Raw genomic sequence first — 227,405 nt, 5'->3', positions numbered from 1 at the left:
CAGGTGAAGACGGACGAGTTCCTGCGCACCCTCGACTGGCACGGGGTGGCGCAGAAGGAGTACGACACCCAGCTCTCCGCCGACACGAAGAAGAACCTCCAGTCGTACGCGGACGGCGTCAACGCCTACCTCAAGGGCCGCGACAACAAGGACATCTCCGTCGAGTACGCGGCGCTGAGCTTCACCAACGACTACAAGCCGGCCAAGTGGACCCCCGTCGACTCGGTGGCCTGGCTGAAGGCGATGGCGTGGGACCTGCGCGGCAACATGCAGGACGAGATCGACCGCTCGCTGCTGACGAGCAGGCTCAGCCAGAAGCAGATCGACCAGCTGTACCCGGCGTACCCGACCGAGAAGAACGCCCCGATCGTCAGCGAGGGCGGGATCGACCCCGTCACGGGCAAGTTCGACCCGAAGGCGGAGCCGACTGACGACGCAGGGGACGGCGCGGGCACGGGGGACGGCACAGGCAGCGGCATCGGCGACGGCACGGGGGACGGCACAGGCAGCGGGATCGGCGACGGCACGGGCACCGGCGACGGCACGGGTACCGGTACCGGTACCAACACCGCGACCAACGCCGCGGCGCACACCCCCGCCGAAGCGACCGAGGGCCTGAGCTCGCAGCTCAGCTCGCTCTCCGGCACCCTCGACGAGATCCCGCAGCTGCTCGGCCCGAGCGGCAGCGGCATCGGCTCCAACTCCTGGGTCGTCTCCGGCTCCCTCACCACGACCGGCCGGCCGCTGCTCGCCAACGACCCGCACCTGGCGCCCCAGCTGCCCTCCCTCTGGTACCAGATGGGGCTGCACTGCCGCAGCGTCAGCGAGACCTGCCAGTACGACGTCGCCGGCTACACCTTCTCCGGCATGCCGGGTGTGATCATCGGCCACAACCAGGACATCGCCTGGGGCTTCACCAACCTCGGCGCCGATGTGACCGACCTCTACCTGGAGAAGGTCGAGGGCGATTCGTACCAGTACGGCGACGAGGAGAAGAAGTTCACCACCCGCAAGGAGACCATCAAGGTCGCCGGCGGCCCCAGCAAGAAGATCACCGTCCGCTCGACCGTCCACGGGCCCGTGGTCTCGGACCGGGACAGCGAGCTGGCGAAGGTCGGCGACAAGGCACCTGTCGACAACGCGGCCCCCGACCGGGGCGACGGCTACGCCGTGTCGCTGGAGTGGACGGCCCTGGAGCCCGGCAAGACCATGGACTCGGTCTTCGCGCTCAACAAGGCGAAGGACTTCACCGAGTTCCGCGCCGCCGCCTCGAACTTCGAGGTGCCGTCGCAGAACCTGATCTACGCCGACACCAAGGGCAACATCGGCTACCAGGCCCCGGGGAAGATCCCGACGCGCGCCAAGGGCGACGGCTCGATGCCCGCGCCCGGCTGGGACCCGCGCTACAAGTGGGAGAAGCCGATCCCCTTCGACCAGATGCCGTACGAGTACAACCCCAAGCGCGGCTACATCGTCACCGCCAACCAGGCCGTCATCGACGCGAAGAAGTACCCGTACCTGCTGACGAAGGACTGGGGCTACGGCACCCGCAGCCAGCGGATCAACGACCTCATCGCGTCCAAGACCAAGGACGGCGGGAAGATCTCGACCGACGACATGCAGACCATGCAGATGGACAACACCAGCCAGATCGCCAAGCTGCTGGTGCCCCTGCTGCTCAAGATCGATGTCTCGGACCCGTCCGTGCGTGAGGCGCAGAAGCTGCTGGAGGGCTGGGACTTCACCCAGGAGCCCGACTCGGCCGCCGCCGCGTACTTCAACGGGGTCTGGCGCAATGTGCTTATGCTCGCCTTCGGCGACAAGCTTCCCAAGGAAGTGCGCGTCAAGGGCCAGTGCCTGAACGTCCGTCCGGCCGACAGCACGGGCCCGCCGGACGATCTGGAGAAGCTGGTACGGGAGTGCGGCCAGCGCGCGCCCGACGCGGCGCAGCCGGACGGCGGCGACCGCTGGTTCGAGGTGGTGTCCAACATCATCAAGGACAACGACAACCCCTGGTGGACCAGTGCCGAGGCGCCCAACCAGCGGGACAAGGCCACCACGACCCGCGACGGCCTGCTGCTGCGCGCCATGAAGGACGCGCGCTGGGAGCTGACCGCCAAGCTCGGCAAGGACGTCTCCACCTGGAGCTGGGGCCGGCTGCACCAGCTCCAGCTCAAGAACCAGACGCTCGGCACCAGCGGTCCCGGCTTCCTGAAGACGATGCTCAACCGCGGTCCGTACAACCTGGGCGGCGGCGAGGCGGCGGTCGACGCGACCGGCTGGAACGCGGCAGGCGGCTACAACGTCATCTGGGTGCCGTCGATGCGGATGGTCGTCAACGTCGGCGACTGGGACAAGTCACGCTGGATCAACCTCACGGGCGCCTCAGGGCACGCGTACAGCGCGCACTACACCGACCAGACGGACAAGTGGGCCGAGGGCGAGCTGCTCGACTGGTCCTTCACGCCCAACGCGGTGGAGGGTTCCACCTCCGACACGCTGCGGCTCACCCCATGAGCACGGCAGTGAGGCCGTCAGTGGGTCCGTCAGCCACTCTCAGACACCCGGCTCCGGGCGGTCGAACCGCCTGACGCCGCCGGGTGTCACCACCGCCCGCACGGGGTGGTCGTGCGGTTCCGCAGGGACCCGCGTGACCACCTCGTCGTCGTAGAGCAGCACCGCGAGCGCCGGCGCCGCGCCCGCACGCGCCAGCCGGGCGAGGACCCGGTCGTACGAGCCGCCGCCGCGCCCCAGGCGCATACCGTGCCCGTCCACGGCGAGTCCCGGCAGCAGGACCACGTCGGCCGCCAGTACGGCGTCCGGGCCGAGCCGTGGCCCGTCGGGCTCCAGCAGCCCGCGCCCGGCCTTCAGCAGCCGGTCGGCGCCCTCGTACGCGGCCCAGTCCAGGTCGTTGTCGGCGAGCAGCACCGGCAGCAGCACCCGCACGCCACGCGCGTGGAGCGCGTCGAGCAGCACGCGCGTGCCGGGCTCCCGGCCCACCGACACATAGCCGGCGACGGTACGGGCCGCCGCCAGCTCCGGCAGGTCCAGGGCGCGCCCGGCGAGAACCGCGGCCGCCTCGGCCGCGTCCTCATAGGACAGCAGGGCCCGCGCGGCGAGCAGTTCACGCCGCACGGCGGCTTTGGCGGCTTTGTTACTCACCGGTGTCATAACCCTCTCGTATGTGTTCATATGCGTCTGTACTGTGCCAGGCATGACGCACTCGCCACCCCCAGGCATCACCAAAGCTGTCATCCCGGCCGCCGGGCTCGGCACCCGCTTCCTGCCGGCGACCAAGGCCACTCCGAAGGAGATGCTGCCGGTCGTCGACAAACCGGCGATCCAGTACGTGGTCGAGGAGGCGGTGGCGGCGGGGCTCTCCGACGTCCTGATGATCACCGGTCGCAACAAGCGCCCCCTTGAGGACCACTTCGACCGCAACTACGAACTGGAAGAGGCGCTCACCCGCAAGGGAGACACCGAACGCCTCGCCAAGGTCCAGGAGTCCAGCGACCTCGCCACGATGCACTACGTGCGCCAGGGCGACCCCCGCGGCCTCGGCCACGCCGTGCTGTGCGCGGCGCCGCACGTCGGCGACCAGCCGTTCGCCGTCCTGCTCGGCGACGACCTGATCGACCCGCGCGACCCGCTGCTCGCCCGGATGATCGAGATCCAGAAGCGGGAAGGCGGCAGCGTCGTCGCGCTGATGGAGGTCGCACCCGAGCAGATCCATCTCTACGGCTGCGCCGCCGTCGAGCCGACGGCCGACGCCGACGTGGTCAAGGTGCACGACCTGGTCGAGAAGCCCGAGCCGGCCGACGCGCCCAGCCACTACGCCATCATCGGCCGGTACGTCCTGGATCCGGCCGTCTTCGGGATACTGCGCGGCACCGCGCCGGGGCGCGGCGGCGAGATCCAGCTGACCGACGCCCTGCAGCAGTTGTCGGCCGACGAGAAGGCCGGCGGGCCCGTGCACGGCGTCATCTTCACGGGCCGCCGCTATGACACTGGTGACCGTGGCGACTTTTTGCGTGCCATTGTCAGACTCGCATGCGAACGTGAAGACCTGGGCCCGGACTTCCGGGCCTGGCTCCGCAGTTATGTCAGCGAGGAGATGTAGCGCCTTGACCAGCACGGCAGAATCGGCACCCGCGGCTCACCACGAGCACCTGTGGTCGGTGGAGGAGCATCTGGCGGACATCCTCGCCACGGTGCGCCCGCTCGACGCCACGGATCTGCGCCTGCTCGACACTCTGGGCTGTGTGCTCGTCGAGGACGTCGTGGTGACGGTGTCGCTGCCGCCCTTCGACAACAGCTCCATGGACGGTTACGCGGTCCGGACGGCGGATCTCGTGGGCGCCACCGACGAGTTCCCCGCCGTGCTGACCGTCGTCGGCGAGGTGGCGGCGGGCAGCGGCGTGCTGCCGCAGGTCGGCCCGGGGGAGGCCGCCCGCATCATGACGGGCGCGCCGCTGCCGCCGGGCGCCGAGGCCGTCGTCCCGGTCGAGTGGACCGACGGCGGCGCGGGCGGCGGCGCCGTCACGTCGATGCGCCCGGCGGCCGAGGCCCCGGACGGCGCCTCCGGCGAGGTGCGGGTGTACCGGCCGGCGGAGCCGCGCGCCCACGTCCGCGCCGCCGGCAGCGACGTCCACGCGGGCGACCTGGCGCTGGAGGCCGGCACGGTCATCGGGGCGCCGCAGATCGCGCTGCTGGCCGCCATCGGCCGCGGCACGGTGAAGGTACGCCCGCGCCCGCGCGTGGTCGTCATCTCCACCGGCAGCGAGCTGGTCCAGCCGGGCGAGGATCTCGGCGACGGCCAGATCTTCGACTCGAACAGCTTCGCGCTCACCGCCGCCGTCCGCGAGGCGGGCGCCATCGCCTACCGGGTCGGCGCGGTCAGCGACGACGCGGACAGCCTCCGGGCGACCGTCGAGGACCAGTTGGTCCGCGCCGACCTGGTCATCACGACGGGCGGCGTCAGCGTCGGGGCGTACGACGTCGTGAAGGAGGCGCTGTCCTCGGTCGGCGACGAGGACGAGCCGGGCAGCGGCATCGACTTCCGCAAGCTCGCCATGCAGCCGGGCAAGCCGCAGGGCTTCGGTTCGATCGGTCCCGAGCACACCCCGCTGCTGGCCCTGCCGGGCAACCCCGTCTCGTCGTACGTGTCGTTCGAGCTGTTCGTCCGCCCGGCCATCCGCGCCCTGATGGGCCGTGAGGACGTCAACCGCCCGACGGTGCGCGCGCGTCTTGAGAGCGACAAGCCCCTGTCGTCCCCCGCCGGGCGCCGCCAGTTCATGCGCGGTGTGTACGACGCGCGGTCGGCCTCCGTCAGGCCGGTCGGCGGGGCGGGATCCCATCTGATCGCGGCCCTCGCCCACGCCGACTCGCTGATCGTCGTCCCCGAGGAGACGACGTCGGTCGAGCCCGGCACGGAACTCGACGTGGTCCTGCTCGGCTGATCCCGTGGCGGTGGCGGTACCGTATCTGCCCACACAGGCCCGGTCGGGCCCGGACCGGGAGCACCACACCGAATGACTGTGTTTTCCCGGGGGGAATCCCCCGGAGCCGAGCAAGAGCCGCCCGGGCAGGGCCGCCTGACGCATCTCGACGAGTCGGGCGCCGCCAGGATGGTCGACGTGTCGGCGAAGGACGTCACGTCCCGCAGCGCGAGCGCCAGCGGCCGGGTGCTGGTCTCGCCGCGCGTGGTCGAGCTGCTGCGCGGCGGGGGAGTGCCGAAGGGCGACGCCCTGGCCACGGCGCGGATCGCGGGCATCATGGGCGCCAAGCGGACCCCGGAGCTGATCCCGCTGTGCCATCCGCTCGCCGTCTCGGGCGTCACCGTCGATCTGTCGGTCGCCGACGACGCCGTACAGATCCTGGCGACGGTGAAGACGACCGACCGCACCGGCGTCGAGATGGAGGCGCTGACCGCCGTCTCGGTCGCCGCGCTCACCGTCGTCGACATGGTGAAGGCGGTCGACAAGGGCGCGGTCATCACGGACGTACGGGTGGAGGAGAAGCGCGGCGGCAAGTCGGGGACCTGGTCGCGCACGACCGCCGCCGCCGAGACCCCGGCCACCCCAGGCGCCTTGCCCGCTCCGGACGGAGAGAGCGCATGACCGGCTACCGCGCGCTTGTCGTCACGGCGTCCAACCGGGCCGCAGCGGGCGTCTACGCCGACACCGGCGGCCCGCTCGTCGCCGAAGGCCTCACCGCGCTCGGCTTCACAATCGAGGGCCCGCGCGCCGTCCCCGACGGCGACCCCGTCGAAGAGGCGCTGCGCGCCGGCGTCACCGCCGGGTACGACGTGATCGTCACCACCGGCGGTACGGGCATCTCGCCGACGGACCGTACGCCGGAGGCGACCGGGCGCGTCATCGACTACGAGATCCGCGGCATCGCCGAGGCGATCCGCGCCGAAGGCCTCGCCAAGGTCCCGACAGCGGCCCTCTCCCGGGGAGTCGCCGGGGTGGCAGGCCGGACGCTGATCGTGAACCTGCCGGGCTCGACCGGCGGCGTACGCGACGGCCTCGCCGTGCTCGGCAGACTCCTCGTCCACGCCGTCGACCAGCTCCACGGCGGCGATCACCCCCGTACCTCCGGATGAACCCCGCCTGGCCCGTGATCCTGGTGGACGGCGACATCGCCCTCCGCCCGATAAGGCTGCGCGACCAGCGCGCGTGGCGTGAGGTGAACCGGCGCAACCGCGACTGGCTGCGCCCCTGGGAGGCGACCATCCCGCCGCCCGCGCCCGGCGCTCCGGTCACGCAGCGGCCCACCTACCGCCAGATGGTCCGTCATCTGCGCAGGGAGGCGAACGCGGGCCGGATGCTGCCGTTCGTCATCGAGTACCGGGGCCGGCTCGTCGGCCAGTTGACCGTCGCCGGGATCACCTGGGGCTCGATGTGCTCGGGCCATGTCGGGTACTGGGTCGACCGCGAGGTCGCGGGACGCGGCGTGATGCCGACCGCGGTCGCGCTCGCCGTCGACCACTGTTTCCGGATGGTCGGACTGCATCGTCTGGAGGTCTGCATTCGCCCCGAGAACGGGCCGAGCCGCCGTGTCGTGGAAAAGCTCGGATTCCGCGAGGAAGGGCTGCGCCCCCGCTATCTCCACATCGACGGAGCCTGGCGGGACCATCTCGTATTCGTACTCACGTCCGAAGAGGTGCCCGACGGACTGGTCCGCCGCTGGCATCAGGCAAGGCGCGGAACGACACAAAAATAAAATGTATGTTCGAAATTGACTGCCATGTGACCATGAGTCGATCCGAACAATCACAAAAAAAGTCCGTGATATCAGCCAGATCGTGCGACACACCGGCTCAATTGGCCGATGCCCTCGCGCGAACCCCTCTACGGTGTGAACCGTGAGCAGCAGCGGCCTCATCTACGCAGTCATTGTCGGGGCCTGGGCCGCCTACTTGGTGCCGATGTGGCTCCGCAGGCAGGACGAGCTCAACGAGGCACGTCCGACGGAACGCTTCAGTACCGCCATCCGGCTGCTGTCCGGAAGGGCGGCGATGGAGCGCCGTTACGCCAAGGAGCTGCAGGAGCGCACCGCTGAGGAGGCGGGTCCCGACACCGAGACGGGCGGCCGGACGGAATCGATGAGTTCCGTCGACGTCCGGTCCTTCGCCGCGCCCAAGGCGCGCACGGAAGCCCGGCTGGAGATCCCGGCCCCGTCGCCCCCCGCCAGACCCGCGCCCGCCCCGGCGCGCCGGCGGCGTACCCGCCCGGCGGACGGCGGCGCCGCGGCCGAACGCGCCCGGCGCTCGAAACTCCTCGCGCGCCGCCGGCGTACCACCGTGGTCCTCTTCCTCGCCTTCACGCTGGGCGCTGTCGTCGCCGGCGTCGGCGGCCTGGGCTTCCTCTGGGTGCCCGCCGTCCCCGCCATACTGCTGAGCGTCTACATCGTGCACCTGCGGGCCAAGGAGCGGCGCCGCTTCGCCTTCACCATGGACCGGCGCAGGGCGGAGGCGGCGGCGCAGCGGCTGCGCGAGAACCGCCCGCGCCGCCACCAGCCCTCGTCGGCCGCGCCGGGCGAGCCCGCCGAGGAACCCGAACCCGGCCCCGCCCCCGAGCCCACCCCCTCGGTCTCCCCGCAGGAGGCGGGCCGCCGCGCCCTGGTCGAGCAGACCGACCACGCGGAGTGGCTGGACCAGCAGCGCGACCGCGGCCCGGCCGGCGGCGACAGCTGGGAACCGGTCCCCGTCCCGCTCCCGACGTACGTGACAGCGCCGGTGGCGCCGCGCGCCCCGAGCGGGGTCGACGTCAGCGACCCGGAAACCTGGAGCGCGGCCCGCTCCAGCACCTCCGACCCGACCCCGCACCCGGCCCAGCCCCCGACGGCCCCCCCGGCCCGCCGCAGCCGCGACCACGGCAGAACCCCCCTGTTCGACCAGTACGACGAAGCGGACCGCCCCCGCGCCGCCAACGAGTGACCAGGCAACCAACGGATTTCCGAGCACCCCGACCGGGGTGCTAAAGTTTCACTCGTTGCAAGGGCCTGTGGCGCAGTCTGGTAGCGCACCTCGTTCGCATCGAGGGGGTCTGGGGTTCAAATCCCCACAGGTCCACCGCAGCTCAGAGCCCCAGCCGGATCACTCCGGCTGGGGCTCTTTGGCGTACACGGGGGGTTCAGCAGAACATCGGCTGATCCCGGCCGGTCAGGCGGCGGCCGACGAGGCCAGGCCGGGTGGGGCCGAGGCCAGGGCGCTGCGGATGGACTCGATGAGGGCGAGCGCCGCCTCTTCGGTCAGCTCCACAGCGACCCGCGCCGACGGGCCCTGGGAGGGGTTGAGGAAGTCGATGTTGACGGTGTGCTCGTACGGGGCGTGCTGCGGGTGGTCGACGTAGACCATCGCCTCGGTCAGCGGGAAGTACCCCTGCGGGCCCTTGCCGCTGCCCGCGATCTCGGTCTTGACGGTGAGGTAGGTGCACATGGGTTTGTCCCTTCAGGACGCGAGCGTGCGGCCGTAGAAGCCGAGGATGCGGTTCCAGCCGTCCGCCGCCGCCTGCGGGCGGTAGCTCGGCCGGTCGACGGCGAAGAACGCGTGTCCCGCGTCCTCGTACGAGTGGAACTCGTACTCCTTGCCCTGGGCCTTCAACTCCTGCTCCAGCTCGGCGACATGCTCGGGCGACGGGTACTTGTCGTCGGCGCCGAAGAGTCCGAGCAGCGGGCAGGACAGGTCCTTCGAGCGGTGGGCGATCGGCTCCAGCTGGAGCGGGAAGTCCTTCGGCGGGATGCCGCTGACGAACGCGCCGTAGCAGTCGACGGCCGCCTGCAGGTCCAGGCTGACGGCGGCCAGGAACGACTGGCGTCCGCCGGAGCAGTAACCGATCGTGCCGACGCGGCCGTTGCTGGACGGCAGACCGCGCAGATAGCGGGCCGCGCCTGCCACGTCGCCGACCAGGCGCTCGTCGGGCACACCGCCCTGCGCGCGGGCCGCAGCCGCCGCGTCGTCCGGGGAAGCGCCGGGGGCCTCGCGGGTGTAGAGGTTCGGACAGATCGCCGCGTAGCCTTCGGCGGCGAAGCGGCGGGTGATTTCCTTCGTCGGCCCGTCGTAGCCGGGCATGTGGTGGATGACCACGACGCTGCCGATCGGCCCGGGGGTCATCGGGCGTGCGACGTACGCCTCCACTTCGTCTCCGCCATGGCCGGTGATGGTGACAGTCTCCGCCAGTAGCGCGTCGTACATGAGATGCCTTTCCGATCGGCTGATGTCACGCGTGGCCGCTTCCGTGGCCACACCATTTGCACAGTAGACCGGGGAGCTGTCAGCCAATCCGGCGGTGGCCCACCCGGCGAGGGTCAGGATCGGTCCCGCACCTGGACGAGGGCGTGGGTGCCGCTCGTGCGCCACGCGTCACGTTCCGCTTCGAGTCCGGCGAGGGTGTGCGCCTCCAGGCCGACGATCACGTCCGACTTCAGGGTGCGCAGCGCCGCTACCGGTGTGGGGAAGTACGTGGTGAGGGTGGCGAACGGTGTCGTTTCGGGCCACAGCCGGTCGCCGACCAGGCGGCGGTAGTTGAGGTCGCCCTTCAGCAGCGTCACCGCGCTGCCCGACAGCTCGGCCCGCAGATCGTCGGGCATCGCGCTGTACGGCAGCGGCGCGCGGAAGAAGTCGTGGGCGCGCAGCTGGAGACTGCCGTCGGCCAGGGCCGCCCAGAGCCTGCGGCCGGTCAGCGCCGCGCTGCCGTCCGCGTCCGCGATCCGGCGCAGACAGTCCACGACGTCCGCCGTCGTGGCGTCGGAGACGTAGTACGGGCACGGCTTGACGTGCAGGACCACCCGGCCGGCCCGGCCGCTGTGCAGCAGGTGGTCGGCGAGGACGAGATCGGGGATGAGTTCGCGTCCCGCGTTGTCCGCGACCAGCTGGACCGTCGCGGCGCCGTCGGGCGGCAGCAGGGACCACAGCCGCGCGCTGTCGTCGGCGACCAGCCGGTCGTCCTTCTCCGCGGCCTCGCCGTCGGCGGAGTCGAGCCGGAAGCCGAGGTCGGCGCGGTTGCCCCAGAGGGAGGCGCGCAGCAGCGCGTCGGCCCGCTCGCGCTCCGGGAGCGGTACGAGCAGGTCGAGGGCGGCGAGTTCGCTGTCGACGGTGTCGCCGCGCAACTCGGCCCGCTTGAACGGGGCGAACGGATCGACCGACTGCCAGGGGCCCGCGCCGAAGTAGCCCACCGCGCCGAGCAGCAGCCGGTAGAAGTAACTCTCCGCCCACAGGAACGGAGCGTCGCCCCACCGCCGCCCGTACTGCTCGCCGCCGCCCCACGCCTCCCACTGCGCGGCGTCGTGGGCGCCGGGCGGCAGCGGCTCGATCACGCCGTCGGTGACCGAGGCCAGCAGGGCGTCCAGGGCGCTGTGCTGCCACGGCTCGTAGGGAAAGGCGTCCCGCACCTGCTTGATGAGCGCGGGGTGACGGCGGGTCAGCACGCCCCAGGGGAAGGAGCCCGCCACGCTGCTCACGATCACCGGCGCTTCCGGGGTCGCCGCTTCCTCGCCGGCCCCGGAGCCCGTCCCGTCCGTCACGTTCCGTTGATTACGCACGCCGGCGAACGTACCCGAGATCGCCGTCGCCCACATGGGTGACATGGGCTCACAGGGAGTACCCGCAGGCCAGTACTGTCCGCAACATGACCTCTACCAACACCGCGTCACACGCCCCGCTGCTGGGCACCCTCTCGGTGATTCCCTGGACCAGCGACCCCTCAGAAGGCGAACGCGACGCCCCGTTCCTGCTCGCCTACTCCCTCGGTGACGGCCGCGAGGGGGCCGAGGCGGGCGAGGAGACGATGCGTACCGTCCTCTCCGAGATCGGGCTCAAGCCGGGCGGCGACATCGTCGACGTGGCGAAGAAGCCCAGCGTCGCGATCACCCTGCTGGTGGAGGCGGGCAGGGCCGTACTGACGATGCCTTACCTGAACGCGCAGTGCCCCGTGCCGCCGGAGTGGGAGCAGGACGCGCGCGAGAGCGGGCAGGTCTACTTCATCGTCGCCACGAAGCCGTGGACGGACGGGACGCCGGGTGTGCCGGTCACCGAGGAGAAGCTGCGGGCCTTCGTCGGCGACGACACGATGCTCGCCACCGCTGCGCACTGCCTGCTCCCGGTGCGCAGCCTGACCGGCTGACAGGTACGCAAGAGAAGAACAGCGCGGGCCCCGGCCGACGGATCGATCCGTCGGCCGGGGCCCGCGGCGCTGTGCGATCAGAGGAGATGAAGACCCAGGCCGAGCAGGTCGTCATCGTCGTGGTGGTGACCGTGGTGGTGCCAGCCACAGCTCTCGTGGTGGTCGCACCGGTCCTGCTGCGGGGCGGCCTGGGCAACGCCCGCCAGCGGGACGACGACAGCGGCGGCCAGGGCGGCGGCAGCGACACCACGCGCGATTATGGTCTTCATGTTCGAGCTCCTCAATTACATGGGGGCAGGGACGTGTACGACGCTCATCAGGCGGCGGGGACTTGGCGCGCCGGGAACGTCTCCACTACTGCAAGCGGGAACGGATGCCGTTCTCCGGTGCTTCGCCCTGCGCCGGTACCGTGCGGCCCGCGGCACGCCATTCCCGTACCAGCGCGGAATAGATCGGCGTCGGCGCCGGCGGGAAGACGGGGTCGTTGAGGAATTCTGCGGGTGCCGCTGAGCGCTCCCAGCGGGGAACGCGGACGGAGTTCATGCAAGAGGAACGCACACAGCGGGTCAACGGTCACTCAAGAAGCGCTGTCACGAGGGAAGGCTGAAACGCTTCTTCGACCTCGGGGCGCGGACCGTGCGATTCTTCGGATATACGTCCGGGCTGCGTCAGGCACGGGCCCGGTACGGGTCCGGGCATGATGGAGCGGCTGCGCGAAGCCCCAACTCCGCGCAGCCGCTCAGCATTCGGCAGGTACGTCAAAGACGACCGGTCAACGGTGTCAGTTGTTGACGGCCGTGTTGCCGAACGCCGGGTTGAGCAGACCGATGACGTTGACGGTGTTGCCGCTCACGTTGACCGGGACGTGCAGCGGAACCTGGGCGATGTTGCCCGACAGCACACCGGGGGAGTGCGCGGCGACGGCGCCGGCGCCCGCGTCGGCGAAGGCGCTGCCCGAAGCCGCACCGGCGGCCATTCCGGCGGCGGCGATAACGAGTGCGACCTTCTTGGTGTTCTTCATATGAATAGCCTTCCTCAACGGTTTGTTTCAGTGTAGGGACGGGCGGTTGCCGAATTCGCGGGATGACACCGCGACGCGGGGAAATCCGTCATTCGGCGTAATGGCACTACTTGCCGAGCGGCAGTCCGCCGAGCAGCGAGCCGGTCTTCTGCGACTTGTTGAGCCCGTCCGCCGTGTCCTTCACCGCGTTGACGAGAGAGCCGTCGTTCTCGGTGTCCAGCGCGTTCGTGTTCAGCGGCTTCGCCTCACGGAGCCCCTGGGACGCCACGGTGTCGAGAGCGCCGTTCAGGCTCATCGGGGACAGTCCGTCGGCGGCGAACGCCGGGGCGGCGGCACCGAGAGCCATCACGGAACCGGCGACGACGACGGCGACCTTCATGGGCTTCATTCTTCGAATCCTTCTTTCAGCGTTGCGTGCTGTGTGGAACAACTCTCTCTTTCGTAACGAACATTGGCCGCACCGGAAACGGCCCGGCCCCCGTCACGTCGTCGTGACGGGGGCCGGGCCGCTCGCGCGGGGGCTTCGGTCAGCCGGGAACGCCCGGGACCGCGGGCGCCGCGGGCAGGGCCGGGAGCGCCGGCAGGCCCGGCAGGTCGGGCGCGGGCAGCCCACTGCCGAGCACGGTCGCGACGACGAGGTTGACGAGGGACGTCAGCACGGCCTTCACCTGGGTCGCCACGGCCGCCGGGTCGCCCGCCTGAGCGGCCTTCAGCAGCGCGTCGGTCGCCTTCTGTACGGAGGCGACCGCGTCGCTCTTGAGGTCGGCGGCGTCGGCGGCGCCGGCCTCACCCGTCCTGGCCTGCGCACCGGGAAGCGCCGGCGCTGCGGGGAGGGCCGGGGCAGCCGGAGCGGCCGGGGCAGCGGGGACGGCCGGGGCAGCGGGAACGGCGGGTGCGGCCGGTGCGGCAGGCGCAGCCGGTGCGGCGGCCTTGAGCTTGTCCAGCGCGTCCTTGACCGCCTTGGTGTTCTTCGTGACCTGATCCGGCGTGAGCTTGCCGCCGTCGGCCTTCAGTACGGCGGTGAGCAGGTCGGTGACGGGCGCGAGTACGCCGCCGACGTCGCCGAGCGCCTTGGTCTGTGAGGTGAGCGCGTCGGCGCCGGGGACCGGGGCCAGCGCCTCGGCGCCCGCGCTGTGCGCGGCGTGGTGGGCGGAGTAGGTGGCTGCGGCGGGACCTGCCGTGCCGAGGACGAGGGCTGCGCAGACGGCGGCGGTTGCGGCGCGGCGGGAAACCAGGGGACGCATGCAGGGTCCTTTCAGGGACGCGTCGGGAACGTTGCTTTCACCGTGGGTTCCGCGTGTACAGCCCGCAACCGTTCCCTCACCCTGTGCGCTGACCGCCAACCGGCTGACTTACCTGCGCTGACCTGCGACGACCCGATCGGTCGGATGATCGCACCCAGGGCCGGTCGGGTGCTCGTTCGGCCCAAGGCCCCGAGGGTGGAGGGCGCGTGGACGCAGAAGAGCCGCCCTGCCCGTGAGGGGAGAGCGGCTCAGCTGGGACGTCGCAACGACAGGGAAAGCTGTCAGTTGTTGACGCAGGTGTTGCCGAAGGTCGGGTTCAGCAGGCCGATGACGTCGACGGTGTTGCCGCAGACGTTGACCGGGATGTGGACCGGAACCTGGAGGACGTTGCCGGACAGGACGCCGGGGGAACCGACGGCCGCACCCTGCGCGCCACTGTCGGCAAGGGCAACGCCGGACGCGCCGGCGACAGCGGCAGCCGCCGCGGTGGACAGAACAACAGCCTTGGCGATACGCGACATGGGGGAGGGCTCCTCGGTGGTGAAAGAAACGACACGACGGGCGCAGTTGCCCGACACACCGATCAACGCCGAACGGGTCGATCGGTTGCGCCCCCGAATGAGTGAACCGCTTTTCCGGCCCGGTCGAACGGTTGTGCATCGACGCGGTTCCGGGCCGTTCCGAGTGCTTTTGTACGTTCAGAGCGTTTCCGCGCGTTAGACGTGATTTTCAGCTCACCCTCTGTAAGGGTGCCTTCTTGTTTCGGCATTCGGACGGAGAGCCTGTTATGCGGAATTCCGCGGTTCATGCTGTACGGCGTGGTGTGCTCTGCGCCCTGACGGTTTATCTGCTGTCGGCGGCGGCTCCGCCCGCTCCGACTGCCACACCCGCTGCCACACCCCCCGCCACGCCCGCTCCCGCCGCCGGGCCCCGCGAGGCGTCCCGGATCCCCTTCGCCGAGCGCTACTCGACGGTGCAGCACGGCGGCATCGTCCGGGCGGCCAACTCGGCCATCAGCTGCCGCTCGGCCGACGGCGCGGCGTGCACGTCGGCGCGTACCGGTTCCGGCACCGGCGCCAGGGCAGCCAACCACGACTTCGACATGTTCTACACGGACGTCGACAAGGACCCGAACACCTACAATTCCACCCGCGCCGAACTGCGCGTCCCGAAGGGCGCGACCGTCAGCTACGCCCGGCTGTACTGGGGCGGCAACCTCCGGGTCGGCGAGCAGAAGCCGTCGAAGGACAACGGCCGCGTCCTGGTCGCCGAGCCCGGCGGCGCCTACAAGCAGGTGCTGGCCGACAGCCTGATCGGGCACCGCGTGGTCGGCGGCGCGGACGCGTACCAGGCGTCGGCCGACGTGACACCGCTCGTACGCGCCAGCGGTCCCGGCATGTACACCGTGGCGCAGCTCAACGTCGCCATGGGCAAGTCGGGGGTGGGCGCCTGGGGCGGCTGGACGCTGGTCGTCGCCTACGAGAAGGACGACGCGCCGCTGCGCAGGATTGCCCTCTGGGACGGCTTCGAGTCCTTCGACGCCGAACACCACAGCGGCCATGTCGACTTCGGCGAGATGCGGGTCCCGGCCGGCGGTTCGGGGCTGCTCGGCGTCGTCGCGTACGACGGTGACAGCGGCATCACCGGAGACTCGCTGAAGGTCGTGACGAACGCTGCCGGGCCGAATTCCGCTTCCCGCCGCGACAAGGGTGTGTCGCTCACCAACAAGTCAAATAAATCTGGTGATGTGATGAACTCAAGCATTACGGACGCGGGTTCGAGCCAGATCAAGAGACAACCAGCTTATGCGAACAATCTTGGCTACGACTCAGATGTGTTCGATTTGAAAGCCGCCTTTTCGCGTGGCGGAGATCGATTTGGCGTTCGATTCGGTACGGGGCGTGACTCCGTCTGGCTCGGTGCGTTTTTCGTAGAAGCAGAAGCTCGGCACTGAGTTTCGTGCGCCCCTGGCCTGGCCCGGAAGCGCACCCCTGAATTCGGACACGGAAAAGAGTCGCGCGTGCAGCCACAACGGCACCGGCCCGGGACCGGCTTCACGGCACTCCATCTCGTCCAGCCGGTCGACGGCGGTGTGGCCAGAGTGGTCACCGATCTCGTCCGGGCACAGCTGGACAGCGGGGTACGCGCCGTCGTCGCGTGCCCCGACGAGGGGCCTCTCCCGCAGGCGGTGGCCCGGCTGGGCGCCGACGTGCGGGTGTGGCGCGCGGTCCGCAGCCCCGGCCCCCGGCTGCTGGACGAGACGCGTCAGGTCTCCCGACTGGTGGACGAGGTACGGCCCGACCTCGTCCACGCGCACAGCGCCAAGGCCGGGCTCGCCGGCCGGCTCGCCGTCCGAGGCCGCGTCCCCACCGTCTTCCAGCCGCACGCCTGGTCCTTCGAGGCCGTCGGCGGGGTGACGGCGGGGCTCGCCCTGCGCTGGGAGCGCTGGGCCGCCCGCTGGACCGACCGCGTCATCTGCGTCAGCGACGCCGAACGGCGCACCGGCGAACGCGCCGGTGTCGACGCCGAATGGACCGTCGTACGCAACGGCGTGGACATCACCCGGTTCGGTCCGGCGGCGGGAGCGGCCGATCCGGCCGGTACGGCGGCGGCCCGCGCCGCGCTGCCGCTGCTCGCCGGGCTCTCACGCGCGGCCCCCGTCGTCGTGTGTGTCGGACGGCTCTGCCGGCAGAAGGGCCAGGACGTCCTGCTGCGCGCCTGGGAGCTGATCGCCCACCGGTCGCCGCAGGCCAGGCTGGTCCTCGTCGGCGACGGACCCGACGAGGCGCGGCTGCGTGCCACCGCACCGCGGTCGGTGCTCTTCGCCGGGCCGGTGGCCGACACCTCGCCCTGGTACCTGGCGGCCGACCTGGTCGTCCTGCCCTCCCGCTGGGAGGGCATGGCGGTGGCGCCGCTGGAAGCCATGGCGAGCGGCAGGCCCGTCGTCCTCAGCGATGTGGACGGCGCGCGCGAGAGCCTGCCGCCGGGACGGGAGGACCACTGTCTGGTCCCGCCCGAGGACTCCCGGGCGCTGGCCGCCGCTGTGAGCGCTCTGCTCGGTGACAAGGTCCTGCGCGAAGCCCTCGGCCGCGCGAGCCAACAGCACGTACTCAGCACCTTTGACGTGCGGCAGACCGCAGCGGCCGTCGCGGGCGTGTACCGCGACGTCGCCGCCGCGCCGCACCCCGAGCGCAGGGAGCCGATCCCCCAGTGACCACGGAAAGCACCAGCGTCCCTTCGCCTTCGGGGCCCGCGCAGGCGGGCGGACAGGCCAGGGGGCGCGTCTCGATCGCCCCGCCCCGTGACCGGGACCGTGACACACCGGACCGCGTGGCACTGCCACCCCGCAGGCCCGCGGGGACCCCGCTGCGCTACGGGCTCCCGCTGCTCGCGACGGACTGCGCGGCGGCGCTGCTGGCCACCGCCGTCCTCAGCGACGAGCAGCGCGGCGCCGTCCTCGCCGTCCAGCTCGTCGTCTGCGTGACCGTGCTCAACGCGCACGCCGGGCTCTACCGGCCCGCCGTCGCCCCCTCCGCGCTCGACCAGCTCCCCGCGCTCGCCGCACGCGCCGCCGTCGCGTGGTGCGCGGCCGCAGCCGTCATCGCTGCCCTGCTGCCCGGCCACGTACTGGGCCTGACCACCCTGCTCGCCGGCATCGGCGTCCAACTGGCCTTCGCCTGCTGTGCCCGCGCCCTCGTGCACGCCCGGCGACGGGCCGCCGTCCGCAACACCGTACGCGCCACGCTCGTCGTCGGTACGGGCGGCTCGGCGCGCCGGCTGGCCGCCGTACTCACCCAGCACCCCGAGTACGGCCTGCGGCCCGTCGGGATCGCCGCACCCACGCCGGAGCGGTACGAGGACGACAGGTACGAGGACGCCGGGGACGCCGAGCGCGAAGCGGCCATGGACGGCGCGCTGCCGGTGCTCACCTCCACCGAGGAGATCCACCGCGCCGTCATCCAGAACGGTGTGCGGGAGGCCGTTTTCACCGATGAGGGCGGCGCGTGGGACACGGCCCGACACGCCTCGCTCGTCGCGCTGTTCCACCAGTACGGCTGCGCCACCTGGTTCGTCGGCGACGCGGCCAGGACACAGCCCCGCCGGATGGCCGAGCACCTCTGGGGCTTCGGCTGCCACCGCGTCGCCCCGCCCGCCGTCCGCCGCTCCGGCACCGTCGCCAAGCGGCTGCTCGACATCGCCGTCGCGACCCCGGCGCTGCTCGCCGTCTCGCCGGTGCTGTTCGTCTGCGCCCTCGCGGTACGGCTCGGCGACGGCCCCGGCGTGCTGTTCCGGCAGGAGCGCATCGGGCAGGACGGCCACCCCTTCACCCTGCTGAAGTTCCGTACGCTGCGCCCCGCCGACGACCACGAGGCCGCCACCCGCTGGAACGTCGCGGGCGACCTGCGGATGAGCCCGGTCGGCCGGGTGCTGCGCCGCACCTCGCTGGACGAGCTGCCGCAGCTGTGGAACGTGCTGCGCGGCGACATGAGCCTGGTCGGGCCGCGCCCCGAACGGCCCTTCTTCGTCGCCAACTTCAGCAAGACGCTGCCCGGTTACGCCGCCAGGCACCGGATGCCGGTCGGCATCACCGGGCTCGCCCAGGTCAACGGATTGCGCGGTGACACCTCCATCGAGGACCGGTCGCGCTTCGACAACCACTACATCGACCACTGGTCGCTCTGGCAGGACGTGTGCATCCTGGTGCGGACCGCTGTCTCCCTCGTCCGTCCGGCGGGCAGCTGATGGCCGCCGCCGACGCACTCGTACTGACGGACCGTCAGCAACCCTTTCCCTGGCGGGAGACGCTGCGCCGCTACGCGCCCCTGCTGCCCGTCGTCGCCGTCGTCGCCCTGCTCGCCGTCCCCGCGCCGACCGAAAATGACGGTGCGTCAGGTACGGGTACGGTCGCCGACGCCGCGTCCGGGCTGCTCGTCGTCCACTGCTTCGTCATGCTGCTGCGGCAGCGGGCCCGCCCGCTGACCCGGACGGCCGCCGTGATCCTCGGACTGCCCGTGGTCGGTGTCTCGGCCGCCGCCGTCACCTCGTACGACCCGGCGGTCAGCCTGCCCGGTGTCGCGCGCTATCTGCAGATCTTCGTGCTCGTACCGGCCGCGCTGCTGCTGCTCGTCCGCGACCGCAGGGACCTGCGGTTCGTCGCGGGCTCCGTCGTCGCCCTCGGCCTGGTCCAGGGCGCGATCGGGGTCGTGCAGTACCTGACCGCCACCGGCGCCTCGTACATGGGCAAGGACATCAGGGCCGTCGGCACCTTCGGCCCCACCGACGTGATGGGCATGGCGACCGTCGTCGCCTACGGGCTGGTCATCTGCGCCGGCTTCGCGCTCGGCGACGACCACGACGTACCGCGCGGACAGCGCACCCTCGCCACGGTCTGCGCCGGGCTGCTGTTCCTGCCGCTCGTGCTGTCCTTCAGCCGGGGCGCGTGGATCGCGACCGCCGTCGCGCTCGTCCTGCAACTGGCCCTGTCCGGGCTGCGCAGGGCGGCCAGGATCGCGCTCGTCGCCGGCGCCCTCGGTGTCGTACTGGTCGGCGGGCTCGGCATCGGCTCGCAGATGATCACCGACAGGCTCGACTCCATCACCCAGGTCACCGCGGCGCCCGACCAGTCCGTCACCGACCGGTACACGATGTGGGCGGCCGCCACCGACATGTGGCGCGAAGAGCCCGTCACCGGCGTCGGGTTGAAGGGCTTCCCCGCCTACCGCGACAGCCACGCCTCGCTCGCGCTGTCCTCGGGCAGCGACACCGACGGCGCGGGCGCGGGCTTCCAGCGCCAGCCGCTGCTGTCCCCGCACAATATGTACCTGCTCGTCCTCAGCGAACAGGGGCTGCTCGGGATCGTCGCCCTGGTCGGCAGCTGGGCCGCGCTGCTGGTGTGCGCGCTGCGCAGACTGCCCGGCGCGCGCCGCTCCCGTACCGGCGCAGGCTGCGCCATCGCCGTCGTAGGACTGCTGGTCTGGCAGCTGATCGACTTCAGTTACGCCGACATCGGCGGCCCCTCGACCGTCCTGACGGCCGTGATGCTGGGACTCGCCGCCTGCTGGGCGCTCGGCCCGATGCGTGACCGGCCGTCAGCCGCGCACGGCGAGTCCGACAAGGGGGCCGCCCACGCGTGAGCGAGACCCGGCAGTCCCCGCCCTCCGTACCGTCGCTGCCCGCCGTCCCCACCCAGCCGGGCCCACCCGGCACGGACACCACAGGCCCGTCCTCCGGGCGGTTCCTGGCGCGGGCCGCCTTCCTGACCGCTGCGCTGACCGCGGCGGGCGCGCTGCTCGGGCTGCTCCGCGACCAGACCATCGCGCATCTGTACGGAGCGGGCCCCGACACCGACGCGTTCCTCGTCGCCTGGACCGTGCCCGAGGTCGCCTCGACGCTCCTCATCGAGGACGCCATGGCGCTGATCCTCGTCCCCGCCTTCAGCCTCGCCATCGCCCGCAGGGCCGACCGGCTCTCACCCGACCCGGTGCTCGCGCTCGTCCGCTCCACGCTGCCCCGGCTCTTCCTGGTACTCAGCGCGGGCGCCGCCCTGCTCGTCGCCACGGCGCCCTGGGTCGTCGCCGTCCTCGCGCCGGGACTGCCCGAACCGCAGGTCGCCGTCGACTGCACCCGGCTGACCGCGACCTGCGCCTTCAGCTTCGGCCTCGCCGGGTACCTCAGCGCCGCGCTGCGCGCGCACGGCTCGTTCGTGGCACCCGCCACGATCTACGCCGTCTACAACATCGGCATCGTCACGACGATGCTGGTGCTGCGCGACCGTATCGGCGTACGGGCGGCGGCTGCGGGCGTCGCCGTCGGCGGTGTCCTGATGGCGCTCGTGCAGGTACCCGCCCTGTGGCGCAGGCTCAAGGAACGCGCGCCCGGCACCGCCGACCAGCCGCAGTCCGAGGCCAAGAGCGGACCGCCCGTCGCGCTCGGACTGCTCGCCCCCGTCATCGTCTTCGCCCTCAGCAGGCAGTCGCAGGTCCTCGTGGAACGCTTCCTCGCCGCCCCGCTGCCCGCAGGCGCCATCTCGCATCTGAACTACGCGCAGAAGGTCGCCCAGATGCCGATGACCCTCTCCCTGATGCTGTGCACCGTCACGTTCCCCGTCGTGGCCCGCGCCATGGCGGCCGGCGAGACCGATGTGGCGCGGCGGCGCGTCGAACGCGACCTGGCGCTGGCCGGGATCATCGTGCTGATCGGCGCCGCCACCGTCATCTCCTGCGCACCGCAGATCATCGAAGTGCTCTTCCAGCGCGGCGCCTTCGTCAAGGCCGACACCGCGGCGACCGCCTCCGTCATGCGCGTGTACGCCCTCGGGCTGCTCGGCCAGACCCTGGTCGGCGCGCTCGTACGCTGCTACTTCTCGGCGGCGCGCCCCCTGTGGTTCCCCGCCGTCGCCATGCTGGCCGGGCTCGCCGTCAACGCCGTCGCTGGCGCCCTGCTGCTGCACGTCTGGGGCGTCCTCGGCATCGCGGCCTCCAACGCGCTCGGCATCACCGTCACCGCCGCCCTGCTGCTCGCCGGGGTCGGCCGGCACAGCGTGCCCGTCCGGATCGCACACACCACGGGCGGCCTGGTGAAACTCAGCGCCGCTGCGGCCGCTGCCACCGGCTCCGGGTGGCTGTGCGGCGCGCTCGTCCCCTCCCCCCTGCTCGGCGCCTGCGCCGCCTGCGTCGCGGTCGCCGCGGTGTTCCTCGTCATCGCGCGCGCCCTGCGCGCACCCGAGATCGACACCATCCTCCGTCCCGTCACACGAAGGCTCGCGCATGCCCGTTGACGACACGTCCGCCGGCCCCCTGTGGGCAGTCATGTACCACTCGGTCGCCGACCCCACCGACGACCCCTACCAGGTCACCGTCTCCCCGGCCCGGCTCGCCAGGCAGCTCGACTGGCTGCGCCGCCGGGGCCTGACCGGCGTCTCCATGGAACGGCTGCTGCGCGCCCGCGCGGCCGGGCGTGGCGCCGGACTCGTCGGCCTGACCTTCGACGACGGCTACGCCGACTTCGTCACCGGCGCCCTGCCGCTGCTTCGGCACTACGGCTGCACCGCCACCGTCTACGTCCTGCCGGGCCGGATCGGCGGCAGCAACGAATGGGACCGGCTCGGCCCGCGCAAGCCCCTCCTCACCGAGGACGGCATCCGCGCCGCCGTGGACGCCGGGATGGAGATCGGCTCGCACGGCCTGCTGCACACGGACCTCACAGGACCGGACGTCGACGACGAACTCCTCGCCGCGGAGACCGCCCGCAGCCGCGCCCTGCTGCGGGCCGTCAGCGGCCGCGAGGTGACCGGCTTCTGCTACCCGTACGGCTCGGTCGACGCGCGCGCCGTCAACGCCGTGCGGGCCGCGGGCTACTCGTACGCCGTCGGGATCAGCCCGGGGCCGCTCACCGGCCTGTTCGCGCTGCCGCGCATCCATGTCGGCGAGCGGGACACCGGCTGGCGGATGCACGCCAAGTGGGCACTGCACCCACGGCGCCGCCAGTCCGTCGCGTACGGCCCCTACCCGGAGCCGCCGTACGCGGCGGCCGACGAACCGCTCGTCCCGGAGGGCGCCCGCGGGGAGGCGGACGGGTGAAGGTCCTGCACATCATCACCGGGCTCGGGATCGGCGGCGCCGAGCAGCAACTGCGGCTGCTGCTGCGGGAACTGCCCACCGACAGCGAGGTGGTCACCCTCACCAACCCCGGAGCGGTCGCCGCGGGCATCGTCGCCGACGGGGTGCGGGTCACCGACCTCGCAATGACCGGCAACCGCGACATCGGGGCGCTGCCCCGGCTGACCCGGCTCGTCCGGCAGGGCCGCTACGACCTGGTGCACACGCATCTGTACCGGGCCTGTCTGTACGGGCGGTTCGCCGCGCGCCTCGCGGGCGTACGGTCCGTCGTCGCCACCGAACACTCGCTGGGCGACGCCCAGATCGAGGGCCGCCCGCTCTCCCAGGGCGCCCGCGCGCTGTATCTCGCGGGGGAGCGGCTCGGCAGCGCGACCGTGGCCGTCTCCGCGACCGTCGCCCGCCGGCTGGAGCGCTGGGGGGTGCGCGGCGACCGTATCCATGTCGTGCCCAACGGCATCGAGGTCGGCCGCTTCGGCTACGACCCACGCGCCCGGCGCGCCGCACGCGCCCGGCTGGGGCTGCCGCAGGACGCCTTCGTCGTCGGCGGGGTCGGACGGCTGGCGGCGACCAAACGCTTCGGGACGCTCGTCCAGGCCGTCGCCGGACTGCCGGACGCACACCTGCTGCTCGTCGGCGAAGGACCCGAACGGGCCGGGCTGCTGCGGCTGGCCGCGCAGCGCGGAGCCGAGCACAGGACGCTGCTGCCCGGCGCCTGCGAGGACCCGCCCGGCAGCGGCACCGCGCCGGGCTCCGACCTGCCGTCGCTGCTCGCCGCCATGGACGTCTTCGTCTCGACGTCCCCGGAGGAGGCGTTCGGCCTCGCCGTCGTCGAAGCGCTCGCCGCAGGACTTCCGGTGCTGCACGCCGCCTGTCCCGCCCTCCAGGACCTCCCGGCGCAGGCGGCGCCCGGCGCCCGCGGGATCAGCGGCTCGATCGCCGAGCTGACCGCCGAACTGGCCGCCGAGCAGAAGCGGTTCAGGGGACGCGACGCGCACCGGCTGCCGGTGCCGGCCGCCGCACACCACTACGACATCTCCCGCAGCGCACACCAGCTGATGGCCGTCTACGAGCACACCGTCGGCGGCCCGCACCCCACCCCAGACCGCACCCCATCCGAGAAGTGAGCGGCTCATGACCCAGAAATCGAGTGCCCAGCAAGTGAGTACGCGGCAGCCGAGTACACAGCGAGCGAGTACCGGCCGGGCCCGGCTGAAGCGGCTCCCCGCCTGGGTCGTCGTGCCGGTGGCCGCCGCGCTCGGCGCCGCGGCCGGTGCCACCTACGGGCTGGTCAGCACCCCCGAGTACACGGCGACCAGTTACGTGCTCGTCGTCCCGACGGACAAGGCCGACCCGGCGGCGGCGCTCGGCTTCGCCACCGCCTACGGGCGGGTCGCCCCGCAGGTCGCCCTCACCGGCGACGCGCAGGTCTGGGCCGGTGTCTCGGCGAAGACCCTCAAGGAGCACGTACAGACGGCCACGTCGCCCGACGCGCCGATGATCTCCGTGACCGCGACGGCGACCCGCGCCTCGACGGCCGTGAACATGGCGGACGGCGTCGCCAAGGCGCTGGTCAGCAACGGCGGTCATCTGCAGAGCAGTACGAACGTGAAGGTGCTGCAGTTCTCCCGCGCCGTCAAACCCACCGCGCCCGTCTCGCCCTCGACGCCGCTGGCCGCCCTGGTCGGCGGCTGCGCGGGCGGACTGCTCGGCGGCCTCGCCCTGCTGGTCAGGCCCAAGCGCGGGCGCGGCGAGCAGCACGTGTCCGTACCGAACCCGACCCAGTCCGCGTCACCCGTCTCCGCTTCCGCCGCGCCCGCCGCGTCCGCCCAGCCACAGCCGGAAACGGTGTGATGGCCGCCGAGACGAACGCCCACCCCGCGTCGGCGCCCCTCTCCGCCTCCGTCTCGGGGTCGGTCTTCACCTCCGAGGTGTGCCGGGACAGCGACCGCTTCGGCGCGCTCGAAGCCGAGTGGACCGCGCTGTTCCGCCGCTCAAGGACGGCGACGCCCTTCCAGAGCCACTCCTGGCTGCACTCCTGGTGGCTGTCGTACGGCACCCCTGGCCGACTGCGGATCGTGATCGTACGCAAGGGCGACGAACTGGTCGCCGCCGCGCCCCTGATGCTGGTGCGCCGCCCGCTGCCGGTCCTCGTGCAGCTCGGCGGCACCATCTCCGACTTCTCCGATGTGCTGCTCGACGACAGCTGCGCGGACGCTGCGGCGTCGGCGCTGGCGAAGGCGCTCGCCGGAGCGGCCCGTACCGCGGTGATCGACCTGCGCGAGGTACGTCCTGGCGCCGCCGCCGAGCGGGTCTTCGGCTGCTGGGACGGGCCACGGCTGCGCCGGGCCGACTCGCCGTGTCTCGAACTGCCCGCCGTGCCCATCGAGGAGCTGATCTCCCGGCTGCCCTCCTCGCGCGCGCAGCGGGTACGGGCCAAGCTCCGCAAGGCCGACAAGCTCGGCATCGACGAGCGCGAGGTGCCCGAGGACGAGATCCCGGCGGCCGTCGAACGGCTGCTGGCGCTGCACCGGCTCCAGTGGCAGGGCCGCAAGGTCACCCCGGAACACCTCAGCACCCGCTTCTCCGAGCATCTGGCCAGGTCGGTGCGGGCCATGGTCAGCTGCGGGGACGCGCGGGTGACGGAGTTCCGGCTGGACGGCGCGTTGGTGGCCTCCGACCTGACGCTGATGTCGGCCCAGCTGTCCGGCGGCTATCTGTACGGCGCCGATCCCGTCCTGCGGGAGCGGAAGGTGGATGTCGCCTCGCTGCTGCTGCGCAACGGCGCGCAGCACATCACGGCGGCCGGCGGCGCCACGCTGAGCATGCTGCGCGGCAACGAACCGTACAAGCGGCACTGGCGCCCGGAGACCGTCCGCAACCAGCGGATGCTGCTGTCCCGCCGCTGGCTGGCCCCTTCGCTGCGGGCGCTCGCCGCGGGTGCGGCCGGCCGTGACCTGGCGGCGACGCTGGTCAAACGGGTACGCGACGACGCGGGCGCCGGCAAGGACTGATCCCTTGCCGGCGCCCGCGCCACGCGCGTCGGTTCAGCTCACTTCCGCGCGGCTCACTTCCGCAGCCAGTCGAAGCGGACGCAGATCTTGCCGCCGAGCCACGACTCCACCCACGAGCCGAGGTTCAGCTGGGTGCAGTGCTGCGGGTGCGCCGGTGTCGTCGGCTCGGGTACCGGGTCGGTCGGAACCGGAGTCGGGACCGGAGTCGTCGGGACGGGAGTCGGGACCGGGGTGGTCGGTACCGGCGTCGGATCGGGCTGCGGCTGTCCTGTGCCCTTTCCGTACAGCGCGGCGCGGAACACCTTCGACGATTTCGGATTCTCGTCGCACTGCCATACGCCGTGCGGACAGTAATCCGTCAGCGTGTTGTACAGCGGCTTGTATTTCTCGATCCAGTCCAGCATGCCCCGCATATACGCGGGGTTGTCGCCGTTGCGGAAGAGGCCCCACTCCGGATAGGAGATAGCCTTCCGGTGGGCAGCGGCGAAGTCCACATGCTGCTGAAGTCCGAAGGGCTCCTTCACCTGTTCTTCGAAGGTCCTGCCGGGCGGCTGGTCGTAGGAGTCCATTCCGATGATGTCCACGACGTCGTCGCCCGGATAGCACTCGGTCCAGGGGACGGCGTCACGTCCGCGGTTCGGAGCGAAGTCGAAACGGAACTTCTGCCCGGGCACCGCACGCATGGTGGTGACGATGCGGTTCCAGTACTTCTTCCACGCGGCGGGATTCGGGCCGCAGCGGCTCGTGTACGTGGTGCCGTTCATCTCCCAGCCGAGCACGACGACGGTGTCGTTCGCGCCCAGGTCGACCAGGTGCTTCGCCAGCGCGGCGAAGTGGCTGTCGTACGCGCCACGGGCGCCTTTGACCAGCTCACGCCGTACGTCCCGGTCCGGTACCCGCCCTTCGTTGTCCTCCAGCATGGGCACGTTGAGCACGAACACCCGGTCGTCGCGCGCCTTGCGCCACTCGGCCCAGTCGCGCAGGAAGCTCGGCTGGCCCTCGATGTTGGACCACACGTCCCCGGGGAGATAGGTGTGCCCGACCCGCAGATTCGTGCCGCCGAGCCATTTCTGCATTTCGGCGATACGGGTCACCCCCTCGGGGCCGTAATCGAGATACGCGCCGAAAGCCGGCGCCGCCGCTGCGGGCGGCGCCGGGTTCCCGGTCTTTCCTGGTTCGTCCGGTCCGTCAAGACCGGCGGCGAAGCTCGGAACGGGCAGCACCGAACCTGAGACAAGGAGGCCGGCCGTGACGACACCCACACAGGTGCTCGCCAGCCGTCGACGTGGATGGGACATGTCTGCTCCTCGGAGTTGGACCCTGTTCCGCGGCCTCGCGGGCCGTGGTCACGCTGATCCAAAAGTATTTCTAATGAGCCGAATGGGAACCTGGCCTGACGTTCCAGTAGCCCGTTCGTGCATTTGATCCCCCGCATGGGTCAGAGAACCCTCGATCAACCAAGGACACAGCCGTGCCGAGCTTTGACATTCGCGTCCCCGCCGTACTCATGAGGCTCGACCGGAATCCGTTCCACCACGGCACGCTCGGCGCCGTGCGCTCCCTCGGCCGGGCCGGCATCGAGGTGCACGCGGTCGTCGAGGCGGCGGGCAGCCCCGTCGGACGCTCCCGTTATCTGCGCCGGGTGCATCTACGGCCCGACGGCAGCCCGGATCTGGCGGAAATTCACCGACTGCTGCGGTCGATCTCCGACCAGCTCGCCACTCCGGCCGTGCTGATCGCGATGGACGATCTGAGCGCCATCGCCGTCGGACGGCTCGCCGCCGAGCTGAGCGGGCGTTATCTGCTGCCTGAACAGCCGTCAGGGCTGGCCGAGCGGGTCGCCGACAAGGCCGAGCTGGTGGACATCTGCGCCGCGCTGTCCGTGCCGCACCCCCGGACGGTGATCCCGGCCGACGCGGAGGGCGCGGCTGCCGCCGCCTGGTCGCTGGGCCTTCCGGTGGTGGCGAAGTGGAGCAGGCCCTGGCTGCTGCCCGCGGGGGCCGGGCTGCGCAGCACCCAGGTCGTCCGCTCCAAGCGGGAGGCGAGGGAGCTGTTCGCACGGCGGCCGGAGGCGGGCAGCGAGCTGCTGCTCCAGGAGTATCTGCCGCAGGGGCGCGACCTCGACTGGTTCTTCCACGGCTACAGCGGCTCGGACGGTACGTGTCTGGTCGGGGCGGCGGGCCGCAAGGAGCGGTCGTGGCCGGTGGGCGCGGGGCTCACCGCCGTCGGCCGGTGGCTGCCCAATGCGGAGGTGGAGCGGACCGCGCGTCAGGTGGTCGCGGCCCTCGGCTACCGGGGCATCCTCGACCTGGACTTCCGGCTCGACCCGGGGACCGGCGGCTACCACCTGCTCGACTTCAACCCCAGGCCCGGCGCACAGTTCCGGCTGTTCACCGACCGGGCGGGCACCGATGTCGTAAGGGCGCTGCATCTGGATCTGACCGGCCGTACGGTCCCTGCGTCGGGCGCGGCGCACGGCAGGACGTTCCTGGTGGAGAACTACGCGCTGCTGTCCTTCCTGTCGTCGCTCACGTCGTCCGGGCTGCCCCGGGGCGCGCGGGGCGCAGGGGGCGTGCGGGGGGAGCGAGACGGCGCGTTGGGCGGCGCACGGGCCGGCGTCCGGGGCGGCGCGCGAGGGCGCGGGGGCCGGGAGGCCGCCTGGTTCGCGCTGGACGACCCGATGCCCGCGTACGGCATGGCCACCGCCTGGATCCGGCACGCGACGCGGCGCGCCGGGCGCGGGGCGGGGCGCACGGCGCCGGTCGCCCGCGCGGGCCCGGCACCCGACACCGGCCGGACCCCTTCGGTGCAGTGACCCCGTTCCGGCGGCAATAACCCCATTCCGTGCAGTGACCACACAGAGAGCGGCACACACCATGTACGACCTGGTAGTTGTGGGTGCGGGACCCTACGGTCTGTCCATCGCGGCCCATGCGGCGGCGGCAGGGCTCGATCTGCGGGTGTTCGGCAGGCCGATGGCCGCGTGGCGGGATCACATGCCGCCCGGGATGTATCTCAAGTCGGAGCCCTGGGCATCCAACTTGTCCGCTCCACGGGGTGAGTTCGACCTGGCCGCCTACGCGGCGTCCCAGGGCACCGAGTCACGGCACGGCGTGCCCCTGCCGGTCCGCTTCTTCGCCTCGTACGGCCTGTGGTTCGCCGAGCGCGCCGTACCACCGGTCGACGAACGGCTGATCACGGCCGTCCGCCCCTGCCCCGGCGGCTTCCACCTCACGACCGACGACGGTCAGTCCGTCCTGACCAGGACGGTGGCGCTCGCCCTCGGCGTGATGCCGTTCATCGACATCCCCGCGCCGCTGCGCGGACTCCCGCCCGAGCAGGTGTCGCACAGCAGCCACCACGCGGACCTCGCCCGGTTCGAGGGCCAGGACGTCACCGTCGTCGGCGGCGGGCAGGCGGCCCTGGAGACCGCGGCGCTCCTCGCCGAACAGGGCACGGCGGTACGGGTCGTCGTCCGCGCGGACCGGCTGAACTGGAACACCCTTCCGCCGCCCAGGGAACGCCCGGTGGTCGAGGCGGCCCGGCGGCCGCACACCGGGCTCGGCTGCGGGTGGCGCAACTGGCTGTACGCCGAGACCCCCGGCATCTTCCGCCGGCTGCCCGCGCAGACGCGGGCGCGGGTCTTCAGCTCGGCGCTGGGCCCGGCGGGCGCGTGGTGGCTGCGGGACCGCTTCGAACCGGCCGTGGGGGTACGGCTCGGCGAGAGCGTGGCCGCCGCGGTGCCGAGCGGCGGGCGCGTACGGCTCGAACTGGTCTCCACCGACGGGCGGTCGGAGACGGTGGAGACCGACCATGTCATCGCGGCGACCGGGTTCACCCCCGGCCTCGACCGGCTCGGTCTGCTCGACGGCGACCTGCGCGGCGCGCTGCGGACGGTCGGCGCGAGTCAGGGTCCCGAGGCGAGCGCGGTCTTCGAGTCCTCGTACCCGGGGCTGTTCCTGGCCGGGCTGTTGAGCGCGCCGTCGTTCGGCCCCTCGATGCGGTTCGTGTACGGCGCGACGTACACGGCCGAGCGGCTGGTGGCCGGGGTGCGGCGCAGGCTGGGGACGGGCGGCGGGCTGCCGGTGACGGTCAGACAGCGGGACGTCAGGCGCGGGGCGCAGAGCCGTACGCGACAGCCGGCCCGTACGCCGTTGGGCAGCCCGGGGCTTTCGTGAGGCGCTGAGGCCTGAGGTCTGAGGCGATGCCGGGAGAGTCCTGCGGACGACTCTCCCGGCCTGTCGTGTCGGGTTGTTCCGTGGCGGGGAATCAGACGCGCGCGGGCGCGGTGCTGCGGCGGTACAGGATGCCGCCGCCGAGCAGCAGCGCGGCGCTCATCGCGGCGGCCGCGAAGAGGTTGGCTTCGGCGCCGGTGTGCGCGAGCTGCGGTACGGAGGAGTCCTCCAGGACCGGGGCCGGGGCCACGGGGGTCTGCGGGGTGTGGAAGGCGACGGGGGTCGGGGGCAGCGTGCGGTGCTCGGTCGGCGGCGCGGGACGCTCGGGGGCGGGGAGCGTCCGGGGGACCTCGGGCGTACCGCTGGCGCAGTGGTTGCCGAAGGCCGGGTTCAGCAGGCCGACGACGTCGACGGTGTCGCCGCAGAGGTTCAGCGGGATGTCGAGGGGAGCCTGGAGGAGGTTGCCCGACAGCAGGCCGGGGGAGCCGGCGACGGTGCTCTCGGCGGTGGCACCGCCGGTCTCGTGGCGCGGGCTCTCGTGGCGCGGGGCCTCGTGACGCGGCGTTTCGTGACGCGGGGTCTGGTGGTGCGCCGGGTACTGGGGCGCGGAGTGGGGTGCGGCTTCGTGCTGCGGGGCCTGGTGCGGCTGGGCCTGGTGGTGCTGCGGCTGCTGGTGCTGCTCGTGCTGGGCCTGCTGGTGGTGCGCGGCCGGGGCCGCGTGACCGACCGGCGCGTGGTGCACGGCCGGCTCGTGGTGGGGCGCGACGTGCGTCTGGCTCGTCGAACCGCAGCCGTTGCCGAACGACGGGTTGGCGACGCCGACCGGGTCGACGGTGTTCCCGCAGATGTTCACCGGGACTTCCAGCGGCGCCGAAATGTTGTTGCCCGACAGCAGCCCCGGCGACTCGGCCGCCACACCGTTGCTGTCCGCGGCCTGCGCGTAACCGGCGCCCATGGACAGCACGCTCGTCGCCGCCGCCGCTGTGAGCAGCCCTTTGCTGATCAGGTCTCGCATCTGGGTTCTCCTCCTGCTGATGCTGGTAATAGCGGTCGTACCGACACCGGGCCGGTCCCGGAGCGCGGGTGTCGCGCTCCGGGACCGGCCCGGTGGCACCCCGAGGGGTGCCTTTCCGACGTCAGCTGTTGACGCAGGCGTTGCCGAAGGCGGGGTTCAGCAGGGAGATCACGCCGATGCTGTTGCCGCAGACGTTCACGGGCACGTGGACCGGGACCTGGATCACGTTGCCGGACAGCACACCGGGCGAACCGATGGCGGCGCCCTCGGCACCCGAGTCGGCGACGGCGGGGGCAGCTGCGCCCATGGCCATGATCAGCCCGGCGACGATGGTGGCGGCCTTCTTGCACTTCATCTTGAGCCCTTTCCGCAGCGGGCATCACGTCCGCACGACTGTCGTGGTCCGCGGGCCGCGTTCACCGGCCCTGCACGTCCGCTGCGGGAACTCCAACGAGTAGCCACTACCGAGGAAACTGCCCTGGTTTAAGGCTTTTGCTCGTTCACTCGATTGCCGAGGGTGCACACGGCAGCGCGGGCCGGCCAAGGCTTCGTTGCCTCCGCCGGCCCGCGCCGGTCCCGCTGGGCGGACTTACTCGTTGCCCACACCGTTGCCGGAGAGCACCGGGATGTCGTCCACGATGTGCGACAGCGGCTCGTCGCCCTTGGCCTGCGTCGAGCCCTCGGCGCACTGCTGGTTCTGCGGGTTGGCCAGGACGTTGACGTCCTGGACCGCGACCGGCACGAGAACGCCGACGAGCGAACCGACGTTGGCCTTCACCGGCAGACCGACGCACAGGTCGTTCAGCGAGCTCTGGACGAGCTCCGACTGCGGGCTCATGTTTCCGCCCGTGGCGGAGTTACCGAAGGCGGACTTGGCGCCATTGCCACTCGCCGAAGTGGTGCCGGCGTCGTTGCCGATGGCGAGCGCCTGAGGAGCCGCCATGGCGGAGGCGCCGACCACGGAGGCGGTGACCGCCGCGGCCGCCATAATCTTCTTGATCACGGTGTGTTCCTTTTCTCAAGAATGCGTGTCGTGCGTCCTGTACCAACCGCGTAACGAGTGAATGGTTCCGCTGCTTCACCCGATCGGCTTGTTCAACCCCGGTAATAGGCCGTTGGAGTGAAGTGAGAGAACCAAACCCGCTCTGCGCAGTTGCTCAGTGCGCCCCGGGTACTTCCGGGCATCCTTCGGAAGGGGACTCATCGTGATCAAGAAGGTTATGGCCGGCGCAGCCGTCGCCGTGTCCGTCGTCGGTATGGGCGCCGCAGCCGCGTCGCCGGCGATGGCCACCGGCAACGACGCCGGTACCACGTCCGCCAGCGGAAACTTCGCGAGCCAGACGTACGGCAACTCGGCGACCTACGGCAACATGAGCCCGCAGATGGCGCTCATCCAGGGCTCGCTGAACAAGCCCTGCATCGGTCTGCCGGCCAAGGTCAACGCCGGCTCGCTGGTCGGTCTCGTGCCGATCGCCGTCCAGGACGTCAACGTCCTGTCGAGCCCGCAGAACCAGCAGTGTGTCGAGAATTCGACGCAGGCCAAGGGTGACGAGCCGCTGTCGCACATTCTCGACAACATCCCGGTCCTGTCCGGCAACGGTGCCGGCAACAACTGAGCGACCGGCCGTATTGCCTATTGATCGCGATGGGCCATTCGGGGGACTTCCCGGAACCATTCGTCCATGCGTGAGTTGAACAATTCGGTACTCCACCGGTGGAGTCCGACTTTCCGGAAAGGCATTAAAATGAAGAAGCTGTGGGCAACCGCTGCTGTAGCGGCCTCGCTCGTCGGAGCCACGGCCGCCGTCGCGACGCCGGCGATGGCGATCGGCGACGACACGGGCACGACGTCGTTCAGCGGCAACGGTGCCGAGCAGTCCTTCGGCAACTCGGTGACCAAGGGCGACATGAGCCCCCAGCTGGGTCTCGTTCAGGGCTCCCTGAACAAGCCCTGCATCGGTCTGCCGGCCAAGGCGAACGTCGGCTCCCTCGTGGGCCTCGTGCCGATCGCCGTCCAGGACATCAACGTCCTGTCGTCGCCGCAGAACCAGCAGTGCACCGAGAACTCGACCCAGGCCAAGGGTGACGAGGCGCTGTCGCACATCCTCGACGACATCCCGGTCCTGTCGGGCAACGGCGTCGGCAACAGCTGATCGCCCCGAAGGCCCGGACCGGCGTGCTCATGCCGGTCCGGGCCTTCGTCGTTCCCGCCCGCACGTACCCGCCTCGCGCCGGCCCCGCCGGAGTAGTGCGGCGGGGCGTGATTCGATGCCCGGATGAACGAGCCAACTCCCGCCGTGGTCCTGCGGGCACGCCACGACTCCGATCTGCCCGCCTGCGCGGCGGCGCTGGCCGACGTACACGCCCGCGACGGCTACCCCGTCAACTGGCCGGCCGATCCGGCCGGTTGGCTGACCACCCGAACCCTGATCGGCGCCTGGGTGGCGGAGCTGGACGGCCGGGTCGTCGGCCATGTCGGCCTGTCCGGCGGCACGGAGGACGACATCGCGCCCCGCCTGCTGAGCGACCGGGCAGCCGCTCCCCTCGTCGCGGCGACCGGCGTCGTCAGCCGCCTGTTCGTCGCCCCCGGCGCTCGCGGACACCGCATCGGCGCGCTGCTGATGGCCCGGGTCGTGGCCGAGGCGCGAACGCGCCAACTGCGCCCGGTGCTGGACGTGGTGGCCACGGACACCGCGGCGGTGGCGCTGTACGAACGCCTCGGCTGGGAGCTGCTGGGAACGGCCGAGGAACAGTGGGGCCCGGAGCAGAAAGTCACCCTGCGCGCCTACCACTTGGCGGCGGGCTGAGCGGGTGCCGCGACGGTTGACCGCCGGGGCGGGCGCCGGATACTGAGGGGCATGCAATTCGTCGTGTTGATGACGCTGCCCGGTCTGGTCATCCTGCTGACGGTCGTGGCCTTCACCGACCAGTTGCTGTTGCGGGCCGGGCGGGCCGGGGTCTTGCCCTGGCGGAACAGCGTGCGGCAGGGGCAGATATCGGCGACCGGGTTCGAGCAGCTGCACGCCAGCTTCTCGCCGGGCAAGCAGAACGAGCTGAAGGAACGGCAGTCGGCGCTGATCATGCCGGACAACGAGGACGACGGGGCGCCGCCGAACCGGACGACGGTGGATCTCGACGGTGGCACGGCGGTCGTGCGGATGTCCCGCCCCGAAGTGTGAGGCGCGCCGTGCCGCGCCGGGACTAGATTCCCTGCCCATGGACCGTGACTTCTACCTCACCCACCTGCGGGCCGAGCTCGACGGCTTCCGTGCCTGCCTCGACGGCGACCTCTCCGTACCCGTCGCGCACTGCGGCGGCTGGACGGTGCACGACCTGGCCGGGCATCTGGGCGGCGGGAACCTCTGGGCGGCGACCGCCGTGACCGAGCGGCGGGGCAGGGGCGGATCGGCGCGGGCGCCGAAGGACCCGGCGGCGGTGGGGCCGTGGTTCGACGGTACGGCGACCACGCTCCTCGACGTGCTGACCGACACCGACCCGGACGCCGAGGCGTGGACGTTCGCCCTGCCCCGTACCGTCGCCTTCTGGCAGCGCAGGCGTTGCCTGGAGACGCTCGTCCACCGGTGGGACGCGCAGAACGCGCTCGGCGGCGCCGCGCCCTTCGAGCCCGCGCTCGCCCACGACGGCGTCAGCGAGGTGTTCGACACCTTCGCCCCGCGCGAAGTGCGCAAGGGCCGCGCGGCGCCGCCGCCCCACGCGCTGCGTCTCGTGTCGACCGACACCGGCGGCAGCTGGGCGTACGGTCCCGGCGACCCCGTCGCCACGGTCACGGGGACGGCGGAGCGGCTGCTGCTGGTGCTGTGGGGCCGGGTGGCCCGCGACGACCGGGCGCTCGGGTGGGACGGCGACCGGGCGGCGGCCGAGGAGACGCTGAGCGGCCCGCTGGTGCCGTAGCGACTGGTGCCGTAGTGACTGGTGGTGTTCCGGGGCCGTGGTGGCTGATGCCGTCGTGACTCCTGGGTAGTGTGTCGGGGTGCTCACCGTGACAAGCGTGAATGTGAACGGCCTCCGCGCCGCCGCCAAGAAGGGCTTCGTGGAGTGGCTGGCCGACACCGCCGCCGACGTGGTCTGCCTCCAGGAGGTACGGGCCGAGCCCGGCCAGCTGCCCGACGGCGTACGCGAGCCCGAGGGCTGGCACGCCGTGTACGCGCCCGCGGCGGCGAAGGGCAGGGCCGGTGTCGCGCTGCTGTCCCGGCGCGAGCCCGAGCGTACCCAGATCGGCTTCGGCTGCCCCGAGTTCGACGCGAGCGGCCGGTACGTCGAGATCGACCTGCCCGGTGTGACGGTCGCCAGCCTCTACCTGCCGTCCGGTGAGGTCGGCACCGAACGGCAGGACGAGAAGGTCCGCTTCATGGACGAGTTCCTCGGCTACCTGGAACAGCTCAAGAAGCGCGCGGCGGCCGACGGCCGCGAGGTGCTGGTCTGCGGCGACTGGAACATCGCCCACCAGCAGGCCGACCTCAAGAACTGGCGCGCCAACCAGAAGTCGTCCGGCTTCCTCCCCGACGAACGGGCCTGGCTGAGCCGGGTCTTCGAGGAGACGGGGTACGTGGACGTCGTACGCGCCCAGCACCCGGAGCAGGAGGGGCCGTACTCGTGGTGGTCGTACCGCGGGCGCGCCTTCGACAACGACACGGGCTGGCGCATCGACTACCACGTGGCCACCCCCGGTCTGGCCGGGCGGACGGTCAAGGCGTGGGTGGAGCGCGCGGCCACCCACGACGAGCGCTGGAGCGACCACGCGCCGGTGACGGTGGTCTACGGCCCGTAAGGCGCTGCCCCGAGGCCCCTCAGGCCCCTCAGAAGCCGATGGCTTGGCGGAGCAGCAGGACCGTACCGCGCCCGGGCTGGTGTTCCGCGTTGAGGACGAGCAGCCGGTTGACGGCGCTGGGCCACCCGTACGCCTCCTCGGTGCGGGCGCTCTCCAGCGGCAGGCAGTGGTCGTCCACGCGCCGCAGCGCGGTGTCGAGGTCCGGCACCACCTTCTGCGCCCCGACGACCCAGATCGCCCGCGCCGCGCCGCCCGCGTACCCGGGCAACTGGCTTCCGCTGCCCGAAGCGATCACGAGCGAACCGGTCTCGGTGACCGCGGCGACGCTGCCGACGATCACGTCAGGGCTGGCCAGCAGCCGCCGGATGACGTCGGCGCCGGTGACGCGGTCCATGGCCAGGACGCGCGGCTTGATCGCCTGGTAGCGCCCGCCGGCGTTGATGTCCTCCTCGATGCCGGACAGCCGAAGGGTCTCGCTGGCCCCGGTGAACACGCTCGCGCGTTCGGGGATCAGCTCTCCGACGCGGGTACGCGCGGCGGCGACGTCGTCGAGGATCTCCACGGTGAAACCGTGTGCGGTCAGCGCGGCGGCTGCCCGCTCCAGGCGCTGCGCGGGGGCCGGGGCGGCAAATCGGGTGGCCGGTATCGGGGTCGTCATGATGTCTCTGAGCTTCCTGTTCGCTGGATGATGTGTCCGTCTCATCTGTCCGACAACGCAGCGCCCGGGAATGTCAGGCCTGACATTCCGGCGGCCTGTCTTGTCGGATAGGTGAGGACGGAAGCGAGCGAGGGAGCTGTCGGCACCATGACCACCGGGGCGGCGGACGAAGGAGACGGCGCGGACGACCGGCCCGATCCGGGCCTGGACGTGATCATGAGCGAGCGGCGGCAGCTCATCAATGTCGCCTACCGGCTCCTGGGCTCCCTGGCCGAGGCGGAGGACGCCGTCCAGGAGACGTACGCCCGCTGGTACGCCATGCCGCAGCGGCAGCGGGACGCCATCGAGTCCCCGGGCGCCTGGTTGACGACGGTCGCGAGCCGCGTCTGCCTCAACCTGCTCAGCTCGGCCCGGGTCCGGCGGGAGACGTACGTGGGCGACTGGCTCCCCGAGCCGCTGCCCGAACGCGGCGAGTGGAGCACCGGCCGGCCGGGCGGCGCCGCCGTCGATCCGGCGGACCGGGTCACCCTGGACGAGTCGGTCAACCTGGCCTTCCTGGTCGTACTCGAAGCGATGACCCCGGCCGAACGCGTCGCCTTCATCCTCCACGACGTCTTCTGCCACTCCTTCGCCGAAGTCGCCGAGATCGTCGGCCGCACCCCCGCCGCCTGCCGCCAACTGGCCTCCTCGGCCCGCCGCCGCGTCCGCGACGCGCGCCCTTCGGCGACTCCGGCGGCCCAACGAGCCGCCGTCGTGCGGGACTTCAAACAGGCCTGGGAAGCCAAGGACATCGAAGCGCTCATCGCCCTCCTCGACCCCGAAGCCACGGCAACCGCGGACGGCGGCGGCCTGGCCCTGACCTTCCTCCACCCCATCGAAGGCGCCGAACAGATCGCCCAAGCCTGGACCGAAATCGCCCGCCGCAAGCCCGCCACCATGACCTTCCTGGAACGCACGGTCAACGGCCAACCGGGCCTGGTGGCCGAACAGGACGGCGCGACGGTGACGGTGTTCGCGTTCGACGTCGCGGCCGACCGGATCAAGCACATCTGGGTCGTCCGAAACCCGGAGAAACTGCGCGGCTGGCCGACGGCCTGACTGTCTTAGGGTTCCGACATGAGCAACTCTGAAGCGGCTGCCGTCCTCACAACCGCTCATCTGCCGGAGGCGATACGCGCGGTACGTACGTTGCTGGGCATCGCGGACACCGGTCAGGCGGAGGTCGACTTCGAAGGCGTGATCAGGTCGCCGGATGTCCTCACGCACGTACGTCGCGTACTGCCCGACCTCAGATGGTGGGCGTTGGCCGGCGAGGAGCACGGCTCGTCGGAAGGCGGTGACAACCCTGCGGAGTGTCTGCCCGTCCAGGTCTTCGACTGGGGTCGTCCGCTGGACCGCGCCGAGCCCTTCATCGCCGCTCTGGGGCCGGATGCTGCGGCTGTTCGCTGGGATCTGGACGCATGGCCCGCGGTCCCCGAAGCGGGACTGGAAAGGGTCTCGCAGAAGTACGCCTACCTCACGCTGACAGTGCATTCCCGGGACCTCTACCAGCATGAGCTGTCGCAGGACCACACCGTCCACGTGCACGTGCCGCGCGGGGACGGCGACCGGATCTCGCGGGTGCGTTGGCTCGCCGGTCAAGTGGGCGGCCGGTTCACGGGCAGAGTGGAGTCGGCGCCTCTGTAACCTCTCGGCGGGGACGTGCTCGCCGTGGCCGAAGCCGCTCGCCAACTCGCCGTGCTGGCGAGGAAAGCCGGCTGGCATCAGGAAGCTCTGTCGATCGCGCTGTCCGCCGCGGACCACCCCGACCTGCGGGGTGCCGGACGGCCCGGCGCAGCCGAGCGTGGGCTGCTCATCCAGTCCGCCGCCTACGCGGTGGCCCGTCGCGGCGACCGGGACGGCATGCGCGAGCTGACCGACGAGGCCGCCGCCGTGGCCAAGGAGCTTGGCGGAACAGTCTTGTTGCGCGACCACGGCGGCGGTTTCAGCCCCCTCACCGTCCAACTCCATCGCATCTCGGCGGAGAACTACGCCGGCGACCCATTGGCCGCGCTTGCGGCCGCCCGGACGATCCCGCTGAAGGCGCTGCCCAGCGTGGAACGGCGCTCCCGTGCCCTCGGTGACATCGCCGTCACGTACGACCGGCTCGGCCGCCGGGGTGACTGCGTCCGCACCCTCCTTGCCGCCGAACACTGCGCCCCCGAGGAGACCCACGCCCGCCCGGCGACGAAATCGCTCATCTCCAGCCTGTTGGTCTCGGGGCATACCTCGACGGAACTACGTGGCCTCGCGGCCCGCAGCGGCGTCCTTCTCTGACGGAACGCGCATCGTCGGTGTCAGCCGCTGATGTCGGAAGACTTCTCTCCGAGCTTGCGGCAGTTTCGAGACTCAAGCACCGCTTGCCCGGTCATGCCCCGGGGGCCAGGGGATGTGGGTCAGGAGGGGGAGCAGGTGGTCCTCCTCGTGGTCGAGGTGCGCGTTCAGTTCGGCCGACATGCGGGCCACCTCGGCGCGGAAGCGGTGGGGGTCGGAGAGGGTGATGTCGGCCAGCAGGGCGGCGAGTTCGTCCTGGATCCGGGCCACTGTCGCGTGTTCTGCGGCCAGTTGGGCGAAGACATCGGTCAGGTCGGGGTGGTGGGCTGCGATTCCGGGGAACAGGTGTGCGTCCTCGCTGGTGTGGTGGAACTCCAGTCCCTGGCAGAACGCCAGGCAGCGCTGGCGGATCTGCAGTCCGAGGGCGGGCGGTGGTTCGGCGAGTCCGTTGTGTGCTCCTCGCGCGGCGAAGTGGGCGTCCACCTCCGCTCCGACGTGCAGTAGCTGGGCACGAAGCCAGGTGTGCACCTCCATCAGCTTGTCGGCGAGGCTCATGACCTCGGTGGGTGGCTGCCAGCCGTCGGGTTCAGGGCGTTGCAGGATGACCACCGGCAACTGCCGCTCTGTGCGGGCCGCGTAGTCGGCGTACCCGGGCGCCGCGCGTACGCAGACGTCGAACAGCTGGTCGCGGTGCGTTCCCTCGGCCGGGACCGCGAGGGCGTCGTAGGTGGCGGTGCCGATTTCCACCTGTACGACGGGGTGGGCGAGCAGGTTGTGGTACCAGCCGGGGTGGTGAGGTCCGCCGAGGTTCGACCCGACCACCAACAGCAGCTCGCCGTCGCGTGCGAAGCCGAGCGGTGTGGTGTGGGGGCGCCCCGACCGGGCGCCGGTGGTCGTCAGCAGCAGGAGATCGCCGCCCGCGAACGGGCCGCCGACCTTGCCCACGTTGGCTCGGAACTCGGCGATGACGGATTGGTTGAACGATGTGGGCATGCGGTTTCGCTTCTCCGGGGGAGGGTGTGGGGCCGCGCGGCGGCCGGGGGCGACGAGCGTGAAAGCGCTACGTCAGCGATGGGGGCAAGGGTGAGAACTCATGCCGGATCCCTGATGTGAAGGGTGCTCCGCCCAGTCACCGGCCTGCCCACTGCTCTTTGGCCGGCACCACGCGGCACCGGGGCCTATTACATGCGCCGCGGCGGATCACTGTCAACGAGCACCGGTAGCGAAGAGCGCCCACAGGAGCGCGCCGCACAGCGTCAGGACGGAGAGTACGCAGGCGACCTGCTGGCCCTTCGGGCTCACGTCCCCTCGCCACCCACCTGCGCCCAGACGAGCTTCCCGACCCCACGCCGCTCGCTCGCGCCCCACCGCTGGTTGGTCAGCTCGTCCACCAACGCGAGCCCGCGGCCCCCTTCGTCGTCGTCCGCCGCCTTGTGCCGCTGTGGCAGTTCGTCGCTGGCGTCGTGGACCTCGATCCGTACGGAGTCGTCCTGCCGGATGATCCACGTCTCGACCATCCGGCCCGGCACGTGTGCGTGCAGCACGGCGTTGGTCATCAGCTCGGAGAGGACGAGCGCCGCCACATCACCGAGTTCGGCCAGTCCCCAGGCGTCGAGAGCATCCAGCAACAGATGCCGGGCGAGCCCCACGGAGCGCCGGTTGCGCGGCCAAAGCTTGCGTACGAGAGGGGTGTTCGCGGGTGATGTGGCATTCGCTGAGTGCATGGGCGTGCCCTCCGTCGGCTCGTGGAGCCGGAGTTGTCGCTGTCGGGAGGTCAGCTCACGTCGGCCACGCTCGGCGAGGAGCTGGCAGCGCTGTGTGAGCGACTGCCTGTAATCGTGACACCGCTCGCGGTACGGTGACATGGCCACAGAGGAATTCTGTCGTCAACTTTTCGCGTGAACTTTCGCGGTTTATCGGGGAGTTCGCACCGGGGGTCGGTAGCTTCCGCTATGGCGGAGAAGGTTGCTTGCACCAGCGGAACCTTCACCCACACACTGGAACACTGCGCGGAGGAGAAGCAGATGGTTACGGACGTAGAGGCGGCGACGCCCGCGCTTTGCCGTCTCCAGTTGGGGAGCGAGTTACGTCAACTACGCCTGACGGCGGGGCTTAAGGGCGCGCAGGTGGTGAAGCGGCTGATTTGGAGCCCGTCGAAGCTCACCCGCCTTGAGACGGGGGAGAATTCGGCGGTCGACACCGCTGACGTGATGGCCCTCTGTGAGATCTACGGAGCGGATCCGGAGACGCGGGCGCGGTTGCAGGGGTACGCGGCCGTCACGCGGACGAAGAAGGACTGGTGGCTCAGCCCTGAGTACCGGCCGGTCATTCGGCCGGGGTTCAAGGCGTACCTCGACCTTGAGGCGACGGCTTCATCGGCTCAGACGTACCAGTCGGAGTTTGTCCCCGGCCTGTTGCAGACCGAGGCATACGTTCACGCGCTCTACCAGCCGAACCCGGGGCTGTCGGCCGAGGGTATCGATCGACTGGTAGCTATTCGGACCACGCGACAAGAGGTTCTCAGCCGTCCGAAGTCGCCGTTGAAGTTCACGGCGATCATCAACGAGTCGGTGCTGCGCCGGCAGGTGGGGGAGCCGTCGGTTATGCGTGACCAACTCGCCCACATCGTCGCGGTGATGGAGGCTCGGCCAAATGTGCGGGTGCAGGTCGTACCGTTCCGTGCCGGCGTTCACGCTGGCATGAGCGGATCGTTCTTCGTTCTGCAGTTCCCGGAGAGAACCGCACTGAAGCCCATGGTCTACATGGAGAACCTGACGGATGCGGTGGTCAAGCGCAGTGACAGTGACGTCGAGCGTTACACGGATGCATTCTCCGAGTTGCAAGCCCTTGCTCCGGGACCCCAGGAGTCCCTGAGCATGATCAAGGAAGCGAGCAAGGAGCATTGATACAGATGACCACCAAGGCAGAAACCCTGAGCGGCGCCGACTGGTTCAAGTCGAGCTATAGCGACAATCAGGGCGGCGAGTGCGTTGAGGGTGCCCGCCTTGCGGACGGTTCGATGGCTGTCCGTGATTCCAAGGATCCCCACGGACCCGCCCTGCTCTTCCCCGCCAGTGCCTGGCGCGCCTTCACGAAGGAGCACGGAGACCGATGACCACCAAGGCTGACGCCCTCGACGCCGCCCACTGGTTCAAGTCCAGCTACAGCGACAACCAGGGCGGCGCATGCGTCGAGGGCGCCCGCCTTGCGGACGGCTCGTTGGCTGTCCGTGATTCCAAGGACCCGCAGGGTCCCGCCCTGCTCTTCCCTGCTGAGGCGTGGCGGAAGGCCGTCGACGGCGCCGACTGGTTCAAGTCGAGCTACAGCAACGACCAGGGCGGCGCGTGCGTCGAGGGCGCCCGCCTTGGGGACGGCTCCATGGCCGTCCGTGACTCCAAGGACCCCCACGGTCCCGCCCTGATCTTCGCCCCCAACGTCTGGCGCGCGTTCATTTCGGGTCCCGGTCAGATGTGAAGTTCAGGCGGGAAGCCTGTCCAGCGCAGTTCTGTCGGCAGGTGCCGCATGTCGTTGGTGACGAGCACGGAGGTCGGCCTGCCGGGTGCGTATCGGATGACCGTCAGTGCCGCGTTGCCGTGGTTGAGGGCCATCCAGCGCCACTTGGGGGCGTCGAGGGCGGCTCGGACCAGCCAGCCGATGAGGAAGTTGTGGGTGACGACGAGTTCATGGCGGGGGCGGTCTCCGGCGACCGGGCCGGTGAACTCCGCCAGTGCTTCCTGGGCCAGCGCCGTCCCACGGTCGCGCTCCTCTTCCGGTACCTGAGCGAGGAAGCTGAGCAGGGCGTCGGCTGAATCCGGCGGCAGCTCCTCCTTCGTGGGCACGTACGGGACGTAGTCGCCGGCCGGCTCCGCTTCGTGCAGGGGGACGGTGTCGAGCTGTGCGCCGATCAGCCGGGCCGTCTGCCGCGCCCGAGGCAGCGGTCCGTGGTGGATCGCGGAAAGCGGGGTGCTGCGGAGCCGTTCACCGAGGAGAACGGCTTGGCGCCGACCGTTTTCCGTCAGGGTTGTCTCGTCTGCCGACGCCTCACCGTGCCGGGCGAGGTAGAGGTGTCGAGCGGCTGTTGCTGTCATGGTCCGGGCTCCGTCGTCATCCGTGATCTTGTACGTCAGGGATGGACGCTGAGCTGCCTGTGCACAGTTCCGACGCAGCCGTCCGCAGCCGTCCGCGGCCTCAAGTCCCGGTGTCGTCGCGCGTAGCGCGTAGGTGGCGGTCCAGGGCCATCGAGAGTTCCGCCTCCACCACGCTCTTCGCCAGCGGGCGGAGCTTGGCCGGGTCCGTGTCGCCCGCGTGGGCTTGCAGCGTCGTCGCGAAGAGCGACGCCAGCGCGTCGGCGTGGGCGCGGACCTGACGGCCCGCTTCCAGGACCGCGGCGAGGGGGACGCCCTCGCGGACCAGGGCCGCCGAGACGTCCAGGAGACGGCGGCTGATGTGGACCAGTTCGTCGCCGTCCGTGGCGAGGTAGCCGAGGTCCAGGGCCGTGGCCAGGTTCTCCGGGGTGACCTCGCCCTCGAAGTAGTCGGCCAGCTCCTCGGGGGAGAGGTGGACCGGGGTTTCCTCGGTCGGTTCGCCCAGGCCCAGCACCTCGCCCACGTCGCGTCCGCTTTCGAACGTGGAGGCGAGGTCGGCGATGCCGGTCAGGGTGTGGCCGCGTTCCAGCAGGGCCGCGATCGTGCGCAGTCTGGCCAGGTGGTGGTCGTTGTACCAGGCGATACGGCCTTCCTTGCGCGGGGGCGGGATCAGGTCCCGCTCGCGGTAGAAGCGCACGGTGCGGACGGTGATGCCGGCTGCCTCTGCCAGCTCCTCCATGCGGTATTCGCGTTCGCCTGCCACTTGGCAACCTTATGCCGTACCGCCGGTAACTTGTTTGGCACGCCCACTACCCATGGGTAGGAAGCTGCTCTAGTCTCCTGATAGTGCCAGTGATTACTGGCGCGGTTCGGGAGTGGGCTGCCCGGTGACGCCGGTGGCAGGAGTGCGGGAGGCGAAGCATTTTGAGTCAGCACGAGCACGTACGCGTGGCGGTGATCGGGTCCGGATTCGGCGGCCTCGGGGCGGCGGTCCGGCTTCGGCGCGAGGGGGTCACCGACTTCGTCGTCCTGGAGCGGGCGGACTCCGTCGGCGGGACCTGGCGTGACAACAGCTACCCCGGTTGCGCCTGTGACGTCCCCTCGCATCTCTACTCGTTCTCCTTCGCGCCCAACCCCGACTGGCCACGCACGTTTTCCGGCCAGCGCCACATCAGGGCGTATCTGGAGCGCGTCGCCGACACCTTCGGCCTTCGGCCGCATCTGCGGCTCAACCATGAGGTGACGCTGGCCCGGTGGGACGAGGACGAGCTGCGGTGGGAGCTGGAGACCGCGCACGGCGCGACGTTCACCGCCGATGTCGTCGTCTCCGCCGGCGGGCCGCTGTCCGATCCCAAGATCCCGGCGATCCCGGGCCTGGAGACCTTCCCCGGCAAGGTCTTCCACTCCGCCCGCTGGGACCACGACTACGACCTGCGCGGCAAGCGTGTCGCCGTCATCGGTACGGGGGCCTCCGCGATCCAGGTCGTGCCGGCGATCCAGCCGGAGGTGGCGAAGCTGACGCTCTTCCAGCGCACGCCGCCGTGGGTGATGCCCCGCGCCGACCGGGCCATCTCGGCGGCCGAGCGCTGGCTGCACCGCAAGGTGCCCGTCACCGGCGCCGTGCGGCGGCAGTTGCTCTGGGGCATCAGGGAGCTCCAGGTGCAGGCGTTCACGAAGCGGCCCAACGAGCTGGGGGTCGTGGAGTCCATCGCGAAGGCCAACATGGCGAAGGCGATCAAGGACCCGGCACTACGGGCCAAGTTGACACCCTCGTACCGGATCGGGTGCAAGCGCATCCTGCTCTCCAGCGCCTACTACCCCGCGCTCGCGCAGCCCAATGTCGATGTGGTCGCCGCCGGTCTTACCGAGGTGCGCGGCTCCACGCTGGTCGGCGCCGACGGTACGGAGACGGAGGTCGACGCGATCGTCTTCGGCACCGGATTCCATGTGACGGACATGCCGATCGCCCAGCGCGTGGTGGGTGTGGGCGGCACGACACTGGCCGAGGCGTGGAAGGGCGGGATGGAGGCGCTGCGCGGGGCGACGGCGGCCGGGTTCCCCAACTGGATGACGGTCATCGGGCCCAACACCGGCCTCGGCAACTCCTCGATGATCCTGATGATCGAGTCCCAGCTGAACTATCTGGCGGACTACCTCAAGGCGCTGGACGCGCTCGCCGCGCCCGGTGAGCGGGTGGCGCTCGACCCGAAGCCGGCCGCCGTCGGCGCCTGGAACGACCGGGTGCAGGAGCGCATGAAGCGCACGGTGTGGAACACCGGGGGCTGCACGAGTTGGTATCTCGACGCCAACGGCCGCAACACCACCATCTGGCCCGGCACCACGACGGAGTTCCGCAAGGCGACCCGTGAGGTGCGGCTCGTCGAGTACGACGTGCTGCGGCCGGACCGGGCCCGCGCCGCGGAGACCGTGAAGGAGGCGGCGCTGTGACCACACAGCTCGTCAGGCCCGCCCATCGCGACCAAGTGGTCGTGTCCGCGGACGGGTCGAAGATCCAGGTGGAGGTCTACGGGGCGGACGACTGGCCCGCAGTCGTCCTCTCGCACGGCTGGACCTGCTCGATCCGCTTCTGGGCCGCGCAGATCACCGACCTCGCCGTCGACCACCGCGTGATCGTCTACGACCAGCGCGGCCACGGCCGTACGCCACCGCCCGCCGACGGCGGCTTCGGCTACAGCACGGACGCCCTCGCTGACGATCTGGAGGCCGTGCTGAGCGCCACCCTCAAGGACGGGGAGAAGGCCGTCGTCGCCGGGCACTCGATGGGCGGGATGACGATCATGGCGGCGGCCCGCAGACCGGCCTTCCGCAAGCATGTGGCGGCGGCGCTGCTGTGCAGCACGGGCTGCTCGCTGCTGGTCACCGAATCGCTGATCGTGCCGCTGCGGTCAGGCCGCATGCGGACCTGGTTCACCCGCAAGCTCCTCGGTTCGCCCGCCCCGCTCGGACCCGTCACGGCGCTCTCGAAGCGGATCCTGCGGTACGGGACGATGGGCCCCGGCGCGACCGCCGAGCAGATCGCGGAGTGCGCCCGGATCGTGCACGCCTGTCCGCGCCCCGCCAGGGTCGCCTGGTCGCGGGTCCTCGACGAACTCGATCTCGAAGCGGACGTACGGGAGTTGACCGTGCCCACCGCGATCATCGTCGGCTCGGCCGACCGGCTCACCCCGCCCGTCCACGCACGGACGATCGAGGCCGGGCTGCCGCGCAGCGCCGGGCTCACCGAAGTCCCGGGGATGGGCCACATGTCACCGGTCGAGGAGCCCGACCTCGTCACCGCGCGCATCCGCGAACTGGTCGGCGCGCATCTGACCACCAAGGAGGACGCCGTATGAGTGGGAACCGGCCACGTGGACTCGACGGGCAGGTCGCCGTCGTCACCGGCGCCGCGCGCGGAGTCGGGGAGCTGCTCGCCCGCAAGCTCTCCGCCCGTGGCGCGACGGTCGCGCTCGTCGGCCTGGAGCCGGACGAGCTGAAGCAGGTCGCCGGCAGGCTGCACGGCGAGAGCGAGTACTGGCACGCCGACGTCACCGACCACCGCGCGATGGCGGAGGTGGCGCGTGAGGTCAAGGAGCGCTTCGGCAAGGTCGACATCGTCGTGGCCAACGCGGGGGTCGCAAGCGGCGGTCCCTTCATCGACTCCGACCCCGACGCGTGGCGGCGGGTCATCGAGGTCAACCTCATCGGCGGTACGGTCACGGCCCGCGCCTTCCTGCCCGCACTGACCGAGAGCCGCGGCTACTTCCTGCAGATTGCCTCGCTCGCCGCGATCACGCCGGCGCCGATGATGACCGCGTACTGCGCGTCCAAGTCCGGCGTCGAGGCGTTCGCGCACAGCCTGCGCTCCGAGGTCGGCTACCTGGGGGTGCGGGTCGGCGTCGGCTATCTGTCCTGGACCGACACGGACATGGTGCGCGGCGCCGACCAGGACGACGTGATGCGGGAGCTGCGGCAGCGGCTGCCGTGGCCGTCGAACCGCACGTACCCGCTGGGCCCGGCCGTCGACCGGATCGTCGCGGGGATCGAGCGGCGCTCCGCCCATGTGTACGCGCAGTGGTGGCTGCGCGGGATGCAGTCCGTGCGGGGCTATTTGCCGGGCGTGATCGCCACGGTGGGTCAGCGCGAGATGCGCCGGTTCGCACCGCGCCTCGCGGGGGTGCCGAAGGGTCTGGTGGGCGCGGGTGGAGCGGCGGACGAGCGCCGCCGCGCGGAGAACGCCACGGGGTCGCCCCACTGACGGCCCCGTCGGTGTCGCCGTCCGGCGTTGTCGCCGTCCGGCGGGGGTTGCGGGCTTTGGCTGCGCCGGGTTGTGCGTGTGCCGGTGTCCGGGTCCTGCGGAGGGGGGTGTCCGGACTGCTTGTCGCATGAGCTCCTTCGCTTTACGTCCGGACACCCCCCTCCTCCGGCCCCGGCCCCCTCCCGTCCGGTGGGTCCCACCCAGCCGCCCGCGTCAGCGCGGGCAAGCGGTGCCCTGCGGGCCGGGGGTACGTCCCTGGCGTGAACGCCCGGCCGCCGGCCCTTGGTGGTCGCGGGGCAGCCGATTCGTGGCAGCCGGGCTGAAGGGGGTTGTGCAGGGGTGGTGTCCGGAGCGTAGAGCGTGATTTGTGGCGCATCTCGGCGGTGGCTCCGCGTCTCGGGAGTACGCGCCGTAAATCATGCAGCGCAGGACGCCTCCCCGGAACGGCCCCCGGCGACAACCGCAACCAAGACCGCCAACCGACACCGCGCCGGACGGCGACACCGCGCCGGACGGCGACACCGCGCCGGACGGCGACACCGCGCCGGACGGCGTCACCGTGGCGGTAGCGCCGGGCGGCTGCGGTCCGGGACCGCGCCGTAGCCCGGCGGTGTCGCCGCCGGGTGCGCCGCCAGCAGGTCCAGCGCCGCCCACACCGCGTCGTCCAGCTGCGCGTGGCGGCCCTCCGCCCAGTCCAGGGGGGTGCGCAGCGCCTCGATGTCCGGTTCGACGCCGTGGTTCTCGACGGACCAGCCGTACGCGTCGAACCACGCGGCGTTCATCGGGACCGTGATGACCGTCCCGTCGACCAGCTCGTGCCTGCCGGTCATGCCGACCACCCCGCCCCAGGTGCGCTGGCCGACCACGGGTCCCAGCTTCAGCAGCCGGAACGCCGCCGTGATCATGTCGCCGTCCGACGACGTGGCCTCGTCGGCGATGGCGACGACCGGGCCGCGCGGCGCGTTCGAGGCGTACGAGACGGGCTGCGCGTCGCGTGTGAGGTCCCAGCCGAGGATGCGGCGGGTCAGCTTCTCGATGACCAGCTCGCTGACGTTGCCGCCCGCGTTGCCCCGTACGTCCACGATCAGCGCCGGGCGGGACACCTCAAGGCGCAGGTCCCGGTTGAACTGCGCCCACCCTGAGCCGTGCAGATCGGGGATGTGCAGATAGCCGCAGCGGCCCCCGCTGATCTCCCGTACCACCTCGCGCCGTTTGGCCACCCAGTCCTGGTAGCGCAGCGGGCGCTCGTCGATGAGCGGCACGACGGCGACCCTGCGCGAGTGCGCGGCGTCGGAGCTGTCGTCCAGCGGGCTCGGTTCGGCCTTCTTGAAGGTGAGTTCGACGGTGGTGCCGCCGGCGGCCGTCAGCAGCGGGTACGGTCCGGCGACCGGGTCGACGGGCCGCCCGTCGACATGGGTGAGGACCGCGCCCTCCCTGATGCCCGTCCCGGCCAGCGGTGAACGGGCCTTGGAGTCCGACGAGTCGCCCGGCAGGATCCGCTGCACGACCCAAGCGCCGTCCCTGCACACCAGGTTGGCGCCGAGCAGCCCGATCGGCCGCTGGTAGTGGCGCGGCCCCTCGTTGCGCCGGGACGGGGACACGTACGCGTGCGAGGTGCCCAGCTCGCCGACCACCTCGCGCAGCAGGTCCGCGAACTCGTCGGGGGACGCGACCCGTTCGACCAGGGGGCGGTACTGGTCGAGCACCGCGTCCCAGTCGACGCCGCACATCTGCGGCTCCCAGAAGTAGGCGCGGATGATCCGGCCGGCTTCCTCGTACGCCTGGCGCCACTCCGCCTCGGGGTCGACCTCGTGGTGGATCCTGCGCAGGTCGAGATGGACGGTCGAGTCGCTGTCACCCAGCTCCGTCGCGGGGACCGCGCGCAGCTCGTCGTCGTCCATGACCACCAGACGCGTACCGTCGCCGCTGGGCGTGAACCAGTCGAGATGCGCGACGAGTTCGCTCTTGCGGGCCTTCGCGATGTCGAAGTGCTCCAGGGTCGGCCGGCCCGAGGTGTCGGCGGGGTTGGCGAACGTCTCGCCGAGCGCGCCCGAGATCGGCCAGCGCAACCAGACCAGACCGCCGCCGCTGACCGGGTACAGCGCCGAGTACTTGGAAGCGGCGACGGGGAACGGGGTGACCCGGCTCGCCAGGCCCTCGACCTCCACGATGACCGTGCCGTCACCGGAGTCGGCCTCGCCCACCGCGGGATCGAGCCCGCCGGCCGCCGGCCTGCCGTCGGGGGAGAGCGCGAACGGCGAGGGGGTCGCGGACGACAGCGGTACGAGATAGGGGCGGCTGCCCAGCGGGAACGACAGGTCGCCGGTGTGCACGTCGTACACCGGGTCGAAGCCGCGCCAGGACAGGAAGGCCAGATAGCGGCCGTCGCTGGTGAAGACCGGGTTCTCGTCCTCGAAGCGGCCGTCGGTGACGTCCACGACGGTACGGGCGAAACTGCCGCTGATCTTCGCCATCTTGATCTGCCGCAGCGAGCGGCCCACGCCCGGATGCGCCCAGGTCAGCCAGTCGCCGTCGGGCGAGAACGCCAGATCGGTGACCGGGCCGTTGATGGACCTGATCAGCTCGGTCACCTCGCCCGGCGCGGACTCGGGGGTGACCTCCGACGGCTCGCCCGCGTCAGCCGTCTCCCCGCTCTGCGCGGCATCGTCGTCCGTGACATCCACCAGCAGCAGCCGACCGTCGTTCGAGGCGACCGCGATCCGCTCGCCGTCCGGGTCGGCCACCATCTCGTGCACCCGCCCGAGCTGCCCGGACGCCAGCCTGCGCGGCGGCCGGTCGCCGCTCGCGCGCGGCAGGTACGCGATCTCGATCGCGTCGGCGCCGTCCGCGTCCGTCACGTAGGCGACCTGGCCGCCGCTGCCGAGCATCACCGGGAAGCGGACCCGTACGCCTGGGGTGTCCGTGATGGTCCGGGCCGGGCCGTCGCGGTGCGTGAGCCAGTACAGGCTGCCCCGTACGACGACGGCGCTGGCCCGGCCCGTCGTGTCCACCGACAGCCCGTCGACGTGCTGCGAGGCGGGGACCTGATAGCCGCGCCGCCCCGCGCGCTGCCCGCCGAGCCGTACCGCCAGCTTGCGCGGCTGCGAGTCCGGCGTCAGCGCGTCGACCAGCCACAGCTCGCCCGCGCACTGGTAGACGACGCGGCGCCCGTCGGACGAGGCATGCCGGGCGTAGAACGTGTCGTGGTCGGTGTGGCGGCGCAGGTCGGTGCCGTCCGGCAGGCAGGAGTACAGATTGCCGACGCCCTCGTGGTCGGAGAGGAAGGCGATCCGGCCGCCCACGAACATCGGGCACTCCAGATGGCCGCCGATGTCGGCGAGCAGCCGCTCGCCGTGCAGCCACAGCCGGCCCGTCGCCCCGCCCCGGTACCGCTTCCAGGCGGCCGGCTCGTGCGGCGGCTTTCCGGTGAGCAGGAGCGTCTTGCGCTCCCCGTCGACGTCGGCCACGGCGATGTCGGAGACCGGGCCCCACGGGAGCTTGCCGCCGGGGGAGCCGTCGGTGGGGACGCTGTAGGCCCAGGAGTAGTACGAGAACGGCTGGCCGTGCGAGGAGACGGCGAGGATCTGCGCCGTACCGTCCTCCCGGTCCGACGGCGTCCAGCCGCAGACCCGGGTGTCGGTCGAGCCCCAGTAGCCGATCCGGCGCGGCGGACCGCCGTCCACGGGGGCCAGATGGATCTCCGGGTCCAGGCTGCGCCAGGTCGTGTACGCGATCTGGCTGCCGTCGGGCGAGAACCGCGGGTGGCCGATTCTCGTGCGGTCGACGGTCACCCGCCAGGCGCGCCCCGGCCGCTGCCCCTCAGGGACGAGCGGGGCGACCCACAGATCGTCCTCGGCGGCGAAGCACAGCAAGTCGTCGTGCAGATGCGGGAAACGGAGATACGCGACGTCGTCACTCACCCCCCAATGCTTTCGGGGTGCGGGGGCGGCGGCAACTCGTGGTCCGGACTCTTACAGGTCCTGTACTTACACGTCACGTACTTATACGGGGCTGACGGTTGTGGCGGACTCCACACACGAAACGGTGCCGTTCCTTATTCCGGAGGGCTATCGTCATATCAGCTGTACGAAACCGTTTCGTTCGGGACGGCCGGAAGCGGGGAAGGGGGTTGACCATGGCACGCAGCAGACTCACACCGGAGCGCGAGGCTGAGCTGTACGCGGCCGTGCTCGACCTGCTCCGCGACGTGGGCTACGACGGTCTGACCATGGACGCCGTCGCCGCCCGCACCCGGTCGAGCAAGGCCACCCTCTACCGCCAGTGGGGGAGCAAGCCCGAACTGGTCGCGCGAGCGCTGCGGCACGGCAAGCCCGTCGACGTGCACGACGTCGACACCGGCACGCTGCGCGGTGACTTCCACGCGATGGTGATCCGTACGGACGACTGTCAGATGGAACAGGACGCCGCGCTGATGCGGGGTCTTCTCCATGCCGTCCACGACAACCCAGAACTCCACCAGGCGCTGCGCGAACTGCTCGTCGAACCCGAGATGAACGGGATCAACGAGCTGGTGCAGCGCGCTGTGACCCGGGGCGAGGTGGCAGCGGACAACCCCGCGCTGCCGTACGTCCCGCACATGCTGGTCGGTGCTCTCATCGCCCGGCAGCTGATCGAGGACCGGTCGGTCGACCGGGCGTTCCTCGTCGACTACCTCGACGCCGTGGTGCTCCCCGCCCTCGTCGTCTGACCGCCTTGCCCCGCACCACCTGACACGTACCGCTCTCGTCGTCGGGCCGGCTCCCCATGCCCTGATCCCTCCATAGACCCGGGAGTGCGCCTCGTGGCCACGTTCCTCTACAAACTCGGACGGCTCGCCTTCCGGCGCCGCCGTTATGTCGCCCTGGTGTGGGTGGCGCTCCTGGCGGTCGCCGGGTTCGGCGCCGCCACCGCGTCCACCGCCACCTCCAGCTCCTTCTCGATCCCGGGGACGGAGGCGCAGAAGGCATTCGACCTGCTCGACCAGCGCTTCCCGGGGTCCAGCAGCGACGGAGCGACCGCCAGAGTCGTCTTCAAGGCGCCGACCGGCGAGAAGATGACCGACGCGCCGCAGAAGGCCGAGGTCAAGAAGATCTCCGACCGGCTCACCGCCGGCTCGGCGCAGGTCTCCTCGGTCAGCGACCCGTACACGCAGAACGCCGTGTCGAAGGACAAGACCACCGCGTACGTGGAGGTCGCCTACAAGGTCAGCTCGGCCGAGCTGACCGACGCGACCCGTGCCGCCCTCGAACACACCGGCGAACAGGCCCGTGCGGAGGGGCTGACCACCGAGATCGGCGGAGACGCGCTCCAGGTGGCACCGGAGACCGGCGCCACGGAGATCATCGGGGTCGCCGTCGCCGCGGTCGTCCTCGTCATCACCTTCGGCTCGCTGCTGGCGGCCGGACTGCCGCTGCTCACCGCGCTGATCGGGGTCGGCGTCGGTGTCTCCACCGTCACCGCGCTCGCGAACGTGCTCGACCTGGGCTCCACCACCTCCATCCTCGCCTCGATGATCGGGCTCGCCGTCGGTATCGACTACGCGCTGTTCATCGTCTCCCGGTACCGGGCCGAGCTGGCGGAGGGCAGAGAGCGGGAGGACGCGGCGGGCCGCGCCGTCGGCACGGCGGGCTCCGCCGTGGTCTTCGCCGGGCTGACCGTCGTCATCGCACTCGTCGGACTCGCCGTCGTCAACATCCCGATGCTCAGCAAGATGGGCTTCGCCGCCGCCGGCACCGTCGTGATCGCCGTCCTCATCGCGCTCACCCTGATCCCCGCGCTGCTCGGCTTCGCGGGCAAGCGGGTGCACGGCCGCAAGGGCCGTACGGCGCTGGAGGGCGCGCTGGCGAAGAAGCGCGAGGCGGACCGTACGGGCGTCGAGGAGGCCGAGAAGCGGCCCAACCTGGGCACCCGCTGGGCCAGGTTCGTGCTGCGCAAGCCCGTCACCGTCCTGATCGTGGGCGTCCTGGGCCTCGGCGCCATCGCCATTCCGGCGGCCTCGCTGGAGCTGGGCCTGCCCGACGACGGCTCGCAGCCCGTCAGCACCACCCAGCGCAAGGCGTACGACATGCTGTCGGACGGCTTCGGCCCCGGCTTCAACGGGCCGCTGGTGGTCGTGGTCGACGGCAAGGCCGACGACAACGCCAAGGCGGCGGCGACCGAGGTTTCCGACACCGTGAAGAAGCTGGACGGCGTCGCCGCCGTCACCCCGGCCCATCTGAACAAGGCGGGCGACACGGCGACGATCACCGTCGTGCCCAAGGACCGGCCGTCCTCGGTCGGCACGGAGAACCTGGTCCACTCGATCAGGGACGCGGGCGGCACCGTCAAGGCCGACAGCGGGGCCGATGTGCTGGTCACCGGTGCGACGGCCATGAACATCGACTTCTCGCAGAAGATGAACGACGCGCTGCTGCCGTATCTGGCGCTGGTCGTCGGTCTGGCGTTCCTGCTGCTGATGGTGGTCTTCCGGTCGATCCTCGTGCCGCTCAAGGCGGCGCTCGGCTTCCTGCTGTCGGTGGTGGCCGCGCTCGGCGCCGTCGTCGCCGTCTTCCAGTGGGGCTGGCTCGCGAGTCTGCTCGGGGTGGAACAGACCGGACCCGTCATGTCGATGATGCCGATCTTCATGGTGGGGGTGGTCTTCGGCCTGGCCATGGACTACGAGGTCTTCCTGGTCACCCGGATGCGGGAGGCCTACGTGCACGGTGAGGCGCCGGACCAGGCGATCGTCACCGGATTCCGGCACGGGGCGCGGGTCGTCACCGCCGCCGCTGTGATCATGACGGCGGTCTTCGCCGGGTTCATCGGCGCGGGGGACTCGATGATCAAGATGATCGGGTTCGGGCTCGCCGTCGCGGTCTTCTTCGACGCGTTCGTGGTCCGGATGGCGATCGTGCCCGCGGTGCTCAAGCTGCTCGGGAACCGGGCCTGGTGGCTGCCGCGCTGGCTGGACCGGATCCTGCCCAACGTGGACGTGGAGGGCGAACAGCTGCGCAAGCGGCTCGCCGATCCGGGCGGCGACGGCGGCCCGGACACGGACCGCGAGCTGGCCCGGGTCTGAGCCCCGCTCGGGCCTGAGCCCCCCTCGGGTCCGAGCCCCCTCGGGTCCGACCCGCTCACCCACCTGCTTCTCTGGGACCTCACCGGTCTCAGAGAAGCAGGTTTCCTATGTGCCGCTCGATCTCCAGCTCCTCCTGCTCCTGGCCGGCCGGGACCGCCGCGTACGAGGCCTGGAGGAAGCGCCGCAGCGGCGCCGTGTCGAACTGCACCACCGCCACCCCCTCCGGCGCGTGCAACTCCAGCACGGTCTGCACCCGGCCGCACGGCCACACCCGTACGTCGCCGTCGCCCGACGGCGCGCGCAGTCCGCCGCTGAGCAGGTCACGGGCGAACGTCCAGACCACCTCGTCGTCGTCCAGGGACACCTCGGGCGGGAAGACGACCCGCACGGCGAGCGGGTCGTCGCTGTCGTAGCGCAGGGTGACGGCGACGGTCTTGTGGTGCGGCGCGTCCGATATCAGTCGGGCGGTGACGGGCTGTTCGACGGCGGGTGACATCGACTGCTCCTCTGCGGGCCTGTGGGGGGCCTGTGCTGCCCTTAATAGTACAAACATCTCAATTCGACCACGAATGGCGCGGTACGGGCATTTCGGACCTGTCCCGCGGGTGAACGGTGGTGGGTGAACTGTTGTTCGCAGGCTAGTCGCTCTTGCGAATGAGTTGCAGGTAGGGATTACCATCAGATGGTTCTGACCCCGGGGGAAGCGGAGCGCCCTGATGCATGTGCCCGACGGATTCATCGACGTACCCGTGTCCGCCGCCACCGGCGTCATCGCGGCCGCCGCGGTCGCCGTCAGCCTGCGCGGCGCGCGCCGCGAGCTGAACGAGCGCACCGCGCCCCTGGCGGGCCTGGTCGCCGCCTTCATCTTCGCCGTCCAGATGCTCAACTTCCCGGTCGCCGCCGGGACCAGCGGACATCTGCTGGGCGGCGCGCTCGCCGCGATCCTCGTCGGCCCGTACACCGGTGTGCTGTGCGTCTCCGTCGTCCTGCTGATGCAGGGCATCCTCTTCGCCGACGGCGGTCTGACCGCGCTCGGCGTGAACATCACCGATATGGCGCTGACGACGACCGTCGTCTCGTACCTGGTCTTCCGCGCGCTGGTTCGCCTGCTGCCCCGGACCCGCAGGTCGGTGACGGTCTCCGCCTTCGTCGCCGCGCTGCTGTCCGTGCCGGCGGCGGCGCTCGTCTTCACCCTGATCTACGAGATCGGCGGGACGACCGACATCCCGATCGGTGACGTCCTGACGGCGATGGTCGGTGTGCACGTCCTCATCGGGATCGGCGAGGCCGCGATCACCGCGCTGACCGTCGGCGCCGTCATCGCCGTACGCCCCGACCTGGTGTACGGGGCGCGCGGGCTGTCCGCGCCGCTGAAGCTGCGGGTCGGCGGGCAGCTGGTCGACGCGGCGCCCGAGCAGCCGGCCCCCGCCGCCGTTCCGGCGGCCGCCCGCTCCACGCGCGGCGTCTGGGCGGCCGGCATCGTCGCCGCGCTGGTGCTGGCCGGGTTCGTCTCCTTCTACGCGTCGTCCAGCCCGGACGGCCTGGAGAAGGTCGCCGCTGACAAGGGCATCGACAAGAAGACCGAGGAGCACGCGTCCGCCGACTCCCCGCTCGCCGACTACGGCGTCAAGGACATCTCCGACGCCCGGATCTCCGGCGGCCTCGCCGGGGTGATCGGGGTCGGCGCCACCGTCGTCGTCGGCAGCGGCGTCTTCTGGGCGGTGCGCAGGCGCCGTGAGGGCACAGACTCCACCAACTCGACCGGCTCGGTCACGGCCGGCGGGAGCGCCTGATGGGCGCCGGACACGCGCACAAGCTCTACCGGCACGGCCACTCGCCGGTCCACGCGCTGCCGCCGCACTGCAAACTCGCCGCCGTCTTCTGCTTCGTCCTCGTCGTGGTCTCCACCCCGCGCGAGGCGGTCTGGGCGTTCGCGCTGTACGCGCTGCTGCTCGGCGCCGTCGCCTCCGCCGCCCGGATCCCGGCCGGGTTCCTGCTGCGCAGGCTGCTCATCGAGATCCCGTTCGTGGCCTTCGCGCTGCTCATGCCCTTCGTCGTCCCCGGCGAGCAAGTCCACGTCGCCGGGCTCTCGTTGAGCCAGCCGGGACTGTGGGACGCCTGGAACGTACTCGCCAAGGGCACGCTGGGCGTGGCCGCTTCGGTGATCCTGGCGTCCACGACCGAACTGCGCTCGCTGCTCCTCGGGTTGCAGCGGCTCAAGCTGCCGCCCATGCTCGTGCAGATCGCCTCCTTCATGATCCGCTACGGGGACGTGATCACCGACGAGATGCGCCGGATGTCCATCGCCCGCCGCTCACGCGGCTTCGAGGCGCGCGGGGTACGGCAGTGGGGCGTCCTCGCCAAGTCGGCGGGCGCCCTGTTCATCCGCTCCTACGAGCGCGGCGAGCGCGTCCATCTCGCCATGGTCAGCCGGGGCTACACCGGCACCATGCCCGTCATCGACGAAGTGACCGCGTCCCGCGCCCAGTGGGCGCACGCCGCCGCGCTCCCGGTGACGGCCGCCGCCGTCTGTCTGCTTGGCTGGACCCTGTGACCACCGCTCCGACCGGCCTCGACACGGCCGCCGCACCTGCGCCGCCCTCCCTCGACGTGCGCGGCCTCGCCTACGCGTACCCCGACGGCCACCAGGCCCTCTTCGGCGTCGACCTGACCATCGCGCGCGGCGAGCGCGTCGCCGTACTCGGCCCCAACGGCGCGGGCAAGACCACGCTCGTGCTGCATCTGAACGGCATCCTCACGGCCGGCGCCGGATCGGTGACCGTCGCAGGGCTGCCCGTCGGCAAGCAGCATCTCGCCGAGATCAGGCGGCGGGTGGGCATCGTCTTCCAGGACCCCGACGACCAGCTGTTCATGCCGACGGTCCGCGAGGACGTGGCGTTCGGCCCGGCCGCCGCCGGGCTGCGCGGCGAGGCGCTGGAGGTGCGGGTGGTGACGGCGCTCACCCAGGTCGGCATGGAGCAGTACGCCGACCGGCCGCCGCACCACCTGTCGTTCGGGCAGCGCCGCCGGGTCGCCGTCGCGACCGTCCTCGCGATGGAGCCCGAGATCCTCGTCCTGGACGAGCCGTCGTCTAACCTGGACCCGGCCTCCCGGCGCGAACTGGCCGACATCCTGCGGACCTTGGACGTCACGGTCCTGATGGTCACGCACGACCTGCCGTACGCCCTCGAACTCTGCCCGCGCGCCGTCATCCTCAGCGACGGCGTCATCGCCGCCGACGGGCCCACGCAGCGGCTGCTCGGCGACGCGGAACTGATGGGCGCGCACCGCCTTGAACTGCCTTTCGGATTCGACCCGCGTTCGGTCTCCCTCGGTGACGTAGCACCATAGAGGTACGGCGTCGCGACGACGCCGCGGATGGGCCGGGCAGGGCGGAACGAGCGGGAGTACGGGCGTGGACGTCCAGGGCACGGTGGAGGCCGGCTTCGAGCCGGTCAGGGATGCCTTCGTACGGAACTTCGAGCAACTCGGCGACCACGGCGCCGCTGTCGCCGTCTACCGCGACGGGCGCAAGGTCGTCGACCTGTGGGGCGGCACGCGCGACGTGGACGGCCCCGAGCCCTGGGCGCTGGACACCGCGCAGGTCGTACGGTCGGCGACGAAGGGCGTCGCGGCCGCCGTACCGCTGCTGCTGCACCAGCGCGGCCACATCGATCTGGACGCGCCCGTCGGCACGTACTGGCCGGAGTTCAAGGCCGCGGGCAAGGAGCGCGTGCTCGTCCGGCACCTGCTCTCGCACCGCGCCGGACTGCCCGTGCTCGACCGGCCGTTGACTCCGGCCGAGGCGGTCGACGGGGTGTCCGGCCCCAGGGCGCTGGCGGCGCAGCGGCCCGCGTGGGAGCCGGGCACCGACCACGGCTACCACGCGCACACCTACAGCTGGCTGATCGCCGAACTGGTCTCCCGGGTCACCGGGCGCAGTGTCGGCCGGTGGGTCGCCGAGGAGATCGCCCGGCCGCTCGGCCTCGACTTCTGGCTCGGACTGCCCGCCGACGAGGCACACCGGGTGGGCCGGATCGGCCCCGTACAGGAACCGCCCCCGGTGGGCGGCGCGCTGCGGCTGCGGGCCAAGCGCTCGGTCACCGCCGCGTACGACGACCCCGACTCGCTGACCCGGCGCGCCTTCGGCGTGATCGACCCGCTGCCCGACGAGAACGCGCCCGCGTACCGCGCGGCCGAACTCCCCGCGTCCGGCGGTATCGCGACGGCGCGCGCCCTGGCCCGCTGCTACGCGGCGATGATCGGACCGGTCGACGGACACCGGCTGTTCGCGCCCGCCACCGTCACCCTCGCCAGGACCGAGGAGTCGGCGGGACCCGACCGGGTCCTCGTCGTCGCCACCCGCTTCGGCCTCGGTTTCATGCTGCACGGGCCCGCAGCCCCGCTGCTCGGCCCGTCGTCCTTCGGGCACCCGGGGCGCGGCGGTTCGCTGGGCTTCGCCGACCCCGATTCCGGCATCGCGTTCGGCTATGTCACCAACGGCATGCGCAAGGGCGTCACGGCAGATCCGCGCGCACAGGCTCTGGTGCGGGCGGTGCGGTCGGCGGCATGATCGGCCGATGAGCGCAACGAGGCGGTTCGACGGATATGGCGTACTGATCACCGGAGCCGGCCAGGGCATCGGCGCGGCCACGGCCCGCCGGCTGGCCGACGAGGGCGCCCGGGTGCTGGTCACCGACCTGGACGCGGAGCGCGCCGAGAAGACGGCGGCGACCATCCCCGGCGCGCTGGGGCTCGGCTGCGACGTGGCGGACCGGGCGGCGGTCGAGGCGGCGGTGGCGTACGCGGTCGAGCAGTTCGGGGTGCTCGACGTGCTCGTGAACAACGCGTACTCGTGCGGGATGGACGCACCGCTCTTCGAGGACGAGCCGGACGAGGTCTGGCAGCGGGACATCGACATCACCCTGACCGGCGCCTACCGCTGCGCGCGTGCGGCGCTGCCGCATCTCGTGGCGTCGGGGCGCGGCGCGATCGTCTCGATCGGCTCGGTCAACGGCGAGCAGGACTTCGGCAACCACGCGTACAGCGCGGCCAAGGCGGGTCTGGCGAGCCTGACCCGTACGCTGGCCGGCCACGCGGCGGCGCGGGGCGTACGGGTCAATCTCGTGGCGCCCGGCACGATCGGCACGGACGCCTGGGCGGACCGCGGCGACGCGCTGGCGCTGGCGGTCCCGCACTACCCGATGGGCCGGGTGGGGAAGCCCGAGGACATCGCGGCTGCCGTGGCGTTCCTGGCGTCGTCGGACGCGTCATGGATCACGGGCGTGACGCTGCCGGTGGACGGCGGGATCCTGTCGGCGCACCTGGGGCTGCGCCGGGACCTGGCGGGCGGGGAGTAGGGCCTGCCCGGCCGATCTGATCAGCCGGGCTCGGTACCGACGTTTCAGCCGGGCTCGGTACCGACGACGATCCAGCCGGCGCCCGGCAGCCCCACCCCGTCAGCGCGCACCGAACCGCTGCCGGCGAGCTGCTGCCAGGCGCCGGACGGCAGCGACAGGTCGGCGGGCTCGTCGGCGAGGTTGAGCGCGACGGCGAGCGTCCGCGCTCCGTCGGCCGCTCCGTCGGCGGGGCCGTCGGTCACGGTGTACGCCAAGCTCGTGTTGCTCAGCTCGGTCACCGACGTACGCGCCCGCACCAGCCACGGATGGCGCCTGCGCAGCCCGATCAGCAGCTGGTGCAGCCGGTACACCGGCGCGCCGTACGGGGCGAGTTCGGCGGGGTCGTCGGGGAACGCGGGCCGTACGGCGTCGTCGCCGCCCGCGCGGTCCTCCTTGACGCCCTGGAACGCCTGCTCGTCGCCCGCGTAGACGGACGGCACACCGCCGAGCGTGAACAGCAGCACCAGCGCGTGCTCCAGATGGCGCGGATCGGTCAGCTTGCTGGCGATCCGGGTCACGTCGTGGTTGCCGAGGAAGGTCTGCGGCGCGAACGTCTCCAGCAGCGCGTTGTGCCGGTCGAGCGACCAGGAAAGCTCGTAGAAGTTCCGGTCGTTGAGCGAACTCCAGAGCGCCTTCCACAGCTCGTACTGGGTGACGGAGTCCAGCCCGCCGGCCTTCACGAAACCGGCGTAGTCGCCGTGGATGACCTCGCCGACCAGCCACGCCTCCGGGAACCTCGCCCGCACCCGGTCGGTCACCGTCCGCCAGAACGCCACCGGTACCTGGTACGCGGCGTCCAGCCGCCACCCGGCGATCCCGCGCTCCAGCCAGTACGTCATCGCCTCGGTGACGTAGTCGGCGACGGCGGGCTCGTCGTGGTTGAGCGCGACCAGCTGGTGATGGCCCTCGAAGGTGCGGTACTTCCCGTCGGGCTCCCGGTGGAACCAGGAAGCGTACGGCGAGGCGTCGCCGTGCGCGAGCACGTCCGCGAAGGCGGGGTGGCCGCGTCCGACGTGGTTGAACACCCCGTCGAGCAGCACCCGTACGCCCTGCGCCGACGCCTCGTCCACGAGCCGCCGCAGATCGTCCTCGGTGCCGAGCCTGCTGTCGACGCGCAGATGGTCGACGGTGTCGTAGCCGTGCGTCTCGGAAGCGAACACCGGCCCGAGGGCGAGTCCGTTGCAGCCGAGACCGCGCAGGTACTCCAGCCACCCGGACAGTCGCGCGAGCCGGGGGACGGCCGGTGCGGACGGCTCCAGCGCCTCGCTCTCGGCGCCGGTGAAGCCGAGGGGGTAGACGTGCCACCAGATGGCGTGTTCGGACCAGTGCATGGCGCTGCGCTCTCGTCGGGGGCGCGGGGCGGTTCCCCTGAATCCCGGTGGCCCCCAGTCTGGCCGCTTCCGCCGGGGCCCGCCCGCTCAACGCGCGGTGCGGAAGCTGATGTTCATCTGCCCGCCCGGGTTCAGCCGGCTGTCCTGGTTCCGCCGGCCGCCCTGGCTCAACTGCTGTGCAGCATCAGCCCGATGCCCACCACCATCAGCCCGGCGGCGGCGATGCGCGGGGCGCCGAAGCGTTCCTTGAAGAAGATCGCGCCTATCGCCGCGCCCACGATGATCGACGACTCGCGCAGGGCCGAGATCGGCGCCAGCGCCGCGCGCGTCTGGGCCCACAGGACCAGCCCGTACGCCACGAGCGACAGCACGGCGCCGAGCACCCCGAGGGCCGCGTGCGGGCGCAGTTGGGCCGGCAGGGCGCCGCGCCTGGTGTACAGCGCGTAGGCCGGGATCAGCACGCCCTCCAGGATCATCAGCCAGGCGATGTAGCCGAGCGATGTGCCGGAGTTGCGTACGCCGACACCGTCCACGACGGTGTACGACGCGATCGACAGGCCCGTCGCGACGGCGGCCAGCAGCGCCGGCCACTGCGGCTTGGTCTTCGCGCCCTTCATGCCCCACAGCGCGACGCCGAGGAGCCCGGCCGACGAGACCGCGACGCCCGCCGCCTGCCAGCCGTCCAGCGACTCACCGACGAAGACGGCGGCGAGCACGGTGACGGCCAGTGGCGCGGTGCCGCGCGCGATCGGGTACATCTGGCCGAAGTCGCCGAGGCTGAACGACCGCATCAGCAGCACCTGGTAGGCGACATGCAGCACCGCCGACCCGATCAGATACGGCCACGCCTCGGCGCGCGGTATCGGCGTGAAGAGCGCCAGCACCACCGAAATCAGCGCCGCCGCACCGGAGATGAGCGTGAAAGCGACCAACTGGTCCTTGATCGTGTGGGCGATGGCGTTCCACGAGGCGTGGGTGAGGGCCGCGACCAGGACGGCCGAGACGATCAGCGGGGTCACGCGGCGCGCTCGCGCACATCCACCACCGTGCCGCCGGCATGGGCGACGAGGGACGCGGGGTCGAGCGGGAACACGGTGTGCGGGGTGCCCGCCGCCGCCCACACCACGTCGTGGTCGAGCAGCCCCCGGTCGGCGAGGACCCGGGTCTTCGTACGGTGCCCGAAGGGCGGCACGCCGCCGATCGCGTAGCCGGTGGTCTCCCGGACCAGCTCGGCGCCGGCCCGCTTGACGGACGTGGCGCCCAACTCCTGCCGTACGCGCTCGACATCGACGCGCGAAGCGCCGTCCACCAGCACCAGTACCGGCTCGCCGTCCGCCGTGAAGATCAGCGACTTGACGATCTCGCCCAGCTCACAGCCGACGGCCGCGGCCGCTTCCACCGCCGTACGGGTCGCGTCGGGGAAGCGGCGGACCTGCGCACCCACCGCTTCGAGGCCGAGTTCACGCAGGGCTTCGGTGAAGCGGGGACTGGCGGCACTGTCAGAAAGGGTCATGGCCAGCACGCTAACGGCAGAGGGACGGTTGGTGCGACCAGCTTTCTGCCTGCCGCCTCCCCTGTCCGTTCTCTAGTCCGCCGCGAGCACCTTGGCGACGACCGGCCCCGCCGCGTCGGCGCCGTGTCCGCCGGCCTGGACCACGGCCGCAGCGGCGCAGTCCTCCTGGAACCCGACGAACCAACTGTTCGGGTTGTGCTGGCCGTCGACCTCGGCGGAGCCGGTCTTCGCGCCCTTGTAGCCGCTGAGCGAGGCCATCGCCTGTGCCCCCGTACCGCTCGTCGCTGTGACGTTCATCATGTCGCGCAGCCCCTGCGCCACCGAGCCCGGCAGCGAACGCGAGGCGTGGGCCAGGTCGCGGCCGTCCAGCGACTGCGGGACGACGACGGGCTGCCGGAACGTGCCGTTCTTGGCGGTGGCGGCGACGGACGCCATGTTGAGCACGTTCATCTGGACGGTGCCCTGGCCGATGTACTGCGCGGCGGCCTCACCGCCGGAGGCGAACGGCACACTGCCGTCGAAGGACGTCACGCCCGTCTTCCAGTTGTCCATGCCGAGCCCGAAGACCTCTTCGGCCTCCTTCTTCAACGCCCCTTCGTCCGTCCGGCCGTTGGTCTTCACGTCGTCGATCCACTTGATGAAGGACGTGTTGCAGGAGCGCGCGAACGCCTGCGTCAGCGTGCCGTTCGGGATCGAGAACCCGCCGTCGTTCTTGAACGTACGGCCCTCGTACATCACCGTCGGCGGGCACGGGGATGGACGGCCGGGCCCGGTCAGGCCCTTCTCCATCAGCATCGCGGCGGTGATGATCTTCATCGTGGAGCCGGGGGCCTGCTTGCCGAGCATGGCCGCGTTGAAGCCGTCCGTACGGTTGTTCGCGACGGCGAGTATGTCGCCCGTGCTCGGTCTGACGGCCGCGACCGACGCCTCGCCGAACTCCTTCACCGCGCGCTCGGCCGCGCCCTGCACGTTCGCGTCGAGCGTGGTGCGCAGCTTGCCCGCCTTGCCCTTGCTGAGGGTGAGCAGCGTCGTCCCCGGCACGCTGTCGCCGTCGCTCTGGATCTGCAGCTCGACACCGGACGTACCGCCCGCGTCGGCGCCGTACTTCTCCCGCAGCGCGTCCAGGATCGGCCCCAGCGAGGGGTACTTGGCCTTGGTCAGTTCCTTGCCGTTGCGGTCGACCGCCTTGATCGGCGGGGTCGGCGCCTCGCTGGTGACGAGATGGCTGGTCTTCGTCAGCTTCGGGTGGATGACGGTCGGCAGCCAGTCGACCAGCGGGCGTCCGGTGGTCAGCCCGCGCACCACGGTCAGCTTCGAGCTGTACGACCAGGGCTTGGTCTTCCCGCCGAGCGACACTGTCGCCCGCACCGTGAACGGCACGGTCGCACCGGTCGCCTTGCCCGGGGTGATCACGGCCTTGGTGACATGGGCCTGGGCGCGGTACCCGTCGAGCGCGGTCGCCGCGTCGGCCGGGTTGTTGGTCAGCTGCGCCACATCGGTCGGTTCCGAGCCGGCGGCCCAGCCCTTCAGGAAGTCCTTCGCCGTCTTGTCGACCTCGTCGGAACTGAGCGGTCCGCTCTTCACCTCGTTCTTCGACGACACGTTCGACGTGCCGCCGTCACCCCCGCCGCCGGTGATCCCGTCGAGCACGTTGTACGCGCCCCACCCGACCCCGCCGGCCACCACGATGAACGCCCCGCCGATGACGGCAGCCTTCGCCCCGCTTCGCATGAATGCGATCCCCCTCCCCAGGAGCCCCTTTGAACATGTTCAAAGGCAGTCGGGACGCACTCTACGGGACCCGTGTGACACCAGGGGAGAGCGTTATCGGACCGGGATGGCGTAATCCGCCACGACCCGGTCGATCGCCGGACCGAGGAAGGCGAGCGTGAGAGCGGCCCGGCGCGCCGGCCACTCCTCCGACGCGGGACCCGGCTCGCCGTACCGGCGCGCCCTGATGTCGGCCACGACCTCGGCGGGAGCACCCAGCTCACCGAGCACGTCCAGCGCCCGGCGCTTGGTGATCAGCTCGCCGTCCCGCAGCGTGACCAGCGCCCGCGCCAGCGTCAGCAGACCGAGATCCACCCACACGTCCGCCACCCACACCTCGGGCCGGTCCACGACGGGCCGCCAGAAACCGGCCAGATCCCCGACGACGAACGCCGCCAACTCCTCGTCGCTCACGGCGGGCAGCAGCCCCGCGGGCGACACACCGGCCAGCACGACCCCGAACTGACGCAGCTCGCGCCGGGTCACCGGCGTGACCGGCCGGCGCATCAACTCCTCCTGCGCCCAGGTGAGATGCGTACGCGAAGGGTCGGCCAGCTCCTCGGCCGCCAGATAACCGCAATGCAGCTTGCCCCCGAGCGGCGAGTCCGCGACCAGCCCCTCATGCAACTCCCGCAGCCGCGCCTCTTCGGCCTCCGTACAGGGCCGCCCGACGACGGCGATCAGATCGAGATCGCTACGCCCCGGCTGGTAGTCACCCCCGCCAAGAGACCCGTGCGCCCAGACGGCCACAGGCGCCACGACGGGCCGCACGGCGTCCAGGAAACGGGTCAGCAGCTGCCTGGTCGCTTCGTCCGACGTCCGATCGTCTGTCATCCGACCAGTCTGAGTCCTCCGGGCGGCTACACCCAGGTGTCGAACCACATCCGGTTCTGCCAGTCGCGATACGGGATCGGTGTGCCCGTGTAGATGGGCCAAAAGTAGATGAAGTTCCAGACGATCAGGAGCACCAGGACGCCCGCGCCGACCGCGCCGATCGTCCGGCGTCTCTCGTCGGAGCCCGCAGGGCCGATGATCGCGCCGATCATCATCGCCACCGCCAGACACAGGAACGGGACGAAGACGACCGCGTAGAAGAGGAAGATCGTGCGCTCCTGGTAGATGAACCAGGGCACCCAGCCCGCCGCCACGCCGCAGGCGATGGCCCCGGCGCGCCAGTCGCGGCGGAAGGCCCAGCGCCACAGGACGTACAGGAGCGCGAAGCAGGCCGCCCACCACAGCAGCGGGGTGCCCAGCGCCAGGACCTCGCGGGCGCACTTCTCGCCCGCGTCGGACGGGCAGCCGTCTGTGCCGGGCGCGGGGGACTGGTAGAAGTACGAGACCGGCCGGCCCAGGACGATCCAGGACCACGGGTTCGACTGGTACTGGTGGCCCGACGTCAGGTTGACGTTGAACTCGTACACCGCGTGCTCGTAGTGCCAGAAGCTGCGCAGCCAGTCCGGCAGCCAGGTGAACGAGCCACCCTTGCCGTCCCGCTGCGCCCAGTCCCTGAAGTAGCCCTTGTCGGTGAAGAGCCAGCCGCTCCACGACACCAGGTACGTGGCGAGCGCGAGCACCACCGTCGACACGAAGGCCAGCAGCACGTCGTGCCGGAACACCGCGCGGTACGGGCGTACGGCGCCCGCGGTGCGGCGCGAGCCCACGTCCCACAGCACGCTCATCAGGGCGAAGGCGGCCAGGACGAACAGGCCGTTCCACTTCGTCGCGAACGCGAGGCCCAGCATCAGCCCGGCCGCCAGCCGCCAGGGCCGCCAGCCCAGCTTCAGTCCTTCCGCGACCCGTACGTCGGGCCGCAGCACGCCCTCGTCGTCCACCGGCAGCGCGGCGGCGAGCTTCCGCCGGGTCCAGTCGCGGTCCGCGATCAGACAGCCGAAGCCGCCCAGCACGAAGAAGACCAGCACGCTGTCGAGGAGCGCGGTCCTGCTCATCACGAAGGCCAGACCGTCGACCGTCATCAGCAGCCCGGCGAGACAGCCCAGGAACGTCGAGCGGAACATCCGCCGGCCGATCCGGCACAGGATCAGCACCGACAGCGTGCCGAGCACCGCGACCATGAAACGCCAGCCGAAGGGGTCGAAGCCGAACAGCTGCTCGCCGAGGCCGATGACCCACTTCCCGACCGGCGGGTGCACGACATAACCCGGATCGCTCGGCACCGGCACTGCGGACGGGTCGGCGAGGATCTGCTTGTCGATGTCCTTGGGCCAGTTGCCCTCGTAGCCCTGGTGGATGAGCGCCCAGGCGTCCTTGGCGTAGTACGTCTCGTCGAATATCACCGCCTTCGGACTGCCGAGGTGCCAGAACCGCAGCACGCCCGCGAGCAGCGCGACGAGCAGCGGACCGCCCCAGCCCGACCAGCGGGTCAGCCGGCGGGCGAGCAGCGGGGGCACGTTGAGCACGTCCCACAGGCGTTCGGACGGCTGGTTGAAGGGGGGATCGAGCCGGTCGCGCAGCCCTGTGACCTGGCGCGGGACATGGCCGAACCGGCGCAGTCGCTGCGGCCAGGAAGGCGGCGTGTCGTCGGCGTCGTGGCCCTGCAGAGACTTGGGCGCGGTACTGGTCACCGCGCCATCGTAGGGAACGCCGCTGTGGGCGGGGTGCGCCCGCCCCCGGGAGGAGGGTGCTTGCCCCCGCTCCTGCGAGGATGGCCGGTGTGAACGCGACGCCGCTAGACCATCCCACGCCCGCCCTCGGCACGCTCGTCCTCGCCGGGACCCCCATCGGGGACGTGACGGACGCGCCGCCCCGGCTCGCCGCCGAGCTGGAGACGGCCGATGTGGTGGCCGCCGAGGACACCCGGCGGCTGCGCAGACTCACCCAGGCGCTGGGCGTGCAGACGCGGGGACGCGTCGTGTCGTACTTCGAGGGCAACGAGTCGGCCCGTACCCCCGAGCTGGTCGAGGCGCTGGCGGGCGGCGCGCGGGTGCTGCTGGTCACGGACGCGGGCATGCCGTCGGTCTCCGACCCCGGCTACCGGCTGGTGGCAGCGGCGGTCGAGCGCGACATCAAGGTCACGGCCGTGCCGGGTCCTTCCGCCGTGCTGACGGCGCTCGCGCTGTCCGGGCTGCCCGTCGACCGCTTCTGCTTCGAGGGCTTCCTGCCGCGCAAGGCGGGCGAACGGCTCAGCAGACTGCGGGACGCCGCCGACGAGCGCCGCACCCTCGTCTACTTCGAGGCGCCGCACCGCCTGGACGACACCCTCGCCGCGATGGCCGAGGTCTTCGGCGCCGACCGCAGGGCCGCCGTCTGCCGTGAGCTGACCAAGACGTACGAAGAGGTGAAGCGCGGCGGTCTCGGCGCGCTGGCCGCGTGGGCCGCCGACGGCGTACGGGGCGAGATCACCGTCGTGGTCGAGGGAGCCCCCGAGCGTGGCGGCGAGGATCTCGACGCCGACGAGCTGGTACGCAGGGTGCTCGTGCGGGAGGAGGCGGGGGAGCGGCGCAAAGAGGCCATCGCCGCTGTCGCCGCCGACGCCGGGCTGCCCAAGCGGGAGGTCTTCGATGCGGTGGTCGCGGCAAAGAACGCGGCTCGCGCGGGGGTCGCTGACAGTAAAGGACCATCGTGAAATGCAAAGCCGAGACCGGGTCAATGGGCATTGGGGCATGAGAAGGCCAAGACCGCTCCATTAATCGACAGGCACTGATGCACTTCCGCCGGTAAAGGCGTCCACTGGGATGAGTGGAGAGGAAGAAAGCATGAGTGAGATCACCGGTAGCGTCGTGGCACACGAGGCATACGCCTTCGCCTGCATGCGATGCGGACACGGCTGGGAATCGGCCTACGACATTGAGCACCACGTCGACGGCGACGGTCACAACTTCGTTGTGTACAAGTGCGAGGGCCTGCGGGTCCCGTCCCCGTTGTCCAGCCCGACCTGTGGCAACTGCGGCGGGCACGTCGTGCGCATCATGAGGTCCGGCCAGGTGTCGTCCGTACGGGCGCTGGCAGGACAGTTCCACACAGCGGAGACACCGGCAGCGGCGGCGGCGATACCCGGGACGGCTTCCGGAGCCGCTTCCGGGCCGACCGGGGTCACGTCCGGGAGTCCGGCGGACGCCGCGATACCGGGCGACGGCGGTGCGGCCGTCAAGAAGTCCGGTCAGCACCACCACTGGCACCTGTCCGACCTGCTGCACCCCTTCCACCATCAGCACCACGACGAGAGTCGCAATCAGGGCTGACGCCGGCGGGACGAGAGCTGACGTCCGGGGGGCGTGTCCCACGTAGCCGCTACGTAGGATCGCGCCCATGAGTTCGAAACAAGCAGCCCCGCCGCTGCCCGCTCCCCTCCGGGTGCCGGTGGCCGACTCGCACACCCACCTGGACATGCAGAGCGACACGGTCGACGAGGGCCTCGCGAAGGCCGCGTCCGTCGGAGTGACCACGCTCGTCCAGGTGGGCTGCGACCTGAAGGGGTCGCGCTGGGCCGCCGAGACGGCGGCGGCCCACGAGAACATCCACGCGGCGGTGGCCCTGCACCCCAACGAGGCGCCCCGTATCGTCCACGGCGACCCGGACGGCTGGTCGCGCCAGGGCGAGCGGGCCGGCGGCGGCGAGGCCGCGCTGGACGAGGCGCTGGCCGAGATCGACCGGCTGGCCGCCCTCCCGCAGGTGCTCGCCGTCGGCGAGACCGGGCTCGACCACTTCCGTACGGGCCCCGAGGGCGTCGCGGCGCAGGAGCGCTCGTTCCGCGCGCACATCGAGATCGCCAAACGGCACGGCAAGGCGCTGGTCATCCACGACCGCGAGGCGCACGCCGACGTACTGCGGATCCTCACCGAGGAAGGCGCACCCGAGCGGACCGTGTTCCATTGTTATTCCGGTGATGCGGAAATGGCGCGAGTTTGTGCTGCGGCCGGTTACTTCATGTCATTCGCAGGCAATGTGACATTCAAAAATGCTCAGCCGTTGCGTGACGCGCTCACAATAGCGCCGCTGGAGCTGATTCTTGTCGAAACCGATGCGCCCTTTCTCACGCCGGCGCCGTATCGGGGCCGCCCGAATGCGCCGTATCTGATTCCCGTGACCCTACGCGCGATGGCGGAGGTGCGGGAGATCGACGAGGACGCGATGGCGGGGGCCGTGGCGCGTAACACGGCGGCGGCTTTCGGTTACGCGGCCACCTGAACTCTGCCGCTGCGGGTGAGGCGTGACCACGGTGTGTGGTCGAGTCGCTTTGGAGAGTGACGAAAGCTCCGCTACTCTCCCGGGGCACCACGGTCGTGGTCACCCGAACTTGTGGAGCGTCGTGAGCAATTCGCAGGGCAGTCACCGTGCGGCACGCGGCCGCCGCCACGCCACCAGGTCGGTGGAGCCGCCGCCTCCGCCCGGACCTGCGCCTTCGGCGGCGGCGCTGGCGTCGGCGCCGACGGTGCCGTGGCTGGAGCCGTATCTGCCCGAGCAGCACATGGTGCCCGAGCAGCACACGGTGCCCGAGCAGCACACGATGCTGGATGTCGCGGTTTCCGGTGGGGCGCCTCGCGACGCTCCCGCCAACGCCTCCCGCCGTGGCTCGCGCCGCCGCAGACCCGCCGCCCCGGCCCCCGACACGTTGCGCAGGCTCGTACCGCAGGCCCTCGTCGTCGCGTTCCTCGCCGGCGGGACCTCCGCCTTCGTCGCCAACGACAAGGCCGTGAAGCTCAGCGTCGACGGCGCATCCCGCACCCTGCACACCTTCGCGGGCGGCGTGGACGAACTGCTCGCCGACCAGGGCGTCACGGTCGGCGCGCACGACATCGTCGCCCCGGCTCCCGGTGACGACCTCGCGGACGGCGACGAGGTCGTCGTCCGCTACGGCCGTCCCGTACTGCTGACCCTCGACGGGCAGCGCCGCCGCGTCTGGACGACGGCCCGCACGGTCGACGGCGCGCTGCGGCAGCTCGGGGTGCGCGCCGAGGGCGCGTTCCTGTCGGTGTCCAGGTCCTCGGCGATCTCGCGGCACGGTCTTGCCCTGGACGTACGGACCGAGCGGGCCGTGACGTTCATGGCCGACGGCCGCGAACGCACCATCCGCACCAACGCGGCGACGGTCCGCGAGGCGCTGGCCGACGCGGGGATCACCCTGCACGCGAAGGACGACACGTCCGTACCCGGGAGCAGCTTCCCGCGCGACGGCCAGACCGTCACCGTCATGCGCATCACGGACAGCCGCGAGGTGCACGAGGAGCCGATCCCGTACGACACGGAGAAGACCCAGGACCCGACGGTCTTCAAGGGGACGGAGATCGTCGACCGGCAGGGCAGACAGGGCTCCCGGCGCGTCACGTACGCGCTGCGCACGGTCAACGGGGTCAAGGAGAAGCCCCGCAGAATCGGGGTCGAGGTGGTGCGCGAGCCGGTCACGCAGCGGGTCAGGGTCGGTACGAAGCCGAAACCGGTCCCTGTCGCGGATGACGGTGCGGGCGGTGGCGCGGGTGGCGGCGGGGCCGACGGGCTGAACTGGGGCGGGCTCGCGGCGTGCGAGTCGGGCGGCCGGCCGAACGCGGTCGACTCGTCCGGCAACTACGGCGGTCTCTACCAGTTCGACACCGGGACCTGGCGGTCGCTGGGCGGCAGCGGCCGTCCGCAGGACGCGCCGGCGGGCGAGCAGACCCGGCGGGCGAAGAAGCTCTACGTGCAACGGGGGGCGAGTCCGTGGCCGCACTGCGGCCGTAGGCTTACCGGGTGAGCACCACTGAGCCCGACGCACTCCTCGGCCCCGCCGACATCCGTGAACTGGCCGAAGCGCTGGGCGTACGCCCGACGAAGCAGCGCGGCCAGAACTTCGTGATCGACGGCAACACCGTCCGCAAGATCGTCCGTACGGCGGCGGTACGCGCGGACGACGTGGTGGTGGAGATCGGCCCCGGGCTCGGCTCGCTGACCTTGGCGCTGCTCGAAGCGGCGGACCGGGTGACGGCGGTCGAGATCGACGACGTACTGGCGGGCGCGCTGCCCGCGACGATCGAGGCGCGGATGCCGTCGCGCGCCGACCGGTTCGCGCTGGTGCACTCGGACGCGATGCGGGTGACGGAGCTGCCGGGCCCGCCGCCGACGGCGCTCGTCGCGAACCTTCCGTACAACGTCGCCGTGCCCGTACTGCTGCACATGCTGGAGCATTTCCCGACCATCGAGCGGACGCTGGTCATGGTCCAGGCCGAGGTCGCCGACCGGCTGGCGGCGGGGCCCGGCAACAAGGTGTACGGGGTGCCGTCGGTGAAGGCCAACTGGTACGCGGACGTCAAGCGGGCCGGCGCGATCGGCCGCTCGGTCTTCTGGCCGGCGCCGAACGTGGACTCGGGGCTGGTCGCGCTCGTACGGCGCGCGGAGCCGGTGAAGACGACCGCGTCGCGGCTGGAGGTCTTCGCTGTGGTCGACGCGGCGTTCGCGCAGCGCCGCAAGACGCTGCGGGCGGCACTCGCGGGATGGGCGGGGTCGGCGCCGGCGGCGGAGGCGGCGCTGGTGGCGGCGGGGGTGTCGCCGCAGGCGCGGGGGGAGTCGTTGACGGTGGAGGAGTTCGCGCGGATCGCGGAGTCGAAGCCGGGATCGAAGGCGGAGTCGAAGGGGGCGGGTGCGTGAGCGCTCGAGTAGGAGTACGAGTTCGGGTTCCTGCGAAGGTCAACGTGCAGCTGTCGGTGGGCGCGGCCCGTCCCGACGGCTTCCACGACCTCGCGAACATCTTCCTGGCCGTCGGGCTCCACGACGAGGTGACGGTGACGCCGGCGGACGAGCTGCGCGTCACGTGCGAAGGCCCGGACGCGGACCAAGTCCCCCTGGACCGTACGAACTTGGCGGCCCGCGCGGCACTCGTGCTGGCCGCACGGCACGGCATCGACCCGCGCGTCCACATCCATATCGTCAAGGACATCCCGGTCGCCGGGGGGATGGCGGGCGGCAGCGCGGACGGTGCGGGTGCGCTGCTGGCGTGTGACGTGCTCTGGCAGCTCAACTCGTCGCAGCGTGAACTCCTCGACATCTGCGCCGAGTTGGGCAGCGACGTGCCCTTCAGCCTGCTGGGCGGCGCGGCGCTGGGTGTGGGCCGCGGCGAGCAGCTCACCCCGCTCGACGTCGGCGGCACGTTCCACTGGGTGTTCGCCGTCGCGGACGGCGGGCTGTCGACTCCGGCCGTCTTCCGCGAGTTCGACCGGCTGGCGGAGGCGGAGGGCGCCGGGCTGCACGCCCCGGTCGCCGACCCGGCGCTGCTGGCGGCCCTGCGCAAGGGCGACGTGGCGGCGCTGTCCTCAACACTGAGCAACGATCTCCAGCGCGCGGCGCTTTCACTGCGCCCATCACTGGCGGACACCCTCGCGGCAGGCACGGCGGCGGGCGCGGTGGCGGCCCTGGTCTCGGGATCGGGCCCCACGACGGCCTTCTTGACGGAGGATCAGGAGACCGCGAGCCAGGTGGCGAAGGCGCTCACGGCGTCGGGCACGTGCCGCACGGCACGGGTGGCGCAGTCACCGGCGGCGGGGGCGACGGTGGTTTGAGGGGGGCGCCTTGTCGACCTCTTGGTCGACCTCTTGCCGTCTCGCCTCGTCGGCGCGGGTCTGTGCGAGGGTGCCGCGTATGCGGATGACACCGGACGGCCGCGTATCGCGTCGGTGCAGCCGTCACGGATGACGTTGCTCGGCCTGGGCCAGCACATGGCGGAGCCGTTCGCGTAGTACAGCTCGAGGCTGAAGCTCAGCCCGAATTGCGAGAGCAGCGTCGCGAGGACGTCGACCTTGTCGGGGTCGACGACGCCGTTGAGCAGGGTGTCCGACCTGCCACCAGGATCAAGTTCGACCTGGCACCAGCTCGTCTCGACTTCGTACGCGTCCCAGGACGATGACCGGAACCTCCAGCCGGCCCCGGCAAACGCCTCCCCCCGCAGGACGCCAAGGAGGTTGGTGTCGGCGTCGTTCGCGATGCCCACGGTCGGATGATGGGGGCATGGGCCGGGGGTTGGGTGGGCCGGGAATTGCGGGCGGCCGCAGGGCCGCCCCTTGATCTTTGAGTGTCGCGGCTCCGGTCCGGGCGTCAAGGGCGCTCCTGCGTCGCGTCGGCTGCGCCGATTGCGCTTCGCTTCACCCTTGACCCCCGGCCCTCCACCGCAAGTGCTTCTTTGAGGGGGGCGGCCGGGGGGGGGGGCTCCACGGGGGAGGCCCGGGAGTGGTGGCGGCGGCTTGGCCGGGTGCGGGTGCCACGCGGCAGTTGCGTGGGGGGACTCGGCCCGGCTCAGCGTCCACCCCCGCCGGGTATCGGTTGCGACTCATGCCCCGCTGGTCACTGGGGGTGGGTGTGGGGCGGGAAGATGCCTGGGCGGGGGTGGTTGGGCCGGGGCAACGGGCCGGCGGGTGTGACTGGGGTGACTGGGGTGACGGGGGATGGCCCGTGGGGCGGCGATCCCGCGCCTTTTGCGTGGGTGGTTGCGTTAGACGCGCGGCGGGACGCATCAGGCCGGTGCGGGCACCGGGCGGTGTGACGGGAGTGTCCAGCGAGGCGGCCGTCCGGGGGCCTTATGCGTGGAGGGCACATGAAGCCGGTGCGATCCTTCGAGCGGCGAGGCGGGTGGGACGGGAGTGCCCGGTGAGGCCCCCGACGGGCGCCTCTTGCGTGGCGGGTTGCGTTAGGTGCACTGCGGGGCACATCAAGCCGTTGCGGGCCCCGGGCGGTGTGACGGGAGTGCCCAGCGAGGTGGCCGTCAGGGGCCTTATGCGTGGGGGCACATGGAGCCGGTGCGATCCTTCGAGCGGCGGGGCGGGTGTGACGGAAGTGCCCAGTGGGTCGGCCGCCGGAAGCCTTATGCCTGGGGTGTTGCGTTCAACGCGCTGCGGGGCGTATCAAGCCGGTGCGGGCCCCGGGCAGTGGAACGGGTGTGACTCACAGGCCAGGTGCGGCAGTCGGGACTTGCGTGAGCGACGGCATTCCACGCACCCCGGCCCGCGACAGGCCCCGGCCGCAGCCCACTTCCGCCCCGAGGTCGACGAGGGCTCCACGGCCCCACCCGTCACACCCACCCCGACACCCAGGACCCTCCACCCGCCTGATGCGCCATACAGCGCGTCCAACGCAACACAGGACGCAAAAGGCGCGGGATCGCCGCCCCACAGGCCATCCCCCATCACCCCAGTCACACCCGCCCCACCCACCGGCCCGTTGCCCCGGCCCAACCACCCCCGCCCAGGCATCTTCCCGCCCCACACCCACCCCCAGTGACCAGCGGGGCATGAGTCGCAACCGATACCCGGCCGGGGCGGACGCTGAGCCGGGCCGAGTCCCCCCACGCAACCGCCGCGCGGCACCCGCACCCGGCAAAGCAGCCGCCACCACTCCCGGGCCTCCCCCGTGGAGCCCCCCGGCCGCCCCCCCTCAAAGAAGCACTTGCGGTGGAGGGCCGGGGGTCAAGGGTTAAGCGCAGCGCAATCGGCGAAGCCGACGCGACGCAGGAGCGCCCTTGACGCCCGGACCGGAGCCGCGACACTCAATGCTCAGGGGCGGCCCTCCGACCGGCTAACTTCCGGGCCCGCACAGCCCCCGGCTCATGCCGCCCTGACCCGCACCCTTCGCCCCACAGTGACCAGCGGGGCATGAGTCTCAGCCGCTACCCGGTGGGGGTGGACGCCGAGCCGAGCCGAGTCCCCCACGCAACTGCCGCGTGGCACCCGCCAGTCGGCCAAGCACCCGTCACGACGGCCGGTCTGGTCCGTGGAGCCCCCCGGCCGCCCCCCCAGCCTTCCCTTGCGGTGGAGGGTCGGGGGTCAAGGGTGGGCGCAGCCCATCGCGAAGCGGCGCGACGCAGGAGCGCCCTTGATACCCGGGCCGTAGCCGCGACACTCAAAGCTCAGGGGCGGCCCTCCGACCGCCTAAAAGCTCCGGCCCGCACAGCCCCCGGCTCATGCCGCCCTGACCCGCACCCTCCGGCCCACAATGACCAGGGGGCATGAGTCGCAACCGATACCCGGCCCGGGCGGACGCCGAGCCGGGCCGAGTCCCCCCACACAACCGCCGCGCGGCACCCGCACCCGGCCAAGCCGCCGTCACGACGGCCGGGCCGGAGCCGTGACACTCAAAGATCACGGGGCGGCCCCGCGGCCGCCCCGAATCACCGGCCCGCGCGGCTCCGCCGCTTCGTGGCGATTACCCTGGGATGTCGATCGATCCCCCGGTACAGGAGTGAAATGGCCGTCAACCTGGTCAATGTCGAGACAGTCACCAAGGTGTACGGCACCCGTGCACTGCTCGACGGTGTCTCTCTCGGCGTCTCCGAAGGGGACAGGATCGGGGTCGTCGGCCGTAACGGTGACGGCAAGACGACCCTCATCCGGATGCTCGCCAAGCTGGAGGAGGCCGACAGCGGGCGGGTGACGCACAACGGCGGGCTGCGGCTCGGGGTGCTCACGCAGCATGACTCGCTCGACCCGTCCGCCACCGTCCGGCACGAGGTCATCGGCGATCTCGCCGACCACGAGTGGGCCGGGAACGCCAAGATCCGTGACGTGCTGACCGGGCTGTTCGGCGGGCTCGACCTGCCCGGGTTCCCGCTCGGGCTCGACACCGTCATCGCCCCGCTCTCCGGTGGCGAGCGGCGCCGTATCGCCCTCGCGAAGCTGCTCATCGCCGAGCAGGACGTGGTCGTACTCGACGAGCCCACCAACCACCTCGACGTCGAGGGCATCGCCTGGCTCGCGGGCCATCTGCGGGCCCGCAGGTCCGCGCTGGTGGTCGTCACCCACGACCGGTGGTTCCTCGACCAGGTCTGCACCCGGATGTGGGACGTGCAGGGCGGCAAGGTCCACGAGTACGAGGGCGGCTACTCCGACTACGTCTTCGCCCGCGCCGAGCGCGAGCGCATCGCCGCGACCGAAGAGGTCAAGCGGAAGAACCTGGTCCGCAAGGAGCTGGCGTGGCTGCGGCGCGGCGCCCCCGCCCGTACGTCCAAGCCCCGCTTCCGCATCGAGGCGGCCAACGAGCTGATCGCCGACGTACCGCCGCCGCGTGACACGTCCGAGCTGATGAAGTTCGCCAACGCGCGGCTCGGCAAGACCGTCTTCGACCTGGAGGACGTGACGGTCCAGGCGGGCCCGAAGGTACTGCTCACGCATCTCACCTGGCAGCTCGGCCCCGGCGACCGGATCGGGCTCGTCGGCGTGAACGGCGCGGGCAAGACCTCGCTGCTGCGCGCCCTCACCGAGGCCGCCCGTACGCACGGCGATGTGCAGCCGGCGGCCGGGAAGGTCGTGGTCGGCAGGACCGTCAAGCTGGCGTATCTCTCGCAGGAGGTCGCCGAGCTGAAGCCGACGCTGCGGGTCCTCGAAGCCGTCCAGCAGGTACGGGACCGCGTCGACCTCGGCAAGGGCCGGGAGATGACGGCGGGCCAGCTCTGCGAGCAGTTCGGCTTCACGAAGGAGAAGCAGTGGACGCCGGTCGGTGACCTGTCCGGCGGTGAGCGGCGCAGGCTCCAGCTGCTGCGGCTGCTGATGGACGAGCCGAACGTCCTCTTCCTCGACGAGCCCACCAACGACCTCGACATCGAGACGCTCAGCCAGCTGGAGGACCTTCTCGACAGCTGGCCCGGGTCGATGGTCGTGATCTCCCACGACCGGTTCTTCATCGAGCGCACCACCGACAAGGTGATGGCGCTGCTCGGCGACCTGACGCTGCGCATGCTGCCGCGCGGGATCGACGAGTACCTGGAGCGGCGCAAGAAGCTCGCCGACTCGGGTGCGCCCGCCGCCCCGGCGGCGACGGTGCCCGACCCGGCCGGGTCCGGCTCGCCCGCGGGTACGGGTACGGGGGCCGCGCCGTCCGCCAAGGACGGCCGCGCCGCCAAGAAGGAACTGCAGCGGATCGAGCGGCAGCTCGACAAGATGTCGAGCCGGGAGACCACCCTCCACCAGCAGATCGCCGATAACGCCACGGACTTCGAGAAGGTGGCCAAACTGGACACCGAGCTTCGCGAACTGGTCGTCGAGCGCGACGAGTTGGAAATGCGCTGGATGGAGTTGGCGGAGGACGCGTAGCGGCGCGGCGAAGACCTCGTAACAGGCGTATCACGGGCCGGTTCTCCCTTGGGCACAGGGGCGGGACTGGCCCCTGTCGTACATCAGACCGAGTGATACAAAGAAGGCCCGCTCGACTGAAGTGACCACACGGGAGCCACTGTCCGCCGCGGCGGAAGAGATACGACGGGCGGGGAGCCGTACAACAGGGGGAAAGCGCAGATGACTCAGCCACCCAGCAATCAACCACCGCCGGGGGGCTTCGGCGCTCCGCAAGTCCCGCCTCCGCCGGAGGGCACACCCCCGCAGGGCACACCCCCGCAGGGCACGCCCCCGCAGGGCGGCACGCCTCCGCAGCAGCCGCCGCAGGGCCCGCCGCAGCAGCCGCCGGCGCCTTCCGGCCCGCCCCACACGCCTCCTGCGTACGGCTATCCGCAAGGCCAGCCGCAGCCCGGCCCCTACGGTTATCCGCAGGGCCAGCCGCAGCCGGGTCCGTACGGTCAACAGCCCGGCCCCTACGGCCAGTTGCCGAACCCGTACGGCGGCGGCTACCCGCCCCAGCAGTACCCCGGCGCCCCCACCCTGCCCCCGAACGCGGGCAACGGCGGCAACGGCGGCGGGAACAACGGCTTCTTCAAGCGCCGGCCGGGTGTTGTCATCGCGGCCGTCGTCGCGGGGCTGCTGGTCATCGGCGGCGTCGCCTGGTTCGCCCTCGGCGATGACGACGGCAGCACCACGCCCGTCGCGCACACCAGCGACGACCCCAAGCCCACGCCGACCGGTTCGGCCAGTGTCGACCAGGGCGACGGCAACGGTACCGGCCGCGGCGAGGCCGACCTCAACGCCGGCCGCAAGCCCGGCGACGCCAAGGCGCTGTGGCTGCAGATCAACAACGTGGACGTGCCGGGCGACGGCGCCGACGTCTTCGGCCCGTGGGTCGTCGGCGACACCGTCGTCAAGGCCATGTACAAGCAGATCGTCGGTTACTCCGTCACCGACGGCAAGGAGAAGTGGTCCCTCCCGCTCAGCCAGGCGGTGTGCTCGGCGCCGACCTCCCCGACGGCCGACGGGAAACTGGTCATCGCGACCAAGAAGAGCGCGGGCGATGCCGCCGACTGCGACCAGCTCCAGCAGATCGATCTGAAGACCGGCCAGGGCGGCTGGAAGAAGGAGGTCCCCGACCGCGGGACCTTCGACATGAAGCTCACCGTCTCCCTGGTGACCAGCGGTGACGTGGTGACCTACAGCCGCACCAGCTACACCGACGCCTTCCGGGTGAGCGACGGCAAGGCCCTCTGGGGCAAGATCGCCGGCAACTGCCAGCCGAACGCGATCATGGGCGGTACGACCCTGATCGCCGCCGAGACCTGCCCCAACGGGACCAGCGACAAGCTCAAGGGGCAGTTGCAGGGGCTCGACCCGCTTACCGGCAAGGCCAGTTGGACGTTCCCGCTCAAGGTCGGCTGGCAGGCCGACAAGGTCTTCTCGGTCAACCCGCTGGTCGTCTCGCTCAAGGACCACACGGACGCGTCAGCGCCGAAGTGGGGCGTCCTCGTGCTCAACCAGAACGGCACCCAGCGCACGCAACTCAGCGGCAGCGACGACCAGTTCTGGGCGGCGGACTGCGGGGACCTCAGCTTCGGCGACGACTCCCTGGAAGGCTGCAACGGTGTGGCGGCCGACGCCAACACGCTGTACCTGGCGACGAAGCCCACCAAGAAGGACATCAACACCAACGAGATCGTCGCGTTCAACCTGAACACCGGTAAGCCGAAGTGGCGCACGAAGCTGCCGTCCCGGGAGATGCTCCCCATGCGTATGGAGGGCGGGAACGTCCTGGCGTACGTCCCCGCGACGTACGGCGGCAAGGGCGGCGAGCTGGTGACCGTCGCGCCGACCGGCGGCGCCCCCAAGGTGCTGCAGAAGCACCCGGACTCGGCGGCGAAGGTCGAGAGCGGGTTCTACTCGCCGCGGTACTCCTACGTGGACGGCCGGTTCTTCCTTGTCGACCCGAGGGTCTCCGGCGGTGGCAGCGACAAGGACGAGATGTCGGTCAAGACGATGATGGCGTTCGGTCAGTGACCGGCCCCTCCTCCCCGTCCCCTTCTTCTTTCCTTCCTCACGAGGTGCGTACGTCATGACCCAGCCGCCCCAGCCCCCCAACCAGCCCGACCAGCCCCCGAATCAGCCCGGTCAGCCTCCGCAGCCGCCCAACCAGCCGCCGCAGGCCCCGCCGTCCGGTGGATTCGGCGCGCCGATCCCGCCGCAGCCGGAGCCGCAGCCGCAGGGACAGCCCGGCTACGGCTACCCCCAGCAGCCGCAGCCGCCGCACCAGTACCCCACCCAGCCGCAGTACGGGCAGCCGCAGTACGGGCAGCCGCAGTACGGCCAGCCTCCGTACGGGCAGCCCCCGTACGGCCAGCAGTACCCGACCCAGCCCCCGCAGAGCGGCCCCGGCGGCCCCGGCGGCGGGCGGAAGAAGCTGAGCGCCCAGGCGCAGATCATCATCGCCGCGGCCGTTGCCGTGGTGCTGATCGTCGGCGCCGGTGTCTGGTTCGCCTCCTCGGGCGGCGACTCCGACAACAAGGCCAAGGGCGGCAGTTCGGGAGCCACCGACGGCGGCAAGGGCGGCGACGGCGGTACGAAGGGCCTCCCCGCGGGCAAGGAGAAGGCGCCCGCCGACGTGAAGGCCACGTCCGCGTTCAACCTGCCGATGCCCACGCTCACCGTCGACGCCGACGTCCAGGGCTCGTGGCTGACCGACACGACGTACGTGAAGACGGGCATCAACCAGATCGTCGGCTACGACCTGGCCAAGGGCACCCAGCTCTGGACGATCCCGCTCCCCGGCCAGGTGTGCGCGGCGTCGAAGCACGTCAAGGACAACATCACGGCCATCGCCTTCGAGGCGAACAAGCGCACCGCCTCCACCAAGTACCAGGCGTGCACCCAGATCGGCGCGATCGACCTGAAGGCGGGCCGGCTGCTGTGGAGCAAGGGCGGCGACGCCAAGTCCGGTGACACGGCTGCCTCGTTCGGCGAAGTGACGATCGGCGCCTCGACCGTGGCGGCCGGCGGCACGGACGGCGGCGTGGCGTTCGACCTGGAGACCGGCAAGCAGCTGTGGAAGCCGGAGATCGACGCCAACGGCTGCTACGACATGGGTTACGGCGGCGGGGACGCGGCGCTCGTGGCCGCCCGCAAGTGCGGCGGCTTCGACTCCCAGACCGTCACCATCGAGAACCTCAACCCGCTCACCGGCGCCGTGCTCTCCAGCTTCAAGATGCCCGACGGCGTCGAGTACGCGAGCGTGATCTCCGCCAAGCCGCTGGTCGTCGCGGCCGATGTCGGCGACACGGCCGGTGACGGCAGCGGTATCTCGGACTACTTCTCGATCGACGAGAAGACCGGCAAGCTCCGTGCCAAGATCCCGGCCGACGCCGACCAGTACGGCGGCCAGTGCGACCCCGTCCGGGTCGAGGCCTGCCAGCAGGTCGTCGTGGGCAACAACAAGCTCTACGTGGCGACGGAACCGCACGACCCGGGCGGTGAGGACGGCGGTCTGGAGACCAACGAACTCGTCTCCTTCGACCTCGCCACCGGCAAATCGACCACGGACCGCGCCCTCGCAGGCAAGGACTCCTCGATCTTCCCGCTGCGCATGGACGGCGGCAACGTCATCGTCTACAAGGAACCGCCGTACGGCACGGGCCGGCAGATCGTGTCCATCGACGGTTCGACGTTCAAGCCGACGGTGCTGCTGGAGACGCCGAGCGACGAGAAGTCGACCAGGGCCCAGACCAACTTCAGCCCGGACTACTCGGAATTCCTCTACGGGAGCGGTCACTTCTTCATGTCCGAGACCCTGCTGAGCAAGACCGACAAGCCGACGGCCGACGACCCGAACTATCTCGCCATGGCCTACTCGGCGAGCTAGCGGGCCCTCATTGCGCGGAATTCGACAATCCGTGGGCTTCTCCCCGGTAAGGGGCGCGCGATGTCGAACAAGCGTGTAGCTTGCCGGGTCAGGATGCCGGGGGGCCCAGGCTCCAGTGTGAATGGGGGTTGGTCGATGGGCGTGCGGCTGATGGTGGTTGACGATCACCGACTACTGGCCGAGGCGCTCGCCTCTGCGCTGAAGCTGCGAGGGCACCGGGTGCTGGCGGCGGCCGCCCCCACGGCGGGCGTCGCCGAGCTGGTGGTGAGCCGGTCTCCCGAGGTGTGCCTGATGGGGACGGCGGCGCCCGCCGAGCCCGGTGTCTTCGACCCGATCGTCCGGATCAAGCGGGAGCGCCCGCAGGTGGCCGTCGTGGTGCTCGGTCCGGTACCGAGCCCGCGCGGCATCGCCGCCGCCTTCGCCGCCGGCGCCTCCGGGTACGTACGGCACGACGAGCGCATCGAGGGCGTGGAGCGCGCCATGATCAAGGCGCGGGCCGGTGAGGCGGCGGTGGCGCCGCAGTTACTGCAGGGCGCCTTCACCGAACTGCTCAACCCGGCGGCCCAGCCGGACGACGAGGGCCAGCGGCTGCTGCGGATGCTCACCCCGCGCGAGGTCGAGGTGCTGGTGCGGGTCGCCGAGGGCGAGGACACCCGGCTGATCGCCGCGGGAATGGGCATCGCGCCCAGCACGGCCAGGACCCACGTGCAGCGCGTGCTGATGAAACTCGGCGTCGGATCCAGACTCGAAGCGGCGGCCCTCGCCGCGCGCACGGGCCTGCTGGACCGGGCGATGGTGAACGGAACCGCACCGCAGGACGCCGACCCGCAGAGCTGACTTCCCACCTCCCCGTTTCGTCTCCCCCCGCCCCGTACGGTCCGCCGTGCGGGGCTCCGTCGTGCCGGGAAGCGCCCGGACGCTTCCGTGCGTACGTTCCCGTTGACGCCACTGTTTACTTGTGATTTGTTATGTGCGATTCTGTTTGGGTGTGGGTGTGGGTGGGAGAAAACCGATGAAGAAGACGGTGACGACGCTTGCCGACGGCCGTGAGCTGATCTACTACGACCGTCGTGACGACGTCGTACGCGACGCGGTCGACCGCAGGCCGCTCGGCCCGATCGCCACCACGTCCGAGATCCGCAGCGACTCGCTGCTCGGCGACGCGGTCGCCATCGCCTCGCACCGACAGGCGCGCACGTACCACCCGCCCGCCGACGAGTGCCCGCTGTGCCCCTCGCGGGACGGCAGACTCAGCGAGATCCCGGACGCCGACTACGACGTCGTCGTCTTCGAGAACCGCTTCCCCTCCCTCGCCGGGGACTCCGGGCGCTGCGAGGTCGTCTGCTTCACCTCCGACCACGACGCGTCGTTCGCCGCCCTCGACGAGGAGCAGGCCGCGCTCGTGCTGGAGGCGTGGACCGACCGCACGGCGGAGCTGGCCGAGCTGGACCAGGTCGAGCAGGTCTTCCCGTTCGAGAACCGGGGCGCCGAGATCGGCGTCACGCTCGGCCATCCGCACGGGCAGATCTACGCGTACCCCTTCGTCACCCCGCGCACGGCCCTCATGATGCGCTCGGCGCGCGAACACCGCGAGACGACCGGGCGCAACCTCTTCGACGACGTCGTCGCGCGGGAGAGGCGTGAGGGCGTCCGGGTGGTGCTGGAGGGCGAGCACTGGGTGGCGTTCGTGCCGTACGCGGCGCACTGGCCGTACGAGGTGCACCTCTACCCCAAGCAGCGCGTGCCGGACCTGCGGGCGCTCGACGAGCCGGCCCGCGCCGAGTTCCCCCGGATGTATCTGGAGCTGCTGAAGCGTTTCGACCGGATCTTCGGCGAGGGCGAGCCGGCGACCCCGTACATCTCCGCCTGGCACCAGGCCCCGTTCCACGCGGCAGGGCGCGCCGACTTCGCCCTGCACCTGGAGCTTTTCACCATCCGCCGTACTTCCGGCAAGCTGAAGTTCCTCGCGGGCTCCGAATCCGGCATGAGTGTCTTCATCAACGACGTGCCGCCGGAGGCCGCGGCCGGGCGACTGCGAGAGGTAGCGAGCGAGTGAAGAACAAGTACCTGGTCACGGGCGGTGCGGGATATGTCGGCAGCGTGGTCGCCGCCCATCTGCTGGAGGCGGGGCACACGGTGACCGTCCTCGACGACCTGTCCACGGGATTCCGCGTCGCGGTCCCCGAGGGTGCCGAGTTCGTCGAGGGCCGGGTCCAGGACGCCGCCAAGTGGCTGGACTCGTCGTACGACGCGGTGCTGCACTTCGCCGCCTCCTCGCAGGTCGGCGAGTCCGTCGCCAAGCCCGAGAAGTACTGGGACAACAACGTCGGCGGCTCGATGGCACTGCTCGCTGCGATGCGCACCGCGGGGGTGCGCACGCTGGTCTTCTCCTCCACCGCCGCGACGTACGGCGAACCCGCCTCCGCCCTGCTGACGGAGAGCGACCCGACGGCGCCCACCAGCCCGTACGGTGCGACGAAGCTCGCCGTCGACCACATGATCAGCGGCGAGTGCGCCGCCCACGGCCTGGCCGCCGTCTCGCTGCGGTACTTCAACGTCGCCGGCGCGTACGGCAATTGCGGCGAGCGCCATGACCCGGAGTCGCATCTGATCCCGCTGGTGCTGCAAGTCGCCCTCGGCACACGGGAGTCGATCTCCGTCTTCGGCGAGGACTACCCGACGCCCGACGGCACCTGCGTACGGGACTACATCCATGTCGCCGACCTCGCCGACGCCCATCTGCGGGCGCTGGACGCCGCGGTGGCGGGCGAGCATCTGATCTGCAACCTCGGCAACGGCACCGGATTCTCGGTCCGCGAGGTCATCGAGACCGTGCGCAAGGTCACCGGCCACCCCGTGCCCGAGGTGGTCACCGGGCGCAGGGGCGGGGACCCCGCCGTCCTCGTCGCGTCGGCCGAGACCGCGCGCGGCCGGCTCGGCTGGGTCCCGAGCCGTACGGATCTGGCGGGCATCGTCGCGGACGCGTGGGCGTTCGCGCGTGAGCGCGCACAAGAGCGTGAGCAGGCACAGGAGAAGGAGAACCAGGGTGAGTGAAGCCGCCGCCGAGACGTTCCAGGAGCTGTACGGCGCCGCACCCGACGGCGTCTGGGCAGCGCCGGGCCGGGTCAATCTGATCGGTGAGTACACCGACTTCAACGACGGCTTCGTGATGCCGCTCGCCCTGCCGCACACCGCTGTCGCCGCGGTCTCCCGGCGGGACGACGGGATCCTGCGGCTGCACTCGGCCGACATCCCCCAGGGCGTCGTCCAGCTCGACGTAGCCGAGCTCGCGCCGCACCCCGACGCGGGCTGGTTCGCGTACCCGGCCGGTGTCGTCTGGGCGCTGCGGGAGGCCGGGCATCCGGTCACCGGCGCGGACATCCATCTCGCGTCGACCGTCCCGACCGGTGCGGGCCTCTCGTCCTCGGCGGCCCTGGAGGTCGTCACGGCGCTCGCCCTGAACGACCTGTTCGGGCTCGGCCTGAGCGCGTCGCGGCTCGCCGTCCTCGCGCAGCGCGCCGAGAACGACTTCGTCGGTGTGCCCTGCGGGATCATGGACCAGATGGCGTCGGCCTGCTGCGAGGACGGCAACGCGCTGTACCTCGACACCCGTGATCTCTCCCAGCGCCAGGTCCCGTTCGACCTGGCGGCGCACGGGCTGCGGCTGCTCGTCGTCGACACGCGCGTCAAGCACGCGCTCGGCGACGGCGCGTACGCCGAGCGGCGCGCGGGGTGCGAGGCGGGCGCGCGGGCGCTCGGCGTACCTGCCCTGCGCGACGTGCCGTACGCGGAGCTGCCGGCGGCGCTGGAGCGGCTGGCGGGGGAGAGCGAGAACGTACGCCGCTACGTACGCCACGTGGTGAGCGACGACCACCGCGTGGAGCAGGTCATCGCGCTCCTCGACGCGGGCGACATACGCGCGGTCGGCCCGGTCCTGGTGGCGGGGCACGACTCGCTCCGCGACGATCTGCGGGTGTCCTGCCCGGAGCTGGACCTGGTGGTCGCGGCGTCGACGGCGGCGGGCGCGCTCGGTGCCCGGATGACCGGCGGCGGGTTCGGCGGCTCGGCGGTCGTGCTGGTCGAGGAGGCCGAGGCGGACGCGGTGGCCAAGTCCGTCACCGAGGCTTTCGCCGTGGCCGGTCACACCGCGCCGCGCGTCTTCACCGCCGTACCGTCGAAGGGGGCGCACCGGGTGCGCTGAGCCCCCTCGTCGTGGCCGGGCGCCGTCAGCTGAGGGTCTTGACCAGGATGAACTCGGTGACGCCCGGCGGGTAGTCGGCGACCTGCCCCGCGATCTCGTACCCCTGCTTGCGGTAGAACCCGGGCGCCTGGAAGTCCCAGGTCTCCAGCCGGGAGCGGGCGCAGCCCCGCTCCCGCGCGAGCCGTTCCGCCTCGGCGAGCACGCGGCTGCCGAGGCGGGCGCCGCGGTACCTGTCGTCCACCCACAGCAGGTCCACATGGAGCCAGCGGGCCCAGGTGCGGCCGGTCAGGCCGCCGGCCAGCGCACCGGTCGACTCCTCCAGCAGCCAGACGTGCAGCGGCACTTCGTCGCCGAGCGGGCTGTCGCGCAGGGTGCGCAGGACGGGGGAGCGTTCGGTGTTCGTGTCCCGCAGACGCTCGCCCAGTGCCGTGCGCCGGTCCTTGTCGACTCCTGTCTCCAAACGAAACATGGGTCCCACCATAAACACCCAGGCCAATCAGTTCTGCAATTTACCTTCCGCTTGGGGCGCCCGGCCGTACGCTGATGCACAGCACCGGTGGGGGCCGGTGCTGATCAGGGGTGGAGACAGTCGGGCAACGACGCCCGGGGTGGGGTAGCGGTCATCACGCGGCGGCGGCCGTGCCATTGACGTATCACCCGCACACCGGGCGCGGTCCCCGCGGCGTCCACTCCCCGCCTTCAGGGGGTGTCCATTGGTACGTATCCGGGTTCTGGTGGTGGATGACCACCGTATTTTCGCCGAGTCGCTCGCCGCTGCCCTGGCAGCCGAGCCCGATGTGGACGTGGCGGCGGCGGGCAGTGCTCCTGCCGCGCTGCGGTGTCTGGATCGGGCGGCGGGCGAGGGCCGCAAGTTCGATGTGATGCTCGTCGACGCCGATCTGGGCATGGTGGCGGGACCGGTTCAGGTGCCGGTCGCGCGCGCTGTGCCCGACAACGGCGATCTGTCGCTGGTCGACGGCATCTCGCTGGTGGCGGGGGTCCGTTCGGGCCAGCCGTCCGTCCGTAGCGTCGTGCTCGCCGAACGGGACGACCAGCGCCGCGCGGCGCTGGCGCTCCAGGCGGGCGCCTCGGGCTGGGTCGCGAAGGACTGCTCGCTGCAACGGCTGCTGGCGGTGATACGGGGCGTCCTGCGGGACGAGACGCATCTGCCGCCCGCGCTGCTCACCGGCGTCCTGCGGGAGCTGACGGCGGCGCGCAAGCACCGTACGGAGAGCGAGCAGCTCGTCGAGTCGCTGACACCGCGCGAGCGCGAGGTACTGCGCTGCATGGTGGCCGGGCTCGGCCGCAAGGCCGTCGCCGAGCGGCTCTTCCTCTCCCCGCACACGGTCCGTACGCATATGCAGAACGTGCTCGGCAAGCTCGGCGTGCACTCCACGCTGGCCGCCGTCGCGCTCGCGCGCAGGGCCGGGGTAGGTCCCGCCGACCTAGCCGGGGATGTTGTCGAACGGGGCGGTCAACTGGCGTAGCAGACCGGCCAGCTCGCCGCGCTGCGCGCGGGACAGCTCGGCGAGGAGCGCGCGCTCCTGAGCCAGCAGCCCGGCGAGCGACTGGTCCGCCCGGTCCTGCCCTTCGACGGTGAGCCGTACCAGCACACCACGCCGGTCGGTCGGGTCCGGCAACCGCTCGACCAGGCCTTTCTTGGCCAGCCTGTCGATGCGGTTGGTCATCGTGCCCGAGGTGACCAGGGTCTGCGTCAGCAGCTGCCCTGGCGAGAGCTGGTACGGCGCACCGGCGCGCCGCAGCGAGGTCAGTACGTCGAACTCCCACGGCTCCAGGTTGTGCTCGGCGAAGGCGAGCCTGCGGGCGCGGTCGAGATGGCGGGCGAGCCTGCTCACCCTGCTCAGCACCTCGAGCGGTTCCACGTCGAGGTCAGGGCGCTCGCGGCGCCACGCAGCAACCAGACGGTCGACCTCATCCTCCATGGCGATCAGTGTAGAGGGTCCCTCGACATGAAGTCTCTTGACGTCAAGATACATCTGATGCAGAGTGGGCCATATCCGCCTTCCCGCCAGCTCCGAAGGGGCCCCGCCATGCCCGCCACGCCGATCTGGGACCCGAACCAGTACCTGCGGCACGCAGGACACCGCACCCGGCCGTTCCTGGACCTGCTCGGCAGAATCCCCGACCTCCCGGCCGGGAACGGCGGCGCGGGCGGCGTCGGCGGTGAGCCGCCCAGGATCGCCGACATCGGCTGCGGCGCCGGGAACGTCACCGCGCTCCTCGCCGACCGCTGGCCCACCGCCCGCATCACCGGCCTCGACAACTCCCAGGCGATGCTCGACCGGGCGCGGGTGGGGTACGAGGGCCCCACCCCGGGCGGCGGCCTCCTGGAGTTCAAGGCCGCCGACGCCGCGCGGTGGACGCCCGACGAGCCGTACGACCTGATCGTCTCCAACGCCGCCCTGCAATGGGTACCGGGCCACAGCGCCTCCTTCCCCGCCTGGATCCAAGGCCTGCGGCCCGGCGGCGTCCTCGCCTTCCAGGTCCCCGGCAACTTCACAGGCCCCAGCCACCGGCTGCTCGCCGACCTGTGCGACAGCCCCCGCTGGCGCCGCGTCCTCGGCGACCGGCCGCTGCGCGACACCGACATGGTCGACCCCGCCGACTACCTGGCCACCCTGACGGACCTCGGCTGCACGGCAGACGTCTGGGAGACGACGTACCTGCAGCTGCTGACCGGCGACGACCCCGTCCTCGACTGGGTCAAGGGCACGGCGCTGCGCCCCGTGCTCACGGCGCTCGGCGACGACGCGGCGGCGACGGCGGAATTCACCGCCCAGTACCGCGACCTGCTCCGCACGGCCTACCCCAGGGGCCCGCACGGCACGGTCTTCCCCTTCCGCCGGATCTTCGCCGTCGCCACGCGTACGGCCGCCTGATGCTGGCCGCCGTCGACCATGTGCAGCTCGCGGCCCCGGCCGGCTCCGAGGAGGCCCTGCGCGGCTACTACGCGGGCGTCCTCGGCATGACGGAGATCCCCAAACCGCCGCAGCTCGCGGCCCGGGGCGGCTGCTGGTTCCAGGCCGGGCCCGTCCAGCTCCACCTGGGGATCGAGCGGGATTTCCGCCCGGCGAAGAAGGCCCACCCCGGGCTGCGCGTCACCGGCATCGAGGAGTACGCCAGGCGCCTGGAGCGGCTGGGGGCGCCGGTGTCCTGGGACGGGGACCTCCCGGGCCACCGGCGCTTCTACTCCTTCGACCCGGTCGGCAACCGGCTCGAATTCCTGGAGCCGATCCCGAGCTGAGAGGCGGCCGAGCAGGCCAGGGCCGCCGCCGGTCAGCGGGGCGAGCAGCCGAGGCACCAGCAGGCGGCCGCGCCCGGCCTCCGTCCCTTCTCGGCCGACGAGCGCGAACGCCGCTCGGACGAGAAGAGACACAGGACCGGACGGGCCGCCCGGGGAACAGCGTGTGCGGTGCGGGTCAGAACTTGCGGTGGCCTATCAGCCGTGGCTTCGACTCCAGATTGCCCAGGCCGTGCCACGCCAGATTCACCAGATGCGCCGCGACCTCCGACTTCTGGGGGCTGCGGGCGTCCACCCACCACTGGCCCGTCAGGGCCACCATGCCCACCAGCGCCTGCGCGTACAGCGGCGCCAGCTTCGGGTCGAAGCCCCGGGCCTTGAACTCCAGGCCCAGGATGTCCTCGACCTGCGTGGCGATGTCGCTGATCAGCGACGCGAACGTGCCCGTGGACTGCGCCACGGGCGAGTCGCGGACCAGGATGCGGAAGCCGTCCGTGTACGTCTCGATGTAGTCGAGCAGGGCGAACGCGGCCTGCTCCAGCAGCTCCCTGGGGTGACCTGCGGTCAGCGCCGAGGTCACCATGTCCATGAGCTGGCGCATCTCACGGTCCACGACCACCGCGTACAGGCCCTCCTTGCCGCCGAAGTGCTCGTACACCACCGGCTTGGAGACACCCGCCTTCGCCGCGATCTCCTCGACCGACGTGGACTCGAAGCCCTTCTCGGCGAAGGCCGTACGACCGATGTCCAGCAGTTGCTCGCGGCGCTCGGCCCCCGTCATACGGACACGGCGAACGCGCCTTCCCCCGGAGGGACGGCTCCTGTCGGCACCACTCGTGCCGCCCGTGCCGCTCGTGCTGTTCGTGTCAGGGTCGATCGCCACGGTGCCCATCATGTCGCGTTGGAGGGTGCGCCAGTGCGCTTTGCGTTCAGCCGCGAGGCGCTCGGCCACCGCACATCATGGGCCCAGCCGAACTTCTCGAACCAGCGAATAAGCCGCGCGCTGGAGTCGATCTGGCCCTTCAGTACGCCGTGCCGGGCGCTGGTCGGGTCCGCGTGGTGCAGGTTGTGCCAGGACTCGCCACAAGAGAGGACCGCGAGCCACCACACATTGCCTGAGCGGTCGCGCGACTTGAACGGACGTTTACCCACGGCGTGACAGATCGAATTGATCGACCACGTCACGTGATGGAGCAACGCCACCCGCACCAGTGAACCCCAGAAGAACGCCGAGAACGCGCCCCACCAGGACATCGTCACCAAACCGCCGACCAGCGGCGGGATCGCCAGCGAGACGACCGTCCACAGCGCGAACTGCCGCGACACCCGCCGAATGGCGGAATCGGCGATCAGATCCGGCGCGTACTTCTGCTGCGGCGTCTGCTCCTCGTCGAAGAGCCACGCGATGTGCGCCCACCACAGCCCCTTCAGCAGGGCCGGCAGCGTGTCGCCGAACCGCCAGGGGGAGTGGGGGTCGCCCTCGGCGTCGGAGAACTTGTGATGCCTGCGGTGGTCCGCCACCCAGCGGACCAGCGGGCCCTCCACGGCCATGGAACCCGCCACGGCCAGGGCGATCCGGAGCGGACGGTTCGCCTTGAAGGAGCCATGGGTGAAATAGCGGTGGAAACCGATCGTGATGCCATGGCAGCCGATGAAGTACATCGCCACCATGAGGCCCAGGTCGAGCCAGCTCACACCGCCCCAGCCCCAGGCCAGCGGCACCGCCGCGACCAGGGCCACGAACGGCACGACGATGAAGAGGAGCAGAGCGATCTGCTCGACGGAACGTTTGTTGTCTCCGCCGAGCGTGGCGGAAGGGAGCGGAGCGCCGGTGGACGGCGGCGGATTCTGGGGAGAATCCTCGATCACGTCAGGGCTTGTTGTCATGGGGATCCCCTGGGGTGAGGAATACGGCAGATGCCCGGATACGGGTGCGTAACCTACGGCATCGTAAGTATGGCAGCGCAGTCCGCCGCGACAAGAGGCCTGTGGATAACGTCAGCCGAAGGGCACCTATCCTGGTGACGTCGGACAGCGCGGTCCGTACTCCAGTACCCCTTGAGACGTGCTCGAACACTGCAAGGAGCCGCACCTGTGAGCAGTGCCGACCAGACCACAACCGCCGGCGCGGAGCTGCGCTCCGACATCCGCCGGCTCGGCGACCTGTTGGGCGAGACCCTCGTAAGGCAAGAAGGCCCGGAACTCCTCGACCTCGTGGAGCGCGTCCGCGCGCTCACCCGCGAGGACGGGGAAGCAGCAGCCGAACTGCTCGGGGACACCGACCTGGAGACGGCGGCCAAGCTCGTCCGCGCCTTCTCCACCTACTTCCACCTCGCGAACGTGACCGAGCAGGTCCACCGGGGCCGCGAGATGCGGGAACGGCGCGCCGCGGAGGGCGGGCTGCTGGCCCGCACCGCCGACCGGCTCAAGGACGCCGACCCCGAGCACCTGCGCCAGACCGTGAAGAACCTCAACGTACGGCCCGTCTTCACGGCCCACCCCACCGAAGCGGCCCGCCGCTCCGTGCTCAACAAGCTCCGCCGCATCGGTGAACTCCTCGAAACGCCCGTGATCGCCGCCGACCGGCGCCGGCACGACCTGCGGCTCGCCGAGTCCATCGACCTGATCTGGCAGACCGACGAGCTGCGCGTCGTACGGCCCGAGCCCGCCGACGAGGCGCGCAACGCGATCTACTACCTCGACGAACTCCACATCGGCGCCGTCGGCGACGTGCTGGAGGACCTCACCGCCGAACTCGAACGCGTCGGCGTCGAACTGCCCCCGGGCACCCGCCCGCTGACCTTCGGCACCTGGATCGGCGGCGACCGTGACGGCAACCCGAACGTCACCCCCGAGGTCACCCGCGAAGTCCTGATCCTCCAGCACGAACACGGCATCACCGACGCACTCGAACTCATCGACTACCTGCGCGGACTGCTGTCCAACTCCATCCGCTACACCGGCGCGACCGACGAACTGCTCGACTCGCTCCAGAACGACCTCGTCCGGCTGCCCGACATCAGCCCCCGCTACAAGCGCCTCAACGCCGAGGAGCCCTACCGCCTCAAGGCGACCTGCATCCGGCAGAAGCTCCTCAACACCCGCGAGCGCCTCGCCAAGGGCACCCCGCACAAGCCCGGCTGCGACTACCTCGGCACCGCGGAGCTGCTGGAAGACCTCACCCTCATCCAGACGTCGCTGCGCGCCCACCGCGGCGGGCTCTTCGCCGACGGCCGGATGGACCGCACCATCCGCACGCTGGCCGCCTTCGGCCTGCAGCTCGCCACCATGGACGTACGGGAACACGCCGACGCCCACCACCACGCGCTCGGGCAGCTCTTCGACCGGCTCGGCGAGGAGTCCTGGCGCTACGCCGATATGCCGCGCGACTACCGGCAGAAGCTCCTCGCCAAGGAACTCCGCTCGCGCCGCCCGCTCGCCCCCACCCCCGCGCCCCTCGACGCGGCGGGCGAGAAGACCCTCGGCGTGTTCCACACCGTGCGCGAGGCGTTCGAGCGGTTCGGACCCGAAGTCATCGAGTCCTACATCATCTCGATGTGCCAGGGCGCCGACGACGTGTTCGCCGCCGCCGTCCTCGCCCGCGAGGCAGGCCTGCTCGACCTGCACGGCGGCTGGGCCAAGATCGGCATCGTGCCGCTCCTGGAGACCACCGACGAGCTGCGCGCCGCCGACGTCATCCTCGACGAGATGCTCGGCGACCCGTCGTACCGCAAGCTCGTCTCCCTCCGCGGCGACATGCAGGAAGTGATGCTCGGGTACTCCGACTCGTCGAAGTTCGGCGGCATCACCACCTCCCAGTGGGAGATCCACCGCGCCCAGCGCCGGCTGCGCGACGTCGCGCACCGGCACGGCGTACGGCTGCGGCTCTTCCACGGCCGCGGCGGCACCGTCGGCCGCGGCGGCGGCCCCTCGCACGACGCGATCCTCGCGCAGCCCTGGGGCACGCTGGAGGGCGAGATCAAGGTGACCGAGCAGGGCGAGGTCATCTCCGACAAGTACCTCATCCCCGCCCTCGCCAGGGAGAACCTGGAGCTGACCGTCGCTGCCACGCTCCAGGCGTCCGCGCTGCACACGGCGCCCCGCCAGTCCGACGAGGCGCTGGCCCGCTGGGACGCGGCCATGGACACCGTCTCCGACGCGGCGCACGCCGCGTACCGGGCGCTCGTCGAGGACCCCGACCTGCCGGCGTACTTCTTCGCCTCCACCCCCGTCGACCAGCTCGCCGACCTGCACCTCGGCTCCCGCCCCTCCAGGCGGCCCGACTCCGGCGCGGGACTCGACGGGCTGCGGGCCATCCCGTGGGTCTTCGGCTGGACCCAGTCACGGCAGATCGTGCCCGGCTGGTTCGGCGTCGGCGCGGGACTCAAGGCGCTGCGGGAGTCCGGACTCGACACCGTCCTCGACGAGATGTACGAGCAGTGGCACTTCTTCCGCAACTTCCTCTCCAACGTGGAGATGACGCTCGCCAAGACCGACCTGCGGATCGCCAGGCACTACGTCGACACGCTCGTCCCCGACGAGCTGAAGCACGTCTTCGGCGACATCGAGGCCGAGCACGAGCGGACCGTGCAGGAAGTCCTGCGGATCACCGGCGGGGCCAAGCTCCTCGACTCCAACCCGGTGCTCCAGCAGACGTTCGCGATCCGCGACGCCTACCTCGACCCGATCTCCTACCTCCAGGTGTCGCTGCTGGCCCGCCAGCGCGCCGCCGCGGCGCGGGAGGAAGCACCCGACCCGACCCTGGGCCGGGCGCTGCTGCTGACCGTCAACGGCGTCGCCGCCGGACTGCGCAACACCGGCTGACGCGCATCACCGCCTGACACGCGGACGGCGGCCACATCCGGGACGATGTGGCCGCCGTTTCGCATGTCGCACGTCGCACGTCGCATGTCGCCGGTCGCGTATCGCCGTTCGTGTGCCGCCGTTTCCGTATCCGTGTCCGGCACCCGCGTCACAGCGCCAGGAACGTACCGATCAGCAGCGCCGCCCCCGCGCCCGCCACCGTCCACGCCGTACGCGTCAGCCGCATCCCGCCGCCGATCACCAGCGACGCCAGCAGCAGCGCACCGCCCAGCGGCGCCCACGCGTACAGCACCCCGGCGAGACCGCCGCGCACCAGCTCACGCGTGTCCGGCTTCACGACGACGGGGAACTCCTCGCCCTTCTTGACCGCGACCGACTTCTCGATCGTCATCCCGGCCCGCGGCCCGCCCGCGCCGTTCGGGTCGTACGGCCCCGTACAGGTGTCGTCCTCGCAGCTCACCACCGTCAGCCTGCCGTGCTCACGGCCCTTCGCGAGCATCACATGCTGCGCGGAACCCCACGAGCCCCAGACACCGCCCACCAGCAGCAGCAGCGCGACAACAGCCATCGCGGCCATACGACCGAACGACAGGGCGGGGTGGGACGGGCTCGGCATGGCGCGATCTTTGGCCATGGATGAGCGCCCGGTCAAACCACGGGCGGGCTATGCGGGAGCTTGTCAGGAGTTGTACGCCGTCTGCGCCCGGTCGAGCCCGTCCGTCACCAGCGCCTCCACGGCGTCCGCCGCGCGGTCCACCAGAAAAGCCAGCTCCTTGCGCTCCACCGAGGAGAAGTCCTTCAGCACGAAATCAGCCACCTGCATCCGGCCCGGCGGCCGGCCGATCCCGAACCGCACCCGGTGGTAGTCGGGCCCCATCGACTTCGTCATCGACTTCAGACCGTTGTGCCCGTTGTCGCCGCCGCCCAGCTTCAGCCGCAGCGCACCGAAGTCGATGTCCAACTCGTCGTGGATCGCGACGACATGGTCGTTCTCGATCTTGTAGAAGTCCCGCAGCCCGGACACCGGACCGCCCGACAGGTTCATGAACGACATCGGCTTCGCCAGCACCACCCGGCGGCTCGACGGACCCGGCGGACCGACCCGCCCCTCGATCACCTGCGCCTGCGCCTTCGGCGCCCGCCGGTACGAACCACCGATCCGCTCCGCCAGCAGATCCGCGACCATGAACCCCACGTTGTGCCGGTTCGCCGCGTACTCGGGCCCCGGGTTACCCAGACCCACAATCAGCCAAGGGGCGTTGGCATCCGTCGTCATGCGCGCTCGAAACTCCTCGGATCACAGGGGGTGCAGAACGAAAAAACGGGGTGACGGGCGACAGCCCGCCACCCCGCAGGGCACAGCGTAGAACCGTGCCGCGGCCCGGATCAGGCCTCGGCGCCGGCTTCCTCGGTCTCGGCGGCGTCGTCCGCCGGCTCCTCCGCCTGCGCGGCCAGGATCTGGATGACCACCGCGTCCTCCGGCGTCACCAGCGTCGTACCCGAAGGCAGCGGAACGTCCTTCGCGTGGATCGAGGCACCGGCCTCAAGACCCTCGATGGACACCGTCACCGACGTCGGGATGTTGGTCGCCTCGGCCTCGACGGTCAGCGTGTTGAGGACGTTCTCCAGCAGGTTCGCACCCGGGGCCAGCTCACCCTCCGTGTGCACGGCCACCTCGACGGTGACCTTCTCGCCGCGCTTCACCGCGAGCAGGTCGACGTGCTCGATGAAGCCCTTGATCGGGTTACGCACGACAGCCTTGGGGATGACCAGCTCGTTGCGGCCGTCGATGTCCAGGCTGATCAGCGCGTTCGCCGTCTTCAGCGCCATCATCAGGTCGTGGCCCGGCAGCGTGACGTGGACGGTGTCGGCGCCGTGGCCGTAGATCACGGCCGGCACCTTGTTCGCACGGCGGGTACGGCGGGCGGCGCCCTTGCCGAACTCGGTACGGACCTCGGCGCTGAGCTTCAGTTCAGCCATGGCTGCACTCCTCGTAGATCAAAACAGGTGACAGAGAAAGACCGTCACCCGGCCACGACAGCCTGCTACGAAGAGCGCGTCGATAACGGACCGCCGCACATGAGTGCGGCCTCCCTCGCCGAGCAACTCCGTGAGTCTACCCGGCCGGGAGGCCGCCCAGAAATCGATCTTCGCTACGCCTGCTCCTCGAAGAGGCTGGTCACCGAGCCGTCCTCGAACACCTCACGCACCGCACGGCCGATCGTCGGCGCGATCGACAGCACCGTGATCTTGTCCAGATCCAGATTCCCCGGATCCGGCAGGGTGTTGGTGAAGACGAACTCACTCACCTTCGAGTTCTTCAGCCGGTCGGCGGCAGGACCCGACAGCACACCGTGCGTCGCCGTCACGATCACGTCCTCCGCGCCGTGCGCGAACAGCGCGTCGGCGGCGGCACAGATCGTCCCACCCGTGTCGATCATGTCGTCCACCAGGACACACACCCGGCCCTCGACATTGCCGACCACCTCATGGACCGTCACCTGGTTCGCGACGTCCTTGTCACGCCGCTTGTGCACGATCGCCAGCGGCGCGCCCAGCCGGTCGCACCAGCGGTCCGCGACCCTGACCCGGCCCGCGTCCGGCGAGACCACCGTCAGCTTGGCCCGGTCCACCTTGCCCGCCACGTAGTCCGCCAGCACCGGCAGCGCGAACAGATGATCCACGGGACCGTCGAAGAAGCCCTGGATCTGATCCGTATGCAGATCGACCGTGAGGATCCGGTCCGCACCCGCCGTCTTCATCAGATCCGCCACCAGCCGGGCCGAAATCGGCTCCCTGCCACGGTGCTTCTTGTCCTGACGGGCGTACCCGTAGAACGGGACGATCACCGTGATGCTCCTGGCCGACGCCCGCTTCAACGCGTCGATCATGATCAACTGCTCCATGACCCACTTGTTGATCGGAGCGGTATGGCTCTGGATCAGAAAACAATCCGCGCCACGCGCCGACTCCTGATACCGCACATAGATCTCACCGTTGGCGAAATCGAACGCCTTCGTCGGCACAATCCCGACACCCAGTCTTTGGGCGACCTCCTCCGCCAGCTCGGGGTGGGCGCGGCCGGAGAAGAACATCAACTTCTTCTCGCCGGTCGTCTTGATCCCGGTCACAGCACAGTCTCCTCAGACGTGTTGAATGCCGCTCCACCCGCACACACCTGCGCGGTTGCGTGCGAGCCGGCTGAATCGTGCAGATATCACGGTACGCCGAGAACGACGCACCTGTTTCCGGTCAGCTCTCCTCGTCGGCGCCTCCGAGCGCCACCTCGGCGGCCTGCGCGGCGGCACTTCCCGGCCGCTTCCTGGCCACCCAACCCTCGATATTCCGCTGCTGGCCCCGGGCCACGGCCAACGCGCCGTGCGGCACGTCCTTCGTGATGACCGAGCCGGCGGCGGTGTAGACACCGTCCCCGACCGTGACAGGCGCCACAAACATATTGTCCGAACCCGTACGGCAATGAGAACCGATGGTCGTGTGGTGCTTGTTCACGCCGTCGTAGTTCACGAAAACGCTCGCGGCGCCGATGTTCGTCCCCTCGCCGATCGTCGCGTCCCCCACGTACGACAGATGCGGCACCTTCGTCCCCTCGCCGATCGTCGCGTTCTTCATCTCCACATACGTGCCTGCCTTCGACCGCACCCCCAGCCGCGTCCCCGGCCGCAGATACGCGAACGGCCCCACCGACGCCTCGGCGCCGACCTCCGCACCGTCCGCGACCGTGTTGTCCACCCGGGCACCCGCCCCCACCGACGTGTCCTTCAACCGCGAGTTCGGCCCCACCTCGCACCCCTCCGCCAGATGCGTCGACCCCAGCAGCTGCGTCCCCGGATGCACCACCGTGTCCTGCTCGAACGTCACCGACACATCCACCAGCACCGACGCCGGATCCACCACCGTCACACCCGCCAGCATCGCCCGCTCCAACAACCGCGCGTTCAGCAGGCGGCGCGCCTCAGCCAGCTGCACACGGTTGTTGATCCCGACGATCTCCCGATGATCCGCAGCCACCGAAGCACCCACCCGGTGCCCCGACTCCCGCAGGATCGCCAGGACATCCGTCAGATACTCCTCACCCTGACTGTTGTCCGTCCGCACCTTCCCCAGCGCGTCCGCCAGCAACTGCCCGTCGAACGCGAACACCCCCGAATTGATCTCCCGCACCGCGCGCTGCGCCTCGTCCGCGTCCTTGTGCTCGACGATGCCGGTCACCGCGCCACTCACCGCGTCCCGGACGATCCGCCCGTACCCCGTCGCGTCCGGCACCTCGGCGGACAGGACCGTCGCCGCGTTCCCGTCGGCGTCGTGCACGCCCACGAGCGCGGCGAGCGTCTCGCCGGACAGCAGCGGGGTGTCGCCGCAGACGACGACGACGGTGCCACCGGGCGTACCTCCCAGCTCCCGCAGCGCGGTACGGACGGCATGCCCGGTGCCGTTCTGCTCGGCCTGGAACGCGGTACGCACCCCGTCGTAACGATCGGCGAGATGCCCCTCGACCTCGTCACGGGCATGGCCGACGACCACGACAAGCTGCTCGGGATCGAGCTCACGGGCGGCGGAAACGACATGTCCGACGAGCGAGCGCCCGCAGATCTCATGCAGAACCTTGGGAGTCCGCGACTTCATACGGGTACCGGCACCCGCTGCGAGGACGACGACGGCTGCCGGGCGGTTGGCGCTCACGGATGGGCCCTTCGGCTTACGGGTGATGGACAACCGAAGAATACCGGGGTGTTTCGGACCGGGAACGAGGCCGGGCCCCGACCGGAGAGGTCGGGGCCCGCATCAAGCTGCTCCCGGGGAAGGAATCGAACCCTCATTCAATGGACCAAAACCATTTGTCCTGCCTTTAGACGACCCGGGATGGTGTGTCGCCTATGCCCGTTTCGCCGGTTTCCGCGAAAGTGCAGCTCCTACTATGCCGTACCACCAGCCCTCCACGCGACGATACAAGTCAGCGCTCCTCAGCACCCTGACGCTGAGGCAGCCGTTGTAGCCCTCGCCCATGTTCTTGCGATTGGTCTTCGGGTTGTGCCTCTTGATCGTGGTCTTGCCGAACCGGGTCACGTCGATGCCCACCACCTCGGCCCAGAACCGCTCGGAGGTCGGAACATCGGCCGTCTCGTGGATGTGGACATGGAATCGCAGGGAGTCTCTGGGCACCTCCAACAGGTCGAGCCAGCCGAGAAAGATCTCGATCATGTGGCGGTCGCTGTTGATGAAGGTGATGCGCTCCTGGCGGCGATGGGGTTTGGACTTGGCTCCCTCGGCCCAGTACAGCCCCACCCCGATCAAGAACAGCTCGCGGTCCGACAGCGCCCCCACCTCCTCGGCCGCCAGCCGCTTCGTCTCCTGGCGCTCCTCCTCCCGTCGTTCCAGCGTCCGCTCCCACCCCCGCCTGGCAATCGCCGACGCTTCCTCCCTCGTGCGCTTCGGCGGTTTCGGGAGGTCGCGTACCCAGCGGGAGATGGAGCCTTTCGAGCAGCCCAGCTCCAGCTGTATCTGGTCGTAGGTCAGGCCCTGGAGGCGTAGCTCCCGTGCCTGGGCGCGGAGGTCGTCCTTGGCCCGGGGGCGTCTGGTCCACTCCGGTGGGGGTTCGCCTTCGAGGAGGCGGTTGAGGATGTCGTTGTTGTCGACGAACAGCGTGTCGCGGATTTGCCGGCGGCTGAGGCCTTGTCGGCGCAGGGCGACGGCTCGGGCGCGCAGGCCTTCGAAGTCGGCGTATTTGCTGGTGATTTCCGTCATGTCGGGGATCATCGGCCGGAATGGGGGCGTCCAGCTCGAATGTGCGGTCGATTCGCCTGTTTGAGTGGACTCTGCAGCAATCTTTTGCGTCCCGGAGTGCGTTACGTGCTGTCACGGTCGCCGGAAAATGACTCGCGTGCGCCCTTAGTCTGGGAGACATGACCACAACGGGGGCACATCAGGACGCCGGGGGCCCGACCGCCCGTGGCTACTGGTGGTGGGAGAGGCGGCGCGGCGTCGCGCTCGATGTGGGGCTGGCCGTGGTGTCGGCTCTGGAGTGCGCGCTGGAGGGTGTGCGGTTCGCGGGGAGTACGGCGTTGCCCGCGCCGGTGGGGGTGATCTTCGGGCTGTTGGCGGGGGCGACGCTGTTGTTGCGGCGGCCGTGGCCGTTCGCGGTGGTGCTGGTGTCGATCGCTGTCACGCCGGCCGAGATGGGCTTCCTGATGGGGATCGTGGGGCTCTACACGCTCGCCGCTTCGGAGATGCCGCGCCGGATCACGGGTGCGCTGGCGGGGATGTCGCTGGTGGCGACGTTCATCGTGACGTTCGTGCGGACGCGGCAGAACGTGTCGACGGCGAGCTTCGATTCGTACGAGTGGTACGTGCCGACGGTGGCGGTGCTGATGTCGGTGGGGCTGACGGCTCCGCCGGTGTTGTTCGGGCTGTATGTGGGGGCGCGGCGGCGGCTGATGGAGAGCTTGCGGGAGCGTGCGGACAGTCTGGAGCAGGAGTTGTCGCTGCTGGCCGACCGGGCCGAGCAGCGGGCGGAGTGGGCGCGTACGGAGGAGCGGACGCGGATCGCCCGGGAGATGCATGACGTGGTGGCGCACCGGGTGAGTCTGATGGTGGTGCACGCGGCGGCGTTGCAGGCGGTGGCGTTGAAGGATCCGCCGAAGGCGGTGAAGAACGCGGCGCTGGTGGGGGACATGGGCCGGCAGGCGCTGACGGAGCTGCGGGAGATGCTGGGGGTTCTGCGTACGGGGGAGCAGGTGGCCGCGCGTAAGGCGGCGGACGCTTCGGCGCCTGTGCAGGTGGTGGTGCCGCTGGCGGCGGTGGGGATGGCGGCTGCGGCTGCGGCGGCTGCCGCGGCGGAGGACGGTCCTGGGATGGCGGACATCGAGGCGCTGGTGGGGCAGTCGCGGGACGCGGGGATGGTGGTGGAGCTGTCGGTGCAGGGGGATTCGCGGGAGTACGCGCCGGTGGTGGAGCAGACGGCGTACCGGGTGGTGCAGGAGGCGTTGACGAATGTGCACAAGCACGCGGCGGGCTCGAAGGTGATGGTGCGGTTGGCGCACCGGGGTGAGGAGGTCGCGATGCAGGTGGAGAACGGGCCTTCGGACGCGGGTGTGGCGGACGCGGGGCTGCCGAGCGGCGGTAACGGTCTGGTGGGGATGCGGGAGCGGGTCATGGCGCTGGGCGGGGTGTTCGTGTCGGGGGAGACGGACGCGGGCGGGTTCCGGGTGTCGGCGGTGCTGCCGCACCGGCTGTCGGCGTAGCCGGTCGGCGGCGGTCTCTCGGGGCTGGGGCCTTCGGAGCGTCCCTTCGCGCGGGGCGGTAGGACGGCCCGTACGCCGGCCTGCGGCAGTCTGCCCGGCGGCAGTCTGCCCGGCGTCGGTCTGCCCGATATGGGTCTGCCCGGCGTCGGTCTGTGCGCGGCCGTCGTGTCGTACGCCCGTACCGCTCAGGCCGACGTCAGCCGTGCCGGTTCCCTGCCGGTGAGCAGCGTCGCCAGTGCCAGGTCGATGTCCGCGCCGAGGTACCAGTCGCCGGTGTGGTCGATGGCGTAGACGCGGCCGACGGCGTCGATGGCGAGTACGGCCTGGCCTTCGCCTTCTTCGCCGAGCGGGGTGATCTCGGTGTCCAGCGACCGGCCCAGGTCGGACAGGGTCCGGGCGAGGTGGATCCCGGCGAGCGGGTCGATGCGGACGGTGGCGGGTGCTATCTGCCGGCCGGGCCCCGCGGGCGTGATGACCAGACCGCCGAATTCGGCCCAGGCCTCGACGGCGGCGGGGAAGACGGTGTGCAGGTGGCCCGCGGGCGTGACGTGTGCGCGCAGGGTGTCGGCCCATTCCTCGGCCTGCCTTATGTCCCACCGTCCTGGCTGCCAGCCGGCTTCGCGCAGGGCGGCGTCGACGGGCGCGGGGAAGCGCGTGGAGGTGGGGGCGGACGTGGGGTCGGGCATGTTCAGCCGTTCTGGGTGGGGTCGACGGGCCGTACGCCGAAGTGGTCGAGCAGGGCGATGCAGGACCGGCAGGGCGGCGCGTAGCTGCCGTGCAGCGGGTCGCCGTCCTCGCGGATGCGGCGGGCCGTGAGTTTGGCGTGTTTGAGCGAGCGGCGGGCGTCGCCGTGGGTGAGGGGTTTCTTGCGGGCGCGTTTGGAGCGCCCTTCGTCGGTGGCGGTGAGATGTCTGGAGAGCAGGATCGCTTCGGGGCAGCGCCCGGTGAATCGTTCCCGCTGTCCGCTGGTGAGGGTGTCGAGGAAGTCCTGTACGAGGACGTGCAGTACGGGTGGCTGATCGGCCTTGCCCGCGGTGCAGGTGAGGGTCTCGCCGCGGACGGAGAGGGCGGCCGCCACCGCGGGCAGGATGCCGTCGCGGCGCCGGTGGAGCTGTGGCGGAAGGTGTGGGTCGACGCTGCTCCAGCTGAGGCGTGGGTCGCCCTGTGCGTCTGTTGGTGCGGTGTGCATCGTGCTTGTCCCTCCCGTGCCAGCTGCGGGTAGCCGCTGGTGTCACGCCCCCGTGTCGCGGGGACAGCCTGCCAAATTTGACGCCGGATCGGGTAGCGGAGTCGCGGATCAGGGCGTGGCGTCGGCGCTGGGTCACCCCGAAGTAACCGCTTGTCACCGGGAAGGAGCCTCTCTGTGGCGTGTTGCGCCACCGCATAGGCTGTGCGTAACCAGCCAGCAGCAGCAGGGGGCAACCGCCATGACGACAGGTCGGCTCGGGCAGCAAGCCGCGCCACCGAACGCCGGTTATGCCGGGCAGGTCGTGCAGTTCCCGGATCCGGTCCGGGCTTCCCGTCACCCGCACGGGGTACGGGTCGACGACCGCGGCTTTCCGGATTTCGTGCCTTACGCGCGTGCCGCCGCCGAGATCGCCGAGCCTCCCGAGGGGTTCGGCGTGGACGAGTTGCGGCTCACGGACTACGTGTCGGCGAACGCGGCGCTGGCCGCCGCGGGGCACGAGTTGTGGGACACGATTCCGCCGGTGGCCACCCCGCACGGCTGGACCTGGCACCATGTGCCGGCTTCCCGGCGGCTGGTGCTGGTCCCGGTCGAGGTGAAGGCGCTGTTGCGGCACCACGGCGGTCTCGCGACGACGCGGGTGGACCACGGCAAGCGCGGTACGCGCCCGTTGCAGGAGACCAGGCCGGTGCACTTCGGGCTGCCGAAGGGCGAGGTGTCGGTCACGGAGCGGCAGTTGCTGGGGGTCGAGGAGGATCTCGGCTACCGGCTGCCGGGTGCGTACCGCTCGTTCCTGAAGGCGGCGGGCGGCTGCGCGCCGGTGGGCGCCGCCCTGGACCCGGAGTTGGGGCTGCTGGTGGACCAGCCGTTCTTCACGGTGCGGGACCAGGCCGCGGTCAACGACCTGGTGTACGTGAACAAGTGTCTGCGCGACCACCTGACCAAGGACCATCTGGGCGTCGGTTTCGTCCAGGGCGGCATCCTGGCGGTCAAGGTACGGGGCGAGCGGATCGGTTCGGTGTGGTTCTGCGCGTACGACGACGCCCGTGACCAGGACGGCTGGAGCGTGCAGGAGCGCGTGGAACGGCTGTTGCTGCCGTGCGGTGACGACTTCGACGTCTTTCTGCAGCGACTGGCGGGCAATCCGCCGGAGTTGGAGACCGTGGCGAACCTGATGGTGGACGGCGGCTTCGCGCAGGCCGTCCCGGTGGAGGGATGAGCGCGATGGTGACCTTCGCGCAGGCGCAGGAGCGCGCGGAAGAGTGGGTCAACGGTGAGGTCCCCGGCTATCAGCACCGCGAGGTGCGGGTCCGGGAGTTCGACCTGGGGTTCGTCGTGTGGGCGGAGGACCGCGAGGGCGGTCCGGTCTCCGACGGCGGCCGGCAGCGGCTGGTGATCGCAAGGGACAGCGGTGAGGCGACGCTGTGGCCCGCGCTGCCGGTGGGTGAGGTGATCCGCCGGTACGAGGAGGAGTACGGGACGCGGCCCGAGCCTGCCGCGCCGGCGCCGCCGCAGCGGATCGACCTGAATCAGACGTCGTTCCTGTTGACGCCGCCGGAGTGGCTCCAGGACGCGGCGGACAAGCTGGGCATTCCGGATCACCGTCCGGAGAGGGCCGGTTCGCCGGAACCGGCGGCTGCTTCGGGTGCGGCTGGATCGGGTGCTGCTGGATCGGGTGCGGGCGCTTCGGGCGCTGCGGCGTCGGACGGGCCCGGCAGCTCCGGCGGTGCACCGCCGATCGGTGCGACGCCGTGGGCCGGTACGGACACGAACGCCGCGTCGGAGGAGGGTTCCGTACCGCTGCCCGCGACGGTGTTCGCGCCGCCGCTGTCCGGGTCGGACGAGGACGACGAGCCGCGGCCGGCCACGGGCGCCGATGCGCCGACGGCGCTGATGTCGGGCGGCAGCCAACTGCCGCGTACGGCGGTGGCTTCGTCGTTCGACCCGCAGTCGCTGCCGGGCGCGGAGCCGAATCCGCCGGGGGTGAATCCCGCCGGGGCGAATCCCGCGGGGCCAGGGCCTGTCGGTCCCGGACCCGCCGGGCCCGGTGCGCCGCGACCGCCTGCGGCGCCGGGGCGTCCGGTGGGCAGCAACGCGAGTGACATAGCGGACGCGGCGACGAGCAAGGCGACCGCGCCGCCGCGCGGCAGCCGCAGGTCGGCTTCGAGTCCTTCGACCCCGCCGCCGCCCGGAGCGCCGGGCACGCCGGGGGCACGGCCGCCGGGCCCGCCGCCGTCACCCGGTGCGCCGGGGGCGGCCGGTGGGTACGCCCCGACGCAACTCGTGTCGCAGCAAGGCCCGGAAGGACCGCGGCCTCCCGGACCGCCTGGTCCGCCCGGAGCACCGGGGACGCCCGGAGCGCCCGGGACGCCGCCGGGCGGGGTGCATCACGCGGCGACGATGTTCGCGGACCCGGGGCAGGGCGGTCAGCCGCCGAGGCCGCCGGGCCCGCCCGGTGCTCCTGGCGCCCCTGGTACTCCGGGCGCGCAGCCGGGTCCTCCGCAGCCTCCCGGGCCCCCCGGTGCGCCGGGTGCGCCGGGTGCGCCGCCCGGTGGGGTGCATCACGCGGCGACGATGCTCGCCGGTCCGAATCCGTCGGGTCCGCAGGCCCCGCCCGGCATTCCGGGTCCGCCGGGACCTCCCGGGCCGCCGCCCTCGTACGGCTACCCGCCGCAGCCCACCGGGCTGCCGACGGTCGGCCCCGGTTACCAGGCCGTGCTGCGCTACCGCGCCCCCGACGGGTCCGAGGCGCAGCTGATCCGTCGTTCCGCGCCGGGCACCCCGCATCCCGAGTGGCAGATCCTGCATGAGCTGCGGGCCATGAACGTGCCGCCGCAGCAGGTGCTCGAACTGCACACGGAGCTGGAGTCGTGCGAGCTGCCGGGTGGTTACTGCGCGCGGATGATCAGGGAGACCTGGCCGCAGGTGCGGATCACCAGCGTCGCCCCGTACGGCCAGGACCACGCGAGCAGGCAGCAGGGCATGCAGCATCTGCTGACCCACCAGGGCGAGTTGCACCAGGTCGCGGACGGTCCCGCGCGGCCGGCCCCGGTGCGTGCGCCGCTGCCGCCCGTACCGCCCGTGCCGCCGATTCCGCCGGAGGGCGTCGCGCAGGAGCTGATGGCGGCCTTCGGTCCGCAGGGCATCTGCCGCTACGACCAGCGTGCGGTGTCGCGGCAGGGTGTGCCGGAGGCGGTGGCGCTGACGATGGTGTGGGCGGGGCTGCCGGCCGACTTCGGCCCGTTCTTCTGGGCGCAGCCGGCTCAGCCGGTGGTGCCGACGCTGGCGGAGCTGGCGGCGCAGCGGCAGGTGCAGGCGGCGCCGGACGCCGGGTCGTACCTGGTGATGGGCAGCGACTTCGGCCGTGCGCTGTGTGTGCAGTACGGCACGGCGCACATCATGGCCGTACCGGTGGAGGCGGGGCCGGGCGGCCAGTCGGCGCCGCCGCAGTTCGTGAACACCGGGCTGCCGGAGTTCACCCGGTCGCTGGCGCTGCTGGGACGGATGTGGCGGCTGCGGTTCGGGCTCAATCCGGAGCAGGCGGGCCGCTGGACCGTCGACTTCCAGGCACAGCTGGCCGCGCTGGATCCGGCGGCGCTGGCGTCGCCGGAGAGCTGGTGGTCGGTCCTGCTCGAACAGATGTGGGACGGCTTGCTCTGACCTGACCCATGCGTTCCGGTCCGACCGGGGCCCTCGCCGCGTTTCGCGGTGGGGGCCCCGGTCGTTTTTGGACGTTCTCGACCGGCCTCCGACCGGCCGTTCCGGCACGCGGACCGGATGCCGCATCCTTGAAGAATCAGATGGGCGGAGTGTCGCATTATGCGTATTTCGCTTTGATCCAGCAGGATGTGCGCCGGATCGCGTTGTGCGCCCCGTGTCGGAGGAGGGTTTCAAGGATGAGTCCGCCACCCCTGTCGTCTCATGGCTTCGTGCCCGTCCGGGGGCGTGGTTACCGCCCCGAGCAGGTCGACCGGCAGCTGGACGAGCTGTCCAGGGACCGGGACGAGGCGTGGGAGCGCGCCGCGCGCCTCACCGTCCTCGTCAAGCGGCTGGAGGCCGAGGCCGAGGAGCTGCGGGAGCGGGTTTCGGCCATCGAGCCGCAGACGTACGAGTCGCTGACCGACCGGGCCAGGGAGATCGTGGCGCTCGCCGCCGACGAGGCGCAGGACGTCCGGGTGGCGGCTGCCGAGGAGGCGCAGGCGGTACGGGACGCCGCCGGGGCAGCGGCGCGCGCGTCCGGCGATTCGGCGCGGGAGTGGGCGGACGCGCTGCGCGCCGAGGCCGACGCGTACGCGGAGGAGCTGCTGGCGGCGGCGCGCAGGACGGCCGACGACGAGCGGATCGGGGCGCGGCGCGAGGTGAAGGCGCGGCGTACCGAGGCGCTGGCGGTGCTGAAGGAGACGCGGCAGCGTACCCACGACGTGCTGGAGGGTCTGGAGAAGGGCCACGCGGAGCGGCTGGCCGCGCAGGAGCGCGACGTCGCGGAGCGTGAGGCGGCGCTGGAGGCGCGGCACGCGCGCCAGGTGGCGCGGGCGAAGGCGGGTCTTGACGAGGCGCAGCGGACGTTCGCCGAGGCGGGGGAGCAGGCGCGGCACCGCCAGGAGGACACCAGGGACCGGGCGGCGGAGCTGCTGGCACAGGCGGGTGCTGCCGCTGACCGGGTGATCAGGGACGCGGAGCGGGTGGCGCGGGAGCAGGCGGAGTACGGCGAGGAGCTGCGGGCGCACCTGCGGCACGTACGCAACAGCCTGGCGGCGCTGTCGGGGCGTGCGCCGGTGTCGTCGTCGGAGGAGTGAGCGCGGCCGTTTCGGCGCGGCGGCTCAGCTGTCGCTGTCGTCCTGGATGATCGGGAAGCACCGGGGCGCGACGAACAGCAGGACCAGCAGGGCGACGGCCGCTGCCGCCGCGGCGCCGACGAAGACGTGGTCGACGGCGGCTGCCACGGCGTGCCGCAGGTAGTCCGCCGCCTGCGTGGTCAGCGCGGCCGGGTCGTCGAGGGCGCGCGATATCGCGTCGACGTCGGTGGGGAGCCCGCCGGTCGGCGCGGCGGCGAGGCGCGCGGCCAGCACGCTGTTGGCGACGGCGCCGAACAGCGCGGCGCCGACGCTCTGGCCGATCTGGCGGCAGAAGAGGATCGAGGCGGTGGCCGTGCCGCGTTCCGACCAGCCGACGCTCGACTGCACGCCGATGATCAGCGGCAGTTGGAAGAGTCCGAGCGCCCCGCCGAGCAGCAGCATGACGAGCGCCGGCTGCCAGGCCTGCCCGGGGAAGGGCAGGAAGGGGAAGGCGAGCAGGAAGACCAGGGCGAGGCTGATGCCGACGACGCCGGTGAGCCGGAAGCCGATGCGGTTGTAGACGCGGTTGGACAGCGCGGCGCTGACCGGCCAGCTCAGGGTCATCGCTGACAGTACGAAGCCGGCGGCGATCGGGCCGAGGCCGAGCACGGACTGGGCGTAGGTCGGCACGAACACGGTCGGGGCGACCATCAGCAGACCGAGCGCGCCGAGTGCCAGGTTCACCGCGGCGATGTTGCGGCGCCGCCACACCCAGCCGGGGATGATCGGTTCGGCGGCGCGGCGTTCGATGACGACGGTGGCGCAGGCGAGGACGGCGGTCGCGGCGAACAGGCCCAGCGAGGGCGCGGAGAGCCAGGGCCAGGCGACACCGCCCTGGACGAGCGCGGTGAGCAGCAGGGCGCCGGTGGCGAAGACGGCGAGGGCGCCGGCCCAGTCGATACGGGCCTTCCTGGGGCGTACGGCGTCCCCGCTGCCGGTGGCGGAGGCGCCCGTACGGCCGGTTTCCCGCAGGTGCCGGACGATGAGCCAGAGCGCGGCGGCGCCGACCGGCAGGTTGATCAGGAAGATCCAGCGCCAGTCCAGGTATCCGGCGAACAGCCCGCCGATGGCGGGTCCCGCGACGGACGACGTGGCCCAGACCGTGGAGAGTTTGGCCTGGATCTTGGGGCGTTCCTTGAGCGGGTACAGGTCGGCCGCGACGGTCTGCACGGTGCCCTGGATGGCGCCGCCGCCGAGCCCCTGGACGACGCGGAACGCGATGAGCGCCGCCATGCTCCAGGCGGTCGCGCAGAGCACCGAGCCGACGAGGAAGAGGACGATGCCGGCGATCAGGACCGGCTTGCGGCCGAAGGTGTCGGAGAGCTTCCCGTACACCGGCAGGGTGACGGTGACGGCGAGCAGATAGCCGGAGAACAGCCACGAGAAGATCGACAGCCCGCCGAGGTCCCCGACGATCTGCGGGACGGCGGTGGCGACGATCGTGCCGTCGAGAGCGGCGAGCGCCATGGCGAGCATCAGCGCGGCGACGACCGGGCCGCGTCCGGTGGGTGCGGCGGTGGCGGTCGCCGTCCCGGATATCGCTTCGGTGCCGCTCACAGCATCCCTTCCCCGTACAGGTAGTTCCGCCGCCACCTTCTCATCCGCCGTGTTCTCCACCCAAGGGCTCACCTCACGGGTGGAGACCCCTAGGGGCTTGTCCTTACTGCGTTCCATGGGCCGTTCGTCCCGGTGGATGAGGTGCTGCCCACCCTTGTGTCCTTACCTTGTTCTTACGGCGACGGCGGGGACCAGAACGGGGGCCCGCCGTAGTCGGGGGGTGGGGAAAACCCCAGGTGAAGTGTGCGCTGAGCACCAATGCGCCGGGGTGCCCCTGACCAACAGACTGATGCGGCGGACCGAATCGGCGATCCGCGTCAGCGAGCTTGACCAACGAACGTGACCGACGAACGTGACCGACGAACCGATCGACATTGGAGATTCACCGTGACAACGGCTGTGAGCATTCCCAGGCACGGGGGCACTGGAGGGCGTACGGCGGTCGCGGCGCGAGCGCGGCAGGTCGTCAAGGCGTACGGGGCGGGGGAGACGAGAGTGGTCGCGCTCGACCATGTCGATGTGGACATAGCGCGGGGGCAGTTCACGGCGATCATGGGCCCTTCGGGCTCGGGCAAGTCGACGCTGATGCACTGCCTCGCGGGGCTCGACACCGTCACGTCCGGGGAGATCTTCCTGGACGAGACGGAGATCACGAAGCTGAAGGACAAGCACCTGACGCAGCTGCGCAGGGACCGGATCGGTTTCATCTTCCAGGCGTTCAACCTGCTGCCGACGCTCAACGCGCTGGAGAACATCACGCTGCCGATGGACATCGCGGGGCGCAAGCCGGACGCCGCGTGGCTGCGCCGGGTGGTGGAGACGGTGGGGCTCGCCGATCGGCTCAAGCACCGGCCGACGCAGCTGTCGGGCGGTCAGCAGCAGCGGGTCGCGGTGGCGCGGGCGCTGGCGGCGCGGCCGGAGATCATCTTCGGTGACGAGCCGACGGGGAACCTGGACTCGCGGGCCGGCGCCGAGGTGCTGGGCTTCCTGCGCCGCTCCGTGGACGACCTGGGGCAGACGATCGTGATGGTGACGCACGACCCGGTGGCCGCTTCGTACGCGGACCGGGTGCTGTATCTCGCGGACGGCAGGATCGTCGACGAGATGCTGCGGCCGACGGCCGACGCGGTGCTGGACCGGATGAAGGACTTCGACGGCCGGGGGCGTACGTCGTGACGATCCTCAAGACCTCGATGCGCAACTTCCTCGCGCACAAGGGAAGAATGGCGCTGTCCGCCGTGGCGGTCCTGCTGTCGGTGGCATTTGTGAGCGGCACGCTCGTCTTCACCGACACGATGAACACGACGTTCGACAAGCTCTTCGCGCAGACGTCGGCCGATGTCACGGTCAGCCCCAAGTCGGCGGCCGGCGCGTCCGACATGCCGGACAACGGCAAGCCCGAGTCCCTGCCGGCCTCGACGGTCCAGCAGGTCGCGAAGGCCGAAGGGGTGAAGTCCGTCGAGGGCGCCGTCTCCAGCATGAGCGTGACGGTCGTCGACGCGAAGAACAAGAACATCGGCTCGACCAGCGGCGCCCCGACGATCGCCGGCAACTGGACGCGTAACGACCTGCGTTCCGTGGAGGTCACCTCGGGCCACGCGCCGCGCGGCCCGACCGAGGTGATGATCGACAAGGACAGCGCCGACAAGCACCATCTGAAGCTTGGTGACGAGCTGCGCACCATCTCCGTCACGGGTGACTTCACGGCGCGGATCGCCGGTCTCGCCACGTTCAAGGTGACCAACCCGGGTGCGACCGTCGTCTACTTCGACACGGCGACCGCCCAGCGTGAACTGCTCGGTGCCACAGGGCAGTTCACCCAGCTCAACGTGACGGCCGACGAGGGTGTCGGCGACACGGTGCTGAAGAGGGACGTGGCGGCCGCGCTGCCCGGCGCGTACAAGTTCCAGACGCAGCAGGAAGCGGCGGACGCGAACCGCGACGACATCGGTTCGTTCCTCGACGTGATGAAGTACGCGATGCTCGGCTTCGCCGGGATCGCCCTGCTCGTCGGTGTCTTCCTCATCGTCAACACCTTCTCGATGCTGGTCGCCCAGCGCACCCGGGAGATCGGGCTGATGCGGGCGCTCGGCTCCAGCCGTAAGCAGGTCAACCGCTCGGTGCTGGTGGAGGCGGTCCTGCTGGGGATCGTCGGATCCCTCGCGGGGGTCGCCGCGGGCGTGGGTCTCGCCGTCGGGCTGATGAAGCTCATGTCGGCCGTCGGTATGGAGCTGTCCACCGGGGACCTGACCGTCAAGTGGACGACTCCCGCCGTCGGGATCGCGCTCGGCGTCGTCGTCACCGTCCTCGCGGCGTACATCCCGGCGCGGCGGGCGGGCAAGATCTCGCCGATGGCGGCGCTGACCGACGCCGGCACCCCGGCGGACGGCCGTTCGGGACGGATCAGGGCCACGATCGGCCTGGTCCTCACGGCGGCCGGCGGTCTCGCCCTCTACACGTCCACGCAGGCCGACAAGGCCGGCGAGGGCTCCACGTACCTCGGCCTCGGCGTGGTCTGCACGCTCATCGGGTTCGTGGTGATCGGCCCGCTGCTCGCCGGCGTGGTCGTCAGGGCGCTCAGCACGGTCGTGCTGCGGATGTTCGGCCCGGTCGGCCGGATGGCGGAGCGCAACGCGCTGCGCAACCCGCGCCGTACGGGAGCGACGGGCGCGGCCCTGATGATCGGCCTGGCCCTGGTGGCCTGCCTGTCGGTCGTCGGCTCCTCGATGGTCGCCTCGGCCACCGACGAGCTGGACAAGTCGGTCGGCGCGGACTTCATCGTCCAGTCGAACACCGGCCAGCAGATCGTCCCGCAGGCCGAGGCGGCGCTGAAGAAGTCCCCGGACATCGCCCGGATCACCGACTACAAGGTCCTCGACGCCAAGCTGACGTCCCCGGACGGCAAGACGGACAGCGACGAGGTGGTCGCGGCCGACCCGTCGTACATGAAGGACCTGCGCCGTGAGACCACGGCGGGCACCCTGTCCGGCGCGTACGGCAAGAACGCGATGTCGGTCGGTGACGACTACGCGAAGCGGCACGGTGTGAAGGTCGGCGACGAACTGACCGTCGCCTTCAAGGCCGGCAGGACGGCCAAGCTGAAGGTCGCGGCGATCACCTCGGACGACACGAGCGTCGACCAGGGCGCGAAGTACCTGAACATCACCACCGCCCAGCAGTACGTGACGCCCGACAAGATGCCGAAGAACACGATCATGTTCGCGGCCGCGCAGGACGGCAAGGAGAAGGAGGCGTACAAGGAACTCAAGTCCTCGATGGCCGCCTACCCGCAGTACAAGGTGCAGGACCAGACGGACTTCAAGCAGGACCTGAAGGACCAGATCGGCCAGCTCCTGAACATCGTCTACGGCCTGCTGGCCCTCGCGATCGTCGTCGCGGTCCTGGGCGTGATCAACACCCTGGCCCTGTCGGTCGTCGAACGGACGAGGGAGATCGGCCTCCTGCGCGCCATCGGCCTCTCCCGCCGCCAGCTGCGCCGCATGATCCGCCTCGAATCGGTGGTCATCGCCCTCTTCGGCGCCCTCCTGGGCCTCGGCCTGGGCATGATCTGGGGCACCTCGGCCCAGAAACTCCTGGCCCTGGAAGGCCTCGGAGTCCTGGAGATCCCCTGGCCCACGATCCTGGGAGTCTTCGTCGCCTCGGCCTTCGTAGGCCTGTTCGCAGCCCTGATCCCGGCATTCCGCGCGGGCCGGATGAACGTGCTGAACGCGATCGCGACGGAATAACCCCGCCACGAACGCCCCACCCGGCGCCTCGTCCAGCGGTCGCAGTTCATGCGTACCGCTGGACGAGGCGCCGGCGCAGCTCCGTGGCGCGGGGGTCGTCGTATGCCGCGACCAGCCGCAGCGCCTCGGACCCGGTCCGGCGAGCCGCTTGCGGGTCGGTACCGGCCAGCGCCTCGGCCAGTGCCTCCAGAGCGAGCGCCTCGTGCCAGCCGTCGGCGAGCTCCTTGTGGACGGCGGCGGCCCTGCGATGGAAATGGGCGGCCTCCTCGCTCCTGCCGAGCGCGACATATGTCTCGCCCGCGCCCCGCCAGGACATCGCCTCGCGACTGCGGTTGCCGAGCCGCCGATGCAGGTCGGCGGAGCGCTGGTACGAGACGAGCGCGTCGTCGGGACGGCCCGTGGCCCGCTGGGCGTCCCCCAGGGAGAGGAGCCAATAGCCTTCGAGGATCTGGTCGCGCAGGACGAGAGCGATGTCGAGGGCTTGTTCCGCCGACCGGAGGGCCGCCTCGGGTTGCCCCAGTTCGCGCTGCAGACAGCTCAGCAGGCGTAGCGCGTTTCCCTCACCTCCCTGGTTGCCCAGTGCGCGATGCGCGGCCAACGCCTCACGAACGCGGGCGAGCGCTTCCGGCAGGCGCCCGGCGTTGTAGTCGACCGTGGCCATGTTCGACAGTGTGGTGGCCACCCAGCGCTCCGAGCCCGTCGCCCGCCAGAGCGCGGCGGCCTGTTCGAAACGCACGCCGGCAGAATCCAGTTGACGGCGGCGCAGCTCGACGAGACCGATCAGGTTCAGGGAGCGCGCCTCGCCGGTCCGGTCGTCGGAGCGGCGTCGGATCGCCAGCGCCCGCTGATGACAGTCCAGGCTCTCGTCCAACTCGTTGATCCGGTGATGGGCCAGGCCCAGACAGGTGAGGAGTTGCGCTTCGGCTTCGCTGTCCTCCAGCCGCCGTGCCGCGGCCAGTCCCGCGTGGCCGACCGGCAACCAGTCGGTCATCGACGTGGACAGCGGCTGTACGTCCCATACGACCCGTGTCAGCTTCCAGGCCCACTCGTCGTGTTCCCCGACGGCGATGCGGATCATGCCGATCAGGTTGGCCTGTTCCCGCTCCGCCCAGTCCATGGCGGAGTTGTAGTCCACCAGGTCCAACGGCCGAACGGCCTCGGGCAACTCGGGAAGCGTCACGGGTTCCTGGGCGGGAGCAAGCGTGCGCCGGGCTGCTTCGGCGGTCCACAGATACCAACTCAACACACGGCGGACGCACGCCCGGGCCTCCTCCGCGGGTTCTTCCTGGTGCGCCAGCTCCACGGCGTAGGCACGGAGGAGGGTGTGGAACTGGTAGCGGTCCGGCCCGGTCTGCTCCAGGAGATGCGCCCCGACGAGGGAGTCCAGCAGCTGGCGGGTCCTGGCGGCCGGCAGCGCCGCGAGGGCGGCTGCGGCGTGGAGGCCGAATTCGGGACCCGGATGCAGACCGAGCCGGCGGAAGAGGGTGGCGACCCGCTCGGGCAGGGCTCGGTAGGACCAGGCGAACACGGTGCGTACGGCCTCGGCTTCGTCGTCGTCCCCGGTGCTGAGCGCGTCCCACAGGGCGGATTCGTCGCGCAGTTCGGCGATCAGGTCGGCGAGGCGCAGATGCGGGTTGGTCGCCGCGCGTTCACCGGCGATGCGCAGGGCCAGTGGCAGCGCCGCGCACAGTCGGGCGAGTTCGGTGAGTTCCAGCGGGTCGTCCTCGGCCCGGTAGCCGTCGGTCACCGCGCGCAGCAGGGCGACGGCTTCCTCCTCGGGCAGGGTGCCGAGCGTGAGACGACGGGCCCCGTCGCGCACGGCGAGTCCGGAGAGCCGGCTGCGGCTGGTGACCACGGTCAGACAGCGTGGGCCGCCGGGCAGCAGGGGACGCACCTGTGTGACGCCGGCCGCGTTGTCCAGCACGACGAGCATGGTGCGGTCGGCCAGCAGGGAGCGGTAGAGGGCGGCGGCCACATCAGGGTCCTGCGGTACGGAGTCGGCGCGCACCCCCAGGGCCGACAGGAAACCGCGGAGGGCCTCGTGGACACCCACGGGCCGACCGGGGTCGTAACCGCGCAGGTTCACATACAACTGCCCGTCGGGGAAGCGGTCCCGGACCTGATGGGCCCAGTGCAGCGCGAGGGAGGTCTTGCCCGCGCCCGCGGTGCCGGCGACGACGCAGACGGAGACGACGAGAGGAGCGCCGTCCGCAGTGGGCAAGATGGCGTTCAGCCGGTCCAGTTCACCGGTGCGGTTGATGAAACGGCCGATGTCGCCCGGCAACTGCCGGGGCACAGGACCGGTGCCTTCGCGTGCCCCGTCGTCCGGTGGGCCGTGCTGGTGGAAGTGGACCCCGCCGGTGACACTCCCGGCCTGGACGACGTCGTGGGACGTCCCCGACAGGTCGTTGTGCGAGCTGTCGGGGCGGTCCGGCGTACCGCCGTTGTCCTCGATGATTCACTCCGAGAGCGGGCGCAGGACCGGTGCGGGCAGTGGCGCGATCTCGCGGGCGAAGTACGTGGCGATGTCCTCGCCCGTCTCGTAGAGCGACCGGATGTACGCCTCCCAGGCCCCGACCTGGTGCGGGTCGGTGAAGCGGACCGCTCCCGAAGGGCGTCCGGCGTCGGTGTAGAGGACGTGGTAGAGGGTCCGGCTGCCGAGGACCACGATTTCGGGGAGCGGCTGCGCCGTCTCGGCTTCCGCGACCGACTCCCCTGCCACGATCCGTACGCTGTTCCCGCCCAGCTCGGCCTGCTGCCGCAGGGCGTGCAGCTCCCACTGCACATACGCGGTCACCGGGTGCTCGACGACCCGTACCCGGTGAAAGGCGTAGCCGCGGCGCTTGTTCTCCCGGGCCTTGGCGATCTGGGCGTCCCGTTCCTCGTCGAAGACGCGGAGCGCTCCCTGCCAGTCGCCACGGGTGAGCGCGTCCCTGCTGGGGTCACCCTGCTCCTCGAAGTACTGCCGCCGCTCCAGCTTCCACGAGGCGCCGTCGCGGATCGCGGCCTGGCGCTCGCGGAAGTCGCGCTTGTAGTCCGCACTGGCGAGGCGCTCGCCCCGTTCGTGGGCGATGTCCGGTGGGAGGAGCGTCGGCGTCGGACGGTCAGACATCGGGGATGTCCGCCTTCGCCGCGCTGAGCATGTTGCCGGGGATGACGACGAGACGTTCGTCGGCCGCCAGGGAGACCCCGTCGGGGAGCCGTGCCTGGTAGACCGCTGTCAGGTCCCGGCCGATCACCGCGACATCGCCGTTGTCCAGCAGCCAGATGTCCGGGCAGTCGTCGTCGTCCCGGGAGTTGCCCAACTCCTGCGCCGACTTGCCGAGCCGGCGTTCGAGTAACGCTGTCGGATCTGCTTCCCACGCGCGGGTCATGGATACCTCCGTCGAGGTGTTCGGGCCACTGAGTGGTGCCCAGCGTACGGAGCGTGATTGTCCGGCTGCAATGCCGCCTGCGCGGGGGCGGGTGGTGCCCGCGGCGCGGGGGGTGTCGGGGGGTCGTACGCTTGAGGACCCCGGCCCGTGAGACGTGTCGGGTCATTCGCGTTGCCCCTCCCGGGCGTCGCCCCCACCCGGAAACCGGACGGAAGCACCCTTCATGAGCCTGCACGGTCTGCTGGACGCCGTTGTACGAGACCCGGCGCTCGCCGAAGCGGTGAAGGCCGCCACCGACGGGCACCGGATGCATGTCGATCTGGTCGGGCCGCCCGCGGCGCGGCCGTTCGCCGTGGCCGCGCTGGCCCGGGAGGCCGGGCGGCCGGTGCTGGCGGTGACGGCCACCGGGCGGGAGGCGGAGGATCTGGCGGCGGCGCTGCGGACGCTGCTCGATCCGGACACCGTCGTGGAGTACCCGTCGTGGGAGACGCTGCCGCACGAGCGGCTCTCGCCGCGCTCCGACACCGTGGGGCGGCGGCTCGCCGTGCTGCGCAGGCTCGCGCACCCCGCGCAGGACGACCCGTCGGCGGGGCCGGTCAGCGTCGTCGTGTCGCCCATCAGGTCCGTGCTGCAGCCGCAGGTCAAGGGGCTCGGGGAGCTGGAGCCCGTGGCGCTGCGCAGTGGCGGCAGCGCCGATCTGAACGAGGTGACGGAGAAGCTCGCCGCCGCCGCCTACGCGCGGGTGGAGCTGGTCGAGAAGCGCGGCGAGTTCGCCGTGCGGGGCGGGATCCTGGATGTGTTCCCGCCCACCGAGGAGCATCCGCTGCGGCTGGAGTTCTGGGGTGACGAGATCGAGGAGATCCGTTACTTCAAGGTCGCCGACCAGCGGTCGCTTGAGGTCGCCGAGCACGGTCTGTGGGCGCCGCCCTGCCGGGAGCTGCTGCTGACGCCGCAGGTCAGGGAGCGGGCGGCGGCGCTGGCCGAGCTGCATCCGGAGCTGGGCGAGCTGCTGGGCAAGATCGCCGAGGGCATCGCGGTCGAGGGCATGGAGTCGCTGGCGCCGGTCCTCGTGGACGACATGGAGCTGCTGCTGGACGTGCTGCCGGCCGGTTCGATGGCGCTGGTCTGCGACCCCGAGCGGGTGCGGACCCGGGCCTCGGACCTGGTGGCGACGAGCCAGGAGTTCCTGCAGGCGTCCTGGGCCGCCAGCGCCACCGGCGGCCAGGCGCCCATCGACGTGGGCGCCGCGTCCCTGTGGGGCATCGCCGACGTCCGGGGCCGGGCCCGTGAGCTGGGCATGATGTGGTGGTCGGTCTCGCCGTTCGCCGTGGACGAGGAGCTGGGCGCCGACGCGCTGACGCTCGGGATGCGCGCCCCCGAGTCGTACCGGGGCGACACCGCACGCGCGCTCGCCGACACCAAGGGCTGGCTCGCCGACGGCTGGCGCACCGTGTTCGTCACGGAGGGCCAGGGCACGGCGGCCCGTACCGTCGAGGTGCTGAGCGGCGAGGGCATCGCGGCCCGGCTCGACACCCCCGAGTCGACCGGCGGGCGCGGCCTCGCCGACATCACCCCGTCCGTGGTGCACGTGGCGCGCGGCTCGATCGACTACGGCTTCGTGGACCCCGCGCTGAAGCTCGCCGTGCTCACCGAGACCGACCTGTCCGGCCAGAAGGCGGCCGGCAAGGAAGGCGTGCGGCTGCCCACCAAGCGCCGCAAGACCATCGACCCGCTGACCCTGGAGGCCGGCGACTTCATCGTCCACGAGCAGCACGGCGTCGGCCGGTACGTGGAGATGGTGCAGCGTACGGTCCAGGGCGCGACCCGTGAGTACCTGCTCGTGGAGTACGCCCCCGCCAAGCGGGGCCAGCCCGGCGACCGGCTGTACATCCCCACCGACCAGCTGGAGCAGGTCACCAAGTACGTCGGCGGCGAGGCCCCGACCCTGCACCGGCTCGGCGGCGCCGACTGGACGAAGACCAAGGCGCGCGCCAAGAAGGCCGTCAAGGAGATCGCCGCCGACCTGATCAAGCTGTACTCGGCGCGGATGGCGGCGCCCGGCCACGCCTTCGGCCCCGACACCCCCTGGCAGCGCGAGCTGGAGGACGCCTTCCCGTACGTGGAGACGCCCGACCAGCTGTCCACCATCGCCGAGGTCAAGGAGGACATGGAGAAGACGGTCCCGATGGACCGGCTGGTCTGCGGCGACGTCGGCTACGGCAAGACGGAGATCGCGGTGCGCGCCGCTTTCAAGGCCGTCCAGGACGGCAAGCAGGTCGCCGTGCTCGTCCCGACGACGCTGCTGGTGCAGCAGCACTTCGGTACCTTCTCCGAGCGGTACGCGCAGTTCCCCGTCGTGGTGAAGTCCCTGTCCCGCTTCCAGTCGGACGCGGAGGCCAAGGCGACGCTCCAGGGGCTGCGCGAGGGGTCCGTCGACATCGTCATCGGTACGCACCGGCTGTTCTCGTCCGAGACCAAGTTCAAGGACCTGGGTCTGGTCGTCGTGGACGAGGAGCAGCGGTTCGGCGTCGAGCACAAGGAGCAGCTGAAGAAGCTGCGCGCCAACGTCGACGTGCTGACGATGTCCGCCACCCCCATCCCGCGCACCCTGGAGATGGCCGTCACCGGCATCCGCGAGATGTCGACGATCACGACACCGCCGGAGGAGCGCCACCCGGTGCTCACCTTCGTCGGGCCGTACGAGGAGAAGCAGATCGGCGCCGCCGTACGGCGTGAACTGCTGCGCGAGGGCCAGGTCTTCTACATCCACAACCGGGTCGAGTCGATCGACAGGGCGGCGGCGCGGCTGCGCCAGATCGTGCCCGAGGCGCGGATCGCGACGGCGCACGGGCAGATGGGCGAGACCGCGCTCGAGCAGGTCGTGGTCGACTTCTGGGAGAAGCGCTTCGACGTGCTGGTGTCCACGACGATCGTGGAGTCCGGCATCGACATCTCCAACGCCAACACCCTCATCGTGGAGCGCGGCGACAACTTCGGCCTGTCCCAGCTGCACCAGCTGCGCGGCCGGGTGGGCCGTGGCCGCGACCGCGGCTACGCGTACTTCCTGTACCCGCCGGAGAAGCCGCTGACGGAGACGGCGCACGAGCGGCTGGCGACGATCGCCCAGCACACCGAGATGGGCGCCGGTATGTACGTCGCGATGAAGGACCTGGAGATCCGCGGCGCGGGGAACCTGCTCGGCGGCGAACAGTCCGGGCACATCGCGGGGGTCGGCTTCGACCTGTACGTACGCATGGTGGGCGAGGCGGTCGCCGACTACCGCACGGCGGTCGACGGCGGTGTGGAGGAGGAGCCGCCGCTGGAGGTCAAGATCGAGCTGCCGGTCGACGCGCACGTGCCGCACGACTACGCGCCGGGCGAGCGGCTGCGCCTCCAGGCGTACCGCTCGATCGCCTCCGCCAACTCGGAGGCCGACATCGCCGCCGTACGGGAGGAGCTGACCGACCGCTACGGCAAGCTCCCGGAGCCGGTGGAGAATCTGCTGCTGGTCGCGGGGCTGCGGATGCTGGCGCGGGCCTGCGGGGTCGGCGAGATCGTCCTCCAGGGCGCCAACATCCGCTTCGCTCCGGTGGAGTTGCGGGAGTCGCAGGAGCTGCGCCTCAAGCGGCTGCATCCCCGTACGGTCATCAAGCCGGCGGCGCACCAGATCCTGGTGCCGCGCCCGACGGCGGGGAAGATCGGCGGGAAGCCGGTCGTCGGGCGTGAACTGCTGTCGTGGACCGGGGAGTTCTTGGCGACCATTCTGGGTTCTTGACCATTACCTGAGCTGTTTCTGAGCTGTTCGGGGTTGATTCCTGAGCGGCTCATGAGGTTCACGTTCGCTTGTTGGACACCTGCGGTTCGCTGTGACCACGTTGAGTTGCGGTGGCAGCTGAAACGTACGTACGGGTCCAGACAGGCGAGTGACATGCAGCAGGTTGAGGGAGCGACGGCGGACGTACGCCGGGTGCCGCAGCCCGCGATGGTCGGGACCGGTCCCGGGCCGCAGCCACTGGAGCGGCCCGGGCCCGCCGCGCCCGCGCGGCGCCCCCGGCTCTTCGTGATCGACGGGCTGCGGCTGGTGGCCGCGCTGCTGGTGGCGCTGCACCACTACACGGGCACGGCGCGCGCCGACCGGCCGGGCAACCTCATCTGGGGGCGGCCGGTCTCGGAGATCTTCCCCGACCTGTTCCCCGTCGCCGCCTACGGCTGGATCGGCGTCGAGTTCTTCTTCGTCATCAGCGGCTTCGTCATCTGCATGTCCTCCTGGGGGCGGCGGCCGAGGGACTTCTTCGTCTCCCGGGTGATCCGCCTCTATCCGGCGTACTGGTTCGCCGTCGTCTTCACCACCGTGGCCCTGACGGTCGCGCCCGCCGTCTTCCCCGCGCTGAAGCCCACGCAGGTGATCATCAACTTCTCCATGCTCCAGCAGGGCCTGGGGATGCCGCACGTGGACGGGGTGTACTGGACGCTCTGGTCCGAACTGCGCTTCTACCTGATCTTCCTGATCGTGGTGGCGACCGGCCTCACCTACCGCAAGGTCGTCATCTTCTGCTGCGTGTGGGGCGCCGCCGCCGCGTTCGCGGCGAAGTCCGGCATACCGCTGCTGCTGACGCTGGCCGACCCCGACTCGGCGTGGTTCTTCATCGCCGGGCTCGCCCTGTACCTGATGCACCGCTTCGGCCAGGACCTGCTGCTGTGGGGCGTCCTCGGGCTCTCCTGGGTGATGTCGCAGCACGACCTCGTCACCCGGGTGCGCTTCGAGGACGTCTCGACCTGGACCGGATCGCTGGTCCTCCACACGGCGTTCCTGCTCGTCATGCTCGGCGTCTCGCTCGGTCTGACCGACCGGATCCGCTGGAAGTGGCTGACCACGGCGGGCTCGCTGACGTACCCGTTCTACCTGGTGCACTACGCGGTCGGCGTCACGGCGCTGCACTATCTGCACGACCGGGTCGACCCGCGGCTGCTGGTCGCCGGGTTGCTCGTCGGGATGCTCGTGCTGAGCTGGCTGATCCACCGTCTGGTCGAGCGGCCGCTGGCGACGTTCCTCAAGAAGGGCCTCACGGCGGCCTTTTCACGATTGGGTCCCGTTCCGGTGCGCTGATCGGTACCGAACGGGGCATACGTCTGTTCGTGCGGACTCTCGGGAACAGCATCACGCGAACATGCCTCGGCGGCGGCGCCGTTGCCCTCTCCGTCCTTCTGCTGACGGGCTGCAAGACGGAGCTGGGCGGCGACATGGGCTCACCAGGGGCGTCGGCCCCCGGCGGCGGCGGGGACGCCGACAGCGGCGCGCACGCGCCCAGCGGCACGTTCGGCGTCAGCCCCCTCGACAACCCGGACGGTACGAAGCGGGGCCTCGCCCCGCTCACCTCGGCCGCCGACAAGAAGGCCGCCCGCAAGCTCATCGACAAGGTCGACACCAAGGGCCGCGGGCCCAAGACCGGTTACGAGCGGGACGAGTTCGGCTACGCGTGGAAGGACGGCGTCGACAAGGTGCCGCTGTCCAGGAACGGCTGCGACACCCGTAACGACGTACTGAAGCGCGACGGCCTGAAGGCGGAGTTCCGCTCGGGGTCCGACTGCATACTCGCCTCGATGACCCTGCACGACCCGTACACCGGCAAGACGATCAAGTGGGTCAAGGCCAAGGCCACCGCCGTACAGATCGACCATGTGATGCCGCTGTCCTACGACTGGCAGATGGGCGCGGCGCACTGGAGCGAGTCGAAGCGCGAGCAGATCGCCAACGACCCGCTGAACCTCATGCCGGTCGACGGCTCGACCAACGGCTCCAAGAGCGACTCGGGCCCGGCGTCCTGGCTGCCGCCCAACAAGCAGATCCGCTGCTCGTACGCGGTGCGGGTGGCGCAGGTCTCCGTCAAGTACGACCTGCCGGTGACGTCGGCGGACAAGAAGACGATGCTCGCCCAGTGCGGCGGCTGAGCATCGTCCCAGGTCCGGCGGACGGAGACACCGCCTAGAGCTTGTCGAGGTCGAGGATGTCCTTGCCGGTCGGCACCTTCGCGCCGACCGGCTCGTCGAAGCCGCTGAGCACCGCGGTGCCCGGCTCGTCGCCCGTGGTGACCAGCTTCAGCAGGTACGGCTTGCCCTCCGTGGCGACGTACACCTTGTACTGGCTCTTGCCGTCGGACTCCGTGAGTGTGATGGCCGGACGGCCGTCCACGCTCGCCAGTGGGCCCTTGCGGGCGACGGTGTCCTCGCCCTCGAAGTCGCCCAGCAGGGTGTCCAGGTCGCAGAAGGTCGCGAACTCCTTGCCCTCGTCCGACGTGGCGGAGGTCTTGACCCAGCGCCCCGCGAGCATGTCGACCGTCGCGTCCGTCTCGGCCTTGGAGTCGTTCTTTCCCTGCGCCCGGACGAACTTCTCGTCGAACTTCATGTAGACGGTCTTGCCGACCTTCGACAGGACGACCTTGCCCTCGTCGTTGAGGGACACATGGCCCGCGCAGTCGCCCTTGGCGCTGACGGCCATGGTGAAGAGCACATGGCCCTCGGTGGGGTCCTGGATGTCGGCCCGCATGGTCAGCGACGTGGCGGCCCGGGTGACCTTCAGCGACTTGTTCACGATGTCGGGACCCGAGTCACCGGCGAACGGCGCCGGCTTCTTGGCGGCGGCGGCCGAGCCCGATGCGCCGGCCGACGACGAGTCCGGGCCGGCGCCCTTGCTGTCGGTGGCCGGTCCGCAGCCGGCCAGGGCGACGACGGCGACCGCGCAGCCGAGGCCGATGGCGCTGCGTCCGTGACGGCGGAAAGCGGCGGGAGAAGGCATGCGGTGTCTCCGATGGAGTGGGATGACGGGTCGTCGCGGATAGCGATGTGTTAATAACAGCAGAGTCTGTGAACCGAGTCAACAGTGACTAGTCAGGTGGCCCGGTCTCATGCTGTGAATCCGGATTTCCCGGTCCCGACGGTATGCTCGGTGACACATCAGTCCGCGCCGTGAGGAGCAGCCAGGTGCCCGAGAGCGCAGCAGAGGTGACGGCCGCCGGAATCGCCCGGCTGGCCGGAGTCGGCCGGGCCGCGGTCAGCAACTGGCGGCGCAGGCACGCCGACTTCCCCCGGCCCGTCGGCGGTACGGAGACCAGCCCCTCCTTCGCCCTGCCCGAAGTCGAGCAGTGGCTGCGCGACCAGGGGAAACTCGCCGAGGTTCCGCTCCGGGAGCGGGTCTGGCAGGAGCTGTCGGGCGACCCGGCGGGCGCGCCGACCGCCCTCGTACGAACCGGCTGCGTCCTGCTGCTCGTACGGGAGCGGCCCACCGACTGGCTCGGTCTGGCCGGGGCGTCGGACACCCGGCTCGCCCAACTGCTGCCCGTCGCCGTCGAAGAGGTGCTCGCGCCGCGCTTCGGCGGCACGGCGGGGAGAGCTGTTCACACCCCCACCGCGCGCGAACTCCAGTCGTCCGCCGCCCTGTTGCGCGGCGCCGCCGAACTCGCCGCCGAACTCGGCGCGCACCGGACCTTCGAGTTCCTGCTCGGCCGGTATCTCGACGCCAACCCCCGGCAGTACACGCTCACCCCGCCGGGCGCGGCGGCGCTGATGGCGGCGCTGGCGGGGACCACGGGCAAGGACGTGACCGTCCTCGACCCCGCCGCCGGCACCGGCACCCTGCTGCGCGCCGTACCGCACCCCAGGGCGCTGTACGGGCAGGAGGCAGCCCCGGAACTCGCCGCGCTCACCGGCCTGCGGCTCGCCCTGAGCAGCGGCGCCGAGGTCGGGGCGCGGACCGGCGACTCGCTGCGCGCCGACGCCTTCCCCGGGCTCACGGTCGACGCCGTCCTGTGCCACCCGCCGTTCAACGAACGCAACTGGGGCCATGACGAACTCGCCTACGACCCGCGCTGGGAGTACGGGTTCCCGGCCCGCACCGAGTCCGAACTGGCCTGGGTGCAGCACGCCTTGGCCCATCTGCGGCCCGGCGGCACCGCCGTCCTGCTGATGCCGCCCGCCGCCGCCTCCCGCCGCTCGGGGCGCCGGGTGCGCGCCGATCTGCTGCGCCGTGGCGCGCTGCGCGCCGTCGTGGCCCTCCCGGCGGGCGCCGCGCCGCCCTACGGCGTCCCGCTGCACCTGTGGGTGCTGCGGCGCCCGGGCGACGGGCAGCGGTCGTCCCCCGAACTGCTGCTGGTGGACTCCGCCGGGCACCCGGACGGCGGCGGCCGTGGCCGCGAAGGCCTCGACTGGGCGGCCGTGCACGCCACCGTCACGAATGCCTGGCGCGCCTTCGACCAGGACGGCGGCGCGGTGGACGAGCCGGGGGTCAGCCGGGCCGTGCCCGTCATCGACCTCCTCGACGACGACGTGGACCTGGCGCCCGCCCGCCATCTGCCACCCCCCGCCGCGGGCGGCGGCGCCGCCGAACTGGCCGGCGTACGCGACCGGTTGGCCGAAGCGCTGCGGCGCACCGTCGAGCTGACCCCCGCACCGTCGGGGACGGCGGGGGACACGCGGCCCCGGCGCCCCGGCACCACCGTCGGTGAACTCGCCAGGGCCGGCGCCCTGGAGCTGCGCGCGGGCGGCGCCGGTACGGGCCCGGCGGGGCCCGTGCGCGTCCTCACGGAACACGACGTCGTCGCGGGCACCGAACCCTCCGGCACCCTGCCCGAAGGGCCCGGCGAGGAGCCCGTGCTGGTCCGGGCCGGCGACGTCGTCGTCCCTGTCCTGGGCGGCGGCTCGGTGGCCCGGGTCGTCGACGGGGCGACGGCCGGCGCTGCCCTCGGCCGCAACCTCCAGCTGCTGCGCCCCGATCCGGCTGCGCTCGACCCGTGGTTCCTCGCCGGGTTCCTGCGCGGCACCGCCAACAACCGTCAGGCCAGCAGCTACGCGTCGACCGCCGCCCGGCTCGACGTACGCCGTCTCCAACTGCCCCGGCTGCCCCTGGAGGAGCAGCGGCGGCACGGCGAACACTTCCGCGCGCTTGCCGAGTTCGAGGGTGCGCTGAGGCTCGCGGGACAGCTGGGGGAGCGGCTGGTCCAGGGCCTGTACGACGGGCTGACGGACGGTTCCGTACCGATGTGATCCGGCCGACAACGGTTCGGTACAACCAGGCGACCGCTGTCGGTGTCGGTGTATACGCTCGTACCTCCGCGTCCCCGTACTCAGGCCCGTCAGGAGCAGCAATGCACGGCCCCGTGCCGCCCTCAGCGCCCCGGCCCCCGTCCTCGCACGGCGTGGTCGTCACGATCAGGGTGCTGTGCACCGCGTCCGCCGTGCTCACCTGCGGGATCCTGTCCTGCGTACCGCTGTTCCGGGTCGCGCTGGTGCGGGGCCGCTGGTTCGACTGGACGGCGTTCGCCGCGAGCCTCCCGCTGGGCATCGGCGCGTTCGCCGTGGTCGGTTCGCTGCCCGAGTCGGACCCCAGGACGGACGTGGCGCTCATCTTCGTGATGCTGCTGGGCGCGGTGAGCGTCGCGTACTACCTGATCTTCGACATACGCAGGTTCAACCGCCCGCCCGCGCCCGTGGGGTACGTCCCGGGTCCCGCGGGCTACCCGCAGCCCGGCTACGGATATCCGCACCCGCAGGGCACCACGGCCCCGGTGCGGCCGCAGGCCCGGCCCGTACCGCAGCAGGGCCCGCTGCCGACGCCCCCGCCGCTGCCGCCGGTCCCCGCCGACCGGCCCGGCGCGACACCCCCGCAGCCCGGTCAGCCGCAGCCCGGACAGCCGCAGCCCGGACAGCCGCAGTCCGGCTACCCGCAGCCGGGCCACCCCCGTATCGACCAGGTACGCGCCGAACTCGACGAGCTGAGTGACATCCTGCGCAAGCGGCAGGACGACCGGTGAACGGACGGGTCATCGCCGCCCGTTACGAGCTGTCGACGATCATCGGCCAGGGCGGCATGGGCCAGGTCTGGACGGCGTACGACCAGCGCCTCGACCGGCGCGTCGCCGTGAAGCTGCTGCGTCCCGACCGGATGGCGGCCGCCTCGGGCGCCGACGAGATGCGCCGCCGCTTCGTGCGCGAGTGCCGGGTCACCGCGCAGGTCGACCACCCCGGCCTGGTCACCGTCCATGACGCGGGCAGCGACGGGGACGACCTGTATCTCGTCATGCAGTACGTCGAGGGCGCCGACCTCGCCGACCATCTCGCCGAACACGACCCGTACCCCTGGCCGTGGGCCGCCTCCGTGGCCGCCCAGCTGTGCGCGGTGCTCGCGGCGGTGCACGCGGTGCCGATCGTGCACCGCGACCTCAAGCCCCGCAACGTGATGGTGAAACCGGACGGCACGGTCACCGTCCTCGACCTCGGCGTCGCCTCCGTCATCGACGCCGACACCACGCGCCTCACCCACACCGGATCGCCCATCGGCAGCCCCGCCTACATGGCGCCTGAGCAGGCCATGGGCGGCGCCGTCGGGCCGTACACCGACCTGTACGCGCTCGGGGTGCTCCTGCACGAACTCCTCAGCGGGAACGTGCCGTTCGCGGGGTCGACCGTGCTCGGCGTGCTCCACCGCCATCTGTACGAGCCGCCGCTGCCGGTGCGCCGGATCCGGCCCGACATCCCCGAGCCGCTGGAGGCGCTGGTGCTGCGGCTGCTCGCCAAGGATCCGCAGCACCGCCCCGCAGGCGCGCAGGAGGTGTACGAGCAGCTCATGCCGATGCTGCCGCCGCGCGGAGTCCCGGCGGCGGGACCGCTCGACCCGACCAGACCGTTCAGCCGCCCGCACGCCCCCTGGCCCGACCGGGCGACCAGCCTGCCCTCGGTGCCGCTGCCCGCCAAACCCGAGCAGCCCGTGCCGGCCGAACGCCCCGATGTGGCGGCCGCCGTGGACGAGGTGAAGCGGCTGCTCGGCGAGGGCAGCATCACCCAGGCCGTCGACATCCTCGGCTCCATCCTGCCCGCAGCCGCGGCTGAGCACGGCGAGTCGTCACCGGTCGTCCGCATCCTGCGCAAGCAGTACGCGGCGACGCTGATGGACGACGGCCAGTACCGCAGGGCGCTGCCCGAGCTGCGCCGGCTCGCCGACGACCGGGCGGCAGAGTCGGGTGCGGGCGATCAACAGGCCCTGCAGTTCCGGTTCGACGCGGCGCTCTGCCTTGAGCAGCTGGGCGAGGCGGCGGCGGCCCTCGCCGAATACCGGGCGCTGCTGCCGTACTTCGAGAACCAGCAGCGCCCCGGCGCCGATCACGACCGGGCCTTCGACATCCGCCAGCGGATCGGCAATCTGCTGCTGGCCGTCGGCGATCACGCGGCGGCGCACCAGCAGTTGGGGGATCTGCTCTACGACATCGGGCGGCTCTACGGCCCGTACCACCCGCTGGCCGCCGATGTGCGGCGGGCGCTGGAGCGCCAGCAGCAGTTCCACGGCCTCTGAAGGGTCCCGGGCGAGCCGGGAGCGGGCGTCAGGCCGCCTTGAGCCGGGCGGCCTGCAGCTTCATCGCCCGCCGCAGCTTCGGTCCGAACGGCTTCTCCACCAGCCGGTGGATAAGCCAGGCCAGGACGAGCATCGAGACGATCGCGGCGATCAGCGTCAGCCGCGGGTCGAGGCCGAACTTCTTGTGCAGGATCGTCACGGCGAACCAGCCCAGGTGCTCATGGACCAGGTAGAAGGGGTACGTGAGCGTCCCGGCGAAGGTCAGCCAGCGCCAGTTGGCCCAGCGGGCCCACCCCAGCGCCACGACCGCGACCGAGGCGAAGGCGAACGTGACGATCGCGAGGATCACGTACGGCGAGCGCGGCGCGAACACCTGCGACGGGTCGGTCGCCGGGTTCCACAGAGCGATCGTCGCGTAGTGCTGGCCGAGCAGCCAGCTCACACCGACGAGTGACCAGAGCAGTATGTCGCTGCCGTACCGGTGGATCAGGTACAGCGCCAGGCCGCCGATGAAGAACGGCGCGTTGTCCTGCATCACCAGCTCGGTGACGAGGGAATTGTCGGCGACCTGCGCGAACGCGGTGGCCGCCGTCCACACCACGGCGAAGACGACGACGCGGCGGTAGGTGACGCCCTTCCACACCACGAACAGCGCGAAGAAGAAGTAGAAGCGCGCCTCGACCCACAGGGTCCAGCAGACGCCCAGCACCCGCCGTACGCCCATGGGCTGCTGGAGCATGGTGAAGTTCACCAGCACCTCGTGCAGCCGCAGCGGTTCGCTGACCGACGGCAGTACGAAACAGGCGGCGGTCACCAGGACGATGGCCGCCCAGTACGCCGGGTAGAGCCGGGTGACGCGGGAGCGGAAGAAGTCCCCGAGCGAACGGCCCCAGCTGCTCATGCAGATGACGAAGCCGCTGATGACGAAGAAGACCTGGACGCCGAGACAGCCGTAGACCGTGAGCCCGGACAGGTCGGGGAACAGATGGCGCGGCGATTCGCCCCAGGCGCGGGTGATGTCGCCGCCGCGCCCCGAGTAGTGGTAAAGGCAGACCATCAGCGCGGCCACGATGCGCAGCCCGTCGAGCGCCCGCATCCGGTCGTGCCGCGGCGCGGCTGCGGCAGGCGCCGCGGCCCCGGGAGTGGCGGAAGGTGAACTCTGCGGTTCGGGAAGGGGTTCCGGTACAGGGGCCAGGGTCGCTTGCGTCATTCCCTCTGTTTCCGTCCGTTCCCACCGTCGCCAGGTCATCCAGAAGGACGCTAGGCAGCCTCCGGTGAACGTGGCGACAGCGCCGAAGTGAACACCGGTTCGAGATAGATGACGGAGGGGTGAACTGCCGAGGTGACGCACGTGTGGACGATCATGCGGGCTCCCGAGACCACAACCGTGCCTGAATCGTTGGTCGAACCAGTGGCCCAGACCACGCCGACTGCTTAACATCGATCACTGCAAGGCTTGTGCATCGCCGCACAATCTCCCCGGGAGGCCCCCTTGAACCGCCGCCGTCGCACCGCGCTCTCCATCTCCGTCGTTCTGCTCGCCGCGGCCCCGCTGCTCACCGCGTGCGGCAGCGACTCCCACCCGGGAGCTGCGGCGGTCGTCGGCGGCAAGCGGATCGAGGTGTCCACGCTCCAGGCTCAGGTCGCCGCGGTGCGCAAGGCGCAGGAGGCGTCGCCGCAGTCCGCCGAGCTGATCAAGAACTCGGGGCAGCTCAACCAGAACAAGCTCAACGGCATGATCTTCGACCGGATCCTGTTGCAGGCCGCGAGCGACGAGGGCGTCAGCGCCTCGCGCCGCGAGATCCAGACTGCCAGGCAGCAGGCCGAGGCACAGTCCGGCGGTGCGAAGGCGTTCGAGTCCGTGCTGTTGCAGCAGGGCGCGCTCACCCCCGACCAGATCGACGACGCGGTACGCCGTGACGTGCTGCTCGCCAAGGTCGCCACGGCCGTCGGCGGCGACACCACGACCCCGCAGGGCCAGCAGAAGGTCCTCGCCCTGCTGGCGAAGACGTCGAAGTCGATGCATGTCGACGTCAACCCGCGCTACGGCACCTGGGACAACACGAAGATCTCGCTGGGCCAGTCCACGACGCCGTGGATCAAGCAGGTCACCAAGGAAGCCCCGCAGCAGGAGCCGACCGACGCCTGACCGCAGGCCGGCGGTAGGTTCGACGGGTGACACAAGAACCTCCCGCGGCGCCCGCGCAGGACCCGGCCGGCCGTATCGTCCTGCTGACCGCCAGCCATCGCGTCGCCCCCGGACTGCTGTCCTGGCCGGCCTGGCAGACGCTGCACGCCGCCGACCGTGTGCTGTGCGCCGACCCGGCCGATCCGCAGCTCCCGTATCTGAGGGAAGCCGGCGTCCGGGTCGAAGAGGGTGCCCCCGGCGCCGAGGAGCTGGTCGCCGACTGCGCCGGCGGCCGTACGGTCGTGGTGATGTCCTCGCTGGACAGCCGCGGCCCGCTCACCGACGGTCTCGCCAGGCTCGCGGGCTCGGGCCGGGTCCAGATGCCCGACCTGGAACTGCTCCCCGGCTCGTACGACCTGCCGGGCGCCCGGCTCCTCGATCTCGTCCAGGTGATGGACCGGATCAGGCGTGACTGCCCCTGGTCGTCGATCCAGACCAACCAGGGGCTCGCCAAGTACGGCATCGAGGAGATGTACGAACTGGTCGAGGCCATCGAGGACGGCGACACCCACGAGCTGCGCGAGGAGCTGGGCGACGTACTGCTCCAGGTCGTCTTCCACGCCCGCATCGCCGAGGACGGCCTGCCCGCCGACGCCGACGCCGACGCCGACGCCGACGCCGACGAGGGCGAGAGCGTCGAGCGGTTCTCCATCGACGATGTCGCCGCGACCCTCGTGGAGAAGCTGATCCACCGCCATCCCCATGTCTTCGGCGACGAGAGCGCGGCGACCCCGGCCGACGTCAAGACGCACTGGCTGCGGATGAAGGCGATCGAGAAGCAGCGCGACTCCGTCACCGACGGCGTACCGCTCGGCCAGCCGAGCCTCGCGCTCGCCTCGAAGCTCGCCGGGCGGGTGCGCACGGCCGGCCTGGACATCGTACCGCCGTCGGGCGAGGGCGTCGGGTACGAGCTGCTGGCCCTGGCGGTACGGGCGGACGAGGCGGGCGTCGACCCGGAGACCGCGCTGCGTGCGGCGGCGCGTGTATATAGGGACACGATCCGTACCGCCGAGGGGCACGGCGTGCGGGACCACCGCTGACGGACGCGGCGGGCGGGTCGTTAGGGTCGGGGGATGCCCGACCAGCCCTCCCCGACCACGCCCCCCGCGCCCGCGCTCTTCACCTGGGAGTTCGCCACCGACCCGTACCCCGCGTACGCCTGGCTCCGTGAGCACGCGCCGGTGCACAGGACCACGCTCCCGAGCGGGGTCGACGCCTGGCTGGTGACGCGGTACGGGGACGCCAAGCAGGCGCTCGCCGACGCGCGGCTGTCGAAGAACCCCGTGCACCACGCGGGGAGCGCCGCCGCCAAGGGCAAGACCGGGATCCCCGGCGAGCGCGACGCGGATCTGATGACGCATCTGCTGAACATCGACCCGCCCGACCACACCCGGCTGCGCCGGCTCGTCTCCAAGGCGTTCACCCCGCGCCGGGTGGCCGAATTCGCACCACGCGTGCAGGAGTTGACGGACCGGCTGATCGACGACTTCGCGGCGAAGGGCTCGGCCGACCTCATCCACGACTTCGCCTTCCCGCTCCCCATCTACGCGATCTGCGACCTGCTCGGCGTACCGGCCGAGGACCAGGACGACTTCAGGGACTGGGCCGGCATGATGATCCGGCACGGCGGAGGTCCGCGCGGCGGCGTCGCGCGCTCGGTGAAGAAGATGCGCGGCTATCTCGCCGAACTGATCCACCGCAAGCGGCGGGAGCCCGGCGACGATCTGATCTCAGGTTTGATCCGGGCCGGCGACCACGGGGAGCACCTGACCGAGAACGAAGCGGCGGCGATGGCCTTCATCATCCTGTTCGCCGGATTCGAGACGACGGTCAACCTCATCGGCAACGGCACGTACGCGCTGCTGCGCAACCCCGGCCAGCGGACCAGGCTCCAGGAAGCGCTCGCCGCCGGCGACACCGGCCTGCTCGCCACGGGCGTGGAAGAACTCCTGCGCTACGACGGGCCGGTGGAACTCGCCACCTGGCGCTACGCGACCGAACCGCTGACCGTCGGCGGGGTGGCCGTCGCGACCGGCGACCCCGTCCTCGTCGTCCTCGCCGCCGCCGACCGCGACCCCGCCCGCTTCGACGACCCCGACCGGCTGGATCTCGCTCGGAGTGACAATCAACACCTCGGATACGGGCACGGAATCCACTACTGCCTCGGCGCACCCCTGGCACGGCTGGAGGGTCGGACCGCACTTGCCACACTTCTGACCCGGCTGCCCGATGTGCGCCTTGCGGAGGATCCTTCCGATTTGCGGTGGCGTGGGGGGCTCATCATGCGTGGATTGCGCACGCTTCCGGTGCAGTTCACACCTCTGTCCGACTGACAAACCGTCAAGTCCGTGACTTTCACGTGATCTCCGCTGCATCGACTTGTGACAGACGTTCGAGTACCGCTACGTTCACCGACAGCTCCACCAGCCACACGGTGTAGTCGTATTTCCCGTCACACGGAAGGCAACCGCATGTCCGCGAACGGCCGTCATCGCCGCCCTCGGCAGGCTCCCGCACTGATCGTCGCCGCAGGGGTGACCGGATCGGCGATCGCGATCCCGCTGCTCGGCGCTGCCGGCGCCTCCGCCGCAGACGCCACGACCTGGGACCACGTCGCCGAGTGCGAGAGCGGCGGCACGTGGAGCGCGAACCTGGAGAACGGCTATTACGGCGGGCTGCAGATGTCGCAGGAGACCTGGAACTCCTTCGGGGGTGACCAGTACGCCAGCCGGCCCGACCTCGCCAGCCGCGCCCAGCAGATACAGGTGGCCGAGAAGGTCCTCGACGCACAGGGCCCGCAGGCGTGGACGAGCTGCGCCGCGGTCTCCGGTCTCACCAAGAGCGACGTCACGCCGGACGTCGACCCCGGTGCGGGTTCCGACCCGGCGGCCGAGGACGAGGCGCCGACCGGCGTGAGCAACGACAACGGCGGCGGCACCGTCGGCAGCGTGGTCGGTGGTCTGATCGACGGCGTGACCGGCGGCGGCGACAGCAGCACGTCCCCGAAGGCCACGGACACGCCCGCGCCTTCGCCGTCGGCCACCACCCCCTCCGGCGCCCCCTCGGCGACCACGCCCGCCCCTGACGCCTCCGGGACACCGTCCGGCACGCCGTCCGGGACCCCCTCCAAGGCGTCCAAGCACCGCGGCGCCGCGGCTCCCGAGACGACACGGCCGGGCAATTCGGGCGAACAGCGGGAAACTGGCCGTCATGCCTCGCGAGTTAACGAACCGGTACATGACGCGAAGGGTGACGGCATCTCCGTCGGTCAGTACGCCGCCCCCGTGGACGAGGCCCCGACGCTGATCACCGACGCGCTGAAGCTGCCGGGCGGCTGGCAGCAGATCTACGCGGCGGACGCGGCGCTGGCCAGTGCGGATCTCGCGAAGTAGCCTCTGCAGCGAGGGCAGTTAGAGACCCTATGTCCACTTCTGTGAAAGTGAGACAAGGGTCTCTTTGCCGTAATTGGTGTGCTCTGCCCGCCGGGTTCGTCCCTTTCCGCTCCCACCTGCGAAAACACAACGGTGTTGAAGACCGGTAAGGGCGATTTATCCGTGATGCTCTCCTTTGAACATCCGGGGCGGGCTGTGTTTACGTCTGAACCGCTCGCACCGCGGGCCCCGTCGACCGGCACGCCGAATCCTGCCGCCGGACGCCGGGAACAGTCGTCGCGTAAAGCGCCGTAGGCAGGAGCGGGGGACCCAAGGTTAGGCGCCGGACCCGGCCGTCGAGAGACGGCCGCCGACCGGCTCGGGGTGTAGCCACCTGCCGTCACGCGGCAGGTGGCCGGGCAACTCACTTGGCCCGAACCCGACAGCTGACCTCGTAGGCGTCGGTGAGGAGATGCTCCATGCTGCGTTCCAGCAATGCCAAGCACCGCCGCCCGTCCAAGGCCGTCCGCTACGCGACGCTCGCCGGAGTGACCGGTGCCGCCATCGCGGTACCGCTGCTCGGTGCCACGTCCGCATCGGCCGCCTCCACCTCGGAGTGGGACCAGGTCGCCTCGTGCGAGTCCGGCGGCAACTGGTCGATCAACACCGGCAACGGGTACTACGGCGGTCTGCAGTTCTCGTCGTCCACCTGGGCCGCGTACGGCGGCACCGCCTACGCCTCCAGCGCCGACCAGGCCTCCAAGTCGCAGCAGATAGCCGTCGCCGAGAAGGTCCTGGCCAGCCAGGGCAAGGGCGCCTGGCCGAGCTGTGGCGTCAACCTGTCCGGCGCGTCCAGCAGTTCGGACGCCGCCCAGCCGCAGGAGCAGGCCCCCCAGCAGCAGGCGCAGCCCAAGCAGCAGCAGGCGCAGCCCTCCTCGAAGCAGCAGTCGAGCCGCAGCGAGGCGCAGCCCGCGTCGCGCGGCCAGAGCCGTCCCACCACGATCAAGAAGGGTGACGGCGAGTACAAGGTCAAGGGTGGCGACACCCTTTCGAAGATCGCCACCGCCCATCACGTCAAGGGCGGCTGGAAGAAGGTCTTCGACCTGAACAAGGACATCGTCAAGGACGCCGATGTGATCTACCCGGGCCAGCAGCTCCACCTCAGCTAGTCCCGGGTCACTGACCCGACCGGTCCTCACCGACCACCCCGGTCCGGCGCGCGTCCCCCGTGCGTGCCGGGCCGGGGTTCCTTGTGCGGGTGCGGGTGCGGGCCCGCTACGGGGTCCCGGTGAAGCAGCCGCCGGATTTGTCCGGCCTGCCGGGTATTCGGTCCTCATTTCGTCCCAGCGTGCGGGCACAGGCCGGCCGACGCCCCGCCGCCGGTTAGGCTCTTGGCGCAAGGCCAACGGGCCCTGCGCTCCAAGCGTCACATCCCAGAAGGAGATGCTCGTGCCGTCCATCGACGTCGTCGTAGCCCGGGAAATCCTCGACTCCCGAGGCAACCCCACGGTCGAGGTCGAGGTCGGCCTCGACGACGGCAGCACAGGCCGTGCTGCTGTCCCCTCCGGTGCCTCCACCGGTGCGTTCGAGGCCCTTGAGCTCCGCGACGGTGACCAGAACCGTTACCAGGGCAAGGGCGTCGAGAAGGCCGTCCTCGCCGTCATCGAGCAGATCGGCCCGGAGCTCGTCGGCTACGACGCCACCGAGCAGCGGCTGATCGACCAGGCGATGCTGGACCTGGACGCCACCCCCGACAAGTCGTCGCTCGGCGCCAACGCCATCCTGGGTGTCTCCCTCGCCGTGGCGCACGCCGCCTCCGAGGCGTCCGACCTGCCGCTGTTCCGCTACCTCGGCGGTCCGAACGCGCACCTGCTGCCCGTCCCGATGATGAACATCCTGAACGGCGGGTCGCACGCCGACTCGAACGTGGACATCCAGGAGTTCATGATCGCCCCGATCGGCGCCGAGTCCTTCTCCGAGGCGCTGCGCTGGGGCGCCGAGGTCTACCACACCCTCAAGCGCGTCCTGAAGGACAAGGGCCTGGCCACCGGTCTCGGTGACGAGGGCGGCTTCGCGCCGAACCTGGACTCCAACCGCGCCGCGCTCGACCTCATCCTCGAAGCGATCAAGGAGGCCGGCTACGTCGCCGGCCGTGACATCGCGCTCGCGCTCGACGTCGCCGCCTCCGAGTTCTACAGCGAGGGCAAGTACAACTTCGAGGGCGAGTCCCGCTCGGCCGCCGAGATGACCGAGTACTACGAGGAGCTCGTCGCCTCGTACCCGCTCGTCTCCATCGAGGACCCGCTGTTCGAGGACGACTGGGCCGGCTGGAAGGTCCTCACCGACAAGCTGGGCGCCAAGGTCCAGATCGTCGGCGACGACCTCTTCGTCACCAACCCGGAGCGCCTCGCCCGCGGTATCGAGGAGGGCTCGGCCAACGCGCTGCTCGTCAAGGTCAACCAGATCGGTTCGCTGACCGAGACGCTCGACGCCGTCGAGCTGGCGCAGCGCAACGGCTTCAAGTGCATGATGTCGCACCGCTCGGGCGAGACCGAGGACGTCACCATCGCCGACCTCGCCGTCGCCGTGAACTGCGGCCAGATCAAGACCGGCGCACCGGCCCGCTCGGAGCGCGTCGCCAAGTACAACCAGCTGCTGCGCATCGAGGAGATCCTCGACGACGCGGGCGTCTACGCGGGCCGCAGCGCGTTCCCGCGCTTCCGCTCCGCCGAGTAGCACAGGCAGCACGGCGGTCCTGCTCTTGCCCGCCCGTCGTACGTACGTCCCCGGCCCCGGTCCCGTACCGTGTCCGGGGACGTACGTACGTGACACGGGAGGCGAGCGATGAGCGGGAGCCGGGACCGGTTCTCCACCGCGACCAGGCTGCGGGTGCTCGGTGAGCAGACCGCGGCCCGGGTCTACCGCTCCCAGAGCCGCCGGCAGGCGCGCCGCTCCCGGCTCACCGGCCGGGCGGCCTTCCTGGCCCTGGTCGTGTGCACGCTCGTCGTGGCGCTCGCGTACCCGATGCGGCAGTACGTGTCCCAGCGCAACGAGATCAGCGACCAGGAGCGGACGTCGCGTGACGCGAAGCGCCAGGTCGAGGAGTTGCGCGACGAGAAGGCGCGGCTCCAGGACGACGCGTACATCGAGCGGCTGGCCAGGGACCATCTGCACTACGTGATGCCGGGGGAGACCGGCTTCACGATGACCGACCCGCACACCGTCAAGGAACAGCACGAGGTGGAGGGCGGGGCCGACCGCCCCTGGTACTCCAACCTCATGGACGACGTCGACAACGCGGACCGCCCGGACAGGTAACCCGGCGGGCGGGCCGCCGCGCACAACCTAGGCAGGCATGGACAAGCCCCCTCCGCAGACCGACCGCACCGAGCCCACCGAGGCGGATGTCGCGGCCTTCAAGCAACAGCTCGGCCGACCGCCGCGCGGACTGCGCGCCATCGCGCACCGCTGCCCCTGCGGTCAGCCGGACGTGGTCGAGACGGCGCCGCGGCTGCCCGACGGCACGCCCTTCCCCACGACGTACTACCTGACCTGCCCGCGCGCGGCCTCGGCCATCGGCACGCTGGAGGCGAACGGCGTCATGAAGGAGATGACCGAACGCCTCGCGACCGACCCGGAGCTGGCCGCCGCGTACCGCGCCGCCCATGAGGACTACATCGCGCGCCGTGACGCCATCGAGGTGCTGGCGGGCTTCCCCAGCGCCGGCGGCATGCCGGACCGGGTGAAGTGTCTGCATGTCCTGGTCGCGCACTCGCTGGCGGCCGGCCCCGGGGTCAACCCGCTGGGTGACGAGGCGCTGGCGATGCTGCCCGAGTGGTGGGCCAAGGGGCCGTGTGTGATCCCGTTCACAAATGAGGAGTCCGGATGACCAGGGTGGCCGCCGTCGACTGCGGTACGAACTCGATCAGGCTGCTGGTCGCGGACGCCGACCCGGTGGCGGGCACGCTGGCCGACTTGGACCGGCGGATGACGATCGTCCGGCTCGGCCAGGGCGTGGACCGCACGGGCCGGCTGGCCCCCGAGGCGCTGGAGCGCACGTTCGCCGCCTGCCGGGAGTACGCGGAGATCATCAAGGAGCACGGCGCCCGCCGGATCCGGTTCGTCGCCACCTCGGCGTCGCGTGACGCCGAGAACCGCGACGACTTCGTGCGCGGCGTGCGCGGCATCCTGGGCGTGGAGCCCGAGGTGATCACCGGTGACGAGGAGGCCGCGCTCTCCTTCACCGGCGCGACGAAGGAACTGCCGGGCCACGAGAGCCGGCTGGTCGTGGACATCGGCGGCGGCTCGACGGAGTTCGTCGTCGGCGACGACCAGGTCAGGGCCGGGCGGTCGGTCAACATCGGCTGCGTACGGCTGACGGAGCGCCATCTGCTGCGCGACGGCGCCGTCAGCGACCCCGTGACACCGGATCAGGTCGCCGCGATGCGCGCCGACATCGAGGCCGCCTTGGACCTCGCCGAGGAGGCCGTACCGCTCCGCGAGGCCCGCACCCTGGTGGGGCTCGCCGGCTCGGTCACGACCGTGGCCGGTATCGCGCTCGGTCTGGACGCGTACGACTCGACGGCGATCCACCACTCGCGGATCCCGTACGGACAGGTCAAGGAGATCACCGAGCGGCTGCTGGCCGCCACCCACGAGGAGCGCGCCGCGATCCCGGTCATGCACGCGGGCCGGGTGGACGTCATCGGCGCCGGCGCCCTCGTACTGCTGTCGATCATGGAGCGGACGGGCGCCGCCGAGGTGGTCGTCAGCGAGCACGACATCCTCGACGGCATCGCCTACAAGGCGGCCGAAGAGGCCCGCGCCACGACGGACTGAACGTCCTCCCGAAGAACTTCGTGAAGTTCTTCACAAGGAAAAGACTCCTGCCGTGCGCGGTTGCCGTACGCAAGGGCCGCAGGGGCCCTCGAAAGGGGTCCGGACGGACCCTACGGGGGAGTTCCGGGGGCGTTACGGCACTGTGAACCCGCGCGGTGGTCCGCGTGGCGGGTGACGCGTAGGGGCAGGTCACAGGGGGTGCCGGTGGGGTCACGGCGCCCCCTGACCGCTGTCGCGGGAAGGGCCTCGCGGCAAAGGGGCCGGGCAGTGTAGCACAGGTACCCCCTACCCTTGTGAAGGGGCTCACGAGTACCCCCCACCCCCGGGGTGGATACTCGATGGCATGAGCACCACGGAGCGTCCCAGGATCCTCGTTGTAGGCGGTGGGTACGTAGGCCTGTACGCAGCTCGTCGCATTCTGAAGAAGATGCGGTACGGGGAAGCGACCGTCACGGTCGTGGACCCACGCTCGTACATGACGTACCAGCCCTTCCTCCCCGAAGCTGCCGCCGGCAGCATCTCGCCTCGGCATGTCGTCGTACCGCTGCGACGCGTGCTGCCCAAGGCTGAGGTTCTCACCGGCCGGGTCACGACCATCGACCAGGACCGCAAGGTCGCCACAGTCGCGCCGCTCGTCGGCGAGGCCTACGAGCTGCCCTTCGACTACCTGGTCGTCGCGCTCGGCGCGATCTCCCGTACCTTCCCGATCCCCGGCCTCGCCGAGCAGGGCATCGGCATGAAGGGCATCGAGGAGGCGATCGGACTGCGCAACCACGTGCTGGAGCAGCTCGACAAGGCCGACTCCACGACGGACGAGGACGTCCGTCGCAAGGCGCTCACCTTCGTCTTCGTCGGCGGCGGCTTCGCCGGCGCCGAGACGATCGGCGAGGTCGAGGACCTGGCGCGCGACGCGGCCAAGTACTACACGAACGTCAAGCGCGAGGACATGCGCTTCGTCCTTGTCGACGTCGCCGACAAGATCCTCCCCGAGGTCGGCCCGAAGCTGGGCGCCTGGGGCAAGGAGCACCTTGAGGGCCGTGGCGTCGAGATCTACCTGAAGACCGGCATGGACTCCTGCGTCGACGGTCACGTGGTGCTGAACAACGGCCTTGAGGTCGACTCCAACACCATCGTGTGGACGGCCGGCGTCAAGCCCAACCCGGCGCTCGCCCGCTACGGTCTGCCGCTCGGCCCGCGTGGTCACGTCGACACCAACGAGAAGCTCCAGGTGCAGGGCACCGACTACATCTGGGCCGCCGGCGACAACGCCCAGGTCCCGGACGTCGTCGGCCGCAAGGCCGGCAACCCGAACGCCTGGTGCCCGCCCAACGCCCAGCACGCGCTGCGCCAGGCCAAGGTGCTCGGCGACAACGTGATCTCGGGTATGCGCGGCTTCCCGCAGGGGGACTACAGCCACGCCAACAAGGGCGCCGTCGCGGGTCTCGGCCTGCACAAGGGCGTCGCGATGATCGTCATGGGCAAGATGAAGATCAAGCTCAAGGGCCGGCTCGCCTGGTACGCCCACCGCGGCTACCACGGCATGGCCATGCCGACGTTCAACCGCAAGATCCGGGTCTTCGCCGACTGGACGCTCTCGATGTTCCTCAAGCGCGAGGTCGTGTCGCTCGGCGCGATGCAGACGCCGCGCGAGGAGTTCTACGAGGCGGCCAAGCCGACCCCGCCCGCCGCGGTCGTCGTCCGGCCCGAGCCTGAGAAGGCCAAGGCTTCCTGACCCCGCCCAGCTGATCGAGAGGGCCGTCCGCCATCCGTGGTGCGGGCGGCCCTCTCGCATGTCCCCGGCCGGTCGAGGGCCGCCGGGGGAGCCCCGCCCTCGCCCTGACGGCCCAACAGGCGGGCTTCACCCGTGCGGTCTTGACCGCCCCCTCCGGACGTCGTTCCGCGCACCGGACGACTCCCACCGCACGGGGGCGCACCGAGCCGTACCGCGCTAAACTCCGTGGTGAATGCAGCTATTTTACGGTCTCATTGCGTGACAGCGGGACTGCGTCAGCACCCTCCGGGTGTTTACGTGGTGCTGAGCATGTCTGGATTAATCATCACGGAGGTGTGCGCCATGGCCGACGCCGCGCTGCGGCTGACCACTCTTGCCGAAGAACTGCTGGGAGCCCCGCTCCCGGTACGTATCCGCGCATGGGACGGCAGTGAATCAGGGCCCCCGGACGCGCCGATCCTGGTCATCCGCAGCCGCCGTGCGTTGCGCCGGCTGCTGTGGAAGCCGGGCGAGCTGGGCCTGGCCCGCGCCTGGGTCGCCGGCGAGCTGGATGTCGACGGCGACCTGTACGCGGCCCTGGAGCTGCTCGCGGGGCTCATCTGGGAGAAGGGCGCCGAGGCCAAGGACACCGTGCACCCCGTCCTCGACCCGCGGATGCGGGCCGCGGCGAAGGGCATCGTCCAGATCGCGGGCCCCTGGCCGCCGCCCCCGCCGCCGGTCGAGGAAGTACGCCGCCGCACGGGCGCGCTGCACACCAAGCGGCGCGACAAGCAAGCCATCAGCCACCACTACGACGTCGGCAACGACTTCTACGAGATGGTGCTCGGCCCCTCCATGGTCTACTCCTGCGGCTACTGGGACGACACCCCCGGCTTCACCCTCGAACAGGCCCAGCGCGACAAGCTCGACCTGGTCTGCCGCAAGCTCGCGCTGAAGGACGGCGACCGGCTGCTCGACGTCGGCTGCGGCTGGGGCTCGATGGCCATCCACGCCGCGCGCGAGTACGGCGCCCGGGTCACCGGCGTCACCCTCTCCCGTGAGCAGGCCGCGTACGCCCGTAAGCGCATCGCCGAGGAGGGGCTGACCGACCGGGTCGAGATCCGGGTCCAGGACTACCGCGACGTCCGGGACGGCCCGTACGACGCGATCTCCTCCATCGGCATGGCCGAGCATGTCGGCACGGTGCGCTACCGGGAGTACGCGGACGACCTGTACGCCTTGCTCAAGCCCGGCGGCCGGCTGCTCAACCACCAGATCGCCCGGCGCCCGGAGAAGGTCGAGGAGGAGTACCACATCGACGAGTTCATCGACGCGTACGTCTTCCCCGACGGCGAGCTGGCCCCGCTCGGCCGGACCGTCGCCACGCTGGAGGAAGCGGGCTTCGAAGCCCGTGACGTGCAGTCGATAAGGGAGCACTACGCGCTGACCCTGCGCCGCTGGGTGGCCAATCTGGAGCAGCACTGGCCCGAGGCGGTCCGTGCCACCTCGCCGGGCCGGGCCAGGGTCTGGCGGCTCTACATGGCGGCGTCCGCGCTCTCCTTCGAGCGCAACAGGATCGGTGTGAACCAGATCCTGGCCGTGAAGACACCGGAGAGCGGCGAGCCGGGAGCGCCGCTGCGCTCGCACGACTGGCGCTGACCTCTTCCGTGCCGCACCGGGCCCCGCGGCAGAGCTGCCGCGGGGCCCGGTCGTCCGGTGATCCGGTGATCCGGTGACGTGTCACTCGGCTGATCCTGTGATGTCACTCGGCCTTGATCGCCGTCAGTATGTTCAGCCGGGCGGCGCTGCGGGCCGGCCACATCGCGGCCAGCACCCCCACCAGCGCGGCCAGCACCAGGAAGATCCCGATCCGGTCCCAGGGCAGGACCAGCGCGTAGCCCGGCACCGAACTCTTGATCGTCTGGCCGATCGCCCAGGCCAGGAAGGTCCCGAGCGCCACACCGACCACCGCGCCGAACACCGAGATCACCACGGCTTCGAGACGGATCATCCGCTTCGTCCTGCGCCGGTCCAGGCCGATGGCGCGCAGCATCCCGATCTCCTGCTGCCGCTCGAAGACCGACATCGCCAGGGTGTTGATCACGCCGAGCACCGCGATGAGCAGGGCCATCGCCAGCAGCCCGTACATGATGTTCAGGGCCGTGTTGATCAGACCCCCGAAGCTGTTCCTGATGTCCTGCCGGTCCATGACGCTGATCGCCGGGTTGTCGCCGAGCGCGTCCACCAGCGCCTGTTCGTGCGCCGCGCTCGCGCCGCCCTCGCTCTTGATCCAGACCTCGCGGATGTCCGGGGTCTTCTCGTGCGGGGCGAGCAGTTCGCCCGACATCAGCAGCGGCGAGAGGAACTCGTTGTTCTTGAATGTCGCGCCGACCTTCAGCCTGGCCGAAGCGCCGTCGTCGTACCGCACCGGCACGATGTCGCCGACCTTCCAGCCGTTGGACTTCGCGGTCTTCGTGGCCACCGCGATCTGTCCGTCGCCGAGCGTGTCCAGCGAGCCGTTGACTGAGGTCAGGTTGAAGACCTTGGTGATGTCACCGGGGGTGACCCCGGAGACCGAGTGGTCCTTGCCCTTGACCGACACGTCGGCGGCCTGCTGCGGCGACACGGCCTCGATGCCCGGCGCCTTGCGCAGCGCGGTCACCGCCGAGCTGTCCAGCGCGTCGCCGCTCGCCATCGTCACCATGTAGTCGGCGCTGATGTTGTCGGTGGTCATCTTGTCCACGGCCTGGCCCAGGGTCACCCCGAGCACGGTGAGCCCGGTGACCAGGGTGAGCCCGATGGCCAGCGCGGAAGCGGTCGCTCCGGTACGCCGGGGGTTACGGACGGCGTTCTGGCTCGCCAGCTTCCCCGAGACTCCGGAGACCCGCCGCAGGAACGGCCGTACGAGCGCGATGAAGGGGCGCGAGAGCAGCGGGATCAGCACGATGATCCCGATCAGCGTCAGGAAGGCGCCGAGCCCGATCAGGGCCCTGCCGTCACTTCCGGCGGCGGCCCCGGCCATCACCGCGGCACCGCCGAGCAGCGTCAGCACCGCGCCGAAGGAGTTGCGCACGACGAGGGACTTGGTGGTGGCGACACCGTGCACGCTGCTCATGGCGGCGACCGGCGGGATCTTCGCCGCACGCCTGGCCGGCAGCCAGGCGGCGAGGAGGGTGATCAGCACCCCTACCCCGAAGGCGGCCAGGACCGAGTACGGCGAGACCACCAGCGGACCGGCCGGCACCTTCGCACCGGTGGCACCCATCGCGCCGCGCAGCCCGACCGCCATCGCGACGCCGAGGCCGAAGCCGATGACCGAGGCGACCACGCCGACCACGCCGGCCTCGGCGAGCACCGAGCGCTTGACCTGCTTGCGGGAGGCGCCGACGGCGCGCAGCAGCGCCAGTTCCTTGGTGCGCTGGGCGACCAGCATGGTGAAGGTGTTGGAGATCAGGAAGATGCCAACGAACAGGGCGATACCGGCGAAGGCCAGCAGCATCGTGTTGAGCCCGGAGAGGCCGCTCTTGATGTCGGCCGCCTGGTCGTCGGCGAGCTGGGTGCCGGTCTGGGCGTCGGCACCGTCCGGCAGGACCGCTTTGACCTCGGACAGGACCCGCGTGTCGGAGGCGCCGGGCGCCGCGACGACCGTCAGGTCCTTGAAGTGGCCCGGCGTCAGGTAGAGCCGCTGCGCGGTGTCCGTGTCGAAGAGGACGAGGCTGCCGCCTGCGCTGACCGCGCCGTCCTCGGTGTCGAAGATCCCGGAGAGGGCGTACTCCTTCACCGGGCCGTTGGTCGCGACCCGCACCCGGTCACCGACGTGGTACTCGCCCTTGTCGGCGGTCGCCTTGTCGAGAGCGATCTGGCCGCCCTTGGCGGGGCCGCCGCCGTCGGTGAAGTCGTACGACGGGTCCTTGCCGTTCTTGTCGGGTGCGAAGTTGGCCCCGGTGTTGGACCAGCCGTTGCCGATGAGCTTGCCGTCCTTGTCGGCGACCCCGGCGAAGCCGTCGACCCGGCCTGTGACGGTGGTGACACCGCCTGCCGCCTCGATCTTCTCGACGGTCCGGGTGTCGATGCCCGTGTCGTCGGTCGAGGAGACGGCGACGGAGACGTCCTTGTAGCTCTTCGACGTCTGGTTCTGGAAGGCGCGGCCGAGGGTGTCGGTGAAGACGAGGGTGCCGGAGACGAAGGCCACGCCGAGCATCACGGCGAGCACCGTCATCAGCAGCCTGGCCTTGTGCGCGAGCACGGTGCGCAGGGCGGTACGGAGCATGAGGGGTTCCCGAGGTCAAGTAGAAGAGGGCGAGGGGACGGTGACGGAACGTCAGCTCGTACGGCCCTTGGCGTCGAACGCCTTCATCCGGTCCAGCACCCCGTCGGCGCCGGGGGCGAGCATGTCGTCGACGACCCGGCCGTCGGCGAGGAAGATCACCCGGTCCGCGTAGGCGGCGGCGCTCGCGTCGTGCGTCACCATGACCACGGTCTGGCCCAGCTCACGCACGGAGTTGCGGAGGAAGCCGAGGACTTCGGCGCCGGAGCGCGAGTCCAGGTTCCCGGTCGGCTCGTCACCGAAGATGATCTCCGGCTGGGACGCCAGCGCGCGGGCGACGGCGACCCGCTGCTGCTGACCGCCGGAGAGCTGGGTGGGCCGGTGGCTCAGCCGGTCGGAGAGACCGATCATGGCGATGACCTGATCCAGCCACTGCCGGTCGGGCTTGCGGCCAGCGATGTCCATGGGGAGGGTGATGTTCTCCAGGGCGGTCAGCGTCGGCAGCAGGTTGAACGCCTGGAAGATGAAGCCGATCTTGTCCCGGCGCAACTGCGTGAGCTGCTTGTCCTTGAGGGACCCCAGCTCGGTGTCGCCGAGCTGTACGGATCCGCTGCTGAAGCTGTCCAGGCCGGCGACGCAGTGCATCAGCGTCGACTTGCCCGATCCTGAGGGGCCCATGATCGCGGTGAACTCCCCCTGGCGGAAGTCCACACTGACCCGGTCGAGCGCCACCACCTGGGTCTCGCCGGTGCCGTAGACCTTCGAGAGGTCGGTGGCACGCGCGGCGACGGCGACGGTGCGGTGGGCGAGCGGCATGGTGGTCACGGGAAACGCTCCTGAGGTGGGGGCTGCGCTGGCCATCTCATCGTCGCGTCGCCCGGCTCGCGGATCGTCACCCACGATGCCCGTTCCGGTGGCCATCTTTCGTCTGATGCCGGAGCCGCCGGCCTCCTCCTCCGGTATGACACGGGCCGGCCGACGCCTTGACGGGTCGGTTCTGGCCAAGACTGCACGCAAGTTCGAGCGCGCTCCCGCTCAGAGGTCACGCCTTCGGCACCCCCCGGGCGCCCCCCTTCCGCACCCCGTTCCACCGTCGTCCGGCGCGCCCCCGCAAATCACGACAACGACGCGCGTCAACAGCCGGGCAACGACAAGGAGTGATGCGCTTTGCGTAACCGCACGGCGACTTTTCGTCATTCCCGTACCGCCCGGTACGGGATCATCTGCCGCCTGTGGCATGTGCCGATGGCTAGTTCCAGGGGCTGACACACCCTCAGACGTCAATAAAATAAGACAAGATCGGGTTACCGCCCCGCAGTTCGGCCGCGGCATCCCGATAGGCTCGTGTGCCAACGCGGACACGCGCCACGCCCGGGTGGTGGAATGCAGACACGACGAGCTTAAACCTCGTTGCCCCTCGCGGGCGTGCCGGTTCAAGTCCGGCTCCGGGCACCTCGCTGGCCAAGACCCTGAGCTGCAAGGACGCCACACAACACCCCGCACGGTGGGCGCCCGCGGCCCCGCCGGGGCCCCACGCGGTTGACGTCACACCGCAGCCGCTTTCGCGGGCACGGAAGAACCACCGGGGAAAGATCATCGCCGCGGCGCTCAATTGCCCGCCGACAGAAGTCGAAGCGACGAATGCCCCCACCGGATGTCGCCATTCAAGCCCGACACCCGCCCCGCCCGCCCGTCCGAGTGTGGATAGCGTGCGGCCATGACCGATCGCGCGGAGCTGCCGCTGCTCTTCCTGGACGTGGACGGCACGCTCCTGCCCTACGGCGGCGCCCGGCTTCCGGCGGCGCTCGACGAGTGGGACGCGTGGCAGCACGTGTCGAACCCCCAACTGGCCAAGATCGACCTTGCACACGGGCCACGACTGCTGGCGTTGCCCTGTGCGCTGGTGTGGGCCACCGCGTGGATGGGTGACGCCAACGAGGTGATCGCGCCGCTGCTCGGGCTGCCCGAACTGCCCGTGGCCGAGCTACCGGCCGCGCCGGAAGAGGACGCCCCGGACCTGCCGCACTGGAAGACCCGGGCACTCGTCCACCTCGCCGCCGGGCGCCCGTTCATCTGGGTCGACGACGAGATCAGCGATCTGGACCGGGCCTGGGTGACGAGACACCACCCGGGACCGGCACTTCTCCACCGAGTGGATTCCCTGACCGGTCTCCTCGCCACCGACTTCGCGGTGCTCGGCGACTGGCTGCGCGACGGCCGGATCCGGGCGCGGCGGCGCTGAGGGGGCGGCCGGGGCTTGGTCTATGAGCGGGGGCTCCTGGTCGGCCGGTCGTGTCCTGGCCGGCTGCCGTCTGCGCAGACCGCCCACACGAGCTTGCCGACGCCCGCGCGGGCGCTCACTCCCCAGCGGCCGGCGGTGAGGGCGTCCACGAGCGTCAGGCCGCGTCCGGAGTCGTCGTCGGCGGACGGTTCGCGGCGTTCGGGTTTGGTCTCGTTGGCGTCGTGGACCTCGATGCGTACGGCGTCGGTCAGATGCTCGTAGCGCGTCTCGATCAGACGCCCGCCGGGGACGCGAGCGTGCCGCACGCTGTTGGTCAGCAGCTCGGAGAGAACCAGCTCGGCGGAGTCGGCGAGGTGGGTCAGGTCCCAGGCGGTCAGGTGCTGGAGCAGCAAGTGCCGTGCCTTGCCGACCGATCGGGGGCTGTTCGGCCAGCGCTTCACCACCAGGGCGGGGCGGTCTTCGCCGGGGGGTAATGGGGCGGTGGCTGTCCCGCTCGGGTGGAGGTGCGGCTGACGTGGTCTCATGTCGGTCACGCTACGAATCCGCCCGGTCACACCCCAGTGGCGGGCGGTACCACTTCCTGGATCAGGTAGGACGCCAAGTCCTACCGCATGAGGCCGAGTCGGTCGGCCAGTCCCAGTACGACCGTGTCCCGGCGGGACGCGCGCCCCCGTAGCTCCTCGACTAGGCGGCGCGAAGTGGAGTGGTAGCGCATCCACTCGGGTGCGTCCTGTTCGGCCCGTAGCAACGCGCGGGCGGACGCGCGGTCTTGGCCGAGGTCGCTGTGGGCGAGAGCCCGGTCGACGTGGAAGCGCGCCCGCCAGGTGGGCGGCAGTGAACCGAGATCGGGGATGGTGCGGGCCGCTCTGACGGCCTCCTCGGCCTTCTCCATCTCGACAAGGAAGTTGACCCTGGCGATGCCCGCGTTCGTCGGCCCGAACGGTGTGGTGCCGACGAGGATGTCCTCGCCCATGCTCTCCGCCGCGCCCTTCGCGAGACGCAGCAGGTCCGTCACGGCGTCGTGCTTCTCCTGCCGTACCGCAGCCGTCGCGGCACGCAGCAACAAGACACCCCACAGCGCCAGATCGGTCTGCGACGACCGGAACCCGGGCTCGATCTTCTCGGCACGGGCGAGCGCGACCCGCTCGGCGTCGGCCAGCCGCCCCTGCTTCGTGAAGACCCACGACAGGGTCGAAGCGGCGAGGGTTTCCAGCGACGGGTCGTCGCAGTGGCGGATCGCCGCGAGGGAACGCTCCATCGCGGTGAACGCGGCGTCCTCTTTACCGAGGGCTGTGAGGGTGGTCGCCGCGACCTGGTAGGCAACGGCCAGAACCGAGTTGGCCACCGCGGCGTCGGCGCCCGTGTACGCGTGCGCCGCCGCGCGGGCGTCCCGGATGAGCTGCGGCAGCAGTGCGCCGATCTCGCCCATGCGGCCCTCGCGGCGGATGCTTTCCGTCGACTCCAGGGCCAGCCGCAGCGCCGCGATGCTGGGCACGTCCTCGGGGTCGGCGTCACCGCCCAGCAGATCGGCGACCGGGGACACGGCCTCCCGGAGAGCCAGGACGGACGGCAGGCCGTCGTCCGGCCCGTCGTTGGTCTCGAAGGTGCCGGGCTGGCCCACGAGATAACTCGGCTCGGTGTCCAGCGCACCCGCGAGGGCGTTGATGCTGGTCAGCCGAGCTGTCTTCCGCCGGCCCTGCTCCAGCTTGCGAATGACATCGACGGACAGGTCCGCCCGCTCGGCCAGCTCTTCCTGCGTCAGGCCGCGCCGCCGGCGCAGCTCCGCGATGCGGTCGCCCATGCCCGACTCGTTCGTGATGCCCACCGCCACCCCCGCCAGAAGGTTGTCGGTCAACGGTACTGCGGGCCGGTGCGGTCTCTCCGGTGAAGTGACCTGCTCACTCCGGCGCGGTGTTCGTCGCCACCCAGCTGAGGCACTTCTCCGAGCCGTTCACGATCGGGACCGCGCTCACCTCCGGGCTGTCCCACGGGTGATGCTCCAACAGGTGGGCTTCCAGGGCGGTGGCCGTGGACACCTGCACGAGGTCAGTCATGACGGGACTTTATCCACCAGGCCACGCCCGAAGGCCGGCCCCGGCCGACCTCGCCGTGTCCTCCCGCGCCGGTACCCCGCCATTGGCTGAACTTCGCCCTCCTGTATATTCCCGTGGCGTCACCAAGTACCGGTGATACGGGGCGAGTCCGGGGAATCCTTCACTGACCGGGAGGGTGGGCTCGCATTGACTTCGGGGGTTTTGCGCTATGCGTGTCCGTATATTCCTGCCTGCCGCTGTGGCATTGGCGGCGGGGTCCATGCTTCTCGTCGGCTGTGGTCCCGAGGACGACGATTCGGGTGCTGCCGAGCAGACTTCCTCGGCTCCTGTCTCCTCGCCGAGTGACGACAGCGCCGGGGCCGAGAGCCCGGCGGCTTCCGCTTCGGCCGCTGGTGGCGGCGGTGCCGCGGCCGGTGATCCTGTCGCGGTGAACAAGTCGTTCACCGATGACGTGATGGGCGAAAAGGCCACCGTCATCAAGTATGTGAGCGGGTATCAGCCGTCCGCCGCGGCGAAAAGCAAGTACTCGGCGCTGGCCGACGAGCAGGTTGTCCTGGTCAACGTGAAAGTGACGGCGAGTGCGAAGTACTACGACTCGTTCGGAGCCGATTCCTTCTATTTGACGGATACGCCCAACGGGATCGACCAGGCGAGCACGTCGATCCTTGAGGACGAACTCAAGAAGGCCGGATATCCGCCACTCGACGACGCCGAGACGGGGAAGACCACGACCGGCTGGGTCGCGTTCACGCCGGGTACGGAGCTGGACCACTTCGTCCTGCGGTACAAGCGCCTCGCCGCCACTACGTCGGACGGCAAGGACATCCCCGCGAAGAACTTCGACACACCGCTGGGCTGACGGCCGGCGGGCCGGGGCTCGTCGGGGCGGGGGCTCGTCGGGTCCCCGCCCCGGGCGGTACGTGACCGGAATCCGCGGGGAACACCCGGGGAACACCGTACGAACACGGGTGCCTCGCTTCGAAGACCCGCGCGGGTCATTGGTAGCGTCAGACAGGTCCCGCCGACCGGTGTGGTGCGCGCCCCCGAATCGAGAGAGTGGCATGGCCCCGACGATCCGCAGAGCAGTCATCCCCGCGGCCGGCCTCGGCTCCCGCCTCCTCCCGCTGACGAAGTCGACGCCGAAAGAGATGCTTCCGGTCGGTGACAAGCCCGTCATCGAGCACACCGTCAGGGAGCTGGTGGCCTCCGGCATCACCGACATCACCATCGTCGTCTCCGGCGGCAAGGGCCTGATCCAGGACCACTTCCGGCCCAACCCCGGCCTCGTCACGCAGCTGCGCGCCGACGGCAAGGACGCCTACGCGGACGCCGTCGAGGAGGTCGGTGAGCTGTCCAGGCTCGGGCACATCACCTACCTCGACCAGCACGGCCCGTACGGCAACGGCACCCCAGTCCTCAACGCCGCCCGTAACTTCGGCGACGAGCCGATGCTGGTGCTCTGGCCCGACGACGTGTTCGTCGCCGACGTACCCCGCGCACAGCAGCTCATCCGGGCGTACGAGGCGACGAACTGCCCCGTGCTCGCCCTGATGCCGATGGACCCCGCCGACTCGCAGCGCTACGGCGTGCCCGTCGTCAAGGAGGACCTCGACGACGGGCTGCTGCGGATCACCGGCCTCGTCGAGAAGCCGAAACCGCAGGACGCGCCGTCGGCGTTCGCCGCCATCGGCGGCTACGTCATCACGCCCGGCATCATCGACGAGCTGCGCGAACAGACCAAGCGCTGGAAGGAACACCGCACCGGCGAGATCTACCTGACCGACGCCATCAACGCGTACGCGGGCAGCCGCGCCGTGTACGGCCAGGTCATCCAGGGCCGTTGGTACGACACCGGCAACCCGCTCGCGTATCTCACCGCCCAGTTCGCCGCCGCGCTCGCCGACCCCGAGTACGGCCCGCATCTGCGCCGACTGGCCCAGGAGCTCGACCACCCGCAGGCGTAGGACGCAGGCGTAGCACGCCGCGGGTGGCCCGCCGTTACTTCTCCGCCCAGGCGCGCAGCGCCGCCTTGTCGGCGAACGCGCCGCGGTTCGTGTCCAGCGGCTCGTCCGTGTACTGGTGGAAGAGCCACTTGGCCTGGATGCGCGGCTTGCCCGCCGTCACATAGTCGGCGATCCACAGCGCGTCGCCGGCCTGGCTCGTCGTGTCGCGGTTCAGCCAGTAGTCGCGGTTGCAGTACAACCCGACGCGATGGGTCGAGCCGCGCAGCCGTTTCACCTCCGCCAGGAACTGGTCCTTCGCGGAGTTCGAGACGTCCGGATCCTCCCAGTCGGCGAACAGCGGATCGCCCTGCACGGAAGCGGCCTGCTCGACGAAGTACGCGGCCTGCGCCTTCACGTTGCCGGACCGCAGGAAGTGGTAGAAACCGACCACGCAGCCCGCTTTGCGGGCGTGCGCGGCTTGCGCTGTCATCTTCGGGTTCGTGTACGTCGTGCCTTCGGTGGCCTTGACGAACACGAAGGCGAGCCCCGCCGTGCTGAAGGTCGAGGTCTGGTACGACGCGACGTCCACGCCTTTGACTGTCATCTGAGGGTGCCTCCAGAGGGATGCAGTAGTCCCGCTCTCCGGTTGCCCGCGTCAGTCCCTGTCTACGCCTGTGACCCGTGTCGCACAGGTGTCGTAAGCGGTATGCGCGGGGAACAGGAGGGACACACGAGGGACGGCGACGTCACGATCTCGGAAAGATCCTCCCCGAGCACTAGGGCGTCCGCTTTGCTCTCGCATTACTCTTGTGCCAAGGCCGCGCAAGGTGGCCATGAAGGAGTGAGATGAGGAGCAGCAACCCGGTCTTCTCGCGACGGGGCTTCAGCCGCGACAACGGCTATGCGGGCTTCAATGCGGCGCCGCAGGCCGGGGGCCAAGCCGTAGGGGCCAACCCGTACGCCACGAACCCTTACGCCCCGCAGCAGGGCGCCCAGGTCGGTGACCCGCAGGCGCCGCCGCGCTCGGGTGCCATGACGATCGACGACGTGGTGGCGCGTACCGCCATGACGCTCGGCACGGTCGCCCTGACGGCGGTCCTCTCGTGGGTCCTGATCCCCGTCGACAGCGGAAGCCTCGGCAAGTCGTACGGCATCGCCATCGGCGCCGCCCTGGTGGCGTTCGTCTTCGCGATGATCCAGTCGTTCAAGCGCAAGCCCGTTCCGGCGGTCATCCTTGCCTACGCGGCCTTCGAGGGCGTCTTCCTCGGAGTGATCAGCAACACGGTCTCCACGTACATCTCCCCGGGGGTGGTGGCCCAGGCCGTGCTCGGCACGCTGGCGGTCTTCGCCGGTGTGCTGATCGCCTACAAGATGCGCTGGATCCGCGTCACGCGCCGGTTCTACGGCTTCGTGATGGCGGCGGCCATGGGCTTCCTGCTGCTCATGGTGGTCAACCTGCTCTTCGCGGCCTTCGGCGGCGGTGACGGTCTCGGCTTCCGCAGCGGCGGTCTCGGCATCCTGTTCGGCATCATCGGCATCGTGCTCGGCGCGTGCTTCCTGGCGCTCGACTTCAAGCAGGTCGAGGACGGCGTGGCGTACGGCGCTCCGCGCGAGGAGTCGTGGCTGGCGGCCTTCGGCCTGACGGTCACTCTGGTGTGGATCTACCTGGAGGCGCTGCGGCTGCTGTCGCTGCTCCAGGGCAACAATTGATGTAGTGCCGGACCCGAGGTATCGAGAGGGGCCCGTGGACGACACGTCCACGGGCCCCTTCTCGTTCGTCGGGAGTCCGGGGGGTCCGGGGGTTGAGGCCAGGGTCAGCCGAAGCGGCGGGCGGCCCGGCGCAGGTCGTATTCGTGGACGATCGCCTTCGCGTGGCCGTAGGCGAGGTCGTGTTCGCTCCTCAGCCAGCTCACCTTCTCCTCGAAGCGGAAAAGGGCCGGTCCTTCGTCGACCGTGCGGAGCCAGTCGGACACTTCACGACCGGTGCAGTGCGGGATGCGCGAGAGCAGGTTGCGATGGGTCTCTTCGGAAAACACAAGGGACATCGGCGCCTCCGGATACGTTGCGCGTACTGGTGGTCCTGCACGCCACCGTGCCTGAGCGGCGGCCTGTTGGCAACAGTCCCGGAAGGGCGCGTAGGGTCGCGGCGTGCTCGATACCACGCCCCTGACGGCCGCAGTCGACCGATTCGCCGACCGGCTGCGGTCGGCCCCGCAGAGCAGGCTGCAGCGTGGCGCGGCGGCCGAGGCGCTCGCGCTGGCGAGGGAACTCGCCGTACGCGCCCAGCGTCTTGAGGCCCCCGGAACCGAGCCGCTGATCATGCCGGACGCGGGGGTCTTCGCGGTCGCCGACCAGGTCACCGTGGCCGCGGGCGATCTGGCCGAAGCACTGCGAACGGCCCCGTCCGTGGAGGAACTGGACGAGGCCGTGAGGCTGGTGGAGCGGACCGTGGTCAGAGCGAAGCTATGACCCGGTCGGCCAGGATGTAGACATGCTCGCCGTCGTCGGCGCCGGCCGCAGCGGCCGATCCGTCCGCGCCGCACGCGAACGTGAGTGCGTACGCTCCCGAGACGCCCGAGCCGCCGAGCAGGTACGGCGCGGCGCCGCCGCGCAGGGCGTCGGCGAGCCGCTCGGCGGTCTCCCGGTGGCCCGGCGTCATGCAGAGCGTCGTGCCGTCGGCGAAGACGTACACGTCGAGCGTGCCGAGCGGTCCCGGGCGCACGTCGGCGAGTGCCGTACGGGTCGCCGCCAGCTCTTCGAGCCGGGCGACGGTGCGCTCGTGGTCGGTGACGACCGGGGTCTGCACCGGCACGAAGTCCGGGTGCGAGGGGTGCCGGCGGCGGGCGGCGGCCAGCTCGGGCGAGTCCTCGGCGAACTCGCTCGCCTCGCGTATCTCGGTGATCTCACTGACCTCGGAGAGGTCCGGGTCGGCGAATCCGCCCAGCTCGGGGAAGTCGTCGTACGCCTCGGCCGCGTCGAGATCCAGCGACTCAAGGCCGACGAAGTCCGCCTGGCGCGGCACGTAGAACGGTCCGGCGAAGGGGTTCTCCTCGATCGGGGCGCCCGAGAGGCCGCCCAGCATCGACGGTGCGTCGGCGGCGTCGCGCGCCTCCTGCGCGGCCCAGAAGGCCCGCGCCTCGGCGAGCTCACGCTCGCGCTCCTCCGCCAGGGCTTCCGCCACGGCGGTGCGTATGTCGTCGGTCGGTGTGCCTGCCGTTCTGGCCTGCGGTACGGAGGCGCTCAGCCCGCCGGGGTTCGCCGCCAGTTCGCTGCGCAGCGCTGTGACCTGACGACGCAGCCCGTGAGCGGCGTGCAGGGCGGCAGCGCCCACGGCCGTGGCGGCGGCCGTGGTCAGCAGCAGGGCTAGAGACATGGCGCTCACTGACTACTCCCGATTCGGATCGATCCCCCGACTTCCTACATCAGCTTCGCGTGTGCCTGCACCGCTCGTCAGTGCATTACGTCACGAACCGGACAGGTCTTTGTGCCTTTGTCGGGCCCCCGTCATGGCTTTGACCTGCACAGACGAATCTCCCCCAGGGACAGGTCACATCCTGGGGGAGATTGAGTCACGGCTGAAGCTCGGTGCGGTTGACGGGGCGGACGGTCACTTTGGGTGCATCAGTGGTCAGCTGAGGCGTACGCATCCTTGGTCGCGCTGAGCTTCGCGACCGCTGCGGGCAGGTGGCGCCTTCGTCCCTCAGGCACCCCCTACCCTTCGCTACCGCTCAGCTCAGCCGCACGTGTTCCTTGGTCGCGCTGAGCTTCGCGACCGCTGCGGGCAGGTGGCGCCTTCGTCCCTCAGGCACCCCCTACCCTTCGCTACCGCTCAGCTCAGCCGCTCGATCACCATGGCCATCCCCTGGCCGCCACCCACGCACATCGTCTCCAGGCCGAACTGCTTGTCGTGGAACTGGAGGCTGTTGATCAGCGTGCCGGTGATGCGGGCGCCCGTCATGCCGAAGGGGTGGCCGACGGCGATGGCGCCGCCGTTCACGTTCAGCTTCTCCAGCGGGATGCCCAGGTCGCGGTAGGACGGGATCACCTGCGCGGCGAACGCCTCGTTGATCTCGACCAGGTCGATGTCGTCCACGGTCAGACCGGCGCGGGAGAGCGCCTGGCGGGACGCCTCGACCGGGCCGTACCCCATGACCTCGGGCGACAGGCCGGTGACGCCGGTGGAGACGATCCGGGCCAGCGGGGTCAGGCCCAGCTCGCGCGCCTTCGTGTCGGACATGATGACCAGCGCGGCGGCGCCGTCGTTGAGCGGGCAGCAGTTGCCCGCCGTGACCCGGCCGTCCGGGCGGAAGACCGGCTTGAGGCCCTGTACGCCCTCCAGGGTGACCCCCGCGCGCGGTCCGTCGTCCGCCGCCACCACCGAGCCGTCCGGGGTCGTCACAGGCGTGATCTCGCGCTGCCAGAAGCCGTTCTTGATGGCCTCCTCCGCGAGGTTCTGGGACCGTACGCCGAACTCGTCCATGTCCTCGCGGGTGACGCCCTTGAGCCGGGCCAGGTTCTCGGCGGTCTGGCCCATCGCGATGTACGCGTCGGGCACCAGACCGTCCTCGCGCGGGTCGTGCCAGCTGTCGGCGCCGCTCCCTGCGACCGCGGCCGTGCGCGCCTCGGCGTCGGCGAACAGCGGGTTGTGGGTGTCCGGCATCCCGTCGCTCGACCCCTTGACCGAGCGGGACACCATCTCGACGCCCGCCGAGATGAAGACGTCGCCCTCGCCCGCCTTGATGGCGTGCAGCGCCATCCGGGAGGTCTGGAGCGACGAGGAACAGTAGCGGGTGATCGTGCAGCCGGGCAGATGGTCCATCCCCATCTGGACGGCGACGATCCGGCCGAGGTTGTGGCCCTGCTCGCCGCCCGGCAGTCCGCAGCCGAGCATCAGGTCGTCGATGTCGGCCGGGTCCAGCTCGGGCACCTTGGCCAGTGCGGCCTGGATGATCGTGGCGGTCAGGTCGTCCGGCCTCAGCTCCTTGAGCGAGCCCTTGAAAGCGCGGCCGATGGGGGAGCGGGCGGCGGAAACGATCACGGCTTCGGGCATCACGGCTCCAGAGGGGAGAAGGCTGACTCAGTGGGAAGTTACCCGCACGTAGGGCCGGGGTCACCGGACCGGACGTGTGATGCGGGCCTCTTTTCTAAGCGCTTGCTCACTCGATTGTGCACCCACTGTGCAACCGCACCGGTGTACCCACACCGGTCTGTGCCACCGCACCGCGTGACCGGCCCGCGCGACCGGCCCGCGCGGCCGGGCCACCCGCCCGTCCGGCCCGCTCAAGCCGCCCCGGTCCGCTCAGGCCGGGCGTACCTGCGTCGTCGCCGTCGCCTCCTCGTCCGCCGGGGACGCCAGATGGCGGCGCCTGCGGTGCTTCAGCAGCGCCCACGGCGCCCGTACGCCGGTGACCTCCGTACCCGCCTGGGCGGCCGCGGCGGACGCCGCCTTGGCGACCGGCAGCACGTCCTCGTCGCGCGTGACGTCCAGCTGGTCCGTCTCCGGCCACAGGCCGAGCACCGCGCAGAGCGAGGGCAGCACGGCCATCGCGGCCGTCGCGTACCCCTCGGCCGAGGGGTGGAAATTGTCCGGGCCGAACAGCTCCCTCGGATGCGCCTCGAACTCGGGGCCCAGCAGGTCGCCGAGCGAGACCGTACGGCCGCCCTGCTCGACCGTCACGATCGTCTGCGCCGCCGCCAGCTGCCGGCTCGCCCGCCGGGCCAGCCAGCGCAGCGGCTGGTACACCGGCTCGACCGTGCCCAGGTCGGGGCAGGTGCCGACGACGACCTCCGCGCCGGCCGTACGCAGCCTCCGTACCGCGGCCGACAGCAGGCGGACGGACTCGGTGGCAGGCATCCGGTGCGTGACATCGTTGGCGCCGATCATGATCACGCAGACATCGGGGATCCGGGCCGGATCGGCGAGCAGCAGCGAGATCTGCCGGTCCAGATCGTCCGACCTGGCTCCGGGCAGTGCCACGTTCCACAGGTCCACGGGCCGCTCGGCCACGGCGGCGAGCCCCGACGCCAGCAGCGCCCCCGGCGTCTGTCCGGCGCGCCGTACGCCCTGGCCCGCCGCCAGCGAATCGCCGAGCATGCTCATCCGGACGGGCTCCATCGACCCGAACAGCGCCCCGTACCAGCCGTCCGCGCTGGGCGGTACGGGAGCGACCCCGCCGCCCACCGACCGCTTCGCCAGCTGGACCTCCGCCAGCAGCACACCCATGCCCGCCGCCCCGATCAGACCGATGCTTCCGCCGCCGTAAGCCGCGCCCGCAGCGATCCGCCGTGCCACTCTCGCCCTTGACACAGTCCGAGCCACCTCCTCCTCGCCCGCACGTACACCAGCTAACTGCCCCGAAAGGACTCTCACCCAATCCCGTCCCGCTACGCATACGCTGGCCGGACCATCACGGAGACCCCGGAGATAAAACGGTGCAATTCCACAACTCGATGATCAGTCTTGTTGGCAATACCCCGCTGTTGAAACTGAACAGCGTGACCGCGGGCATTCAGGCGACAGTCCTGGCCAAGGTCGAGTACTTCAACCCCGGCGGTTCGGTGAAGGACCGGATCGCGCTGCGCATGATCGAGGCGGCGGAGCAGAGCGGTGAGCTGCCCCCCGGGGGCACCATCGTGGAACCGACGAGCGGCAACACGGGCGTCGGGCTGGCCATCGTGGCCCAGCAGAAGGGCTACAAGTGCGTCTTCGTCTGCCCTGACAAGGTGTCGACCGACAAGATCAATGTGATGCGGGCCTACGGCGCCGAGGTCGTCGTCTGCCCCACCGCTGTCGACCCCAGCCACCCGGACTCGTACTACAACGTCTCCGACCGGCTGGTCCGCGAGACGCCGAACGCCTGGAAGCCGGACCAGTACAGCAACCCGAACAACCCTCGCTCGCACTACGAGACGACAGGTCCCGAACTGTGGGACCAGACGGAAGGGAAAATCACCCATTTCGTCGCAGGCGTCGGCACGGGCGGCACGATCTCGGGCACCGGCCGCTATCTCAAGGAGATCAGCGACGGGCAGGTCCGCGTCGTCGGCGCCGACCCCGAGGGCTCGGTCTACTCGGGCGGCTCGGGCCGGCCGTACCTGGTCGAGGGCGTCGGTGAGGACTTCTGGCCGAGCGCGTACGACCGTACGGTCACGGACGAGATCATCGCCGTCTCCGACAAGGACTCCTTCCAGATGACGCGCCGGCTGGCCAAGGAGGAGGGCCTGCTCGTCGGCGGCTCCTGCGGCATGGCCGTCGTGGCGGCGCTGAAGGTGGCGGAGGGGCTCGGCCCCGACGACGTCGTAGTGGTGCTGCTGCCCGACAGCGGGCGCGGCTACCTCAGCAAGATCTTCAACGACGAGTGGATGAACGACTACGGCTTCCTGGACCACGGCGGCGACGCCGCGGCCGTGGTGGACGTGCTCAAGCACAAGGAGGGCGGCACGATCCCGCACCTCGTCCACATGCACCCGGAGGAGACGGTCGGCGAGGCGATCGAGGTGCTGCGCGAGTACGGCGTGTCCCAGATGCCCATCGTGAAGCCGGGCGCGGGACATCCGGACGTGATGGCCGCCGAGGTGATCGGCTCGGTCGTGGAGAAGGAACTCCTCGACGCGCTGTTCACCCAGCGCGCCTCGCTCACCGACCCGCTGGACAAGCACATGTCGCAGCCGCTTCCGCAGGTCGGCTCGGGTGAGCCGGTCGCGGACCTGATGTCGGCGCTGAGCGGTCCCGAGGGCGCCGACGCGGCGATCGTCCTGGTGGAGGGCAAGCCGACAGGGGTCGTGAGCAGGCAGGATCTGCTCGCGTTCCTCTCCACAGGTGTGAAATGAGCTGTGAATAACAGCTGGTTTCGCGGGTTCGCGAGAGTGGTACGAGCGCGACACGTCCACGCAGCATGGGCTTAACACGCGTCAGGCACATTGGTCGTTGTCGGCGTCAAGGACAACGGAGCGGCTCCCGGACCTCCTCGACGCCAGGACACGACCTCCGGCCCTGGCCCGGACCGTGTCGCTTACGCGGGGACCGCCGTCGTCCCGCCCCCCGGTAACGGGGGTGCGGCGGTCCCCGCGTTCTTCTTTTGCCCGTCGTCGGCGCCTGGGCGGCTCAGTCCTCCCAGTCGGACTTCTCGCCGTGCCGCCTGCGCGCCCAGGGCACCCCGCGGTGCGCGTACACCACGTTCACCCCGCAGATGCCGGCCCAGGCCACGATCAGACCGGGCAGATCGGCGTTCACGGCGGCTATGGCGGAGAGCGGGATCGCCAGGATCAGCGAGATGATCCCGAATCCGAAGCGCTCGCCGAACCCCTCGCCCGACGAGGCGGGCGGCCGGGGGCCACGGGCGACGACCATCTGCTGTTCGGCGAGCTGACGCCGGACGCGCTGGTCGACCACGCCGTCCAGCCGCTGCTCGACCTTCTCCAGGAACGACTCGATGAGGGCGGGCTCGTACTCGGCGCCCAGCTCGCTGCGGGCCTGGAGGTGGGCGTCGAGTTCCTTCTTGAGCTCAGGGTCGCGGGCTTCCATAGGCGTAACCGTACGAAGGAGAGCGCGTTCCGTGCAGTGGTGCTAACCCCCCTCTTCGCGCTGAGGCAGGCTCCAGCGCCCGTTATTTCTTCGTCAGGCCGTGGGCCTTCGCCCACTCGTTCGCGACGTCGTCCGGGTCCTTCTTGTCCTTGTCGACCTTGCTGTTGAGCGCGGTGAGGTCCTTCGTCGTCAGCGTGTTGCCGAGCCGCGCCAGCGCCTTGCGCACGGTCGAGTCGGCCTTGCGGTCGGCGATCAGCGGGACGACGCGCTGCGCGGGTATCAGATGCTTGGGGTCGCTCAGCGGCACCCACCCCTCGGACGCGATGTCGGTGTCGGTGGTGAAGAGGTTGGCGATGTCGATGTCGCCCTTCTTCAGCGCGCCCTTGACCAGCGGCCCGTCCGAGTCGAGGGACTTGAACTCCTTCAGCTCCACGCCGTACACGTCCTTCAGCCCGACCACCCCCACCTGACGGGTCTTCATCTCGGCCGCGGCGCCCAGCACCAGCTTCCCGTTGTGCTTCGCCAGGTCGGCGAGCGACTTCAGCCCGTACTTGGCGGCGGTCTCGCGGGTCACGGCAAAGGTGTCGGCGTCCTCGGCGACCCCGTACGGCAGGACCTGCAGACCGGCCGGGAGCGCCAGCGTCAGGGCGTTCTGCATCTCGCCCGCCTCGCTCGCCGTGGACTTCTTGTCGAGGTAGAGCAGCAGCGAGCCCTGGTACTCGGGGAGCAGATCGATGTCCCCGCCCCTGAGCGCGGGGATCAGGATCTCGCGGGTGCCGAGGTTGGGGCGGACGGTCGTCTTGACGCCCGCCGCGCCGAGCACGGCCGCGTAGAGATAGCCGAGGATCTGGTTCTCGGTGAAGTTGGCGGTTCCGATGACGAGTCCGCCGGAGCTGGAGCCGCCGCCGGCGGTGCCGCCCCCTCCGCCGTCGAGCGAGGTGATGCCGCTGCTGCACGCGGCGAGTGCGGGTACGGACGCGGCGGCGAGCATCCCGCCGAGCAGCGCCCTGCGGTTCATGGACGAGGTCATGGGGGTTCTCCTCATGAGGCGGTGCGGTGACGGAAGAGGACGCGCTGGAGTCCGGAGAGGGCCAGGTCGAGGACGACGGCGACGACCGCGACCAGCACGGCGCCGCCCAGCACCTGGACGAGGTCGCGCTGGGCCAGGCCGTCGAAGACGTACCGGCCGAGCCCGCCGAAGCTGACGTACGCGGCGATGGTCGCCGTCGCCACCACCTGGATCAGCGCGAGCCGCAGCCCGGTCATGATCAGGGGGAGCGCCAGCGGGATCTCGACGCGCAGCAGGACCTGGTGGCCGCGCATGCCCTGGCCGCGCGCGGCGTCCCGTACCTCCGGGTCGACGGCGGTCATGCCCGCGTACGTGTTGGTCACGATGGACGGCACGGCGAGCGCGACCAGCGCGACGTACACCGGCAGCATCGACAGGCCGCCGGCCAGGAAGACCAGGACGACCAGACCGACGGTGGGCAGGGCGCGGCCGAACGAGGACAGGTTGATGGCGAGGAAGGCGCCGCGTCCGGTGTGCCCGATGAGCAGGCCGACCGGCAGCGCGATGACGGCGGCGATCAGCGTCGCCAGCAGGGAGTACTGGAGGTGTTCGGCGAGCCGGTGGCCGATGCCGTCGGCCCCTGACCACTGATCGCCGGAGACCAGCCAGTGGGCGAGGTTCTTGAAGAGTTCGTACATGGCGGGTCAGGCCCTCCCGTCCGCTGCGTGCCGCCGCCTGGTCCAGGGGGTGAGCAGGTACTGCACACCGACCAGCAGCGCGTCGGCGACCAGGGCGAGCAGCAGGGTCAGCACGACACCGGCGATCACGGGGGTGGCGAAGTCGCGCTGGAAGCCGTCGGTGAAGAGCTGGCCGAGGCCGCCGTCACCGATGTACGTGGCGACGCTGACGAGCGAGATGGACATGACGGTCGCGATCCGCACCCCCGCCATGATCACGGGCAGGGCGAGCGGCAGCTCCACGGTCAGCAGCATCCGCAGCGGGCGGGTGCCCATGGCGACGGCCGCCTCGCGGGTCCTGGCCGGTACGGCGTCCAGGCCCTCGACGGTGTTCCGCAGCAGCACGACGAGCGTGTAGATCGTCAGGCCGATGACGGTCGTGGTGCGGGTGAGCCCGGAGACCGGGAGCAGCAGGACGAACACGGCGATGGACGGGATCGTGAACAGGACGTTGGAGAGCCCGAGCAGGAAGCCGCGCAGCGGGCGTACCCGGTGCGCGAGGACGGCCAGCGGCAGCGAGATGACCAGGCCGAAGAAGACGGCGCTGAGGGCCGCTTCGAGATGGGAGACGCTGAGGGTGGTGAGATCGCTCGCGTGGTCGGATATCCACGCCCACTCGATGGTCATACGGCGGCGTCCCCGGCCGGTTCCGCGACCGGTACGGCCGCGCTCCCGCCGCCCGCGGCCTTCGCCGCCTCGCGGTGTCTGCTGCCCGCGTGGGTGTGGACCGTCTCGCGCGAGGTGACGCCCGTCAGCACCCCGGCCGCGTCGACGCGCGCCACCAGACCCGCGGGCGCGGCTATCGACTCGTTCAGCGCCGCGAGCAGGGTGTCCGTGTCGCGCAGCGGACGCACCGGGCCCAGCGGGGCCGCACCGGCCGGCTCGCCGCGTACCGCGGTGCCGGGGTCGAGCCAGCCGAGCGGCTCGCCGGCCGCCGATATGACCAGATGCGGTCCGGTGCCGGGCAGCGGCGCGGGCTCGTCGGCCCGTACGGTCGTGGCGCGCTGCTGCGGTACGCCGTCGAGGGTGACGAGCGACAGCAGCTTCAGCTCGCGTTCGGCGCCGAGGAAGCCGGCGACGAACTCGTCCGCCGGGCTCGCCAGCAGCTCGGCGGGTTCGGCGCACTGCACCATGTGGCCGCCGGTGCGGAAGACGGCTATCCGGTCACCGAGCCGTACCGCCTCGTCGATGTCGTGGGTGACGAAGACGATCGTCTTGTGCAGGTCCTTCTGCAGCCGCAGCAGCTCGTCCTGGAGCTGGGTGCGCACCACGGGGTCGACGGCGCCGAACGGCTCGTCCATCAGCAGCACCGGCGGGTCGGCGGCGAGCGCCCTGGCCACGCCGACGCGCTGCTGCTGACCGCCGGAGAGCTGGTGCGGGTAGCGCTTGCCCGAATCGGCCGTGAGACCGACCCGCTCCAGCAGCTCGGCGGCGCGGGCGCGGGACTTCTTGCGGCCCCAGCCCAGCAGCAGCGGCACGGTCGCGATGTTGTCGAGGACCGTGCGGTGCGGGAAGAGCCCCGACTGCTGGATGACGTAGCCGATGCCGCGCCGCAGTTCGGCGGCGTCCTGGCGCAGCACGTCCTTGCCGCCGAGCGTGATGGTGCCGGACGTCGGGTCCACCATTCGGTTGATCATGCGCAGGGTCGTCGTCTTGCCGCAGCCGGAGGAGCCGACCAGCACCGTGACCTCGCCGTCCGGCATGTCCAGGGTGAGGTCGTGAACCGCCGTGGTGCCGCCCGGGAACCGTTTGTTCACCGCGTCGAATTTGATCATCACTCGTCCCTTGCCGGGTTTGCATATGGTCATGCAGAGTTCTGGGTGACTGAATAGATTGTCAATGCCCCGAGGTAAAAGGCTGATGACGATCGGCCGAAGGGCAAGACGCACTGTCCGCAGAAGGAGGTATTCACCTATATGTCGTCCCACCTGATGGACACATCGGCCGGTACCACAGCCGTGGTCGTGCTGGACGGACAGAGCCTCCCGGTCGCCGATGTCGTACGCCTCGCAGAGGGCGCAGCCCGACCCGTACCCGGCTCCGCCGCCATGAAGCGTGTCGAACGCAGCTGGCATGCCGCACGTGAGCTCGCGGCGTCCGGCCGGGTGTACGGACGCTCCACCGGCGTCGGCGCCAACCGCACCGAATCCGTACTCACCGGAGCGGCGGCCGACCACGGACTGCGACTGCTGCGCAGCCACGCCGGGGCCATCGGCGAACAGCTGCCCGCCCGTGAGGTCCGCGCGATGCTCGCCGTCCGCGCCAACCAGCTCCTCGCCGGCGGCGCCGGGCTGCGGCCCACCGTCGTCACCGCGCTGTGCGAGGCCATGGAGAGCGGCGCCTATCCGCTCGTCAACGAATTCGGCTCCGTCGGCACCGGTGACATCGCCGCCCTCGCCCAACTGGGCCTCGCGCTCGTCGGCGAACACCCCTGGCAGGGCGGCCCCGCCCCGCAGGCCCAGCCCCTCGACAACAACGACGCGCTCGCCCTCATCAGCAGCAACGCCCTGACGCTCGGTCAGTCCGCCCTTGCGCTCGCCGAGTTGAGCAAGCTGGTCGCCGCCACCGAACTCGTCGCCGCGCTCTCGCTGCTGGCCGTCGACGGCTCGTACGAGGCGTACGCGGAGCCCGTGCACGCCGCGCGCCCGCACCCCGGTTCGTACGCCGTCGCCGCGGACATGCGCCGTATCCTCGGCGCCCCCGACCGGCCGGGACCGCCGCTCGGCCGGATCCAGGACCCGTACGGCTTCCGCTGCGTCCCGCAGATCCACGGCCCGGCGCGCGACGCGGCCGACGCGCTGGAGGACGTGCTGGCCGTCGAGATCAACGCGGCGGCCGAGAACCCGCTGATCATGGCCGGGACCGAGCGCGACCCGATCCCGGCCGCCTACCACCACGGCGGCTTCTACCTCGCCCAACTCGCCCTCGCGCTCGACCACTTCAGACTCTCACTGGTGCAGATCGCCCGGCTCTCCACCTCCCGGCTCTCCGCGCTGAACGAACCCGCCTTCACCCGGCTGCGGCCCTTCCTCGCCGACCCTGAACCTGCCGGGTCCGGCGTGATGATCCTGGAGTACGCGGCCGGCGCGGCCCTCGGCGACCTGCGCGCCTACTCGGCGCCCGCCTCGCTCGGCCATGCCGTACTGTCCCGGGGCGTGGAGGAGCAGGCCAGCTTCGCCTCGCTGGCCGCGCGGCAGACCCTGCGGGCCACTCACGCGTACCGGCTCGTCGTCGGCTGCGAACTCGTCGCCGCCGTAAGGGCCCTGCGGATGCGCGGCCTGCGCCCCGCCGAATCGCTGCCGGTCGGCAGGGCCTTCGCGCTGGCCGAAGCCGTACTCGACGACACGCTCGCCGACCGGCCGCTGACCGACGACGTCACCCGCGCCGCGGCGCTGCTCGACCAGTTCCCCCAGCTGACGACGGATGAGAAGACCAGGTGGATCGCATGAGCGACAGCTCGGCCGCCCGACTGCAACAGCTCTTCGAGGGCCACCGGCTCACCCCCACCCAGCGGCGCATCGCGCACAGCATGGTGCGCAGGGCCGCCGAGGTGCCGTTCCTTTCGAGCGTCGAACTGGCCGACCTCGCCGGGGTCAGCCAGCCCTCCGTCACCCGGTTCGCCGTCGCGCTCGGCTTCGACGGCTATCCCGCGCTCCGCCGCCACCTCCGGGAGGTCGTACCGGCCGGGCCCGCCGCCGACCGGGAGGCCACGTACAACGAGTACCAGCAGGCCGTGCAGGGCGAGATCGAGAATCTGCGCAGGCTCGCCGAACTGCTCGCCGACCCTGCTTTGGTGGAGCGGGCGGGACGGCTGCTCGCCGCCTCCGCCGCGCTGCCGGTCCTCGGCCTGCGCGCCGCGTCCTCACAGGCGCGCGGCTTCGCGTACTTCGCCGCCAAGGTCCACCCCGACGTACGGCTGCTGGACGAGGGCGGCACGATGCTGACCGACCGGATCGACGCCGCCAGACGGGCCGGCGCGAGCGCGCTGCTCTGCTTCGCCCTGCCACGCCATCCGCGGGAGGTCGTGGAGGCGCTGGCGTACGCGCGCTCGACGGGGCTGACGGTGATCACCGTCGCCGACTCGGCGTTCGCGCCCGTGGCCGGCCACAGCGATCTGCTGATCCCGGCGGCCGTCGGCACCGGCCTCGCCTTCGACACGGCGTGCGCGCCGATGCTGCTGGGGCGGGTGCTGCTGGAGGCGATGTGCGACGACCTGCCGCAGGCGCAGGCGCGGTTGGAGGAGTTCGACGCGGGGGCGGCGGCGCGCGGACTGTTCGTCGACTGACGCCGCCCGGTCTGTCCGTCGACTGATGGCGCTCTCAGAGAATGCTCAGAGAAAGTTCAGAGAGCGCTATTAATCTCCCCGCCACGTCGAGACGTCGAGGCGGAGGAGACAGATCGTGGGGCGGGCGGGACGCGGCGGGCAGTCGCTGGTGCGGGTGGCGGTGATCGTACGGGCGGGCGCGGCTCCCCTGTGGTGGCTGGGGGTGGCGGCGGCCGGGCTGGGGCTGCTGGTCCCGGGTCTGACCGGCCGCAGGGTCGGGGTGTACGCGGGCGCCGCGCTGTTCGTGGTGTGCGCGGGCGCCGTGCTGCTGATCAGACGCGGCAGGTACACCGCCTGGGCCGGACGGGCCTCGCGGGCGGGGAAGTTCGACTACCTCCAGGACCGGGCCGTGACCCTGCGGAACTGGCGCAAGGCCCATCGGTGGTGGCTGGCCGGCGGGTTCGTCGCCGCGCTGGCGAGCGCCTTCGCCGTACCCGGGGCCGGTGGCGGGATGCTGGCGGGCGCCGGTGTCGGGTTGTGGCTCAAGACGGCCTGGCTGGGCCGGCTGGAGCGCCGCGACGACGCGCTGCTGTGGGTACGTACCGACTGGGCGGGGTCGGGGCGCCCGGTCGGCAAGCAGGTCAAGGGGTACCGGACGACGGGGGTCGGCGCCGGCGACGCCGTGCCCGGTGGGGCACGGCGCCGCGCCGGCCGGTGAGGCCGTAGCCACCGAGGCCGTGGCTGGTGAGGCCCTGGCCGTCGGAGCTGTTCAGACTTCCAGCTCGTTCTCGATCTTCCCGAGCTGGTGCCGGGCCATCGCCAGGTTCGCCCGGCTCTTGTCCAGCGCCAGATAGAGGAACAGGCCGTTGTTCCCGCGGCCCTTGAGCAGCCGGATCAGGTGGTACTGGGTGCCGAGGGTGATCAGGATGTCCTCGATCTCCTCCTTGAGGCCGAGCATCTCCATGGTGCGGACCTTGGCGCGCACCACGTCCGTGTTGCCCGCTGCCGCCACCGTCAGATCCAGGTCCTTGCCGCCGCCGACCGTGCCGAGCGCCATACCGCTCGTGTAGTCGACGAGGGCGGCCCCCAGGGCGCCGTCGATGGTGGTGGTGGCTTCCTTGAGGGCGGCTTCTGTGTTCGCCATGAATGTCGCACTGCCTTTCCGTCTGGTGGATGCCCGGGACGGCCGGGCTGTTCGGGTGGGAGCTGACGCGGGGGGTTGGGAGGGCGTGGAGGGTGTCGGTGGGGCGGGAGGAGTCATGGGTCAGGCGTTCTCCAATCGGTCGAGGGCGCCGTCGACCAGCTCGCCGATGCGGGCGCTCGACCTGCGGGCCTCCAGATGGAGCCGGCCCACATTGATGCGTGGCTCGGCCAGGAGCGTCAGGACCGCCGTCGAGCCCGCCGCGTACGTGGCGACGTAACCCAGCTCGCCACGGACGAGCAGCTCGCGGAAGCCGCCCTGTCCCGTGGTCTCGGTCAGCCGCTGCGCGACGCCCAGGGCCGCCGCGGTCAGCGCGGCCACGCTCTCGGCCTCGGTGCCGGCCGTCTCCTGGGCGAGTACGAGGCCGTCGGCGCTCGCCGCGAGTGCGCCGGTGAGCTGGGGGAGCCGGGCCCTCAGCCGTCTCAGTTCGCCGAGTACGTCGGCTTCCGCGGTCATCAGCTGTCTCCTCTCGGCACGCTGCCGCAGGGTGCGCCTCATGACGGCGTCGCTGCTGTTTCGGCGGGGCATGCCGGGTCCTTGGAGCATGCGGGGTCCTTGGGGCTCGCCGGGTCGGGGGGACACGCCGTGTCATCGGGGCGGGCGGTCACAGGCTTGCCTCCAGGGCGTCGCGTAGCCGGCGTAACAGGGCGATGTCCGGGTCGGCGGAGAGCGTCGCGACCCAGGAGGGAACCGTCCCCGGTGAGGTGGTCACCGGTTCGTCGGGAGTGTCGACCAGACCGGCCGCCGCCAGCCTGCGTACGTCGAGGAGGGTGTGGAAGGCCGGCCTGCCCAGCGTCCAGGCGATGGCCGCCGGGGTCCGCACCCCGTCGGCCAGCTCCAGCAGGGCGCGCTGCCTGCGGGTGACCAGCTGCCCGGGGGCGGGGCCGCGCGCCACGACGGGTGCGGTGTCGACGGCCGCGTACGGCCAGACCTGGTCGAGGAGTTCGCGGCGGCGCAGCGTCTCGCGTTCGACGGCGGCGGCCGCCACGGGCCGTACCGTACCCATCCAGTGCGCGACGCCGTAGCGGAACCTGGTGGGTCCGCTGCCCGGCGCGAGCGCGAAGAACGCCGCGTCGAAGAGCGCGCCGAGATGGCAGATCTCCAGCTCGCCGCCGCCGATCCGGCCGCTGTCGACGAGATATCTGCCGACCTCGCGGCGGGCGCCCGCCTGGTCGACCGCCTCTTCCCAGCCCGACCGGGCGAGCCGCCCGCCCGCGGTCAGCAGGACGTCGATACCGGGCGCCGACGGGCTCTCGGCGTGGACGACGAGTCCGTCGACGAGATAGAGCGTGCCGTGGTCGCGCAGCAGCGCGCCGGTGGCCCGCTCGTCCGCGAGCCGCAGGAGCATGGGGGAGACGGTGGAACTTGCCGTGGCCGTCGAGGTGTTCGGCGCTGCGGTGTTCGGCGCGGCGGCGGTGTTCGGGCTTGCGGTGTTCGGGGTCATCCGAGCACCATCCGTTCGGCGAGCTGCTGCAACCGCAGCCTGGCCAGGGCGAGATTGCCCGTGTCCCGGTCGAGCCAGAGGTGCAGGAACACACTGCTGTCGAACGTCGTCTCGACGAAGCACAGGATGTGGTAGCCCGTGCGGGTCGTGACGATCAGGTCCTCGACCGGCGGTCCCTTGTCGCCGTCGGCCGCCGCGCCCCGGTCAGGCTGGTGGAGCGAGGGGAGCGGCGCGAACGCGGTGTACTCGGCGGCGGCCCTGGCCAGTTCGGCCGTCTCGGCCGCCGTGGCCTCGTGGTCGCCGTTGGGGGATTCCCCCACGGTGCCGAGCGCGAGGCCGCTCGTCCAGTCGACGACGGCCGCTCCGCGCGCCCCCGGCAGGCCCATGGCCTCTTCCAGGCATGCGTCGATTCCGGGCACGCGGACTCCCCTCCCAAGTCGGTCGCGCAGGCGCACAGTCGTACGGAGCTGTGACCGTGAGATTACGCAACGTTCGCAAGGGGAGAGGAAGTTGTGGCATTTTCCATCGGAACATGCGCTTAGGAGATAAAGTCCGCCCCGCGCATGTCCCGAGGCCGGGGGTGTTCCGGGCGCGCCCGGTCTGTTCCGGAGGGGGTCAGTCCGTCAGCAGGGCGTCCGCCAGCGCGCCGCCCGATTCCGCCACGATCTCGGCGACCGTCTGCGCCGCCCGTACGGTGGCGAACCGCACCGACCCGTCCTGCGCCGTGCTGAAGCCGTAGATACCGGGCCTGGCAAGGCTGTTGTACGCGTAGTGGTTCGAGAAGTAGTACGCGCCGGTGTCGAGGGCCGCCACGAGATCGCCCTGCGCCAGCAGCGGCAGCTCCCGGTTCTCGGCGAGCAGATCGCCGGCGAAGCAGGCGGGGCCCGCGACGTCCTGCGCCACGGCCGCGCCCGTCCTGGGCCGGCCCTTCGCGTCGTACGGGGCGATGCGCAGCGGCCAGGAGGCCGGGTCGTAGACGGTGCGGGTGGCGATCTGCGCGCCCGCGTGGGTGACGGCGATCGGCCGGCCGCCCGCCGACTTGGTGTACTCGACGCGGGCGAGGACGGTGCCGTGCTTGGCGAGCAGGGAGCGGCCGAACTCGGTGACGAGCCCGTACCGGCCGTCGAACAGCCCGGGGACGGTCTCCTTCAGCAGCCGGGCGTAGTCGGCGTAGGTCGGCGTCTCCTCGTCGGAGGCGAAGTTGACCGGGAGGCCGCCGCCGATGTCGAGGGTGTCGATCTGCCGGCGGCCCGCCGCCGCGTTGATCTCCTCGGCCAGCTCGTACACCTCGCGCACGCCCTGCGCCATGCGGGCGAACGCGACGCCCTGGGAGCCGGAGTGGATGTGCAGCCGGGACAGCCAGGGCCGCTCGGCGAAGGCCCGCAGGACCCAGGCGCGGGCGCCCTCGTCGCGCAGCGCTACGCCGAACTTGGACGTCGCGGTCGCCGTGGACAGCGCGCCGATGGAGCCGCCGCCGGTCTGCGGGTTGACCCGCAGGCCGAGCGGGGAGCGGGTGGCGGCCGAGCTGACGAGACCGTCGAGCCTGGCCAGCTCCTGCGGGTTGTCGGCGTTGACCGCGATGCCGAGCGCGAGGGCTTCGCGCAGCTCGCCGAGGGTCTTGGCGGGGGAGTCGAGCACGGTGCGCCGCGGCGGGACGCCGGCCGCGCGGGCGAGGGCCAGCTCGCCGGGGCTCGCGACCTCGGCGCCGATGCCCTGCCGGTCGAGCAGCCGCAGTACGGGCACGAGCGGGGCCGCCTTCACGGCGAAGGCGTGCAGGACGGCCGTGCCCTCGGCGGTCGCGTCGGCGAAGGCCGTACGGAGCGCGTCGGCCGACGCGCGTACCCCCGCCACGTCCAGCAGGGCGACGACCGGCTCGGCATCGTTGATCAGGCCTTGTTCGACCGCGGCGCGCACGGCCAGGTCGCGGCGGGCTGCGGCGGCTGTGGCGTGGTGGGCTGCGGGTTCTGCGGTGTTCGAGTGCATGACCCAATCATCCCTGATGGCCGCGGCCGCTGTTGACTACAACTATTCAAGCGGCAAGGATGTGAATGAACAGCTGAACATTCCATCCTGGAGGAGGCATCGCCATGTCAGGTCCCCGCCCCGTACGGGCCCCGCGCGGTACGGAACTGAGCGCCCTGGGATGGCCGCAGGAAGCCGCTCTGCGGATGCTCCAGAACAACCTCGACCCCGAGGTCGCCGAACATCCCGACAAGCTCGTCGTGTACGGCGGCACGGGCAAGGCGGCCCGCGACTGGCGCTCGTTCGACGCGATGGTCCGTACGCTGCGCACGCTGAAGCAGGACGAGACGATGCTCGTCCAGTCCGGCCGTCCGGTGGGTGTGCTGCAAACTCACGAGTGGGCGCCCCGGGTGCTCATCGCCAACTCGAACCTGGTCGGCGACTGGGCGAACTGGGAGGAGTTCCGCCGCCTCGAAGCCCTCGGCCTCACCATGTACGGCCAGATGACGGCCGGCTCCTGGATCTACATCGGCACCCAGGGCATCCTCCAGGGCACCTACGAGACGTTCGCGGCCGTCGCAGCCAAGCGGTTCGGCGGGACCCTCGCCGGCACGATCACCCTCACCGCGGGGCTCGGCGGCATGGGCGGCGCGCAGCCGCTGGCCGTGACCATGAACGACGGCGTCGTCATCTGTATCGACTGCGACCCGCGCGCCATCGAGCGCCGGATCGAGCACCGCTTCCTCGACGTACGGGCCGACAGCCTGGAGCAGGCGCTCCAGCTCGCCGTCGAGGCACGCGACGCCCGCAGGCCGCTCTCCATCGGGCTGCTCGGCAACGCGGCGGAGCTGCTGCCCCGGATGCTCGCCGAAGGCGCCCCCGTCGACATCGTCACCGACCAGACGTCGGCGCACGACCCGCTCGCCTATCTGCCGCTCGGCGTCGACTTCGACGACATGGCCGCTTACGCGGCGGAGAAGCCCGCCGACTTCACCACGCGGGCCCGCGAGTCGATGGCCCGGCACGTGGAGGCGATGGTCGGCTTCATGGACGCGGGCGCCGAGGTCTTCGACTACGGCAACTCCATCCGGGGCGAGGCCCAACTGGCCGGTTACGAGCGCGCCTTCGCCTTCCCCGGCTTTGTCCCCGCCTACATCAGGCCGCTGTTCAGCGAGGGCAAGGGCCCCTTCCGCTGGGCCGCCCTGTCCGGCGAGGCGTCGGACATCCACAAGACGGACCAGGCGATCCTGGAACTGTTCCCTGCGGGCGACTCCGCGCAGAACGAGTCCCTGCACCGCTGGATCAAGATGGCCGGCGAGCGGGTCCACTTCCAGGGCCTGCCGGCCCGGATCTGCTGGCTCGGCTACGGCGAGCGCGACAAGGCGGGCGAGCGGTTCAACGACATGGTCGCGAGTGGCGAGCTGGCCGCGCCGGTCGTCATCGGCCGCGACCACCTCGACGCGGGCTCCGTCGCCTCCCCGTACCGCGAGACCGAAGCCATGCTGGACGGCTCCGACGCCATCGCCGACTGGCCGCTGCTCAACGCCATGGTCAATGTGGCGTCCGGCGCCTCCTGGGTCTCGATCCACCACGGCGGCGGGGTCGGCATGGGCCGCTCCATCCACGCGGGACAGGTCACGGTCGCCGACGGCACGGCCCTGGCGGGCGAGAAGATCCGCCGCGTCCTGACCAACGACCCCGGCATGGGCGTCATCCGCCATGTCGACGCCGGGTACGAGATCGCCGAGCGCGTCGCCGACGAGCGTGGCGTCCGCGTCCCGATGCGCGAGGAGGACCCGGCATGAGCGTGCCCTCCGCCCCGAGCGTGACCCCCTCTCCGAATGTGCCCTCCTTCCAGCAGATGTGGCGCGAACTGGCCCCGGTCGGCCGGGACTCCGGCTCGCACGGCTACCGCCGCTACGCCTGGACCCCGGCCGACACCGACTGCCGCGCCTGGTTCCGCGAACAGGCCGAACTGCGCGGGCTGGCCTACGAGCTGGACCGCAACGGCAACCAGTGGGCCTGGCTCGGCGACCCCCTGGCCGGTGACGCCGTCGCGACCGGCTCGCACTTGGACTCCGTACCCGACGGCGGCGCCTTCGACGGCCCGCTCGGTGTCGTCTCCTCCTTCGCCGCGCTGGACGAACTGCGCGCCAGGGAAGCGACGTTCAGCAAGCCGCTCGCCATCGCCAACTTCGGCGACGAGGAAGGCGCGCGCTTCGGCCTGGCCTGCGTCGGCTCACGCCTGACCGCCGGGCAGCTCACCCTCGACCAGGCGCACGCCCTGCGCGACGCCGACGGCGTCACCCTGCCGCAGGCCATGGAAGCCGCAGGACACGACCCGGCCGCCATCGGCGCGGACCCCGAACGGCTGGCCCGCATCGGCGCGTTCGTCGAGCTGCACGTCGAGCAGGGGCGCGCCCTCGACCTGTCGGGCGACGCCGTCGGGGTCGCCTCGGCGATCTGGCCGCACGGCCGCTGGCGGTTCGACTTCCGGGGCGAGGCCAACCACGCGGGCACCACCCGCCTCGCCGACCGCCGCGACCCGATGCTGAGCTACGCCGAGACCGTGCTCGCCGCCCGCCGCGAGGCGGCGATCGTCGGCGCCCTCGCCACCTTCGGGAAGGTCTCCGTCGAACCCAACGGCGTCAACGCCATCCCTTCCCTCGTCCGTGGCTGGCTGGACTCCCGCGCCGCCGACCAGGCGTCGCTGGACATGGTCGTCGCCGGTATCGAGGCCGCCGCCCGGGAGAGCGCCGAGGCCGCCGGTATCGAGCTGAGCGTCGTACGGGAGTCGTTCACCCCCGTGGTCGACTTCGACCACGCCCTGCGCGAGGAACTGGCGAGGCTGCTGGGCACCGACGCCCGTCCCGTGCCCGTCCTGCCGACCGGCGCGGGACACGACGCGGGTATTTTGTCCGGATCGATCCCCACCGCCATGCTGTTCGTACGCAACCCCACCGGTGTCTCGCACTCCCCGGCCGAATCGGCCGAGGAGGACGACTGCGCCGCGGGGGTCCTGGCACTCGCCGACGTACTGGAAGGACTGGCGTGCGGATGACACAGCCACCGCAGGCGCCGCAGGCAGCCGAGGAACCACAGACATCGCAGGAACCACAGCCCGGGGGAGCCGGGCGCGCGCCCGGCGCCGTCTACTGGCTGGAGCACGCCTGGCTCGACAACCACGTCGAACCCGGGGTGGCGGTCGAGGTCGCCGACGGCCGGATCAGCGAGATCCGCACCGGCGTCGAGACCCCGCCGCCCGGCGCGACGGCGCTGCGCGGACTGACCCTGCCCGGCCTCGCCAACACGCACTCGCACGCCTTCCACCGCGCCCTGCGCTCCACGGCCCAGGTCGGCTCCGGCACCTTCTGGACCTGGCGCGACGTCATGTACCGCATCGCCGGCCGGCTCACCCCCGACACGTACCACGCGCTCGCCCGCGCTGTGTACGCCGAGATGGCGCTGGCCGGCATCGCGGCCGTCGGAGAGTTCCACTATCTCCACCACGCGCCGGACGGCACGCCCTACGACAACCCGAACGCCATGGGGGAGGCCCTGATCGCCGCCGCCGGCGAGGCCGGCATCCGTATCACCCTGCTCGACACCGCCTATCTCGCGTCCGGCATCACCGAGCGGCGCGGCGGCGCACCGCCGGACCGCCACCAGATCCGCTTCTCCGACGGCTCCGCCACGGCCTGGGCCGAGCGGACTTCCGCACTCAAGGGGGCGGACCACGCCAGGATCGGCGCGGCCATCCACTCCGTACGCGCCGTGCCCGCCGAACAGCTGGCCACCGTCGCCGAATGGGCCGGGCAGCGGCAGGCGCCGCTGCACGTCCATCTGTCCGAGCAGACCGCCGAGAACGACGCCTGTCTCTCCGTACACGGCTGCACCCCCACCCGTCTCCTCGCCGACCACGGCGTACTCGGCGCCCGCACCACGGGCATCCACAACACCCATCTCACCGACGACGACATCGCCCTGCTGGGGTCGACCCGCACCGGCACCTGCATGTGCCCCACCACCGAACGCGACCTGGCCGACGGCATCGGCCCGGCCGCCCGCCTCCAGCACGCGGGCTCGCCGCTCTCGCTCGGCAGCGACAGCCACGCCGTCATCGACCTCTTCGAGGAGGCCCGCGCCCTCGAACTCAACGAGCGCCTGCGCTCCCGCAGCCGAGGCCACTGGACGGCGGCGGCCCTGGTCAACGCCGCGACCGCCAACGGTCACGAAGCGCTCGGCTGGCCCGAGGCAGGCCGTATCGAACAGGGCGCCCTCGCTGACCTCGTCACCGTCGCGCTGGACTCCGTCAGAACAGCGGGGCCACTGCCCCGGCTCGGTGCGGAGACAGCCGTATTCGCCGCGTCAGCGGCCGACGTGCGCCATACGGTCGTCGGCGGCCGTCATGTCGTACGGGACGGTGCCCACGCGCTCGTACCCGATGTGCCGAGGGCGCTGGCGGAGTCGATCGCCGCGCTACGAGGCTGAAGGAGCGAACCCCCGACATGAACAAGCCGAGCCCGGCCACGGCTGTGCCGAACACCGGCACAACCGCCATCACCAACATCGCAAGCCTGGTCACCAACGACCCCTCCCTCGGTGACGGATCCCCCATCGGTCTGATCCAGGACGCGGCGGTCGTCTTCGACGGCGACCGCGTCGTCTGGGTCGGTGAGTCAAGCAAAGCACCCGCCACTGACAACGCCTTCGACGCGGGCGGCAGGGCCGCGCTCCCCGGCTTCGTCGACTCCCACTCCCACCTCGTCTTCGCCGGCGACCGCACCCAGGAGTTCAACGCCCGCATGTCGGGCCGCGCCTACTCGGCCGGCGGCATCCGCACCACCGTCGCCGCCACCCGCGCCGCGTCCGACGCCGCACTCGACGCCAACGTCGCGCGGTACATCGCCGAGGCGCTGCGCCAGGGCACCACCACCCAGGAGACCAAGTCGGGGTACGGCCTGACCGTCGCCGACGAGTCGCGCGCCCTGCGCATCGCGGGCCGGCACACTGACGAAGTCACCTACCTCGGCGCCCACATCGTCCCGCCCGAGCACACCGACGACCCCGCGGCCTACGTCGCACTGGTCACCGGCGACATGCTCGACTCCTGCGCCCCGTACGCCCGTTGGATCGACGTCTTCTGCGAGAAGGGCGCCTTCGACGGCGACCAGGCCCGAGCGGTCCTCACCGCGGGCAAGGCCAAGGGTCTGCACCCCCGCGTGCACGCCAACCAACTCTCGTACGGCCCCGGCGTCCAGCTCGCCGTCGAACTCGACGCCGCGTCGGCCGACCACTGCACCCACCTCACGGACGCGGACATCGACGCGCTCGCCCACAGCCGTACGGTCGCGACGCTGCTCCCCGGCGCGGAGTTCTCCACCCGCGCCACCTGGCCGGACGCCCGCCGGCTGCTCGAAGCGGGGGCCACCGTCGCACTCTCCACGGACTGCAACCCGGGCTCGTCCTTCACCTCGTCCATGCCGTTCTGCGTCGCGCTCGCCGTACGGGACATGGGCATGACCCCCGACGAGGCGGTCTGGTCGGCGACGGCAGGCGGCGCTGCGGCCCTGCGCCGCACCGACATCGGCCACCTGACCCCCGGCGCCCGCGCCGACCTCACGCTCCTCGACGCCCCGAGCCACGTCCACCTCGCCTACCGGCCGGGCGTCCCGCTGGTCTCCACGGTGTGGCGCGGCGGCCGGCGGGTGTACGACGCGTGGGTCTCGCCGCGCTCCCTATGATTGCGCGACAGCACAACGACGTTCACCGGGTGGGGATCCATAAGTGCGCAGTGCGATGCGGGGCTTGATACGGGGCGTGGGCTTCGGGGTGGTGCCGGCGGCGCTGCTGCTGACGGCCGTGACGGGGTGTTCGGGCGAGCCCGGGAAGGACAAGCGGGCGGGCTCCGCCGCGAGTCCGGCGAAGAAGGCGGACAGCGCCGGGAGCGCGGACGCCGGCGCCGTCGCCGTCGCGAAGAAGGGCGGTTCGGTCGGTGGCGCCGGCTCGCCGTGCGCCCTGCCGGTCACCTTCGACCTCGCGGCCGGCTGGCAGCCGGAGGCCGTCGACACGGACGGTGAGTTCGGCGCCCTGACGCAGGGTCCGGTGACGCTGAGCTGCGAGATCGACGCCAAGCCCGCAGGCAACATCGGCTTCCTGCGCGTCTGGACGGGCAGCGAGAAGAGCGCGGACGTCCGCGCGGACCTGAAGGCGTTCGTCGCTGAAGAGGCGGCCCACCGCGACCAAGAGACCTACACCGACCTCACGGTGGACGGCCTCGATGCGGCGGAGATCGTGTACGTCAACACCAGCGACGCACTCGACGCCCCGAAGAAGGAACGCGCCCTCGCCCTGGCCACACCGAAGGGCGTCGTCGTCCTGCACCTCGGTGGCCTCGACTCCGCGGAGCACGACGCGATGCTCCCGGCGTACGAACTGGCCAAGCGAACCCTTCAGGACGCCTGACCGTAAGCCCTCAGGCCCGTACGTACGCGACGCGGGCGCTCGTCATCGCCCCCTGGACAGCTCCAGCACCCGGCCGACGATGTCGAGCGCCTGGTCGATGTCGGTGGCGATCTCCATGAGGTCCACGAAGGCGTGGTCGACGGCGGTCTCCCGCTCCGCCCCGGCGATGGCCTCGGCCACCTGCTCGACCGTGGCCTCCTCCGTCGGGTAGACCCGCAGGATCAGGCCGAGGCCGGCGGGGTCCCGGCCCTCTTCCGCAGCGAGCCGCCGCACCTCGTCCGCCGGTACGTTGATCTGCGCCGCGTCGAACGCCCACCCCGCCGCCGATCCCGGCCGGACGACGGGCAGCCACCCGTCGGCCCGCCGGGCTGCGCGGCGCATCGCGGCCGGTGAGTAACCGCCCAGGTAGACCGGCGGGCGCGGGCGCTGCACCGGCTTCAGGTCGGCGTACGTCGCGGGGATCGTCCAGTGGGCGCCGTGGTACTCGGCGGGGTTGTCCGACCAGTAGACGTCCAACGCGTCGAGGCACTCGTCCAGCCGCGCCCCGCGCTCCTTCATCGGTACGCCGACGGCCGCGTACTCCTCGGGCGACCAGCCGACGCCGAAGCCCGGCAGCAGCCTGCCGCCACTGACCAGATCGATGGTGGTCAGCGACCTGGCGAGCAGGGCCGGCGGATACCAGGGCGCGTTCAGGACGTTGGTGCCGAGCAGTGCCCGCTCGGTGGCGGTCGCCGCGATCGTCAGCAGCGCGAACGGGTCGAGGAGCGCGTGGAAGGCCGCCGGGATCGTACTGCCGCCGCCGTACCCGACCGTCGGACTGACCGGGGCGAGCAGCCGGTCGCCCACCCACAGACTGTCAGCGCCCAGCTCCTCAGCCTGCCGCGCGAAGCGCGCGACGTCGCGGGGGAAGTGGGCGAGGGCACCCATCTGCGGCAACGTGAACCCGATACGCACGATGAACTCCGTTCCTGCCTGGCCGTTCGTTTCCTGCTTGATCCCTAGCCTCTACCTCGCGGCTTCGTCGCGCACGCGTTTCCGGTAGCGCAGCGGCGGTTCGCCGGTCTCGCGTTTGAATGCGGTGCTGAAGGCACTCTCCGACGCGTAACCCAGGGCGGACGCCAGCGCGCCCACGGGGTCGTTCCCGTCCCGGAGGGCGCGCTGTGCGAGGAGCATGCGCCAGGGTCTCCAGTTGCCAGGCGGTGCCCGGCTGGGCGTGCATCAGGGTGACGGCAGCGCGCAGCCGTTCGTCGGTCAGCAGCCGCAGCCAGCCGGGAGGCAGCGCGGTCTGGTCGAGGTAGACGCGGCGGCTATGCGACGGTCGCGCGTGCGATGCGTGTGGACGCTCGTTCGGCGATCATGATCGTGGGGGCCTGGGTGTTGCCTCGGGTGATGGTGGGCATGACCGAGGCGTCGGCGACGTACAAGCCCTCCGTACCGTGCACCGCCATCGTGGCCGGGTCGACCACCGCCGTGTGGTCGGTGCCCATCCGGCAGGTGCCGACCGGGTGCCATTCGCTGATCACGTTGCCGTCGATCCACGCGTCGAGGCCCTCGCCCGACCAGTCCTGGGGGGTCAGCGGTTCACCGCCGGTGGCCTTCGCCAGGGTCGGGGTGCGGAAGAGGTCGCGGGCTCGGCGGAGGCCGGAGCGCAGGCGGGCGCGGTCGCCCTCGTCGGTGAGATACCCCGGGTCGACGAGCGGCGCCCGGGTCGGATCCGGGCCGGCCAGTCGTACGGTGCCGTGGCTGTCCGGGTCCAGGACGCTGATCGCGCAGGTGACGACCGGCTCCTCCATGAGGGTCATCTCCGCGGTCATACCCAGCAGTGTCAGCGTGAACTGGAGATCGGCCACCGGGCGCGTGTCGTCGCTGCGCAGCACGGCCGCCGCCTGGGTGAGCGAGGCGAGCGGGCCGCGGCGCAGCAGCTGGTAGTCGCGTACGTCGTCCGCGGTCAGCGAATTCCAGAGCGGACTGCCGTCGGTCACCGGCCACACCGGGGTGACCATCGGGTGGTCCCGCAGGTTGGCGCCCACCCCCGGCAGATCGCGCACCAGAGGCACCCCGAGGCCGCCCAGGTGGTCGGCGGGGCCGACTCCGGAGAGCATCAGCAACTGCGGGCTGCGCAGGGCGCCGGCACACAGCACCACCCCGCGCCCGGCGCTGACTTCCGTGTCTCCCACCCGCACGCCGACGGCCCGCACGCCGTCCCACAGCACGGAGGTGACCTGCTGCCCGGTGGCGACGGTGAGGTTGTCCCGGCCTGCTGCCGGTGCCAGATAGCCGTCCACCACGCTGTGCCGCCGGCCGTCCCGGATGTTGCTCTGGACCAGGCCCACCCCCTCGCCGGCCGGCCCGTTGAAGTCGTCGACCAGCGGCAGTCCGTGTTCGACGCCGGCCGCGACAAAGGTGAGGGGCAGGGGCCCGGCGTCCCGGATCGAGCTGATGGACATCGGGCCGCCCACGCCGTGCCGCTCGTCGCCACCACGGTCACTGTCCTCGACGTCGCGCAGAGCGGGACGTACGTCGGACCAGCCCCAGCCCGTCGCGCCGCGCGCCTGCCAGGTGTCGTAGTCCTCCGGACGCCCGTGGAACCACGCCATCATGTTCATGCTGCTGCCACCGCCGAGCCCGCGCCCCTGCGGCAGCCCTACCCGGCGTCCGCCGACGGCCTGTTGAGGTGTGGTCAGGTCGCCCCAGGAGCGCGGTCCCGCGAGGAGCTGGAAGGCGTTTCCCGGGATCAGGGCCTCCGGTTCCGCGCCGGTGGTCGTGCCTGCCTCCAGCAGCAGTACGCGGCAGTCGCGGTCCTCGCTCAGCCGTGCGGCCAGTACGCAGCCGGCCGCCCCGGCCCCCACGATCACGAAGTCCGCCTCGGCCGGCAGCGACGTTGCCACGTGCGTCATCTCGGTCCACCCATCTCCGCGCCGGCGTCTGCGCGGAAGCGTCTGCGGCACGTCTCGTATATGTGGGCTCATCTTATCTGAGCTGGACTCAGGTGAACGTATGCCAGGTCGTCCGAATAGAGTTTGTATGATGCCAAACGTGACCCCCCGTACCCCCAGCCGTCGCGCCGACTACGCGGAGCAGACGCGTCAGGCGATCATCGACGCGGCCCGCACCCTCTTCGTCCAACGCGGGTTCTTCGGCAGCAAGATCGACGAGATCGCCGAACTCGCCCATGTGGCGCCGGGCACGGTCTACGCGGTCGGCGGCGGCAAACAGGGGCTGCTGCGGATCATGGTCGACGAGTGGGCGCAGGCGCCGCTGCTGAAGGAGAGCCTGGAGCGGATGCGCGGGCTGCGCGATCCCCGGGAGGTGCTGGCGCTCGTGGCCTCGTCGAGCCGAAGGGTCCGCGAGGACCACGGCGCCGTCATGCGGGTTCTGCTGCACACGGCGCCGCACGACGAGACCGCGGCCGAGGGCCTGCGCGAGTCCACCGAGCGCTACCGGGGCACACTGGCCGCCGTCGCCGAGCACCTGCACGGTCTCGGTGGTCTCGCCGACGGTGTCGATGTTCGGCACGCGACCGATGTCCTGTGGTTCTACTTCGGGTACGCCGGCTATCTCACGCTCACCGAGGACAACGGTTGGCCGCTTCAGCAGGCGGAGAAGTGGCTGCTGATCCAGTGCGAACGCACACTCCTGGGAGACAGAAGCCCCGCCGGGGAGTGAGCCGGCGGGGCGGTGGCGCTGGTGGGGCGTGGGTGGGGGTGGTCACTCCTCCACTGTCAGGCCCTTTCTGAGCCTTGTCAGCGTGCGCGAGAGCAGGCGGGAGACGTGCATCTGCGAGATGCCCAGTTCCTCGCCGATCTCCGACTGCGTCATGTTCGCGACGAAGCGCAGCGAGAGGATCTGGCGGTCGCGGGACGGGAGGCCGGCGATCAGGGGCTTGAGGGACTCGACGTACTCGATGCCCTCCAGGCTGTGGTCCTCGTAGCCGATCCGGTCCGAGAGCGCGCCCTCGGTGTCGTCCTCCTCGGGCTGCGCGTCCAGCGAGCTGGCCGTGTAGGCGTTGCTCGCCGCCATGCCCTCGATGACCTCTTCGCCGCTGATCCCGAGCGCTTCGGCCAGTTCGGCGACGCTGGGGGAGCGGTCGAGGCGCTGGGACAGTTCGTCCGTCGCCTTCGCCAGGTCGAGGCGGAGTTCCTGGAGCCTGCGCGGCACGCGCACCGACCACGACGTGTCGCGGAAGAAGCGCTTGATCTCGCCGATGATGGTTGGCATCGCGAAGGTGGGGAACTCGACGCCTCGGCTGAGCTCGAAGCGGTCGATGGACTTGATCAGGCCGATCGTGCCGACCTGGACGATGTCCTCCATCGGCTCGCTGCGGGAGCGGAACCGGGAGGCCGCGAACTTGACCAGGGCGAGATTCAGCTCGACCAGGGTGTTGCGGACGTACGCGTGCTCGTACGTGCCCTCTTCGACGGACTCCAGCCGCGCGAACAAGGTCTTCGACAGCGCCCGTGCGTCCAGCGCCCCGACCTCGTCGTAGGGCGGGATCTCGGGCAGGTCCGCCAGCGCCTCGGCGCCGGACAGGCCCTGCGCGCCGGATGCCGGAGTGGGGCCGGCGGCGGTCGGTGCGGGGATGGTCGGTACGGGGGGAGCTGCCGACGTCGCGATCGGGGTACGCGGTTCGTCGAGCCGGGGTGACATGGGGTCTCCTCCATCATTTTCGGCATATGGCTGCCGATGCCAATACGCGTTGCTGCGGTGTGCGGGCGCCTCCGAAGCCGGCTGTCTTGGATGTGTCCCTACTAGCCCTACCCGGTAGACACGGACAGTTGCAAGTGTTAATTGTGAGGTATGTCTGTATTGTTGGAGAGTTCGGCTACCGGCCGGCGTTCGAAAGGCGTAATGTTCGACCGGCGTCAATGACGTATGACGACAAGCAGGCGAAACCATCTGACGACGGCATACAACACGGCGAAGAGGGACGGGCATGGACCGCCAGACGGTCGGCAGCACGAACCGGGGCCGGCTCAGGGTCGAGGTTCGGACCGAGGGTCGGAGTGAGGTCGTAACAGTGGCCGGTGAGTTGGATCACCACACGGCCGAATTGTTGCGAGCCCCGCTGGAAGAAGCGCTTGAGCAAGGACGGTCACGCTTGGTGATCGACTGCTCGCAGCTGGAGTTCTGCGACTCGACCGGACTCAACGTGCTGCTCGGTGCCAGGCTCAAGGCGGAAGCCGCGGGAGGCGCCGTCCATCTGGCCGGCATGCTGCCCGTGGTGTCGAGGGTCTTCGAGATCACCGGCGCCGACGCGGTCTTCACCGTCCATGAATCGCTCGACGACGCACTGGTGGACTGACCAGGTGCGGCAAGCTCCGACCGACGACCTCTCGGACACTGACCCCTCACACTTCCGCACCGCCGGAGTGGGTGTTGTCACGACTCGGAGGGGCAGAAGACTCCCCGCAGGCCGCACAGGACTCTGCACTCTCTGTAAAGACCCACTGGCAATTGGTGAATCGGTGAGGTGAAGCGCTGATGAGCACCACCCGGCAGCCTCCGCCGGGCGACCTCGGCCCCGAGCCGGACGGCGCCGGACCTTCGGCTGCCACGTCCGCTCCGCCCGCGACGTCCGCCCCGGCCGCGGCGTCCAGCACAGCCGCCGCGCCCGCCGCGGCCGGTACGCCTGGCACCGCCGGTACGTCCGGCGTGCCCGACGGGGTGACCCGCACGCTCGCGCTGAGCAGCGCCAGCGGCGTCGTTCCGCTCGCCCGTGACTTCACCCGGCAGGCGCTGTACGACTGGGGATGGCTCCCCGCCGCGACGGCCGACCGGCGCGCCGCCGCCGAAGACGTCCTGCTGGTCGTCTCCGAACTCGTCACCAACGCGTGCCTGCACGCCGAGGGGCCCGAGGAACTGCGCGTCTCGCACAACGCCAAGGTCCTGCGGCTCGAAGTCACGGACCGTGGTGCGGGACAGCCCTCACCACGCACTCCCCACCGGGCGGGCCGCCCCGGCGGACACGGCATGTTCATCGTGCAGCGGCTCTGCCTCGACTGGGGCGTCGTACGGGCGCCCGGCGCGACGGGCAAGACGGTGTGGGCGGAGCTGGCAGCGCCCGCGTAGCAACACAACGGCTACGCGGGCGCCTCCGCGCGCTCGACGTCCCGGCCGGCGCCGGGACTCAGCGGTGGCGGGACTCGACGGCGGCGGGACCCAGCGCGGTGGACCTCAGTGGATGTCGCCCATCAGCTCCCGCACCCGCCTGCGGTACATGAACACCGCCACCCCGGCCAGCGCCGCCAGCAGCCCCTCCAGGGTCACCACTCCCGTACGGCCCAGATCGACCCCGCCGATCGACAGCAGCCCGGTGACGGAGTCGCCCGCCGTGACCGCCAGGAACCACACGCCCATCATCTGGCTCGCGTACTTCGCCGGCGCCATCTTCGTCGTCACCGACAGGCCGACCGGCGAGAGGCACAGCTCCCCGACGGTCTGGATCAGATAGATCCCCACCAGCCACATCGGGCTGACCAGGTGTCCGTCGCCCGTCCCGCCGGCCGCCATCGCCAGCGGGATCAGGAAGAAGAAGAACGAGACGCCCACGAGGAACAGCCCGGCCGCGAACTTCGCCACGGTCGCCGGCTCCTTGCCCCTGCGGTTGAGCCACAGCCAGAACCACGCGGCGACCGGCGCCAGCGCCATGATGAACACCGGGTTCAGCGACTGGTACCAGGACGAGGGGAAGCCGATCCCCAGCACCTCGCCCGCCGCCTTGTTCGTACCGAAGGCCTGGACCGTCGAGCCGCCCTGGTCGTAGATCATCCAGAAGACGGCAGCCGCGACGAAGAACCAGATGTAGCCGGACATCTTCGTCTGCTCGGCCCGCGACAGGTCCTTGTCGCGCTTTATCCGCACCAGCACGCCGGCCGGAATCACCAGCCCCGCCACCGTCAGCGGGATCATCGCCCAGTTGAGGGTGAAGTGGCCGCTGAGCCCGACGAAGCCGTAGACGAGGACGGCGACCAGCAGCCAGCCGAGCCCCTTGCGCAGCCACGAGGCGCGCTCCTCCGCCGACAGCGGGGTCGGTACGCGGCTGCTCTCCGGGCTCAGACTCTTCGTACCGATCAGGAACTGGACCAGGCCGAGCGCCATGCCCACGGCCGCGAGCGCGAAGCCGAGGTGCCAGTTGTACGTCTCGCCGACCGTGCCGATGATCAGCGGGGCGAAGAAGGCGCCGATGTTGATGCCCATGTAGAAGATCGTGAACCCGCCGTCGCGGCGCGGGTCGTCGGTCCCCTTGTAGAGATGGCCGACCATCGTGGAGATGTTGGCCTTCAGCAGCCCGGAACCGAGCGCCACCAGCACGAGCCCGCCGAAGAACGTCCCCTGGCCCGGCACCGCGAGGGTGAGATGGCCCACCATGATGGTGCAGGAGCCGATGGCGACGGTCTTGCGCGGACCCCACAGCCGGTCGGCGAGCCAGCCGCCCGGCATGGCCAGCAGATAGACCATCGACAGGTAGATCGAGTAGATGGCGGTCGTGGTGGCCAGGTCCATCCCGAGGCCGCCGCCCTGCAGCCCCTTCGTGGCGTCGGGCCCGCCGGAGATCAGATAGATCGTCAGCAGAGCCCGCATGCCGTAGAAGCTGAAGCGTTCCCACATCTCGGTCATGAAGAGAGTGGCGAGGCCGCGGGGGTGGCCGAAGAAGGTCTTCTCAGGACCCGGGGTGCGGGGCGAGTCCTTCGTCAGGCTGGACGCCATGGATCGATCCTTGCGTGCGTGGGGGGTTGGAGCTGCCGTGGCACATGAAAAGGACCCTTGGCGTGTATCGGGCCAAAGGTCCCTCAGTAGCGCAACGAACGGCTTGCCACCCTACGACACGACAGAGCGCCATATGGAAGGACTTGAGAGATGAAACACAGGCGCTCATCGGATCTGCTGCTCATATTCAAAGGTGGATCATCGGATCGCACCCGAACCCGCAGGCATTGACGATCATTGCCCGACGCCTGCCCCGTGCGGACTACCATCACCCCATGACCCGTGTACTGCTCGCCGAGGACGACGCTTCCATCTCGGAGCCGCTGGCTCGCGCCCTGCGGCGGGAGGGGTACGAGGTCGAGGTCCGTGAAGACGGTCCCACCGCCCTCGACGCCGGCCTCCAGGGAGGTGTCGACCTCGTCGTACTCGACCTGGGGCTGCCCGGCATGGACGGCCTCGAAGTGGCCCGCAGACTCCGCGCCGACGGACACACCGTGCCGATCCTGGTGCTGACGGCGCGCGCCGACGAGGTGGACACCGTCGTCGGCCTCGACGCCGGCGCCGACGACTACGTGACCAAGCCCTTCCGTCTCGCCGAACTGCTCGCCCGGGTACGGGCGTTGCTGCGGCGCGGCGCCACCGAGCCCGCGCCGGCGCCCGCCACCCACGGCGTACGGATCGACGTCGAGTCGCACCGTGCCTGGATGGGCGAGGAGGAGCTGCAGCTCACCGCCAAGGAGTTCGACCTGCTGCGGGTCCTGGTCCGCGACGCCGGCCGGGTCGTCACCCGTGACCAGCTGATGCGCGAGGTCTGGGACACCACGTGGTGGTCCTCGACCAAGACACTGGACATGCACATCTCCTGGCTGCGCAAGAAGCTCGGTGACGACGCGGCCAACCCGCGCTACATCGCCACGGTCCGGGGCGTCGGCTTCCGCTTCGAGAAGAGCTAGCGGCACCTTGCGACGTCGCCTGATCAGCTCCACGCTCGCCGTGGTGCTCGTCGTCATCGCCGTCTTCGGCGTATCCCTCGTCATCGTCGAGACCCGCACCATCAGCAGCAGCGCCCAGGAGAGCGTGGACTCCGAGGCGCTGCGGCTGGTGAGCATCGTCGACAGCCGGCTGCTCGGCGGCGAACACATCACGGCCGGTGTGCTGCGCCAGCAGATCGGCGCCGAGCGCTACGGCCGGATCGAGATGCCAGGACGGCCGCCCGTCGAGATCGGCGAGCACCCCACGGGCAGTGTGATCCGCGGCACGGCGCGCGGCGAGGAGGGCGAGACCGTCACCGTCGAGGAGCGCCGCTCCTCCGTCACGCGTGAGGTCGGCCGCACCCTGCTCATCATCGGCGCCGTGGCGCTGCTGGCCGTCATCGCCGCCGTCCTGCTCGCCGTACGGCAGGCCAACAAGCTGGCCTCGCCCCTCACCGACCTCGCCGAGACCGCCGAACGCCTCGGCTCGGGGGACCCGCGCCCCCGCCACAAGCGGTACGCCGTCCCCGAGCTGGACCGGGTCGCCGACGTGCTCGACTCCAGCGCCGAGCGCATCGCCCGGATGCTCACCGCCGAGCGCCGGCTGGCGGCCGACGCGTCCCACCAGCTCCGTACGCCGCTGACGGCCCTGTCCATGCGGCTGGAGGAGATCACCGTCACCGACGACCTCACCACCGTCAGGGAAGAGGCGACGATCGCGCTGACCCAGGTGGAGCGGCTGACCGACGTCGTGGAGCGGCTGCTGACCAACGCCCGCGACCCGCGCACCGGCTCCGCCGTCGCCTTCGACCTGGACGAGGTCGTCAAGCAGCAGATCGAGGAGTGGCGCCCCGCCTACCGCAGCGCGGGCCGCGCCATCGTCTGCTCGGGCCGGCAGGGCATGCGGGCCGTCGGTACGCCGGGAGCCGTCGCACAGGTGCTGGCGGCGCTGATCGAGAACTCACTCATGCACGGCGGCGGTACGGTCGCGCTGCGCACCCGGGTCACCGGGAACCAGGCCGTCATCGAGGTGACCGACGAAGGGCCCGGCGTGCCGCCCGACCTCGGGGCGCGGATCTTCGAGCGCTCCATCAGCGGCCGCAACTCCACCGGGATCGGCCTCGCCGTGGCCCGCGACCTCGCGGAGGCGGACGGCGGCAGGCTCGAACTGCTCCAGCAGCACCCGCCGGTCTTCGCGCTCTTCCTCAGCCGCGAGGCCCGGATCGGCCTGCCGAAGGAACCGGAGCGGCCTGTGCGGTGATCTCCTCGGCCGCCGCCGGCACCGCGCGGAACACCCACGAGCGGTACGACCAGAAGCGGAAGAGCGTCGCGACACCGATGCCGATGAACTTGAACACATTGCTCTGCAGCGGCGAGTCCCAGCCGAAGCCGTACGTCGCGACGAACAGCACACCGTTCTCGATGACCAGCCCCACCGCGCTGAAGAGCAGGAACAGCGACAGTTCCTTCGTGCGCCCGCCCTTGTCGCGGTCCCGGTAGGTGAAGTACCGGAAGCCGACGTAGTTGAAGACGATGGCGATGACGGTGGCCACCACACTGGCCCGCACCACCTGGAGATCGGTCGTGTGCCGGACGAGGTTGAACGCCAGCAGATTGACCAGCAGGCCCGCAGCGCCCACCGCGCCGAACTTGACCACCTCACGCACGAGGCGGTCCAGCCGCACGCGGAGTGCGTTCCGTTCGCTCATATGCTCGTCAGCCCCGTCCGTCGAATTCCCACCATGCTAACCACCGCCTCATCGGCGGATACCCTGGAAGGGTGACGTTCCCGGTAATCGGCATGGTCGGCGGCGGCCAGCTCGCCCGCATGACCCACGAGGCGGGTATCCCCCTCGGCCTGAGATTCAAGCTGCTCAGCGACACGGCGCAGGATTCTGCGGCCCAGGTCGTGCACGATGTCGTCGTGGGGGACTACCACGACCTCGACACGCTGCGTGACTTCGCCCGCGGTTGCGATGTGATCACGTTCGACCACGAGCATGTGCCGATCGAACACCTCCGCGCGCTGGAGGCCGACGGCATTCCCGTACGGCCGGGCCCCGACGCGCTGATCCACGCCCAGGACAAGGGCGTGATGCGCGCCCGGCTCACCGAGCTGGGCGCGCCCTGCCCACGCCACCGCATCGTCGCCGACCCGGCCGACGCGGTGGCCTTCGCGGCGGAGGGCGTCGTCGGTGGCGGCGTCGCGGGCGACGGGTTCCCGATCATCCTCAAGACCGTGCGCGGCGGCTACGACGGCAAGGGCGTCTGGTTCGTACGCTCGGCCAAGGACGCGGAGGAGCCCTTCAAGGCGGGCGTGCCCGTCCTCGCCGAGGAGAAGGTCGACTTCGTACGGGAACTGGCGGCGAACATCGTCCGCTCCCCGCACGGCCAGGCCGTCGCCTACCCCGTCGTCGAGTCGCAGCAGGTCGACGGCGTGTGCGACACGGTCATCGCCCCCGCCCCCGGGCTGTCCGACGCGCTGGCGGGGGAGGCCCAGCAGCTCGCCCTGCGGATCGCCGCCGAGCTGGGTGTCGTCGGGCACCTCGCCGTCGAACTCTTCGAGACGCGGGACGGCCGCATCCTCGTCAACGAACTCGCGATGCGCCCGCACAACTCCGGCCACTGGACCCAGGACGGCGCGATCACCTCGCAGTTCGCCAACCACGTACGGGCCGTGCTCGACCTGCCGCTCGGCGACCCGCGCGCCCGCGCACCGTGGACGGTCATGTGCAACGTGCTCGGCGGGGACTACCCCGACATGTACGCGGCGTATCTGCACTGCATGGCACGGGACCCGCAGCTGAAGATCCACATGTACGGCAAGGACGTCAAACCGGGCCGTAAGGTCGGGCACGTCAACACGTACGGCGACGACCTGGACGACGTGCTGGAGCGCGCCCGCCACGCCGCCGGCTACCTCAGAGGAACAATCACCGAATGACCTCCCCCCTCATCGGCATCGTCATGGGCTCCGACTCGGACTGGCCCGTCATGGAGGCGGCGGCCGACGCCCTCGGCGAATTCTCCGTCCCGTACGAGGTCGACGTGGTCTCCGCGCACCGGATGCCGCGCGAGATGATCGCGTACGGCGAGCAGGCGGCGGGCCGCGGCCTCAAGGCGATCATCGCGGGCGCCGGCGGCGCGGCCCATCTGCCCGGCATGCTGGCCTCCGTCACACCGCTGCCGGTGATCGGCGTCCCCGTACCGCTGAAGTACCTCGACGGCATGGACTCGCTGCTGTCGATCGTCCAGATGCCGGCCGGTGTCCCCGTCGCCACGGTCTCGGTGGGCGGCGCGCGCAACGCGGGGCTGCTCGCGGCCCGGATCCTCGCCGCGCACGACCCCGAACTGCAGGCGCGGATGCGCGAGTTCCAGCAGGAGCTGAACGACCAGGCGACGCAGAAGGGCAAGCGTCTGCGCGCCAAGGTCGAGGGCCCCGCCTCCTTCGGATTCGGAAAGTGAGCGAAGTGAACTCGGTGAGCGGTATGGACAGCACGGCGGGCGAGTACCTCGACAGGGCCCGCGCCCTCCTCGACGACTTCCCGGTCGTCGACGGACACAACGACCTGCCGTGGGCGCTGCGCGAACACGTCTGGTACGACCTGGACCGCCTCGACATCGCCGACGACCAGACCGGCCAGTTGCACACCGACATCGCGCGGCTGCGCAAGGGCGGTGTCGGGGCCCAGTTCTGGTCGGTGTACGTCCAGTCCGACATGGCCGGTGACGACGCGGTCAGCGCGACGCTGGAACAGATCGACGTCGTCGGCCGGCTCATCGACCGCTACCCCCATGACCTGGCGCGCGCCCGCACCGCGGACGAGATGGAGACCGCGCGCCGCGAGGGCCGGATCGCGTCCCTCATGGGCGCGGAGGGTGGCCACTCGATCAACAACTCGATGGCCACGCTGCGCGCGCTGTACACGCTGGGCGTGCGGTACATGACGCTCACCCACAACGACAACCTGCGGTGGGCCGACTCGGCCACGGACGAGCCGGGGGTCGGCGGCCTCTCCGCGTTCGGCCGCGAGGTCGTACGGGAGATGAACCGGCTCGGCATGCTGGTCGACCTCTCGCACGTCGCGGCGACGACCATGCGCGACGCGCTCGAAGCGACCGAGGCGCCGGTGATCTTCTCGCACTCGTCGTCCCGGGCGATCTGCGACCACCCGCGCAACATCCCCGACGACGTGCTGGCGGCGCTGCCGGCGAACGGCGGCGTCGCGATGGCCACGTTCGTACCGAAGTTCATCCTTCCCGAGGCGGTGGCCTGGACGAAGGCGGCGGACGAGAACCTGCGCGCGCACGGCTTCCACCACCTGGACACCAAGGCCGAGGCGATGAAGCTGCACGAGGCCTTCGAAGCCGCGAACCCGCGCCCGGCGGCGACGGCTTCGACGGTCGCGGACCACCTCGACCACATGCGCGAGGTCGCGGGCATCGACCATGTGGGCATCGGCGGCGACTTCGACGGGACGGCGTTCACGCCGACGGACCTGCACGACGTGGCGGACTACCCGAACCTGATCGCCGAGCTGCTGTCACGCAAGTGGTCGACGGAGGACGTCTCCAAACTGACCTGGCAGAACGCGGTACGGGTACTGCGGGCGGCCGAGTCGGTCGCGGCGTCGTTGAGCTCGCGGGAGCCGTCACGGGCGACGCTGGCGCTGGACGAGGCGTAGGTCGGTTCGTTCGGGGTTTTCTGTTCGGCCGGTGGTCGGTGCGGGTTCGGGGTTGCGGGTTTTGGTTGCGGTGGTTGCCGGGTGTCGTTCCGGGGTCGTGTCCTGCGCTGCATGATTTACGGCGCGTACTCGCCTGACGCGGAGCCACCGCAAAGATGCGCCACAAATCACGCTCTACGCTCCGGACACCACCCCTGCACGACCCCCTTCAGTCCGCGACTAACAGGCGCACAGGCAGAACGGGTGGCCCGCCGGGTCGCCGTAGACCCTGAACGTGCGCTCCCGGTCCGACGTGTCCAGCGGCTTCGCGCCCAGCGCCAGGACCTGCTTCTCGGCCGCGTCCAAGTCCTCGACGGCCAGGTCGAGATGGAACTGCTGCGACCCGTCGTCCGAGGGCCACGTCGGCGGTACGTAGCCGGGTGCGGCCTGGAAGGCGAGTGCGGTGCCGTCCAGTTCGACCCAGCCGTCCTCCTGCTTGATCTCGCCGCCCAGGAGTTCGGCGTAGAAGCCGGCCAGCGCGACCGGGTCGGGGCAGTCCAGGACGATGGCGCCCAGTGTGGCGGTAGGCATCTGGTTCTCCTTCGTTTCGGCTTCTTCGTTACTGGTAGGTCTTCTTAACTGATAACGGTTACTGCATGGTGCCACCGACCGGCTGGACACGGCCGAGGGCCGGGCCGAGTTCGGGCTGGCGCGCGATGGTGTCGCCCACGCTCGTGAGCTGCGTGTAGCGCTGCGCGCTGCTGTCCCGCGTCGCGTTGGCCGTTGCCACCGCGGCTGCCGACGGTACGTGGTCGCGTCTCAAGGCGTGCGAGGCCGAGACCTGCCGGTGGGCGTATTACGACCGCAGCCCGGCGGGTCGCGGACACGACCTAGGCGCGGGGCCGGCCCATCGCGCGGTACGTCCAGCCGGCGGCGCGCCAGAGCTGGGGGTCGAGGGCGTTGCGGCCGTCCAGGATCAGCTTGCGGGACGCGGCAGCGCCCAGCACCGCCGGGTCGAGGTCGCGGAACTCGCGCCACTCCGTGAGGTGCAGGACGACGTCGGCGCCGCGTACCGCGTCCACGGCCGACTCCGCGTACCCGAGCGTCGGGAAGAGCCGCTTGGCGTTCTCCATGCCCTTCGGGTCGTAGACGGTGACCTGGCCGCCCTGGAGATGGATCTGGCCGGCGACATTGAGCGCGGGGGAGTCGCGTACGTCGTCCGAGTCCGGCTTGAACGTCGCGCCGAGCACGGCGACCCGCTTGCCGAGGAACGAGCCGTCGCCGCCGACCGCCTCGCGCGCCAGCTCCACCATGTGGCCGCGGCGGCGCATGTTGATCGAGTCGACCTCGCGCAGGAACGTCAGGGCCTGGTCGGCGCCCAGTTCGCCGGCGCGCGCCATGAACGCACGGATGTCCTTCGGCAGACAGCCGCCGCCGAAGCCGATCCCGGCGCGCAGGAACTTCTTGCCGATCCGCTCGTCGTGGCCCAGCGCCTCGGCGAGCTTCTGTACGTCGCCGCCCGCCGCCTCGCAGACCTCGGCCATCGCGTTGATGAAGGAGATCTTCGTGGCGAGGAAGGAGTTCGCCGCCGTCTTGACCAGCTCGGCGGTCGGGAAGTCGGTGACGACGAAGGGCGAGCCCTCGCCGACGGGGGTGGCGTACACCTCGCGCAGGATGCGCTCGGCGCGCTCGCTGTGGACGCCGATGACGATCCGGTCGGGGTGCAGGGTGTCCTGGACGGCGAAGCCCTCCCGGAGGAATTCCGGGTTCCAGGCCAGCTCCACCTCGTCGCGCGCGGGCGCCAGTTCGGCGATGCGCCCGGCCAGCCGTTCGGCGCTGCCGACGGGTACGGTCGACTTGCCGACGACCAGCGCGGGCTTGGCCAGGTGTTTGGCGAGGCTCTCCACGGCGGAATCGACGTAGCTCATGTCGCACGCGTACTCGCCGTGCTTCTGCGGGGTGTTCACGCAGATGAAGTGCACATCGCCGAACTCGGCCAGCTCCGCCCAGTCCATCGTGAACCGCAGCCGTCCCGACGAGCCCTCGATGCCGACGACGTGTTTGTGCAGCAGCTCCTCAAGACCCGGCTCGTACATCGGCACCCGCCCGGCCGAGAGCATGTCGATCTTCTCGGGCACCACGTCGAGCCCGAGCACGTCGAAGCCCAGCTCCGCCATGGCCGCGGCGTGCGTGGCGCCGAGGTAGCCGGTGCCGATCACGGTGATCTTGAGGGCCATGGGTGCTCCAAGGGGCTGCGGACGGGGTGCGGTGCCCGAGCATAGCCGCGGGCCACCGGGCGTTCGCAGGCGCACTTCGGCGGGCGTGGTGGGCCTCCGTGTCAGCTGTCGGCAAACTCACGTATGCCCGCTGCGGCGGTGGCCTCTAAAATTGGGTTACTTAACGGTAGTTAGCATCTTGGGGAGTGAAAGACCGTGGCCGGACCGGCTGATTTCGACCTGTACCGCCCCGCCGAGGAGCACGAGATGCTCCGTGAATCCGTGCGGGGACTCGCCGAGGCGAAGATCGCGCCGTTCGCCGCAGCGGTCGACGAGGAGGCGCGCTTCCCGCAGGAGGCCCTGGACGCGCTGGTCGCGTCCGAGCTGCACGCCGTACATGTCCCCGAGGAGTACGGCGGCACCGGCGCCGACGCGCTGGCCACGGTCATCGTGATCGAGGAGGTCGCCCGGGTCTGCGCCTCGTCGTCCCTGATCCCGGCCGTGAACAAGCTCGGCTCGCTGCCGGTGATCCTGTCGGGCAGTGAGGAGCTGAAGGCGAAGTACCTGGCCCCGCTCGCCAAGGGCGACGCGATGTTCTCGTACTGCCTCTCCGAGCCGGACGCGGGCTCCGACGCGGGCGGCATGAAGACCAGGGCCGTGCGGGACGGCGACGACTACGTACTCAACGGCGTGAAGCGCTGGATCACCAACGCGGGCGTGTCCGAGTACTACACGGTCATGGCGGTCACCGACCCCGACAAGCGCACCAAGGGCATCTCGGCGTTCGTCGTCGAGAAGGGCGACGAGGGCGTCTCGTTCGGCGCCCCGGAGCGCAAGCTGGGCATCAAGGGCTCCCCGACCCGCGAGGTGTACCTCGACAACGTCCGCATCCCCGCGTCCCGGCTGATCGGCGCCGAGGGCACCGGCTTCGCCACGGCGATGAAGACCCTGGACCACACGCGCATCACGATCGCCGCCCAGGCCCTCGGCATCGCCCAGGGCGCGCTGGACTACGCGAAGGGCTACGTCCAGGAGCGCAAGCAGTTCGGCAAGCCGATCGGCGACTTCCAGGGCGTGCAGTTCATGCTCGCCGACATGGCCATGAAGCTGGAGGCCGCCCGTCAGCTCACCTACGCGGCGGCGGCCCGGTCGGAGCGCGTCTCCCTGGGCTCGGCCAAGGAGGACCTGACGTTCTTCGGCGCCGCGGCGAAGTGCTACGCGTCCGACGCGGCGATGGAGATCACGACGGACGCGGTGCAGCTTCTCGGCGGCTACGGCTACACGCGGGACTACCCGGTGGAGCGCATGATGCGCGACGCGAAGATCACGCAGATCTACGAAGGTACGAATCAGGTCCAGCGCATCGTCATGGCGCGGAACCTGCCGTAGCCCTAGTTGCCGGTGACGGTGACCTTCTCGTCCTTGTTGAGCTGGTCGACGAGCTGGGTCACCTTCGCCTTGTCCCAGACCAGGTTGCCGCCCGTGCTGCCCGAGATCGGCATGTTCATCGAGACGCCGTCCCCGCTGGTGACGCCCTTCATCGCGAAGAACATCTGGCCGAGCGACCAGAGCGACATGTCCTTGTCGACGATGACGGTGTCGAGGCCCGCGCTCATCGTCGGGTAGAGCTTGAACGGGTTCAGGATCGTGCCCGGCGTCGCCGTCTGCGAGGCCAGTGAGGCGAGGAACTTCTGCTGGTTCTTCGTGCGCTCCAGGTCGCTCGCCGCGAAGGCGTGCCTGGTGCGGACGAAGGCCAGGGCCTGCTGGCCGTTGAGGGTCTGCTTGCCGGCCTTGAAGTCGGCGCCGGAGTACTTGTCCTTGAACCCCTTCGGCAGGTTCATCTCGACCCCGCCGATCGCGTCCACGACATTGGCGAAGCCGGCGAAGCCGATCTCGACGTAGTGGTCGATCCGCAGGCCGGTGTTGGCCTCGACGGTACGGACGAGCAGCGTGGGCCCGTCGGTCGCGTAGGCGGCGTTGAGCTTCGTCTGCTTGCCGGTGTTCGGGAAGAGCTTGCCCGACTCCGAGCCGCGGAACGAGGGGACCGTCACGTTGGAGTCGCGGGGCAGCGAGATCAGCGTCGGCCCGTTCGACCCGTCGTGCAGGATCATCATCGAGTCGGTGCGCTTGCCCTCGGCGGAGCCGGTGTGGAGCTGCTTCTTCTCCTCGGCCGACATGCCCTCACGGCTGTCCGAACCGACGATCAGGTAGTTCGTGCCGTCGCCGCCGTCGGGCCGGTCGATGACCTTCGAGAGGTCGACCTCACGCCGGAGCTTGGAGTCGGCCCAGAAGTACGTACCGATGGAGACGGCCAGCACCACGACGACCAGCGCCAGCGCGCCGATCTTGATCCGCTTGCGCCAGTTCGGGGCCTGCCGGGGGCCGGGAGCGCCGCCGGGCGGCTGCTGGCCGCCGTGGCCGCCGCCGGGAGGGCCGCCGTAGACCTGGCCCGTGTTGTAGTCGCTGTTGTAGCCGGGACCCGAGCCGTAGTCGTCGTAGCCCTGGGACTGCGGGGGCACGCCGTACCCCTGCGGCTGCTGCTGGGGGACACCGCGCCGCTGCCGCTGCACGTGCGGCATCACCTGGGCACCCTCGGGCTGCGAACCCGCGCTGCCGCGCCCGTAGCGCTCGCCGCGCTCGTTACGGTCACCGGTCCATCCATCGCTCATGTGCTCCAGTGTGCCGGGCCCGGCGGGGCGCCATACTGCCGCGTAGGAAATAGGGGCGGGGCTGTTGCCAAGCTGATGCAATGCGCCGCTCCTGTGACCCCCGCATATGGTGGGGCACATGACAGATCAGGCCGACCGCCCGGACCGCCCGGAGACCGATATTCCGGGCAAGCCCACCTCCGCGTCCCGTACGACGCTGAGCCACATCATGACGGGCAGCGACACCAATCTGCTGGGTACGGTGCACGGCGGCGTGATCATGAAGCTGGTCGACGACGCCGCGGGCGCCGTGGCGGGACGGCACTCGGGCGGGCCCGCGGTGACGGCGTCCATGGACGAGATGGTCTTCCTCGAACCGGTGCGCGTCGGCGATCTCGTGCATGTGAAGGCACAGGTGAACTGGACGGGCCGGTCCTCGATGGAGGTCGGCGTACGGGTGCTGGCCGAGCGCTGGAACGAGTCGACCCCGGCCACCCAGGTCGGCAGCGCGTATCTGGTCTTCGCCGCCGTCGACGCCGAAGGCAAGCCGCGCCCGGTGCCGCCGGTGCTGCCGCAGACCGAACGTGACAAGCGGCGCTACCAGGAGGCGCAGATCCGGCGTACGCACCGGCTCGCCCGGCGCCGCGCGATCAAGGAGCTGCGGGAGAGCCGCGCGCCCGAGGCCGGCCCGGAGCACGGCGCGTAGCGGACCGTTCTACGGGCAGACCACCTGGTCGCCCGTCATCGTGCCGAACGTGCCCTCGGGGGCCTCCTCCACCCGTACCGGCCGCACCGCCTTGAAGTCGCTCCCCGCCATCACCTTGAGCGTCGCGCCCTGCCGCTTCACCGCGCGCAGCACACTGCCGGGCAGCGCGGCGGCCAGCGACCTCGCCGACCGGTCCCAGCGCGGGTCGTACATGACGATCGTGCGCTTCACCTTCAGCTGCGCGGCCGTCAGCGGGGCCCGGGTGGTGCGGAACCCGGTGGCGTGCAGCGCGTCGTCGACCTGCTTGCCGAGCCCGTCGGTCGGCGTCCCGTTGTAGACCTGCACCCGGATCTGCTGCGGCCTCACATCGACCAGCGTCCCCTTGGGCGCCTTCGCGGGAGCGGCGGGCGCCGCGGGCGCGCCAGGCGCCGCCGGGGCCGCCTTGCGCGGCGGCGCCAGCGGCTTGTCCGCGCGCAGCGCCTGGAACAGCTTCTTCGACTTGACCGGGTCCCACTTCAGCGTCGACCCGACACCCTTGATCGCGATCCCCGACCCGCTCAGCGGCACGGACGTGAACTCCGACGACGACGGCGAGAAGCCGTGCATCGCCTCGTTGAGCGCGAGCAACTGCTGCGCGCCGAAGCCCGCGTCGGCCCTGACCGAGCTGAGCATCGCCGAGGTGACGGCGCGGAACTTCACCGGGTTCAGCAGCACACCACTGCTGGTTGCCTGGTTGATCAGGGCCGCGATGAAGCGCTGCTGGCGCTGCATCCTGCCCAGGTCGGACGTCGCGTCGACGTGCCGGGCGCGTACGTACTGCAGCGCCTGGCCGCCGTCCAGCTTGTGCGTGCCCGCCGTCAGGTTCAGCCCGGTGTACGAGTCCTTCAGCGGGCGCGGGGTGCAGATCTGCACCCCGCCGAGCGCGTCGACCGTCTTCATGAAGCTGGTGAAGTCGACCTCCAGGTAGTGGCTGATCTTCACCCCCGTCATGTGCTCGACCGTGCGCACCGTCAGATTGGGCCCGCCCTCCGCGTACGCCGCGTTCAGCTTCACCGGATGCGGCTTGTGGTGCTGCCCCGTCGTCTGGTCGACATGGGCGGGCAGTTCGGCGTAGCTGTCGCGCGGCAGGCTCACGACGCTGGCCCGCTTACCGTCCTCCGAGAGATGCACCAGCATGATCGTGTCGGTGCAGTGGCAGGGTGCGCCGCCGAGCTTGTACTTCGCCTTCTCGGCCTTGGTGATCTTGTCGCGGCCGTCGGTGCCGACGAGCAGCAGATTCATGCCGTGACCCGCGCCCGGCCGGTTCTTCATGTCCTTGAACGGGTCGACCCGGTCGATGCCGGTGTCCAGGCTGGTGACCACGGCGTGCCCGATACCGCCGGCGCCCAGGACCAGGACCGAGAAGGTCGTCGCCATCCGCATGCCCCAGCGCGGCCGTCCGTCCCGTCTCCCGGCGCCCCGGCCCCCGGCACGCGGCCGTGGCCGGGTGGCGATCCCGGCGGGACGGGGGGATCGAGAGGAGCGGGAGGAGCGGGAGGAGCGGGGCGACGTGGGCACTGGGGCACCTCCGCGGTGACAGGGAATGGTCGAAACCGTAGGCCCATACGATCAGCGGCACCCTGCTACGACCGGGCGGCGCGCGTCGCTGTCCCCCGTTCGCGGTAACGTTGCGCCGATAATCCCGCCTCCTGAAGGACTCCGAAGGAACACATGCCTGCCCTGTCGCCCCCGGTTTCCGTGATCATGCCGGTGCTCAACGAGGAACGCCATCTGAGGAACTCCGTCCGGCACATCCTGGAGCAGGAGTACGACGGCGAGTTGGAGGTGGTGATCGCCCTCGGCCCGTCCACGGACCGTACGGACGAGATCGCCGCCGAGCTGGTGCGGGAGACCGCGGCCGACCCGCGCGCCCGCGTCCACACCGTCCCCAATCCCACCGGCCGCACACCGGCGGCGCTGAACGCGGCGATCAAGGCGTCGAGCCACCCCGTGGTCGTACGGGTCGACGGCCACGGCATGCTGTCGCAGAACTACATCGCGACCGCCGTCAGGCTGCTGGCCGAGACCGGCGCGGACAACGTCGGCGGCATCATGCACGCCGAGGGCGAGAACGCCTGGGAGGAAGCGGTCGCGGCCGCCATGACCTCGAAGATCGGCGTCGGCAACGCGGCCTTCCACACCGGCGGCCAGGCGGGCCCGGCCGAGACCGTGTACCTCGGGGTGTTCAAGCGCGACGCGCTGGAGCGGCAGGGCGGCTACAACGAGGAGTTCATCCGCGCCCAGGACTGGGAGCTGAACTTCCGGATCCGCGAGGCGGGCGGCGCGATCTGGTTCTCGCCCGAGCTGCGGGTGCAGTACCGGCCGCGGCCCTCCATACGGGCGCTCGCCAAGCAGTACAAGGACTACGGACGCTGGCGCCATGTGGTCGCCCGCTACCACTCGGGCTCGATCAACCTGCGCTACCTCGCGCCGCCGGTCGCCGTCTGCGCGATCGCCGCGGGCATCGTCGTGGGCGCCGTGGTGACCCCCTGGGCGCTGCTCGTGCCCGGCGGCTACCTCGCGGCGATCGTCGCCGGGTCGGTCCCCGCGGGCAAGGGTCTGTCGCTCAAGGCGCGGCTGCGGATCCCGGTCGCGCTCGCCACGATGCACATGACGTGGGGCTACGGCTTCCTGACCAGTCCGCGCTCACTGGCCAAGCGGGTCATCGCGAGCCGCAGGCCGGCCGTACGGCGGGTCGACGAGGCGCAGCAGGACGCGTAGCCGGCTGACGCCCGTACACGACGTAAGAGCGCCGCCTGACGGATCCTCATCCGTCAGGCGGCGCTCTGCTGTACGCCTTGGTGCGGGGCGATCCGCTACCAGCGGTACGGCGCGTAGACGTCCATGCACGCGTCCTTCTTGTCGCCGTTGATGGCGTTCGCCGTGTCGGGGATGTCGCCCGCCTTCGGCACGTCCTTCTTCGGGTACACGCCGCCTTCGCGCCAGTCGGCGCCCACGACCACCGTGATCTCCGAGACGTCGGCGGACTTCTTCACCGCGCTCACCGGGATACCGACGGCCTTCGCGACCGCCTGGGCGTCGCCCTCCAGAGCCGCGCGCGGATAGGTGACCGTCGTCTCCGGCTGCGGGCTCTGCCGCTGGTCGGCCTCGGCCTTGTCGTACCCCTTCTCGCCCAGCAGCCCCGCGACGGCGCCCGCCCGCCCCGACACCGGAGCCTGGTCGCCGCCGGTGCCGTTGAGCACCTTCACCGACGTCTCACCGGGCGCAGCGGCCGGGTCCTTGGAGACCTTCGTCGACGGCTTCTTGTCGTCCTTGCCGCCGTTCTTGTCGAAGGCGACGTCGTCGCGCAGGAGCGACAGCAGCTTGTCGGCGTCGGGGGTGTTGATGACCAGATGGTTGATGTTCGTCGGGTCCTGCAGCGTCGGGAGCGTCGTCATCGTCATACGGTTCGTCGGCACCGACTTGAGCTGCATGCCCAGGTCGAAGAGCTTCTTGACCGTGCCGATCTCCTTCGACACCTCCAGCGACTTCGTCGCCGCCTCGGCGAGCCCGGTCAGCCTGCCGGTGTCGGTGAAGACGTTCTGTTCCTTCAGCGTGCGGATCATCGAGTTGAGGTACATGTGCTGGGCCTCGGCGCGGCCCAGGTCGCTGCCGAAGGCGTGCCGGGTACGCAGCCACTGGAGGGCCTGCTTGCCCTTGACCGCGTGCGTGCCCGCCGTCAGCTTCAGCCCTGAGCCGCCGTGCGCCGCGGGCGTCGAGCGGTCCCAGATGTTCTGCTTGACGCAGACGTCGACACCGCCGATCGCGTCGGCCATCGACACCACACCGGAGAAGTCGATCGTCATCCAGTGGTCGATGTAGACGCCGGTCAGCTTCTCCCACGTACTGAGCGTGCAGCCGGGGCCGCCACGGCCCAGCGACTCGTTGATGATCCCGTTGGTTTTGGGGTACGTCTCGCCGGTCTTCGCGTCCTTGCACTCCGGTATGTCGACCCGGGTGTCGCGCGGTATGGAGAGCATCGACGCGTTCTTACGGTCGGCCGACACGTGCAGCAGCATCTGGACGTCGGCGAGCGGCTTGTTGCCCACCTCGTTCTTGCCGCCGCCGAGCTTGACGTTCTCCGGCTTGTTACGGCTGTCGGAGCCGATCAGCAGGATGTTCAGCGGGGTCTGGCCCGCCCCGTTGGCCTTGGGCTTCAGACCGCTGTCGGAGCCCGCGCGGGCGTCGCTGCGGATGTTGCCGTTGAGATGGCGGTAGTACAGATAGCCGGCGCCGGCGGTCCCGAGGATCAGGAACGCCAGTCCTGCGGCGGTCCAGCGCAGCGCGCGGCGCCACCCGCCGGGGCGGGTGCGCTTGCGCGGAGGACCGTGCCTGCGGCCGCTGCCGCCATGACCTGACTTGTGACCGTTCCTGCCCCGGCCGGCCCCCGCGCCGTCCGGACCGCCGCCGTCCCCCTCGTACAGGCTGTCGTCCCAGCCGAGTTCACGGGCGTGCGGGACGCGTGATCGCGTCCCCTCCCGGTGCGCACTGCTCTGACCCACCCTGATCCCCCTTGCTCAGGTCGTCGCGCGCACGGGTCGACACCGCTGATGCTCCGGTGTCACTTCGCGCAGACCTGCTTGTCGGCTTCCACCTTCTGCACACCGTCCGGCACCTTTGCCGGTCCGGTGATGGGCACCCCCGCGCCCTTGAAGTCCTTGCCCAGTGTCAGTGTCATCGCTTCGAGTCCCACCGCGTCCTCGGTCCCCTGCTTCAGCGATGTCGCGGGCAGTCCCATCCAGGACGCCACCGTACGGGCCATGTCGGCCTGGTTCGGGGCGTATTCCAGGGTCGTCTTGGCCACGTTCGCGGGCGCGTTGCCCTTGTTGGTGGTCTTCGGCGCACCCTTGTCGTTCTGCAGCCAGGAAAGGGTCTCCTGGGCCGAGCCCTGCGGACCGCCGCCGTTGTACACGTCGACCCGTACGTCGGCCGCCGGTGCCTTCGGTCCCTTCAGCGCCTTTGCCTGCTGGGACTTCTTGGCGGCCGCTTCCTTCTTCACCTCGGTGAGCGAGGTGTCGCTCTGCAGCATCGAGAACAGCGGGTCGGCCTGCGTCTTGTTGATGACGACCGTGGCGTGCACGATCTCGTTCGGATTGTCGAGCACGGGCAGCGTGATGAACGAGATGTTCTTCGGGTCGATGCCCTTGAGCTGCGTCGCGAGCGATGTGAGCTTGGTGATGGAGCCGATGCCCGAGTCGACGGCGAGCGCCTTCGTCGCCGCCTCGGCGAGCTTGAACATCTTGCTGGGACTGGTCAGCGTCCCCTTGGACTGGATCTTGCGCGCCAGAGATGCCATGAACTGCTGCTGGACCTTGATCCGGTCGAGGTCGCCCTGGTTGCCGAAGCTGTGCCGGGTACGGACGAAGGCCAGCGCCTGCTCGCCCTGCACGTTGGCCTCGCCCGCCGGCAGCTTGAGGTGCGAGTCCGGGTCGTCCACGGGGTGGGCGAGACAGATGTCCACGCCGCCCACGGCCGTCGTCAGCGACTTGACGGCGTTGAAGTCGGCCATCATGAAGTGGTCGACCTTCAGTCCGGTGATCTCCTGGACGGTCTTCATCGTGCAGCCGGGGTCGCGGCCGTCCTGGCCGAGGCTGGTGTTGAACCGCTGCTGCTCGGTGCCCGGGATGATTTTGGTGCTGCCGTCGGGCTGCTTGGTCTCGCAGTCCGGGATGTCGGTGATCAGGTCACGGGGGATGGAGAGCGCCGTCGCGTTCGTCCGGTCCTTGGAGACGTGCAGCAGGAAGTTGGTGTCGGCGTGGCCGACGCTGCCCTTGTCGCCGTAGCCCTCGTTGCCCTTACCGGTGCGCTTGTCCGTACCGATGATCAGGATGTTTATGGGCTTGTCGGCGGTGACGGGTTTGTCGCTCGTGCCGACGTCGTACGACGTGATGTTGTTGTTCAGGTGCTGGTAGTACGCGTAACCGCCGACCGAACCGGCGACGAGCAGGAACGCCAGCGTGCCGCCCGTCCACAGCAGGGCCTTCTTCTTGCCCGACTTCTTCTGCTTGCGCTTCCGCCGGCCCTGGGCGGTCGCCTCGGCGGCCTGGCCCTTCCGGCGGCTGGCACGCGGCCCGGGTACGTCGGAACGTCCCGACCGGGAGGCCGAGCGGGACTCCGAGCGTGATTCGGACCGGGAGCCGGGGCGGGCGTCCTGGCGGGAGGCCGGCCTGTCGGGGTCGGCTCTGCGCGAGGAGTCGCGCGGCTTCGCCGGACCGGGCGTGGACGACTGCCCTGCGGAGTTGTCCAGTCGCAGTTCGTAGTTGCCCGTCTGCGGGTTGAGTACCCACTGGTCGGCGGGATCCATGTCGTCCGCCTGCCCACGGTTTTGCGCATCCACGGTTGCTTGAATCCTCCGTCGGTGCCACGCGAAGCGCCTCCCCCAAGACGCTCGGTCATTCGATCCGGCCGTACGTGACCTCTCGGCCTGAAGTACCGGATCGCGACACACTATCTGTCCAGTTCAGCGACGGGCGACGTCGCCGGGGAATCTGTCCTCCCTTACAAGTGGGCAATCCACCCAATCCTCATGGACTGCCACGCTTCCCTTGGCCATTGCTTTACTCGCACATCCCGGCTGCGGCATTCGAGCCGGTGAATGTGGGGGTCGGTGCCGGACTTCCGCTCGGACTTCCGTCGGGGCTCCCCGTCGGGCTTCCGGTGGGGCCGGGCGAATTCGTGCTGGCAGAGGCCCTGTCGCCGGGATCTCCTGCCGAGGGGCTGTCCGAAGGACCGTCCGACTTCTCGTCCCCCGACGTCACCGAGACCGGCAGGTCGTCCCGCAGCTGCTTGAAGAGCTTGTCCGCCTCGGGCTGGACGAGTTCGTCACGATTCCGGTCCTGCGAGTACGGCTGCCGGGGCACTGTGAGGAATTGCACTTGCTCCGTCGGCACACTGCGCATGGAACGCACCAGGTTGTACAGATCCTTCAGGCTGGCGAGCCCCGGATCGGTCGTGATCGACTTCGTCGCCGCGTCCAGCACCGGGTAGAGCCGGGTCGGATTCAGCAGCACACCGTTGCTCTGCACCTTCTTGAAAAGGGCCCCGAGGAAACGTTGCTGCCGGTCCATGCGCTGGGTGTCGCTGCCGTCGCCGATGCCGTGCCGCGCCCGTACGAAGCCGAGCGCCTGCTCGCCGTTGAGGGTCTGCTGCCCGGCCGGCAGCTTCAGCTGGGCGTCCGTGTCGTCCACCGGGTCCTTGAGGCAGACCTCGACGCCGCCGACGGCGTCCACCATGCCCTTGAAACCGTGGAAGTCGATGACCATCTGGTGGTCTATCCGCACGCCGGTGAGCTTCTCGACCGTGCGGATGGTGCAGGCGGTGCCGCCGAACTCGTACGCCCAGTTGAACTGCGCGAACTGCGCCCTGGTGCGGGAGCCGTCCGGCTTGCCGCAGGCGGGGATGTCCACCATGAGGTCACGGGGCAGGGAGACGGCCGTCGCGCTTTTCCGGTCGGCGGCCAGATGCAGCAGGATCGTGGTGTCCGAGCGGGACGAGCCGCCGTCGTCGCGGCCGTACTTCCCGTTGTCGCCCGCGCGGCTGTCGGAGCCTATGAGCAATATGTTCAGGGCGTCGAGCGCGACGGGCTTGGGGCGGTCCTTCTCGTACGTCTGCAACTCGGCGGCGGCCTTGGTGTCCGTCGTGATGTTGCCGTCGAGCTTGTTGTAGAGCCACCAGCCGGTACCGGCGGCGGCGAGGACCACCACGGAGGTGCCGAGCGCGGCCCAACGCATCCAGCGGCGGCGGGGGTTGGCGGGGCCGGCGGGGGTCGGCGGTGTGTCGGTGTGACCGCCGCCGGGGCTGCCGGGGCCGCCGGCGGTGGCGGCGGTCGAGGTCGTGGCTGCGGCTACGTTCTCGGCGTCGGCGTCGGCGTCGGCTGGGCTTTCGGTGGCTGCGTCTCCGTCGGCCGGGGCGTCTGCCGCCTTGCCGTCGGTGGCCGGGCTGTCGTCGTCGTCGGGCGTGACGGCCGCACCGTCTTCGTCAGAGTCTTCGGCGGTCTCGGCGGTCTCGGCGGTCTCGGCGGTCTCGCCGTCCGTGGCCGGGGTCTCGACGCCCTTGCCGTCTTCGCTGTCTGCCGCGGCAGGGCTTTCGGCGGCCGAGGTGTCCGCGCCCTCGGCCTTGCCGTCTTCGGTGGATTCGCCGTCCCCGGCCTCGCCGGAGGCGGGAGCGCCCGAACGGGCATCGTCCGAGGTGGCACCGTTGTCATCCGCCCCGGGCGCGTCCGTCTGCGACTCGACGTCGGCCGGGGTCTCCGGCCGGGCGGGCGTGCCGGCACTGTCGCTCACGTCTGCGTCCATCCTTCAATGCGTCGGTGGCGCGCTGGGCCGCCGGTTGCTGGGGTAGACGGTCGAATCCCGCGCTTGGTTGTGCGGCTGACCACACGTATCTCTCAGGCGGACCTTCGTGTTGCCCCACCGCGCACCGGCAAACCCTGCGGTGCACGTCACAGCGCGCGATGGGTGACCCGCTCGCTCTCGACCCGCTTCTCCAGGCCCTCGGCGCCCAGTTCGGCGACGTTGCGGCAGAGCACGACGGAGGCTCCGGCGGCGAGCGGGGCGAACAGTCCGGCCGACAGTCCTTCCCAGGTGTCGTACGAGAGCCCCGACAGCAGCCGTGAGCCGGCTGTCAGGCCGAGCGCTTCGGCGTCGGCGCGGGCCTGTTCGACCAGTCCGGCCGCGGTGAGTTCCCCGCCGGCGACGACGAGCGCGACGCCGGCCGGGTCCACCGGCGCGAACGGCGCGAAGCGGTCGCCCTGGGACGGGACCTCGACCGCGTAGTCCACGAACCCCTCGGGGGGCTGCGGGAACCGGCCGCCGAGCGGGCGCAGGGCGAGCGCCACCCGCTCGCCGCGGCAGGCGCGGGCCGCGTCCAGCGAGTCGGGGCCGGTGACGACGAGGTCGGCGTCGGCCGGATCGCCGCCGATCTCGACGGCCACCCCGACGGACGAACAGGCGAGCAGCCAGACGGCGCTCTGCCAGTGCGCCGGGAGCAGCAGCGCGAGCCGGTCGCCCGGCCCGGCGGCGAGATCGCCTTGCAGCAGATTGGCGGTCTTGGACACCCAATTGGCCAGCGTGACGGCGGACAATTCGACGCGTTCACCGGTGGCGTCGTCGTAGAAGGTGACCAAGGGGCGGGCCGGGTCCGTGGCGAGAGCGGATCGCAGCAGGTCGGCAGGGGTACGGTCGCTGGCGTTCACCCGGGAAAGGGTACGCCGCGCGCGGGCGGCCCCACCGCCGTACCGGTGACGGCATACACCGGTTGGACCGACGGACCGTCAATTTTCCGGGCGGCGGCGACGGCGGGAGGCCCCCAAGATCATTCACATGCGTGCCTACCTTGCAACCCCGCTCGGCGTCGCCTGCACCGCCGCCCTGGTCCTGCCCCTCTCGATGACGCCCGGCTCCGCCACAGCCGCGTCCGCGCCCGCCGCCACCACGAAGGCTGCGGAGGCTGCGATCCCCGGCTCGACACGGTCGCTGCCGCTGCGCCCGCTCGGCGGCGCCCGCTCGCTGGCGACGGCCTCCGAGCAGGGGCTCGCCCGCGACAACGTCAAGCCGTTCTCGCTGGTCGGTGTGGTCTGGGACGACGCGGACGCACCGCTCAACGGCACGGTCCAGATCCGCACCCGGGCGGCCGGGACGCAGCGCTGGTCCGCCTGGCAGGACCTGGAGACGCACAACCAGGAACACGGTGCCGACGTCGGCACACCGGAGCGCGGCGCACCCGACGTGCACGGCTCGACGGCGCCGCTCTGGGTCGGCGACTCCGACGGCGTCCAGATCCGGGTACTGGCCGAGGAGGAGCCGCGGGCGGAGGGCCCCGACGGCACGATCGGCGCGCACACCGTGCTGCCGCAGGGGCTGCGCCTGGAACTCGTCGACCCGGGCAAGGAGCCCGCCCCCGAGGAGAACGCGGGTCCCGGCGTGACCGAACTGCCCGCGCTGACCAAGGCGCAGACGGAGGCCGACGCGAAGGTGTCGGGTGACGCGCCGTCCGACGTCGTCAGGCCGTACCTGGGCCCGCGGCCGCGCATCGTCACCCGCAAGGGGTGGGGCGCGGACGAGACGCTGCGCGAGAAGGGCGCGGGCTACACGGGCCCGGTGAAGGTGGCCTTCGTGCACCACAGCGCGACCGGCGACAACTACACCTGCGAAGAGGCGCCGACGGTGCTGCGCAGCATCTACCGCTACCACGTGAAGAGCAGCGGGTGGCGGGACATCGGCTACAACTTCGCCGTCGACAAGTGCGGAACCATCTACGAGGGCCGGTCGGGCGGGGTGGCCAAGGCGGTCATGGGCGCGCACACGCTGGGCTTCAACAGCGACAGCACGGGCATCGCGGTCCTCGGCTCGTACGACACGACGGCGCCGCCCGCCGCCGTCACGACCGCCCTGGCCAAGCTCACCGCCTGGAAGCTCGGACTGTACGGAGGCAACCCTGAGGGGGAGGTGACCGTCACTTCCCAGGGCGGCGGCAAGTACGCGAAGGGGAAGCAGGTCAGCCTCAACACCCTCTCGGGCCACCGGGACGGGTTCATCACCGAATGCCCGGGGACCCAGCTCTACAAGAAGCTCGGCGAGATCAGGAAGCTGGCGGCGGCCGACCAGGGTCGCTGATTGTGCGAATGTACGGCTGTACGGATATGTGAAGGCGGCTGCGCGCACGCACCGCCCCGGCCTCGGTCCCGGCCCCGGCAGGAAGCAGAGAGACGACACGTGACAGAAGCGATCCTCCTGGTCGGCGGCAAGGGCACCCGGCTGCGGCCGCTCACGGTGCGCACCCCCAAACCGATGCTGCCGGCGGCGGGCGTGCCGTTCCTCACGCACCAGCTGGCGCGGGCGCGCGCGGCCGGCGTCGAACACATCGTCCTCGCGACGTCGTACCTGGCGGAGGTGTTCGAACCGTACTTCGGTGACGGCTCGGCGCTCGGACTGAGCCTGGAGTACGTCACCGAGCGCGAGCCGCTCGGTACGGGAGGCGCGATACGCAACGTCGCCTCCCGGCTGACGTCGGGCCCCGACGAACCGGTCCTGATCTTCAACGGGGACATCCTGACCGGCCTCGACATCGGCGCGCTGGTCCGTACCCACGCGACGTCCGGCGCGGATGTCTCGCTGCACCTGACCCGGGTCGAGGACCCGCGCGCCTTCGGTCTGGTGCCGACGGACGCGGCGGGCCGGGTGACGGCGTTCCTGGAGAAGCCCCAGACGCCGGAGGAGATCGTCACCGACCAGATCAACGCGGGCGCTTACGTGTTCCGCCGCTCGGTGATCGACGCGATCCCGGCGGGCCGGCCGGTCTCGGTGGAACGCGAGACGTTCCCCGACCTGCTGGCGGCGGGCGCGCATCTGCAGGGCATGGTCGACTCCACGTACTGGCTGGACCTGGGCACCCCCCAGGCCTTCGTGCAGGGCTCGGCCGACCTGGTCCTGGGCCGCGCCCCGTCCCCCGCGGTCCCGGGCCGCTGCGGCGACCGCCTGATCCTCCCGACGGCGTCGGTGGCCCCGGACGCGAAACTGACGGGCGGCACGGTGGTGGGCGAGGGAGCCCACATCGGCGCGGGCGCCCGCATCACGGGCAGCACGATCCTGGACAACGCGGTGGTCGAACCGGGCGCGGTCGTCACCGACTCCCTGATCGGCGCGGCGTCGTACGTGGGGGCGCGGACGGTGCTGTCGGGGGTGGTGGTCGGCGACGGCGCGCGTGTGGGTGCGGACAACGAACTGAGGGAGGGAGCCCGCGTCTGGTGCGACGCGAACCTCCCTGCGGCGTCGATCCGCTTCTCGTCGGACGAGTAGCGGCCGCGGGGTGGGGCGGTGGGCTTGGGCCCGTTGTCTTCCCCCACCCCGCCCCTTCCCGAAACCGGGGCCGGCCCCGGACCCCGCGGGCGCGAACTTCGCCGGGGTGCGGCTCCGTCGAGCCGGTCAACGGACAGGCCAGGGCGGGTTCTCGCGGGCTGGTGCGTGCGTTCGCGCGGCGAAGCTCGCGCACGCGGCTGCCGCTTCGGCGGTTCGCCGCTGGTGGCGGCTTGCCTGACCCGGGCCGGGTCGGCTGTTGTTCGGCTCCGGCAAGCCGAGCCTTGGGCCGGTGGCAGACCGGCCGCGGCCGGTCTCGCCGGCCGTTACGCCGTTGGCGCGGCGAAGCTCGCGCCTCGGGGTCCGGGGCGGAGCCCCGGTTTCGGGAAGGGGCGGGGGGAAAGCCAACCGCGCCCCGGGCGGCTCCCCGGCCGTGGGGTCCGGGGCTCGCCCCGGTTTCGGGAAGGGGCGGGGTGGGGGAGAAGCCCGCCCGCACACGAACCCGTAACCTCTTCCGTGACCCCGACCCCCGAGGACCCCGCCCGTGGCAGGCCGCTTCGCTCCCCGTCCCCGTAACCACCCCACCGCCCTCACCGCCTCCACCACCCCCGGCGCGCAGCGCGTGTGGGTGCCGCCCGTCGGGCCCTACGACCTTGGGCTCGTGCTCGGGCCGTTGCGGCGCGGGCCCGGGGACCCGACGTTTCGGGCCGAGGCCGACGGGGCCGTGTGGCGGGCCGTCAGGACGCCCGACGGGCCCGGCACGCTGCGGGTGCGGGCCGTCGCCCGCGTCGGCGGCGTGGAGGCCGAGGCCTGGGGGCCCGGGGCCGAGTGGCTGCTGGAGCAGCTGCCCGAGCTGCTCGGCGCCGCCGACGCGCCCGACGCCTTCACCCCGCGCCACCGCGTCGTCCTCGACACACTGCGCCGCCGCCCAGGACTACGGCTGTGCCGCACAGGCCTCGTCATGGAATCGCTGATTCCGTCGATCCTGGAGCAGAAGGTCACCACCATCGAGGCGTACCGCGCCTGGCGCACACTCGTGCGCAAGTACGGCGAGCCCGCCCCAGGACCCGCCGTCGGGATGTACGTCATGCCCGACGCCAGGACCTGGGCGCTCATCCCGTCGTGGGAGTGGCACAAGGCCAACGTCGACGCCAAGCGCTCCTCGACCGTCTTGCGCGCCGTACGGGTCGCCCGCCGGCTGGAGGAGGCCGCCGCCATGGAGCCCGAACAGGCCCTGGCGCGGCTCCAGTTGGTGCAGGGCATCGGCCCCTGGACCGCCGCGGAGGTGATCCAGCGCTCGAACGGCGCCCCCGACGCCGTCACCGTCGGCGATCTCCATCTGCCCGGCATCATCGGCCACGTGCTCGGCGGCGACCGCGACGCCGACGACGCCCTGATGCTCGAACTCCTCGCGCCCTACGCCGGGCAGCGCCACCGCGCCGCCCGGCTCATCATGCTCAGCGGCCGTTCGCCGAAGCGCCGCGCCCCCCGCATGCCCGTCGGGAACATCGCCCACCTCTAGGTCGTGTGGATCAGCCCGGCAAAGACTCAGCGGACCTCGACGAAGCTCTCCGGGTCCCGGCCAGGACGCTCCGCCGGCGCCGTCGCCGCGTGCCCGACCGCCACCGCGCCCATCGGGTCCCAGCCGGCCGGGATGTCGAGCACGTCCCGTACGACATCGCGGCAGAACATTGTGGACGACACCCACGCCGAACCGAGCCGCTCGCCCGCGAGGGCCACCAGCAGGTTCTGCACACCGGCGCCCATGGCGACCACGAACATCTCGCGCTCCGCCAGGTCACGCCGCTCGTGCCCGTAGCTGTGCGCGCCGTCCGTCACCAGGCACGGCACGACCAGATACGGCGCCCTGCGCAGCACGTCACCGCGCTTGACCCGCTTGGCCACGGAATCCTCCGACTTGCCGTCGGCCCGCAGGTCCGCGATCCACGCGTCCCGCATCGCGTCGAGCAGTCGCGTCCGCGACTCGGCGGACTCCAGCAGGACGAAGCGCCAGGGCGTGGTGTGGTGCGGGGCCGGTGCCGTGACGGCCGCTGCGACGGCGCGGCGCACCGCGCCCGGGTCGACCGGCTCGTCGGTGAAGTCGCGGACGGTACGGCGCTGGGTGACCGCTTCGCGTACCGCCTCCGACGTACCGAGCCGGAACATGTCGTCGGCCGCGACCCGCACCATCGCCCGCGCGCCCTCTTCCGAGGCCGAGTTCGAACCTGAGGCTGAACCCGACCCCGAACCCGAACCCGAGGCGGCGTCCGCCACCAACTGCGGCAGACCGCTCACCACCGCCACCGGCAGCCCCGCCGACTTCCCCTTCACCAGATCACCCGCGGCGGCCAATTCGTCCGCCAGCGCCACCACCGTCGCGCTCAGCGGATTGCCATGCGCGTCTGTGCCGCCGCGCAGATCGTCCAGCACCCGCACCCCGGCGGCGCCGATCGCCACGTCAGTGAGTCCGTTGCGCCACGGCCGGCCGAAGGTGTCCGTGACGAGCACCCCGATGTTCACCCCGAGCGCGTCGCGCAGCCCGTCGCGGATCGTGCGCGCGGACGCGTCCGGGTCCTCGGGCAGCAGCAGCACCGTGCCCGCGGGGGTGTTGGACGCGTCGACGCCGGCCGCCGCCATCACCAGCCCCTGCCGGTTCTCGACGATCCGCAGCGGACCGCGCCGCGCCACGACCCGTACCGTCTCCGCGTCGATGGCCGCCTCGCGGTCGGTCGCCTCCATGATCCGGCCCTCGGCCTTGGAGACGATCTTCGAGGTGACGAGCACGATGTCGCCGTCGGCGAGCCCCGGTTCGGCGGCGGCGATCAGCTTCGCCAGATCGTCGCCCTGCCGTACCTCCGGCAGTCCTGGCAGCGCGCGCACCCGGTACGACGTCATGCCCGTACCTCCTCGGCGAGCGTCAGCGCCTCACGCGCCATGGCCGCTGTCGCCTCGACGTCGGTCATCATCAGCGGGACGGCCCGGCTGCGGATGCCCGCGCCCTCGATCTCCGCCACGGCCCCGGCGTCCACGGTGTCGACGAGCCAGCCGTCGAGCAGCCCGGAGCCGTAGTGCTGGGCGACGGCAGCGGCCGTCGACTCGACGCCGATCGCTTCGAGCACCTTGTCGGCCATCCCGCGCACCGGCGCGTCCCCGACGATGGGGGAGAGGCCGACGACGGGCACGCCCGCCTCGGCGATGCCCTCGCGGATGCCGGGCACGGCCAGGATCGTGCCGATGCTGACGACGGGGTTGGACGGCGGGAAGAGGATGACGTCGGCCGCGGCGATGGCCTCCAGCACCCCCGGCGCCGGCTTCGCCTGGTCGGCGCCGACGGGGACGACGGCGTGGGCGGGCACGGAGGCGCGCATCTTCACCCAGTACTCCTGGAAGTGCACCGCCTTGCGCTCACCGTCCACATCGACGGCGACATGCGTCTCGATCCGGTCGTCGGACATCGGCAGCAGCCGCACCCCCGGCTGCCAGCGGGTGCAGAGCGCCTCGGTGACGGCGCTCAGCGGATAGCCGGCCGTCAGCATCTGCGTACGGACGATGTGGGTGGCGAAGTCGCGGTCGCCCAGGCCGAACCAGTCAGGTCCGACGCCGTACGCCGCGAGTTCCGCCTTGACCTGGAACGTCTCGTCCGTACGCCCCCAGCCCTGCTCTTCATTGATGCCACCGCCGAGGGTGTACATCACCGTGTCGAGGTCGGGACAGACCTTCAGCCCGAACAGATGGATGTCGTCACCGGTGTTGCCGATCACCGTGACGTCCGCGTCGGGCGCGGCCTGCTTGAGGCCGCGGAGGAAGCGGGCGCCGCCGATACCGCCGGCCAGAACCACAATGCGCATGGGGACAGTCTGTCAGCCGAAGGATGATCGTTGAGGGGTGGTGGTCGGGCGACGGGTGGGGCTGTCAGCCGCAGGCTGATCGTTGTGGGGCGGTTGCTTTCGCGGGAGCCGTGCGAGCGGGGTGCATCGGCATCTCCGTCAGCCCAGGGAAGTACACATGCAGGCTCACGGCCGGTTCCAGCGCGTCGTTGACGACGTCGTGTACGTACCCCGGCGCGAAGACCCGCAGCGCCCCCGGGGTCAGCGTGAGGTTGCCGCGCTTCGTACGCTCCGTCAGCTCGCCCCGCAGCACGGTCAGTACGCCGGAGGAAGGGCCGTGGTCGTGCGGGCCGCTGCCCTGGCCCGGTACCCAGGAGAGCAGCCAGACCTCGTAACCGGGCCCGGTGCGCAGCCGGTGGTACCACCGGCTCGTGGCGTCATACGCGACGAGCGGCGCCCACTGCGCGGTGTCGGCGGCGAGGGTCCGCGCGAGGCCGGCGAATTCGGCCACGGTCGCGGGGTGCTCACGTGCGGGCTGGAGAAGGTGCGGCACCTCAAGGATGTCGCCGGCGATCTGGAGATCGCTGTCGCTGTTCACAGGTGTTCCTCGGCAGGAGTGCGGAAAGCAGAGATGCGGAGAGAAGATCGGTCACCGAGTGGGCCGGGCCTCGCGGGAGGCGGGCCTCAGCGGCCGGCGTGACAGCGACAGCAACAGCTGACCAGGGCAACGCTGCGGTATCCACGGAGGTGGGTCGCGGTGTGCGCGGAGGTCGCTGGCATGGGGTCAAAGGTGGCGAACCCCTCGCGCGCTGTCAACTCGGTGACCGGTTTGGCGGCAATGTTTCACCTCATCCGGTTAAAGCGGTCGGAGAAAGGTTTGTGCGGTGCCGCCTGCGGAGACATGGCGCAGCAACCGCGCACGTAAACACCCGCGCACGCCCGTGTCCGGGCTGTGATCCAGATCGCTTCCCCGGCCGGATGTGAAACAAGACCGGACTCCCTGTCGTCTCTCGGACAAGAGATCGCAGAGGGACATGTGGCGAACGGGACGAGTGGGACAGGCGAGCGTGCGCGCGGGACAGGCCAGTGGCATGTGTCAGGTTTTTGGTGATTTGAACACTTTCCGCATAGCCTTGGTTCCGCAGAGTGAATACCGGGCCCAATAGCAGAACTCGGCTTGACTGCCCCGGAGCTACACACTTGTAATTTCACTCGTGTCGTTCGGCCGAAAATCTCCAGCGGCCGCATCACGGGGACGCAAAGACAGACGAGGGGCGCACATGACCGAGCTGTTCCAGCAACTGCTGGTCGAGGACGCGGACGAGGAACTCGGCTGGCAGGAGCGCGCCTTGTGCGCCCAGACAGATCCCGAGTCCTTCTTTCCCGAGAAGGGCGGTTCCACCCGCGAGGCCAAGAAGGTCTGCCTCGCCTGCGAAGTCCGCTCCGAGTGCCTCGAATACGCTCTCGCCAACGACGAGAGATTCGGCATCTGGGGCGGCCTGTCCGAGCGCGAGCGCCGGCGGCTGAAGAAAGCCGCGATCTGATCGGACGGTCGCGCCTGACCCGACGTCCGATACGGCGCCCGGTCCGGCGCCCGACCAGACGCCAGGCCCGACTGTTCCGCCGGACCCCGGGCATCTCGTTACGCCCGCCCGGTCGCACCAATCGGTACAACTCCGTACGTAACGCACGGTCCGCCGCCTGCCCCATCCCCGCAGGCGGCGGACCGTTGTGGTCCAGCCGTTAGTGTGGGGCCCCGTCCGAGACGCAGTCCACGCCCCTACGGGGCGACCCCCCCCCGGCCGGAGGGCCCGCTAACTCAATGTCCGTACCCACAGCCGCGTTCGTTCCCGCCACCGCACCCGAGTACCCGCGGCACGTCGTGACCGCCGTACTCGTCTCCCACGACGGTGCGCGCTGGCTGCCCGACGCCCTCGCGGGCCTGCTCGGTCAGGAACGCCCCGTCCAGAACGTCATCGCCGCCGACACCGGCAGCGCCGACGACTCGGCCAGACTCCTCACCGAGTCGCTCGGCGCCGACCGCGTGCTGCATCTGGCCCGCAGGTCGGGCTTCGGCACGGCCGTCGAAGAGGCGGTCCGCACCGCCGGGGTGCTCACCCCCGACGACCTGCCGTACCTCAAGCGGCCGAGCAGCTGGGACCCGGAGACCCGGAGCTGGCGCGACGACGCGTACGACATGCCCGAACTGCCGCACGGCGAACCGGTGCAGTGGCTGTGGCTCCTCCACGACGACTGCGCGCCGGACCCCGAAGCCCTCGCCGAACTGCTGCGCGTCGCCGACGCCGACGAGTACGCCGCCGTCGTCGGTGCCAAACTACGCGGCTGGTACGACCGCAAGCAGCTCCTCGAAGTCGGCGTCTCGATCGCCAACAGCGGACGCCGCTGGACCGGTCTGGACCGGCGCGAACAGGACCAGGGCCAGCACGACCAGGTGCGCAGCGTGCTGTCCGTCTCCAGCGCCGGCATGCTCGTACGGCGTGACGTGTGGGAGGAGCTGGGCGGCTTCGACCGCCGGCTGCCCCTGATGCGTGACGACGTCGACCTGTGCTGGCGCGCCCACGCCGCGGGACACCGGGTGCTCGTCGCGCCCGACGCCGTCCTGCGGCACGCGGAGGCCGCCGCGCGTGAGCGCCGTACCGTCGACTGCGCCGGGCGCTCCGTCGTCAACCCGCACCGCGTCGACAAGGCCGGTGCCGTCTACACCATGCTCGTCAACGCACGCTCCGCCGTGCTGCCGTGGGTGCTGCTGCGGCTCACCGTCGGCACCCTGCTGCGTACCGTCGCTTACGTCGTCGGCAAGGTGCCAGGGCAGGCCGTCGACGAGGTCATGGGCCTCTTCGGCACCCTGCTGCGGCCGGGCAGGATCCTCAGCGGCCGCCGCCACCGCGGCAAGGGAGTCGTCGACGCCGCCGAACTGCGTCCGCTGTTCCCGCCGCCCGGCGCCACGGTCAGAGCCACCGTCGAACAGGTCGCGAGCAGCCTCGGCGCCGGCAGCGAACCGGAGTCCGGCGGATCCAGGCACGGCGCCGTCGAGTCGGGACCCGGCGGGGACGACGCCGACTTCCTGGAGATCGAACAGTTCGCGCGGCTGAAGAAGATCGCGCAGAAGCCGGGACCCGTCCTCTTCGCGATCCTGCTGATCGTCTCGCTCGTCGCCTGCCGGGGACTGCTCGGCGGCGGTTCGCTGGCCGGCGGCGCCCTGCTGCCCGCGCCCCCCGGCGTCGGCGACCTCTGGTCGCGCTACGCCGACGCCTGGCACGCAGTCGGTACGGGCGGTACGCAGACGGCGCCGCCCTACCTCGCGGTGCTCGCCTCCGTCTCCGTGATCTTCCTCGGCTCCACCGGCTTCACCCTGACGCTGCTGCTCGTCTGCTCCGTGCCACTGGCCGGGGTCGCCGCGTACTTCGCCTCACGGCCGCTCGTCACGTCCCGCATGCTGCGCGCCTGGGCCTCCGTCGCCTACGCGTTCCTGCCGGCCGCGACCGGGGCACTGGCGACCGGACGGCTCGGCACGGCCGTCCTCGCCATCCTGCTGCCGATGATCGCCAGGACCGCCGTCTCCGCGTACGGGCTGCGCGGCGAGGGCCGGGGCAGCTGGCGCGCCACCTGGGCGTACGCCTTCCTGCTGACCTTCGCGATGGCCTTCACCCCGGTCGTCTGGCCACTGGCGCTCGTCCTCGGCATCGGCGCCCTGGCGCTGCGCCGCGACGAGCTGACCGCCTACGCGCCGCGTGTGCTGGCCGCCCTCGCCACCCCGGTCATCCTGCTGGCCCCCTGGTCGCTCTCGCTGCTGACCGGCCCCGCCGGCTTCCTGCGCGAGGCGGGCCTGGACTTCGGCACCGGCTCCGCCTCCGCGCTCGACCTGCTCGGCATGAGCCCCGGCGGCCCGAAGGCCGTCGGCGGGGCGCTGCTCATCGGCATCGTCCTCGCGGCGCTCGCCGCCCTGCTGCGCGGCGAGCGGCAGTTCGCCGTACGGGTCGGCTGGGTCGTCGCCGTCGTGGCCCTGATCTTCGCCGTGCTGTCCAACAACAAGGACTGGGCGGGCCCCGCCACCCTGGTCTACGGAATCGCGCTGATCGCGGTCGCCGCCATCGGCGCCGACGGCGCGCGCGAACGCGTCGCCAGCCAGAGCTTCGGCTGGCGCCAGCCGGTGGCCGGCCTCATCGGCATCGCCGCCCTACTCGCCCCGCTGATCGCCGCGTTCGGCTGGATGATCACCGGAGCGGCGGGACCGCTGGAGCGCCGCGACCCGGTGCAGGTCCCCGCGTTCGTCGCCGAGGAGTCCGTCACCCGCGACCAGCCGCGCACCCTCGTCCTCGGCGGCACCTCGCCCGCCGAGGTCTCGTACAGCCTGGTACGCGGCTCGGGCAGCCGCCTGGGCGACGCGGAACTGCTCCGCGCGGCGGGCAGCGACGAGCGGCTGGACAAGGTCGTCGCGAATCTCGTCGCCGGCTCCGGCGCCGACCAGACCGACCAGCTCAGCGGCTTCGCCGTCCGCTACGTCCTCGTACGGGACGGCGCACCGCGCCAGATGAGCCGCGTGCTCGACGCGACCCCCGGTCTCAGCCGGCTGAGCCAGCTCGACGGCAGCGCGCTGTGGCGCGTGGACCGGCAGATCTCCCGCGCCACCATCGTCGGCGACAAGGCGGGCGGTGAACCGCTCGCCGTCGCTGCGGGCGCCGTCGAGGCACACACGAAGATCCCGGCGGGCGACGCGGGCCGGATCCTGCGGATCGCGGACAGCGCGGCCCCCGGCTGGCAGGCCACGCTCGACGGCAAGACGCTGCGGAAGAAGACCGTCGACGGCTGGGCGCAGGGCTTCGAACTCCCCGCCGAAGGCGGCCGGCTGGATCTCACCTACGACGAGCCGATCACCCACACCGCCTGGGTCTGGGCGCAGGGCCTGCTCGCGCTCGTGCTGCTCGTGCTGGCCCTGCCCGGCCGCCGCCGCGAGGTGGACGACGACCTGCCCGAGGAGGACGTCGAGATCCCGGCGCAGCCGGTCGCGGGCGAGGGCCGCAGGGCGCGCAGGCTGCGCGCCGCCGCCGAGGCGGAGGGCGCCGAGTACGACCCGGAAGCGGCCGAAGAAGCCGACGGTGACGCCGCGGAGGCACCCGCACGGACGGCCGCGAACGACGGCTTCGACGCCTTCGGCACCGGAGAGCAGGAGGCGGTCCCGGCGCAGCCCGAGGCGCCGCAGACACCGGACCTCGACCCGTACGGGCAGCCGGCGCAGGCCGGGACCGCGCAGGTCCCGCAGCAGCAGGCGTACGGGGAGTGGGACAGCGCCGCGTACGTGGGCGCCGACTACACCCAGTACCAGAACGAGCAGCCCTACCAGGGCGAGCAGCAGCCCTACCAGGGCGACCCGCAGTACCAGCCCGACGCGTACGGCGAGCAGCAGTACCAGCAGCCGTACCAGCAACAGCCGTACGACCCGTCCGCCGCCCCCTACGACCCGGCCGCTGCCCCGTACGACCCCGCGCAGTACGACCCGGCCCAGTACGACCAGACGCAGTACGACCCGTACGGCTACGGGCAGCAGCAGCCGTACCCCGAAGGCACCACCGGTCCCGACGGCACCGGCGACGAGCACGACAGCCAGCACCGTCCCGACGGGAGCAGCAACCAGTGAACCGAGCCACCCTCTCCCTCATCGCCGCCGCCGTCGCCCTCGCGGCCGTGACCGGATTCGCCTCGCTCAGCGGGCCCGCTGACGACGGCAAGCCGGCGGTGGCCCTGGCGCCGGCCCGGATGCCCGTGGAGCGCACGAGCGCGCTCTGCCCGGCGCCCAGCCTCTCGGACGTCGCCGACACGACGTACACGTCCATCACCCCGAAGGGCGCCGACGGCGCGACGGCGGCGGCGGACTCCGCGGGCTCGGCCGAGCTGAAGGCGACCACCGTCGCGCCGACGGACGCGGCCCCCGCCGACGGCTCGGACGACGACACGAAAGGCAAGCCGAAGGACAAGTCCAAGTCGCCGAAGCCGCCCAAGGCGCCCGCCGAGAAGAAGCCGGTGGTCACGCTCAAGGAGCCCGGCAAGCCGGTTTCGGCCAAGGCGAGCGGCGCCGACGCGCCGGCCCTCGTCGGCACGGCTACCGGCCGTCTCGCCCCCGGCTGGACCACCCAGCAGACCACCACGGTCGACGTGGGCGGTGCGCGCGGGCTGCTCGGTGTGACCTGCACGCCGCCGGACACCGACTTCTGGTTCCCCGGCGCCAGCACCGAGGACGCGCGGCAGGACTACGTCCACCTCACCAACCCCGACGACACGGCCGCCGTCGTCGACATCCAGATGTACGGCAAGACCGGCGTCCTCAAGTCCGAGGTCGGCGAGGGCATCCCGGTACCGGCCCACTCCAGCGTGCCCGTCCTGCTCTCCACCCTGACCACCGAGGCGGTCGCCGATGTGACCGTCCATGTGACCACCCGCACCGGCCGGGTGGGCGCCGTGGTGCGCGCGGCCGACGAGAAGGCCGGCAGCGACTGGCTGCCCGCTTCGGCCGACCCCGCCGCCAAGGTGGTCCTCCCGGGCATCCCGGCGGACGCGACCGACGTACGGCTGGTGGCGTTCGCGCCCGGGCAGCAGGACGCCGACCTGAAGGTGCAGCTGGCGGGCCCCGGCGGCACGATCGTCCCGGCCGGTCACGAGAGCCTGACCGTGAAGTCCGGAATGACCGCGTCCGTCGATCTCGCCGACGTCACCAAGGGCGAGGCGGGATCGGTGATTCTCAGCCAGTCGCAGAAGGGCCAGGCGAGCCCGGTGGTCGCCGCGCTGCGCGTCGTGCGCGGCAAGGGCGACAAGCAGGAGATCGCCTTCATCCCGGCGACCGGACCCGTCGCCGCGCGCGCGACGGTCGCGGACAACCGCGCCAAGGGCTCCACGCTGTCCCTGACGGCGCCGGGCGCCGCGGCGAAGGTCAAGGTCACCGCTTCGGCGGGGACGGGCGGCGGTGAGCCGGCCGTGAAGACGTACGACATCAAGGCCGGCACGACCCAGGCCGTCGCCCCGCCGGTGCCCGAAGGCCTGAAGGGCTCCTACGCGCTGACGGTCGAACGGGAGTCGGGCGGTCCGGTCCACGCGGCGCGCACGCTCGCGGTGCCGGAGGACGGCGTCTCGATGTTCACGGTGCAGACGCTGCCGGACGACAAGGGCACGGTGTCCGTACCGAAGGCGAAGCAGGACCTGTCGATCCTGGACTAGCCCGGCCGCTCCGTCCGGTTCACTCCTGCCCGTAACGGGGATCGACGGACTCGGGCGCGAGACCCAGCAGCTCGGCCACCTGCTCGACCACGACCTCGTGCACGAGCAACGCCCGCTCGTCGCGGTTCTTCGTCCGGATCTCCACGGGGCGCCGGTAGACGAGGATCCGCGCCGGGCGGTCCTTGGCGGCGGGCACGGAGCGGCCGAGCGGCACCGACTCGTCCTGCGTGCCCGGCACGTCAAGGACCATGAACTCGACGTCGGCCAGCTGGGGCCAGCGCCGCTCCAAACGGTCGACGGAATCCCGCACCAGGTCCTGGAAGGACTCCGAACGGGAGGCGGAGAGCGGCACCTGCGGCGGTGCGACCGGCCCGCGCATGCCGCGGCCGTGGCGGTCGCGCCGGCGCGGCCGCGGTTCGGTCGGGCGGGGCGGTACAGGACTGTCCATCACTGACGCAGGGTAGCTCTCCCGGCGATGCGGGGCTGCTGGTCACGGTGGCCGGAGCCGCCATGTCGCATCTTGAGCATTCCAGCCAAGATTGCGCCCGATGAGCCACGCATCGAAGACCGCCGCTCTCGCCTTCCTTGACTGGATTTGCCCCGAGTCGAGACATGATGACGGACGGTATCCGTCCGAACACGCGCCCGTTCGCGCAGGTCAGAGGTGTCAGGCGGTGCGCTGGTACGCCCCGTTTCGCCCGGCGACACGGGAGAGTGACCTCGGGGAGAGTCGTCGCGGCCCGCTCAAGAGTGCGGTACCGTCCAACATCGTGAGCCCTGTACGTCGCTGTTCGCGCACCGCGTGCGGCCGCCCTGCTGTCGCGACACTGACGTACGTCTATGCCGATTCGACCGCGGTCCTCGGCCCGCTCGCCACCTACGCCGAGCCTCATTGCTACGACCTGTGTGCGGAACACAGCGAGCGGCTCACCGCGCCACGCGGCTGGGAGGTCGTCCGCCTGACGGACGGCTCGGCCCCGGCACAGCCCAGCGGCGACGACCTGGAAGCGCTGGCCAACGCAGTACGCGAAGCGGCCCGCCCCCAGGAACGCGCGGCGGGCCAGGGCGGCCGAGGAGCGGACCCGGTGGAAGTGGGCCGCAGAGGCCACCTACGAGTCCTGCGCTCCCCGGAACCCTGACCCCGACGACGACGCGCCCAGCGTTGGCCACAGCTGCCCCCGCACGGCACCCAAGCTGACCCCAGCGACCGCTCCCTCTGCCACGCGCCGTGCCCGCGTGCCACGCGTGTGCCCGCGCGGTCGGCACGGCACGGCTGACGGCCTGGCACCTGCTCCGCCGCCGCCCGAGCGGGGTCCGCTTGGTCCCCGCCTGCGGCCAGGGGCCCGTGCTCAGGGACGGCCCCCGCCCTCCGCCCATCACCACCCCGGCGCCCGGCGCCCGGCGCGCGCATCGACCATCACGCGGGCGTGCCCGCGCGCCGGCACGGCACGGCTGACGACCTGCCCACATCGTCGGCCGTCGCCCGAGCGGGGTCCGCTCGGTGCCCGCTTGCGGCAAGAGGCCTGTGCTCAGGGGCGGTCCCTGCCCTGAGCCCGCAGCGACCGCCCCGTCCGGCACCGCTTGCCTGCGTGCTGGGGCACCGCCCAAGGAACGGCCGGACTCCGTGTGCTCGGACGGTCACCGCCCAACGGCTGCTTGCCGCACTTGGTCTCTGGCCCGCGTGGGGTGCGTCCCTGCGCGCAGGACGGCGCCGCTCAGGCGGCGGTCGCGCTGACGGCCTGCCCACGTCGCGTGGCGAGCGCCTTGATCGCCGCTGGTCCGGCCTGCGTCGGCCCCGTACTTGGCCTGCGGTCAGGGACCTGTGCGCAGGGAGCGGTTGTTGCTGTGTGTCCGCCCGCCGCCCCGGCGCGCGCAGCGAACGCCCCGTCCCGCCGCCGGTTCTCGCTGGCTGCGCTGAGGGAGCGATGCCTAGGACGACCACCGCCCCGCGCCCACCCGCCGAGCGCAGCGACGTCGCAGCGCCCCCGTGAATCCGGCGCCCCGTGCCACCGCCCCCGGCGGTAGGCTGACGTGGCCAGATACGACCGTGTGCTTGCACTCGCACGGGACACGTCACCCGAAGGGACACCCACCCCATGCCGCTCGAAGCCGGCCTCCTGGAGATCCTCGCCTGCCCGGCCTGTCACGCGCCGCTGAGTGACCGTACGGCGGCCGACGTTCCCGAGCTGGTCTGCACCGGTGCGGACTGCGGCCTGGCGTACCCGGTACGTGACGACATCCCCGTCCTCCTGGTCGACGAGGCCCGCCGCCCCGCGTAACGCCGTCACCCCACGGCAGGCACGTAAAGCCCGGCGATCGGAGGTCCCATGCTCGACGAGTCGCTTCTCGACGAACCGGACGCGCTCACCCGCGCCGACCGGCGCGGCTTGCTGCGCGGCGCAGCCGAGGCCGGCGCGCGGGTGCGTACCGCCCTGCGGCACACCGCCGAGGCCGGTATCACCGAGCTGAACCCGGAGGGCCGGCCCCGCGCCGTGCTGATCGCGGGATCCGGCACGGCCGCCGCCGGGGTCGCCGACCTGATCGGCGCGCTCGCCGGCGCCGCGGCCCCCGTGGCGCGGCTGCACCCGACCGGTGTCGCCGCGGCGGCAGGTGCGCTCCGCTGGGCGCTGCCCGGCTGGGCGGGACCGGTCGACCTGCTGCTGATCGTCACCACCGACGGTTCCGAACCCGGCCTCGCCCTGCTCACCGAGCAGGCGTACCGCCGCGGCTGCACCGTCGTCGCCGTCGCGCCCCGTCCCTCGCCGCTCGGCGAGGCCCTCGGCGGCTCGCACGGCCTGCTCGTACCGATGGCGAAACCACCGAACGAGGAGTACGAGGAGTACGAGGGCGCGACGCCCGCCACGGGCCCCGGCGCCCTCTGGGCGCTGTTCACGCCGCTGCTCGCGCTGCTCGACCGCGTCGGCCTGGTCACCGCCCCCGTCGAGACGCTGCATCTCGTCGCCGACCGGCTCGACAGCACCGCCGAACGCTGCGGCCCCGCCGTCGCGACGTACAGCAACCCCGCCAAGACCCTCGCCGCCGAACTCGCCGAGAGCCTTCCGCTGATCTGGACCGAGGGCGCAGCCGCCGCGCCGGCCGGGCGGCGCTTCGCCGCCGTACTGGCCGAGTTGACCGGCCGCCCCGCACTCGCCGCCGAACTGCCCGACGCCCTCCCGGCCCACGGCGCGCTCCTCAGCGGTGACTTCACGGGCGGAGCGGGCGACCCCGACGACTTCTTCCGCGACCGGATCGAGGACCCGCAGGCGCTGCGCGCCAGGGTCGTCCTGCTGCGTGACCGCCCCACCGGCGGACTCTCGGCGGCGCCCGCCGCCAGGGAGCTCGCCCTCGGCACCGACACCCCCATCAGCGAACTGGAGCCGGAAGAGGGCAGCCAGCTCGAAGCCCTCGCCGAACTCGTCGCCGTTACCGACTTCGCCGCGGTCTACCTCGCGCTCGCCTCGACTCCTCAGCCGGCCGCGTAACCCCGACGCTCCCGGACGCCCCGTACACACCCCCGCACACAAGGAAGCACAGACTTCATGGACCGCCTCGCCAATACGGTGCGCCCCTACGCCTGGGGCTCCACGACCGCCATCCCCGGACTCCTCGGCGTCGAGCCGACCGGCGAACCCCAGGCCGAGATGTGGATGGGCGCCCACCCGGGCGCGCCTTCGCGCGTCACCCGCCCCACCGCCGACGGCGAGCGCGCCCTGTCCGACCTCATCGCCTCCGACCCCGAGGCGGAGCTGGGCGCCGCCACCGTAGGCAAGTTCGGCCCGCGCCTGCCGTTCCTGCTCAAGATCCTCGCGGCGGGATCCCCGCTCTCCCTCCAGGTCCACCCCAACCTCGCCCAGGCGAAAGAGGGTTACGACGACGAGGAGCGCAGGGGCGTCCCCGTCGACGCCCCGCACCGCAACTACAAGGACGCCAACCACAAGCCCGAACTGATCTGCGCGCTCACCCTGTTCGACGGACTGTGCGGCTTCCGCGCCCCCGCCGAGGCGGCCAGGCTGCTGGCCGGACTCGACGTCGACTCCGTCAAGCCGTACGTCGACCTCCTCCAGGCCCGTCCCGAAGAGGCCGCGCTGCGCGAGGTCCTTACGGCCGTGCTCTCCGGCGACCCGGCCGAGACGGCGGCGACGGTCACCGAGGTCGCAGCCGCAGCCGAACGCCTCGGCGGCGAGTACGCCCCGTACGCCGGCATCGCCCACCACTACCCCGGCGACCCGGGCGTCCTCGCGGCGATGCTGCTCAACTACGTACAACTGCGCCCCGGCGAGGCGCTGTTCCTCGGCGCCGGCGTCCCGCACGCCTACCTCGACGGCATGGGCGTCGAGATCATGGCCAACTCCGACAACGTGCTGCGCTGCGGGCTCACCCCCAAACACGTGGACGTACCCGAACTGCTGCGCGTCGTACGGTTCGAGGCGACCGACCCGGGTGTGCTGCGCCCCGAGGTCTCCACGTCGGGCGAGGAGGTCTACGAGACCCCCATCGACGAATTCCGGCTCTCCCGCTACGTCTTGGCGCCCGGCGGCGCCGTACGCGACGTCACGGCTGACACCCCGCAGATCCTGCTGTGCGTGGCGGGAACCCCCAACGCGGGCGACATCGAACTGGCGCCGGGGCACTCGGTGTTCGTCCCGGCGGGAGACAAGGCCGAACTGTCCGGTACGGGAACGGTTTTCCGGGCAACAGTAGTGGCCTGAGGCATCCGCAGTGGCCTGAGCCGTCTCACGGCAGCCACGGCTGCAACAATGTCCGGCCACGCACCACCCACCGGGCCCGAACCCATGAAGCCCGCACCGAGGAAGGGACACCAGGCGACCCATGAGCGCGTCAGGCGGAACCAAGGCGATCGTCGCGGCGCTCGGCGCCAACCTCGCGATCGCAGTAGCCAAGTTCGTGGCGTTCCTCTTCAGCGGTTCGTCGTCGATGCTGGCGGAGAGCGTGCACTCCCTCGCGGACTCCGGCAACCAGGGGCTGTTGCTGCTCGGCGGCAAGAAGGCACAGCGCGAGGCGACCCCGCAGCATCCCTTCGGCTACGGCCGCGAGCGGTACATCTACGCGTTCCTCGTCTCGATCGTGCTCTTCTCGGTCGGTGGCATGTTCGCCGTCTACGAGGGCTACGAGAAGATCAAGCACCCGCACGCGCTGGAGTCCTGGTACTGGCCGGTCGGCGTGCTCGTCTTCGCGATCATCGCTGAGGGCTTCTCGTTCCGCACCGCCATCAAGGAGTCGAACCACACGCGCGGTTCGCTCTCCTGGACGGAGTTCATCCGGCGCGCGAAGGCGCCCGAGCTGCCGGTCGTGCTGCTGGAGGACTTCGGCGCGCTGATCGGTCTCGTACTCGCCCTCGCCGGTGTGGGCCTGGCCCTGGGCACCGACAACGGCGTCTGGGACGGTATCGGCACCCTCTGCATCGGTATCCTCCTCATCCTGATCGCGCTGGTCCTGGCGGTGGAGACGAAGTCCCTGCTGCTCGGCGAGGCGGCGGGCGCCGACCAGGTGGAGAAGATCAAGGCCGCGGTCGTCGACGGCGACGTCGTGACCGGCATCATCCACATGCGGACGCTCCACCTCGGCCCCGAGGAACTGCTGGTCGCCGCGAAGATCGCGGTGCGGCACGACGACACGGCCGACGAGGTCGCCTCCGCGATCAACGCCGCCGAGGCGCGCATCAGGGAAGCCGTCCCGATCGCCCGGGTGATCTACCTGGAGCCGGACATCTACAGCGAGTCGCGGGCAGCGTCGGGCGCCGACCCGGAAAAGGGCCCTGGCGGCCCGCTCACCCCGCCGGACGCCGCCGACGGACCTGACGCCGCCGACGCCGCCGACACTCACGACGGTGCTGCCGACGCGGCCGCCGACCCTGCCGCCCCGGCCGATCCCGCCGACCCGGCGAAGCCCGCGACCCCTGCGGACCCGCCTGCCGACAAGGCCTGACACCCCCTCCCGCACGGCCGGTTCACGGCCGGTTTCCGGCCCCCTTTCACCGGTCGGCTGTGGGCGGCTGGACCGATCGGTGTAGATTCGACCGAAGAGCCAGACGTCGCTGCTGATGGCGGTCGGGCGGCCCGCGTCCGCGGACCGGCCGAGGGAGAGAGGGCCTCCGACGGACTGAGCCGCGAGTGCTCGGGCATTCGTATGCCCGCCGCCGCAGAGCCAGCCGCACGTACCCACCCTCGACCCCTTTACGAGGAGCAGCTCGTTATGACGACTGTCGCCAACCGACAGGACTTCAAGGTCGCCGACCTCTCGCTTGCCGAGTTCGGCCGCAAGGAGATCACTCTCGCCGAGCACGAGATGCCCGGCCTGATGTCGATCCGCAAGGAGTACGCCGAGGCCAAGCCGCTCGCCGGCGCCCGGATCACCGGCTCCCTGCACATGACGGTGCAGACCGCCGTCCTCATCGAGACGCTCGCCGCCCTCGGCGCCGACGTCCGCTGGGCGTCCTGCAACATCTTCTCCACGCAGGACCACGCCGCCGCGGCCATCGCCGTCGGCCCCGAGGGCACCCCGGAGAACCCGCAGGGCATCCCGGTCTTCGCCTGGAAGGGCGAAAGCCTCGAAGAGTACTGGTGGTGCACGGAGCAGGCGCTGACCTGGCCCAACACCCCCACCGGCGGCCCCAACATGATCCTGGACGACGGCGGCGACGCCACGCTCCTGGTGCACAAGGGCGTCGAGTTCGAGAAGGCCGGCAAGGCCCCGGACCCGGCCACGGCGGACAGCGAGGAGTACGCGTACATCCTCACGCTCCTCAACCGCACCCTCGGTGAGAACCCGCAGAAGTGGACGCGTCTCGCGTCCGAGATCCGCGGTGTCACCGAGGAGACCACGACCGGTGTGCACCGGCTGTACGAGATGCACCGTGACGGCTCCCTCCTCTTCCCCGCGATCAACGTGAACGACGCGGTGACGAAGTCGAAGTTCGACAACAAGTACGGCTGCCGCCACTCGCTGATCGACGGCATCAACCGCGCCACCGACGTCCTCATCGGCGGCAAGGTCGCCGTCGTCTTCGGCTACGGCGACGTGGGCAAGGGCTGCGCCGAGTCCCTCCGCGGCCAGGGCGCGCGCGTCATCGTCACGGAGATCGACCCGATCTGCGCGCTGCAGGCCGCGATGGACGGTTACCAGGTCGCCACGCTCGACGATGTCGTCGGTATCGCCGACATCTTCGTGACGACCACGGGCAACAAGGACATCATCATGGCCTCGGACATGGCCAAGATGAAGCACCAGGCGATCGTCGGCAACATCGGTCACTTCGACAACGAGATCGACATGGCCGGCCTTGCCAAGATCGACGGCATCGTCAAGGACGAGGTCAAGCCCCAGGTCCACACCTGGACGTTCCCCGACGGCAAGACCCTCATCGTCCTGTCCGAGGGCCGTCTGCTGAACCTCGGCAACGCGACCGGTCACCCGTCCTTCGTGATGTCGAACTCGTTCTCGGACCAGACGCTGGCCCAGATCGAGCTCTTCACCAAGCCGGAGGAGTACCCGACCGACGTCTACGTGCTGCCTAAGCACCTCGACGAGAAGGTCGCCCGCCTCCACCTCGAAGCGCTCGGTGTGAAGCTCACGACGCTCCGCCCGGAGCAGGCCGCCTACATCGGCGTCGACGTGGCCGGCCCGTACAAGTCGGACCACTACCGCTACTGAGCCGCACACCGGCACTGCGCCGGATGTGACACTCAGTCTCGCGTGACACCAGTCGGTACCAGGCAGGCCCCCCGCACCCCCGTGCCGGGGGGCCTGCCCCGTATCAACCCCCGAGGATCCGAAAGCCCCCATGCCCCGCGGCCGTTATTCGCTCCACGACCCGCACGATCACACCCCTCTCGGCGACGAACACTTCCACTGCGCGCCAGGCCCCTCCGGTTGGCGCTACGTCTCCCAGATCACCACCCCCGCCGGCGACCACGCGGGCTCCGTCGATCTGGCCATCGACGAACTCGGCCGCCCCATCCGTCTCGAACTCAACGCCGCCAGCTGGCAGATCCGCGGCGGCGCACTCGACGGCGTCACCTGGGTCCGTACCGACCCCACCGGCACTCATGCCACCGAAGGCAATGTGCGCGCCCACGCCTTCACCGGCACTTCCCCCGCCTTCCTCGTCGCTGTCGCCCGTCTCCTGCGCCTCACCCCCGGTTCCCCCGCCACCCGTGTCCGGCTCGTCGCCTTCACGGACCCCGTCCTCGCACCCCGCACCCTCGACCAGTCCTGGGCCCTGCTGAGAAGTGAAGCGCATGCCACTGACAACGGGCCCCTGACGGTGGACGAGTACCAGGTCAACGCCCTGGACACCGGTGAGCAGCACACGATCCACCTCAGCGGTGACGTGGTGCTCGCGGCGCCCGGCATCGAGCTGGAAGACCTGGAAACCCCGCCCTCGACGCTGCCCTGACGGCGGCTCAGGCGGGCGGCGCGAATCCGGTGGCGGGTCCGGACGGCTTGGAGGGTGACGGCGTGGCAGGCGCGGGCGTGGGAGCGGCCACGGGCACGGAACCCGCGGGAACGTCGGCAACGGGGAGACGGGGGACAGCGACACCGCCGGAGACACCGGCCGGAGCCTCGAACCCCCGCCGGGCCTCACGCGCCTGACGCTCGTTCACCACGGCGGCCAGGTAGGCGGCCGGCGGTACGTCCGCGGGCTTCGGCGCCCCCGTACGGGCCGCCAGATCGTCCGCGAGCCGAATGGCCATGGACCAGTTCACGGCCGGGTCGAGCTGCCCCATACGCGTCAGGTACTGGCGTATCGCCAGCCACAGCGAGTCGGGGACCGACGACAGGTCGAGCGCGGCGAACCGGCCCACCAGCCACGGCGGGGGAGGCGGCACGCTCTCCATCCGCGCTCCGGGCACCCGCTCCCGTACGACGAGGGTCCCGGCGAAGACATCACCGATCCGCCGGCCCCGCGCCGACACGAGCGACGCGATACAGGCGATGACCCCGAACGAGATCAGGATCTCCACCACGCCCATCGCGCCCCGCACCAGCGCGTGCCGGAACCGGATGGGGCCGCCGTCGTCCCGTACCACCCGCAGACCGCAGGCGAGCTTGCCCAGCGAGCGTCCGTGGCTGAGCGTCTCGACCGCGATCGGGACACCGACCAGCACGAACAGGAACATCGCGACGGAGATGGCAGCCAGGGCCGCGTCGTCGAGCGAACCGGCCGCGACGACGACACCGATCGTCAGGATCAGATAGACCACCCAGATCACCACGAGGTCGATCGCGAGCGCCAGCGCGCGGCTCGGCAGCCTCGCCGGGCGCAGCCCGAGTACGACCGCGTCGCCCGTCACAAGCTCGTCCACCGGTGCCCACCCCTCGCCGACCTGCTCTGCACATCAGGCCGTCAGTCTGCCAAGCTGACGCACAGCGCGCCGCAGTACTACGGACCGACCGTACGCACCCAGTGCCTGGAGCAGCAGCCGACCATGGATCTCGATGTCTTCGTGACAAAGCACCGGGCCGAGTGGGACCGCCTTGACCACCTGCTGCGCCGTGGCCGCCGGCTCACCGGCGCCGAGGCGGACGAACTCGTCGTCCTCTACCAGCGCGCGGCGACCCATCTCTCCCTGCTCCAGTCCAGCGCACCCGATCCGATGCTCACGACCCGCCTCACCCAGCTCATGGCGCGCGCCCGCGCGACGGTCACCGGCGCCCGCAACGCCAGCTGGCGTGACGCCGTGCGCTTCCTTACGGCGAGCTTCCCGGCAGCCGTGTACCGCGCACGGCACTGGTGGATACCGACAGCACTGCTGTCGACGGTCATGACGGCGGTGCTGGGCTGGTGGATCGCCGCCCATCCGGAAGTCCAGTCCTCGATCGCCGCCCCGGACGAGCTGCGCGAGATGACCCGTCCCGGCGGTCAGTACGAGACGTACTACTCCAGCCACCCGGCGGCGTCCTTCGCGGCCCAGGTGTGGACGAACAACGCCCAGGCAGCCGCCATGTGCCTCGTCCTGGGGGCGTTCCTCTGCCTGCCGGTGATCTGGATCCTCTTCACCAATGTCCTCAACCTGGCCGTCGGAGCGGGGCTGATGACGTCGGCGGGCCGGCTGGACACCTTCCTCGGCCTGATCCTTCCGCACGGTCTGCTCGAACTGACAGCGGTCTTCGTGGCCGCGGGTACGGGCCTACGGCTGGGCTGGACGCTGATCGACCCCGGCCCGCAGTCGCGGCGAACTGCCCTGGCCCAACGGGGCCGAGCGGCCGTGGGCATGGCCATCGGCCTGGCCCTGGTCCTGTGCGTGTCGGGCGCGATCGAAGCCTTCGTCACCCCCTCGGGCCTGCCTACATGGGCGCGCATCACCATCGGCATCGCCGCCGAACTCGCCTTCCTGACTTACGTGTACGTCCTCGGCGGCCGGGCCGCGCGAGCCGGCGACATCGGCGACGTGGAGGCGGCGGACCGCAGCGCGGAGCTCCCGATCGCCGCCTGATGTGCATGGGGCGTCCGGGACCTGTTAGTCTCCTCTTCGCCCCACAAAAACCATTGACATGGTCGGCGTGGGGAGGTAGATTCGAACGGTTGCCTCGAAGCTGGACATGATCGAGTGCGGTGGTTAGCATCTATTGCAGCTCCGGACAGGAAGTTCAATTTCCTCGGAGCACCCGATTCGACATCCAGATGACGAAGGTCGGCGAAATCCGGCCCGAATATCTCTGATAAAGTCGAGTCAGCCGAAAGGCAAAGGCCACTCCCAAAGGCCACTGGAATTCATGAGGCGGAAACGCCGAATTGAGTCTGGTAGAGTCGGGAACACGAAGTACGCAGTACCGGAGGGAAGCGCCCGGAGAGTCCTGAGAGGGATTTGAAGGAAGCGTCCGTTCCTTGAGAACTCAACAGTGTGCCAAAAGTCAACGCCAGATATGTTGATACCCCGAGCCTTGCATCCTTGATTGGGTGTTGGGTTTGGGTTCCTTTGAAGAAACACAGCGAGGACGCTGTGAACTGTCAGCCTTATTCCGGTTGACGGTTCCGGCTCTTGTGTC

202 protein-coding genes, 3 tRNA genes, 2 pseudogenes and 1 riboswitch (1 of these 208 cut by a window edge) are annotated in these 227,405 nt (G+C 71.0%); of the genes and pseudogenes, 123 read left to right on the top strand and 84 right to left on the bottom strand.

Translation table 11 applies throughout. From position 1 onward, the window contains the following. Positions 1-2,517 carry the 3' portion of a penicillin acylase family protein gene (locus OHS57_RS15715; RefSeq protein WP_328582338.1) on the top strand. Its footprint begins 351 nt before the window's first position, so 2,517 of the gene's 2,868 nt are visible here — the last part of the coding sequence; the start codon falls outside the window, past its left edge; it ends in the stop codon at positions 2,515-2,517. Positions 2,518-2,556: 39 nt separating this feature from the next. On the opposite strand, the gene OHS57_RS15710 is transcribed toward OHS57_RS15715, so the two are convergent. After that, entirely contained in the window at positions 2,557-3,171 is a 615-nt protein-coding gene (locus tag OHS57_RS15710) for a 5-formyltetrahydrofolate cyclo-ligase (RefSeq protein WP_328582337.1), read from the bottom strand. 43 nt (positions 3,172-3,214) lie between these two features. Between OHS57_RS15710 and galU the strand changes: the two genes are divergently transcribed. The 7 genes from galU (at position 3,215) to OHS57_RS15675 (ending at position 8,578) form a co-directional block, all read left to right on the top strand. Continuing rightward, positions 3,215-4,120, top strand: coding sequence for a UTP--glucose-1-phosphate uridylyltransferase GalU (gene galU / locus OHS57_RS15705; RefSeq protein ID WP_041988740.1), 906 nt, complete (start codon positions 3,215-3,217; stop codon positions 4,118-4,120). A gap of 4 nt (positions 4,121-4,124) precedes the next feature. After that, entirely contained in the window at positions 4,125-5,459 is a 1,335-nt protein-coding gene (gene glp / locus OHS57_RS15700) for a molybdotransferase-like divisome protein Glp (protein ID WP_328582336.1), read from the top strand. A gap of 72 nt (positions 5,460-5,531) precedes the next feature. Next, positions 5,532-6,119: a cyclic pyranopterin monophosphate synthase MoaC gene (moaC, locus tag OHS57_RS15695; RefSeq protein ID WP_041988748.1), complete on the top strand. Its 588-nt coding sequence runs from the start codon at positions 5,532-5,534 to the stop codon at positions 6,117-6,119. Then, the gene (locus OHS57_RS15690; protein WP_328582335.1) at positions 6,116-6,607 is read left to right on the top strand and encodes a MogA/MoaB family molybdenum cofactor biosynthesis protein; all 492 of its coding nucleotides are present in this window, start codon (positions 6,116-6,118) and stop codon (positions 6,605-6,607) included. The genes moaC and OHS57_RS15690 overlap by 4 nt, the downstream gene beginning before the upstream one ends. After that, positions 6,604-7,227 carry a GNAT family N-acetyltransferase gene (locus tag OHS57_RS15685; RefSeq protein WP_078863604.1) on the top strand — a complete coding sequence of 208 codons (624 nt, stop codon included), beginning with the start codon at positions 6,604-6,606 and terminating at the stop codon, positions 7,225-7,227. Before OHS57_RS15690 ends, OHS57_RS15685 begins: the two co-directional genes overlap by 4 nt. 142 nt (positions 7,228-7,369) lie before the next feature. Continuing rightward, positions 7,370-8,443, top strand: a complete 1,074-nt coding sequence (gene sepX, locus OHS57_RS15680) for a divisome protein SepX/GlpR (protein WP_328582334.1) — start codon at positions 7,370-7,372, stop codon at positions 8,441-8,443. Between the two features lie 61 nt (positions 8,444-8,504). After that, a tRNA-Ala gene (locus OHS57_RS15675) sits at positions 8,505-8,578 on the top strand. Between the two features lie 90 nt (positions 8,579-8,668). Here OHS57_RS15675 and OHS57_RS15670 read toward each other — a convergent pair. From OHS57_RS15670 to OHS57_RS15660, 3 genes are all read right to left on the bottom strand, one after another. Further along, complete coding sequence (locus OHS57_RS15670) at positions 8,669-8,944, bottom strand: DUF6295 family protein (RefSeq protein WP_041988757.1); 276 nt, start codon at positions 8,942-8,944, stop codon at positions 8,669-8,671. Between the two features lie 12 nt (positions 8,945-8,956). Further along, entirely contained in the window at positions 8,957-9,700 is a 744-nt protein-coding gene (locus OHS57_RS15665; RefSeq protein WP_328582333.1) for a dienelactone hydrolase family protein, read from the bottom strand. A 113-nt stretch (positions 9,701-9,813) separates the two neighbouring features. Further along, positions 9,814-11,046, bottom strand: coding sequence for a damage-control phosphatase ARMT1 family protein (locus OHS57_RS15660; protein ID WP_443042898.1), 1,233 nt, complete (start codon positions 11,044-11,046; stop codon positions 9,814-9,816). An 86-nt stretch (positions 11,047-11,132) separates the two neighbouring features. Here OHS57_RS15660 and OHS57_RS15655 point away from each other — a divergent pair, with 86 nt between their 5' ends. After that, positions 11,133-11,627 carry a DUF5949 family protein gene (locus OHS57_RS15655; protein WP_328582332.1) on the top strand — a complete coding sequence of 165 codons (495 nt, stop codon included), beginning with the start codon at positions 11,133-11,135 and terminating at the stop codon, positions 11,625-11,627. A 77-nt stretch (positions 11,628-11,704) separates the two neighbouring features. Here OHS57_RS15655 and OHS57_RS15650 read toward each other — a convergent pair whose 3' ends face one another. The 5 genes from OHS57_RS15650 to OHS57_RS15630 all read right to left on the bottom strand — a co-directional run bounded on the left by OHS57_RS15650 (position 11,705) and on the right by OHS57_RS15630 (position 14,413). Further along, positions 11,705-11,896, bottom strand: coding sequence for a hypothetical protein (locus OHS57_RS15650; protein WP_328582331.1), 192 nt, complete (start codon positions 11,894-11,896; stop codon positions 11,705-11,707). A gap of 512 nt (positions 11,897-12,408) precedes the next feature. After that, positions 12,409-12,648, bottom strand: coding sequence for a chaplin (locus tag OHS57_RS15645; protein WP_041988768.1), 240 nt, complete (start codon positions 12,646-12,648; stop codon positions 12,409-12,411). 106 nt (positions 12,649-12,754) lie between these two features. Further along, positions 12,755-13,036, bottom strand: coding sequence for a hypothetical protein (locus OHS57_RS15640; RefSeq protein WP_041988771.1), 282 nt, complete (start codon positions 13,034-13,036; stop codon positions 12,755-12,757). A gap of 139 nt (positions 13,037-13,175) precedes the next feature. Then, a complete protein-coding gene (locus OHS57_RS15635) occupies positions 13,176-13,892 on the bottom strand; it encodes a hypothetical protein (RefSeq protein WP_328582330.1) in 717 nt (238 codons plus the stop codon). Between the two features lie 281 nt (positions 13,893-14,173). Continuing rightward, positions 14,174-14,413: a chaplin gene (locus OHS57_RS15630; RefSeq protein ID WP_041988776.1), complete on the bottom strand. Its 240-nt coding sequence runs from the start codon at positions 14,411-14,413 to the stop codon at positions 14,174-14,176. Between the two features lie 266 nt (positions 14,414-14,679). Here OHS57_RS15630 and OHS57_RS15620 point away from each other — a divergent pair, with 266 nt between their 5' ends. The 9 genes from OHS57_RS15620 to OHS57_RS15580 all read left to right on the top strand — a co-directional run bounded on the left by OHS57_RS15620 (position 14,680) and on the right by OHS57_RS15580 (position 25,521). Then, complete coding sequence (locus tag OHS57_RS15620; RefSeq protein WP_443042897.1) at positions 14,680-15,846, top strand: DUF3344 domain-containing protein; 1,167 nt, start codon at positions 14,680-14,682, stop codon at positions 15,844-15,846. A 66-nt stretch (positions 15,847-15,912) separates the two neighbouring features. Then, the gene (locus OHS57_RS15615; RefSeq protein ID WP_328582327.1) at positions 15,913-17,106 is read left to right on the top strand and encodes a glycosyltransferase; all 1,194 of its coding nucleotides are present in this window, start codon (positions 15,913-15,915) and stop codon (positions 17,104-17,106) included. Continuing rightward, entirely contained in the window at positions 17,103-18,635 is a 1,533-nt protein-coding gene (locus OHS57_RS15610) for a sugar transferase (RefSeq protein ID WP_328582326.1), read from the top strand. Before OHS57_RS15615 ends, OHS57_RS15610 begins: the two co-directional genes overlap by 4 nt. Next, a complete protein-coding gene (locus OHS57_RS15605) occupies positions 18,635-20,026 on the top strand; it encodes an O-antigen ligase family protein (RefSeq protein ID WP_328582325.1) in 1,392 nt (463 codons plus the stop codon). Before OHS57_RS15610 ends, OHS57_RS15605 begins: the two co-directional genes overlap by 1 nt. Further along, positions 20,023-21,669, top strand: a complete 1,647-nt coding sequence (locus tag OHS57_RS15600; protein WP_443042896.1) for a lipid II flippase MurJ — start codon at positions 20,023-20,025, stop codon at positions 21,667-21,669. The genes OHS57_RS15605 and OHS57_RS15600 overlap by 4 nt, the downstream gene beginning before the upstream one ends. After that, positions 21,659-22,471, top strand: a complete 813-nt coding sequence (locus OHS57_RS15595) for a polysaccharide deacetylase family protein (RefSeq protein ID WP_328582324.1) — start codon at positions 21,659-21,661, stop codon at positions 22,469-22,471. The genes OHS57_RS15600 and OHS57_RS15595 overlap by 11 nt, the downstream gene beginning before the upstream one ends. Next, positions 22,468-23,634, top strand: a complete 1,167-nt coding sequence (locus OHS57_RS15590; RefSeq protein ID WP_328582323.1) for a glycosyltransferase — start codon at positions 22,468-22,470, stop codon at positions 23,632-23,634. The genes OHS57_RS15595 and OHS57_RS15590 overlap by 4 nt, the downstream gene beginning before the upstream one ends. Positions 23,635-23,641: 7 nt before the next feature. After that, entirely contained in the window at positions 23,642-24,361 is a 720-nt protein-coding gene (locus OHS57_RS15585) for a lipopolysaccharide biosynthesis protein (RefSeq protein WP_328582322.1), read from the top strand. Further along, positions 24,361-25,521 (top strand): GNAT family N-acetyltransferase, encoded by a 1,161-nt coding sequence (locus OHS57_RS15580; RefSeq protein WP_328582321.1) that lies wholly within the window; start codon positions 24,361-24,363, stop codon positions 25,519-25,521. The genes OHS57_RS15585 and OHS57_RS15580 overlap by 1 nt, the downstream gene beginning before the upstream one ends. Before the next feature lie 53 nt (positions 25,522-25,574). On the opposite strand, the gene OHS57_RS15575 is transcribed toward OHS57_RS15580, so the two are convergent. Next, complete coding sequence (locus OHS57_RS15575; protein ID WP_328582320.1) at positions 25,575-26,819, bottom strand: glycoside hydrolase family 26 protein; 1,245 nt, start codon at positions 26,817-26,819, stop codon at positions 25,575-25,577. Positions 26,820-26,992: 173 nt separating this feature from the next. Between OHS57_RS15575 and OHS57_RS15570 the strand changes: the two genes are divergently transcribed. Continuing rightward, complete coding sequence (locus OHS57_RS15570; protein ID WP_443042895.1) at positions 26,993-28,336, top strand: carboxylate--amine ligase; 1,344 nt, start codon at positions 26,993-26,995, stop codon at positions 28,334-28,336. 61 nt (positions 28,337-28,397) lie between these two features. Continuing rightward, positions 28,398-29,699 carry an NAD(P)-binding domain-containing protein gene (locus OHS57_RS15565; protein WP_328585075.1) on the top strand — a complete coding sequence of 434 codons (1,302 nt, stop codon included), beginning with the start codon at positions 28,398-28,400 and terminating at the stop codon, positions 29,697-29,699. 91 nt (positions 29,700-29,790) lie between these two features. Here OHS57_RS15565 and OHS57_RS15560 read toward each other — a convergent pair whose 3' ends face one another. From OHS57_RS15560 to OHS57_RS15550, 3 genes are all read right to left on the bottom strand, one after another. Then, entirely contained in the window at positions 29,791-30,711 is a 921-nt protein-coding gene (locus OHS57_RS15560; protein ID WP_328582319.1) for a chaplin, read from the bottom strand. Positions 30,712-30,832: 121 nt separating this feature from the next. Then, positions 30,833-31,066 (bottom strand): chaplin, encoded by a 234-nt coding sequence (locus OHS57_RS15555; protein ID WP_041988797.1) that lies wholly within the window; start codon positions 31,064-31,066, stop codon positions 30,833-30,835. Positions 31,067-31,300: 234 nt separating this feature from the next. After that, positions 31,301-31,711: a rodlin gene (locus OHS57_RS15550; protein WP_041996059.1), complete on the bottom strand. Its 411-nt coding sequence runs from the start codon at positions 31,709-31,711 to the stop codon at positions 31,301-31,303. Between the two features lie 205 nt (positions 31,712-31,916). Between OHS57_RS15550 and OHS57_RS15545 the strand changes: the two genes are divergently transcribed. The 6 genes from OHS57_RS15545 to OHS57_RS15520 all read left to right on the top strand — a co-directional run bounded on the left by OHS57_RS15545 (position 31,917) and on the right by OHS57_RS15520 (position 35,500). Continuing rightward, positions 31,917-32,327 carry a rodlin gene (locus OHS57_RS15545; RefSeq protein ID WP_041988800.1) on the top strand — a complete coding sequence of 137 codons (411 nt, stop codon included), beginning with the start codon at positions 31,917-31,919 and terminating at the stop codon, positions 32,325-32,327. A gap of 129 nt (positions 32,328-32,456) precedes the next feature. Beyond that, on the top strand, positions 32,457-32,864 hold the full coding sequence (locus tag OHS57_RS15540; protein ID WP_041988801.1) for a rodlin: 408 nt from the start codon (positions 32,457-32,459) through the stop codon (positions 32,862-32,864). A 123-nt stretch (positions 32,865-32,987) separates the two neighbouring features. Then, positions 32,988-33,518 (top strand): GNAT family N-acetyltransferase, encoded by a 531-nt coding sequence (locus OHS57_RS15535; protein WP_328582318.1) that lies wholly within the window; start codon positions 32,988-32,990, stop codon positions 33,516-33,518. Positions 33,519-33,569: 51 nt separating this feature from the next. Beyond that, entirely contained in the window at positions 33,570-33,890 is a 321-nt protein-coding gene (locus tag OHS57_RS15530) for a DUF6191 domain-containing protein (protein WP_328582317.1), read from the top strand. Positions 33,891-33,927: 37 nt separating this feature from the next. Then, entirely contained in the window at positions 33,928-34,623 is a 696-nt protein-coding gene (locus OHS57_RS15525) for a maleylpyruvate isomerase family mycothiol-dependent enzyme (protein WP_328582316.1), read from the top strand. Between the two features lie 79 nt (positions 34,624-34,702). Continuing rightward, positions 34,703-35,500 (top strand): exodeoxyribonuclease III, encoded by a 798-nt coding sequence (locus OHS57_RS15520; protein ID WP_328582315.1) that lies wholly within the window; start codon positions 34,703-34,705, stop codon positions 35,498-35,500. Positions 35,501-35,528: 28 nt separating this feature from the next. On the opposite strand, the gene OHS57_RS15515 is transcribed toward OHS57_RS15520, so the two are convergent. Beyond that, positions 35,529-36,158, bottom strand: coding sequence for an LUD domain-containing protein (locus OHS57_RS15515; RefSeq protein WP_328582314.1), 630 nt, complete (start codon positions 36,156-36,158; stop codon positions 35,529-35,531). A 147-nt stretch (positions 36,159-36,305) separates the two neighbouring features. On the opposite strand from OHS57_RS15515, the gene sigJ reads away from it, so the two are divergent. From sigJ to OHS57_RS15500, 3 genes are read left to right on the top strand one after another with little or no spacing between them, the layout of a single operon-like run. Beyond that, complete coding sequence (sigJ, locus tag OHS57_RS15510; RefSeq protein ID WP_328582313.1) at positions 36,306-37,256, top strand: RNA polymerase sigma factor SigJ; 951 nt, start codon at positions 36,306-36,308, stop codon at positions 37,254-37,256. Positions 37,257-37,274: 18 nt separating this feature from the next. Continuing rightward, positions 37,275-37,844 (top strand): hypothetical protein, encoded by a 570-nt coding sequence (locus OHS57_RS15505; RefSeq protein WP_328582312.1) that lies wholly within the window; start codon positions 37,275-37,277, stop codon positions 37,842-37,844. A 24-nt stretch (positions 37,845-37,868) separates the two neighbouring features. After that, a complete protein-coding gene (locus OHS57_RS15500; protein ID WP_328582311.1) occupies positions 37,869-38,474 on the top strand; it encodes a hypothetical protein in 606 nt (201 codons plus the stop codon). 72 nt (positions 38,475-38,546) lie between these two features. Here the strand turns inward: OHS57_RS15500 and OHS57_RS15495 are convergent, their stop codons facing one another. Then, positions 38,547-39,464: a nitroreductase/quinone reductase family protein gene (locus tag OHS57_RS15495; RefSeq protein WP_328582310.1), complete on the bottom strand. Its 918-nt coding sequence runs from the start codon at positions 39,462-39,464 to the stop codon at positions 38,547-38,549. A 305-nt stretch (positions 39,465-39,769) separates the two neighbouring features. Then, positions 39,770-40,195, bottom strand: a complete 426-nt coding sequence (locus OHS57_RS15490; protein WP_041988825.1) for an ATP-binding protein — start codon at positions 40,193-40,195, stop codon at positions 39,770-39,772. 300 nt (positions 40,196-40,495) lie between these two features. Here OHS57_RS15490 and OHS57_RS15485 point away from each other — a divergent pair, with 300 nt between their 5' ends. Genes OHS57_RS15485 through OHS57_RS15475 form a run of 3 tightly spaced genes read left to right on the top strand, consistent with a single transcriptional unit; the run spans position 40,496 to position 41,945 of the window. After that, complete coding sequence (locus OHS57_RS15485) at positions 40,496-41,377, top strand: helix-turn-helix domain-containing protein (RefSeq protein WP_328585074.1); 882 nt, start codon at positions 40,496-40,498, stop codon at positions 41,375-41,377. 5 nt (positions 41,378-41,382) lie between these two features. Continuing rightward, complete coding sequence (locus OHS57_RS15480) at positions 41,383-41,586, top strand: DUF397 domain-containing protein (RefSeq protein ID WP_328582309.1); 204 nt, start codon at positions 41,383-41,385, stop codon at positions 41,584-41,586. After that, entirely contained in the window at positions 41,583-41,945 is a 363-nt protein-coding gene (locus tag OHS57_RS15475; RefSeq protein ID WP_328582308.1) for a DUF397 domain-containing protein, read from the top strand. Before OHS57_RS15480 ends, OHS57_RS15475 begins: the two co-directional genes overlap by 4 nt. Here OHS57_RS15475 and OHS57_RS15470 read toward each other — a convergent pair. Beyond that, positions 41,936-42,559, bottom strand: a complete 624-nt coding sequence (locus OHS57_RS15470; RefSeq protein WP_041988834.1) for a histidine phosphatase family protein — start codon at positions 42,557-42,559, stop codon at positions 41,936-41,938. The two genes, OHS57_RS15475 and OHS57_RS15470, sit on opposite strands and share 10 nt — an antisense overlap. 100 nt (positions 42,560-42,659) lie before the next feature. Continuing rightward, positions 42,660-43,295, bottom strand: a complete 636-nt coding sequence (locus OHS57_RS15465; RefSeq protein ID WP_041996061.1) for a MerR family transcriptional regulator — start codon at positions 43,293-43,295, stop codon at positions 42,660-42,662. A 185-nt stretch (positions 43,296-43,480) separates the two neighbouring features. Here OHS57_RS15465 and OHS57_RS15460 point away from each other — a divergent pair, with 185 nt between their 5' ends. Genes OHS57_RS15460 through OHS57_RS15450 form a run of 3 tightly spaced genes read left to right on the top strand, consistent with a single transcriptional unit; the run spans position 43,481 to position 46,811 of the window. Continuing rightward, on the top strand, positions 43,481-45,004 hold the full coding sequence (locus tag OHS57_RS15460; protein ID WP_328582307.1) for a flavin-containing monooxygenase: 1,524 nt from the start codon (positions 43,481-43,483) through the stop codon (positions 45,002-45,004). Next, entirely contained in the window at positions 45,001-45,909 is a 909-nt protein-coding gene (locus OHS57_RS15455; RefSeq protein WP_328582306.1) for an alpha/beta fold hydrolase, read from the top strand. The genes OHS57_RS15460 and OHS57_RS15455 overlap by 4 nt, the downstream gene beginning before the upstream one ends. Then, entirely contained in the window at positions 45,906-46,811 is a 906-nt protein-coding gene (locus OHS57_RS15450; RefSeq protein WP_328582305.1) for an SDR family oxidoreductase, read from the top strand. Before OHS57_RS15455 ends, OHS57_RS15450 begins: the two co-directional genes overlap by 4 nt. Positions 46,812-47,365: 554 nt before the next feature. On the opposite strand, the gene OHS57_RS15445 is transcribed toward OHS57_RS15450, so the two are convergent. After that, positions 47,366-50,731 carry a S41 family peptidase gene (locus tag OHS57_RS15445; RefSeq protein WP_328582304.1) on the bottom strand — a complete coding sequence of 1,122 codons (3,366 nt, stop codon included), beginning with the start codon at positions 50,729-50,731 and terminating at the stop codon, positions 47,366-47,368. Between the two features lie 215 nt (positions 50,732-50,946). On the opposite strand from OHS57_RS15445, the gene OHS57_RS15440 reads away from it, so the two are divergent. Both OHS57_RS15440 and OHS57_RS15435 read left to right on the top strand, forming a co-directional pair. After that, a complete protein-coding gene (locus OHS57_RS15440; RefSeq protein ID WP_041988844.1) occupies positions 50,947-51,519 on the top strand; it encodes a TetR/AcrR family transcriptional regulator in 573 nt (190 codons plus the stop codon). A 93-nt stretch (positions 51,520-51,612) separates the two neighbouring features. Beyond that, on the top strand, positions 51,613-53,868 hold the full coding sequence (locus OHS57_RS15435) for an MMPL family transporter (RefSeq protein ID WP_328582303.1): 2,256 nt from the start codon (positions 51,613-51,615) through the stop codon (positions 53,866-53,868). 88 nt (positions 53,869-53,956) lie between these two features. On the opposite strand, the gene OHS57_RS15430 is transcribed toward OHS57_RS15435, so the two are convergent. Further along, on the bottom strand, positions 53,957-54,364 hold the full coding sequence (locus OHS57_RS15430; RefSeq protein WP_328582302.1) for an SsgA family sporulation/cell division regulator: 408 nt from the start codon (positions 54,362-54,364) through the stop codon (positions 53,957-53,959). Positions 54,365-54,584: 220 nt separating this feature from the next. Here OHS57_RS15430 and OHS57_RS15425 point away from each other — a divergent pair, with 220 nt between their 5' ends. From OHS57_RS15425 to OHS57_RS15405, 5 genes are all read left to right on the top strand, one after another. Further along, entirely contained in the window at positions 54,585-55,661 is a 1,077-nt protein-coding gene (locus OHS57_RS15425; protein ID WP_328582301.1) for an energy-coupling factor ABC transporter permease, read from the top strand. Then, positions 55,661-56,422 carry a cobalt ECF transporter T component CbiQ gene (gene cbiQ, locus OHS57_RS15420; RefSeq protein ID WP_041988850.1) on the top strand — a complete coding sequence of 254 codons (762 nt, stop codon included), beginning with the start codon at positions 55,661-55,663 and terminating at the stop codon, positions 56,420-56,422. The genes OHS57_RS15425 and cbiQ overlap by 1 nt, the downstream gene beginning before the upstream one ends. Beyond that, positions 56,410-57,219, top strand: a complete 810-nt coding sequence (locus OHS57_RS15415) for an energy-coupling factor ABC transporter ATP-binding protein (protein WP_328585073.1) — start codon at positions 56,410-56,412, stop codon at positions 57,217-57,219. The genes cbiQ and OHS57_RS15415 overlap by 13 nt, the downstream gene beginning before the upstream one ends. 64 nt (positions 57,220-57,283) lie before the next feature. Continuing rightward, positions 57,284-58,441, top strand: coding sequence for a serine hydrolase domain-containing protein (locus OHS57_RS15410; protein ID WP_041988851.1), 1,158 nt, complete (start codon positions 57,284-57,286; stop codon positions 58,439-58,441). A gap of 7 nt (positions 58,442-58,448) precedes the next feature. Further along, the gene (locus tag OHS57_RS15405; protein WP_041988853.1) at positions 58,449-59,228 is read left to right on the top strand and encodes an SDR family NAD(P)-dependent oxidoreductase; all 780 of its coding nucleotides are present in this window, start codon (positions 58,449-58,451) and stop codon (positions 59,226-59,228) included. Between the two features lie 44 nt (positions 59,229-59,272). Here OHS57_RS15405 and OHS57_RS15400 read toward each other — a convergent pair whose 3' ends face one another. The 6 genes from OHS57_RS15400 to OHS57_RS15375 all read right to left on the bottom strand — a co-directional run bounded on the left by OHS57_RS15400 (position 59,273) and on the right by OHS57_RS15375 (position 66,463). Then, on the bottom strand, positions 59,273-60,598 hold the full coding sequence (locus OHS57_RS15400; protein WP_328582300.1) for an alpha-amylase family glycosyl hydrolase: 1,326 nt from the start codon (positions 60,596-60,598) through the stop codon (positions 59,273-59,275). A gap of 167 nt (positions 60,599-60,765) precedes the next feature. Further along, the gene (locus OHS57_RS15395; RefSeq protein ID WP_041988857.1) at positions 60,766-61,617 is read right to left on the bottom strand and encodes a DMT family transporter; all 852 of its coding nucleotides are present in this window, start codon (positions 61,615-61,617) and stop codon (positions 60,766-60,768) included. Further along, a complete protein-coding gene (locus tag OHS57_RS15390; RefSeq protein WP_328582299.1) occupies positions 61,614-62,111 on the bottom strand; it encodes a YbaK/EbsC family protein in 498 nt (165 codons plus the stop codon). The genes OHS57_RS15395 and OHS57_RS15390 overlap by 4 nt, the downstream gene beginning before the upstream one ends. A 72-nt stretch (positions 62,112-62,183) precedes the next feature. Continuing rightward, positions 62,184-63,842: a penicillin-binding transpeptidase domain-containing protein gene (locus tag OHS57_RS15385; RefSeq protein ID WP_328582298.1), complete on the bottom strand. Its 1,659-nt coding sequence runs from the start codon at positions 63,840-63,842 to the stop codon at positions 62,184-62,186. Positions 63,843-63,935: 93 nt separating this feature from the next. Continuing rightward, positions 63,936-64,715 (bottom strand): nucleotidyltransferase, encoded by a 780-nt coding sequence (locus tag OHS57_RS15380; protein WP_328582297.1) that lies wholly within the window; start codon positions 64,713-64,715, stop codon positions 63,936-63,938. Between the two features lie 26 nt (positions 64,716-64,741). After that, a complete protein-coding gene (locus OHS57_RS15375; RefSeq protein WP_328582296.1) occupies positions 64,742-66,463 on the bottom strand; it encodes a dolichyl-phosphate-mannose--protein mannosyltransferase in 1,722 nt (573 codons plus the stop codon). Positions 66,464-66,552: 89 nt separating this feature from the next. Between OHS57_RS15375 and rsmI the strand changes: the two genes are divergently transcribed. From rsmI to galK, 13 genes are all read left to right on the top strand, one after another. Further along, the gene (gene rsmI / locus OHS57_RS15370) at positions 66,553-67,464 is read left to right on the top strand and encodes a 16S rRNA (cytidine(1402)-2'-O)-methyltransferase (protein ID WP_328582295.1); all 912 of its coding nucleotides are present in this window, start codon (positions 66,553-66,555) and stop codon (positions 67,462-67,464) included. A gap of 130 nt (positions 67,465-67,594) precedes the next feature. Continuing rightward, positions 67,595-68,080 (top strand): hypothetical protein, encoded by a 486-nt coding sequence (locus OHS57_RS15365; RefSeq protein WP_328582294.1) that lies wholly within the window; start codon positions 67,595-67,597, stop codon positions 68,078-68,080. 67 nt (positions 68,081-68,147) lie between these two features. After that, positions 68,148-69,026 carry a TatD family hydrolase gene (locus OHS57_RS15360; RefSeq protein WP_041988867.1) on the top strand — a complete coding sequence of 293 codons (879 nt, stop codon included), beginning with the start codon at positions 68,148-68,150 and terminating at the stop codon, positions 69,024-69,026. A gap of 319 nt (positions 69,027-69,345) precedes the next feature. Continuing rightward, positions 69,346-70,566 carry a ubiquitin-like domain-containing protein gene (locus tag OHS57_RS15355; protein WP_328585072.1) on the top strand — a complete coding sequence of 407 codons (1,221 nt, stop codon included), beginning with the start codon at positions 69,346-69,348 and terminating at the stop codon, positions 70,564-70,566. Then, positions 70,563-71,456 carry a 16S rRNA (adenine(1518)-N(6)/adenine(1519)-N(6))-dimethyltransferase RsmA gene (gene rsmA, locus OHS57_RS15350; protein ID WP_328582293.1) on the top strand — a complete coding sequence of 298 codons (894 nt, stop codon included), beginning with the start codon at positions 70,563-70,565 and terminating at the stop codon, positions 71,454-71,456. Before OHS57_RS15355 ends, rsmA begins: the two co-directional genes overlap by 4 nt. Continuing rightward, a complete protein-coding gene (locus OHS57_RS15345) occupies positions 71,453-72,364 on the top strand; it encodes a 4-(cytidine 5'-diphospho)-2-C-methyl-D-erythritol kinase (protein WP_328582292.1) in 912 nt (303 codons plus the stop codon). Before rsmA ends, OHS57_RS15345 begins: the two co-directional genes overlap by 4 nt. Before the next feature lie 2,673 nt (positions 72,365-75,037). Next, positions 75,038-76,879 (top strand): ABC-F family ATP-binding cassette domain-containing protein, encoded by a 1,842-nt coding sequence (locus OHS57_RS15340; protein WP_041988874.1) that lies wholly within the window; start codon positions 75,038-75,040, stop codon positions 76,877-76,879. A gap of 201 nt (positions 76,880-77,080) precedes the next feature. Continuing rightward, complete coding sequence (locus OHS57_RS15335) at positions 77,081-78,940, top strand: outer membrane protein assembly factor BamB family protein (RefSeq protein ID WP_328582291.1); 1,860 nt, start codon at positions 77,081-77,083, stop codon at positions 78,938-78,940. 55 nt (positions 78,941-78,995) lie between these two features. Then, positions 78,996-80,795, top strand: coding sequence for an outer membrane protein assembly factor BamB family protein (locus tag OHS57_RS15330; RefSeq protein ID WP_328582290.1), 1,800 nt, complete (start codon positions 78,996-78,998; stop codon positions 80,793-80,795). Between the two features lie 135 nt (positions 80,796-80,930). Next, positions 80,931-81,632 (top strand): helix-turn-helix transcriptional regulator, encoded by a 702-nt coding sequence (locus OHS57_RS15325; protein WP_041988880.1) that lies wholly within the window; start codon positions 80,931-80,933, stop codon positions 81,630-81,632. Between the two features lie 175 nt (positions 81,633-81,807). Beyond that, positions 81,808-82,851, top strand: a complete 1,044-nt coding sequence (gene galT, locus OHS57_RS15320; RefSeq protein WP_041988882.1) for a galactose-1-phosphate uridylyltransferase — start codon at positions 81,808-81,810, stop codon at positions 82,849-82,851. After that, the gene (gene galE / locus OHS57_RS15315) at positions 82,848-83,849 is read left to right on the top strand and encodes a UDP-glucose 4-epimerase GalE (protein WP_041988884.1); all 1,002 of its coding nucleotides are present in this window, start codon (positions 82,848-82,850) and stop codon (positions 83,847-83,849) included. The genes galT and galE overlap by 4 nt, the downstream gene beginning before the upstream one ends. Then, positions 83,842-84,996, top strand: coding sequence for a galactokinase (galK, locus tag OHS57_RS15310; RefSeq protein WP_328582289.1), 1,155 nt, complete (start codon positions 83,842-83,844; stop codon positions 84,994-84,996). The genes galE and galK overlap by 8 nt, the downstream gene beginning before the upstream one ends. A gap of 25 nt (positions 84,997-85,021) precedes the next feature. Here galK and OHS57_RS15305 read toward each other — a convergent pair whose 3' ends face one another. Further along, positions 85,022-85,465, bottom strand: a complete 444-nt coding sequence (locus OHS57_RS15305; protein WP_328582288.1) for a GNAT family N-acetyltransferase — start codon at positions 85,463-85,465, stop codon at positions 85,022-85,024. A gap of 244 nt (positions 85,466-85,709) precedes the next feature. Between OHS57_RS15305 and OHS57_RS15300 the strand changes: the two genes are divergently transcribed. Next, positions 85,710-86,483, top strand: coding sequence for a response regulator transcription factor (locus OHS57_RS15300; RefSeq protein WP_041988888.1), 774 nt, complete (start codon positions 85,710-85,712; stop codon positions 86,481-86,483). On the opposite strand, the gene OHS57_RS15295 is transcribed toward OHS57_RS15300, so the two are convergent. Next, a complete protein-coding gene (locus OHS57_RS15295; protein ID WP_328582287.1) occupies positions 86,442-86,939 on the bottom strand; it encodes a MarR family winged helix-turn-helix transcriptional regulator in 498 nt (165 codons plus the stop codon). The two genes, OHS57_RS15300 and OHS57_RS15295, sit on opposite strands and share 42 nt — an antisense overlap. A gap of 108 nt (positions 86,940-87,047) precedes the next feature. On the opposite strand from OHS57_RS15295, the gene OHS57_RS15290 reads away from it, so the two are divergent. After that, positions 87,048-87,896 (top strand): trans-aconitate 2-methyltransferase, encoded by an 849-nt coding sequence (locus OHS57_RS15290; RefSeq protein WP_328582286.1) that lies wholly within the window; start codon positions 87,048-87,050, stop codon positions 87,894-87,896. Continuing rightward, a complete protein-coding gene (locus OHS57_RS15285; RefSeq protein WP_041988894.1) occupies positions 87,896-88,261 on the top strand; it encodes a VOC family protein in 366 nt (121 codons plus the stop codon). Before OHS57_RS15290 ends, OHS57_RS15285 begins: the two co-directional genes overlap by 1 nt. Before the next feature lie 175 nt (positions 88,262-88,436). On the opposite strand, the gene OHS57_RS15280 is transcribed toward OHS57_RS15285, so the two are convergent. Further along, the gene (locus OHS57_RS15280; RefSeq protein WP_078863931.1) at positions 88,437-89,153 is read right to left on the bottom strand and encodes a TetR family transcriptional regulator; all 717 of its coding nucleotides are present in this window, start codon (positions 89,151-89,153) and stop codon (positions 88,437-88,439) included. Then, positions 89,150-90,145 carry an acyl-CoA desaturase gene (locus tag OHS57_RS15275; protein ID WP_041988896.1) on the bottom strand — a complete coding sequence of 332 codons (996 nt, stop codon included), beginning with the start codon at positions 90,143-90,145 and terminating at the stop codon, positions 89,150-89,152. The genes OHS57_RS15280 and OHS57_RS15275 overlap by 4 nt, the downstream gene beginning before the upstream one ends. A gap of 207 nt (positions 90,146-90,352) precedes the next feature. Here OHS57_RS15275 and ppc point away from each other — a divergent pair, with 207 nt between their 5' ends. Then, a complete protein-coding gene (ppc, locus tag OHS57_RS15270) occupies positions 90,353-93,082 on the top strand; it encodes a phosphoenolpyruvate carboxylase (protein WP_041988897.1) in 2,730 nt (909 codons plus the stop codon). Between the two features lie 148 nt (positions 93,083-93,230). Here the strand turns inward: ppc and OHS57_RS15265 are convergent, their stop codons facing one another. The 7 genes from OHS57_RS15265 to OHS57_RS15235 all read right to left on the bottom strand — a co-directional run bounded on the left by OHS57_RS15265 (position 93,231) and on the right by OHS57_RS15235 (position 98,845). Further along, complete coding sequence (locus OHS57_RS15265) at positions 93,231-93,698, bottom strand: hypothetical protein (RefSeq protein WP_328582285.1); 468 nt, start codon at positions 93,696-93,698, stop codon at positions 93,231-93,233. A gap of 63 nt (positions 93,699-93,761) precedes the next feature. Further along, complete coding sequence (gene pth / locus OHS57_RS15260; protein ID WP_041988899.1) at positions 93,762-94,358, bottom strand: aminoacyl-tRNA hydrolase; 597 nt, start codon at positions 94,356-94,358, stop codon at positions 93,762-93,764. A 110-nt stretch (positions 94,359-94,468) separates the two neighbouring features. Then, a complete protein-coding gene (locus OHS57_RS15255; RefSeq protein ID WP_041988901.1) occupies positions 94,469-95,062 on the bottom strand; it encodes a 50S ribosomal protein L25/general stress protein Ctc in 594 nt (197 codons plus the stop codon). Positions 95,063-95,235: 173 nt separating this feature from the next. Next, positions 95,236-96,213 carry a ribose-phosphate diphosphokinase gene (locus tag OHS57_RS15250; protein ID WP_041988903.1) on the bottom strand — a complete coding sequence of 326 codons (978 nt, stop codon included), beginning with the start codon at positions 96,211-96,213 and terminating at the stop codon, positions 95,236-95,238. A 121-nt stretch (positions 96,214-96,334) separates the two neighbouring features. Continuing rightward, on the bottom strand, positions 96,335-97,783 hold the full coding sequence (gene glmU / locus OHS57_RS15245) for a bifunctional UDP-N-acetylglucosamine diphosphorylase/glucosamine-1-phosphate N-acetyltransferase GlmU (protein ID WP_041988905.1): 1,449 nt from the start codon (positions 97,781-97,783) through the stop codon (positions 96,335-96,337). Positions 97,784-97,893: 110 nt separating this feature from the next. Beyond that, positions 97,894-97,964: transfer RNA gene (locus OHS57_RS15240), tRNA-Gln, on the bottom strand. 11 nt (positions 97,965-97,975) lie between these two features. Further along, entirely contained in the window at positions 97,976-98,845 is an 870-nt protein-coding gene (locus OHS57_RS15235; RefSeq protein WP_328582284.1) for a hypothetical protein, read from the bottom strand. A gap of 158 nt (positions 98,846-99,003) precedes the next feature. Between OHS57_RS15235 and OHS57_RS15230 the strand changes: the two genes are divergently transcribed. Then, complete coding sequence (locus tag OHS57_RS15230; protein ID WP_041988906.1) at positions 99,004-100,341, top strand: sensor histidine kinase; 1,338 nt, start codon at positions 99,004-99,006, stop codon at positions 100,339-100,341. A 185-nt stretch (positions 100,342-100,526) separates the two neighbouring features. Here the strand turns inward: OHS57_RS15230 and OHS57_RS15225 are convergent, their stop codons facing one another. Both OHS57_RS15225 and OHS57_RS15220 read right to left on the bottom strand, forming a co-directional pair. Then, a complete protein-coding gene (locus tag OHS57_RS15225; RefSeq protein WP_041988908.1) occupies positions 100,527-101,027 on the bottom strand; it encodes an SUKH-3 domain-containing protein in 501 nt (166 codons plus the stop codon). A gap of 2 nt (positions 101,028-101,029) precedes the next feature. After that, a complete protein-coding gene (locus tag OHS57_RS15220) occupies positions 101,030-101,530 on the bottom strand; it encodes a YwqJ-related putative deaminase (RefSeq protein WP_041988909.1) in 501 nt (166 codons plus the stop codon). Between the two features lie 238 nt (positions 101,531-101,768). Between OHS57_RS15220 and OHS57_RS15215 the strand changes: the two genes are divergently transcribed. The 3 genes from OHS57_RS15215 to OHS57_RS15205 all read left to right on the top strand — a co-directional run bounded on the left by OHS57_RS15215 (position 101,769) and on the right by OHS57_RS15205 (position 106,323). Further along, positions 101,769-102,746 carry an SMI1/KNR4 family protein gene (locus OHS57_RS15215; protein ID WP_328582283.1) on the top strand — a complete coding sequence of 326 codons (978 nt, stop codon included), beginning with the start codon at positions 101,769-101,771 and terminating at the stop codon, positions 102,744-102,746. Continuing rightward, positions 102,743-105,187, top strand: coding sequence for an SUKH-4 family immunity protein (locus OHS57_RS15210; protein ID WP_328582282.1), 2,445 nt, complete (start codon positions 102,743-102,745; stop codon positions 105,185-105,187). Before OHS57_RS15215 ends, OHS57_RS15210 begins: the two co-directional genes overlap by 4 nt. A 236-nt stretch (positions 105,188-105,423) precedes the next feature. After that, entirely contained in the window at positions 105,424-106,323 is a 900-nt protein-coding gene (locus OHS57_RS15205) for a hypothetical protein (RefSeq protein ID WP_041988918.1), read from the top strand. Positions 106,324-106,347: 24 nt separating this feature from the next. Here the strand turns inward: OHS57_RS15205 and OHS57_RS15200 are convergent, their stop codons facing one another. Next, the gene (locus tag OHS57_RS15200; RefSeq protein ID WP_443043072.1) at positions 106,348-107,838 is read right to left on the bottom strand and encodes an MFS transporter; all 1,491 of its coding nucleotides are present in this window, start codon (positions 107,836-107,838) and stop codon (positions 106,348-106,350) included. A 468-nt stretch (positions 107,839-108,306) separates the two neighbouring features. On the opposite strand from OHS57_RS15200, the gene OHS57_RS15195 reads away from it, so the two are divergent. Together OHS57_RS15195 and OHS57_RS15190 are read left to right on the top strand one after the other, a co-directional pair. Beyond that, on the top strand, positions 108,307-109,095 hold the full coding sequence (locus tag OHS57_RS15195) for an ABC transporter ATP-binding protein (RefSeq protein WP_041988920.1): 789 nt from the start codon (positions 108,307-108,309) through the stop codon (positions 109,093-109,095). Continuing rightward, positions 109,092-111,665 carry an ABC transporter permease gene (locus OHS57_RS15190; protein ID WP_041988921.1) on the top strand — a complete coding sequence of 858 codons (2,574 nt, stop codon included), beginning with the start codon at positions 109,092-109,094 and terminating at the stop codon, positions 111,663-111,665. Before OHS57_RS15195 ends, OHS57_RS15190 begins: the two co-directional genes overlap by 4 nt. 46 nt (positions 111,666-111,711) lie before the next feature. Here OHS57_RS15190 and OHS57_RS15185 read toward each other — a convergent pair whose 3' ends face one another. The 3 genes from OHS57_RS15185 to OHS57_RS15175 all read right to left on the bottom strand — a co-directional run bounded on the left by OHS57_RS15185 (position 111,712) and on the right by OHS57_RS15175 (position 115,039). Next, the gene (locus tag OHS57_RS15185; RefSeq protein WP_328582280.1) at positions 111,712-113,961 is read right to left on the bottom strand and encodes an ATP-binding protein; all 2,250 of its coding nucleotides are present in this window, start codon (positions 113,959-113,961) and stop codon (positions 111,712-111,714) included. 162 nt (positions 113,962-114,123) lie between these two features. Next, complete coding sequence (locus tag OHS57_RS15180; RefSeq protein WP_328582279.1) at positions 114,124-114,777, bottom strand: DUF6879 family protein; 654 nt, start codon at positions 114,775-114,777, stop codon at positions 114,124-114,126. Further along, positions 114,770-115,039 carry a hypothetical protein gene (locus OHS57_RS15175; protein ID WP_328582278.1) on the bottom strand — a complete coding sequence of 90 codons (270 nt, stop codon included), beginning with the start codon at positions 115,037-115,039 and terminating at the stop codon, positions 114,770-114,772. The genes OHS57_RS15180 and OHS57_RS15175 overlap by 8 nt, the downstream gene beginning before the upstream one ends. A gap of 223 nt (positions 115,040-115,262) precedes the next feature. On the opposite strand from OHS57_RS15175, the gene mfd reads away from it, so the two are divergent. From mfd to OHS57_RS15160, 3 genes are all read left to right on the top strand, one after another. Further along, positions 115,263-118,814, top strand: a complete 3,552-nt coding sequence (gene mfd, locus OHS57_RS15170) for a transcription-repair coupling factor (RefSeq protein WP_328582277.1) — start codon at positions 115,263-115,265, stop codon at positions 118,812-118,814. 153 nt (positions 118,815-118,967) lie between these two features. Further along, on the top strand, positions 118,968-120,146 hold the full coding sequence (locus OHS57_RS15165) for an acyltransferase family protein (RefSeq protein WP_328582276.1): 1,179 nt from the start codon (positions 118,968-118,970) through the stop codon (positions 120,144-120,146). 29 nt (positions 120,147-120,175) lie between these two features. Further along, entirely contained in the window at positions 120,176-120,988 is an 813-nt protein-coding gene (locus tag OHS57_RS15160) for an HNH endonuclease family protein (RefSeq protein WP_443042894.1), read from the top strand. 34 nt (positions 120,989-121,022) lie between these two features. On the opposite strand, the gene OHS57_RS15155 is transcribed toward OHS57_RS15160, so the two are convergent. Beyond that, positions 121,023-121,832 (bottom strand): hypothetical protein, encoded by an 810-nt coding sequence (locus tag OHS57_RS15155; RefSeq protein WP_328582275.1) that lies wholly within the window; start codon positions 121,830-121,832, stop codon positions 121,023-121,025. A 185-nt stretch (positions 121,833-122,017) separates the two neighbouring features. Between OHS57_RS15155 and OHS57_RS15150 the strand changes: the two genes are divergently transcribed. From OHS57_RS15150 to OHS57_RS15140, 3 genes are all read left to right on the top strand, one after another. Continuing rightward, positions 122,018-124,075, top strand: coding sequence for an N-6 DNA methylase (locus OHS57_RS15150; RefSeq protein ID WP_328582274.1), 2,058 nt, complete (start codon positions 122,018-122,020; stop codon positions 124,073-124,075). Between the two features lie 101 nt (positions 124,076-124,176). Next, a complete protein-coding gene (locus tag OHS57_RS15145) occupies positions 124,177-124,842 on the top strand; it encodes a hypothetical protein (protein WP_328582273.1) in 666 nt (221 codons plus the stop codon). Beyond that, positions 124,839-126,377: a serine/threonine-protein kinase gene (locus OHS57_RS15140; RefSeq protein ID WP_328582272.1), complete on the top strand. Its 1,539-nt coding sequence runs from the start codon at positions 124,839-124,841 to the stop codon at positions 126,375-126,377. The genes OHS57_RS15145 and OHS57_RS15140 overlap by 4 nt, the downstream gene beginning before the upstream one ends. Positions 126,378-126,405: 28 nt before the next feature. Here OHS57_RS15140 and OHS57_RS15135 read toward each other — a convergent pair whose 3' ends face one another. Then, a complete protein-coding gene (locus tag OHS57_RS15135; RefSeq protein WP_328582271.1) occupies positions 126,406-127,587 on the bottom strand; it encodes an acyltransferase family protein in 1,182 nt (393 codons plus the stop codon). Between the two features lie 282 nt (positions 127,588-127,869). Between OHS57_RS15135 and OHS57_RS15130 the strand changes: the two genes are divergently transcribed. The 11 genes from OHS57_RS15130 (at position 127,870) to OHS57_RS15080 (ending at position 140,145) form a co-directional block, all read left to right on the top strand. Then, on the top strand, positions 127,870-128,526 hold the full coding sequence (locus OHS57_RS15130; protein ID WP_041988931.1) for a SurA N-terminal domain-containing protein: 657 nt from the start codon (positions 127,870-127,872) through the stop codon (positions 128,524-128,526). A gap of 26 nt (positions 128,527-128,552) precedes the next feature. Beyond that, a complete protein-coding gene (locus OHS57_RS15125) occupies positions 128,553-129,605 on the top strand; it encodes a nucleoside triphosphate pyrophosphohydrolase (RefSeq protein ID WP_328582270.1) in 1,053 nt (350 codons plus the stop codon). A gap of 33 nt (positions 129,606-129,638) precedes the next feature. After that, positions 129,639-130,898, top strand: a complete 1,260-nt coding sequence (locus tag OHS57_RS15120) for a cytochrome P450 family protein (protein ID WP_041988933.1) — start codon at positions 129,639-129,641, stop codon at positions 130,896-130,898. Between the two features lie 138 nt (positions 130,899-131,036). Continuing rightward, positions 131,037-131,957: a transglycosylase family protein gene (locus OHS57_RS15115; RefSeq protein WP_078863612.1), complete on the top strand. Its 921-nt coding sequence runs from the start codon at positions 131,037-131,039 to the stop codon at positions 131,955-131,957. Between the two features lie 276 nt (positions 131,958-132,233). Continuing rightward, positions 132,234-132,412, top strand: a riboswitch (cyclic di-AMP (ydaO/yuaA leader). Positions 132,413-132,415: 3 nt separating this feature from the next. Beyond that, on the top strand, positions 132,416-133,105 hold the full coding sequence (locus OHS57_RS15110) for a transglycosylase family protein (protein ID WP_328582269.1): 690 nt from the start codon (positions 132,416-132,418) through the stop codon (positions 133,103-133,105). A 280-nt stretch (positions 133,106-133,385) separates the two neighbouring features. Then, positions 133,386-134,672, top strand: coding sequence for a phosphopyruvate hydratase (eno, locus tag OHS57_RS15105; RefSeq protein ID WP_041996093.1), 1,287 nt, complete (start codon positions 133,386-133,388; stop codon positions 134,670-134,672). 108 nt (positions 134,673-134,780) lie between these two features. Next, the gene (locus tag OHS57_RS15100; protein ID WP_041988936.1) at positions 134,781-135,254 is read left to right on the top strand and encodes an FtsB family cell division protein; all 474 of its coding nucleotides are present in this window, start codon (positions 134,781-134,783) and stop codon (positions 135,252-135,254) included. A gap of 37 nt (positions 135,255-135,291) precedes the next feature. Next, positions 135,292-135,825 (top strand): DUF501 domain-containing protein, encoded by a 534-nt coding sequence (locus OHS57_RS15095; RefSeq protein WP_041988938.1) that lies wholly within the window; start codon positions 135,292-135,294, stop codon positions 135,823-135,825. Continuing rightward, a complete protein-coding gene (locus tag OHS57_RS15090; protein ID WP_328582268.1) occupies positions 135,822-136,775 on the top strand; it encodes a Ppx/GppA phosphatase family protein in 954 nt (317 codons plus the stop codon). The genes OHS57_RS15095 and OHS57_RS15090 overlap by 4 nt, the downstream gene beginning before the upstream one ends. 343 nt (positions 136,776-137,118) lie before the next feature. Next, complete coding sequence (locus OHS57_RS15085) at positions 137,119-138,507, top strand: NAD(P)/FAD-dependent oxidoreductase (RefSeq protein ID WP_041988941.1); 1,389 nt, start codon at positions 137,119-137,121, stop codon at positions 138,505-138,507. Between the two features lie 342 nt (positions 138,508-138,849). After that, a complete protein-coding gene (locus OHS57_RS15080) occupies positions 138,850-140,145 on the top strand; it encodes a cyclopropane-fatty-acyl-phospholipid synthase family protein (protein WP_328585071.1) in 1,296 nt (431 codons plus the stop codon). Between the two features lie 103 nt (positions 140,146-140,248). On the opposite strand, the gene OHS57_RS15075 is transcribed toward OHS57_RS15080, so the two are convergent. After that, the gene (locus tag OHS57_RS15075; RefSeq protein ID WP_328582267.1) at positions 140,249-142,756 is read right to left on the bottom strand and encodes an ABC transporter permease; all 2,508 of its coding nucleotides are present in this window, start codon (positions 142,754-142,756) and stop codon (positions 140,249-140,251) included. Between the two features lie 51 nt (positions 142,757-142,807). Continuing rightward, entirely contained in the window at positions 142,808-143,578 is a 771-nt protein-coding gene (locus tag OHS57_RS15070) for an ABC transporter ATP-binding protein (protein WP_041988945.1), read from the bottom strand. Between the two features lie 544 nt (positions 143,579-144,122). Here OHS57_RS15070 and OHS57_RS15065 point away from each other — a divergent pair. Both OHS57_RS15065 and OHS57_RS15060 read left to right on the top strand, forming a co-directional pair. Next, positions 144,123-144,205: transfer RNA gene (locus tag OHS57_RS15065), tRNA-Leu, on the top strand. Positions 144,206-144,470: 265 nt separating this feature from the next. Further along, a complete protein-coding gene (locus tag OHS57_RS15060; RefSeq protein ID WP_328582266.1) occupies positions 144,471-144,995 on the top strand; it encodes a hypothetical protein in 525 nt (174 codons plus the stop codon). Positions 144,996-145,015: 20 nt separating this feature from the next. On the opposite strand, the gene OHS57_RS15055 is transcribed toward OHS57_RS15060, so the two are convergent. The 3 genes from OHS57_RS15055 to cutA all read right to left on the bottom strand — a co-directional run bounded on the left by OHS57_RS15055 (position 145,016) and on the right by cutA (position 147,049). Next, the gene (locus OHS57_RS15055) at positions 145,016-145,435 is read right to left on the bottom strand and encodes an ATP-binding protein (protein WP_328585070.1); all 420 of its coding nucleotides are present in this window, start codon (positions 145,433-145,435) and stop codon (positions 145,016-145,018) included. 164 nt (positions 145,436-145,599) lie between these two features. Further along, positions 145,600-146,850, bottom strand: a complete 1,251-nt coding sequence (locus OHS57_RS15050) for a helix-turn-helix domain-containing protein (protein ID WP_328582265.1) — start codon at positions 146,848-146,850, stop codon at positions 145,600-145,602. Between the two features lie 43 nt (positions 146,851-146,893). Beyond that, a complete protein-coding gene (gene cutA, locus OHS57_RS15045) occupies positions 146,894-147,049 on the bottom strand; it encodes a divalent cation tolerance protein CutA (protein ID WP_328582264.1) in 156 nt (51 codons plus the stop codon). A gap of 208 nt (positions 147,050-147,257) precedes the next feature. Between cutA and OHS57_RS15040 the strand changes: the two genes are divergently transcribed. Both OHS57_RS15040 and OHS57_RS15035 read left to right on the top strand, forming a co-directional pair. Beyond that, on the top strand, positions 147,258-147,908 hold the full coding sequence (locus OHS57_RS15040) for a hypothetical protein (protein WP_328582263.1): 651 nt from the start codon (positions 147,258-147,260) through the stop codon (positions 147,906-147,908). A 202-nt stretch (positions 147,909-148,110) separates the two neighbouring features. Continuing rightward, positions 148,111-149,013, top strand: a complete 903-nt coding sequence (locus OHS57_RS15035; RefSeq protein WP_328582262.1) for a UTP--glucose-1-phosphate uridylyltransferase — start codon at positions 148,111-148,113, stop codon at positions 149,011-149,013. Positions 149,014-149,047: 34 nt separating this feature from the next. Here the strand turns inward: OHS57_RS15035 and OHS57_RS15030 are convergent, their stop codons facing one another. Continuing rightward, complete coding sequence (locus OHS57_RS15030; RefSeq protein WP_041988952.1) at positions 149,048-149,596, bottom strand: glycoside hydrolase family 25 protein; 549 nt, start codon at positions 149,594-149,596, stop codon at positions 149,048-149,050. A 242-nt stretch (positions 149,597-149,838) separates the two neighbouring features. Between OHS57_RS15030 and OHS57_RS15025 the strand changes: the two genes are divergently transcribed. Next, the gene (locus tag OHS57_RS15025) at positions 149,839-150,702 is read left to right on the top strand and encodes a Bax inhibitor-1/YccA family protein (RefSeq protein WP_328582261.1); all 864 of its coding nucleotides are present in this window, start codon (positions 149,839-149,841) and stop codon (positions 150,700-150,702) included. Positions 150,703-150,806: 104 nt separating this feature from the next. Here OHS57_RS15025 and OHS57_RS15020 read toward each other — a convergent pair whose 3' ends face one another. Further along, entirely contained in the window at positions 150,807-151,037 is a 231-nt protein-coding gene (locus OHS57_RS15020) for a DUF4287 domain-containing protein (RefSeq protein ID WP_041988955.1), read from the bottom strand. Positions 151,038-151,140: 103 nt separating this feature from the next. Here OHS57_RS15020 and OHS57_RS15015 point away from each other — a divergent pair, with 103 nt between their 5' ends. Then, a complete protein-coding gene (locus tag OHS57_RS15015; protein WP_041988957.1) occupies positions 151,141-151,461 on the top strand; it encodes a hypothetical protein in 321 nt (106 codons plus the stop codon). Here OHS57_RS15015 and OHS57_RS15010 read toward each other — a convergent pair. The 3 genes from OHS57_RS15010 to OHS57_RS15000 form a co-directional block, all read right to left on the bottom strand. After that, complete coding sequence (locus tag OHS57_RS15010; protein ID WP_328585069.1) at positions 151,445-152,365, bottom strand: hypothetical protein; 921 nt, start codon at positions 152,363-152,365, stop codon at positions 151,445-151,447. The genes OHS57_RS15015 and OHS57_RS15010 overlap by 17 nt on opposite strands. Before the next feature lie 456 nt (positions 152,366-152,821). Then, complete coding sequence (locus OHS57_RS15005; protein WP_328582260.1) at positions 152,822-154,042, bottom strand: acetyl-CoA C-acetyltransferase; 1,221 nt, start codon at positions 154,040-154,042, stop codon at positions 152,822-152,824. A gap of 249 nt (positions 154,043-154,291) precedes the next feature. Beyond that, the gene (locus OHS57_RS15000) at positions 154,292-155,284 is read right to left on the bottom strand and encodes an SGNH/GDSL hydrolase family protein (RefSeq protein WP_328585068.1); all 993 of its coding nucleotides are present in this window, start codon (positions 155,282-155,284) and stop codon (positions 154,292-154,294) included. Positions 155,285-155,424: 140 nt separating this feature from the next. Here OHS57_RS15000 and OHS57_RS14995 point away from each other — a divergent pair, with 140 nt between their 5' ends. Then, a complete protein-coding gene (locus tag OHS57_RS14995) occupies positions 155,425-156,822 on the top strand; it encodes a cystathionine beta-synthase (protein ID WP_328582259.1) in 1,398 nt (465 codons plus the stop codon). A 274-nt stretch (positions 156,823-157,096) separates the two neighbouring features. Here OHS57_RS14995 and OHS57_RS14990 read toward each other — a convergent pair whose 3' ends face one another. From OHS57_RS14990 to OHS57_RS14970, 5 genes are all read right to left on the bottom strand, one after another. Continuing rightward, positions 157,097-157,516 carry a hypothetical protein gene (locus OHS57_RS14990; protein ID WP_041988967.1) on the bottom strand — a complete coding sequence of 140 codons (420 nt, stop codon included), beginning with the start codon at positions 157,514-157,516 and terminating at the stop codon, positions 157,097-157,099. An 82-nt stretch (positions 157,517-157,598) separates the two neighbouring features. Then, a complete protein-coding gene (locus OHS57_RS14985) occupies positions 157,599-158,534 on the bottom strand; it encodes an ABC transporter substrate-binding protein (protein ID WP_328585067.1) in 936 nt (311 codons plus the stop codon). Positions 158,535-158,557: 23 nt separating this feature from the next. After that, complete coding sequence (locus OHS57_RS14980; RefSeq protein WP_041988969.1) at positions 158,558-159,223, bottom strand: ABC transporter permease; 666 nt, start codon at positions 159,221-159,223, stop codon at positions 158,558-158,560. A gap of 6 nt (positions 159,224-159,229) precedes the next feature. After that, positions 159,230-159,889, bottom strand: coding sequence for an ABC transporter permease (locus OHS57_RS14975; RefSeq protein WP_041988971.1), 660 nt, complete (start codon positions 159,887-159,889; stop codon positions 159,230-159,232). Further along, positions 159,886-161,037: an ABC transporter ATP-binding protein gene (locus tag OHS57_RS14970; RefSeq protein WP_328582258.1), complete on the bottom strand. Its 1,152-nt coding sequence runs from the start codon at positions 161,035-161,037 to the stop codon at positions 159,886-159,888. The genes OHS57_RS14975 and OHS57_RS14970 overlap by 4 nt, the downstream gene beginning before the upstream one ends. A gap of 141 nt (positions 161,038-161,178) precedes the next feature. On the opposite strand from OHS57_RS14970, the gene OHS57_RS14965 reads away from it, so the two are divergent. From OHS57_RS14965 to OHS57_RS14955, 3 genes are all read left to right on the top strand, one after another. Then, positions 161,179-162,711, top strand: a complete 1,533-nt coding sequence (locus OHS57_RS14965; protein WP_328582257.1) for an aromatic amino acid ammonia-lyase — start codon at positions 161,179-161,181, stop codon at positions 162,709-162,711. Beyond that, positions 162,708-163,547, top strand: coding sequence for a MurR/RpiR family transcriptional regulator (locus OHS57_RS14960; protein WP_041988977.1), 840 nt, complete (start codon positions 162,708-162,710; stop codon positions 163,545-163,547). The genes OHS57_RS14965 and OHS57_RS14960 overlap by 4 nt, the downstream gene beginning before the upstream one ends. Positions 163,548-163,662: 115 nt before the next feature. After that, positions 163,663-164,244: a hypothetical protein gene (locus OHS57_RS14955; RefSeq protein WP_328582256.1), complete on the top strand. Its 582-nt coding sequence runs from the start codon at positions 163,663-163,665 to the stop codon at positions 164,242-164,244. A gap of 51 nt (positions 164,245-164,295) precedes the next feature. Here OHS57_RS14955 and OHS57_RS14950 read toward each other — a convergent pair whose 3' ends face one another. The 5 genes from OHS57_RS14950 to OHS57_RS14930 all read right to left on the bottom strand — a co-directional run bounded on the left by OHS57_RS14950 (position 164,296) and on the right by OHS57_RS14930 (position 168,154). Next, positions 164,296-164,670: a hypothetical protein gene (locus tag OHS57_RS14950; RefSeq protein ID WP_041988980.1), complete on the bottom strand. Its 375-nt coding sequence runs from the start codon at positions 164,668-164,670 to the stop codon at positions 164,296-164,298. A gap of 120 nt (positions 164,671-164,790) precedes the next feature. Continuing rightward, positions 164,791-165,225 carry a roadblock/LC7 domain-containing protein gene (locus OHS57_RS14945; protein WP_078863934.1) on the bottom strand — a complete coding sequence of 145 codons (435 nt, stop codon included), beginning with the start codon at positions 165,223-165,225 and terminating at the stop codon, positions 164,791-164,793. A 106-nt stretch (positions 165,226-165,331) separates the two neighbouring features. Next, a complete protein-coding gene (locus OHS57_RS14940; protein ID WP_328585066.1) occupies positions 165,332-166,075 on the bottom strand; it encodes a transcriptional regulator in 744 nt (247 codons plus the stop codon). Between the two features lie 92 nt (positions 166,076-166,167). Next, positions 166,168-166,590, bottom strand: coding sequence for a hypothetical protein (locus tag OHS57_RS14935; protein WP_041988983.1), 423 nt, complete (start codon positions 166,588-166,590; stop codon positions 166,168-166,170). A 196-nt stretch (positions 166,591-166,786) separates the two neighbouring features. Continuing rightward, the gene (locus tag OHS57_RS14930) at positions 166,787-168,154 is read right to left on the bottom strand and encodes a diaminopimelate decarboxylase (protein WP_328582255.1); all 1,368 of its coding nucleotides are present in this window, start codon (positions 168,152-168,154) and stop codon (positions 166,787-166,789) included. 104 nt (positions 168,155-168,258) lie between these two features. Between OHS57_RS14930 and hutU the strand changes: the two genes are divergently transcribed. The 5 genes from hutU to OHS57_RS14905 are packed head-to-tail and all read left to right on the top strand — an operon-like array spanning position 168,259 to position 174,598. Continuing rightward, positions 168,259-169,938: a urocanate hydratase gene (gene hutU, locus OHS57_RS14925; protein ID WP_328582254.1), complete on the top strand. Its 1,680-nt coding sequence runs from the start codon at positions 168,259-168,261 to the stop codon at positions 169,936-169,938. Continuing rightward, positions 169,935-171,194 carry an allantoate amidohydrolase gene (locus OHS57_RS14920; protein WP_328582253.1) on the top strand — a complete coding sequence of 420 codons (1,260 nt, stop codon included), beginning with the start codon at positions 169,935-169,937 and terminating at the stop codon, positions 171,192-171,194. The genes hutU and OHS57_RS14920 overlap by 4 nt, the downstream gene beginning before the upstream one ends. Then, positions 171,191-172,624 carry a formimidoylglutamate deiminase gene (locus tag OHS57_RS14915; protein WP_328582252.1) on the top strand — a complete coding sequence of 478 codons (1,434 nt, stop codon included), beginning with the start codon at positions 171,191-171,193 and terminating at the stop codon, positions 172,622-172,624. Before OHS57_RS14920 ends, OHS57_RS14915 begins: the two co-directional genes overlap by 4 nt. 17 nt (positions 172,625-172,641) lie before the next feature. Next, positions 172,642-173,877 carry an imidazolonepropionase gene (hutI, locus tag OHS57_RS14910; protein ID WP_328582251.1) on the top strand — a complete coding sequence of 412 codons (1,236 nt, stop codon included), beginning with the start codon at positions 172,642-172,644 and terminating at the stop codon, positions 173,875-173,877. Positions 173,878-173,932: 55 nt separating this feature from the next. Then, positions 173,933-174,598 (top strand): lipoprotein, encoded by a 666-nt coding sequence (locus tag OHS57_RS14905; protein WP_328582250.1) that lies wholly within the window; start codon positions 173,933-173,935, stop codon positions 174,596-174,598. 42 nt (positions 174,599-174,640) lie between these two features. On the opposite strand, the gene OHS57_RS14900 is transcribed toward OHS57_RS14905, so the two are convergent. The 3 genes and pseudogenes from OHS57_RS14900 to OHS57_RS14890 all read right to left on the bottom strand — a co-directional run bounded on the left by OHS57_RS14900 (position 174,641) and on the right by OHS57_RS14890 (position 177,495). Further along, positions 174,641-175,552 carry a TIGR03619 family F420-dependent LLM class oxidoreductase gene (locus OHS57_RS14900; RefSeq protein WP_328582249.1) on the bottom strand — a complete coding sequence of 304 codons (912 nt, stop codon included), beginning with the start codon at positions 175,550-175,552 and terminating at the stop codon, positions 174,641-174,643. A gap of 51 nt (positions 175,553-175,603) precedes the next feature. Continuing rightward, positions 175,604-175,889, bottom strand: a pseudogene (locus OHS57_RS14895) (helix-turn-helix domain-containing protein); the annotation flags it as partial. Positions 175,890-175,905: 16 nt separating this feature from the next. After that, positions 175,906-177,495, bottom strand: a complete 1,590-nt coding sequence (locus OHS57_RS14890; RefSeq protein WP_328582248.1) for a GMC family oxidoreductase — start codon at positions 177,493-177,495, stop codon at positions 175,906-175,908. 139 nt (positions 177,496-177,634) lie between these two features. Between OHS57_RS14890 and OHS57_RS14885 the strand changes: the two genes are divergently transcribed. Next, complete coding sequence (locus OHS57_RS14885) at positions 177,635-178,264, top strand: TetR/AcrR family transcriptional regulator (RefSeq protein ID WP_198533272.1); 630 nt, start codon at positions 177,635-177,637, stop codon at positions 178,262-178,264. Between the two features lie 42 nt (positions 178,265-178,306). Here the strand turns inward: OHS57_RS14885 and OHS57_RS14880 are convergent, their stop codons facing one another. After that, on the bottom strand, positions 178,307-179,245 hold the full coding sequence (locus OHS57_RS14880; protein ID WP_041989000.1) for an RNA polymerase sigma factor SigF: 939 nt from the start codon (positions 179,243-179,245) through the stop codon (positions 178,307-178,309). A 286-nt stretch (positions 179,246-179,531) separates the two neighbouring features. Here OHS57_RS14880 and OHS57_RS14875 point away from each other — a divergent pair, with 286 nt between their 5' ends. After that, positions 179,532-179,900: an STAS domain-containing protein gene (locus tag OHS57_RS14875; protein ID WP_041989001.1), complete on the top strand. Its 369-nt coding sequence runs from the start codon at positions 179,532-179,534 to the stop codon at positions 179,898-179,900. Between the two features lie 179 nt (positions 179,901-180,079). Beyond that, on the top strand, positions 180,080-180,667 hold the full coding sequence (locus tag OHS57_RS14870; protein WP_041989002.1) for an ATP-binding protein: 588 nt from the start codon (positions 180,080-180,082) through the stop codon (positions 180,665-180,667). A gap of 105 nt (positions 180,668-180,772) precedes the next feature. On the opposite strand, the gene OHS57_RS14865 is transcribed toward OHS57_RS14870, so the two are convergent. After that, positions 180,773-182,305, bottom strand: coding sequence for a peptide MFS transporter (locus OHS57_RS14865; protein WP_328582247.1), 1,533 nt, complete (start codon positions 182,303-182,305; stop codon positions 180,773-180,775). 275 nt (positions 182,306-182,580) lie between these two features. Here OHS57_RS14865 and OHS57_RS14860 point away from each other — a divergent pair, with 275 nt between their 5' ends. Together OHS57_RS14860 and OHS57_RS14855 are read left to right on the top strand one after the other, a co-directional pair. Further along, complete coding sequence (locus OHS57_RS14860) at positions 182,581-183,258, top strand: response regulator transcription factor (RefSeq protein WP_041989006.1); 678 nt, start codon at positions 182,581-182,583, stop codon at positions 183,256-183,258. A gap of 7 nt (positions 183,259-183,265) precedes the next feature. Next, on the top strand, positions 183,266-184,537 hold the full coding sequence (locus OHS57_RS14855) for an ATP-binding protein (RefSeq protein WP_041989008.1): 1,272 nt from the start codon (positions 183,266-183,268) through the stop codon (positions 184,535-184,537). On the opposite strand, the gene OHS57_RS14850 is transcribed toward OHS57_RS14855, so the two are convergent. After that, complete coding sequence (locus OHS57_RS14850) at positions 184,482-184,985, bottom strand: GtrA family protein (RefSeq protein WP_041989010.1); 504 nt, start codon at positions 184,983-184,985, stop codon at positions 184,482-184,484. The genes OHS57_RS14855 and OHS57_RS14850 overlap by 56 nt on opposite strands. 92 nt (positions 184,986-185,077) lie before the next feature. Between OHS57_RS14850 and OHS57_RS14845 the strand changes: the two genes are divergently transcribed. The 3 genes from OHS57_RS14845 to OHS57_RS14835 are packed head-to-tail and all read left to right on the top strand — an operon-like array spanning position 185,078 to position 187,961. After that, entirely contained in the window at positions 185,078-186,220 is a 1,143-nt protein-coding gene (locus tag OHS57_RS14845; protein ID WP_328585065.1) for a 5-(carboxyamino)imidazole ribonucleotide synthase, read from the top strand. After that, entirely contained in the window at positions 186,217-186,741 is a 525-nt protein-coding gene (purE, locus tag OHS57_RS14840) for a 5-(carboxyamino)imidazole ribonucleotide mutase (RefSeq protein WP_328582246.1), read from the top strand. The genes OHS57_RS14845 and purE overlap by 4 nt, the downstream gene beginning before the upstream one ends. Before the next feature lie 23 nt (positions 186,742-186,764). Next, a complete protein-coding gene (locus tag OHS57_RS14835) occupies positions 186,765-187,961 on the top strand; it encodes a dipeptidase (RefSeq protein WP_328585064.1) in 1,197 nt (398 codons plus the stop codon). Positions 187,962-188,180: 219 nt separating this feature from the next. Here OHS57_RS14835 and OHS57_RS14830 read toward each other — a convergent pair whose 3' ends face one another. Continuing rightward, positions 188,181-188,531: a VOC family protein gene (locus OHS57_RS14830; protein WP_041989016.1), complete on the bottom strand. Its 351-nt coding sequence runs from the start codon at positions 188,529-188,531 to the stop codon at positions 188,181-188,183. A gap of 61 nt (positions 188,532-188,592) precedes the next feature. Between OHS57_RS14830 and OHS57_RS14825 the strand changes: the two are divergent. Further along, positions 188,593-188,824 (top strand): annotated as a pseudogene (locus tag OHS57_RS14825) (CGNR zinc finger domain-containing protein); the annotation flags it as partial. Between the two features lie 6 nt (positions 188,825-188,830). Here OHS57_RS14825 and OHS57_RS14820 read toward each other — a convergent pair. Beyond that, the gene (locus tag OHS57_RS14820) at positions 188,831-190,177 is read right to left on the bottom strand and encodes a UDP-glucose dehydrogenase family protein (protein ID WP_328582245.1); all 1,347 of its coding nucleotides are present in this window, start codon (positions 190,175-190,177) and stop codon (positions 188,831-188,833) included. A 195-nt stretch (positions 190,178-190,372) separates the two neighbouring features. On the opposite strand from OHS57_RS14820, the gene OHS57_RS14815 reads away from it, so the two are divergent. After that, positions 190,373-191,545 carry an acyl-CoA dehydrogenase gene (locus tag OHS57_RS14815; protein WP_041989019.1) on the top strand — a complete coding sequence of 391 codons (1,173 nt, stop codon included), beginning with the start codon at positions 190,373-190,375 and terminating at the stop codon, positions 191,543-191,545. A 2-nt stretch (positions 191,546-191,547) separates the two neighbouring features. Here the strand turns inward: OHS57_RS14815 and OHS57_RS14810 are convergent, their stop codons facing one another. Then, entirely contained in the window at positions 191,548-192,825 is a 1,278-nt protein-coding gene (locus OHS57_RS14810; RefSeq protein WP_328582244.1) for an LCP family protein, read from the bottom strand. 118 nt (positions 192,826-192,943) lie between these two features. On the opposite strand from OHS57_RS14810, the gene OHS57_RS14805 reads away from it, so the two are divergent. Then, on the top strand, positions 192,944-193,510 hold the full coding sequence (locus tag OHS57_RS14805; protein ID WP_328582243.1) for an acyl-CoA thioesterase: 567 nt from the start codon (positions 192,944-192,946) through the stop codon (positions 193,508-193,510). A 9-nt stretch (positions 193,511-193,519) separates the two neighbouring features. On the opposite strand, the gene OHS57_RS14800 is transcribed toward OHS57_RS14805, so the two are convergent. Beyond that, entirely contained in the window at positions 193,520-195,067 is a 1,548-nt protein-coding gene (locus tag OHS57_RS14800; RefSeq protein ID WP_443042892.1) for an LCP family protein, read from the bottom strand. A gap of 153 nt (positions 195,068-195,220) precedes the next feature. On the opposite strand from OHS57_RS14800, the gene OHS57_RS14795 reads away from it, so the two are divergent. After that, the gene (locus OHS57_RS14795; protein WP_328582241.1) at positions 195,221-196,270 is read left to right on the top strand and encodes a glycosyltransferase family 2 protein; all 1,050 of its coding nucleotides are present in this window, start codon (positions 195,221-195,223) and stop codon (positions 196,268-196,270) included. A 95-nt stretch (positions 196,271-196,365) separates the two neighbouring features. Here the strand turns inward: OHS57_RS14795 and OHS57_RS14790 are convergent, their stop codons facing one another. From OHS57_RS14790 to OHS57_RS14775, 4 genes are all read right to left on the bottom strand, one after another. Then, positions 196,366-198,051, bottom strand: a complete 1,686-nt coding sequence (locus tag OHS57_RS14790; protein WP_328582240.1) for an LCP family protein — start codon at positions 198,049-198,051, stop codon at positions 196,366-196,368. Between the two features lie 59 nt (positions 198,052-198,110). Beyond that, a complete protein-coding gene (locus OHS57_RS14785) occupies positions 198,111-199,886 on the bottom strand; it encodes an LCP family protein (protein WP_328582239.1) in 1,776 nt (591 codons plus the stop codon). A gap of 220 nt (positions 199,887-200,106) precedes the next feature. After that, positions 200,107-201,831, bottom strand: a complete 1,725-nt coding sequence (locus OHS57_RS14780; protein ID WP_443042891.1) for an LCP family glycopolymer transferase — start codon at positions 201,829-201,831, stop codon at positions 200,107-200,109. 158 nt (positions 201,832-201,989) lie between these two features. Next, positions 201,990-202,742: a TIGR03089 family protein gene (locus OHS57_RS14775; RefSeq protein ID WP_328582237.1), complete on the bottom strand. Its 753-nt coding sequence runs from the start codon at positions 202,740-202,742 to the stop codon at positions 201,990-201,992. A 127-nt stretch (positions 202,743-202,869) separates the two neighbouring features. Here OHS57_RS14775 and OHS57_RS14770 point away from each other — a divergent pair, with 127 nt between their 5' ends. The 3 genes from OHS57_RS14770 to OHS57_RS14760 all read left to right on the top strand — a co-directional run bounded on the left by OHS57_RS14770 (position 202,870) and on the right by OHS57_RS14760 (position 206,863). Next, positions 202,870-204,162, top strand: coding sequence for a peptidoglycan recognition protein family protein (locus OHS57_RS14770; protein ID WP_328582236.1), 1,293 nt, complete (start codon positions 202,870-202,872; stop codon positions 204,160-204,162). A gap of 99 nt (positions 204,163-204,261) precedes the next feature. Continuing rightward, positions 204,262-205,344 (top strand): NDP-sugar synthase, encoded by a 1,083-nt coding sequence (locus OHS57_RS14765; protein ID WP_328582235.1) that lies wholly within the window; start codon positions 204,262-204,264, stop codon positions 205,342-205,344. Positions 205,345-205,885: 541 nt separating this feature from the next. Beyond that, positions 205,886-206,863: a DNA-3-methyladenine glycosylase family protein gene (locus OHS57_RS14760; RefSeq protein WP_328582234.1), complete on the top strand. Its 978-nt coding sequence runs from the start codon at positions 205,886-205,888 to the stop codon at positions 206,861-206,863. Between the two features lie 26 nt (positions 206,864-206,889). Here OHS57_RS14760 and OHS57_RS14755 read toward each other — a convergent pair whose 3' ends face one another. The 3 genes from OHS57_RS14755 to OHS57_RS14745 form a co-directional block, all read right to left on the bottom strand. Continuing rightward, a complete protein-coding gene (locus OHS57_RS14755) occupies positions 206,890-208,236 on the bottom strand; it encodes a coenzyme F420-0:L-glutamate ligase (protein ID WP_328582233.1) in 1,347 nt (448 codons plus the stop codon). Continuing rightward, complete coding sequence (gene cofD / locus OHS57_RS14750; protein WP_041989040.1) at positions 208,233-209,189, bottom strand: 2-phospho-L-lactate transferase; 957 nt, start codon at positions 209,187-209,189, stop codon at positions 208,233-208,235. The genes OHS57_RS14755 and cofD overlap by 4 nt, the downstream gene beginning before the upstream one ends. Before the next feature lie 64 nt (positions 209,190-209,253). Beyond that, positions 209,254-209,766 carry a cysteine dioxygenase gene (locus tag OHS57_RS14745; protein ID WP_041989041.1) on the bottom strand — a complete coding sequence of 171 codons (513 nt, stop codon included), beginning with the start codon at positions 209,764-209,766 and terminating at the stop codon, positions 209,254-209,256. 682 nt (positions 209,767-210,448) lie between these two features. Here OHS57_RS14745 and OHS57_RS14740 point away from each other — a divergent pair. The 3 genes from OHS57_RS14740 to OHS57_RS14730 all read left to right on the top strand — a co-directional run bounded on the left by OHS57_RS14740 (position 210,449) and on the right by OHS57_RS14730 (position 216,395). Continuing rightward, positions 210,449-210,712, top strand: a complete 264-nt coding sequence (locus tag OHS57_RS14740) for a WhiB family transcriptional regulator (protein ID WP_014046372.1) — start codon at positions 210,449-210,451, stop codon at positions 210,710-210,712. Positions 210,713-210,990: 278 nt separating this feature from the next. Further along, positions 210,991-214,824: a glycosyltransferase gene (locus OHS57_RS14735; RefSeq protein WP_328582232.1), complete on the top strand. Its 3,834-nt coding sequence runs from the start codon at positions 210,991-210,993 to the stop codon at positions 214,822-214,824. Next, complete coding sequence (locus OHS57_RS14730) at positions 214,821-216,395, top strand: DUF5719 family protein (protein WP_041989047.1); 1,575 nt, start codon at positions 214,821-214,823, stop codon at positions 216,393-216,395. The genes OHS57_RS14735 and OHS57_RS14730 overlap by 4 nt, the downstream gene beginning before the upstream one ends. Before the next feature lie 19 nt (positions 216,396-216,414). On the opposite strand, the gene OHS57_RS14725 is transcribed toward OHS57_RS14730, so the two are convergent. Then, positions 216,415-216,843, bottom strand: a complete 429-nt coding sequence (locus tag OHS57_RS14725) for a metallopeptidase family protein (RefSeq protein WP_041989048.1) — start codon at positions 216,841-216,843, stop codon at positions 216,415-216,417. Positions 216,844-217,069: 226 nt separating this feature from the next. On the opposite strand from OHS57_RS14725, the gene OHS57_RS14720 reads away from it, so the two are divergent. The 7 genes from OHS57_RS14720 to OHS57_RS14690 all read left to right on the top strand — a co-directional run bounded on the left by OHS57_RS14720 (position 217,070) and on the right by OHS57_RS14690 (position 224,811). Further along, on the top strand, positions 217,070-217,534 hold the full coding sequence (locus tag OHS57_RS14720) for a DUF3499 domain-containing protein (protein ID WP_078863618.1): 465 nt from the start codon (positions 217,070-217,072) through the stop codon (positions 217,532-217,534). Between the two features lie 957 nt (positions 217,535-218,491). After that, positions 218,492-218,674: a Trm112 family protein gene (locus OHS57_RS14715; protein WP_328582231.1), complete on the top strand. Its 183-nt coding sequence runs from the start codon at positions 218,492-218,494 to the stop codon at positions 218,672-218,674. 48 nt (positions 218,675-218,722) lie between these two features. Beyond that, positions 218,723-219,877: an SIS domain-containing protein gene (locus tag OHS57_RS14710; protein WP_328582230.1), complete on the top strand. Its 1,155-nt coding sequence runs from the start codon at positions 218,723-218,725 to the stop codon at positions 219,875-219,877. Positions 219,878-219,934: 57 nt separating this feature from the next. After that, positions 219,935-221,104 (top strand): mannose-6-phosphate isomerase, class I, encoded by a 1,170-nt coding sequence (gene manA, locus OHS57_RS14705; RefSeq protein WP_328582229.1) that lies wholly within the window; start codon positions 219,935-219,937, stop codon positions 221,102-221,104. Positions 221,105-221,225: 121 nt separating this feature from the next. Further along, positions 221,226-222,341 (top strand): cation diffusion facilitator family transporter, encoded by a 1,116-nt coding sequence (locus OHS57_RS14700; protein ID WP_328582228.1) that lies wholly within the window; start codon positions 221,226-221,228, stop codon positions 222,339-222,341. A 267-nt stretch (positions 222,342-222,608) separates the two neighbouring features. Then, a complete protein-coding gene (gene ahcY, locus OHS57_RS14695; RefSeq protein ID WP_041989055.1) occupies positions 222,609-224,066 on the top strand; it encodes an adenosylhomocysteinase in 1,458 nt (485 codons plus the stop codon). Positions 224,067-224,196: 130 nt separating this feature from the next. Continuing rightward, positions 224,197-224,811 (top strand): hypothetical protein, encoded by a 615-nt coding sequence (locus OHS57_RS14690; protein ID WP_328582227.1) that lies wholly within the window; start codon positions 224,197-224,199, stop codon positions 224,809-224,811. A gap of 7 nt (positions 224,812-224,818) precedes the next feature. Here the strand turns inward: OHS57_RS14690 and OHS57_RS14685 are convergent, their stop codons facing one another. Continuing rightward, the gene (locus OHS57_RS14685; protein ID WP_328582226.1) at positions 224,819-225,721 is read right to left on the bottom strand and encodes an RDD family protein; all 903 of its coding nucleotides are present in this window, start codon (positions 225,719-225,721) and stop codon (positions 224,819-224,821) included. A gap of 123 nt (positions 225,722-225,844) precedes the next feature. Between OHS57_RS14685 and OHS57_RS14680 the strand changes: the two genes are divergently transcribed. Then, positions 225,845-226,852 (top strand): stage II sporulation protein M, encoded by a 1,008-nt coding sequence (locus OHS57_RS14680; RefSeq protein WP_328582225.1) that lies wholly within the window; start codon positions 225,845-225,847, stop codon positions 226,850-226,852. Positions 226,853-227,405: the final 553 nt, after the last annotated feature.

This window comes from Streptomyces sp. NBC_00370, from assembly GCF_036084755.1.
GTDB lineage: Bacteria > Actinomycetota > Actinomycetes > Streptomycetales > Streptomycetaceae > Streptomyces.
The sequence above is the reverse complement of the archived record's forward strand: the minus strand, read 5'-3'. Positions and strand labels throughout refer to the sequence as shown.

What these genes read in the sequence shown, in the direction of transcription:
- OHS57_RS15710 (WP_328582337.1), bottom strand. Translation starts at nt 3,171, where the DNA reads ATGACACCGGTGAGTAACAAAGCCGCCAAAGCCGCCGTGCGGCGTGAA.
- galU (WP_041988740.1), top strand. Translation starts at nt 3,215, where the DNA reads ATGACGCACTCGCCACCCCCAGGCATCACCAAAGCTGTCATCCCGGCC.
- moaC (WP_041988748.1), top strand. Translation starts at nt 5,532, where the DNA reads ATGACTGTGTTTTCCCGGGGGGAATCCCCCGGAGCCGAGCAAGAGCCG.
- OHS57_RS15690 (WP_328582335.1), top strand. Translation starts at nt 6,116, where the DNA reads ATGACCGGCTACCGCGCGCTTGTCGTCACGGCGTCCAACCGGGCCGCA.
- OHS57_RS15685 (WP_078863604.1), top strand. Translation starts at nt 6,604, where the DNA reads ATGAACCCCGCCTGGCCCGTGATCCTGGTGGACGGCGACATCGCCCTC.
- OHS57_RS15670 (WP_041988757.1), bottom strand. Translation starts at nt 8,944, where the DNA reads ATGTGCACCTACCTCACCGTCAAGACCGAGATCGCGGGCAGCGGCAAG.
- OHS57_RS15665 (WP_328582333.1), bottom strand. Translation starts at nt 9,700, where the DNA reads ATGTACGACGCGCTACTGGCGGAGACTGTCACCATCACCGGCCATGGC.
- OHS57_RS15655 (WP_328582332.1), top strand. Translation starts at nt 11,133, where the DNA reads ATGACCTCTACCAACACCGCGTCACACGCCCCGCTGCTGGGCACCCTC.
- OHS57_RS15650 (WP_328582331.1), bottom strand. Translation starts at nt 11,896, where the DNA reads ATGAAGACCATAATCGCGCGTGGTGTCGCTGCCGCCGCCCTGGCCGCC.
- OHS57_RS15645 (WP_041988768.1), bottom strand. Translation starts at nt 12,648, where the DNA reads ATGAAGAACACCAAGAAGGTCGCACTCGTTATCGCCGCCGCCGGAATG.
- OHS57_RS15640 (WP_041988771.1), bottom strand. Translation starts at nt 13,036, where the DNA reads ATGAAGCCCATGAAGGTCGCCGTCGTCGTCGCCGGTTCCGTGATGGCT.
- OHS57_RS15635 (WP_328582330.1), bottom strand. Translation starts at nt 13,892, where the DNA reads ATGCGTCCCCTGGTTTCCCGCCGCGCCGCAACCGCCGCCGTCTGCGCA.
- OHS57_RS15630 (WP_041988776.1), bottom strand. Translation starts at nt 14,413, where the DNA reads ATGTCGCGTATCGCCAAGGCTGTTGTTCTGTCCACCGCGGCGGCTGCC.
- OHS57_RS15620 (WP_443042897.1), top strand. Translation starts at nt 14,680, where the DNA reads ATGCGGAATTCCGCGGTTCATGCTGTACGGCGTGGTGTGCTCTGCGCC.
- OHS57_RS15605 (WP_328582325.1), top strand. Translation starts at nt 18,635, where the DNA reads ATGGCCGCCGCCGACGCACTCGTACTGACGGACCGTCAGCAACCCTTT.
- OHS57_RS15595 (WP_328582324.1), top strand. Translation starts at nt 21,659, where the DNA reads ATGCCCGTTGACGACACGTCCGCCGGCCCCCTGTGGGCAGTCATGTAC.
- OHS57_RS15585 (WP_328582322.1), top strand. Translation starts at nt 23,642, where the DNA reads ATGACCCAGAAATCGAGTGCCCAGCAAGTGAGTACGCGGCAGCCGAGT.
- OHS57_RS15580 (WP_328582321.1), top strand. Translation starts at nt 24,361, where the DNA reads ATGGCCGCCGAGACGAACGCCCACCCCGCGTCGGCGCCCCTCTCCGCC.
- OHS57_RS15575 (WP_328582320.1), bottom strand. Translation starts at nt 26,819, where the DNA reads ATGTCCCATCCACGTCGACGGCTGGCGAGCACCTGTGTGGGTGTCGTC.
- OHS57_RS15565 (WP_328585075.1), top strand. Translation starts at nt 28,398, where the DNA reads ATGTACGACCTGGTAGTTGTGGGTGCGGGACCCTACGGTCTGTCCATC.
- OHS57_RS15560 (WP_328582319.1), bottom strand. Translation starts at nt 30,711, where the DNA reads ATGCGAGACCTGATCAGCAAAGGGCTGCTCACAGCGGCGGCGGCGACG.
- OHS57_RS15555 (WP_041988797.1), bottom strand. Translation starts at nt 31,066, where the DNA reads ATGAAGTGCAAGAAGGCCGCCACCATCGTCGCCGGGCTGATCATGGCC.
- OHS57_RS15540 (WP_041988801.1), top strand. Translation starts at nt 32,457, where the DNA reads ATGAAGAAGCTGTGGGCAACCGCTGCTGTAGCGGCCTCGCTCGTCGGA.
- OHS57_RS15535 (WP_328582318.1), top strand. Translation starts at nt 32,988, where the DNA reads ATGAACGAGCCAACTCCCGCCGTGGTCCTGCGGGCACGCCACGACTCC.
- OHS57_RS15530 (WP_328582317.1), top strand. Translation starts at nt 33,570, where the DNA reads ATGCAATTCGTCGTGTTGATGACGCTGCCCGGTCTGGTCATCCTGCTG.
- OHS57_RS15525 (WP_328582316.1), top strand. Translation starts at nt 33,928, where the DNA reads ATGGACCGTGACTTCTACCTCACCCACCTGCGGGCCGAGCTCGACGGC.
- OHS57_RS15515 (WP_328582314.1), bottom strand. Translation starts at nt 36,158, where the DNA reads ATGACGACCCCGATACCGGCCACCCGATTTGCCGCCCCGGCCCCCGCG.
- sigJ (WP_328582313.1), top strand. Translation starts at nt 36,306, where the DNA reads ATGACCACCGGGGCGGCGGACGAAGGAGACGGCGCGGACGACCGGCCC.
- OHS57_RS15505 (WP_328582312.1), top strand. Translation starts at nt 37,275, where the DNA reads ATGAGCAACTCTGAAGCGGCTGCCGTCCTCACAACCGCTCATCTGCCG.
- OHS57_RS15495 (WP_328582310.1), bottom strand. Translation starts at nt 39,464, where the DNA reads ATGCCCACATCGTTCAACCAATCCGTCATCGCCGAGTTCCGAGCCAAC.
- OHS57_RS15490 (WP_041988825.1), bottom strand. Translation starts at nt 40,195, where the DNA reads ATGCACTCAGCGAATGCCACATCACCCGCGAACACCCCTCTCGTACGC.
- OHS57_RS15485 (WP_328585074.1), top strand. Translation starts at nt 40,496, where the DNA reads ATGGTTACGGACGTAGAGGCGGCGACGCCCGCGCTTTGCCGTCTCCAG.
- OHS57_RS15480 (WP_328582309.1), top strand. Translation starts at nt 41,383, where the DNA reads ATGACCACCAAGGCAGAAACCCTGAGCGGCGCCGACTGGTTCAAGTCG.
- OHS57_RS15475 (WP_328582308.1), top strand. Translation starts at nt 41,583, where the DNA reads ATGACCACCAAGGCTGACGCCCTCGACGCCGCCCACTGGTTCAAGTCC.
- OHS57_RS15470 (WP_041988834.1), bottom strand. Translation starts at nt 42,559, where the DNA reads ATGACAGCAACAGCCGCTCGACACCTCTACCTCGCCCGGCACGGTGAG.
- OHS57_RS15465 (WP_041996061.1), bottom strand. Translation starts at nt 43,295, where the DNA reads ATGGAGGAGCTGGCAGAGGCAGCCGGCATCACCGTCCGCACCGTGCGC.
- OHS57_RS15450 (WP_328582305.1), top strand. Translation starts at nt 45,906, where the DNA reads ATGAGTGGGAACCGGCCACGTGGACTCGACGGGCAGGTCGCCGTCGTC.
- OHS57_RS15440 (WP_041988844.1), top strand. Translation starts at nt 50,947, where the DNA reads ATGGCACGCAGCAGACTCACACCGGAGCGCGAGGCTGAGCTGTACGCG.
- OHS57_RS15430 (WP_328582302.1), bottom strand. Translation starts at nt 54,364, where the DNA reads ATGTCACCCGCCGTCGAACAGCCCGTCACCGCCCGACTGATATCGGAC.
- OHS57_RS15425 (WP_328582301.1), top strand. Translation starts at nt 54,585, where the DNA reads ATGCATGTGCCCGACGGATTCATCGACGTACCCGTGTCCGCCGCCACC.
- cbiQ (WP_041988850.1), top strand. Translation starts at nt 55,661, where the DNA reads ATGGGCGCCGGACACGCGCACAAGCTCTACCGGCACGGCCACTCGCCG.
- OHS57_RS15405 (WP_041988853.1), top strand. Translation starts at nt 58,449, where the DNA reads ATGAGCGCAACGAGGCGGTTCGACGGATATGGCGTACTGATCACCGGA.
- OHS57_RS15400 (WP_328582300.1), bottom strand. Translation starts at nt 60,598, where the DNA reads ATGCACTGGTCCGAACACGCCATCTGGTGGCACGTCTACCCCCTCGGC.
- OHS57_RS15390 (WP_328582299.1), bottom strand. Translation starts at nt 62,111, where the DNA reads ATGACCCTTTCTGACAGTGCCGCCAGTCCCCGCTTCACCGAAGCCCTG.
- OHS57_RS15385 (WP_328582298.1), bottom strand. Translation starts at nt 63,842, where the DNA reads ATGCGAAGCGGGGCGAAGGCTGCCGTCATCGGCGGGGCGTTCATCGTG.
- OHS57_RS15380 (WP_328582297.1), bottom strand. Translation starts at nt 64,715, where the DNA reads ATGACAGACGATCGGACGTCGGACGAAGCGACCAGGCAGCTGCTGACC.
- OHS57_RS15365 (WP_328582294.1), top strand. Translation starts at nt 67,595, where the DNA reads ATGAGTGAGATCACCGGTAGCGTCGTGGCACACGAGGCATACGCCTTC.
- OHS57_RS15360 (WP_041988867.1), top strand. Translation starts at nt 68,148, where the DNA reads ATGAGTTCGAAACAAGCAGCCCCGCCGCTGCCCGCTCCCCTCCGGGTG.
- OHS57_RS15355 (WP_328585072.1), top strand. Translation starts at nt 69,346, where the DNA reads ATGCTGGATGTCGCGGTTTCCGGTGGGGCGCCTCGCGACGCTCCCGCC.
- OHS57_RS15340 (WP_041988874.1), top strand. Translation starts at nt 75,038, where the DNA reads ATGGCCGTCAACCTGGTCAATGTCGAGACAGTCACCAAGGTGTACGGC.
- OHS57_RS15335 (WP_328582291.1), top strand. Translation starts at nt 77,081, where the DNA reads ATGACTCAGCCACCCAGCAATCAACCACCGCCGGGGGGCTTCGGCGCT.
- OHS57_RS15330 (WP_328582290.1), top strand. Translation starts at nt 78,996, where the DNA reads ATGACCCAGCCGCCCCAGCCCCCCAACCAGCCCGACCAGCCCCCGAAT.
- OHS57_RS15325 (WP_041988880.1), top strand. Translation starts at nt 80,931, where the DNA reads ATGGGCGTGCGGCTGATGGTGGTTGACGATCACCGACTACTGGCCGAG.
- galT (WP_041988882.1), top strand. Translation starts at nt 81,808, where the DNA reads ATGAAGAAGACGGTGACGACGCTTGCCGACGGCCGTGAGCTGATCTAC.
- OHS57_RS15305 (WP_328582288.1), bottom strand. Translation starts at nt 85,465, where the DNA reads ATGTTTCGTTTGGAGACAGGAGTCGACAAGGACCGGCGCACGGCACTG.
- OHS57_RS15295 (WP_328582287.1), bottom strand. Translation starts at nt 86,939, where the DNA reads ATGGAGGATGAGGTCGACCGTCTGGTTGCTGCGTGGCGCCGCGAGCGC.
- OHS57_RS15290 (WP_328582286.1), top strand. Translation starts at nt 87,048, where the DNA reads ATGCCCGCCACGCCGATCTGGGACCCGAACCAGTACCTGCGGCACGCA.
- OHS57_RS15285 (WP_041988894.1), top strand. Translation starts at nt 87,896, where the DNA reads ATGCTGGCCGCCGTCGACCATGTGCAGCTCGCGGCCCCGGCCGGCTCC.
- OHS57_RS15280 (WP_078863931.1), bottom strand. Translation starts at nt 89,153, where the DNA reads ATGATGGGCACCGTGGCGATCGACCCTGACACGAACAGCACGAGCGGC.
- OHS57_RS15275 (WP_041988896.1), bottom strand. Translation starts at nt 90,145, where the DNA reads ATGACAACAAGCCCTGACGTGATCGAGGATTCTCCCCAGAATCCGCCG.
- OHS57_RS15265 (WP_328582285.1), bottom strand. Translation starts at nt 93,698, where the DNA reads ATGCCGAGCCCGTCCCACCCCGCCCTGTCGTTCGGTCGTATGGCCGCG.
- pth (WP_041988899.1), bottom strand. Translation starts at nt 94,358, where the DNA reads ATGACGACGGATGCCAACGCCCCTTGGCTGATTGTGGGTCTGGGTAAC.
- OHS57_RS15255 (WP_041988901.1), bottom strand. Translation starts at nt 95,062, where the DNA reads ATGGCTGAACTGAAGCTCAGCGCCGAGGTCCGTACCGAGTTCGGCAAG.
- OHS57_RS15235 (WP_328582284.1), bottom strand. Translation starts at nt 98,845, where the DNA reads ATGACGGAAATCACCAGCAAATACGCCGACTTCGAAGGCCTGCGCGCC.
- OHS57_RS15230 (WP_041988906.1), top strand. Translation starts at nt 99,004, where the DNA reads ATGACCACAACGGGGGCACATCAGGACGCCGGGGGCCCGACCGCCCGT.
- OHS57_RS15225 (WP_041988908.1), bottom strand. Translation starts at nt 101,027, where the DNA reads ATGCCCGACCCCACGTCCGCCCCCACCTCCACGCGCTTCCCCGCGCCC.
- OHS57_RS15220 (WP_041988909.1), bottom strand. Translation starts at nt 101,530, where the DNA reads ATGCACACCGCACCAACAGACGCACAGGGCGACCCACGCCTCAGCTGG.
- OHS57_RS15215 (WP_328582283.1), top strand. Translation starts at nt 101,769, where the DNA reads ATGACGACAGGTCGGCTCGGGCAGCAAGCCGCGCCACCGAACGCCGGT.
- OHS57_RS15210 (WP_328582282.1), top strand. Translation starts at nt 102,743, where the DNA reads ATGAGCGCGATGGTGACCTTCGCGCAGGCGCAGGAGCGCGCGGAAGAG.
- OHS57_RS15205 (WP_041988918.1), top strand. Translation starts at nt 105,424, where the DNA reads ATGAGTCCGCCACCCCTGTCGTCTCATGGCTTCGTGCCCGTCCGGGGG.
- OHS57_RS15200 (WP_443043072.1), bottom strand. Translation starts at nt 107,838, where the DNA reads ATGCTCGCCATGGCGCTCGCCGCTCTCGACGGCACGATCGTCGCCACC.
- OHS57_RS15180 (WP_328582279.1), bottom strand. Translation starts at nt 114,777, where the DNA reads ATGTCTGACCGTCCGACGCCGACGCTCCTCCCACCGGACATCGCCCAC.
- OHS57_RS15175 (WP_328582278.1), bottom strand. Translation starts at nt 115,039, where the DNA reads ATGACCCGCGCGTGGGAAGCAGATCCGACAGCGTTACTCGAACGCCGG.
- mfd (WP_328582277.1), top strand. Translation starts at nt 115,263, where the DNA reads ATGAGCCTGCACGGTCTGCTGGACGCCGTTGTACGAGACCCGGCGCTC.
- OHS57_RS15165 (WP_328582276.1), top strand. Translation starts at nt 118,968, where the DNA reads ATGCAGCAGGTTGAGGGAGCGACGGCGGACGTACGCCGGGTGCCGCAG.
- OHS57_RS15155 (WP_328582275.1), bottom strand. Translation starts at nt 121,832, where the DNA reads ATGCCTTCTCCCGCCGCTTTCCGCCGTCACGGACGCAGCGCCATCGGC.
- OHS57_RS15145 (WP_328582273.1), top strand. Translation starts at nt 124,177, where the DNA reads ATGCACGGCCCCGTGCCGCCCTCAGCGCCCCGGCCCCCGTCCTCGCAC.
- OHS57_RS15135 (WP_328582271.1), bottom strand. Translation starts at nt 127,587, where the DNA reads ATGACGCAAGCGACCCTGGCCCCTGTACCGGAACCCCTTCCCGAACCG.
- OHS57_RS15120 (WP_041988933.1), top strand. Translation starts at nt 129,639, where the DNA reads ATGCCCGACCAGCCCTCCCCGACCACGCCCCCCGCGCCCGCGCTCTTC.
- OHS57_RS15115 (WP_078863612.1), top strand. Translation starts at nt 131,037, where the DNA reads ATGTCCGCGAACGGCCGTCATCGCCGCCCTCGGCAGGCTCCCGCACTG.
- OHS57_RS15110 (WP_328582269.1), top strand. Translation starts at nt 132,416, where the DNA reads ATGCTGCGTTCCAGCAATGCCAAGCACCGCCGCCCGTCCAAGGCCGTC.
- OHS57_RS15100 (WP_041988936.1), top strand. Translation starts at nt 134,781, where the DNA reads ATGAGCGGGAGCCGGGACCGGTTCTCCACCGCGACCAGGCTGCGGGTG.
- OHS57_RS15095 (WP_041988938.1), top strand. Translation starts at nt 135,292, where the DNA reads ATGGACAAGCCCCCTCCGCAGACCGACCGCACCGAGCCCACCGAGGCG.
- OHS57_RS15090 (WP_328582268.1), top strand. Translation starts at nt 135,822, where the DNA reads ATGACCAGGGTGGCCGCCGTCGACTGCGGTACGAACTCGATCAGGCTG.
- OHS57_RS15085 (WP_041988941.1), top strand. Translation starts at nt 137,119, where the DNA reads ATGAGCACCACGGAGCGTCCCAGGATCCTCGTTGTAGGCGGTGGGTAC.
- OHS57_RS15080 (WP_328585071.1), top strand. Translation starts at nt 138,850, where the DNA reads ATGGCCGACGCCGCGCTGCGGCTGACCACTCTTGCCGAAGAACTGCTG.
- OHS57_RS15075 (WP_328582267.1), bottom strand. Translation starts at nt 142,756, where the DNA reads ATGCTCCGTACCGCCCTGCGCACCGTGCTCGCGCACAAGGCCAGGCTG.
- OHS57_RS15060 (WP_328582266.1), top strand. Translation starts at nt 144,471, where the DNA reads ATGACCGATCGCGCGGAGCTGCCGCTGCTCTTCCTGGACGTGGACGGC.
- cutA (WP_328582264.1), bottom strand. Translation starts at nt 147,049, where the DNA reads ATGACTGACCTCGTGCAGGTGTCCACGGCCACCGCCCTGGAAGCCCAC.
- OHS57_RS15040 (WP_328582263.1), top strand. Translation starts at nt 147,258, where the DNA reads ATGCGTGTCCGTATATTCCTGCCTGCCGCTGTGGCATTGGCGGCGGGG.
- OHS57_RS15035 (WP_328582262.1), top strand. Translation starts at nt 148,111, where the DNA reads ATGGCCCCGACGATCCGCAGAGCAGTCATCCCCGCGGCCGGCCTCGGC.
- OHS57_RS15030 (WP_041988952.1), bottom strand. Translation starts at nt 149,596, where the DNA reads ATGACAGTCAAAGGCGTGGACGTCGCGTCGTACCAGACCTCGACCTTC.
- OHS57_RS15025 (WP_328582261.1), top strand. Translation starts at nt 149,839, where the DNA reads ATGAGGAGCAGCAACCCGGTCTTCTCGCGACGGGGCTTCAGCCGCGAC.
- OHS57_RS15020 (WP_041988955.1), bottom strand. Translation starts at nt 151,037, where the DNA reads ATGTCCCTTGTGTTTTCCGAAGAGACCCATCGCAACCTGCTCTCGCGC.
- OHS57_RS15010 (WP_328585069.1), bottom strand. Translation starts at nt 152,365, where the DNA reads ATGTCTCTAGCCCTGCTGCTGACCACGGCCGCCGCCACGGCCGTGGGC.
- OHS57_RS15005 (WP_328582260.1), bottom strand. Translation starts at nt 154,042, where the DNA reads ATGCCCGAAGCCGTGATCGTTTCCGCCGCCCGCTCCCCCATCGGCCGC.
- OHS57_RS14990 (WP_041988967.1), bottom strand. Translation starts at nt 157,516, where the DNA reads ATGGAAGCCCGCGACCCTGAGCTCAAGAAGGAACTCGACGCCCACCTC.
- OHS57_RS14985 (WP_328585067.1), bottom strand. Translation starts at nt 158,534, where the DNA reads ATGAACCGCAGGGCGCTGCTCGGCGGGATGCTCGCCGCCGCGTCCGTA.
- OHS57_RS14980 (WP_041988969.1), bottom strand. Translation starts at nt 159,223, where the DNA reads ATGTACGAACTCTTCAAGAACCTCGCCCACTGGCTGGTCTCCGGCGAT.
- OHS57_RS14975 (WP_041988971.1), bottom strand. Translation starts at nt 159,889, where the DNA reads ATGACCATCGAGTGGGCGTGGATATCCGACCACGCGAGCGATCTCACC.
- OHS57_RS14970 (WP_328582258.1), bottom strand. Translation starts at nt 161,037, where the DNA reads ATGATCAAATTCGACGCGGTGAACAAACGGTTCCCGGGCGGCACCACG.
- OHS57_RS14965 (WP_328582257.1), top strand. Translation starts at nt 161,179, where the DNA reads ATGTCGTCCCACCTGATGGACACATCGGCCGGTACCACAGCCGTGGTC.
- OHS57_RS14960 (WP_041988977.1), top strand. Translation starts at nt 162,708, where the DNA reads ATGAGCGACAGCTCGGCCGCCCGACTGCAACAGCTCTTCGAGGGCCAC.
- OHS57_RS14950 (WP_041988980.1), bottom strand. Translation starts at nt 164,670, where the DNA reads ATGGCGAACACAGAAGCCGCCCTCAAGGAAGCCACCACCACCATCGAC.
- OHS57_RS14945 (WP_078863934.1), bottom strand. Translation starts at nt 165,225, where the DNA reads ATGAGGCGCACCCTGCGGCAGCGTGCCGAGAGGAGACAGCTGATGACC.
- OHS57_RS14940 (WP_328585066.1), bottom strand. Translation starts at nt 166,075, where the DNA reads ATGCTCCTGCGGCTCGCGGACGAGCGGGCCACCGGCGCGCTGCTGCGC.
- OHS57_RS14930 (WP_328582255.1), bottom strand. Translation starts at nt 168,154, where the DNA reads ATGCACTCGAACACCGCAGAACCCGCAGCCCACCACGCCACAGCCGCC.
- hutU (WP_328582254.1), top strand. Translation starts at nt 168,259, where the DNA reads ATGTCAGGTCCCCGCCCCGTACGGGCCCCGCGCGGTACGGAACTGAGC.
- OHS57_RS14920 (WP_328582253.1), top strand. Translation starts at nt 169,935, where the DNA reads ATGAGCGTGCCCTCCGCCCCGAGCGTGACCCCCTCTCCGAATGTGCCC.
- OHS57_RS14915 (WP_328582252.1), top strand. Translation starts at nt 171,191, where the DNA reads ATGACACAGCCACCGCAGGCGCCGCAGGCAGCCGAGGAACCACAGACA.
- hutI (WP_328582251.1), top strand. Translation starts at nt 172,642, where the DNA reads ATGAACAAGCCGAGCCCGGCCACGGCTGTGCCGAACACCGGCACAACC.
- OHS57_RS14905 (WP_328582250.1), top strand. Translation starts at nt 173,933, where the DNA reads ATGCGGGGCTTGATACGGGGCGTGGGCTTCGGGGTGGTGCCGGCGGCG.
- OHS57_RS14890 (WP_328582248.1), bottom strand. Translation starts at nt 177,495, where the DNA reads ATGACGCACGTGGCAACGTCGCTGCCGGCCGAGGCGGACTTCGTGATC.
- OHS57_RS14880 (WP_041989000.1), bottom strand. Translation starts at nt 179,245, where the DNA reads ATGTCACCCCGGCTCGACGAACCGCGTACCCCGATCGCGACGTCGGCA.
- OHS57_RS14875 (WP_041989001.1), top strand. Translation starts at nt 179,532, where the DNA reads ATGGACCGCCAGACGGTCGGCAGCACGAACCGGGGCCGGCTCAGGGTC.
- OHS57_RS14870 (WP_041989002.1), top strand. Translation starts at nt 180,080, where the DNA reads ATGAGCACCACCCGGCAGCCTCCGCCGGGCGACCTCGGCCCCGAGCCG.
- OHS57_RS14865 (WP_328582247.1), bottom strand. Translation starts at nt 182,305, where the DNA reads ATGGCGTCCAGCCTGACGAAGGACTCGCCCCGCACCCCGGGTCCTGAG.
- OHS57_RS14860 (WP_041989006.1), top strand. Translation starts at nt 182,581, where the DNA reads ATGACCCGTGTACTGCTCGCCGAGGACGACGCTTCCATCTCGGAGCCG.
- OHS57_RS14850 (WP_041989010.1), bottom strand. Translation starts at nt 184,985, where the DNA reads ATGAGCGAACGGAACGCACTCCGCGTGCGGCTGGACCGCCTCGTGCGT.
- OHS57_RS14845 (WP_328585065.1), top strand. Translation starts at nt 185,078, where the DNA reads ATGGTCGGCGGCGGCCAGCTCGCCCGCATGACCCACGAGGCGGGTATC.
- purE (WP_328582246.1), top strand. Translation starts at nt 186,217, where the DNA reads ATGACCTCCCCCCTCATCGGCATCGTCATGGGCTCCGACTCGGACTGG.
- OHS57_RS14835 (WP_328585064.1), top strand. Translation starts at nt 186,765, where the DNA reads ATGGACAGCACGGCGGGCGAGTACCTCGACAGGGCCCGCGCCCTCCTC.
- OHS57_RS14830 (WP_041989016.1), bottom strand. Translation starts at nt 188,531, where the DNA reads ATGCCTACCGCCACACTGGGCGCCATCGTCCTGGACTGCCCCGACCCG.
- OHS57_RS14820 (WP_328582245.1), bottom strand. Translation starts at nt 190,177, where the DNA reads ATGGCCCTCAAGATCACCGTGATCGGCACCGGCTACCTCGGCGCCACG.
- OHS57_RS14810 (WP_328582244.1), bottom strand. Translation starts at nt 192,825, where the DNA reads ATGAGCGATGGATGGACCGGTGACCGTAACGAGCGCGGCGAGCGCTAC.
- OHS57_RS14805 (WP_328582243.1), top strand. Translation starts at nt 192,944, where the DNA reads ATGACAGATCAGGCCGACCGCCCGGACCGCCCGGAGACCGATATTCCG.
- OHS57_RS14795 (WP_328582241.1), top strand. Translation starts at nt 195,221, where the DNA reads ATGCCTGCCCTGTCGCCCCCGGTTTCCGTGATCATGCCGGTGCTCAAC.
- OHS57_RS14770 (WP_328582236.1), top strand. Translation starts at nt 202,870, where the DNA reads ATGCGTGCCTACCTTGCAACCCCGCTCGGCGTCGCCTGCACCGCCGCC.
- OHS57_RS14755 (WP_328582233.1), bottom strand. Translation starts at nt 208,236, where the DNA reads ATGACGTCGTACCGGGTGCGCGCGCTGCCAGGACTGCCGGAGGTACGG.
- cofD (WP_041989040.1), bottom strand. Translation starts at nt 209,189, where the DNA reads ATGCGCATTGTGGTTCTGGCCGGCGGTATCGGCGGCGCCCGCTTCCTC.
- OHS57_RS14740 (WP_014046372.1), top strand. Translation starts at nt 210,449, where the DNA reads ATGACCGAGCTGTTCCAGCAACTGCTGGTCGAGGACGCGGACGAGGAA.
- OHS57_RS14735 (WP_328582232.1), top strand. Translation starts at nt 210,991, where the DNA reads ATGTCCGTACCCACAGCCGCGTTCGTTCCCGCCACCGCACCCGAGTAC.
- OHS57_RS14725 (WP_041989048.1), bottom strand. Translation starts at nt 216,843, where the DNA reads ATGGACAGTCCTGTACCGCCCCGCCCGACCGAACCGCGGCCGCGCCGG.
- OHS57_RS14715 (WP_328582231.1), top strand. Translation starts at nt 218,492, where the DNA reads ATGCCGCTCGAAGCCGGCCTCCTGGAGATCCTCGCCTGCCCGGCCTGT.
- OHS57_RS14710 (WP_328582230.1), top strand. Translation starts at nt 218,723, where the DNA reads ATGCTCGACGAGTCGCTTCTCGACGAACCGGACGCGCTCACCCGCGCC.
- manA (WP_328582229.1), top strand. Translation starts at nt 219,935, where the DNA reads ATGGACCGCCTCGCCAATACGGTGCGCCCCTACGCCTGGGGCTCCACG.
- OHS57_RS14700 (WP_328582228.1), top strand. Translation starts at nt 221,226, where the DNA reads ATGAGCGCGTCAGGCGGAACCAAGGCGATCGTCGCGGCGCTCGGCGCC.
- ahcY (WP_041989055.1), top strand. Translation starts at nt 222,609, where the DNA reads ATGACGACTGTCGCCAACCGACAGGACTTCAAGGTCGCCGACCTCTCG.
- OHS57_RS14690 (WP_328582227.1), top strand. Translation starts at nt 224,197, where the DNA reads ATGCCCCGCGGCCGTTATTCGCTCCACGACCCGCACGATCACACCCCT.
- OHS57_RS14680 (WP_328582225.1), top strand. Translation starts at nt 225,845, where the DNA reads ATGGATCTCGATGTCTTCGTGACAAAGCACCGGGCCGAGTGGGACCGC.